This is a genomic window from Klebsiella sp. GG_Kp146 (assembly GCF_040061975.1).
GTDB lineage: Bacteria > Pseudomonadota > Gammaproteobacteria > Enterobacterales > Enterobacteriaceae > Klebsiella > Klebsiella quasipneumoniae.
Genome location: NZ_JBEAHA010000002.1, coordinates 226525 through 446644 on the forward strand (window position 1 = coordinate 226525; position 220120 = coordinate 446644).

General features: G+C 58.3%; 216 protein-coding genes, 3 tRNA genes, 1 other RNA gene, 5 pseudogenes and 1 riboswitch. Of the genes and pseudogenes, 120 read left to right on the forward strand and 105 right to left on the reverse strand.

From position 1 onward, the window contains the following. Positions 1 to 180 precede the first annotated feature (180 nt). The gene (locus ABLU95_RS03385; protein WP_002916131.1) at positions 181 to 390 is read left to right on the forward strand and encodes a DUF1471 domain-containing protein; all 210 of its coding nucleotides are present in this window, start codon (positions 181 to 183) and stop codon (positions 388 to 390) included. Positions 391 to 485: 95 nt separating this feature from the next. Here the strand turns inward: ABLU95_RS03385 and ABLU95_RS03390 are convergent, their stop codons facing one another. Continuing rightward, positions 486 to 1382, reverse strand: a complete 897-nt coding sequence (locus ABLU95_RS03390) for an EamA family transporter (protein ID WP_023290933.1) — start codon at positions 1380 to 1382, stop codon at positions 486 to 488. An 81-nt stretch (positions 1383 to 1463) separates the two neighbouring features. Between ABLU95_RS03390 and ABLU95_RS03395 the strand changes: the two genes are divergently transcribed. Next, positions 1464 to 1970, forward strand: coding sequence for a MarR family transcriptional regulator (locus ABLU95_RS03395; RefSeq protein WP_087775428.1), 507 nt, complete (start codon positions 1464 to 1466; stop codon positions 1968 to 1970). On the opposite strand, the gene ABLU95_RS03400 is transcribed toward ABLU95_RS03395, so the two are convergent. After that, positions 1967 to 2923, reverse strand: coding sequence for a nickel/cobalt transporter (locus ABLU95_RS03400; RefSeq protein WP_044524643.1), 957 nt, complete (start codon positions 2921 to 2923; stop codon positions 1967 to 1969). The two genes, ABLU95_RS03395 and ABLU95_RS03400, sit on opposite strands and share 4 nt — an antisense overlap. Before the next feature lie 399 nt (positions 2924 to 3322). Between ABLU95_RS03400 and ABLU95_RS03405 the strand changes: the two genes are divergently transcribed. Beyond that, positions 3323 to 3568, forward strand: a complete 246-nt coding sequence (locus tag ABLU95_RS03405; RefSeq protein ID WP_086074991.1) for a hypothetical protein — start codon at positions 3323 to 3325, stop codon at positions 3566 to 3568. A 348-nt stretch (positions 3569 to 3916) separates the two neighbouring features. On the opposite strand, the gene ABLU95_RS03410 is transcribed toward ABLU95_RS03405, so the two are convergent. Beyond that, on the reverse strand, positions 3917 to 4177 hold the full coding sequence (locus tag ABLU95_RS03410) for a hypothetical protein (RefSeq protein WP_032428979.1): 261 nt from the start codon (positions 4175 to 4177) through the stop codon (positions 3917 to 3919). Positions 4178 to 4345: 168 nt separating this feature from the next. Between ABLU95_RS03410 and fimB the strand changes: the two genes are divergently transcribed. The 10 genes and pseudogenes from fimB to ABLU95_RS03460 all read left to right on the forward strand — a co-directional run. Further along, positions 4346 to 4951, forward strand: coding sequence for a type 1 fimbria switch DNA invertase FimB (fimB, locus tag ABLU95_RS03415; RefSeq protein ID WP_023290937.1), 606 nt, complete (start codon positions 4346 to 4348; stop codon positions 4949 to 4951). 451 nt (positions 4952 to 5402) lie between these two features. Next, entirely contained in the window at positions 5403 to 6011 is a 609-nt protein-coding gene (fimE, locus tag ABLU95_RS03420; RefSeq protein WP_044524645.1) for a type 1 fimbria switch DNA invertase FimE, read from the forward strand. A gap of 479 nt (positions 6012 to 6490) precedes the next feature. Next, on the forward strand, positions 6491 to 7039 hold the full coding sequence (gene fimA, locus ABLU95_RS03425; protein WP_004205364.1) for a type 1 fimbrial major subunit FimA: 549 nt from the start codon (positions 6491 to 6493) through the stop codon (positions 7037 to 7039). Between the two features lie 71 nt (positions 7040 to 7110). Continuing rightward, the gene (locus tag ABLU95_RS03430; RefSeq protein ID WP_086074987.1) at positions 7111 to 7647 is read left to right on the forward strand and encodes a fimbrial protein; all 537 of its coding nucleotides are present in this window, start codon (positions 7111 to 7113) and stop codon (positions 7645 to 7647) included. A 49-nt stretch (positions 7648 to 7696) separates the two neighbouring features. Further along, positions 7697 to 8401, forward strand: coding sequence for a fimbria/pilus periplasmic chaperone (locus tag ABLU95_RS03435; protein ID WP_049013340.1), 705 nt, complete (start codon positions 7697 to 7699; stop codon positions 8399 to 8401). 81 nt (positions 8402 to 8482) lie between these two features. Beyond that, entirely contained in the window at positions 8483 to 11095 is a 2613-nt protein-coding gene (locus ABLU95_RS03440; RefSeq protein WP_348878817.1) for a fimbrial biogenesis usher protein, read from the forward strand. A 10-nt stretch (positions 11096 to 11105) separates the two neighbouring features. Continuing rightward, positions 11106 to 11633 (forward strand): fimbrial protein, encoded by a 528-nt coding sequence (locus tag ABLU95_RS03445; protein WP_348878818.1) that lies wholly within the window; start codon positions 11106 to 11108, stop codon positions 11631 to 11633. A 27-nt stretch (positions 11634 to 11660) separates the two neighbouring features. Then, complete coding sequence (locus tag ABLU95_RS03450; protein WP_074442688.1) at positions 11661 to 12146, forward strand: fimbrial protein; 486 nt, start codon at positions 11661 to 11663, stop codon at positions 12144 to 12146. A 17-nt stretch (positions 12147 to 12163) separates the two neighbouring features. Next, the gene (locus ABLU95_RS03455) at positions 12164 to 13069 is read left to right on the forward strand and encodes a fimbrial protein (RefSeq protein WP_032429212.1); all 906 of its coding nucleotides are present in this window, start codon (positions 12164 to 12166) and stop codon (positions 13067 to 13069) included. A 41-nt stretch (positions 13070 to 13110) separates the two neighbouring features. Next, positions 13111 to 13260: pseudogene (locus ABLU95_RS03460) on the forward strand (fimbrial protein); the annotation flags it as partial. 76 nt (positions 13261 to 13336) lie between these two features. On the opposite strand, the gene ABLU95_RS03465 reads toward ABLU95_RS03460, so the two are convergent. Beyond that, a complete protein-coding gene (locus ABLU95_RS03465) occupies positions 13337 to 13609 on the reverse strand; it encodes a GNAT family N-acetyltransferase (protein WP_002916201.1) in 273 nt (90 codons plus the stop codon). Positions 13610 to 13620: 11 nt separating this feature from the next. Then, positions 13621 to 13851 carry a 4Fe-4S mono-cluster protein YjdI gene (yjdI, locus tag ABLU95_RS03470; RefSeq protein ID WP_004205354.1) on the reverse strand — a complete coding sequence of 77 codons (231 nt, stop codon included), beginning with the start codon at positions 13849 to 13851 and terminating at the stop codon, positions 13621 to 13623. 224 nt (positions 13852 to 14075) lie between these two features. Here yjdI and ABLU95_RS03475 point away from each other — a divergent pair, with 224 nt between their 5' ends. The 4 genes and pseudogenes from ABLU95_RS03475 to ABLU95_RS03490 all read left to right on the forward strand — a co-directional run bounded on the left by ABLU95_RS03475 (position 14076) and on the right by ABLU95_RS03490 (position 18800). After that, positions 14076 to 14348: a YtcA family lipoprotein gene (locus tag ABLU95_RS03475; protein ID WP_032454006.1), complete on the forward strand. Its 273-nt coding sequence runs from the start codon at positions 14076 to 14078 to the stop codon at positions 14346 to 14348. 6 nt (positions 14349 to 14354) lie between these two features. Next, the gene (mdtN, locus tag ABLU95_RS03480) at positions 14355 to 15380 is read left to right on the forward strand and encodes a multidrug transporter subunit MdtN (RefSeq protein WP_152842030.1); all 1026 of its coding nucleotides are present in this window, start codon (positions 14355 to 14357) and stop codon (positions 15378 to 15380) included. 12 nt (positions 15381 to 15392) lie between these two features. After that, a pseudogene (mdtO, locus tag ABLU95_RS03485) lies at positions 15393 to 17355 on the forward strand (multidrug efflux transporter permease subunit MdtO). Then, entirely contained in the window at positions 17352 to 18800 is a 1449-nt protein-coding gene (locus tag ABLU95_RS03490) for an MdtP family multidrug efflux transporter outer membrane subunit (RefSeq protein WP_348878821.1), read from the forward strand. Before mdtO ends, ABLU95_RS03490 begins: the two are co-directional and overlap by 4 nt. 249 nt (positions 18801 to 19049) lie before the next feature. Here ABLU95_RS03490 and ABLU95_RS03495 read toward each other — a convergent pair whose 3' ends face one another. The 5 genes from ABLU95_RS03495 to ABLU95_RS03515 all read right to left on the reverse strand — a co-directional run bounded on the left by ABLU95_RS03495 (position 19050) and on the right by ABLU95_RS03515 (position 23666). Then, the gene (locus ABLU95_RS03495; RefSeq protein WP_004205347.1) at positions 19050 to 19349 is read right to left on the reverse strand and encodes a DUF1889 family protein; all 300 of its coding nucleotides are present in this window, start codon (positions 19347 to 19349) and stop codon (positions 19050 to 19052) included. Between the two features lie 184 nt (positions 19350 to 19533). Continuing rightward, complete coding sequence (locus ABLU95_RS03500; protein ID WP_086074982.1) at positions 19534 to 21087, reverse strand: peptide MFS transporter; 1554 nt, start codon at positions 21085 to 21087, stop codon at positions 19534 to 19536. Between the two features lie 473 nt (positions 21088 to 21560). After that, on the reverse strand, positions 21561 to 21983 hold the full coding sequence (gene arsC / locus ABLU95_RS03505) for a glutaredoxin-dependent arsenate reductase (RefSeq protein ID WP_032454017.1): 423 nt from the start codon (positions 21981 to 21983) through the stop codon (positions 21561 to 21563). A 9-nt stretch (positions 21984 to 21992) separates the two neighbouring features. Continuing rightward, on the reverse strand, positions 21993 to 23285 hold the full coding sequence (locus ABLU95_RS03510) for an arsenic transporter (protein ID WP_050533783.1): 1293 nt from the start codon (positions 23283 to 23285) through the stop codon (positions 21993 to 21995). 51 nt (positions 23286 to 23336) lie between these two features. Next, complete coding sequence (locus ABLU95_RS03515; protein ID WP_087848602.1) at positions 23337 to 23666, reverse strand: metalloregulator ArsR/SmtB family transcription factor; 330 nt, start codon at positions 23664 to 23666, stop codon at positions 23337 to 23339. Between the two features lie 217 nt (positions 23667 to 23883). On the opposite strand from ABLU95_RS03515, the gene ABLU95_RS03520 reads away from it, so the two are divergent. Both ABLU95_RS03520 and ABLU95_RS03525 read left to right on the forward strand, forming a co-directional pair. Continuing rightward, the gene (locus ABLU95_RS03520; RefSeq protein ID WP_241516358.1) at positions 23884 to 24177 is read left to right on the forward strand and encodes a YciI family protein; all 294 of its coding nucleotides are present in this window, start codon (positions 23884 to 23886) and stop codon (positions 24175 to 24177) included. Between the two features lie 18 nt (positions 24178 to 24195). Further along, positions 24196 to 24768, forward strand: coding sequence for a DUF1349 domain-containing protein (locus ABLU95_RS03525; RefSeq protein ID WP_065883804.1), 573 nt, complete (start codon positions 24196 to 24198; stop codon positions 24766 to 24768). A gap of 3 nt (positions 24769 to 24771) precedes the next feature. Here the strand turns inward: ABLU95_RS03525 and ABLU95_RS03530 are convergent, their stop codons facing one another. Both ABLU95_RS03530 and ABLU95_RS03535 read right to left on the reverse strand, forming a co-directional pair. Then, positions 24772 to 25035: a hypothetical protein gene (locus ABLU95_RS03530; protein ID WP_023290955.1), complete on the reverse strand. Its 264-nt coding sequence runs from the start codon at positions 25033 to 25035 to the stop codon at positions 24772 to 24774. A gap of 160 nt (positions 25036 to 25195) precedes the next feature. Continuing rightward, positions 25196 to 26095, reverse strand: a complete 900-nt coding sequence (locus ABLU95_RS03535; protein WP_017899807.1) for a LysR family transcriptional regulator — start codon at positions 26093 to 26095, stop codon at positions 25196 to 25198. 138 nt (positions 26096 to 26233) lie between these two features. On the opposite strand from ABLU95_RS03535, the gene ABLU95_RS03540 reads away from it, so the two are divergent. Genes ABLU95_RS03540 through ABLU95_RS03555 form a run of 4 tightly spaced genes read left to right on the forward strand, consistent with a single transcriptional unit; the run spans position 26234 to position 28984 of the window. Next, on the forward strand, positions 26234 to 26542 hold the full coding sequence (locus tag ABLU95_RS03540) for a hypothetical protein (RefSeq protein ID WP_023290957.1): 309 nt from the start codon (positions 26234 to 26236) through the stop codon (positions 26540 to 26542). A 2-nt stretch (positions 26543 to 26544) separates the two neighbouring features. Continuing rightward, positions 26545 to 27108 (forward strand): NAD(P)H-dependent oxidoreductase, encoded by a 564-nt coding sequence (locus ABLU95_RS03545; protein ID WP_023290958.1) that lies wholly within the window; start codon positions 26545 to 26547, stop codon positions 27106 to 27108. Between the two features lie 20 nt (positions 27109 to 27128). Next, a complete protein-coding gene (locus ABLU95_RS03550; protein ID WP_023290959.1) occupies positions 27129 to 28148 on the forward strand; it encodes an aldo/keto reductase in 1020 nt (339 codons plus the stop codon). A 32-nt stretch (positions 28149 to 28180) separates the two neighbouring features. Further along, positions 28181 to 28984 (forward strand): carboxymuconolactone decarboxylase family protein, encoded by an 804-nt coding sequence (locus ABLU95_RS03555; RefSeq protein WP_241516357.1) that lies wholly within the window; start codon positions 28181 to 28183, stop codon positions 28982 to 28984. A 247-nt stretch (positions 28985 to 29231) separates the two neighbouring features. Here the strand turns inward: ABLU95_RS03555 and ABLU95_RS03560 are convergent, their stop codons facing one another. Beyond that, a complete protein-coding gene (locus tag ABLU95_RS03560; protein WP_241516355.1) occupies positions 29232 to 30149 on the reverse strand; it encodes a LysR family transcriptional regulator in 918 nt (305 codons plus the stop codon). A 129-nt stretch (positions 30150 to 30278) separates the two neighbouring features. Between ABLU95_RS03560 and ABLU95_RS03565 the strand changes: the two genes are divergently transcribed. After that, positions 30279 to 31667, forward strand: coding sequence for an MFS transporter (locus ABLU95_RS03565; protein WP_348878895.1), 1389 nt, complete (start codon positions 30279 to 30281; stop codon positions 31665 to 31667). Between the two features lie 167 nt (positions 31668 to 31834). On the opposite strand, the gene ABLU95_RS03570 is transcribed toward ABLU95_RS03565, so the two are convergent. Next, positions 31835 to 31908, reverse strand: a tRNA-Gly gene (locus ABLU95_RS03570). Positions 31909 to 31988: 80 nt separating this feature from the next. After that, complete coding sequence (gene actS / locus ABLU95_RS03575) at positions 31989 to 32702, reverse strand: amidase activator ActS (RefSeq protein ID WP_050533763.1); 714 nt, start codon at positions 32700 to 32702, stop codon at positions 31989 to 31991. Positions 32703 to 33017: 315 nt separating this feature from the next. Between actS and idi the strand changes: the two genes are divergently transcribed. Further along, on the forward strand, positions 33018 to 33572 hold the full coding sequence (idi, locus tag ABLU95_RS03580; RefSeq protein ID WP_032454025.1) for an isopentenyl-diphosphate Delta-isomerase: 555 nt from the start codon (positions 33018 to 33020) through the stop codon (positions 33570 to 33572). Between the two features lie 203 nt (positions 33573 to 33775). Here idi and lysS read toward each other — a convergent pair whose 3' ends face one another. The 5 genes from lysS to xerD all read right to left on the reverse strand — a co-directional run bounded on the left by lysS (position 33776) and on the right by xerD (position 39858). Next, on the reverse strand, positions 33776 to 35293 hold the full coding sequence (gene lysS, locus ABLU95_RS03585) for a lysine--tRNA ligase (protein WP_008806422.1): 1518 nt from the start codon (positions 35291 to 35293) through the stop codon (positions 33776 to 33778). A gap of 9 nt (positions 35294 to 35302) precedes the next feature. Next, a protein-coding gene (gene prfB / locus ABLU95_RS03590) for a peptide chain release factor 2 (RefSeq protein ID WP_101862173.1) occupies positions 35303 to 36401 on the reverse strand; the annotation gives its coding sequence in 2 pieces (ribosomal slippage) (positions 35303 to 36325 and positions 36327 to 36401; 1098 coding nt in all). A gap of 85 nt (positions 36402 to 36486) precedes the next feature. Beyond that, entirely contained in the window at positions 36487 to 38220 is a 1734-nt protein-coding gene (gene recJ / locus ABLU95_RS03595; RefSeq protein WP_032454029.1) for a single-stranded-DNA-specific exonuclease RecJ, read from the reverse strand. A gap of 5 nt (positions 38221 to 38225) precedes the next feature. After that, positions 38226 to 38939 (reverse strand): bifunctional protein-disulfide isomerase/oxidoreductase DsbC, encoded by a 714-nt coding sequence (gene dsbC / locus ABLU95_RS03600; RefSeq protein ID WP_002916301.1) that lies wholly within the window; start codon positions 38937 to 38939, stop codon positions 38226 to 38228. A 22-nt stretch (positions 38940 to 38961) separates the two neighbouring features. Beyond that, the gene (xerD, locus tag ABLU95_RS03605; RefSeq protein WP_004144729.1) at positions 38962 to 39858 is read right to left on the reverse strand and encodes a site-specific tyrosine recombinase XerD; all 897 of its coding nucleotides are present in this window, start codon (positions 39856 to 39858) and stop codon (positions 38962 to 38964) included. 100 nt (positions 39859 to 39958) lie between these two features. Here xerD and fldB point away from each other — a divergent pair, with 100 nt between their 5' ends. Then, entirely contained in the window at positions 39959 to 40480 is a 522-nt protein-coding gene (gene fldB, locus ABLU95_RS03610) for a flavodoxin FldB (RefSeq protein WP_004205324.1), read from the forward strand. Positions 40481 to 40486: 6 nt separating this feature from the next. Here the strand turns inward: fldB and ABLU95_RS03615 are convergent, their stop codons facing one another. Together ABLU95_RS03615 and sdhE are read right to left on the reverse strand one after the other, a co-directional pair. Continuing rightward, positions 40487 to 40897 (reverse strand): protein YgfX, encoded by a 411-nt coding sequence (locus tag ABLU95_RS03615; RefSeq protein ID WP_023290968.1) that lies wholly within the window; start codon positions 40895 to 40897, stop codon positions 40487 to 40489. After that, positions 40878 to 41144 (reverse strand): FAD assembly factor SdhE, encoded by a 267-nt coding sequence (gene sdhE / locus ABLU95_RS03620; protein ID WP_002916312.1) that lies wholly within the window; start codon positions 41142 to 41144, stop codon positions 40878 to 40880. The genes ABLU95_RS03615 and sdhE overlap by 20 nt, the downstream gene beginning before the upstream one ends. Before the next feature lie 245 nt (positions 41145 to 41389). Here sdhE and ygfZ point away from each other — a divergent pair, with 245 nt between their 5' ends. After that, complete coding sequence (ygfZ, locus tag ABLU95_RS03625; protein WP_101977706.1) at positions 41390 to 42373, forward strand: tRNA-modifying protein YgfZ; 984 nt, start codon at positions 41390 to 41392, stop codon at positions 42371 to 42373. 134 nt (positions 42374 to 42507) lie between these two features. Here the strand turns inward: ygfZ and ABLU95_RS03630 are convergent, their stop codons facing one another. Both ABLU95_RS03630 and yqfB read right to left on the reverse strand, forming a co-directional pair. Beyond that, positions 42508 to 43170 carry a hemolysin III family protein gene (locus tag ABLU95_RS03630; protein WP_065883827.1) on the reverse strand — a complete coding sequence of 221 codons (663 nt, stop codon included), beginning with the start codon at positions 43168 to 43170 and terminating at the stop codon, positions 42508 to 42510. A gap of 163 nt (positions 43171 to 43333) precedes the next feature. Then, a complete protein-coding gene (gene yqfB, locus ABLU95_RS03635; protein ID WP_348878828.1) occupies positions 43334 to 43651 on the reverse strand; it encodes a N(4)-acetylcytidine aminohydrolase in 318 nt (105 codons plus the stop codon). Positions 43652 to 43701: 50 nt separating this feature from the next. On the opposite strand from yqfB, the gene ABLU95_RS03640 reads away from it, so the two are divergent. The 6 genes from ABLU95_RS03640 (at position 43702) to ABLU95_RS03665 (ending at position 49631) form a co-directional block, all read left to right on the forward strand. After that, positions 43702 to 44430, forward strand: coding sequence for a MurR/RpiR family transcriptional regulator (locus tag ABLU95_RS03640; RefSeq protein ID WP_032454033.1), 729 nt, complete (start codon positions 43702 to 43704; stop codon positions 44428 to 44430). A gap of 118 nt (positions 44431 to 44548) precedes the next feature. Then, positions 44549 to 45982, forward strand: a complete 1434-nt coding sequence (gene bglA, locus ABLU95_RS03645; RefSeq protein ID WP_086074972.1) for a 6-phospho-beta-glucosidase BglA — start codon at positions 44549 to 44551, stop codon at positions 45980 to 45982. A 124-nt stretch (positions 45983 to 46106) separates the two neighbouring features. After that, on the forward strand, positions 46107 to 46466 hold the full coding sequence (locus ABLU95_RS03650; protein WP_048335259.1) for a hypothetical protein: 360 nt from the start codon (positions 46107 to 46109) through the stop codon (positions 46464 to 46466). A 49-nt stretch (positions 46467 to 46515) separates the two neighbouring features. Next, positions 46516 to 48525 (forward strand): protein-disulfide reductase DsbD domain-containing protein, encoded by a 2010-nt coding sequence (locus ABLU95_RS03655; RefSeq protein ID WP_218810594.1) that lies wholly within the window; start codon positions 46516 to 46518, stop codon positions 48523 to 48525. 1 nt (position 48526) lies between these two features. Continuing rightward, a complete protein-coding gene (locus ABLU95_RS03660) occupies positions 48527 to 49138 on the forward strand; it encodes a thioredoxin domain-containing protein (RefSeq protein ID WP_023290975.1) in 612 nt (203 codons plus the stop codon). Next, positions 49128 to 49631 carry a protein disulfide oxidoreductase gene (locus tag ABLU95_RS03665; protein WP_086074970.1) on the forward strand — a complete coding sequence of 168 codons (504 nt, stop codon included), beginning with the start codon at positions 49128 to 49130 and terminating at the stop codon, positions 49629 to 49631. Before ABLU95_RS03660 ends, ABLU95_RS03665 begins: the two co-directional genes overlap by 11 nt. A gap of 116 nt (positions 49632 to 49747) precedes the next feature. Here the strand turns inward: ABLU95_RS03665 and ABLU95_RS03670 are convergent, their stop codons facing one another. The 8 genes from ABLU95_RS03670 to ABLU95_RS03705 form a co-directional block, all read right to left on the reverse strand. Beyond that, on the reverse strand, positions 49748 to 50491 hold the full coding sequence (locus ABLU95_RS03670; protein WP_023290977.1) for an SDR family oxidoreductase: 744 nt from the start codon (positions 50489 to 50491) through the stop codon (positions 49748 to 49750). A gap of 61 nt (positions 50492 to 50552) precedes the next feature. Further along, positions 50553 to 53426, reverse strand: a complete 2874-nt coding sequence (gcvP, locus tag ABLU95_RS03675) for an aminomethyl-transferring glycine dehydrogenase (protein ID WP_023290978.1) — start codon at positions 53424 to 53426, stop codon at positions 50553 to 50555. A 145-nt stretch (positions 53427 to 53571) separates the two neighbouring features. Then, positions 53572 to 53961, reverse strand: a complete 390-nt coding sequence (gcvH, locus tag ABLU95_RS03680) for a glycine cleavage system protein GcvH (RefSeq protein WP_023290979.1) — start codon at positions 53959 to 53961, stop codon at positions 53572 to 53574. Between the two features lie 24 nt (positions 53962 to 53985). Beyond that, complete coding sequence (gene gcvT, locus ABLU95_RS03685; protein ID WP_348878832.1) at positions 53986 to 55080, reverse strand: glycine cleavage system aminomethyltransferase GcvT; 1095 nt, start codon at positions 55078 to 55080, stop codon at positions 53986 to 53988. Positions 55081 to 55502: 422 nt separating this feature from the next. After that, entirely contained in the window at positions 55503 to 56705 is a 1203-nt protein-coding gene (gene ubiI, locus ABLU95_RS03690; protein ID WP_218810593.1) for an FAD-dependent 2-octaprenylphenol hydroxylase, read from the reverse strand. A gap of 10 nt (positions 56706 to 56715) precedes the next feature. Further along, positions 56716 to 57894: a 2-octaprenyl-6-methoxyphenyl hydroxylase gene (gene ubiH / locus ABLU95_RS03695; protein WP_218810592.1), complete on the reverse strand. Its 1179-nt coding sequence runs from the start codon at positions 57892 to 57894 to the stop codon at positions 56716 to 56718. After that, the gene (gene pepP, locus ABLU95_RS03700) at positions 57891 to 59207 is read right to left on the reverse strand and encodes a Xaa-Pro aminopeptidase (protein ID WP_004205299.1); all 1317 of its coding nucleotides are present in this window, start codon (positions 59205 to 59207) and stop codon (positions 57891 to 57893) included. The genes ubiH and pepP overlap by 4 nt, the downstream gene beginning before the upstream one ends. 23 nt (positions 59208 to 59230) lie before the next feature. Then, positions 59231 to 59809, reverse strand: coding sequence for a YecA family protein (locus ABLU95_RS03705; RefSeq protein ID WP_002916486.1), 579 nt, complete (start codon positions 59807 to 59809; stop codon positions 59231 to 59233). A 166-nt stretch (positions 59810 to 59975) separates the two neighbouring features. On the opposite strand from ABLU95_RS03705, the gene zapA reads away from it, so the two are divergent. The 3 genes from zapA (at position 59976) to ABLU95_RS03720 (ending at position 61226) form a co-directional block, all read left to right on the forward strand. Next, positions 59976 to 60305: a cell division protein ZapA gene (gene zapA / locus ABLU95_RS03710; RefSeq protein ID WP_004205298.1), complete on the forward strand. Its 330-nt coding sequence runs from the start codon at positions 59976 to 59978 to the stop codon at positions 60303 to 60305. Between the two features lie 41 nt (positions 60306 to 60346). Further along, positions 60347 to 60530, forward strand: a non-coding RNA gene (ssrS, locus tag ABLU95_RS03715) — 6S RNA. A 99-nt stretch (positions 60531 to 60629) separates the two neighbouring features. After that, a complete protein-coding gene (locus tag ABLU95_RS03720) occupies positions 60630 to 61226 on the forward strand; it encodes a 5-formyltetrahydrofolate cyclo-ligase (protein ID WP_044524691.1) in 597 nt (198 codons plus the stop codon). A gap of 83 nt (positions 61227 to 61309) precedes the next feature. On the opposite strand, the gene serA is transcribed toward ABLU95_RS03720, so the two are convergent. Together serA and rpiA are read right to left on the reverse strand one after the other, a co-directional pair. After that, positions 61310 to 62542 carry a phosphoglycerate dehydrogenase gene (gene serA, locus ABLU95_RS03725; RefSeq protein ID WP_008806446.1) on the reverse strand — a complete coding sequence of 411 codons (1233 nt, stop codon included), beginning with the start codon at positions 62540 to 62542 and terminating at the stop codon, positions 61310 to 61312. Between the two features lie 269 nt (positions 62543 to 62811). Beyond that, complete coding sequence (gene rpiA / locus ABLU95_RS03730) at positions 62812 to 63471, reverse strand: ribose-5-phosphate isomerase RpiA (protein ID WP_002916495.1); 660 nt, start codon at positions 63469 to 63471, stop codon at positions 62812 to 62814. Positions 63472 to 63638: 167 nt separating this feature from the next. On the opposite strand from rpiA, the gene argP reads away from it, so the two are divergent. Beyond that, the gene (gene argP / locus ABLU95_RS03735; protein WP_002916497.1) at positions 63639 to 64532 is read left to right on the forward strand and encodes a DNA-binding transcriptional regulator ArgP; all 894 of its coding nucleotides are present in this window, start codon (positions 63639 to 63641) and stop codon (positions 64530 to 64532) included. A gap of 54 nt (positions 64533 to 64586) precedes the next feature. On the opposite strand, the gene ABLU95_RS03740 is transcribed toward argP, so the two are convergent. From ABLU95_RS03740 to tkt, 7 genes are all read right to left on the reverse strand, one after another. Further along, positions 64587 to 65345, reverse strand: coding sequence for an oxidative stress defense protein (locus tag ABLU95_RS03740; RefSeq protein WP_023290983.1), 759 nt, complete (start codon positions 65343 to 65345; stop codon positions 64587 to 64589). Between the two features lie 89 nt (positions 65346 to 65434). Beyond that, complete coding sequence (gene argO, locus ABLU95_RS03745; protein ID WP_049014206.1) at positions 65435 to 66070, reverse strand: arginine exporter ArgO; 636 nt, start codon at positions 66068 to 66070, stop codon at positions 65435 to 65437. 151 nt (positions 66071 to 66221) lie between these two features. After that, positions 66222 to 67079, reverse strand: coding sequence for a small-conductance mechanosensitive channel MscS (locus ABLU95_RS03750; RefSeq protein WP_023290985.1), 858 nt, complete (start codon positions 67077 to 67079; stop codon positions 66222 to 66224). 189 nt (positions 67080 to 67268) lie between these two features. Continuing rightward, positions 67269 to 68348, reverse strand: a complete 1080-nt coding sequence (gene fbaA, locus ABLU95_RS03755; RefSeq protein WP_008806452.1) for a class II fructose-bisphosphate aldolase — start codon at positions 68346 to 68348, stop codon at positions 67269 to 67271. Between the two features lie 97 nt (positions 68349 to 68445). Continuing rightward, complete coding sequence (gene pgk, locus ABLU95_RS03760) at positions 68446 to 69609, reverse strand: phosphoglycerate kinase (RefSeq protein ID WP_023290986.1); 1164 nt, start codon at positions 69607 to 69609, stop codon at positions 68446 to 68448. A 39-nt stretch (positions 69610 to 69648) separates the two neighbouring features. Continuing rightward, on the reverse strand, positions 69649 to 70677 hold the full coding sequence (gene epd, locus ABLU95_RS03765; RefSeq protein ID WP_004205289.1) for an erythrose-4-phosphate dehydrogenase: 1029 nt from the start codon (positions 70675 to 70677) through the stop codon (positions 69649 to 69651). A gap of 396 nt (positions 70678 to 71073) precedes the next feature. Further along, complete coding sequence (tkt, locus tag ABLU95_RS03770; protein WP_023290987.1) at positions 71074 to 73065, reverse strand: transketolase; 1992 nt, start codon at positions 73063 to 73065, stop codon at positions 71074 to 71076. 279 nt (positions 73066 to 73344) lie between these two features. Between tkt and ABLU95_RS03775 the strand changes: the two genes are divergently transcribed. Continuing rightward, positions 73345 to 74103, forward strand: coding sequence for a M48 family metallopeptidase (locus tag ABLU95_RS03775; protein WP_017899781.1), 759 nt, complete (start codon positions 73345 to 73347; stop codon positions 74101 to 74103). Positions 74104 to 74480: 377 nt separating this feature from the next. Continuing rightward, positions 74481 to 75749, forward strand: a complete 1269-nt coding sequence (locus tag ABLU95_RS03780) for an OprD family outer membrane porin (RefSeq protein WP_023290988.1) — start codon at positions 74481 to 74483, stop codon at positions 75747 to 75749. Between the two features lie 132 nt (positions 75750 to 75881). On the opposite strand, the gene speB is transcribed toward ABLU95_RS03780, so the two are convergent. The 3 genes from speB to yqgB form a co-directional block, all read right to left on the reverse strand. After that, positions 75882 to 76802, reverse strand: a complete 921-nt coding sequence (speB, locus tag ABLU95_RS03785; protein WP_004205166.1) for an agmatinase — start codon at positions 76800 to 76802, stop codon at positions 75882 to 75884. Between the two features lie 233 nt (positions 76803 to 77035). Continuing rightward, positions 77036 to 79012: a biosynthetic arginine decarboxylase gene (gene speA / locus ABLU95_RS03790; RefSeq protein ID WP_004205167.1), complete on the reverse strand. Its 1977-nt coding sequence runs from the start codon at positions 79010 to 79012 to the stop codon at positions 77036 to 77038. A gap of 8 nt (positions 79013 to 79020) precedes the next feature. Then, positions 79021 to 79152, reverse strand: coding sequence for an acid stress response protein YqgB (gene yqgB / locus ABLU95_RS03795; RefSeq protein ID WP_002916578.1), 132 nt, complete (start codon positions 79150 to 79152; stop codon positions 79021 to 79023). Positions 79153 to 79534: 382 nt separating this feature from the next. On the opposite strand from yqgB, the gene ABLU95_RS03800 reads away from it, so the two are divergent. The 9 genes from ABLU95_RS03800 to ruvX all read left to right on the forward strand — a co-directional run bounded on the left by ABLU95_RS03800 (position 79535) and on the right by ruvX (position 87112). Then, positions 79535 to 79693 carry a hypothetical protein gene (locus ABLU95_RS03800; RefSeq protein ID WP_032428987.1) on the forward strand — a complete coding sequence of 53 codons (159 nt, stop codon included), beginning with the start codon at positions 79535 to 79537 and terminating at the stop codon, positions 79691 to 79693. Positions 79694 to 79852: 159 nt separating this feature from the next. Then, positions 79853 to 81007 carry a methionine adenosyltransferase gene (gene metK / locus ABLU95_RS03805; RefSeq protein ID WP_004205170.1) on the forward strand — a complete coding sequence of 385 codons (1155 nt, stop codon included), beginning with the start codon at positions 79853 to 79855 and terminating at the stop codon, positions 81005 to 81007. Between the two features lie 382 nt (positions 81008 to 81389). Beyond that, the gene (locus ABLU95_RS03810) at positions 81390 to 82784 is read left to right on the forward strand and encodes a sugar porter family MFS transporter (protein ID WP_004205171.1); all 1395 of its coding nucleotides are present in this window, start codon (positions 81390 to 81392) and stop codon (positions 82782 to 82784) included. A gap of 77 nt (positions 82785 to 82861) precedes the next feature. Then, entirely contained in the window at positions 82862 to 83362 is a 501-nt protein-coding gene (locus ABLU95_RS03815) for a SprT family zinc-dependent metalloprotease (protein WP_032428989.1), read from the forward strand. 94 nt (positions 83363 to 83456) lie between these two features. Next, positions 83457 to 84164, forward strand: coding sequence for a deoxyribonuclease I (endA, locus tag ABLU95_RS03820; RefSeq protein WP_032454045.1), 708 nt, complete (start codon positions 83457 to 83459; stop codon positions 84162 to 84164). Positions 84165 to 84255: 91 nt separating this feature from the next. Next, positions 84256 to 84987 carry a 16S rRNA (uracil(1498)-N(3))-methyltransferase gene (gene rsmE / locus ABLU95_RS03825; protein WP_023290991.1) on the forward strand — a complete coding sequence of 244 codons (732 nt, stop codon included), beginning with the start codon at positions 84256 to 84258 and terminating at the stop codon, positions 84985 to 84987. Between the two features lie 20 nt (positions 84988 to 85007). Beyond that, positions 85008 to 85958 (forward strand): glutathione synthase, encoded by a 951-nt coding sequence (gene gshB / locus ABLU95_RS03830; RefSeq protein WP_004205176.1) that lies wholly within the window; start codon positions 85008 to 85010, stop codon positions 85956 to 85958. Between the two features lie 174 nt (positions 85959 to 86132). Then, the gene (locus tag ABLU95_RS03835; protein WP_002916603.1) at positions 86133 to 86696 is read left to right on the forward strand and encodes a YqgE/AlgH family protein; all 564 of its coding nucleotides are present in this window, start codon (positions 86133 to 86135) and stop codon (positions 86694 to 86696) included. Continuing rightward, positions 86696 to 87112 carry a Holliday junction resolvase RuvX gene (gene ruvX / locus ABLU95_RS03840; RefSeq protein ID WP_004205178.1) on the forward strand — a complete coding sequence of 139 codons (417 nt, stop codon included), beginning with the start codon at positions 86696 to 86698 and terminating at the stop codon, positions 87110 to 87112. Before ABLU95_RS03835 ends, ruvX begins: the two co-directional genes overlap by 1 nt. Positions 87113 to 87163: 51 nt before the next feature. Here ruvX and ABLU95_RS03845 read toward each other — a convergent pair whose 3' ends face one another. Both ABLU95_RS03845 and ABLU95_RS03850 read right to left on the reverse strand, forming a co-directional pair. Next, the gene (locus ABLU95_RS03845) at positions 87164 to 87817 is read right to left on the reverse strand and encodes a LuxR C-terminal-related transcriptional regulator (RefSeq protein WP_032454048.1); all 654 of its coding nucleotides are present in this window, start codon (positions 87815 to 87817) and stop codon (positions 87164 to 87166) included. Positions 87818 to 88165: 348 nt separating this feature from the next. Next, positions 88166 to 89146, reverse strand: coding sequence for a type IV pilus twitching motility protein PilT (locus ABLU95_RS03850; RefSeq protein WP_023290994.1), 981 nt, complete (start codon positions 89144 to 89146; stop codon positions 88166 to 88168). 16 nt (positions 89147 to 89162) lie between these two features. Between ABLU95_RS03850 and ABLU95_RS03855 the strand changes: the two genes are divergently transcribed. From ABLU95_RS03855 to ABLU95_RS03890, 8 genes are all read left to right on the forward strand, one after another. After that, positions 89163 to 89864, forward strand: a complete 702-nt coding sequence (locus ABLU95_RS03855; protein WP_004205181.1) for a YggS family pyridoxal phosphate-dependent enzyme — start codon at positions 89163 to 89165, stop codon at positions 89862 to 89864. Between the two features lie 20 nt (positions 89865 to 89884). Beyond that, positions 89885 to 90451 (forward strand): YggT family protein, encoded by a 567-nt coding sequence (locus tag ABLU95_RS03860; protein WP_002916613.1) that lies wholly within the window; start codon positions 89885 to 89887, stop codon positions 90449 to 90451. Then, positions 90448 to 90738: a DUF167 family protein YggU gene (gene yggU, locus ABLU95_RS03865; RefSeq protein ID WP_004205183.1), complete on the forward strand. Its 291-nt coding sequence runs from the start codon at positions 90448 to 90450 to the stop codon at positions 90736 to 90738. Before ABLU95_RS03860 ends, yggU begins: the two co-directional genes overlap by 4 nt. Before the next feature lie 12 nt (positions 90739 to 90750). Beyond that, the gene (locus ABLU95_RS03870) at positions 90751 to 91344 is read left to right on the forward strand and encodes an XTP/dITP diphosphatase (RefSeq protein WP_023290995.1); all 594 of its coding nucleotides are present in this window, start codon (positions 90751 to 90753) and stop codon (positions 91342 to 91344) included. Continuing rightward, positions 91337 to 92473, forward strand: a complete 1137-nt coding sequence (hemW, locus tag ABLU95_RS03875) for a radical SAM family heme chaperone HemW (protein WP_023319135.1) — start codon at positions 91337 to 91339, stop codon at positions 92471 to 92473. The genes ABLU95_RS03870 and hemW overlap by 8 nt, the downstream gene beginning before the upstream one ends. A gap of 304 nt (positions 92474 to 92777) precedes the next feature. Continuing rightward, positions 92778 to 93764 (forward strand): TRAP transporter substrate-binding protein, encoded by a 987-nt coding sequence (locus ABLU95_RS03880; RefSeq protein ID WP_348878839.1) that lies wholly within the window; start codon positions 92778 to 92780, stop codon positions 93762 to 93764. 46 nt (positions 93765 to 93810) lie between these two features. Continuing rightward, on the forward strand, positions 93811 to 94302 hold the full coding sequence (locus ABLU95_RS03885) for a TRAP transporter small permease (RefSeq protein ID WP_348878840.1): 492 nt from the start codon (positions 93811 to 93813) through the stop codon (positions 94300 to 94302). A gap of 10 nt (positions 94303 to 94312) precedes the next feature. After that, a complete protein-coding gene (locus ABLU95_RS03890) occupies positions 94313 to 95614 on the forward strand; it encodes a TRAP transporter large permease subunit (RefSeq protein ID WP_032454052.1) in 1302 nt (433 codons plus the stop codon). A gap of 188 nt (positions 95615 to 95802) precedes the next feature. Here the strand turns inward: ABLU95_RS03890 and ABLU95_RS03895 are convergent, their stop codons facing one another. The 4 genes from ABLU95_RS03895 to trmB form a co-directional block, all read right to left on the reverse strand. Continuing rightward, on the reverse strand, positions 95803 to 96810 hold the full coding sequence (locus tag ABLU95_RS03895; protein ID WP_282279537.1) for a DUF1202 family protein: 1008 nt from the start codon (positions 96808 to 96810) through the stop codon (positions 95803 to 95805). A gap of 110 nt (positions 96811 to 96920) precedes the next feature. After that, entirely contained in the window at positions 96921 to 97640 is a 720-nt protein-coding gene (locus tag ABLU95_RS03900; RefSeq protein ID WP_032428990.1) for a DUF2884 domain-containing protein, read from the reverse strand. A 50-nt stretch (positions 97641 to 97690) separates the two neighbouring features. Then, on the reverse strand, positions 97691 to 98017 hold the full coding sequence (locus ABLU95_RS03905) for a YggL family protein (RefSeq protein ID WP_023291003.1): 327 nt from the start codon (positions 98015 to 98017) through the stop codon (positions 97691 to 97693). After that, complete coding sequence (gene trmB, locus ABLU95_RS03910) at positions 98017 to 98736, reverse strand: tRNA (guanosine(46)-N7)-methyltransferase TrmB (RefSeq protein WP_348878842.1); 720 nt, start codon at positions 98734 to 98736, stop codon at positions 98017 to 98019. Before trmB ends, ABLU95_RS03905 begins: the two co-directional genes overlap by 1 nt. Before the next feature lie 136 nt (positions 98737 to 98872). Between trmB and mutY the strand changes: the two genes are divergently transcribed. The 4 genes from mutY to ABLU95_RS03930 all read left to right on the forward strand — a co-directional run bounded on the left by mutY (position 98873) and on the right by ABLU95_RS03930 (position 102809). Then, complete coding sequence (mutY, locus tag ABLU95_RS03915; protein WP_017899765.1) at positions 98873 to 99931, forward strand: A/G-specific adenine glycosylase; 1059 nt, start codon at positions 98873 to 98875, stop codon at positions 99929 to 99931. A gap of 27 nt (positions 99932 to 99958) precedes the next feature. After that, positions 99959 to 100234 (forward strand): oxidative damage protection protein, encoded by a 276-nt coding sequence (locus ABLU95_RS03920; RefSeq protein ID WP_004105744.1) that lies wholly within the window; start codon positions 99959 to 99961, stop codon positions 100232 to 100234. A gap of 48 nt (positions 100235 to 100282) precedes the next feature. Then, the gene (mltC, locus tag ABLU95_RS03925) at positions 100283 to 101365 is read left to right on the forward strand and encodes a membrane-bound lytic murein transglycosylase MltC (protein WP_002916629.1); all 1083 of its coding nucleotides are present in this window, start codon (positions 100283 to 100285) and stop codon (positions 101363 to 101365) included. A 190-nt stretch (positions 101366 to 101555) separates the two neighbouring features. Next, the gene (locus ABLU95_RS03930; RefSeq protein ID WP_023291005.1) at positions 101556 to 102809 is read left to right on the forward strand and encodes a nucleoside permease; all 1254 of its coding nucleotides are present in this window, start codon (positions 101556 to 101558) and stop codon (positions 102807 to 102809) included. A 43-nt stretch (positions 102810 to 102852) separates the two neighbouring features. On the opposite strand, the gene ABLU95_RS03935 is transcribed toward ABLU95_RS03930, so the two are convergent. Beyond that, positions 102853 to 104991: an ornithine decarboxylase gene (locus tag ABLU95_RS03935; RefSeq protein WP_348878844.1), complete on the reverse strand. Its 2139-nt coding sequence runs from the start codon at positions 104989 to 104991 to the stop codon at positions 102853 to 102855. 419 nt (positions 104992 to 105410) lie between these two features. Between ABLU95_RS03935 and ABLU95_RS03940 the strand changes: the two genes are divergently transcribed. From ABLU95_RS03940 to ABLU95_RS03955, 4 genes are all read left to right on the forward strand, one after another. Then, positions 105411 to 106124: a DUF554 domain-containing protein gene (locus ABLU95_RS03940; RefSeq protein ID WP_004205197.1), complete on the forward strand. Its 714-nt coding sequence runs from the start codon at positions 105411 to 105413 to the stop codon at positions 106122 to 106124. Between the two features lie 105 nt (positions 106125 to 106229). Continuing rightward, positions 106230 to 106305 (forward strand) — tRNA-Phe (locus ABLU95_RS03945). 558 nt (positions 106306 to 106863) lie between these two features. After that, positions 106864 to 108240 carry a cystathionine beta-synthase gene (locus ABLU95_RS03950; protein WP_074442621.1) on the forward strand — a complete coding sequence of 459 codons (1377 nt, stop codon included), beginning with the start codon at positions 106864 to 106866 and terminating at the stop codon, positions 108238 to 108240. Between the two features lie 10 nt (positions 108241 to 108250). Next, entirely contained in the window at positions 108251 to 109399 is a 1149-nt protein-coding gene (locus tag ABLU95_RS03955) for a PLP-dependent aspartate aminotransferase family protein (protein WP_348878846.1), read from the forward strand. Here ABLU95_RS03955 and ABLU95_RS03960 read toward each other — a convergent pair whose 3' ends face one another. After that, the gene (locus tag ABLU95_RS03960) at positions 109400 to 110311 is read right to left on the reverse strand and encodes a LysR family transcriptional regulator (RefSeq protein WP_050533740.1); all 912 of its coding nucleotides are present in this window, start codon (positions 110309 to 110311) and stop codon (positions 109400 to 109402) included. It lies immediately after the preceding gene. Positions 110312 to 110408: 97 nt separating this feature from the next. Here ABLU95_RS03960 and ABLU95_RS03965 point away from each other — a divergent pair, with 97 nt between their 5' ends. The 3 genes from ABLU95_RS03965 to ABLU95_RS03975 all read left to right on the forward strand — a co-directional run bounded on the left by ABLU95_RS03965 (position 110409) and on the right by ABLU95_RS03975 (position 111830). Further along, positions 110409 to 111011, forward strand: a complete 603-nt coding sequence (locus ABLU95_RS03965) for a short chain dehydrogenase (RefSeq protein WP_032454058.1) — start codon at positions 110409 to 110411, stop codon at positions 111009 to 111011. A gap of 86 nt (positions 111012 to 111097) precedes the next feature. Then, positions 111098 to 111436 (forward strand): hypothetical protein, encoded by a 339-nt coding sequence (locus ABLU95_RS03970; RefSeq protein WP_087848612.1) that lies wholly within the window; start codon positions 111098 to 111100, stop codon positions 111434 to 111436. A gap of 205 nt (positions 111437 to 111641) precedes the next feature. Next, complete coding sequence (locus tag ABLU95_RS03975) at positions 111642 to 111830, forward strand: hypothetical protein (RefSeq protein ID WP_004205204.1); 189 nt, start codon at positions 111642 to 111644, stop codon at positions 111828 to 111830. 195 nt (positions 111831 to 112025) lie between these two features. Here the strand turns inward: ABLU95_RS03975 and ABLU95_RS03980 are convergent, their stop codons facing one another. The 3 genes from ABLU95_RS03980 to ABLU95_RS03990 all read right to left on the reverse strand — a co-directional run bounded on the left by ABLU95_RS03980 (position 112026) and on the right by ABLU95_RS03990 (position 115422). Next, complete coding sequence (locus ABLU95_RS03980; RefSeq protein ID WP_023291014.1) at positions 112026 to 113207, reverse strand: PLP-dependent aminotransferase family protein; 1182 nt, start codon at positions 113205 to 113207, stop codon at positions 112026 to 112028. Between the two features lie 150 nt (positions 113208 to 113357). Then, a complete protein-coding gene (gss, locus tag ABLU95_RS03985; RefSeq protein ID WP_032454060.1) occupies positions 113358 to 115223 on the reverse strand; it encodes a bifunctional glutathionylspermidine amidase/synthase in 1866 nt (621 codons plus the stop codon). Between the two features lie 76 nt (positions 115224 to 115299). Beyond that, the gene (locus ABLU95_RS03990) at positions 115300 to 115422 is read right to left on the reverse strand and encodes a hypothetical protein (RefSeq protein WP_032454061.1); all 123 of its coding nucleotides are present in this window, start codon (positions 115420 to 115422) and stop codon (positions 115300 to 115302) included. A gap of 20 nt (positions 115423 to 115442) precedes the next feature. Here ABLU95_RS03990 and ABLU95_RS03995 point away from each other — a divergent pair, with 20 nt between their 5' ends. Then, complete coding sequence (locus tag ABLU95_RS03995; protein ID WP_004150918.1) at positions 115443 to 116003, forward strand: thioredoxin domain-containing protein; 561 nt, start codon at positions 115443 to 115445, stop codon at positions 116001 to 116003. A 47-nt stretch (positions 116004 to 116050) separates the two neighbouring features. Then, positions 116051 to 116917, forward strand: coding sequence for a glutathione-dependent disulfide-bond oxidoreductase (yghU, locus tag ABLU95_RS04000; RefSeq protein ID WP_008806496.1), 867 nt, complete (start codon positions 116051 to 116053; stop codon positions 116915 to 116917). A gap of 72 nt (positions 116918 to 116989) precedes the next feature. On the opposite strand, the gene ABLU95_RS04005 is transcribed toward yghU, so the two are convergent. From ABLU95_RS04005 to exbB, 5 genes are all read right to left on the reverse strand, one after another. Next, on the reverse strand, positions 116990 to 117277 hold the full coding sequence (locus tag ABLU95_RS04005; RefSeq protein WP_002916743.1) for a DUF2623 domain-containing protein: 288 nt from the start codon (positions 117275 to 117277) through the stop codon (positions 116990 to 116992). A 78-nt stretch (positions 117278 to 117355) separates the two neighbouring features. Next, complete coding sequence (yghX, locus tag ABLU95_RS04010) at positions 117356 to 118243, reverse strand: YghX family hydrolase (RefSeq protein WP_348878851.1); 888 nt, start codon at positions 118241 to 118243, stop codon at positions 117356 to 117358. Between the two features lie 120 nt (positions 118244 to 118363). Then, positions 118364 to 118858 (reverse strand): TIGR00645 family protein, encoded by a 495-nt coding sequence (locus tag ABLU95_RS04015; protein WP_004105804.1) that lies wholly within the window; start codon positions 118856 to 118858, stop codon positions 118364 to 118366. A 140-nt stretch (positions 118859 to 118998) separates the two neighbouring features. Beyond that, positions 118999 to 119424, reverse strand: coding sequence for a TonB system transport protein ExbD (gene exbD, locus ABLU95_RS04020; protein WP_002916785.1), 426 nt, complete (start codon positions 119422 to 119424; stop codon positions 118999 to 119001). 6 nt (positions 119425 to 119430) lie between these two features. Next, positions 119431 to 120162: a tol-pal system-associated acyl-CoA thioesterase gene (exbB, locus tag ABLU95_RS04025; protein WP_004174395.1), complete on the reverse strand. Its 732-nt coding sequence runs from the start codon at positions 120160 to 120162 to the stop codon at positions 119431 to 119433. 250 nt (positions 120163 to 120412) lie between these two features. Between exbB and metC the strand changes: the two genes are divergently transcribed. Together metC and yghB are read left to right on the forward strand one after the other, a co-directional pair. Beyond that, positions 120413 to 121600, forward strand: coding sequence for a cystathionine beta-lyase (gene metC / locus ABLU95_RS04030; protein ID WP_065882659.1), 1188 nt, complete (start codon positions 120413 to 120415; stop codon positions 121598 to 121600). 131 nt (positions 121601 to 121731) lie between these two features. Beyond that, positions 121732 to 122391, forward strand: coding sequence for a DedA family general envelope maintenance protein YghB (gene yghB / locus ABLU95_RS04035; protein WP_004205217.1), 660 nt, complete (start codon positions 121732 to 121734; stop codon positions 122389 to 122391). Positions 122392 to 122441: 50 nt separating this feature from the next. On the opposite strand, the gene ABLU95_RS04040 is transcribed toward yghB, so the two are convergent. Continuing rightward, entirely contained in the window at positions 122442 to 123341 is a 900-nt protein-coding gene (locus tag ABLU95_RS04040) for an AraC family transcriptional regulator (RefSeq protein ID WP_032454066.1), read from the reverse strand. A 196-nt stretch (positions 123342 to 123537) separates the two neighbouring features. Here ABLU95_RS04040 and yqhD point away from each other — a divergent pair, with 196 nt between their 5' ends. Both yqhD and dkgA read left to right on the forward strand, forming a co-directional pair. After that, entirely contained in the window at positions 123538 to 124701 is a 1164-nt protein-coding gene (gene yqhD / locus ABLU95_RS04045) for an alcohol dehydrogenase (RefSeq protein ID WP_023291020.1), read from the forward strand. Positions 124702 to 124845: 144 nt separating this feature from the next. After that, complete coding sequence (dkgA, locus tag ABLU95_RS04050) at positions 124846 to 125673, forward strand: 2,5-didehydrogluconate reductase DkgA (protein ID WP_032454068.1); 828 nt, start codon at positions 124846 to 124848, stop codon at positions 125671 to 125673. Positions 125674 to 125819: 146 nt separating this feature from the next. Here dkgA and ABLU95_RS04055 read toward each other — a convergent pair. The 6 genes and pseudogenes from ABLU95_RS04055 to ABLU95_RS04080 form a co-directional block, all read right to left on the reverse strand. Then, positions 125820 to 128032: pseudogene (locus tag ABLU95_RS04055) on the reverse strand (YgiQ family radical SAM protein); the annotation flags it as partial. A gap of 33 nt (positions 128033 to 128065) precedes the next feature. Beyond that, the gene (gene ftsP, locus ABLU95_RS04060) at positions 128066 to 129478 is read right to left on the reverse strand and encodes a cell division protein FtsP (protein WP_023291023.1); all 1413 of its coding nucleotides are present in this window, start codon (positions 129476 to 129478) and stop codon (positions 128066 to 128068) included. 83 nt (positions 129479 to 129561) lie between these two features. Next, the gene (plsC, locus tag ABLU95_RS04065; RefSeq protein ID WP_348878853.1) at positions 129562 to 130299 is read right to left on the reverse strand and encodes a 1-acylglycerol-3-phosphate O-acyltransferase; all 738 of its coding nucleotides are present in this window, start codon (positions 130297 to 130299) and stop codon (positions 129562 to 129564) included. Positions 130300 to 130490: 191 nt separating this feature from the next. Next, positions 130491 to 132749 (reverse strand): DNA topoisomerase IV subunit A, encoded by a 2259-nt coding sequence (gene parC, locus ABLU95_RS04070; RefSeq protein WP_004205224.1) that lies wholly within the window; start codon positions 132747 to 132749, stop codon positions 130491 to 130493. Positions 132750 to 132869: 120 nt separating this feature from the next. Beyond that, on the reverse strand, positions 132870 to 133739 hold the full coding sequence (locus ABLU95_RS04075; protein WP_086074948.1) for an AraC family transcriptional regulator: 870 nt from the start codon (positions 133737 to 133739) through the stop codon (positions 132870 to 132872). 77 nt (positions 133740 to 133816) lie between these two features. Continuing rightward, complete coding sequence (locus ABLU95_RS04080; RefSeq protein WP_023291025.1) at positions 133817 to 134224, reverse strand: YgiW/YdeI family stress tolerance OB fold protein; 408 nt, start codon at positions 134222 to 134224, stop codon at positions 133817 to 133819. Between the two features lie 149 nt (positions 134225 to 134373). Here ABLU95_RS04080 and qseB point away from each other — a divergent pair, with 149 nt between their 5' ends. From qseB to ABLU95_RS04100, 4 genes are all read left to right on the forward strand, one after another. Beyond that, positions 134374 to 135033 (forward strand): quorum sensing response regulator transcription factor QseB, encoded by a 660-nt coding sequence (gene qseB / locus ABLU95_RS04085; RefSeq protein WP_032454072.1) that lies wholly within the window; start codon positions 134374 to 134376, stop codon positions 135031 to 135033. Next, positions 135030 to 136379 carry a quorum sensing histidine kinase QseC gene (gene qseC / locus ABLU95_RS04090; RefSeq protein WP_241516341.1) on the forward strand — a complete coding sequence of 450 codons (1350 nt, stop codon included), beginning with the start codon at positions 135030 to 135032 and terminating at the stop codon, positions 136377 to 136379. Before qseB ends, qseC begins: the two co-directional genes overlap by 4 nt. 106 nt (positions 136380 to 136485) lie before the next feature. Next, complete coding sequence (locus ABLU95_RS04095; protein ID WP_023291028.1) at positions 136486 to 137067, forward strand: NAD(P)H-dependent oxidoreductase; 582 nt, start codon at positions 136486 to 136488, stop codon at positions 137065 to 137067. Between the two features lie 81 nt (positions 137068 to 137148). Continuing rightward, positions 137149 to 137463, forward strand: a complete 315-nt coding sequence (locus ABLU95_RS04100; RefSeq protein ID WP_065882653.1) for a putative quinol monooxygenase — start codon at positions 137149 to 137151, stop codon at positions 137461 to 137463. 73 nt (positions 137464 to 137536) lie between these two features. Here ABLU95_RS04100 and parE read toward each other — a convergent pair whose 3' ends face one another. The 5 genes from parE to nudF are packed head-to-tail and all read right to left on the reverse strand — an operon-like array spanning position 137537 to position 141941. Next, positions 137537 to 139432, reverse strand: coding sequence for a DNA topoisomerase IV subunit B (gene parE / locus ABLU95_RS04105; RefSeq protein WP_004205235.1), 1896 nt, complete (start codon positions 139430 to 139432; stop codon positions 137537 to 137539). A gap of 30 nt (positions 139433 to 139462) precedes the next feature. Next, on the reverse strand, positions 139463 to 140038 hold the full coding sequence (gene yqiA / locus ABLU95_RS04110) for an esterase YqiA (RefSeq protein WP_004205236.1): 576 nt from the start codon (positions 140036 to 140038) through the stop codon (positions 139463 to 139465). Then, on the reverse strand, positions 140038 to 140865 hold the full coding sequence (gene cpdA / locus ABLU95_RS04115; RefSeq protein WP_004205237.1) for a 3',5'-cyclic-AMP phosphodiesterase: 828 nt from the start codon (positions 140863 to 140865) through the stop codon (positions 140038 to 140040). The genes yqiA and cpdA overlap by 1 nt, the downstream gene beginning before the upstream one ends. Positions 140866 to 140889: 24 nt before the next feature. Further along, a complete protein-coding gene (locus ABLU95_RS04120) occupies positions 140890 to 141312 on the reverse strand; it encodes a DUF1249 family protein (RefSeq protein ID WP_004205239.1) in 423 nt (140 codons plus the stop codon). Further along, positions 141309 to 141941 (reverse strand): ADP-ribose diphosphatase, encoded by a 633-nt coding sequence (gene nudF / locus ABLU95_RS04125; protein ID WP_004205241.1) that lies wholly within the window; start codon positions 141939 to 141941, stop codon positions 141309 to 141311. Before nudF ends, ABLU95_RS04120 begins: the two co-directional genes overlap by 4 nt. A 196-nt stretch (positions 141942 to 142137) precedes the next feature. Between nudF and tolC the strand changes: the two genes are divergently transcribed. The 3 genes from tolC to ABLU95_RS04140 all read left to right on the forward strand — a co-directional run bounded on the left by tolC (position 142138) and on the right by ABLU95_RS04140 (position 145603). After that, entirely contained in the window at positions 142138 to 143598 is a 1461-nt protein-coding gene (gene tolC / locus ABLU95_RS04130; protein ID WP_032454074.1) for an outer membrane channel protein TolC, read from the forward strand. A gap of 167 nt (positions 143599 to 143765) precedes the next feature. Further along, a complete protein-coding gene (locus tag ABLU95_RS04135; protein WP_002916849.1) occupies positions 143766 to 144437 on the forward strand; it encodes a DUF1190 family protein in 672 nt (223 codons plus the stop codon). 5 nt (positions 144438 to 144442) lie between these two features. Continuing rightward, positions 144443 to 145603 carry a glutathionylspermidine synthase family protein gene (locus ABLU95_RS04140; RefSeq protein WP_023291031.1) on the forward strand — a complete coding sequence of 387 codons (1161 nt, stop codon included), beginning with the start codon at positions 144443 to 144445 and terminating at the stop codon, positions 145601 to 145603. Between the two features lie 55 nt (positions 145604 to 145658). Here ABLU95_RS04140 and ygiD read toward each other — a convergent pair whose 3' ends face one another. Continuing rightward, positions 145659 to 146450 (reverse strand): 4,5-DOPA dioxygenase extradiol, encoded by a 792-nt coding sequence (gene ygiD, locus ABLU95_RS04145; RefSeq protein WP_065882651.1) that lies wholly within the window; start codon positions 146448 to 146450, stop codon positions 145659 to 145661. Positions 146451 to 146636: 186 nt separating this feature from the next. On the opposite strand from ygiD, the gene zupT reads away from it, so the two are divergent. Further along, positions 146637 to 147407 carry a zinc transporter ZupT gene (gene zupT, locus ABLU95_RS04150; RefSeq protein WP_023291032.1) on the forward strand — a complete coding sequence of 257 codons (771 nt, stop codon included), beginning with the start codon at positions 146637 to 146639 and terminating at the stop codon, positions 147405 to 147407. A 63-nt stretch (positions 147408 to 147470) separates the two neighbouring features. Here zupT and ribB read toward each other — a convergent pair whose 3' ends face one another. Beyond that, positions 147471 to 148124: a 3,4-dihydroxy-2-butanone-4-phosphate synthase gene (gene ribB / locus ABLU95_RS04155; protein ID WP_023159075.1), complete on the reverse strand. Its 654-nt coding sequence runs from the start codon at positions 148122 to 148124 to the stop codon at positions 147471 to 147473. 105 nt (positions 148125 to 148229) lie between these two features. Further along, positions 148230 to 148381, reverse strand: a riboswitch (FMN riboswitch). A 120-nt stretch (positions 148382 to 148501) separates the two neighbouring features. Here ribB and ABLU95_RS04160 point away from each other — a divergent pair. Then, positions 148502 to 148774: an accessory factor UbiK family protein gene (locus ABLU95_RS04160; protein WP_004174355.1), complete on the forward strand. Its 273-nt coding sequence runs from the start codon at positions 148502 to 148504 to the stop codon at positions 148772 to 148774. Between the two features lie 34 nt (positions 148775 to 148808). Here the strand turns inward: ABLU95_RS04160 and glgS are convergent, their stop codons facing one another. Next, positions 148809 to 149006 (reverse strand): cell surface composition regulator GlgS, encoded by a 198-nt coding sequence (gene glgS / locus ABLU95_RS04165; RefSeq protein ID WP_004205248.1) that lies wholly within the window; start codon positions 149004 to 149006, stop codon positions 148809 to 148811. Between glgS and ABLU95_RS04170 the strand changes: the two are divergent. Then, a pseudogene (locus ABLU95_RS04170) lies at positions 148998 to 149144 on the forward strand (hypothetical protein); the annotation flags it as partial. The gene glgS and the pseudogene ABLU95_RS04170 overlap by 9 nt on opposite strands. An 80-nt stretch (positions 149145 to 149224) precedes the next feature. Here ABLU95_RS04170 and hldE read toward each other — a convergent pair. From hldE to ABLU95_RS04185, 3 genes are read right to left on the reverse strand one after another with little or no spacing between them, the layout of a single operon-like run. Then, positions 149225 to 150658, reverse strand: coding sequence for a bifunctional D-glycero-beta-D-manno-heptose-7-phosphate kinase/D-glycero-beta-D-manno-heptose 1-phosphate adenylyltransferase HldE (gene hldE, locus ABLU95_RS04175; protein WP_065882650.1), 1434 nt, complete (start codon positions 150656 to 150658; stop codon positions 149225 to 149227). 58 nt (positions 150659 to 150716) lie between these two features. Further along, positions 150717 to 153554: a bifunctional [glutamate--ammonia ligase]-adenylyl-L-tyrosine phosphorylase/[glutamate--ammonia-ligase] adenylyltransferase gene (gene glnE / locus ABLU95_RS04180; protein ID WP_241516340.1), complete on the reverse strand. Its 2838-nt coding sequence runs from the start codon at positions 153552 to 153554 to the stop codon at positions 150717 to 150719. A gap of 20 nt (positions 153555 to 153574) precedes the next feature. Continuing rightward, positions 153575 to 154873 carry an inorganic triphosphatase gene (locus tag ABLU95_RS04185; protein ID WP_241516339.1) on the reverse strand — a complete coding sequence of 433 codons (1299 nt, stop codon included), beginning with the start codon at positions 154871 to 154873 and terminating at the stop codon, positions 153575 to 153577. A 214-nt stretch (positions 154874 to 155087) separates the two neighbouring features. Here ABLU95_RS04185 and ABLU95_RS04190 point away from each other — a divergent pair, with 214 nt between their 5' ends. After that, positions 155088 to 155708 carry a TIGR04211 family SH3 domain-containing protein gene (locus tag ABLU95_RS04190; RefSeq protein WP_023291036.1) on the forward strand — a complete coding sequence of 207 codons (621 nt, stop codon included), beginning with the start codon at positions 155088 to 155090 and terminating at the stop codon, positions 155706 to 155708. A 61-nt stretch (positions 155709 to 155769) separates the two neighbouring features. Beyond that, positions 155770 to 157011: a multifunctional CCA addition/repair protein gene (locus ABLU95_RS04195; RefSeq protein WP_023291037.1), complete on the forward strand. Its 1242-nt coding sequence runs from the start codon at positions 155770 to 155772 to the stop codon at positions 157009 to 157011. A gap of 11 nt (positions 157012 to 157022) precedes the next feature. Here ABLU95_RS04195 and bacA read toward each other — a convergent pair whose 3' ends face one another. Next, the gene (bacA, locus tag ABLU95_RS04200; RefSeq protein WP_023291038.1) at positions 157023 to 157844 is read right to left on the reverse strand and encodes an undecaprenyl-diphosphate phosphatase; all 822 of its coding nucleotides are present in this window, start codon (positions 157842 to 157844) and stop codon (positions 157023 to 157025) included. A 198-nt stretch (positions 157845 to 158042) separates the two neighbouring features. Beyond that, positions 158043 to 158426, reverse strand: coding sequence for a bifunctional dihydroneopterin aldolase/7,8-dihydroneopterin epimerase (folB, locus tag ABLU95_RS04205; RefSeq protein ID WP_004150923.1), 384 nt, complete (start codon positions 158424 to 158426; stop codon positions 158043 to 158045). Between the two features lie 107 nt (positions 158427 to 158533). On the opposite strand from folB, the gene plsY reads away from it, so the two are divergent. Beyond that, positions 158534 to 159151 (forward strand): glycerol-3-phosphate 1-O-acyltransferase PlsY, encoded by a 618-nt coding sequence (gene plsY / locus ABLU95_RS04210; protein WP_004205257.1) that lies wholly within the window; start codon positions 158534 to 158536, stop codon positions 159149 to 159151. Positions 159152 to 159315: 164 nt separating this feature from the next. Next, positions 159316 to 159402 (forward strand): annotated as a pseudogene (locus ABLU95_RS04215) (hypothetical protein); the annotation flags it as partial. A gap of 10 nt (positions 159403 to 159412) precedes the next feature. Here the strand turns inward: ABLU95_RS04215 and ABLU95_RS04220 are convergent. After that, on the reverse strand, positions 159413 to 159559 hold the full coding sequence (locus ABLU95_RS04220) for a hypothetical protein (RefSeq protein WP_032428993.1): 147 nt from the start codon (positions 159557 to 159559) through the stop codon (positions 159413 to 159415). Between ABLU95_RS04220 and ABLU95_RS04225 the strand changes: the two genes are divergently transcribed. The 8 genes from ABLU95_RS04225 to ABLU95_RS04260 all read left to right on the forward strand — a co-directional run bounded on the left by ABLU95_RS04225 (position 159549) and on the right by ABLU95_RS04260 (position 166259). Beyond that, positions 159549 to 160373, forward strand: coding sequence for an urease accessory protein UreD (locus tag ABLU95_RS04225; RefSeq protein WP_064157986.1), 825 nt, complete (start codon positions 159549 to 159551; stop codon positions 160371 to 160373). The two genes, ABLU95_RS04220 and ABLU95_RS04225, sit on opposite strands and share 11 nt — an antisense overlap. 9 nt (positions 160374 to 160382) lie before the next feature. Next, positions 160383 to 160685, forward strand: a complete 303-nt coding sequence (locus ABLU95_RS04230; RefSeq protein ID WP_002916871.1) for an urease subunit gamma — start codon at positions 160383 to 160385, stop codon at positions 160683 to 160685. Between the two features lie 9 nt (positions 160686 to 160694). Further along, on the forward strand, positions 160695 to 161015 hold the full coding sequence (locus tag ABLU95_RS04235) for an urease subunit beta (RefSeq protein ID WP_262963208.1): 321 nt from the start codon (positions 160695 to 160697) through the stop codon (positions 161013 to 161015). After that, on the forward strand, positions 161008 to 162711 hold the full coding sequence (ureC, locus tag ABLU95_RS04240) for an urease subunit alpha (protein ID WP_023291041.1): 1704 nt from the start codon (positions 161008 to 161010) through the stop codon (positions 162709 to 162711). Before ABLU95_RS04235 ends, ureC begins: the two co-directional genes overlap by 8 nt. 9 nt (positions 162712 to 162720) lie before the next feature. Beyond that, positions 162721 to 163197 (forward strand): urease accessory protein UreE, encoded by a 477-nt coding sequence (ureE, locus tag ABLU95_RS04245; RefSeq protein WP_017899736.1) that lies wholly within the window; start codon positions 162721 to 162723, stop codon positions 163195 to 163197. A 1-nt stretch (position 163198) separates the two neighbouring features. Then, complete coding sequence (locus tag ABLU95_RS04250) at positions 163199 to 163873, forward strand: urease accessory protein UreF (RefSeq protein ID WP_348878861.1); 675 nt, start codon at positions 163199 to 163201, stop codon at positions 163871 to 163873. 8 nt (positions 163874 to 163881) lie between these two features. After that, positions 163882 to 164499 (forward strand): urease accessory protein UreG, encoded by a 618-nt coding sequence (ureG, locus tag ABLU95_RS04255; protein WP_023291043.1) that lies wholly within the window; start codon positions 163882 to 163884, stop codon positions 164497 to 164499. A 152-nt stretch (positions 164500 to 164651) separates the two neighbouring features. Next, positions 164652 to 166259, forward strand: coding sequence for a cytosine permease (locus ABLU95_RS04260; RefSeq protein ID WP_032454090.1), 1608 nt, complete (start codon positions 164652 to 164654; stop codon positions 166257 to 166259). Positions 166260 to 166303: 44 nt separating this feature from the next. On the opposite strand, the gene tsaD is transcribed toward ABLU95_RS04260, so the two are convergent. Continuing rightward, positions 166304 to 167317, reverse strand: coding sequence for a tRNA (adenosine(37)-N6)-threonylcarbamoyltransferase complex transferase subunit TsaD (gene tsaD, locus ABLU95_RS04265; RefSeq protein ID WP_002916879.1), 1014 nt, complete (start codon positions 167315 to 167317; stop codon positions 166304 to 166306). Positions 167318 to 167554: 237 nt separating this feature from the next. On the opposite strand from tsaD, the gene rpsU reads away from it, so the two are divergent. The 3 genes from rpsU to rpoD all read left to right on the forward strand — a co-directional run bounded on the left by rpsU (position 167555) and on the right by rpoD (position 171688). Continuing rightward, positions 167555 to 167770, forward strand: a complete 216-nt coding sequence (gene rpsU, locus ABLU95_RS04270) for a 30S ribosomal protein S21 (protein ID WP_001144069.1) — start codon at positions 167555 to 167557, stop codon at positions 167768 to 167770. Between the two features lie 111 nt (positions 167771 to 167881). Beyond that, the gene (gene dnaG / locus ABLU95_RS04275; RefSeq protein WP_017899733.1) at positions 167882 to 169627 is read left to right on the forward strand and encodes a DNA primase; all 1746 of its coding nucleotides are present in this window, start codon (positions 167882 to 167884) and stop codon (positions 169625 to 169627) included. A 219-nt stretch (positions 169628 to 169846) separates the two neighbouring features. Beyond that, complete coding sequence (rpoD, locus tag ABLU95_RS04280; RefSeq protein WP_008806539.1) at positions 169847 to 171688, forward strand: RNA polymerase sigma factor RpoD; 1842 nt, start codon at positions 169847 to 169849, stop codon at positions 171686 to 171688. An 86-nt stretch (positions 171689 to 171774) separates the two neighbouring features. Here the strand turns inward: rpoD and mug are convergent, their stop codons facing one another. Next, a complete protein-coding gene (mug, locus tag ABLU95_RS04285) occupies positions 171775 to 172281 on the reverse strand; it encodes a G/U mismatch-specific DNA glycosylase (protein WP_002917636.1) in 507 nt (168 codons plus the stop codon). 124 nt (positions 172282 to 172405) lie between these two features. Here mug and ABLU95_RS04290 point away from each other — a divergent pair. Together ABLU95_RS04290 and ABLU95_RS04295 are read left to right on the forward strand one after the other, a co-directional pair. Next, positions 172406 to 172481, forward strand: a tRNA-Ile gene (locus ABLU95_RS04290). A 567-nt stretch (positions 172482 to 173048) separates the two neighbouring features. Continuing rightward, on the forward strand, positions 173049 to 173321 hold the full coding sequence (locus ABLU95_RS04295) for a hypothetical protein (protein ID WP_032691249.1): 273 nt from the start codon (positions 173049 to 173051) through the stop codon (positions 173319 to 173321). Positions 173322 to 173389: 68 nt separating this feature from the next. Here ABLU95_RS04295 and ABLU95_RS04300 read toward each other — a convergent pair whose 3' ends face one another. Continuing rightward, entirely contained in the window at positions 173390 to 173755 is a 366-nt protein-coding gene (locus tag ABLU95_RS04300) for an HdeA/HdeB family chaperone (protein ID WP_072096603.1), read from the reverse strand. 302 nt (positions 173756 to 174057) lie between these two features. On the opposite strand from ABLU95_RS04300, the gene evgA reads away from it, so the two are divergent. Both evgA and ABLU95_RS04310 read left to right on the forward strand, forming a co-directional pair. Beyond that, the gene (gene evgA / locus ABLU95_RS04305; RefSeq protein ID WP_023291050.1) at positions 174058 to 174672 is read left to right on the forward strand and encodes an acid-sensing system DNA-binding response regulator EvgA; all 615 of its coding nucleotides are present in this window, start codon (positions 174058 to 174060) and stop codon (positions 174670 to 174672) included. 4 nt (positions 174673 to 174676) lie between these two features. Then, positions 174677 to 177919, forward strand: a complete 3243-nt coding sequence (locus ABLU95_RS04310) for a transporter substrate-binding domain-containing protein (RefSeq protein WP_348878867.1) — start codon at positions 174677 to 174679, stop codon at positions 177917 to 177919. A 90-nt stretch (positions 177920 to 178009) separates the two neighbouring features. Here the strand turns inward: ABLU95_RS04310 and ABLU95_RS04315 are convergent, their stop codons facing one another. After that, the gene (locus ABLU95_RS04315) at positions 178010 to 178672 is read right to left on the reverse strand and encodes a YfdX family protein (RefSeq protein WP_072096602.1); all 663 of its coding nucleotides are present in this window, start codon (positions 178670 to 178672) and stop codon (positions 178010 to 178012) included. Between the two features lie 240 nt (positions 178673 to 178912). Between ABLU95_RS04315 and ABLU95_RS04320 the strand changes: the two genes are divergently transcribed. Then, a complete protein-coding gene (locus ABLU95_RS04320) occupies positions 178913 to 179488 on the forward strand; it encodes an HdeD family acid-resistance protein (RefSeq protein ID WP_023291053.1) in 576 nt (191 codons plus the stop codon). 26 nt (positions 179489 to 179514) lie between these two features. Next, positions 179515 to 179820, forward strand: a complete 306-nt coding sequence (hdeB, locus tag ABLU95_RS04325; protein WP_101992807.1) for an acid-activated periplasmic chaperone HdeB — start codon at positions 179515 to 179517, stop codon at positions 179818 to 179820. A 185-nt stretch (positions 179821 to 180005) separates the two neighbouring features. Here hdeB and ABLU95_RS04330 read toward each other — a convergent pair whose 3' ends face one another. Continuing rightward, positions 180006 to 180641 carry a hypothetical protein gene (locus ABLU95_RS04330; protein ID WP_348878870.1) on the reverse strand — a complete coding sequence of 212 codons (636 nt, stop codon included), beginning with the start codon at positions 180639 to 180641 and terminating at the stop codon, positions 180006 to 180008. 428 nt (positions 180642 to 181069) lie between these two features. Here ABLU95_RS04330 and ABLU95_RS04335 point away from each other — a divergent pair, with 428 nt between their 5' ends. Continuing rightward, a complete protein-coding gene (locus ABLU95_RS04335) occupies positions 181070 to 181183 on the forward strand; it encodes a small membrane protein (RefSeq protein WP_348878873.1) in 114 nt (37 codons plus the stop codon). 486 nt (positions 181184 to 181669) lie between these two features. Then, entirely contained in the window at positions 181670 to 182227 is a 558-nt protein-coding gene (locus ABLU95_RS04340) for a helix-turn-helix domain-containing protein (protein WP_348878874.1), read from the forward strand. Between the two features lie 250 nt (positions 182228 to 182477). Here the strand turns inward: ABLU95_RS04340 and ABLU95_RS04345 are convergent, their stop codons facing one another. The 10 genes from ABLU95_RS04345 to ABLU95_RS04390 form a co-directional block, all read right to left on the reverse strand. Continuing rightward, the gene (locus tag ABLU95_RS04345; RefSeq protein WP_348878876.1) at positions 182478 to 184997 is read right to left on the reverse strand and encodes a fimbria/pilus outer membrane usher protein; all 2520 of its coding nucleotides are present in this window, start codon (positions 184995 to 184997) and stop codon (positions 182478 to 182480) included. A gap of 41 nt (positions 184998 to 185038) precedes the next feature. After that, a complete protein-coding gene (locus tag ABLU95_RS04350) occupies positions 185039 to 185755 on the reverse strand; it encodes a molecular chaperone (RefSeq protein ID WP_158238160.1) in 717 nt (238 codons plus the stop codon). Between the two features lie 46 nt (positions 185756 to 185801). Then, on the reverse strand, positions 185802 to 186404 hold the full coding sequence (locus tag ABLU95_RS04355; protein WP_202820961.1) for a fimbrial protein: 603 nt from the start codon (positions 186402 to 186404) through the stop codon (positions 185802 to 185804). 96 nt (positions 186405 to 186500) lie between these two features. Then, positions 186501 to 187037: a hypothetical protein gene (locus tag ABLU95_RS04360; RefSeq protein ID WP_065882637.1), complete on the reverse strand. Its 537-nt coding sequence runs from the start codon at positions 187035 to 187037 to the stop codon at positions 186501 to 186503. Positions 187038 to 187043: 6 nt separating this feature from the next. Further along, a complete protein-coding gene (locus ABLU95_RS04365) occupies positions 187044 to 188096 on the reverse strand; it encodes a hypothetical protein (protein ID WP_101995250.1) in 1053 nt (350 codons plus the stop codon). A gap of 764 nt (positions 188097 to 188860) precedes the next feature. Continuing rightward, entirely contained in the window at positions 188861 to 189664 is an 804-nt protein-coding gene (locus ABLU95_RS04370; RefSeq protein ID WP_065882675.1) for an MIP/aquaporin family protein, read from the reverse strand. A 53-nt stretch (positions 189665 to 189717) separates the two neighbouring features. After that, positions 189718 to 191541 carry a diol dehydratase reactivase subunit alpha gene (locus tag ABLU95_RS04375; protein ID WP_065882635.1) on the reverse strand — a complete coding sequence of 608 codons (1824 nt, stop codon included), beginning with the start codon at positions 191539 to 191541 and terminating at the stop codon, positions 189718 to 189720. Between the two features lie 12 nt (positions 191542 to 191553). Next, a complete protein-coding gene (locus ABLU95_RS04380; RefSeq protein ID WP_023291057.1) occupies positions 191554 to 191979 on the reverse strand; it encodes a glycerol dehydratase small subunit DhaB3 in 426 nt (141 codons plus the stop codon). Positions 191980 to 191981: 2 nt separating this feature from the next. Further along, positions 191982 to 192566, reverse strand: a complete 585-nt coding sequence (locus tag ABLU95_RS04385; RefSeq protein WP_065882634.1) for a propanediol/glycerol family dehydratase medium subunit — start codon at positions 192564 to 192566, stop codon at positions 191982 to 191984. A gap of 12 nt (positions 192567 to 192578) precedes the next feature. Then, positions 192579 to 194246, reverse strand: a complete 1668-nt coding sequence (locus ABLU95_RS04390; protein WP_023291059.1) for a propanediol/glycerol family dehydratase large subunit — start codon at positions 194244 to 194246, stop codon at positions 192579 to 192581. Positions 194247 to 194661: 415 nt separating this feature from the next. On the opposite strand from ABLU95_RS04390, the gene ABLU95_RS04395 reads away from it, so the two are divergent. Genes ABLU95_RS04395 through ABLU95_RS04410 form a run of 4 tightly spaced genes read left to right on the forward strand, consistent with a single transcriptional unit; the run spans position 194662 to position 197180 of the window. After that, positions 194662 to 195090 (forward strand): heme-binding protein, encoded by a 429-nt coding sequence (locus tag ABLU95_RS04395; protein ID WP_087848567.1) that lies wholly within the window; start codon positions 194662 to 194664, stop codon positions 195088 to 195090. A 21-nt stretch (positions 195091 to 195111) separates the two neighbouring features. Next, positions 195112 to 196275 carry a 1,3-propanediol dehydrogenase gene (dhaT, locus tag ABLU95_RS04400; RefSeq protein ID WP_032454132.1) on the forward strand — a complete coding sequence of 388 codons (1164 nt, stop codon included), beginning with the start codon at positions 195112 to 195114 and terminating at the stop codon, positions 196273 to 196275. A 20-nt stretch (positions 196276 to 196295) separates the two neighbouring features. Next, positions 196296 to 196649 carry a glycerol dehydratase reactivase beta/small subunit family protein gene (locus ABLU95_RS04405; protein ID WP_023291062.1) on the forward strand — a complete coding sequence of 118 codons (354 nt, stop codon included), beginning with the start codon at positions 196296 to 196298 and terminating at the stop codon, positions 196647 to 196649. After that, on the forward strand, positions 196650 to 197180 hold the full coding sequence (locus ABLU95_RS04410; protein ID WP_065882630.1) for a cob(I)yrinic acid a,c-diamide adenosyltransferase: 531 nt from the start codon (positions 196650 to 196652) through the stop codon (positions 197178 to 197180). It begins immediately after the preceding gene. Here ABLU95_RS04410 and dhaR read toward each other — a convergent pair. Both dhaR and ABLU95_RS04420 read right to left on the reverse strand, forming a co-directional pair. Beyond that, positions 197158 to 199083 carry a dihydroxyacetone kinase operon transcriptional regulator DhaR gene (dhaR, locus tag ABLU95_RS04415; protein WP_348878881.1) on the reverse strand — a complete coding sequence of 642 codons (1926 nt, stop codon included), beginning with the start codon at positions 199081 to 199083 and terminating at the stop codon, positions 197158 to 197160. The genes ABLU95_RS04410 and dhaR overlap by 23 nt on opposite strands. A gap of 101 nt (positions 199084 to 199184) precedes the next feature. Further along, the gene (locus ABLU95_RS04420; RefSeq protein WP_008806556.1) at positions 199185 to 200282 is read right to left on the reverse strand and encodes a glycerol dehydrogenase; all 1098 of its coding nucleotides are present in this window, start codon (positions 200280 to 200282) and stop codon (positions 199185 to 199187) included. A gap of 251 nt (positions 200283 to 200533) precedes the next feature. Here ABLU95_RS04420 and ABLU95_RS04425 point away from each other — a divergent pair, with 251 nt between their 5' ends. The 5 genes from ABLU95_RS04425 to ABLU95_RS04445 all read left to right on the forward strand — a co-directional run bounded on the left by ABLU95_RS04425 (position 200534) and on the right by ABLU95_RS04445 (position 205762). After that, entirely contained in the window at positions 200534 to 200737 is a 204-nt protein-coding gene (locus ABLU95_RS04425; RefSeq protein ID WP_048298715.1) for a hypothetical protein, read from the forward strand. Between the two features lie 155 nt (positions 200738 to 200892). Further along, entirely contained in the window at positions 200893 to 201963 is a 1071-nt protein-coding gene (gene dhaK / locus ABLU95_RS04430; RefSeq protein WP_065882628.1) for a dihydroxyacetone kinase subunit DhaK, read from the forward strand. A gap of 10 nt (positions 201964 to 201973) precedes the next feature. Continuing rightward, positions 201974 to 202606 (forward strand): dihydroxyacetone kinase subunit DhaL, encoded by a 633-nt coding sequence (gene dhaL, locus ABLU95_RS04435; protein ID WP_017899726.1) that lies wholly within the window; start codon positions 201974 to 201976, stop codon positions 202604 to 202606. Between the two features lie 10 nt (positions 202607 to 202616). After that, complete coding sequence (gene dhaM, locus ABLU95_RS04440) at positions 202617 to 204038, forward strand: dihydroxyacetone kinase phosphoryl donor subunit DhaM (protein WP_348878883.1); 1422 nt, start codon at positions 202617 to 202619, stop codon at positions 204036 to 204038. Between the two features lie 74 nt (positions 204039 to 204112). Beyond that, positions 204113 to 205762, forward strand: a complete 1650-nt coding sequence (locus ABLU95_RS04445) for a glycerone kinase (protein WP_348878884.1) — start codon at positions 204113 to 204115, stop codon at positions 205760 to 205762. A 154-nt stretch (positions 205763 to 205916) separates the two neighbouring features. Here the strand turns inward: ABLU95_RS04445 and ABLU95_RS04450 are convergent, their stop codons facing one another. Further along, the gene (locus ABLU95_RS04450) at positions 205917 to 206693 is read right to left on the reverse strand and encodes a siderophore-interacting protein (protein WP_023291069.1); all 777 of its coding nucleotides are present in this window, start codon (positions 206691 to 206693) and stop codon (positions 205917 to 205919) included. Positions 206694 to 206931: 238 nt separating this feature from the next. On the opposite strand from ABLU95_RS04450, the gene ABLU95_RS04455 reads away from it, so the two are divergent. Together ABLU95_RS04455 and ygjG are read left to right on the forward strand one after the other, a co-directional pair. Continuing rightward, positions 206932 to 207486 (forward strand): PadR family transcriptional regulator, encoded by a 555-nt coding sequence (locus tag ABLU95_RS04455; RefSeq protein WP_032454146.1) that lies wholly within the window; start codon positions 206932 to 206934, stop codon positions 207484 to 207486. 257 nt (positions 207487 to 207743) lie between these two features. Next, positions 207744 to 209123 (forward strand): putrescine aminotransferase, encoded by a 1380-nt coding sequence (gene ygjG, locus ABLU95_RS04460; protein WP_023291071.1) that lies wholly within the window; start codon positions 207744 to 207746, stop codon positions 209121 to 209123. Positions 209124 to 209193: 70 nt separating this feature from the next. Here ygjG and lsrG read toward each other — a convergent pair whose 3' ends face one another. Genes lsrG through lsrA form a run of 6 tightly spaced genes read right to left on the reverse strand, consistent with a single transcriptional unit; the run spans position 209194 to position 214924 of the window. After that, the gene (gene lsrG, locus ABLU95_RS04465; protein WP_004181386.1) at positions 209194 to 209490 is read right to left on the reverse strand and encodes a (4S)-4-hydroxy-5-phosphonooxypentane-2,3-dione isomerase; all 297 of its coding nucleotides are present in this window, start codon (positions 209488 to 209490) and stop codon (positions 209194 to 209196) included. Beyond that, entirely contained in the window at positions 209487 to 210374 is an 888-nt protein-coding gene (lsrF, locus tag ABLU95_RS04470; RefSeq protein ID WP_023291072.1) for a 3-hydroxy-5-phosphonooxypentane-2,4-dione thiolase, read from the reverse strand. Before lsrF ends, lsrG begins: the two co-directional genes overlap by 4 nt. A gap of 11 nt (positions 210375 to 210385) precedes the next feature. Then, positions 210386 to 211399, reverse strand: coding sequence for an autoinducer 2 ABC transporter substrate-binding protein LsrB (gene lsrB, locus ABLU95_RS04475; RefSeq protein WP_064155346.1), 1014 nt, complete (start codon positions 211397 to 211399; stop codon positions 210386 to 210388). A 7-nt stretch (positions 211400 to 211406) separates the two neighbouring features. Then, positions 211407 to 212405, reverse strand: coding sequence for an autoinducer 2 ABC transporter permease LsrD (gene lsrD / locus ABLU95_RS04480; protein WP_048335373.1), 999 nt, complete (start codon positions 212403 to 212405; stop codon positions 211407 to 211409). Then, entirely contained in the window at positions 212406 to 213440 is a 1035-nt protein-coding gene (gene lsrC, locus ABLU95_RS04485) for an autoinducer 2 ABC transporter permease LsrC (protein WP_023291075.1), read from the reverse strand. Then, positions 213437 to 214924 (reverse strand): autoinducer 2 ABC transporter ATP-binding protein LsrA, encoded by a 1488-nt coding sequence (gene lsrA / locus ABLU95_RS04490; RefSeq protein ID WP_087777164.1) that lies wholly within the window; start codon positions 214922 to 214924, stop codon positions 213437 to 213439. Before lsrA ends, lsrC begins: the two co-directional genes overlap by 4 nt. Positions 214925 to 215142: 218 nt before the next feature. Between lsrA and lsrR the strand changes: the two genes are divergently transcribed. The 3 genes from lsrR (at position 215143) to ABLU95_RS04505 (ending at position 219991) form a co-directional block, all read left to right on the forward strand. Next, positions 215143 to 216114 carry a transcriptional regulator LsrR gene (lsrR, locus tag ABLU95_RS04495; RefSeq protein ID WP_004206105.1) on the forward strand — a complete coding sequence of 324 codons (972 nt, stop codon included), beginning with the start codon at positions 215143 to 215145 and terminating at the stop codon, positions 216112 to 216114. A gap of 37 nt (positions 216115 to 216151) precedes the next feature. Next, entirely contained in the window at positions 216152 to 217750 is a 1599-nt protein-coding gene (gene lsrK, locus ABLU95_RS04500; protein ID WP_023291078.1) for an autoinducer-2 kinase, read from the forward strand. A gap of 219 nt (positions 217751 to 217969) precedes the next feature. Beyond that, a complete protein-coding gene (locus ABLU95_RS04505) occupies positions 217970 to 219991 on the forward strand; it encodes an NADPH-dependent 2,4-dienoyl-CoA reductase (protein ID WP_348878887.1) in 2022 nt (673 codons plus the stop codon). The last annotated feature ends 129 nt before the right edge of the window (positions 219992 to 220120 follow it).

Here is a 220120-nt window from a genome sequence, read left to right on the forward strand (position 1 = left end):
CTATAATGCGTTGTTTTTAAATTAAAAAATAGAGAAAGATTCATTTCCCCATTATCAAACCGCCATAAAAATGTGATCTAAATCGCACTTTTTGCCACGCGCGTTATAGTTAGCAGGCTTATTATAAGTCCATCGAAAGCAAACACGCTTTCCACCATAAAAGTTAAAAGGACAAACACCATGAAAAACGTAAAATTACTCGCCGCTGCCGGTATGCTCTCCCTGGTCTCTTTCGCTAGCTTCGCTCATCCGGTGAGCGTAACAGCAGATACCCTGGACAGCGCAGAAGCGAAAATCGCGACCATTGCGAAAGAACAAGGCGCTTCCTACCACATCACCGAAGCGTACACCGGCAACCAGGTCCATATGACCGCCGAGCTCTCTAAATAAGCGAATGGTTGCAGAGGGAGCTGCCGGACAGGCCGCCTGCGGGCGGCTGGTCTGGCTCCCGCCGCCTACCCCGCACACAGCAATGTCGAGCCCCGTTATGGGGCTTTTTTCGTTTTTGCCCCCGCCGCCTGGCGCGCCAGCGCGCGCTGAATAGACAATACGCTCGCCAGCACCACGATCAGCCCGACCAGCGCCATCCCCTGGATCGTTTGTCCAAGGAAAATCCACCCCAGCACCACGGCGGTCACCGGGCTCAGCAGGCTCATTGCCGACACCGCCACCGGCGAGAGGCGGCCAATCCCCCGGAACCACAGGCCATAGGCCAGCATGGCGCCCGCCACGCACAGCCACAGATAGCCGGCCGCCTGCAGCGCAGTCACCTGATGCAAAGGGGGGTCAACGATCAGCGCCACTGGCGCCAGCACCACCCCGCCGATCGCCAGCTGCCAGCCGGTTAACGCGACGATCGGCAGGGAGAGCGCCCAGCGGCGGGAGAGCCAGGTGCCCAGCGCCATACTGATCGCCCCGAGAAACGCCGCGCCGATGCCCAGCGGGTCGAGGACGGTGCGCGGCGACAGCAGCAGCATGGCCATACCGAGTATGCCGGCGAGGGCTGAGAATACCGCCAGCCAGGGCGAGCGCTGCCGGTCTACGCACCAGGCGAGAAGCATCACCAGCAGCGGCTGGATCGCGCCAATCACTGCCGCCAGCCCGCCGGGTAAGCGATAGGCGGCGATAAACAACAGCGCCTGAAACGCGCCGATATTTAAGATGCCGGTAACGATAAGCTTTAGCCATTCGCCGCGCTGCGGAAAGCGGCGGCTCCAGATCAGCAGGGCGATACCTGCCGGCAACACCCTCAGCAGTGCGGCAATAAACGGCCGGTCAGGGGGAAGAAACTGGGAGGTGACGATGTAGGTCGTCCCCCAGATAGCGGGCGCCAGCGCCGTGAGCAGCAGGTCGAGCATCAGACTACGCGAGAGAAAAGCCATGATTTTATCTTCACTTCAAGTTAAATTGGTGCCTCAAGTATGTACCCGCAATTATCTTGATATCAAGACAAGTGAGCACTCATGGACAAATCACCGCCGATCGACGCCGTTGATCGGATTCTCGCCCAGTGGCAACGGGAGCGACCGGACCTCGACTGCAGCCCAATGGGGCCGATTGGCCGTCTGAAACGGTGCGCCATGCTGCTGGAGCCGCAGGTGGAAGTGGCTTTTACGCGCCACGAACTGGTGCGCTGGGAGTTTGACATGCTGGCGACGCTGCGCCGCGCCGGGGCGCCGTTCATTCTTTCGCCGACCCAGCTCTTCTCCACGCTGATGATCACCTCCGGCACCATGACTCATCGCCTGAAGGCGCTGGAAAAACGCGGGTTTATTACCCGCCTGCCCAATCCGGAAGACGCCCGCAGTATGCTGGTCACCCTGACGCCCGCCGGACGTGAGCGCATCGATGAGGCGGTGGAGACCCATGTCGATAATGAACGGCAGCTGCTGGCGGGGCTCAGCGATGGCGAGCGCCAGCAGCTGGATCAGGCGCTGCGGGTATTGATGCGCCTGCTGGAAAGCCGTTAACAGCCCGCGGCGATAAAGTCGCCGTTAGCGCTGATCGGCACCACGGTGAAAAACAACCCGGCGGCAAAGAGGATCAGCGCCAGCCCGCCGAGGATCTTCACCAGCGGCACCAGCCAGGGCCGCGGACGGCTGGTCGCCGTCAGCCGGTTGACGGTACGGTGACGGGCATAGTGCACCGCCAGCGACAGACCGAGGATCGAGAGCGCGGTGCCCAGCGCCATGGTCATCACCGCGGCGATGCCCCAGCTGACGATCCCCAGCGCGTTGGCGAACAGCAGGATCATAATCGCTCCGCTGCAGGGCCGGGCGCCGATAGCCAGCACCACGCCCAGACGTGTCTTCCAGTCGGCGCCCTGCAGGTCCTGCCCCACGCCGTGGTGCCCGCAGCCGCACGCGGCATCATGCTGATGCGCCGGCCTCAGAGCGCGTATCCTTGTTTTACCCGGCCGCAGGCTTTGCAGCGCGCGACAGATAACGTAAACCCCAAAGGCGGCGATGGTCAGGGCGCTGATCTTCTCGACGTACCAGCGGCTGGCGCTGAGATCGCCGGCGGCCAGATTCAGCCCCACCGCGAGAATATAGACAAACAGGATGGCGCTCACGCCCTGCAGCAGGCTGCCGAGAAAAGGCACCACCCGCGCCGCGGTCAGGCTCTCCTGGTTGGTGCTCAGGTAAGTGGTGACGATAAACTTACCGTGGCCCGGTCCGATAGCGTGCAGCACGCCGTAAAGAAATGCGCCCACCAGCAGCCAGACGCCGCCGCTGTACTGATGGTTGTTCAGCAGTAAAAGGTACATCACCAGATAGCGATGCAGGGTAATTTGCGTGGCGAGGCACCACTGGAGAAAGTCGCTCCAGTGGCTGTGCAAGGTGACGCCGGCGGCCAGCAGAAGAAGGCCGCCGCTCCCGGCGACCAGCAGGCGCCAGTCGCGTTGCGCAATCGGAATCATCATCGTTATGCCATGGTGAAAAGAGATGAACCACCGGACGACAATCTCATACCCGGCGAACAATAGTGCCTGTTTTCAAGGATGGATGATTTGTCGGCGTTTTTCTCGTCAATGCTCTTGGTCACAAGGCTCCGCATTATCAGCATCAGCGGGCTCCTGTACCTACCCTCTGCCCTATCTTTGCACAAAGCACTTTACTCTCTTCAGCATACCACAGACGTTTGTTTTTAATGCTGGCACCCTGAATAACATATAAGAGCAGTCGTAACACGCCTAAAAACAGATAAAAATAAATCAGTTATCGCTATCCTGGCACTTTATGTACTTTATCATCCTGCGCATCAGGCACGAATATTTATTAACTGCTATTTATTTAATATATGCATTAACAGGACCACTCCGATGAAAAGAAACTTACTCGCCCTGGCGTGCGTCGCGCTGCTGACGCCCTCGCTTTCAGCGCAGGCGACCTGGCGCAGCGACCAGCGCCAGGACGCCCGCGATATCCGCCAGGATAGCCGCGAGCAGGGCCGTGAAACCAAGCAAGAGTGCGTCAGCAACAACAATCAAAGCAACGCCAGCTGCCGTCACGATAAGCGGGAAAACCGCCGCGAAGGTCGTCAGGAAGCCCGCGACGAAAAATGGTAAGTCAGCCTGCTCCGGCGAATGACAGATCGAGGTCTTCTGCCACCGGAGCCTTTCACTCCGCCTGTGACGCCGGACCGTCGCGTCCAGCCCTGCCTGCTCTTTATTCTTAGCTTGCTGCAGAATATTACCCGCAACCGGTCCGCAGTCCATGGCTACTAATACCCACAGCCTGATATCACCGCTACCGCCGATTACCGCCCGCTGCTACCCCTGCACTATTAAGATTAAGCTCAACCCTTTAAATAAGACGTAAAGTGCCCTTACAGAGACAATGGCTATTATCCCCAGGCTTTTTGCAGTATGGTTTAATCACTGTTGTAGTTTTGCAGTGAATGCTATCCAGACGGTTCAGGGTTGTATTCTGTCTGAGAAATTACTCATGCCATTCCCGTCGCTGAGATACGGGCGGCCGGCTGGCTGACGCCGTGCCGCCCCGACAGCCGGGAAATAAATCATGACGGCATTGATGGCCGCCTTGCCGTGGCCGGAAGCCAGTGCCTTCATCATCACGTGGGCATCATCAAGAGGATCAGGGATGTACAGGACGTGGAAACCTCCAGGAAAGATTCGCCAGTTCAACCAGCTAACCCTTTCTTTACCCTTCAGCATGCGGCGTCTTATCGCAGGGGATGACGATAGCCCATGATACTGCGTACACCCGTAGCAAATAAAAACGTTATCAGCACGCTGTTTAAAAATAAAAAGGCAGTCGCATTTAACAATGACCTGACGCAGGCCTGGAAAGCGTAATATTTGCCTGCCATAAAAGGGAACACCATGACGAATAACGCCGATATTAAAAAAAGGAACTTCCTGACTCAGAATGAAATCGAGTCGCTACTTAAAGCCGCCGATAGCGGTCCCTACGCCGCACGTAATTATTGCCTGACGCTGCTGTGCTTCATCCATGGTCTGCGCGCCAGCGAGATCTGTCGCCTGCGAATATCCGATATCGACCTTGCTTCCCGCTGCGTTTATATCCATCGGCTAAAAAAGGGGTTCTCGACCACCCACCCTTTGCTGAATAAAGAGATCCACGCCCTAAAGCGCTGGCTGGCCATTCGCAACACCTGGCCGCAGGCCGCCAGCGAGTGGCTGTTTCTCTCCCGCAAAGGCAATCCCCTTTCCCGCCAGCAGTTCTATCAGATTATCGCCTCTTCTGGCGACCAGGCGGGATTGCCGCTGGAGATCCACCCGCACATGCTGCGTCACTCGTGTGGCTTTGCGTTGGCCAATATGGGTATCGATACCCGCCTGATCCAGGACTATCTCGGACACCGCAATATTCGCCATACCGTCTGGTATACCGCCAGCAACGCGGGACGCTTCTATGGTATCTGGGACAATACGCGCGACAAACAGCGCCTGTCGCTGCTTCAGTAAGCCTGACGCCACGGATGGCGTTGTACCGCGTTGCGGGGAAATTAAATATGAATAAATTAACCCTCGGTTAATTATGATTATTGTTCCCGCAAGTTCTTATTTAATCCTGCGGTCACCTCGTTCAATAAACCCTGCATAAATTCCGGTTTTGCCGTGACTATTTATTGTTGGCTAAAATCCATCCCGCTATTTTTAAAATCTATCGGTTGAAAAAACCTTTTATTTTATGCACATGCTATGAAACCCGAGCAGATCTATTGTGGCCTTGCTTAAAATCTCTAAAATTAAGAATTATCGCCAGGCGATATTTTGACTGGCTGTAAATATAATATGCTATCTATGCGTGGTTAATCGCCTTCACCTTGTACCGTTCTCGCATTACGGATCTTTTCCGTCATGGCGTATGGTTTCGCCATGACGACCCCTCACATCTTTTTCAGGAGCAACTATTGTGAACCGACGTCGTTTTCTTACCGCCAAAGAAGTTCAGGCTATGATGCAGGCCGCGCGTCAGGGCGCCACCGGCGAGCGGGACTACTGCCTCATCCTGCTCGCCTTTCGCCACGGGATGCGCATCAGCGAACTGCTGGATCTGCACTATCACGATCTGGATCTACGGGAAGGCCGGGTCAATGTGCGGCGGTTGAAGAACGGTTTTTCGACTATTCACCCGCTGCGCTTTGATGAACGTGAGGCCATTGAGCGCTGGAGTCAGGTCCGCGCCGGCTGGAAAGCGGCGGCCAAAACCGACGCGCTGTTTATCTCCCGTCGCGGTACCCCGCTCTCACGCCAGCAGGCATATCGTATTATTCGCGCCGCCGGGGAAAAGGCAGGTACCGTAACGCAGACCCACCCCCATATGCTGCGTCACGCCTGCGGCTACGAACTGGCGGAAAGAGGGACAGATACCCGTTTGATCCAGGATTATCTCGGTCATCGTAATATTCGACACACGGTACGCTACACCGCCAGCAATGCGGCGCGTTTTGCCGGAATATGGGAAAGAAATAATCTTATTGGAGAAAGCAATGCAGAAGCGGGAATTGATACAACCGATTGAATTTGATTAAAAAAATAAACCGTGAACAGGTCAATTGGGGCCAAACTGTTTATATCATAAAAATGTTTTGACATATTTTGCAACTCACCACGCCATATTTCTGCAAAAAAATTCATAATCATCTGATTTTAAATCATTTTTAAAACATCAATTACGCACTTTTCTCACCCTAACCTCCCGGGGCATCGACGCGCCTTCGCCAGCGGCATCGCTCTTCCTTTCGCACTCCGCCAACAACCACAGATGAAATATCCATATAAACAACATTTATCAGAACTTAACACCATAAAACAAGCGTAATTAAACGAAAATCAGATCATTTATCTCAACGAGTCAAAATGGCCCCAATTGTCTCATCGGTTGGGCGAAAACTGTGCAGAGCCGGCAGCCGGACCACTCGGCTGAAATCTGAAATGCCTGGAAGGCACAACGGCTGCCAATCCGGTTCGTTATTTCGACATCGTTCAAAGGAAAACAGTATGAAAATCAAAACACTGGCAATGATTGTTGTGTCAGCCCTGTCTCTGAGCTCCGCGGCGGCCCTGGCCGATACCACCACGGTTAACGGCGGGACCGTCCATTTTAAAGGGGAAGTCGTTAACGCGGCCTGTGCGGTGGATGCCGGCTCTATCGATCAAACCGTCCAGTTGGGCCAGGTGCGTTCCGCGAAGCTGGCCACGGCGGGGAGCACCAGTTCGTCCGTCGGTTTCAACATTCAGCTGGATGATTGCGACACCACGGTAGCAACCAAAGCGTCCGTCGCCTTCGCCGGTACGGCTATCGACAGCAGCAATACCACCGTTCTGGCGCTGCAAAACTCTGCCGCCGGCAGCGCGACCAACGTCGGCGTGCAGATCCTCGACAACACCGGCACGCCGCTGGCGCTGGACGGCGCCACCTTCAGCGCAGCCACCACCCTGAATGACGGCACCAACATCATTCCGTTCCAGGCGCGTTACTACGCCACTGGCGCCGCGACCGCCGGTATCGCGAACGCGGACGCCACCTTCAAAGTGCAGTACGAGTAAGGCAACCATCAGGCAAGGAAGCCATCCGGGCCAGGAGGGCCCGCGCTTAATTTTGCAACCGGGGTGAAACGATGCAGGGAATGAAATCGGGTCTGCTACTGCTGCTGCCTCCGCTGGCGCTGGCCGGTAATCAGTGGAACGTCACGCTGCCGGGAGGGAGCATGCGCTTTCAGGGCCTGATCATGGCCAGTTCCTGCCGCGTTGAAGCCGGCGATCGGCAGATGACGGTCAATCTGGGACAGATCAGCAGTAACCGATTTCACGACGTGGGCGAAGACAGCAACCCGATCCCTTTCGCGATTCATTTACAGGATTGCAGTACGGCGGTCAGCCAGCATGTCGGGGTGGCATTTCACGGCGTGGCTGACGGCAAAAACCCCGACGTGCTGTCGGTGGGTGAAGGCCCGGGGATCGCCAGCGGGATCGGCATCGCGCTGTTCGACAGTCACGGCCAGCAGCTGCCTCTCAATCGTCCGCCGGATCGCTGGGTGCCGCTCTACCGCGGACCGACGACGCTAAATTTCGTCGCCAAATATCGGGCGACCGGACGCCAGGTCACCGGCGGCGCGGCCAACGCCCAGGCCTGGTTCTCATTAACTTATCAGTAATCAACCCGCAGACCAGCAGGACAACACCGTGAGCAGACAAGGAGATAATGTGAGAAAAACGGCAACGACGATACGCGGCATACTGACGGGATGTGTGCTTTTCGCCGCCGGCGCGTTGAGCGCCAGCGCGCACGCGGGCGTCGCGCTGGGCGCGACCCGGGTCATCTACCCGGCGGGTCAGAAACAGGTCCAGCTGGCGGTGACCAATAACGACGACAACAGCACCTGGCTTATTCAGTCATGGGTGGAAAATGCCGATGGGCAGCGAGACGGCCGGTTTGTTATCACTCCCCCCCTGTTTGCCATGCAGGGCAAAAAAGAGAACACCCTGCGCATTATCGACGCGACCAATAACCAGCTGCCGCAGGATCGGGAAAGCCTGTTCTGGATGAACGTGAAGGCCATTCCTTCAATGGATAAATCGAAGCTCAGCGACAACACCCTCCAGTTGGCGATTATCAGCCGCATCAAGCTCTACTACCGACCGGCAAAACTGGCCCTGCCCCCGGATCAGGCGCCGGACAAGCTGACCTTTAGCCGCAACGGATCGTCGCTAACGCTGACTAATCCCACCCCCTATTACCTGACGGTGACCGAACTGAACGCCGGAACGCGCATTCTGGAAAACGCCCTGGTGCCGCCGATGGGCAAAACCAGCGTCAAGCTGCCCGCGGATGCCGGCAGCACCATCACCTATCGCACCATTAACGATTACGGCGCGCTGACGCCGAAAATGAATGGCGTACTGCGTTAACTCTGGTGTGCCCCGCCGCGCGGGCCACGCTGCGCATGACCAGAAGCACTGACTGCCGGGCAACGTCGGACCGGAGGGATTATGTCACATCGAAAATATGGACTGGACCATGGGGGTCGCCCAAGCGCCCGGCGCCTGATTACGCCGGCGCTGACGCTGTGGCTCTGCTCGCAGCCGTTTGCCGCGCAGGCGGATCTCTATTTTAACCCCCGCTTTTTAGCTGACGATCCGGCGGCGGTGGCAGACCTGTCGGGATTTGAAAAAGGCCAGGAGGTCCCGCCGGGCACCTATCGCGTCGATATTTACCTCAATAACGGCTATATGACTACCCGGGACGTTACTTTCCAGGCCGACGCGCAGGGCCATGGCCTGTCGCCCTGCCTGACCCGCGGCCAGCTGGCGAGCATGGGGGTGGATACCGGACGGGTGACGGGCATGGCGGCCCTGGACAGTAAGGCCTGCGTGCCGCTAACGACGCTCATCAGCGAAGCCACCACCCGCTTCGATGTCGGCCAGCAGAGCCTGTATCTCACCGTACCCCAGGCGTTTATGGGCAGCCACGCCCGCGGCTATATTCCGCCGGAGCTATGGGATAACGGCATCACCGCCGGGCTGATTAACTATAACTTCACCGGCAATAACGTTCATAACGCCACCGGGGGGAACAGCCGTTACGCCTATCTGAATCTGCAGAGCGGGCTGAACCTCGGCGCCTGGCGCCTGCGCGATAACAGCACATGGAGTTACAGCAGCGGCGGCAGCGCCTCATCCAATGAGAACCGCTGGCAGCACGTCAACAGCTGGCTTGAGCGGGACATCATTCCCCTGCGGTCGCGGCTTACCCTCGGGGATAGCTACACCAACGGCGATGTCTTCGACGGGATCAACTTCCGCGGCGCGCAGCTGGCCTCCGATGACAATATGCTGCCGGACAGCCAGAAAGGCTTCGCGCCGGTGATCCACGGGATCGCCCGCGGCACCGCGCAGGTGTCAGTCAAACAAAACGGCTACGAAATCTACCAGAGCACGGTGCCGCCGGGGCCGTTTACCATCGACGATCTCTACGCCGCGGGCAACGGCGGCGATCTGCAGGTCACCATTAAAGAAGCGGATGGCACCCGCCAGGTCTTCAGCGTGCCCTGGTCAACGGTGCCGGTGCTGCAGCGCGAAGGCCATACCCGCTTCGCCCTCTCCGCCGGGGAGTACCGCAGCGGCAACAGCCAGCAGGAAACGCCCGATTTTTTCCAGAGCACGGCCATGCATGGCCTGCCGGCCGGCTGGACCCTGTACGGCGGCGCCCAGCTGGCGGACCGCTATCGCGCCTTTAACCTCGGGGTGGGGAAAAACATGGGCTATTTCGGCGCCTTGTCGCTGGATATCACCCAGGCCAACGCCACCCTGCCTGACGACAGCGAGCATCAGGGACAGTCGGTGCGTTTTCTCTATAACAAGTCACTGGATGAGACCGGCACCAACCTGCAGCTGGTGGGCTACCGCTACTCCACCCGCGGCTACTATAACTTTGCCGATACCACCTACCGCCGGATGAGCGGCTACAGCGTGGAAACTCAGGACGGGGTTATCCAGGTGAAACCCAAATTTACCGACTACTACAATCTGGCTTACAGCAAACGCGGCAAGGTGCAGCTGAGCGTGACCCAACAGCTGGGGCGTACCGCCACCCTCTATCTGAGCGGCAGCCACCAGACTTACTGGGGCACCGACGATGCCGATGAGCAACTGCAGGCCGGCCTCAACGCCGCCGTAGACGATATCAACTGGTCGCTAAGCTACAGCCTGACGAAAAACGCCTGGCAGCAGGGACGCGATCAGATGCTGGCGGTTAACGTCAATATCCCCTTCAGCCACTGGCTGCGTTCCGATAGCCGTTCGGTCTGGCGGCACGCCAGCGCCAGCTACAGCCTGTCGCACGATCTCAATGGCCGCATGACCAATCTGGCGGGCCTGTACGGCACCCTGCTGGATGACAACAACCTCAGCTATAGCGTGCAAACCGGCTATGCCGGCGGCGGCAACGGCGACAACGGGAGCACCGGCTATACCGCGCTCAACTACCGCGGCGGCTACGGCAACGCCAACGTCGGCTACAGCCGCAGCGATGGCTTTAAACAGCTCTACTACGGGGTCAGCGGCGGCGTGCTGGCGCACGCCAACGGCATCACCTTGAGCCAGCCGCTGAACGATACCGTGGTGCTGGTGAAAGCCCCCGGCGCTGGCGGCGTGAAGGTGGAAAACCAGACCGGGGTACGCACCGACTGGCGCGGATATGCCGTCCTGCCGTATGCCACCGAGTATCGCGAAAACCGGGTCGCGCTGGACACCAATACCCTGGCGGACAATGTCGACCTTGACGATGCGGTGGTCAGCGTGGTGCCTACCCATGGGGCGATCGTCCGCGCCAGCTTTAACGCCCAGGTGGGGATGAAGATCCTGATGACGCTGACCCATCGCGGCAAACCGGTGCCGTTTGGCGCCCTCGCCACCAGCGACAGCAACCAGAGCGGCAGCATCGTCGCGGATAACGGTCAGGTCTACCTCAGCGGGATGCCGCTGGCGGGTAAGGTGCGGGTGAAATGGGGCGATGGCCCCGACGCCCAGTGCGTGGCCGATTATCGTCTGCCGCCGGAGAGCCGGCAGCAGACGCTCAGCCAGCTGTCCGTCGCGTGTCGCTAAGGAGATGAAGATGAGAACACCGCAGTATCTGCTGGGCGCCCTGCTCACGCTGGCCGCGCCGCTGGCCTTCGCTGCCGACAGCACGATCGCCATCAGCGGCTATGTGCGCGACAACGCCTGCGCGGTGGCCGGAGAGTCGAAGGAGTTCACCGTCGATTTGCAGGACAACGCCGCGAAACAGTTATACGCCGTCGGGGCGACGACCCCGCCGGTGCCGTTCCGTATCGTGCTGTCGCCCTGCGGCACTTCCGTCACCGCGGTGAAGGTCGGCTTCACCGGCGTGGCGGACAGCGTCAATACCAGCCTGTTAAAACTCGACGCCGGCGCCTCGGCGGCGGCGGGAATGGGGGTGGAGATTCTCGACCAGCAGCAGTCCCGGCTGCCCGTCAATGCCCCGTCGTCAGCCATCGCCTGGACCACGCTGACGCCGGGCCAGACCAACATCCTGAACTTTTACGCCCGTCTGATGGCCACCCAGGTGCCCGTCACCGCCGGGCATGTCAATGCGACAGCGACATTCACCCTGGAATTTCAGTAAGCGGAGGCTGCAATGAAATGGACCCACGTGGGCTGGCTGCTGGCCGGCCTGTTAACCGCGAGCCCTTACCTGCGGGCGGCCGATGTCACCCTCACCGTCAACGGGAAGGTGGTGGCCAGACCCTGCACGGTCTCCACCGTCAATGCCACCGTCGAGCTGGGCGATCTTTACACCTTCAGCCTGATCGGCGCGGGCTCGGCATCGGCCTGGCACAGCGTGGCGCTGGATCTCAGCAACTGCCCCGTCGGTACCTCACGGGTGAAGGCCACCTTCAGCGGGACCGCGGACAGCACCGGCTATTACAAAAACCAGGGGACGGCAGGCAATATTCAGCTCGAACTGCAGAGCGAGGACGGCGCCACGCTGAACAACGGCAGCAGCCAGTCGGTACAGGTGGATGAGGCCAGCCAGTCCGCCCGCTTCCCGCTGCAGGTCAGGGCCCTGTCGGTCAACGGCGGCGCCACACAAGGCACCATTCAGGCGGTGATTAACGTCACCTATACCTACGCCTGAGCCAGGAGAGCATCATGATGAAAAAAATTATCCCTCTGTTCACCACCCTGCTGCTGCTGGGCTGGTCGATAAACGCCTGGTCCTTCGCCTGCAAAACGGCCACCGGCGCGACGATCCCCATCGGCGGCGGATCAGCCAACGTCTACGTTAACCTGACCCCGGCGGTCAACGTCGGGCAAAACTTGGTGGTCGACCTCTCCACGCAGATTTTTTGCCATAACGACTATCCGGAAACGATCACTGACTACGTGACCCTGCAGCGCGGATCCGCCTATGGCGGCGTGCTGTCGAGTTTCTCTGGCACCGTGAAATATAACGGCACCTCTTACCCCTTCCCGACCACCACGGAAACGGCGCGGGTGATTTACGATTCACGAACCGATAAGCCCTGGCCCGCCGTCCTGTATCTGACGCCGGTCAGCACCGCCGGCGGGGTGGCGATCGCCGCAGGATCGTTGATCGCGGTGCTGATCCTGCATCAGACCAACAACTACAATAGCGACTCCTTCCAGTTCATCTGGAACATCTACGCCAATAACGACGTGGTGGTCCCCACCGGCGGCTGCGATGTCTCTGCCCGCGATGTCACCGTCACCCTCCCCGACTACCCGGGCTCCATGGCCGTGCCGCTCACCGTGCACTGCGCGCAGAGCCAGCAGCTGGGGTATTACCTCTCCGGCGCCACCGCGGACAGCGCCCACGCGATCTTCACGAACACCGCCTCCGCCTCGCCGGCGCAGGGGATAGGCGTCCAGCTTACCCGCAACGGCAGCGCCGTGCCGGCGAACAGCACGGTCTCGCTGGGCACCGTCGGAACCTCGCCGGTCAATCTCGGCCTGACGGCGACCTACGCCCGGACCACAGGCCAGGTCACCGCCGGTAATGTGCAGTCGATCATCGGCATTACCTTTGTCTATCAATGATGACCGATGACATCCTCTCTTCCTGCTCGCTGGCCGCCCGGGGGTTGAACCAGCGGATGCTGAACGCGGCGAAGCGGCTGGCGGGGGTAAAAAAGCGGGTGGAACATCCCCCGCATATGGCCCCTCGCTTTCCTCACAGGCAGCCGCCTCGTTCATCAGCAAACTCACGGTCGGCGTTTGAACAGGCATGGGGGAAGCGATGAGTGACTAATGGCGCGGATGCGCTGGCGAGTGAAAAGCGCACCGGTTTACACCGGTGCCGGTACGTCAGGCGCGAATATCGTCGTATTCGCGGGTGTTATCGAATTCATGTTTGGCAAACGGGCAGAGTGGAATAATCTTCCGCTGCTCCTGGCGCATTTTTTCCACCACCTTCGCCACCAGCTGTTTCCCCACGCCCTGGCCTTTCAGGCTGGGATCGACATCGGTATGTTCGATAATGCTGAGGTGTTCGCCGGTGGGAACAAAAACAATCTCCGCGACCTGGTTACCCTGCGCGTCGTTAACATAAAATTTGTTGTGCCCTTCCAGTATTTCCATCTTCTCCTCGCTTATTTATGACGATATTGCAGGGCGCCGCTCGGGCAGGTATCGATCACCTTCACCACCGTCGCGACATCCACTTCATCCGGGATGATCCACGGCTTACGCTTGAGATTGAACAGCTTCGCGCTGCCGCGCACGCAGTTCCCGGAATGCTGACAGATCGCCGTATTAAAGTAGACGTCGATTTTCTCCCCGGTGTAGGCCCGGTAGCCGGCTTCCAGTAATTCCTTATCCATGACATTGCCTCGGTCTTGTTTTATGACTTTCAGGCTAAGCATAGTCCTCCCCGTGACGGCTGACTATGCGCAAGTCGGTAATGGGCGTCAGGAGAGGGATTTGGCGCATCCTCCCGCTCTTCCGGCGCGCACGGATCCCGCAGTCAACGTACGGTTGACTTTCATTCCCGCAACGAGGCGATTACACTCATGACACACTGGTAAGAGCACTCAGGGATGTTCCATTGAATCATATTGCCACCATAGCCCGCCCGGCGCGGCTACTGCTCGTCTTGCCGCTCACCGGCTGCTCACTTTCACCAGCGATCCCGGTATTGGGCGCCGCGTTCCCCGGCTGGTTTTTCTGCTTGTTGGGCGGCGCGTTTTTACTCATCCCCTGCCATATCCTGATTACCCGTAACGGCTGGCAGCCGCGCTTTTCTCCCCTGGTCTTCAGCTATGTCGCGCTGATGTTCCTGTTCGCCACGCTGCTGTGGTTTCTGTTTTTTGTTCACTGATCGCTTATGACTACTTCCCGCACTCCCCTGTTACGCAAGAAATGGCCTCTGCTGGCGCTGGTCCTCGCCGCCATCCTGGCGCTGATCCTGGTTATCTGGCAGCTGCAAACGTCGCCGGAGACCAATGACGCCTATGTCTATGCCGATACCATCGATGTGGTGCCCGAGGTCAGCGGACGCATCGTGGAGATGCCCATCCGCGATAACCAGCGGGTGAAAAAAGGCGATCTGCTGTTCCGCATCGACCCCCGTCCCTATCAGGCGATGCTCGATGACGCGAAAGCCAGGCTGACGACCCTCGACGCGCAGATTATGCTGACCCAGCGCACCATCAAAGCGCAGGAGTATAACGCCCAGTCGGTAGCGGCCGCCGTCGAGCGCGCCAGAGCGCTGGTCAAGCAGACCACCTCCACGCGCATCCGCCTTGAACCGCTGGTGCCGCAGGGGTTTGCCTCGCAGGAAGATCTCGATCAGGCGCGCACCGCCGAGAAAGCGGCGCGGGCGGAGCTGGAAGCCACGCTGCTGCAGGCCAGACAGGCCTCAGCGGCCGTGACCGGCGTGGATGCCATGGTGGCGCAACGCGCCGGGATCCTGGCGCAAATCGCCCTCGCCGAACTGCATCTGGAATTTACCGAAGTGCGCGCGCCGTTCAACGGCGTGGTAGTGGCGCTGAAAACCACCGTCGGCCAGTACGCCTCGGCGCTGAAGCCGGTATTCACCCTGCTGGATGACGACCGCTGGTATGTGATCGCGAACTTCCGCGAGACCGATCTGAACAACGTGCGCCCCGGCGTGGCGGCGCGGATCACCGTGATGACCAACCACAACCGGACCTTTAGCGGGGTGGTGGATTCGGTCGGCTCCGGGGTCCTGCCCGAAGGCGGGAGCGTCATCGAAGGCCTGCCGCTGATCCAGAAAAGCATTAACTGGGTCCACGTCTCGCAGCGCTTCCCGGTGAAAATCGCCGTCAGCGATCCCGATCCGGCTCTGTTCCGCATGGGCGCCTCGGCCAGCGCCGTGCTGCAGCCGTAGCCGGGCGACGCGATGTTTCCTCTCGCCCATTTTTTACGCCAGGAACTGCGCGACGCGCCGGGACGCGCCAGCTACACGCTGCGCCTGACGCTGAGCTGTGCGGTGCTCATCACCCTGTTCATGACCCTGCAGATCCCCTTCCTGGCCGTCGCGCTGATCGTCGTGTTCTACGTCAGCCAGCCTAACGTGTTGATGATTAAGTTAGTCAGCGTGGTCTTTTTTGTCACCGTCAGCGTGGCGCTCGGCGGCGTGCTGCTGATCATCAAGTGGACCTATGACTACCCGCTGATCCGCCTGGCGGCCTCCGTGGCGCTCTTTTTCTGCGCCATCTATCTGATGCGGGTGCTGGGCAAGCTGGGACTGGCCTTTTTCGTGGTGGCGCTGGCGGTGATTTACGCCCAAACCTTCCCGTCGATGACCAGCCAGAGCGAGATCCTGGTGCGGCTGCTGCTCTGGCTGTGGGTGGCGATTAACACCGCGATCCTTGTCACCCTGCTGGTCAACGCCTGTTTTCAGCAGGCCTTTCCCGGCAACCAGTTTAAGGCGCGTCTGGCGGAGATGCTGCAGTCGGTGGGCGGCCGGCGGGCGGCCCCCGCCCCCCCCCCGCCCGCCCACCCCGGGCGGAGAAACGCCACCGACCTTCGGCGAGACCGCCGCGCAGTTCAACCAGCTGCAGTCGCTGTTCGCCCAGGCCTGCCGGGCGACGCCGGAGATCGCCGCCGATCCGCAGGCCTGGCGCTCGCGGCTGGCCGCCACCCTGCGCTGCTACCAGCTGGCGGCGCTGCTGCAAGCGGACGAGGCCGATAGCGACGATCGCCTGCTGCTGTCGCAGGCGGTACTGCAGCTGAAGAGCGCCCTTAGCGAGGGGCCGTTTGACGGCGCCATTCCCCCCCTGGCGCTCAGCGGCCGCGGCGCCAATCGCGCCGTTCTGCAGGAGATGGCTGCCCTTCTGCAGCAGTTGGCCCAGGGTGAGCCGGTGGCCCTGCCGCAGGGCGAGGTGGAAAAACCGCCTCTGCTGGCGCCGGACGCCTGGCGCAACCCGGCGTATCTCCATTTTGCGCTCAAGACCCTGCTGGCGACGCTAATCTGCTATGTCTTCTATACCGCTGCCGACTGGCAGGGGCTGCACACCATTATGCTGAGCTGCGTGATCGTCGCCCAGCCCGGGCTGGGCGCCACGATGCAGAAGACGTGGCTGCGCATCGGCGGCGCGCTGCTCGCCACTCTGCTGGCGCTGCTGTTAATCGTCTTTGTCCAGCCCTGGACCGACTCGCTGTCGGGGCTGCTGGCGATGTCCCTGCCGGTGATGGCGCTGGCGGCCTGGATTGCCGCCGGCTCGGAGCGTATCGCCTACGCCGGGATCCAGATTGGTTTCACTTTTGCGCTGGCCTTCCTCAGCTGGTTTGGTCCGCTGACAAACCTCACCGAGCTGCGGGACCGGGTGCTGGGCATTCTGCTCGGGGTGCTGGTCTCCTCCATTGTCCATTTGTATCTCTGGCCGGACAGCGAAGCGCCGCAGCTGAAATCGCGCCTCGCCGGACTCTATCGCCGGCTGGCGGACTGCCTCGCCGCCCCGCACGATGCGGTGCCGCTGGCCCCTCTGTTTGTCGCCTTCACCGACAGCGAAGCGCTGATCCATCGGGTTCGCGCCGAACCGCTGGGTACGTATGCCCACCCCTGGCCCCAGGCGAAAGACTGGCCGATGCGCGCCACCCTCGCCCGGGCCGAGGAGATCGCCCGCCTTAGCGAAGGGTACCGGCTCAACGCCGCGCCGGGAGACCCGACCCTGACCCGCTGCGCCGAACAGCTGCGGCGCTACGCCGAACGTATCGAACAGGAGGCGACAGCGCCTGCCGAGCAGCTGGCCGCCGACCTGACTAACCCCTTTGGCCCGGCGCTGGCCGCCGCGCTGGCCGCCCTGCCCGACTGGGGCCCGACACCGATAGCGACTGAGCAACAGGCTAAAACGTCATGATGATCCTTCCTTTCTCCGCGCGGCTGCGCGGCACTCTCCTTACCCTGACGCTGACGCTGCTCAGCGGCTGCGCGCTGATCCAGGACGAGCCAGCCCAGGTCGCCATCGTCAATCCGCAGCAGGTCCAGCTGGCGCAGGTGATCCACCTGGCGAATAGCGACTGGCCGGCAGCCCGCTGGTGGGAGGCCTATGAGGATCCTCAGCTCAATATGCTGATCAACCGGGCGCTGCAGAACTCGCCGACCATGCAGGCCGCCCGGCTGCGCATCTCTCAGTCGCAGTCCACGGTGGAACTCGCCCAGTCGGCGATGGGCCTGCAGGCCACCGCCGTCGCGGCGCAAAACCGCCTGCGGATCACCGACAAATCCTTTAGCTGGCCCTACTCCTACTCCCTGCCGGTGGATAAGAACGGTCCCTGGTATACGCTGAACACCGTTGGCGTCGGGGCGCAGCTGAATATCGATCTCTGGGGAGCCGATCGCGCCCGGGTCGCCGCCGCCATTGGCGAGAAAAACGCCCGGCTGGCGGAGACCGCCGGCATTGAGCTCGACATCGCCAGCAGCGTGGCGCAGCTCTATTTCGCCATGCAGGCGACGTTCCAGAAAATCGCGCTGCTGCAGGACCTAGAGAATATTGCCCAGTTCTCGGTGGCGGCCCACGAGCATCGGACCCAACGCGGCGTGGAAGACAGCGTGGATGTGGCCAACGCCCAGGCCGAGCAGCTCGCCGCCCGCCAGCAGATCATCAGCGCCGAGGGGACGCTGACCCAGTATCGTGAAACCCTGCGGGCGCTGATCGGCGCCGATGCGCAAAGCATGCCGGCGATCCATCCGGTGGCGCTGCCTGCGCTCCAGGAGACGCTGCCGCCGTCGCTCTCTTTCGAGCTGCTGGCCCGCCGCCCGGACCTGCAGGCGCTGCGCGGGTATGTGACCGCCTCCCTGAGCCAGGTCGATGCGGCGAAGGCGGCGTTTTATCCCCATTTTGATATCAAAGCGTTCTGGGGTTATAACGCCCTGAGCGTCGGGGATCTGTTTAAGTCCTCTTTCCAGCAGATCAACTTGCTGCCTGGGCTCTATCTGCCGATCTTCGACGGCGGTCGTCTGAACGCCAATCTGCAGTCGGTGCGCACCGCCAGCAATATTCTGATCAAACAGTACAACCAGGCGGTGCTGGACGCGGTTCGCGATGTCGCCATCAGCTCCAGCCAGCTTAACGATCTGAATCAGCAGCGCGCGCTGCAGCAGCTGAAGGTCACCGCGGCGCAGACCACCACCGACAGCGCTCGCGCCCATTATCAGCGCGGCCTGCTCAGCCGCTACGCCGCCGAAGAGGCCCGGCGGGCGGTCCTTGCCCAGCAGCTGTTGCTGCTGGATATTGAGGCCCAGCGGTTGAGCACCGACATTACCCTGATCAAAGCCCTGGGCGGCGGCTACCGCGGCCAGTAACAAAAATGCCTTCCCCGGTGGGGAAGGCATTAAACCGTCTTCAGGGATTGCCCGGCGGCGCTGCGCTTGCGCGGGCCTACGGCCAACCGCATAGCGGTTTGATATTGTCCTCTTTCGTAGGCCGGGTAAGGCGAAAGCCGCCACCCGGCAGAAATACGGGCACAATAATAAACAGGTTTGTGATCAGCCAGAATGCCTTCCCCGGTGGGGAAGGCATTAAACAGAAGACGCGGGGTTCATGCGCGGCGATTACACCAGGGCGCGCAGTTCTTCCCGCATGTAGGTGGAAAAGAATTCCGGATGCTTAATCACCAGCCGTTCGCCGGCGGCGACCCGTTCAGCCCACTCCGCCACTTTGTCGGTAAACCCGGCGCTCCAGCCTTGCTGCTGACCGCGCTCAGCGACGTCGGCCGGGCTGGCTGGCACGCCCAGCTCTTTCAAATATTTGAGAATTCCCTTCGCGGTACTTTCATCCATAGACTGTGGTACTGGCTCAGACGTATTCATACCACCAATGAAATCCAATGCTTTATCAATGACTGCTGGCATAGGTGTGTCCTTATATTAACCACATAGTAAACCTGACTACACTATGGACCGGAAAGCGACGTGATTTCAAAGAACACGCTCACGTTATGGGACATCGCGCATTCAGAAAAGGGGATTTTGCACTGCCGGGGCGGGGGTTGGACAAAAAACAAGCCGGTCCCGCGGGACCGGCCTGGGGATCGCGTCAGGCGTTGCTGACGGATTTTTGCGCACCGCTGGACTGACTGTTCTCCAGCATCCGGCGGACCGGGACAATCAGCACGGCCAGCACGGCGGCGCAGATCAGCAGCGCGATGGAGCAGCGGGCGAAGAGGTCCGGCAGCAGCGACAGCTGATCGGCCTTCACGTGACCGCCAATCAGGCCCGCCGCCAGGTTACCCAGCGCGCTGGCGCAGAACCACAGCCCCATCATCTGGCCGCGCATTCTCTCCGGCGCCAGCAGGGTCATGGTCGCCAGACCAATCGGACTCAGGCACAGTTCGCCGAGCGTCAGCATCAGGATGCTCCCCACCAGCCACAGCGGCGACACACCGGCCCCGCCGTTGTTTAGGACGTTCTGCGCCGCCAGCATCATCAGGCCAAAGCCCGCCGCCGCGCACAGGATGCCAATGACGAATTTGGTCATGCTGCCCGGACGAACGTTTTTACGCGCCAGCGCTGGCCACGCCCAGCTGAATACCGGGGCGAGGAGAATGATAAATAAGGCGTTAATCGACTGGAACCAGACCGCGGGGATCTCAAAATCGCCGATCATCCGGTTGGTATAGTCGTTAGCAAACAGGTTGAATGAGGTCGGTTTCTGTTCAAATGCCGACCAGAAAAAGGCCGCCGAGACCAGCAAAATAAAGCACACCAGCAGGCGCGCCCGCTCTTTCCGGTTCAGGCCGGCGAAGACGAACAGCCAGATGAAATAGAGCGCTACGGAAGCGGCAATCACATAGACCAGCACGCTGGCCACCGCCACCGGGTTAATCACGATCGTGCCCAGGCTAATGAGCGTGACCACCACAGCCACTCCCAGCGCCAGCGCCAGCAGCCACGCCCCAACGCCATTCTTTTTCGCCACCGGGCTGTTCCAGGTGGAATCGAGGCCGACCTCTGCGTCATAGCGCTTCATCGACGGCACGGCAAAGACACGGAAAATGATCAGCGCCACCAGCATCCCGATCCCCCCGATGCCGAAGCCCCAGTGCCAGCCATGGGATTTAATCAGCCAGCCGGAGATCAAAGGCGCGATAAACGAGCCGATGTTGATCCCCATGTAGAACAGCGAGAAACCGCCGTCGCGGCGCGCGTCGCCTTTTTTATACAGAGTGCCGACCATCACCGAGATACAGGTTTTAAACAACCCGGAACCGAGGACGATAAACATCAGGCCGATAAAGAACAGGTCGTTGCCCAGCCATGCCGACAGGGCGATCGACAGGTGCCCGAGGGCGATCAGAATCGAGCCGTACCAGACAGCGCGCTGCTGGCCAAGCCAGTTATCCGCCAGCCAGCCGCCCGGCAGCGCGGCCAGATACATACTGCCGGCAAAAATCCCGACGATCGCCGAGGCGTTCTCCCGCGCCAGCCCCATTCCGCCGTCGTAAACCGTCGCCGCCATAAACAGGATCAGTAAGGGGCGGATGCCGTAAAACGAGAAGCGCTCCCACATTTCGGTGAAGAACAGGGAGCCCAGCGGATAAGGATGGCCGAAAAAGGTACGGCTTTCGTTTTTATTAACAGAGGAATGCATAAATTCTCCAGATAAGGTGCACCGCAGCGCAAGTTAACCGTATAAAGCGGGCTGACGATTTATAATTTGTTTGTCTTAACATCAGGAACGAGCATTTTTAACCATTTCATAACCATGCAGTGGTTTTGTCCAGCCCCTTGCCTTCCCTTTTTAGATGAAAAGTCGACAAACATCTAGTTTTATAGATTTAATGTTCGCAAAAGCGCAAACGGCGTTGACATTATGCCATTGTAAAGAATACATAATTTTATTTATTAAAAACAGTAAGTTGATTGAGTAACCAAGGACAAAAACCGTCGATGCAGGCAGGGCATATAACGACAGGAAAAGTAAGGGAAACGGGCCTGAGGAGGCAGAAATAGCGCTAAGGGAGAATATTGTTCAGCCATCCAAGTGCTTCACACCCGGAGAGCCTCCCGCGAGGCAGGATGCACATGGCTTGCCGGCTGCTACAGCCGGCGCCATTTTGCGCGCTATTTCACACGCTGCCCCGTCCGATCAATGACGCGCTCACCGTCTTCCTTCACGAAGGCGCCTTTTTGCGGCGCCGTCAGGATCTCTAGCACCACCTCTGACGGGCGGCAGAGCCGGGTGCCCCGCGGCGTCACCACGATCGGACGGTTGATCAGGATCGGATGCTGGAGCATAAAGTCGATTAACTGGTCATCTGTAAACCGGTCTTCCGCCAGGCCCAGCGCATCGTAGGGTTCGACGTTTTGCCGCAGCAGCGCCCGCACCGGGATCGCCATCGCGGCGATCAGCTGGCGCAGCTCATCGCGCGACGGCGGCGTCTCCAGATAATAAATAATGGTGGGCTCAGCGCCGCTGTTGCGGATCAGCGCCAGGGTATTACGCGAGGTGCCGCATTCAGGGTTATGGTAAATGGTGATGCTCATAGCACGTTCTCATGGCTGATTGAAGGAGAGACGCAGCGCCAGCGCGGCCAGCGTTACCAGCAGCACCGGCAGGGTCATGATGATGCCGCAGCGGAAATAATACCCCCAACCGATGGTAATGTGCTTCTGCGTCAGCACATGCAGCCAGAGCAGCGTGGCCAGGCTACCAATCGGCGTGATTTTGGGCCCCAGATCGCAGCCGATGACGTTGGCATATATCATGGCCTCTTTGATCGTCCCTGTTGCCGCGCTGCCATCAATCGACAAGGCGCCGACCAGCACGCTGGGCATATTATTCATGATCGAAGAGAGGAAGGCCGACAGGATACCGGTGCCCAGCGTTGCGGCCCAGAGCCCGCGCTCCGCCAGCATGTTCAGCACCGTGGTCAGATAATCCGTTAATCCGGCGTTTCGCAGGCCATACACCACCAGATACATCCCCAGCGAGAAGATCACAATCTGCCATGGGGCGCCGCGCAGCACCTTGCCGGTGTTTATCACCCGCCCGCGCTTCGCGACAGCAAACAGGATCCCCGCTCCCGGCGCCGCGATGGCGCTGACCGGGATCCCCAGCGGGTCAAGAACGAAAAAGCCGACCAGCAACAGCAGCAGCACGCCCCAGCCGGTGCGGAACGTCGCCGTATCTTTTATCGCCGTGGCCGGCGCTTTCAGTAACGCCATATCCCAGGCCGGCGGGATATCCTTGCGAAAGAACAGGTGCAGCATCGCCAGGGTGGAGAGGATCGCCGCGAGATCGACCGGCACCATCACCGAAGCGTACTCCCTGAAGCCAATGGCAAAGAAATCTGCCGAAACGATATTCACCAGATTCGACACCACCAGCGGCAGGCTGGCGGTATCGGCAATAAACCCGGCTGCCATGACAAAGGCCAGCATCGTTCCCTTACTGAAACCCAGCGCCCGCAGCATAGCAATTACGATGGGCGTGAGGATCAGCGCCGCGCCGTCGTTGGCAAACAGCGCCGCCACCGCCGCACCGAGCAGGATAATCCAGGTAAACAGCAGACGACCCCGCCCTCTTCCCCAGCGGGAAACGTGTAGCGCGGCCCATTCAAAAAAGCCGGACTCGTCGAGCAGCAGGCTGATAATGATCACGGCGATAAACGTGGCGGTGGCATTCCAGACGATATGCCACACCACCGGGATATCGGCTATCTGTACTCCACCGGTGACCAGCGCCAGCGCCGCGCCAAAGGCCGCGCTCCAGCCGATCCCTAACCCCCGCGGCTGCCAGATCACCAGCACCAGGGTCAGGACAAAAATCGCACCTGCCAGCAACATCGTTCCCCCACCAATCACATTCGAAAAATCATATATGTTAAGATAAATTTTTTACCGACAACCCGGCCCGTCAGTCAGTCTGCTGACCATCAGCCGCACATCGTCCTGCTGACTTAGCCAGGCCTGCTCAATCACCTGCGCCGCCCAGGCCGGCATCTGCGGAGAGAGGCGATAATGGACCCACTTACCCTGTTTTCGATCCCGCAGCAGCCCGCTCTCCCGCAGCATTGCCAGATGGCGGGAGATCTTGGGCTGGGACTGGGCGAGCGCCGTACAGAGATCGCACACGCACAGCTCTCCCCGCGCCTTGAGCAACAGCACGATCCCCAGCCGGGTTTCATCGGCGAGGTTTTTGAACAGTTGCAGGGGCAATAAAGACATGGTTTCTCCTCAAGCGTGACGGACAGCATACGGGACCACGAACAAAGATCAATATGCATTCGAAAAAACATATGTGTTTTTTACAGCCGCGATAAATCTCCATACCATTGCAACATGTGCCTCCTGCTCAATAGCACGCAAAAATGCCGCGTTTTCTTTTAACCATCATCGAAATATGTCAGGCTGAAGATCCCATCGGATTGACAGGGTTTTCAGGATGAGTACGATTTATGTGGTTGTTTTAACGTATATAAAACCGCTCGAAGAGATTGACAGCGCGATCCCCGCCCACGTCGAATGGCTCAAAAAAGGCTATGCTGACGGCCTCTTTCTCATCTCCGGCCGCCGTATTCCCCGCACCGGCGGGGTGATTCTGGCGACATGCGACAGCCGGGAAATTCTGGAAGCGCGTCTGAGCCAGGATCCCTTCCAGCAGCTGGGTCTCGCCCATACGGAGATTATCCCCTTTGAGGCCAGCATGGCGTCCCCCGCACTGCAGTCGCTGTTATAAGCCTGTCCCGGAGGAAACATGCAGCCATCCTTTCACTGGATCAATGAACCTGCCGAGTGGCGCCGCGATGCCGACGGCCTGACGGTGGTCACCGATAAGCATACCGATTTCTGGCGTCATACCTGGTATGGCTTCAAGCGCTTCTCCGGCCATCTTTATGCCGCTGAGGTGGAGGGCGATTTTACCCTGCAGGCAAAAATCTGTGCGGATTTCACCACGCTTTACGACCAGGCCGGGCTGATGATGATGGCGGACGAGCAGACCTGGCTGAAGGCGGGGATTGAGTTTAATGACGATGCCCCGGCCATCGGCAGCGTGCTGACGCTAACCCACTCCGACTGGGCCACCGGGCTTTTCCCCGGCGACCCGCGCACCTTCTGGCTGCGGCTGACCCGCAAGGGCGATGCGTTAAGGCTGCAGTATTCGACCGACGGCGAGCGATGGCCGCTGCTGCGGCTCGGCTACTTTCCACCAGGCCCGGTGAAAGCCGGCGTCATGTGCTGCTCACCGGAGCGCGGCGGACTGGCGGTTGCCTTTTTGGATATTCAACTTTCCCCACCGCTGGACAAAGCGCTGCACGATCTGAGCTGAACGCTAGTGGGAAGACCCGACTTTCTCTGCATCCTGGGGGCCAGGATTGCAGGGTTCGCGGGTGCCGGGCAGGTAAAAATGGCCGTGCTTATCGGGATCGGTGCCGCCCGGGCACCCTGCCCGACCCGAGGAATTATCGCTACTGCCGCCGTCCGAACCGTTGCCGCCGTCGGCGCCCGATATTACCGACTGGCCGTGATGACCATGCGCTGCAGTGGCTGAAAACGCCACCAGCGCGAACACACAGACCATTAAGCGTCTGCCCATTGCTGCCTCTCCCTTAGTGAAATTCCCCGCCCATCGCGTTGACGATGGGATAAGCCGTTGCACCGCGATAAAAAACCGCCTTATCCGCATGGAGTATAGGGTTAAGGCAGAGGGAAAGACAGGGCCGGCGCCTTCAGACATTTCGCACGCAAAATAGCCTTTATGCCGCGGTATGCGCTATTAGAAAATCAATCAGGGCTTTCACCCTTTTCGTTTTACCCGCGTTTTTCGGGTAATAGAGATAAACCGGCGGATAGGTTTTCCAGTAGTCCTCCATCACCGGTAGAAACTGTTCACGATCGGGCTGTAGCCGCCAGATAGGTTCAAACAAGCGGCCAATCCCCAGTCCATGGCGGATACCGTCTGCCATGACGTCAATATCATTGCTAATTAACTGCCCCGGCATCTCCACGGTGAGCTGCTCGCCGTGGTCATTGAGGATCAGCGGCAGGATGCGGTGGTTGGTAATAAAGCGATAGCCAATCAGCCGGTGATGGCTGAGATCGGCGGGCGACTCAGGCACGCCATATTCGGCCAGATAGGTCGAGGAGGCATATAACCCTTCGCGAAACGGTTTCATTAACGGGCGGGCGACCACCCCGCCTTCGAGAATATCGCCAAAGCGGATCCCAAGGTCGAATCGTTCTTCAATGATATTGACGGTACCGTCATAGACCGATATTTCCAGCTGGATCCCCGGGTATTGCTGACAGAAAGCCGCCATCGCCGGTTTAAGAATAAGCAGGTAGGCAAAGCGCGAGAGCGTAATTCTCACCGCCCCGGAGGGTTCCCGATTCTGGTCGCGGAGGCTCTCCAGCGATGTTTCCAGAACCTCGACCGCCGCAGCGGTTTGCTCCAGCAGCTGTTGGCCGGTTTCCGTCAGCTCGATTCGCCGGGTGGTACGCACAAAAAGCGGATGACCGATATGCTCCTCCAGCAGCTTAAGGGCATTGCTGACAGACGGCGGCGTGATTTCTAATTTTCTCGCCGCGGCCGAGATATTGCCTTCGCGCGCAATGCTCTGAAAGATGCGTATTTGATTATAAAGGGCGTTATTCATAGCATCTCCTTGCGACAGTATCGCCTGATTATTAAGTACAGGCTAAATATTCTTAAGTCAATGACCGCCTAATCTTCACTCCCTGTGGCTCGTATACTTTTGTCTCTTCCCGCTGATAACGACTTTCCGGAGACAACGATGCGAATTTTATGTCTGGATATCCCCGCGCCCGGCGCAACGCTGGACCACTATGCGCCGCACCTTACCGCGGAAGCCCTCCATGCCTGGGGGCTGTATAAATCTGGCTTTATCCGCGACATCTATTTCCGTCAGGACCGACCCGGCGTCGCTATTTTCCTCGAGTGCGACACCGTGGAAGAGGCGAATAACGTCATGGCCGAATTTCCGCTGGCGAAGGCGGGTTTATTAACCTTCGAGTGTATTCCACTCGGCTCGTTTATTAACTGGGAAAACCTCTTCTCTGCCGAATTTAAACCTCAGGAGTAACGATGAGAAAGCCTCATATCCTTATCGTTTCCGGGCATCCGGATCTTAACCATTCCATCGCCAACGCCACCATCCTCGATGAGCTGGCGACCGCCCTGCCTGATGCGGAAATCCGTCGTCTGGACTGGCTCTATCCGGACGGCAAATTCAACATCGCCGCAGAGCAGGAAAGCCTGCTGCAGGCGGATGTGATTGTCTGGCAGTTTCCCTTTAGCTGGTATGGGCTGCCCGGGTTAATGAAACAGTGGCTCGACGAGGTCTTTGTCCACGGCTTCGCCCATGGTTCAACGGCGAAACTGGGTGGTAAAAAGCTGATCCTCTCCTTCACCACGGGAGCGCCACAGACGCTCTATACCGCTGAGGGTTTCTTTGGCCATGCCATTGAGGAGTATCTCCTTCCCTTCGAGACCACGGCCAGGCTGTGCAATCTTGAGCTGCTGGCGCCGGTTTATACCTGCGGCATTAGCTACGTCGACCGGGATGCCGACCAAATCGCTCAGCAAAAAACGCGTGCCCGGGAACACGCGGCCAGACTGATCGCACGGCTTAAAACTCTGGTGGAATAGCCCAAAGGGAGAAAATAAAGATGCAGTATACCCGGCTCGGGAAGAGTGACTTAATGGTCTCCCGCATCTGCATGGGATGTATGGGGTTTGGCGATCCGTCAACGGGTCAGCATCGCTGGACGCTGGACGAAACAGCCAGCCGGGACATCATCCGCTACGGTCTCGAACAGGGCATCAATTTTTACGATACCGCCATCGCCTATCAGAACGGCTCCAGCGAACGGTACGTTGGCCGGGCGCTGCGGGAGATGGCAAAACGCGAGGATGTGGTGCTGGCCACCAAGTTTCTGCCACGAACCGCTGCCCAGATTGCCGAGGGGATCAGCGGAAAACAGGCGATCACCCGCTCGCTTGACCAGAGTCTGCGAAACCTCGGGATGGACTACATCGACCTCTACATTTACCACATCTGGGATTACAACATCCCGGTTATCGACGTGCTGGAGGCGCTGCATGCCGCTGTCGCCGCCGGCAAGGTGCGCGCGATTGGCATTTCCAATTGTTATGCCTGGCAGCTGGCGAAGGCGAACGCCCTTGCCGAACGCGAAGGGCTGACGTCCTTTGTTTCTGTGCAGAGCCACTACAACCTGATTATGCGTGAAGACGAACGAGAGCTGTTCGGGCTGTGCGCGGAAGAGGGTATCGCCATGACCCCCTATAGCGCGCTGGCCAGCGGCCGTCTCTCCCGTCAAGAAGGCCACACGCGGCGAGCGATGGAAGATGATTATGCCCGGGGCAAATACGACGACACGGCAGAGCAGGATCGGATCATTATTGCCCGCGTCGCTGAACTTGCCGAACGACATCAGGTCTCCATGACCGAAATTTCGCTGGCCTGGCTGCTGACTAAAGTCACCGCCCCGGTGGTCGGCGCCACGCAAAAGCATCATGTTGACGGTGCGGTCAACGCCGTAGCCCTTCAACTGAGCCCGGAAGAAATCCGTTATCTGGAAGAAGCCTATCAGCCGCACTTCCTCACAGGCGTGATGGCGCAAAACACGCCGCAAGCCAAAGACCATCCTCAGGTGTGGACGCGCTAACGATCCGCCCTGTGGATCGGAAAGGAGCAAATATGAAAAACGTGATTGCCGCGGCAGCCTTGTCGCTTGTGCTGTCTGATTTTGCTTATGCCAACGAACAAAGAGATGAAGCTATGATGAAAATTACCCCTTCTACCCTTACGGACGCTGATATTCAAGCGGTGTCGCCGGCGCTGGCGCGCTTCGGCCGCGAGGCCATCAGCAACGACCTCTGGCAACGTGACTCCCTGTCCGCCCGCGACCGTAGCATTGTGACCATGGCGATGCTGATTGCCCGCAACCAGCCAGGCGAGCTGAAGCACTATATTGCCGTCGCGCTCGATAGCGGCGTGACGCCAGCGGAAGTATCAGAGATCATTACCCATCTGGCGTTCTACTCAGGTTGGCCCAATGCAATATCAGCCGTCAGCGTCGCGAAAGCCATCTTTGAAACCAGGGGCGTGACGGCAGAGGCCCTTCCCTCCGCCTCGCCGACGCTGCTGCCCCTCAATGAACAGGTAGAGAAACAGCGTGCAGATACCGTGGAGAAAAATGTCGGCCCCATTTCGCCTGGCCTGGTTAAATTTACCGCCGACCCGCTGTTTCTCGACCTCTGGCAACGGCCCGCGCTTACGCCCCGCGACAGAAGTCTGGTGACGGTCAGCGCGTTAATCGCCGCCGGACAGAGCGCGCAGATTGGCTACCACCTAAACAGGGCCATGGATAATGGGCTTTCGGCTGAAGAGGCCGGAGAAGTGGTCGCCCAGGCAGCGTTCTACGCGGGATGGCCAAATGCGTTTACCGCCGCCCCGGTGGTCGGTGAAGTGTTGCGATCGCGCGAGAGCAAAGCTGAATAAAAAAGGATAAAGGACAGGAAAGCTGTCCTTTCTTTATCGTTAATAGTTAGCTTAAAGGTAGCACGAGGGCTTTCGATTAAATCTCGCGGAAAGGACATAAACGGTCTATCGACGCGTGGAGACTTCGATCGTGAGTCTGTTCACATCGCTCATTGAGAAAATTTCCGTTCCGTATGCCGTCATGAGTCTCATCCTTTGAAAGCAGCGATCGCTGTGGCGAGACGGTAGCGCGGACATGTCTATTTGGTCAGGTCATGACTGACCTCCCCCCACCGCATATCGCAAGAATTTGCTCTCTCAGCCAGCGGTGACCGGGGTCGCGTTCCATTCTTGGGTGCCACATCTGCGATACCGTAATACGACGGCTTTTGAACGGCAGCTCGAAAACGTGTACCTGGTCCGTTACCTGCTGATTGAGTAAATAGAGTGCGGGTATCATGGCGATAAGATCCGATTCCAGCGCCACGGACAGTGCTGTCGGAAATCCCGGTACAACGCTCGCAATTTTACGTTTTGTCCCCAGTTCGGCCAGCGCATCGTCAACGGATCCGTGCAACGCGCCCTCGGGTGACGCTACCACATGACCCCAGGCGACATAATCACCCACGCCTATTTCTGCCTGCTTAGCCAGCGGGTGCCCTTTACGCACGACGCCAACAAACCGATCCTCAAACAGTCGTTGCAGCCGTATTTCTGGCCCCATATTACTCTGAACTCCAATCTCCAGATCAACCAGCCCTTCCCGAAGATAGCGCGACGTTTTTTCCGGCTTAGGCGCGAAGCGTATACAGACATCCGGCGCGGCGTCGGCAACCGCTGCGATGAGCGCAGGCCCAAACGCCACCACAAAACCATCGTTTGCCCTGATGGTAAAAAGACGCGCCAGACTTCGCGCGCAGAACGTTTCAGTTGAGGGCTGCAATACCGCCCTGGCATCGTGCACTGCACGCCTGGCGCGATCCCGGGTCGCTTCGGCCCACGGGGTCAGTACCATGTTACGCCCGGCGCGCACCAGGATCGGGTCTCCTGTAACATCGCGTAACCTGCTTAATGTCCGGCTCATGGCTGAGGTGCTGAGGTTCAGACGACGTGCCGCACCTGCGACACTCGCTTCACTCAGCAATATGTCGAGTGCTACCAGCAAATTAAAATCAGGATCAGACATTCCCCTTTCTCCCAGCACATTAAGATAAGGCGTTTGATGCAACAATAAAGTGAAAATAGTGCGCCTTCCGCCCGGTAAAAGCCATCTTTATAGTTTTGTCATCCATACACTCTTCTCAGAGGACAAATGATGACGCTCTTTTCCAGCCAACCCGGCGACGAAGGACTGCCTGGCCCGGCGCGCGCACGGGTGATGGCCGCAATAATGACCACCACCTTAATGGGCGTGTTTGATGGCACCATGATCAACATTGCCCTGCCCTCAATGGCTCAGGATTTGCAGGTACCTGCCGGTATTGCCGTCTGGTTCGCCAACGGGTATCTGCTGGCGGCTGCGATGACGCTGGCGATATTCGCGGCGCTTGCGGCCCGTCTGGGTTATCGCCCCGTATTTCTGGCGGGCCTGACGACCTTTACCCTGACATCACTGGGTTGCGCGCTGGCGAATAAGCCCGAAGTGCTTATCGGTATGCGCGTGCTTCAGGGGATCGGCGGCGCGGCGACGCTGAGTATTGCCCCCGCAATACTCAGGTCCGTATTTCCCGGACGCTTACTTGGCCGCATTCTGGGGTTCCATGCCCTGCTCATTGCCTCCAGCTCCGCTATCAGCCCGGTATTGGGCGGTACGATCCTTCACACCCTGAGCTGGCAATGGCTGTTTGCGATAAACGTTCTTCCCGGCACCCTCGCCTTACTGCTGGCGGTCAGAGCGCTGCCGCGGGATGCGATCCGTATGCAGGCGCCCTTCGACACCGTGGGCGCCATATTGTCGGCGCTGCTGTTGGGTTCGACGATCATGGCGGCGAACAGCCTACAGAACGCTACTTCTCAATTCGGCAGCGTTTGCTGGATGGCTCTCGCTGCGCTGAGCGGCATGGCTTTTATCTGGCAAATCCGCCGTACGGGTCATCCCTTACTGCCGCCGAGCATGTTTAAAAATGAACGTTTTACCCTCGCGGCTTTCACGTCAATGGTTGCTTTTGTCAGCCAGGGGATCACCTTTATTGCGCTACCCTTCCTGTTTCAGAGCGAATACGGCTACAGTCCGGTAGTGTCTGCCCTGCTGTTTACGCCGTGGCCGTTAGGGATCGTGCTGATTGCGCCGCATGCAGGCCGTTGGGCGGACACGATATCAGCCCCGGCGATATCCACCCTGGGGCTGGTGATATTTGTCGTCGGTTTGATCCTGCTGGCGACGTTACCCGCCAGCCCTCCAATGTGGGATATCTGCCTGCGAAGTCTGGTGTGCGGAATAGGGTTTGGCTGCTTTCAGAGTCCCAATAACCGGGAAATGCTCTCAAACGTTATTCGTGAGCACGCGAGTTATGCGTCCGGAGTTTTATCCATTATGCGCACTTTCGGGCAGTGCCTGGGAGCCGCCGCCGTAGGCGTTCTGCTGGCAGCAGATGAAAGGTCAATTCATGTTGCGCTGTGGAGCGCCGCCGCGGCCTCTGCGGTATCGGTCGTCGTCAGCGCGAGCCGGTTGCGTAAAATCACTCATCCTGCGGAAACAGGATAAGTGCGAAAATATCACTAAACGCTACTACTCCAGCGCCAGCAGCGCAAAACGCCGATCCCGCAACCAAAGAGGAGTCCTCCGTCGGAGTTTAATAGACTAACAGAATGCTATAACTTCTTATTTATCAAGGGAAAATTGAGTTGGGTAGACTTCAGAAGACTTGAGTTTGGAGCGGGCGAAGGGAATCGAACCCTCGTATAGAGCTTGGGAAGCTCTCGTTCTACCATTGAACTACGCCCGCGAAGAGGTGCGAGAAGCATTATAGCCCTTACGCACCCTGTGACAAGCCCGCCGGATGCTGACTGGCGATAAAATAACCTTTTAGCACTTAGGCTTACTGCCCTGCGGCGGCAGGTAGCGCAGCGGATCGATAGCCGTCGCCCGATAGCGGATCTGGAAATGCAGACGCACTGAGTCGGCATCCGTACTGCCCATGGTGGCGATTTGCTGGCCGGCCTTCACGCTCTGGCCGTTATTCACCATCAGCTTATCGTTGTGGGCATAGGCGGTGATGTAATCCTCGCTGTGCTTAATCATGATCAGGTTGCCGTAGCCGCGCAGCTGGTTGCCGACGTAGACCACCTTGCCCGCCCCGGCGGCGTAGACCGGCTGGCCGCGAGTTCCGGCGATATCAATGCCTTTATTGCCGCCATCGGCGGTGGAATAAGGCAGGACCACTTTGCCGCTGGTCGGCCAACGCCAGCAGCGCTGTCCCACCGGCGGCCAGGAGGACTGAGGTACCGCGGACGAAGGCGTGACCGCCGCCGTGCGCGTGGAGGCAGATTTTTTCTTCGTTGTCTTCGTTGAACTGCTGCCGTTAAGCTTCAGCTTCTGCCCCACTTCAATGGTGTAAGGCGGGGAGATGTTATTCAGGCGGGCCAGATCGCGAACGCTGGTGCCGGTGGTGCGGGAGATGCCATACAGGGTATCGCCGCGTTTGACGGTGTAGGTCGTACCGGAATCGGAGTTGCTGGAGCAACCGGCCAGCGCCAGGCTTACCACCAGCATCAGTGTCATAAAAACGCGTTTCATCATCAGGCATCCTGCACTTAACACAACCACTTACCTCGCAACCAGGGCGAATATCATACCAGTCCGCGGCGCAGGGCGTCATCCCTGATGGCGAAACCAATAGCCACCCGCCATCGCATCCGGCCCGCGACGGACAGCAATTGCTGCTGAAGCCGCACGTCGTGGTGGACTTACCCGCCATGACGCGTTGCCGCTCACAGAGCGGACTCCAGGGCTTGTTTTGGTAATGCCTTTCTCCCATTTATGGGCTACCCTAGAGGCCTGAGTACATGACCCGGCGGGTTTGTGCCGGGTCATTTTTTATTTTCAGGAGTCGTCATGGCCGGGGAACACGTCATTTTACTGGATGAGCAGGATCAACCTGCCGGTATGCTGGAGAAGTATGCCGCCCACACGCTTGATACCCCTTTACATCTCGCGTTTTCCTGCTGGTTGTTTAATCAGCAGGGTCAATTGCTGGTCACCCGCCGTTCGCTGGGCAAAAAAGCCTGGCCCGGGGTGTGGACCAACTCCGTCTGCGGACACCCCCAGCAGGGCGAGACCTTCGAGCAGGCAGTCACGCGCCGCTGTCGCTTCGAACTCGGCGTGGAGATCGCCGACATCGTGCCGGTTCACCCGGCCTTCCGCTACCGGGCGGTCGCCCCGAACGGCATCGTTGAGAACGAAGTATGCCCGGTGTATGCCGCGCGCGTGGTGAGCGAAGTGCTGCCTAACGACGATGAAGTCATGGATTATCAGTGGGTTGACCTGGCAACGATGTTAAGCGCGCTGGCCGCCACGCCGTGGGCGTTTAGCCCGTGGATGGTGCTGGAAGCGGAAAATCGGGACGCTCGCCAGGCGCTGACCGACTTTGTTGCGCGTGTGCGCGGGTAAGCTGACTATTCTCGCAGCCGCCACCCGGCGCAAAAAGCGACTCCGTACCTGTCATCGTTGCCTGGCGGCGCTACGCTTGCGCAGGCCTACGGTTCTGCGCTGTTGCGTAGCCCGGATAAGACATTTACGCCGCCAGCCTTCAGGCCTCACGTCAGACATAAAAAAACCCGGCAAGCCGGGTTTTTGCATTTCACAAGACGCGATTATTTCTGCGGACGCATTGCCGGGAACAGGATCACGTCGCGGATGGTGTGGCTGTTGGTGAACAGCATCACCATGCGGTCGATACCGATACCCAGACCGGCGGTCGGCGGCAGGCCGTGCTCCAGCGCGGTCACGTAGTCTTCATCGTAGAACATCGCTTCGTCATCGCCCGCGGCTTTCGCATCAACCTGGTCCTGGAAGCGCTGCGCCTGATCTTCGGCGTCGTTCAGCTCGCTAAAGCCGTTACCGATCTCACGGCCGCCGATGAAGAATTCAAAGCGGTCGGTGATTTCCGGGTTGACGTCGTTACGGCGCGCCAGCGGAGAAACTTCCGCCGGGTATTCGGTGATGAAGGTCGGCTGGATCAGGTGCGCTTCCGCCACTTCTTCGAAGATCTCGGTCACGATACGGCCCAGACCCCAGCTCTTCTCCACTTTGATGCCGATAGACTCAGCGATCGCTTTCGCGGAATCGAAGTTATCCAGATCCGCCATCTCGGTTTCCGGACGGTATTTCTTGATCGCTTCGCGCATGGTCAGTTTTTCAAACGGCTTGCCGAAGTCGAACACCTGGTCGCCGTAAGGCACTTCGGTGTTGCCGAGAATGTCCTGCGCCAGGGTGCGGAACAGGGATTCGGTCAGCTCGATCAGATCTTTATAGTCCGCATAGGCCATGTAGAGTTCCATCATGGTGAACTCTGGGTTATGACGAACGGAGATCCCTTCGTTACGGAAGTTACGGTTGATCTCGAAGACGCGTTCGAAACCGCCCACGACCAGGCGCTTGAGGTACAGTTCCGGCGCGATGCGCAGGTACATGTCCAGATCCAGCGCGTTATGATGGGTGATGAACGGACGCGCGGAGGCGCCGCCCGGGATCACCTGCATCATCGGGGTTTCCACTTCCATAAAGCCGCGGCCAACCATGAACTGACGGATACCCGCCAGGATCTGCGAACGCACTTTAAAGGTGTTGCGCGATTCATCGTTGGAGATCAGGTCGAGGTAACGCTGACGATAGCGCGCTTCCTGATCCTGCAGGCCATGGAACTTGTCCGGTAACGGGCGCAGGGCTTTGGTCAGCAGACGCAGCTCGGTGCAGTGGATAGACAGCTCACCGGTTTTGGTCTTGAACAGCTTACCGCGGGCGGCGATGATGTCGCCGAGATCCCATTTTTTGAACTGGTCGTTGTAAACGCCTTCCGCCAGGTCATCGCGCGCTACGTACAGCTGGATGCGGCCGCCAACGTCCTGCAGAGTGACGAAGGACGCTTTACCCATGATACGGCGGGTCATCATGCGGCCAGCCACGGCCACTTCAACGTTCAGCGCTTCCAGCTCTTCGTTTTCTTTGGCATCGAAGTCAGCGTGCAGTTGGTCAGAGGTATGGTCACGACGGAAATCGTTCGGGAAAGCGACGCCCTGCTCACGCAGCGCAGCCAGCTTCTCGCGACGGGTTTTCAGTTCATTATTAAGGTCAATTGCCGCGTCAGCGCCCTGTGCTTGTTGTTCAGACATGTTGGTTCCTCATAACCCTGCTTTCAAACTTGCTTCGATAAATTGGTCCAGGCTGCCGTCGAGCACCGCCTGAGTGTTGCGGGTTTCCACCCCGGTACGCAGATCTTTAATACGCGAGTCATCCAGCACGTAAGAGCGGATCTGGCTGCCCCAGCCGATATCGGACTTGTTGTCTTCCATCGCCTGCTTCTCGGCATTTTTCTTCTGCATCTCCAGCTCATAAAGCTTCGCTTTCATCTGCTTCATGGCCTGGTCTTTGTTCTTGTGCTGCGAACGGTCGTTCTGGCACTGCGTCACCAACCCGGTCGGGATGTGGGTAATACGCACCGCGGATTCTGTACGGTTAACGTGCTGCCCACCGGCGCCGGAGGCGCGGTAAACGTCGATGCGCAGGTCGGCCGGGTTAATTTCGATATCGATATCGTCTTCAACTTCCGGGTAAACGAACGCAGAGCTAAAGGAGGTATGACGGCGGCCGCCGGAATCGAACGGGCTCTTACGCACCAGACGATGAACGCCGGTTTCGGTACGCAGCCAGCCGTAAGCGTAATCGCCGATGATCTTGATGGTCACGGATTTAATGCCCGCGACTTCACCTTCGGACTCTTCGATGATCTCGGTCTTAAAGCCGCGCGCTTCCGCCCAGCGCAGGTACATGCGCATCAGCATGCTGGCCCAGTCCTGGGCTTCGGTGCCGCCGGAGCCTGCCTGAATATCGAGGTAGCAATCGGCGTTGTCGTATTCGCCGGAGAACATGCGGCGGAACTCAAGCTGCGCCAGCTTCTCTTCCAGCGTATCCAGCTCGGCGACGGCTTCGTTGAAGGTCTCTTCGTCGTCCGCTTCCACGGCCAGATCCAGCAGGCCGGCAACGTCTTCCAGCCCCTGGGACATCTGATCCAGGGTATCTACGATGGCTTCCAGGGAAGAACGCTCTTTACCCAGCGCCTGAGCGCGTTCAGGTTCGTTCCAGACGTCCGGCTGTTCCAGCTCGGCGTTTACTTCTTCGAGACGCTCTTTCTTGGCATCGTAGTCAAAGATACCCCCTAAGAACGTCGGAGCGCTCCGTGAGGTCCTGAATGCGGTTTTTTACCGGATTTATTTCAAACATGGTCGGTTTCTTTTAATGGATTTGTCAAAATGCGGTGATAAGAGCGGAATTCTACCGGATTCGCGCCCTTATTCATACACTGTTGTCAATTTGGCCAGAGGTGATCGATGATCAGCTGCAGGCTGCGGTTGCCGCGGAACTCATTGATGTCGAGCTTGTAGGCTAACTGGACTTCACGCACGCCGTTGTCGGGCCAGATGGAAGTATCCACGTTGAAGGCGATACCGTCCAGCAGCGGGCCGCCGTCAACCGGCTCGACCATCACCTTCAGGTGACGCTCGCCCACCAGCCGCTGCTGCAGCAGGCGGAAACGGCCGTCAAACAGCGGTTCCGGGAACATCTGTCCCCACGGCCCGGCGTCGCGCAGCATCTGCGCCACTTCCATGCTCATCTCCGCCGCCGCCAGCGGCCCGTCGGAAACGACCTCGCCCTGTAACAGCGCGGGATCCAGCCACTCGGTCACCAGCTCGCCAAAGCGCTGCTGAAACTCCTCAAAGCGCGCCTCTTCCAGCGATAATCCTGCCGCCATCGCGTGGCCGCCGAACTTCAGGATCAGCCCCGGATAGAGCGTATCGAGACGCTCCAGCGCATCGCGCATATGCAGCCCCTGAATGGAGCGGCCGGAGCCTTTCAGCGTACCGTCGCCGGTGGGCGCAAAGGCGATCACCGGCCGGTGGAAACGTTCCTTAATTCGCGAGGCGAGGATGCCGACCACCCCCTGGTGCCACTGCGGATGGTACATCGCCAGCCCGCCGGGCAGGGTGTCGCTACTGCGTTCCAGCTGCTGACAGAGCGTTAGCGCTTCCGCCTGCATCCCCTGCTCGATCTCTTTGCGCGTCTGGTTGAGCGCGTCAAGCTCATTGGCTAACACGCGCGCTTCGCCAATGTTATCGCACAGCAGCAGCGCGACGCCCACCGACATGTCGTCCAGCCGCCCCGCCGCGTTCAGGCGCGGCCCGAGGGCAAAACCGAGGTCGCTGGCCGCCAGCTTTTGCGGATCGCGGTTGGCAATCTCCAGCAGCGCCTTAATGCCGGGCCGACATTTGCCAGCGCGAATGCGGCTTAACCCCTGCCAGGTGAGAATACGATTGTTAGCATCCAGCGGCACGACGTCGGCAACGGTGCCAAGCGCCACCAGATCCAGCAGCTCGGCAAGGTTCGGCGCGGCGATGCCGCGGGCATCGAACCAGCCGTTATCACGCAGAAAGGTGCGCAGCGCCAGCATCAGATAGAACGCCACCCCGACCCCGGCCAGCGATTTCGACGGAAAGTCGCAATCGCGCAGGTTAGGGTTAACGATGGCCTCCGCCGCCGGCAGCGTCTCCCCCGGCAGGTGGTGATCGGTCACCAGCACCGGGATCCCCAGCGCATGGGCATGATCGACGCCGGCATGGGACGAGATCCCGTTGTCGACGGTCATGATCATCTGCGCGCCGCGGGCGTGGGCCTGATCGACCACTTCCGGGCTCAAGCCGTAGCCGTCTTCAAAACGGTTCGGCACCAGGTAGGAGACGTTGCCGTAGCCCAGCGCGCGCAGGGCCAGCACGCTGAGCGCGGTGCTGGTGGCGCCGTCGGCGTCAAAATCGCCGACTACGACAATGTGCAACCCTTTCTGGAAAGCGTCGTGCAGCATCCCGACCGCTTTTTCAACGCCGGTGAGCTGCGTCCACGGCAGCATGCCTTTGACGCTGCGCTCCAGCTCCTGGGCGCTGCGCACCCCGCGGCTGGCATACAGCCGCTGCAGCAGCGGCGGCAGATCGGCGGGTAAATCGACGCCGTCAACCGCCTCGCGGCGGCGTAGTTGTATCTGTTGTTTCACGCGAATCAGTTACCGCTTGTCTGTTTTTTATGCTCGTCGAGGAACGCCTTCAGCTCTTTCGGCCCCTGATAGCCCGGCAGCACCATGCCGTTGCTGAGGACCATCGCCGGGGTACCGTTGACGCCCATCTGCACGCCAAGGGTGTAGTGTTTAGCGATATCCACGCTGCAGCTCGCCGGCTGCACGCCCTTGCCGTTCATAGCGTCATCCAGCGCTTTGTTGCGATCTTTCGCGCACCAGATGGCCTTCATGTCCTGCTCCGCCTGGCTCTGCAGTCCCTGGCGCGGGAAGGCGAGATAGCGCACGGTGATCCCCAGCGCGTTGTAGTCGCTCATCTGCTCATGCAGCTTATGGCAATAACCGCAGGTGATGTCGGTGAAGACGGTAATGACGTGCTGCTCCTTCGGCGCTTTGTAGACAATCATTTCGTTGCTCAGCGCGTTCAGTTTACCCAGCAGCAGCTGGTTAGTGACATTGACCGGCTGCGCGCCGCTCACGTCGTACATCGGCCCCTGGATGATGTGCTTGCCGTCGTCGGTGACATACAGTACGCCGCTGTCGGTCAGCACCGTGCTCATCCCGGAAACCGGCGACGGTTGAATATCGGTGCTCTGCACACCCAGCTTCGCCAGCGACTGTTTAATTGCCGCGCTATCGGCATGCGCCGCCCCGGAAAGGGAAGCCGCCAGCAGGGTGAACATCAATAAACCTTTTTTCATACTCAGTCCTTTTGTTCAGCACTCACGCCCGCGGGTGGTGCTGTTGATGAAGTTGTCGCAGACGCTCGGTCGCCACGTGGGTGTAGATCTGCGTGGTGGAGAGATCGCTGTGTCCTAACAGCATCTGCACCACGCGCAGGTCGGCGCCATGATTGAGCAAATGCGTGGCGAACGCATGGCGCAACACGTGCGGGGAGAGCTTTTCGCTGTCGATCCCCGCCAGCACGGCATAGTGTTTAATCCGGTGCCAGAAGGTCTGACGCGTCATCTGCTGGGCGCGCTGGCTGGGAAATAAGACATCCGACGCCACGCCGTTCAGCAGCCAGGGGCGACCATACTCGAGGTAATTTTCCACCCACAGTACCGCCTCTTCCCCCAGCGGCACCAGCCGCTCTTTGTTGCCTTTGCCCACCACCCGCAGCACGCCCTGCCGCAGGCTGATGTCGCTCATCGTCAGCCCCACCAGCTCCGAGACGCGCAGGCCGGTGGCATACAGCACCTCCAGCATCGCTTTGTCGCGCAACTCCAGCGGCTGCTCCACCAGCGGGGCCTGCAGCAGACGCTCAACCTGCGCCTCACTGAGATCCTTCGGCAGCCGCTGCGGCAGCTTCGGCGAGGCCAGCAGCGCGCTGGGGTCGTCCGGGCGAATTTTTTCCCGGTACAGATGCTGGAAGAAACGACGCACGGCGCTCAGCAGGCGCGCGGTGCTGGTGGCTTTATAGCCGCCGGACTGCCGCTCGGCCAGCAGCGCCTGCAGGTCGTCGCTGCCGACGCTTGCCAGCGACAGGCCGCGATGGTGCAGCCACTCCACGAGCATCGTCAAATCGCGACGGTAGGCGCTGAGCGTATTCTCCGCCAGATTGCGCTCCAGCCAAAGGGCATCGAGAAACTGTTCGATTAGTGCCAGATCCTGTTTCACATCGGCCTCTTTGTTCGTTAAACGCTCTCATTATGCCTTAAGAGGACGCCTTTCTGGTACACTGCCCGCCATTCACAGCAAGAATCGAGATGTTTACGCGATGAATATAGGTCTGTTTTACGGCTCCAGTACCTGCTACACCGAAATGGCCGCGGAGAAAATCCGCGATATCATCGGCCCTGAGCTGGTGACGTTGCACAATCTGAAAGATGACTCCCCCGCCCTGATGAGCCAGTACGATGTACTGATCCTCGGCATCCCGACCTGGGATTTCGGCGAAATTCAGGAAGACTGGGAAGCGGTTTGGGACCAGTTGGACACCCTGGACCTGGAGGGCAAAATCGTCGCGCTGTACGGCATGGGCGATCAGCTGGGCTATGGCGAATGGTTCCTTGACGCGCTGGGCATGCTGCATGACAAGCTGGCGACCAAAGGCGTGAAGTTTGTCGGCTACTGGCCAACCGAAGGCTATGAGTTCACCAGCCCGAAACCGGTGATCGCTGATGGCCAACTGTTCGTTGGCCTGGCGCTGGATGAAACCAACCAGTACGACCTGAGCGACGAGCGCATCCAGAGCTGGTGCGAGCAGATCCTCGGCGAAATGGCCGAACACTTCTCCTGACGCCGCTTACTCCTGCGCCGGTTTTTGCAGCACCAGCCGGCGCAGATCCCGCCACTCTCCGGGATCCATGCTGTCCGCCGCCAGCCACAGATGCTGACCGCGTCGGGTATCGACATGGCGCAAACGCAGCAGCATACCGCTGTTGATGACCCACGGCGTCCCGAGGATCTCCCATTCGGCGTTTTGCCAGCGCAGCCGGGAATCGGTGAGCAGTTTTATCTCCCCGCGACGGGCATGGATCCGTCGCTGGCTGCGCACACAGTCAAAGACCACCAGCGACAGCAGCAGCAGCCAGATCGGGGTGTAGCTTAACGGCCAGGGAACCAGCAGCACCAGCGCCGCCACAACGCCGTGGAGCAGCAGGGAAAACCACTGCGCGCGCCAGGAGATACGGAGATCAGATTGCCACAGGACCACGTTCCCGATTCCGTGTCTGAATTAAGGTTACCATCCGCTGCAGCTCCGCATCGGCCGGTTTGCCGTGGTTCATCAGCCAGTTGAACAGATCCGGATCGTCATTTTCCAGCAGGCGAATGAACAGCTGTTTGTCAGCGTCGCTGAGGGTATCGTACTCATACTCAAAGAACGGCATGATGGAGATGTCGAGTTCGCGCATCCCGCGGCGGCATGCCCAGTGGATACGTGCTTTATTGTTAATGTCCATGTTGACCTTCCAGCAGCAAAATATAGGTTAGTTTAACCCGTTTTCTGCCGTAACTTTACAGGAATATCGCTGAATGCGAGCATCCTTCCATAAAAACCATAAAATAATGATGGGCTTATTGTTTTCCCGCGTCAGGCCGTCACCAAACGTCAGCGCACAAATGGCCTGTTGAAAGCGCTTGCAATGCACTATAGCTCTTTTACCATTGGTCACACACACTGCGTTAAGCGATTCAGGATATGACTATGGCTTTTACACCTTTTCCTCCGCGTCAGCCTTCCTCTTCCGCTCGTCTGCCGTTAACGCTGATGACCCTGGATGACTGGGCGCTGGCGACAATTAGCGGACCGGACAGCGAAAAATATCTGCAGGGGCAGATTACCGCCGATGTGAGCAGTCTCACCGATGCCCAGCATCTGCTTGCCGCCCACTGTGACGCCAAAGGCAAGATGTGGAGCAACCTGCGCGTATTCCGCCGCGACGGCGGCTTCGCGTGGATTGAGCGCCGCAGCCTGCGCGACGCGCAGTTGACCGAGCTGAAAAAATATGCCGTCTTCTCCAAAGTCACCATCGCCGCCAACGACGATCTGGTTCTGCTGGGGGTGGCCGGCTTCCAGGCGCGCGCCGCGCTGGCGCCGCTGTTCGCCGCCCTGCCCGACGCCGCGACGCCGGTGATTAGCGAAGGCGCCACCAGCCTGCTGTGGTTTGAACACCCGGGCGAACGCTTCCTGCTGGTGACCGATGTCGACACCGCCAATCGCGTCACCGACGCGCTGCGCGGCGAAGCGCAGCTCAACAACAGCCAGCAGTGGCTGGCGCTGAATATTGAAGCCGGTCTGCCGGTTATCGACAGCGCCAACAGCGGGCAGTTCATTCCGCAGGCCACCAACCTGCAAGCGCTGGGCGGTATCAGCTTCAAAAAAGGGTGCTATACCGGCCAGGAAATGGTCGCCAGGGCGAAATTCCGCGGCGCCAATAAGCGCGCGCTGTGGACGCTGTCAGGTACCGCCAGCCGGGTGCCGGAGGCCGGAGAAGATCTGGAGCTGAAGATGGGCGAAAACTGGCGCCGCACCGGTACGGTGCTTGCGGCGGTTCAGCTGGATGATGGCCAGCTGCTGGTGCAGGTGGTGATGAATAACGATATGGAGCCGGACAGCGTGTTCCGCGTGCGCGACGATGCCGGCAGCCTGCGCATCGAACCGCTGCCCTATTCGCTGGAAGAAGCTTAACCTCATCCCTCGGCAGTTGCCGGCTGGCGGCGCAAGCGGCTGAGTCGGGCGACCAGGCCGCAGAATTTCGTCGCCACGATAAGCGTGGACGTGGCCAGGATATGCAGCAAGGAGCCCCTTACGGGGCTCTTTTTTTATCCGTGTTGACCGACGTAGAGATAGATCGCCAGGAAGTGACACACGCTGCCGCCGAGCACGAAGCCATGCCAGATAGCGTGGTTATAGGGAATGCGTTTGCAGACGTAGAAGATGACCCCGAGCGAGTACACCACCCCGCCGACCGCCAGCAGCGTCACGCCGCCCACCGCCAGCTTTACCGCCAGCTGATAGACCACGATAAGCGACAGCCAGCCCATGGTCAGATAGGTCACCAGCGACAGGATTTTAAAGCGGTGCGCGATGGTCAGCTTAAACAGGATCCCCAGCAGCGCCAGGCTCCAGATGACGATCATCAGCCCCTTCGCCAGCGGCGAGTTCAACCCTACCAGCAAAAACGGCGTATAGGTCCCGGCGATTAACAAGTAGATGGCGCAGTGGTCGAACTTTTTCAGCCACTGTTTCGCCCGCTGATGCGGGATCGCGTGATAGAGCGTGGAGGCGAGAAACAGCATAATCATGCTGCCGCCGTACAGACTGTAGCTGGTGATCGCCGTCGCGCTGGCGTTAGTGTCCACCGCCTGCACCAGCAAGAGCACGAGGCCGACGATACCGAACACCAGCCCGATCCCGTGACTGATGCTGTTGGCAACTTCCTCTGCCAGAGAATATCCCTGAGTGATTAATGGTTTGCGCACCATATTTGACTCCGTGAAAACAAGAACGCTTTCATTGCCCACTTAGGGTAACTGAGAATGATTCCAGTGAACACCTGTTAGCTAAAATAAAACGATGTATATTTGTAAACACATTAAAATCATAAAGTTACATTTTTATTTCAACTCACAGCTGTTCATGATTATCTTAAAGCGTTTTGAATTCAATGACATAAAACTGGTTCTCGCCAGGATAGATGTCGCTGATGACCTGACGCAGCTGCCCGAGGGTCATATTCTCCTGTTGAGCATGCTGGTCGGTCAGCGTGTCGAGAGTCACCGTCGAGGTCGCGGTCACGGTCACGGCGATGGTGCAAAAATAGCCGTTGTCTTCATAGCGCCCGACGCGCAGCACATCGCCGGGCTTAAAGTGCGACTCCGCCGCATCGCGAATGGTGATCGTTTTGCGCCCGGCGAGGATGTCCTCCTGAAAGCGCTGAAAAAAGGTAATGTCATTGGCCTGCATGATATAATTCCGTCTTGGTCATTATGAATTGTGAGTTCGCCACTGTGAGTATGTTCTCCCACGCCGCTGTCGCCAGTCTCAATAATCTTGAGATGATGGTCTACCACTACGTCATTAAGAATCGTGACAAAGTGATGTACATGACCATCCGCGAACTGGCCGAAGCCGCCGGCGTCTCCACCACCACCGTGTTGCGCTTCTGCCGCAAACTGCAGTGCGAGGGCTACTCTGAATTTCGCGTGCGCTTTAAATTATATCTTGAGCAGAACGAGCCTCAACAGGCAAATATCGGCGCCAGCGAAATCATGAGTTTTTTTAAAAGCGTTAATAATGACGAGTTCGATGAATTACTCGAGCAGGCCGTCGATATTATTCTCGCCTCCGAACGTATTATTTTCGTCGGCGCAGGCACCTCGGGCGCGCTGGCGAAATATGGCGCCCGCTTCTTCTCCAACGTCGGGAAATTTAGCAACCATATTGACGACCCCTATTTTCCGGTGACTAACGATATGGCCCGTAACGCGCTGGCGATCGTGCTTTCCGTCTCCGGCGAGACGGAAGAGATCCTGCGCTTCGCCAGCCAGTTCAGCCTGCACCGCTGCAAGGTGATGTCCATTACCAGTCACGAACACTCGCGGCTGGCCAAACTGGCCGATTTCAATCTCTCCTGGCACGTGCCGCAGACGCGCATTGGCGGTGTCTACGATATTACGACGCAAATTCCAGTGATCTATATTCTCGAAACGCTCGGACGTAAATTAGCGCGCAAAATCAGCTAAAAATAACAGCCTGTTTTTTCGATGTAACATATTACGTTTGGCGTAATTTGTTATATCGTGACATTCAATTTCACTTTGCTAGACTCGAGAGCAATAGTTATTAGAGAGATTAGCCAGGATGAAAAAATTAACCCTTCCGAAAGATTTTTTATGGGGCGGCGCGGTTGCCGCGCATCAGGTTGAAGGCGGCTGGGATCAGGGCGGCAAAGGCCCGAGCATCTGCGACGTACTGACCGGCGGGGCGCACGGCGTGCCGCGTGAAATCACCCACCAGGTTGAAGCCGGCAAATATTACCCCAACCACGAAGCGGTGGATTTCTACGGCCGCTACAAAGAAGACATCAAACTGTTCGCCGAGATGGGCTTCAAATGCTTCCGTACCTCCATCGCCTGGACCCGCATCTTCCCGCAGGGCGACGAGACCCAGCCGAATGAAGAGGGGCTGAAGTTCTACGACGACATGTTCGACGAGCTGCTGAAGTACAACATCGAGCCGGTGATCACCCTCTCCCACTTCGAGATGCCCCTGCACCTGGTGCAGCAGTACGGCGGCTGGACCAACCGTAAAGTGGTCGATTTCTTTGTGCGCTTCGCCGAAGTGGTCTTCGAGCGCTATAAGCACAAAGTGAAATACTGGATGACCTTCAACGAGATCAATAACCAGCGTAACTGGCGCGCGCCGCTGTTCGGCTACTGCTGCTCCGGGGTGGTTTATACCGAGCATGACAACCCGGAAGAGACCATGTACCAGGTGCTGCACCATCAGTTCGTCGCCAGCGCGCTGGCGGTGAAAGCGGCGCGTGGTATTAACCCGGACATGCAGGTCGGCTGCATGCTGGCGATGGTCGCCCTCTACCCTTACTCCTGCAAACCGGAAGATGTGATGTTTGCTCAGGAGTCGATGCGCGAGCGCTACGTCTTTACCGACGTTCAGCTGCGCGGTTACTATCCGAGCTATGTGCTGAATGAGTGGGAGCGCCGCGGCTTCAACATCAAGATGGAGGATGGCGACGCGGAGATCCTGCGCGAAGGCACCTGCGCTTATCTTGGCTTCAGCTACTACATGACCAACGCGGTGAAAGCCGAAGGCGGCACCGGCGACGCCATTTCCGGCTTCGAAGGCAGCGTGCCGAATCCGCACGTCAAAGCCTCCGACTGGGGCTGGCAGATTGACCCGGTCGGTCTGCGCTATTCCCTGTGTGAATTGTATGAGCGCTACCAGAAGCCGCTGTTTATCGTCGAGAACGGCTTTGGCGCCTACGACAAAGTCGAAGCAGACGGCAGCATCAACGATGACTACCGCATTGACTACCTGCGCGCCCACGTCGAAGAGATGATGAAAGCCGTCACCTACGACGGCGTCGATCTGATGGGCTATACCCCGTGGGGCTGCATCGACTGCGTCTCCTTCACCACCGGCCAGTACAGCAAACGCTACGGCTTCATCTACGTCAACAAACACGACGACGGCACCGGCGATATGTCCCGCTCGCGCAAGAAGAGCTTCAACTGGTACAAAGAGGTCATCGCCAGCAACGGTGAGAATCTGTAATTGACTGCCCTCTCCCGGCCGGGAGAGGGCAAATCGCTTATCCGCCAGACACTTCTTTACAGCTTTACCATTGCCAAAACGCGTTCGCCCGATAAGATAGGCCTCGTGAATATTTGAGGCGCTCATGATTAAGCGACAACGCAAAGCCATTCTTTTTGTCCTCCTGGCCTGTCTGGTGGTGCTGGTCTGCACCGCCCAGCGAATGGCCGGGATGCACGCGCTGGTCATGAATCTCGCTGCCGACAGCCCGTCGCTACAGCAAACCCAGGAAAAGGCCGACGCGCCGGTCACGCCGTGCGAGCTCAGCGCCAAGTCGCTGATGGCCGTCCCGCCGATGCTGTTCGAAGGGGCGCTGTTGGCTATCACCCTGCTGCTGGCGGTGCTGGCGGCGATCCCGCCGCGTATCGAACGCCAGTGGCCTCCCCGCGTTATCTCCCCGCCCCGATTGCGGGTGCATCTGCGATTATGCGTCTTCCGTGAGTGAGTGATTTTCCTGACAGTTCAGGTTAATTCATCATTTATGGAGCAAATTTATGTCTATGTTATTCAGGCGACTACTGGTCTGCCTGCTTTGGCTATGGCTGCCCTTCAGCCAGGCCGCCGACAGCGGCTGGCTACGCGCCGCTGATAATCAACACGCCAGCGTGCGCCTGCGGGCGCAAACCGAGAGCAATGGCGATACCCGCCTGCTTTTAGACGTGGCGCTGGAAAAGGGCTGGAAAACCTACTGGCGCTCGCCAGGGGAAGGCGGCATCGCGCCGGCTATCGCCTGGGGCACGCCGCTGGCGGTTGACTGGCGCTGGCCGACGCCGCAGCGTTTCGACGTTGCGGGCATTTCCACTCAGGGGTATCACGGCGACGTCAGCTTCCCGATGATCCTGCGCGGGAAGATACCGCCGACGCTCAGCGGCGTACTGACATTATCCACCTGCAGCAATGTCTGCATTCTCACTGACTATCCCTTTTCGCTGGATATGACGGTCCCGCCAGGGGAGAGTTTTGCCTACGATTACACCCGTGCGATGGGCACGCTGCCGCTGCGCGATGGCCTGACTTCGCAGCTGAGCGCCAGCTACGTCAGCGGCAAACTGACGGTGACCGCCCGCCGTGATGCCGGCTGGCAGCAGCCAGCGCTGTTTATCGACAGCATGGAGGATGTCGATTTCGGCAAGCCGAGCTTTACCACCCGCGGCGATACGCTGACCGCCAGCGTGCCGGTCACCGACAGCTGGGGCGAAGCGGCGCCGGATCTACGCGGTAAAACGTTGTCGCTGGTGCTGGCGGATAGCGGCCAGGCGCAGGAAAGCCAGCTCGCTATCCGCGCAGGCAGCGCCGCGCCGGGAGCGGCGTTAGGCTGGGTGCTGCTGATGGCGCTGGCCGGGGGGCTTATCCTCAATGTGATGCCCTGCGTCCTGCCGGTGCTGGCGATGAAGCTCGGCTCGCTGGTGCAAACCGAACATCGCGAACGCGGCGCGGTGCGCCGACAGTTCCTCGCCTCGGCGTGCGGGATCGTCGTCTCGTTCCTGGCGCTGGCACTGATGATGACCGCGCTACGCCTGGGTAATCAGGCGCTCGGCTGGGGGATCCAGTTTCAGAACCCGTGGTTTATCGGCGCCATGGCGCTGGTGATGGTCCTGTTCAGCGCCAGTCTGCTGGGGCTGTTCGAAATCCGCCTCTCCTCCACCGCCAGCACCTTCCTCGCCACCCGCGGCGGCAACGGCTTAATGGGCCATTTCTGGCAGGGCGCCTTCGCCACCCTGCTGGCGACGCCCTGCACCGCGCCGTTCCTCGGCACCGCCGTGTCGGTGGCGCTGGTGGCGCCGCTGCCGCTGCTGTGGGGGATTTTCTTCGCCATGGGGGTCGGCATGAGCCTGCCGTGGCTGCTGATCGTCGCCTGGCCGGGGCTGGCGCAACGCCTTCCGCGCCCAGGCCGCTGGATGAATCATCTGCGGGTGGCGCTGGGGGTGATGATGCTGGGCTCGGCGCTATGGCTGGTCAGCCTGCTGACGATCCACATCGGCCGTACCCCGGTGCTTACCCTGCTGGTGATACTGACCGTAGCCCTGCTGCTGGCCACCGCCTGGCGCTACCGCTGGCGGACAGCGCTGCGCGCAGGGGCTCTGGCCATCGTGGTGGCCGGCGCCGTCGCCTTTGTCTCCCGGCCTGACGGCGAGGGCCCGCGCCGCGACCGGGTTAACTGGCAGCCGCTCAGCGAGCAGGCTATCGCCAGCGCCCTGGCGGAACATAAGCGGGTGTTTATTGATGTCACCGCCGACTGGTGCGTGACCTGTAAAGCCAATAAATACAACGTGCTGCTGCGCGATGACGTCCAGCAGGCGCTGTTAGCGCCGGACGTGGTCGCCCTGCGCGGCGACTGGAGCCGCCCCTCCGCCACGATTAGTCAGTTTTTAACCGACCGCGGCAGCGCCGCGGTGCCGTTTAACCAGATTTACGGACCGGGATTGCCGCAGGGAGAGATCCTGCCTGCGCTGTTAGATCGCGAACACCTCCTCGCCACCCTGTCCGCCGCCAAAGGAAACTAACATGAGAGCTATCACCGCCTTATTACTGCTGTGCGTATCCGCCTTCAGCTTCGCCGCCCCGGCGGAAGAACCACCAGCAAACGGTAATGACCAGCTGGCGCAGCTGCTGTTTAACGATCCGAACAGCCCGCGCACCGGCGCCAAAGCGCCGAAGCTGACGATCGTCTCGTTTACCGATTACAACTGTCCTTACTGTAAACAGTTTGATCCGATGCTGGAAAAAATCGTCCACGATAACCCGGACATCCAGCTGATCGTGAAGCTGCTGCCGTTCAAGGGGCAAAGTTCGGTCAATGCCGCCAAAGCGGCGCTCTCTACCTGGCGCCAGCAGCCCGATAAGTTCTGGGCGCTGCATCAGCGGCTGATGGCGAAAAAAGGCTATCACGATGACGCCAGCATCGCCGCGGCGCAGAAGAAAACCGCCACCGACAGCGTCAGTCTCGATGACAAGACCATGGATTCGCTGAAGATGAACCTGATTTTGTCGCAGGTGCTGAATATTCAGGGCACGCCGGCGACCATCATCGGCGATCAGATGGTGGCCGGGGCGATCCCTGCTGACGAACTGGAGGGGCTGGTGAAAGAGCAGCTGGCGAAAGCCCGTGGCCAGTAAGCTCCGGCGCTGGCTGCGCGAGCTGGCGGTGTGGCTGCTGATTGGCGCGGCGGTAGGCCTGGCGGTGGATTATTTTCGCCAGCCCGCGCTGCCGCAAAACTTCGGCGCCACATCGCTGCAAACCCTCGACGGTAAAACGCTGGATCTGCATGCCATGAGCCAGCAAAAGCCGCTGCTGCTGTACGTCTGGGCGACCTGGTGCGGGGTCTGTCGCTACACCACGCCGTCGGTGGCATCGCTTGCCGCCGATGGCGGCAATGTGCTGACCGTGGCCCTGCGATCCGGCGATAACGCCGCGCTGGAGACGTGGCTTGCCAGAAAGAAACTGGCGCTGCCGACGGTGAATGACCCGAGCGGCCAGCTGGCGCGGCAGTGGGACATTCGGGTGACGCCAACGCTGGTGGTGATTTATCGAGGCGAAGTGAAGTCGGTCACCACCGGCTGGACCAGCGGCTGGGGAATGCGTCTACGGCTGTGGCTGGCCTCCTGGTAGGCCAGCCACTTTACCGGACTTTATGCCGGGTGGCGGCTACGCCTTACCCGGCCTACCGTTCGCCTTACCCCCATGCCCGGCAAACGCAGCGCCGCCGGGCAATTGACATCAGCGGGTTATTTACCGCCCGCCAGTTCGAGGAAACTGCCCGTCACATAGGACGCTTTGTCGCTCAGCAGCCAGGCAATGGCCTGAGCGACCTCTTCCGGCTGACCGCCGCGCCGCATCGGCAGCGAATGCTTCACCCGATCCACGCGCCCCGGTTCGCCGCCGGAGGCGTGCATCTCGGTATAAATCAGCCCAGGGCGCACGCCATTTACCCGGATCCCCTGCGCCGCCACCTCCAGCGCCAGCCCGGTGGTCAGGGTATCCACCGCCCCTTTCGACGCAGCGTAATCAACATATTCTCCCGGCGAGCCAAGGCGCGACGCCGCCGACGACACGTTAACTATCGCCCCGCCCTTGCCGCCATGCTGATGCGCCATGCGCTTGACCGCCTCGCGGCAGCAGAGGAAATAGCCGGTCACGTTGGTCGCCAGCACGCGGTTAATGCGCTCGGCGCTCAGGCTCTCCACCGTACACTGGGTAAAGAGGATCCCGGCGTTGTTGACCAGCGCCGTCAGCGGCTCGCCCATGCGGTCAATCGCCTCAAACATCGCCATCACCTGCGCTTCATCACTGATATCCGCCCGCAGCGCCGTGGCTTTGCCGCCGGCGGCAACAATGGTATTCACCACCTCGGTGGCAGCGTTAATATTGTGATGATAATTGACCGCGACAGTATACCCTTCCTGCGCCAGCAGCAGCGCCGTCGCCCGGCCTATTCCGCGGCTCGCGCCGCTAATCAGTGCTATCCCCATGCTTCTCTCCCAAAAAATAAAGGCGCCGCAGCGCCTTTAAAAGTATAGCTAATTCCGTACGTTACTGATATTCGCTCATCGGCACGCAGGAACAGAACAGATTACGGTCGCCGTACACGTCGTCCAGGCGTTTCACCGTCGGCCAGTATTTGTTGTGCAGACCCGCCGGGAATACCGCCAGCTCGCGGCTGTACGGATGGTTCCATTCCCCAACGATCTCACCCTGGGTATGCGGCGCGTTCACCAGCGGGTTGTCTTCCAGCGGCCATTCACCGGCTTTGACGCGGTCGATTTCCGCGCGGATCGCCAGCATCGCGTCGATAAAGCGGTCCAGCTCCACCTTGCTTTCCGATTCCGTCGGCTCAACCATCAGCGTACCCGCTACCGGGAAGGACATGGTCGGCGCATGGAAGCCAAAGTCGATCAGGCGCTTGGCGATATCCAGCTCGCTAATGCCGGTCTCTTCTTTCAGCGGACGAATATCGAGAATACATTCGTGCGCCACGCGACCATCGCGACCGGTGTAGAGCACCGGGTAGGCGTCTTTCAGACGGGTAGCGATATAGTTGGCGTTAAGGATCGCGTTCTGGCTCGCCTGCTTCAGCCCTTCCGCGCCCATCATACGGATATACATCCAGCTGATCGGCAGGATGGACGCGCTGCCGAACGGTGCAGCGGAAACCGCGCCCTGACGGGTCAGCATCCCTTCAATCTGCACCACGCTGTGACCCGGCACGAACGGCGCCAGGTGCGCTTTCACGCCGATTGGGCCCATACCCGGGCCGCCGCCGCCGTGCGGAATGCAGAACGTTTTATGCAGGTTGAGGTGCGAAACGTCAGCGCCGATAAAGCCCGGAGAGGTGATCCCGACCTGGGCGTTCATGTTGGCGCCGTCAAGGTAAACCTGGCCGCCGAACTGGTGCACGATCTCGCACACTTCGCGAATGGTCTCTTCATATACGCCGTGGGTCGACGGATAGGTGACCATGATGCAGGAGAGATTCGCCCCCGCCTGCTCTGCTTTTTCACGCAGGTCGGCGAGATCGATGTTGCCGTTTTTGTCGCACGCCACCACCACCACCTGCATACCCGCCATCTGCGCGGAAGCCGGGTTGGTGCCGTGCGCGGAGCTTGGGATCAGGCAGATATCGCGATGGCCTTCGTTGCGGCTCTCGTGGTAGTGGCGAATCGCCAGCAGGCCAGCATATTCGCCTTGCGCGCCGGAGTTCGGCTGCATGCAGACGGCGTCATAGCCGGTCAGTTTCACCAGCCAGTCGGAAAGCTGAGCGATCATCTGATGATACCCTTCCGCCTGCTCTACCGGGCAGAACGGGTGCAGCTCAGCGAACTCCGGCCAGGTGATGGGGATCATCTCCGCCGCGGCGTTCAGCTTCATGGTGCAGGAACCCAGCGGGATCATCGCCTGGTTCAGCGCCAGATCTTTACGCTCCAGGGCGTGCATGTAGCGCATCATCTCGGTCTCGCTATGGTAGCGGTTGAACACCGGATGGGTGAGGATCGCATCGTCGCGCAGCATCGCCGCCGGGATGGAGCGGCTGTCCAGCGCCACGTCTTTATCCAGGGTATCGATGTCCAGACCATGATCGTCGCCGACGATGGCGCGGAACAGGTTGAGCACGTCTTCGCGGGTGGTCGCTTCATCGAGCGTAATGCCCACCGCGCCGTGAATATCGCTGCGCAGGTTAATCTGCAGGGCTTCGGCACGCGCCAGCACCGCGGCTTTATCCGCCACTTCCACGCACAGGGTGTCAAAGTAGTGGGCATGACGCAGCTTCAGCCCTTTCTTCTGCAGGCCATCGGCCAGAATGTCGGTCAGGCGATGAATGCGGCCTGCGATACGTTTCAGACCCGCCGGGCCGTGGAATACCGCGTACAGGCTGGCGATGTTTGCCAGCAGCACCTGCGAGGTACAAATATTGGAGTTCGCTTTCTCGCGGCGGATATGCTGTTCGCGAGTCTGCATCGCCATGCGCAGCGCGGTATTCCCCGCCGCATCTTTCGATACGCCGATAATCCGGCCCGGCATGGAGCGTTTGAATTCATCTTTCGCCGCGAAGAAGGCCGCGTGCGGGCCGCCATAGCCCATCGGCACGCCGAAGCGTTGGGCGGAGCCGAAGACGATATCCGCGCCCTGCTTGCCCGGCGCCGTCAGCAGCACCAGCGCCATAAAGTCGGCAGCGACGCTGACAATCACTTTGCGCGCTTTCAGCTCGGCGATCAGTTTGCTGTAATCGTGGATTTCGCCGGTGGTGCCCACCTGCTGCAGCAGCACGCCGAAGACATCCTGGTGATCGAGCACTTTGTCGGCGTCATCGACGATCACGTCGAAACCGAAGGTTTCCGCACGAGTGCGCACCACGTCCAGGGTTTGCGGATGGACATCGGCGGCGACGAAGAAACGGTTGGCGTTTTTCAGTTTGCTGACGCGTTTGGCCATCGCCATCGCTTCGGCGGCGGCGGTCGCTTCATCGAGCAGCGAAGCGGAAGCAATATCCAGCCCGGTGAGATCCAGCGTAACCTGCTGGAAGTTGAGCAGCGATTCCAGACGGCCCTGGGAGACTTCCGGCTGGTAAGGGGTATAGGCGGTATACCAGCCCGGATTTTCCAGCATGTTGCGCTGAATAACCGGCGGCAGCTGCACGGCGGTGTAGCCCATGCCGATGTAAGACTTGAAGCGCTTGTTGCGACCGGCGATCGCCTTCAGCTCTGCCAGCGCGGCGAATTCGGTTGTCGCGTCGCCCACCTGCGGTGGGGTCGCCAGCTGGATATCCTGCGGCACAATCTGGCCGATCAGGGCGTTAAGCGAATCCGCGCCGACGGTCTTCAGCATCTCTTGCTGCTGCTGAGCGTCCGGGCCAATGTGACGTTCGATAAAGGCGTCGCGGTTTTCAAGCTGACTTAAAGTCTGAGTCATGAGCGATGGTTCCTGAAACGTGCGGTGAATCGTGATTGTCTGACTGGTTTGCCCGGCAAACGCTGATGCTTACCGGGCCTGAATACGCAAAATCATGCGCGCGGCAGGAAGCCAACGCCCCTGCAGCGTGAAGGATGAGACGTATTTATTCGTCTTCTAACAGAGCTTCATAGGCGGTCGCATCCAGCAGCGCGGCAACCTGCGCTTCATCGCTGGCTTTGATTTTGAAGATCCAGCCATCGGTGTACGGGTCGCTGTTGACCAGTTCCGGCGAGTCGTTCAGCTCTTCGTTAACGGCAACGATTTCACCGCTGATCGGGGCATAAATATCGGAAGCCGCCTTCACGGATTCGGCAACCGCGCAATCGGCGCCCGCTTCAACGGTGGCGCCCACTTCCGGCAGATCAACGAATACCATATCGCCCAGCAGCTCCTGCGCATGCTCGGTGATCCCGACGGTATAGGTGCCGTCCGCTTCTTTACGCAGCCACTCGTGTTCTTTGCTGTATTTCAGTTCTGCTGGTACGTTGCTCATCAATTCATCTCCAAAAAAGGGAAATCACACAATGGCTTTGCCATTGCGTACAAAACCAGGTTTAGTCACTTTTACCGGCATTTCACGGTTACGAATTTGCACCACCGCGGTGTCGCCAATCCCGGCCGGCACGCGAGCCAGCGCGATACTGTAGCCCAGGGTCGGCGAGAAGGTGCCGCTGGTGATAATGCCTTCTTTTTGATTACCGTCGCTATCGGTAAAACGTACCGGCAGGCCGCCGCGCAGGACGCCTTTCTCGGTCATCACCAGGCCAACCAGCTGTTCGGTGCCCTTTTCACGCTGCATCTCCAGCGCTTCGCGACCGATAAAGTTACGATCCGCCGGTTCCCAGGCAATAGTCCAGCCCATATTCGCCGCCAGCGGAGAGACGCCTTCGTCCATCTCCTGGCCATACAGGTTCATCCCGGCCTCCAGGCGCAGGGTATCGCGCGCGCCGAGACCGCACGGCTTAACGCCAGCGTCCAGCAGACCGCGCCAGAAATCCGCCGCCTGCTCGTTCGGCATGGCGATTTCATAACCCGCTTCGCCGGTATAGCCGGTGGTGGCGATAAACAGCTCACCGGCCTGCACGCCGAAGAACGGCTTCATACCTTCCACGGCCTGACGCTGCGCATCGGTGAACAGCGTCGCCGCCTTCGCTTTCGCCTGTGGACCCTGGACCGCGATCAGCGACAGATCGTCGCGAACGATGATTTCAAGGCCGTAAGGTTCAGCTTGTTCGGAAATCCAGGCGAGGTCTTTTTCGCGGGTGGCGGAGTTAACAACGAGGCGGAAATAATCTTCAGAGAGGAAATAGACAATCAGGTCGTCGATGACGCCGGCGGAGGCGGTCAGCATGCCGGTGTAGAGCGCTTTGCCCGGGGTGGTGAGCTTCGCCACGTCGTTGGCCAGCAAATAGCGCAAGAAATCTCTCGTCCGGCTGCCGTGGAAATCAACGATGGTCATATGCGACACATCGAACATGCCTGCGTCGCCGCGCACCGCATGGTGCTCATCAATCTGGGATCCGTAATGCAGCGGCATCATCCAGCCATGGAAATCCACCATGCGCGCGCCGCACAGCGTGTGTTGTTCATACAACGGAGTCTGTTGAGCCATCTTTTCCTCATCGAATAAAACGGAACCAGCCACGAGATTGTCGGCGATTTTTCGCCACGAAATGGGGCGTCGGCATCGCTGACGGACACCGACGCAAACGTTCTCTTTTGCCTGAACTTACCACCGAACCCGGCGCTAAACCATAAGCTCATTCAGGGCATCACATTAGCTTATGACTAAAATCCGCCGAAAAGCCTACAGAGTTATTGACTGGAAAAAAGCGATTTACGCCACATAAAATTAACATTACAGCGGCTAACATTAGGGAATGATGGTGTTTTATGCGATTTTATAGCCCTAATTTCTTTAACAAAAAAAAGGACGCATTAATAAATCTAATGCGAAAAAAGAGGTGAAATTAGAATATTTCAAATGAGGGGGAAAACCCGGCGCGCAGGCCGGGTGAAAGAAGTGTGACGCGGTTAACGTAACCAGGCAGGCAGATCGTTGAGGCCCATCGCCTGGCGAATCAACTGCGGTTTCACGCCCGGCAGCGTATCGGCCAGTTTCAGCCCCATGTCGCGGAGGAACTTCTTCGCCGGATGGCTACCGGAAAACATGTCGCGGAAGCCCTGCATACCCGCCAGCATCAGCGCGGCGCTGTGCTTGCGGCTGCGCTCGTAGCGGCGCAGATAAAGATGCTGGCCGATATCTTTGCCCTGGGCGTGCAGACGCTTCAGTTCGTCGATAAGCTCGGCCGCATCCATAAAGCCGAGGTTGACGCCCTGCCCGGCCAGCGGGTGGATGGTATGCGCGGCATCGCCGACCAGCGCCAGGCGGTGGGCGGCGAACTGGCGGGCATAGCGGCCGGTCAGCGGGAAGACTTCACGTGCGCTTTCCAGCTGGCAGAGGCCAAGGCCATTATCGAAGGCGATATTTAACGCCTGGTTAAAGGTGGCTTCATCAGCCTCCTGCATCCGCTGCGCCTCCGCCGGCGACAGCGACCAGACGATCGAGCACAGGTGCGGATCGCAGAGCGGCAGGAAGGCGAGGATCCCGTCGCCATGAAATACCTGGCGCGCCACCGCCTGATGCGGCTCAGCGGTACGGATAGTCGCCACCAGCGCGTGATGATGGTAATCCCAGAAGGTCAGCGGAATATCGGCTTTATTGCGCAGCCACGAATTCGCCCCATCGGCGCCGATCACCAGACGCGCGGTGAGCATGCTGCCGTCCTGCAGGCTGAGAAAGGCCTCATTTTCGCCCCACGCCACCTGCTGCAGTTGCGCAGGCGCCAGCAGGGTGACGTCGGCGCAGCGCTGCGCCTTCTGCCACAGCGCATAATGCACCACGGCGTTTTCAATAATATGGCCCAGATGGCTGAAGCCCATGCTCTGGTCATCAAAGCTAATGCGGCCAAAGCTGTCTTTGTCCCACACATCCATTCCGTGATAGCAGCTGGCGCGTCGGGCAACGATCTCGCGCCAGACGTCCAGCTTCGTCAGCAGCTTTTCGCTGGCGGCGTTTATTGCCGACACGCGCAGCGCCGGCGGCGCATCATCGGCCAGCGGCTGCGGCTCCGCTTTCTCCAGCACCGCGACGCGCAGGCCGCTGCCCTGTAAACCGCAGGCTACCGCCAGCCCCACCATTCCACCGCCAACAATGGCAACATCAACACTTTGCACGTTCTACTCCTTAACGGGGAACCCAACCGAGGGTACGCTGCGCCAGCGCATCGCGCGCCGGGGTAAATAATTCCATGGCCATCAGACCGACATTGCGCCCCACCACCAGCGGCGCCCAACGGTTGGCAAACAGATGCACCAGCCCATCGGTCACGCCGATGGTGGCGGCTTTATCCCCTGTTCTGCGCGCCTGATAGCGACACAGCAGCGGATAATGGCCGACATCTTCGCCGCTGAGATGGGCGTCAGCGAGCAGCTCCGCCAGACTCATCACATCGCGCAGGCCGAGATTAAAGCCCTGCCCGGCAATCGGGTGCAGCGTCTGCGCCGCGTTACCAACCAGCGCCAGGCGGTGCGACACCGCGCGGCTGGCGGTGGTGAGGGCCAGCGGATAGACGCTGCGCTTCCCGGCGTGGGTAATGCGCCCCAAACGCCAGCCGAACGCCTGCTGCAGCTCCTGACAAAAGCGTTCGTCAGACCAGCTCAGCACCTCGTCGCGGCGCGACTGCGGATGACACCACACCAGCGAGCAGCGCCCTTGCGACATCGGCAGCATCGCCAGCGGGCCATGCTCGGTAAAACGTTCGAAAGCGCGGCCTTCGTGGGGCAGCGCGGTGCTTACGTTGGCGATAATCGCCAGTTGCTCATAGGGCTGCTGTTGCCAGCTGATGCCGCAGCGGGCGCCCAGCGACGAACGCGAACCGTCCGCCGCCACCAGCAGCTTGCCGCTGATCGTTTCGCCCCCGTCAAGGGTAAGGCTGACGCTCTCCTGGCTGCGGCTGACCGCTGCCACCTTCGCCGGGCAATGCAGCGTCACGCCCGGCGCCTCGCGCAGCAGGCTAAACAGTCGCTGGCCGACATCGTGGAGTTCAACCACCTGACCCAGCGCCGGCAGGCGATAATCCGCCGCCGCCAGATTCACAAAACCGGCATGGCCGCGGTCGCTGACGTGTACCCGCTGGATAGCCGTCGCCCGCTCGGCGAGACGTTGCCAGACACCGATGCGCGCCAGCTGCTGGCAGGTGCCGGCGGCCAGGGCGATCGCCCGGTCGTCGAAGCCGGGATGGCGAGCCGACTGGGGATCCTGCGCCTCAATCAGATGGACCGGCAGCGCGCCGCCGGTCAAACGGGAGATGGCCAGGGCGAGCGTCGCCCCGGTCATCCCGCCGCCGACGATCAGCACGCTCATGACTGGCGCGCCGCCGCCATCAGCGCTTCGATCTCATCCGCCTTCTTCACCACGCCGGCGGTGAGATTTTCGTTGCCGTCTTCGGTAATGACGATGTCATCTTCAATACGGATGCCGATGCCGCGGTACTGCGCCGGCACGTCGGCGTCGGCGGCGATATACAGCCCCGGTTCGACGGTCAGCACCATCCCCGGCTCCAGGACGCGAGAACGGTCGGTGTCGTAGTGACCGACATCGTGTACATCCAGCCCCAGCCAGTGGCTCAGACCGTGCATAAAGTACGGGCGGTGGGCATTGTTGGCGATCAGCTCGTCAACCTCGCCTTTGAGGATCCCCAGCCGCACCAGGCCGGTGATCATAATGCGCACCACTTCCTGGTTCACCTGGCAGATTGAGGTGCCCGGGCGATAGAGTTCCAGCGCGGTCTCCAGCGATTCCAGCACGATATCGTAGATTTCGCGCTGCGGCTGGCTGAATTTGCCGTTCACCGGGAAGGTGCGGGTAATGTCGCCGGCATAGCCGCGATACTCGCAGCCGGCGTCAATCAGCACTAAATCGCCGTCGCGCAGTTCAGATTCGTTTTCGGTGTAGTGCAGAATGCAGCCGTTTTCGCCGCCGCCAACGATGGTGTTATAGGAGGGGAAGCGCGCGCCGTGGCGATTGAATTCATGGAGAATTTCGCCCTCCAGCTGATACTCGAACATGCCAGGGCGGCATTTTTCCATCGCCCGGGTATGGGCCAGGGCGCTGATCTCCCCGGCGCGGCGCATCACGGCCAGCTCTTCCGCGGATTTGAACAGGCGCATCTCATGCACAATGGGCCGCCAGTCGATCACCGAGTTCGGCGCCTGCAGGTTCTGCCGCGAGCCTTTGCGGAGTTTTTCGAGGGCGTTGAACACAATCTCATCGGCATAGGCATATTCGCCCTGGGCAAAATAGATAGCGTCCAGACCGTTGAGCAGCTGATACAGCTGCTGGTTGATTTCGCTGAACGCCAGCGCCCGGTCAACGCCCAGCTTCGCCGGCGCGGCCTCCTGGCCCAGACGGCGACCGAACCAGATCTCAGCGGTCAGATCGCGAACCCGGTTGAACAGCACGCTATGGTTGTGGGTTTCATCGCTTTTAATCAACACCAGCAGCGCTTCCGGTTCGTTGAAGCCGGTGAAGTACCAGAAATCGCTGTTCTGCCGGTAGGGATATTCCGAATCTGCACTGCGCACCGCTTCCGGTGCGGCGAAAATCAGCGCCGCGCTGCCTGGCTGCATCTGCGCCAACAGCGCCTGGCGACGCGAGAGAAATTCCTGCTGAGTCATGACGCCCCCTGAACGAATTTTAGTTAGTGTAATGTCGGTTTGCGGACTTCCGGTGCGGTTGGCTGCTGACGCGCAAAGGTGTCGTGGCACAGCAGTGCGGCTACGCGGACATACTCGATAATCTCCTCCAGAGACATCTCCAGCTCTTCCTGATCTTCGTCTTCATCGTAGCCCAGTTGGGCAATATTACGCAGATCGTCAATCGCTTCCCCGGTTTCGTCTTTCACTTTATCCAGCTTCGGCTGGCTAACGCCAAGGCCGAGAAGGAAGTGGTTGACCCAGCCGGCGAGGGCGTCGGCGCGGTCAAAGACGCTCACCGCATCGCCTTCCGGCAGATACAGTTGAAAGAGGAAGCCGTCGTCATCCAGTGAGTCGCTGATGGCGGAATGCATGTTACGCAGCGCCTGGGCCAGCTCATGGCCGAAGGCGAGACCTTCGTTGGTCAGGTCGTGCACCAGCGGCTGCCAGCTGCTGTCCGTGTTGCCGCCGCACAGTAATCCGCTGATCAAACCGTGCATCTCGGCCGGGGTAAGCCCTACCCCTTGTTGGTTCAGTAACTGGTCTACATCGTTGTAACCAGGCATTTCGTTCTGTATAGACATGCGCATTCGTCATCGTTGGGAGGAATATTCATGGTATGCTACCACTTTGGACCCTGGTGAACCAGAATAGGGCTTGTATCTTCGCACCAGGGTAGCTATAGTGTCGCCCCTTCGCAGACCCGGGTCAGGGTGTGAAGGCAGCGCAGTCAATCAGCAGGAAGGTGGCATGTCTGCACAACCCGTAGATCTCCAAATTTTCGGCCGTTCACTGCGAGTGAATTGCCCGCCTGAACAAAGGGATGCCCTGAATCAGGCAGCTGAAGACCTTAATCAGCGGTTGCAAGATTTAAAAGAACGCACTAGAGTCACAAATACTGAGCAGCTGGTCTTCATCGCCGCGTTGAACATCAGCTATGAGTTGACTCAGGAAAAAGCGAAGACCCGCGACTACGCTTCCAGTATGGAGCAGCGCATTCGCATGCTTCAGCAGACCATCGAGCAAGCATTGCTTGAGCAAGGTCGCATAAGCGAAAGACCAGGGTCGAAGTTTGAATAACACTTTGCAGTTAACTGTGTTAGAGTAATTCCAGGAACAAAATTTCTCTGAGATGTTTGCAAGCGGGCCAGTCCCCTGAGCCGATATTTCATACCACAAGAATGTGGCGCTCCACGGTTGGTGAGCATGCTCGGTCCGTCCGAGAAGCCTTAAAACTGTGACGACACATTCACCTTGAACCAAGGGTTCAAGGGTTACAGCCTGCGGCGGCATCTCGGAGATTCCCTTCCTTACCTCGCATTATTTCCCCACGCCTGTTTTCGGCTGATGCCGCACTGTATTACACTGTTTTCTATTGTTACGCCTGCTCGCCATGAGACCTGCATGACTCTACAGCCCGATACCCTGCTCTCCCGCCAGCACATTCGCCAGCAGATCCGCGAGCGTCGACGCGCGCTCAGCCCTGAGCAACAGCGGCAGTTTGCCCTGCAGGCCGCAGAGCGGATGATGGCCTGGCCGCCGGTGGTTCTCGCCCACACCGTGGCGCTGTTTCTCTCCTTTGACGGCGAGCTGGACACCCAACCGCTGATCGACCAGCTCTGGCGGGCCGGTAAGCGAGTCTATCTCCCGGTGCTGCATCCGTTTAGCCCCGGTAACCTGCTGTTTTTACATTACCATCCGCAGAGCGAACTGATAGTGAATCGCCTGAAGATCCGCGAACCGAAGCTCGACGTGCGCGACGTGCTGCCGCTCGCTGAACTCGATGTGCTGGTCACCCCGCTGGTGGCCTTCGATGCCGGCGGTCAACGGCTGGGGATGGGTGGCGGTTTTTACGACCGGACGCTGCAAAACTGGCAGCAGTATCGCCTGCAGCCGGTGGGCTACGCGCACGACTGCCAGCAGGTGGACACCCTGCCGAGCGAAGAGTGGGATATCCCGCTGCCGGCGGTGATCACCCCGGGGAAAATCTGGTGTTGGTAGGTACGCGGGGACGAGAAATTCAGCCTGGAAGGTATTAACAAAAAAACGGGCAGGTACGCGACCTGCCCGAGAGGCAAAAATGATTAGAACAGCAGACGGGCGCGGATAGTCCCCGGGATCGCTTTCATTGCCTGCAGCGCCTGCTGGGCAACGTCTTCTTCCGCTTCGATATCAATAACCACGTAGCCCATCTGCGGCGACGTTTGCAGATACTGGGCGGCAATGTTGATGCTCTGCGCGGCGAAGATCTGGTTGATGGCGGTCAGGACGCCCGGCCGGTTCTCATGGATGTGCAGCAGACGGCGTCCGCCGTGCAGCGGCAGAGAAACTTCCGGGAAGTTAACCGCCGACAGGGTTGACCCGTTGTCAGAGTACTTGGCCAGTTTGCCGGCCACTTCCAGACCGATGTTCTCCTGCGCTTCCTGAGTGGAGCCACCGATATGCGGAGTCAGGATCACGTTATCAAATTCGCACAGCGGCGAAGTGAAGGGGTCGCTGTTGGTCGCGGGTTCGGTCGGGAAGACGTCGATTGCCGCCCCGGCCAGATGCTTACTCGCCAGCGCATCGCATAGCGCCGGAATATCCACCACGGTACCGCGGGAGGCGTTGATCAGCAGCGCGCCCGGCTTCATCAGCGCCAGCTCTTCCGCGCCCATCATATTTTTGGTGGAGGCGTTTTCCGGCACGTGCAGGCTGACCACGTCGCTCATGTTCAGCAGGTCGGAGAGATGCTGTACCTGAGTGGCGTTACCGAGCGGCAGTTTGTTTTCAATATCATAGAAGAAGACATGCATCCCCAGCGATTCCGCCAGAATGCCGAGCTGGGTGCCGATGTGGCCGTAACCGATAATCCCCAGTTTCTTGCCGCGCGCTTCAAAGCTCCCCACCGCCAGCTTATTCCATACGCCGCGATGCGCCTTGGCGTTGGCTTCCGGCACGCCGCGCAGCAGCAGCAGCAGCTCACCGATCACCAGCTCGGCCACCGAACGGGTATTGGAGAATGGCGCGTTAAACACCGGAATACCGCGCTTCGCGGCGGCGTTCAGATCCACCTGGTTGGTACCGATGCAGAAGCAGCCGACGGCAACCAGTTTTTCCGCCGCGGCGAAAATCTCTTCAGTCAGATGGGTACGGGAACGCAGGCCGATGAAATGGGCATCACGGATCGACGCTTTCAGCTGTTCGGAATCCAGCGCGCCTTTATGAAATTCAATGTTGGTGTAACCTGCCGCGCGAAGGCTATCGATTGCCTTTTGATGCACACCTTCAACCAGCAGAAATTTAATCTTGTCTTTTTCCAGTGATACCTTAGCCATTTCCCCGTCCTGTTTTGTCTTAACTGATGTCGTGCTGAACGAAAGTTCGTCTCAGCAACATATCAAAAAAAACTATCGCGGCAATATGAACGTTTGCGTCGCCGTCCTGAAGAAATGTCATTCAGAAGGAAATGGCAGGACAAAACACCAGAAAGATAATGAACGGTAGCGCGTTAATCAGAATGGTTGCACAAATGTGACAGAAGTCACTAAATTGCACCAGGTGAAAAAATATTTGCGAGGGAGCCGGTTGGCTCCCTGCAGACAGACTATTTTACGATGGTTTTCACACCGTCAGCGGTGCCGATCAGCGCCACGTCGGCGCCGCGATTGGCGAACAGCCCTACGGTCACGACGCCAGGAATGCCGTTAATCGCGTTTTCCAGCGCGATAGCATCGAGAATTTCCAGGCCGTGCACGTCAAGGATCACGTTGCCGTTATCGGTCACCACGCCCTGACGGTATTCCGGACGACCGCCCAGCTTGACCAGCTGGCGTGCAACGGCGCTGCGCGCCATCGGAATGACTTCAACCGGCAGCGGGAATTTGCCCAGAATATCGACCTGCTTGGAGGCATCGGCGATGCAGATAAATTTATCGGCCACCGAAGCGATGATCTTCTCACGGGTCAGCGCCGCGCCGCCGCCTTTGATCATCTGCATGTGACCGTTGATCTCATCCGCGCCGTCAACGTAGATCCCCAGGCGATCGACGCTGTTGAGATCGAAGACGGTGATCCCGAGGCTTTTCAGCTTCTCGGTGGAGGCATCGGAGCTGGAGACCGCCCCTTCGATCTGCCCTTTCATGGTGCCCAGCGCGTCAATAAAATGGGCCGCCGTCGAGCCGGTGCCAACGCCCACAATGGTCCCTGGCTGTACGTATTGCAGCGCTGCCCAACCTACCGCTTTTTTCAGTTCATCCTGCGTCATAATCATGGTCCGAGATGTGAATGCCTGTGGCGCATTATAGAACATCGACAGTGGAAATGTCCCTGCGATGCAGATCACACAACAGAGCAGACCAATTTCGTCTGTATCAAATAAAAATTTATGTCATAGTGCGAGATAACGATTAGTTATGGGGGCACGCCAGAATAATGAAACGACCGGACTACAGGACACTACAAGCGCTGGACGCGGTGATTAGAGAACGAGGATTTGAGCGCGCCGCGCAGAAGCTATGTATTACCCAGTCCGCCGTCTCACAGCGAATTAAGCAGCTGGAAAATATGTTCGGCCAGCCGCTGCTGGTACGTACCGTGCCGCCGCGCCCAACCGAGCAAGGACAAAAATTGCTGGCTCTGTTGCGCCAGGTTGAACTGCTGGAAGAGGAGTGGCTGGGCGACGAGCAGACTGGCTCCACGCCGCTGTTGCTGTCGCTGGCGGTGAACGCCGACAGTTTGGCGACCTGGCTGCTGCCGGCGCTGGCTAATGTGCTGTCGGACTCCCCTATTCGTCTCAACCTGCAGGTGGAAGATGAAACCCGCACCCAGGAGCGCCTGCGCCGTGGCGAAGTGGTCGGCGCGGTAAGTATCCAGCCGCAGGCGCTGCCAAGCTGCCTGGTGGATCAGCTCGGCGCGCTAGATTACCTGTTTGTCGCCTCAAAAGAGTTTGCGCAACGCTACTTCCCGAACGGCGTAACGCGTTCGGCGCTGCTGAAAGCGCCGGTCGTCGCCTTCGACCATCTGGACGATATGCATCAGGCCTTTCTGCAGCAAAACTTCGACCTGCCGCCGGGCAGCGTCCCCTGCCATATCGTCAACTCGTCGGAAGCCTTCGTCCAGCTGGCACGCCAGGGCACTACCTGCTGTATGATCCCGCATCTGCAGATCGAAAAAGAGCTCAACAGCGGCGAGCTTATCGATCTCACTCCCGGCCTGTTTCAGCGCCGTATGCTCTACTGGCACCGCTTTGCCCCGGAAAGCCGCATGATGCGGCGGGTGACCGATGCGCTCATCGACTACGGTCACAAGGTGCTGCGTCAGGATTAAACCGCGGGCATAAAAAAAGCCACTTCGCTGAAGTGGCTTTTTTGTTTCTATCGCTTACTGGGCCGGTTTCGGCGCTTCAGCCGGTTTCGCCGGTGCCGCGGCCTGCGCCGGCTGCAGTTCAAACACGACGTCGACCTGGTCGTCAAACTGGATAGTCGCCTGCTCGTAGGTTTCCTGGGCGGAAACCGGCGCAGCGTCAGCGGCCTTCATCATGCGAACCATCGGGCTCGGCTGATAATTAGAGACATGGTAGCGTACGCTGTACACTGGCCCCAGCTTGCTGTGGAAACCTGCGGCCAGCTCCTGCGCCTGGTGCACGGCGTCGTCGATCGCCGCTTTACGCGCTTTATCTTTGTAGGCGTCCGGTTGCGCAACGCCCAGCGAGACGGAGCGAATTTCGTTCAGACCGGCTTTCAGGGCGCCATCCAGCAGACCGTTGAGTTTATCCAGCTGGCGCAAGGTCACTTCGACGGTGCGCACCGCTCGATAGCCTTTCAGAATGCTTTTCCCGTTCTGATAGTCGTAATCAGGTTGGGTACGCAGATTCGCCGAGTTGATGTCTTTTTTCGCAATGCCGCTCTTTTCGAGGAAAGAGAGGTATTGCGCAACGCGATCGTCAGCCTGTTTTTTTGCCGATGCGGCATCTTTTGCCGCCACGTTCACTTCGATCGCCAGGGTAGCGATATCCGGAACCGCAGCAACGCTTGCTGTGCCTGAAGTCACAATGTGCGGACCGTCCGGCAATTCGCTGGCCTGTGCCGCCATCGTGCTAAATCCGAGTGTTGCCGCCAGGGCTAAGACTTTTAACTTCACTGTCGTTTCTCCATGTTACTTAAATCGCCCTTACGGGACGCATGCCAGCAAGCTTAGCGCGTACAGCAGGAAAGTCCATCGGACAACGCTTAGTTGAGCAACGCCTGGATATGGACGACGCCCTCTTTTGCCAGCTGAAACGCAATAAACCACATGACGGCGCCGACGACAATGTTGATGATCCGCTGGGCTCTGGCGGTACGCAGCCGCGGCGCCAGCCAGGCGGCCAACAGCGCCAGACCAAAGAACCACAGGAAAGAGGCGCTAATGGTTCCCAGCGCAAACCAGCGCTTCGGCTCCACCGCCAGCTGGCCTCCCAGGCTGCCCAGCACCACAAACGTATCCAGATAAACGTGCGGATTCAGCCAGGTGACCGCCAGCATAGTGATAATGATTTTCCAGCGCCCCTGCTGCATCGCCTCGGCGCTGGCGAGCTCAAGATTCGGACTGAACGCCGTCTTCAGCGCGCCAAAGCCGTACCACAGTAAAAAGGCCACGCCGCCCCAGGTCACGAGCGCCAGTAGCCAGGGGGACTGCATCAGCAGCGCGCTGCCGCCAAAAATGCCGGCGCAGATCAGCAGCAAGTCGCTGACGGCGCACAGCAAGGCAATCATCAGGTGATACTGACGACGGATGCCCTGGTTCATCACGAAAGCATTTTGTGGGCCAAGCGGCAAAATCATTGCCGCTCCCAGGGCAAGGCCCTGAAAGTAATAGGTAAACATAAGGATTTTTCCGCTGTCTTCGAGAGTGGCGCTGACTATAACGCGAATGGATTATTAGCGGAAATTGAAAGTATTAATCATTAATAAGCGAAGCTAATAATGACCCATTAAAAAAGGCCGGCATGGCCGGCCTGAGTCATTGAGTGGTGGTTTACTCGGCTTTTTCCGGCAGGCGCACCACATGAACATCCATCTGCGGATAAGGGAAACTGATGCCATTGGCGTCAAATTCACGCTTGATGCGCTCGAGGATATCCCAGTAGACGTTTTGCAGATCGCTGCTTTTGCTCCACACGCGCACCACGAAGTTCACCGACGAGGCGCCGAGTTCGTTCAGGCGCACCGTCATTTCCCGATCGCGCAGAATACGATCGTCAGATTCGATAATCGAGGTCAGGAGCTGCTTCACCTTGTCGATATCGGCATCGTAAGAGACGCCGATAATAAACTCATTGCGGCGCGCCGGTTCGCGGGAGAAGTTAATGATGTTGCCGGCGATAATTTTGCCGTTCGGCACCACCACGATTTTGCCATCGACGGTACGCAGGGTCGTGGAGAAAATCTGCACATTCTGTACGGTACCCGCAATGCCGCCGAGATCGACATATTCACCGGCGCGGAACGGGCGGAACATCACCAGCAGTACGCCAGCCGCGAGGTTAGACAGTGACCCCTGCAGCGCCAGACCGACGGCTAAACCCGCGGCGCCCAGCACCGCAATGACCGAGGCGGTCTGCACGCCCACGCGGCCCAGGGCGGCAATCAGCGTAAAGGCGATAACCGCATAGCGCACCAGCGCGGAGAGGAAATCGGCAACGGTGGCGTCAATTTTACGCGCCAGCATCAGGCGGTTGACGGTGTTAGAGACGACGCGCGCCACGATCATCCCGACGATCAGGATAGCGATAGCCGCGACGATGTTGACGGCATAGCTCAGCAGCAGCTCCTGGTTGCGTGCCAGCCACGTCCCGGCGTGGTTGATGCTATCGACAACGTTCAAATCTTCCATTTAACATTCCTTATGAATCCCCAGGGGGAAGTAAATAACTCAGCCTGCGACAGGGCAGTCAGGTTATAGGGTAAACAATAAGTGCACGTTTTGCCAAATGGATCACAGTTTTCTGCCGCGCTATCCTGTTGTTAAGCTAATAAAAAAGCCCGCATTGCTGCGGGCTTCAGGGTAAGAAACAGATTTTTCTTACAGAACGTCGATCGCGTTCAGCTCTTTAAATGCCTGCTCCAGACGAGTCACCATGGAAGTCTGTGCAGCACGCAGCCATACGCGCGGATCGTAGTATTTCTTGTTCGGCTGGTCTTCGCCTTTCGGGTTGCCCAGCTGGCCCTGCAGGTAAGCTTCGTTAGTTTTGTAGTACTGCAGGATACCGTCCCAGGTTGCCCATTGGGTGTCGGTATCGATGTTCATTTTCACTACGCCGTAGCTGACGGAGTCTTTGATTTCCTGAGCGGAGGAACCGGAACCGCCGTGGAAGACGAAGTTCAGGCTGTTGTGCGGCAGGTTGTGTTTCTTGGAAACATATTCCTGAGAGTCGCGCAGGATAGTCGGGGTCAGAACGACGTTACCCGGTTTGTACACGCCGTGTACGTTACCGAAGGAAGCGGCGATGGTGAAGCGCGGGCTGATTTTGCTCAGCTCGGTGTACGCGTAATCCACGTCTTCCGGCTGGGTGTACAGGGCGGAAGCGTCCATGTGGCTGTTGTCCACGCCGTCTTCTTCGCCACCGGTGCAACCCAGTTCGATTTCCAGGGTCATGTCCATTTTGGCCATGCGCGCCAGGTATTTAGAGCAGATTTCGATGTTTTCGTGCAGAGACTCTTCAGACAGGTCGATCATGTGAGAAGAGAACAGCGGTTTGCCGGTAGCGGCGAAGTGTTTTTCACCCGCGTCCAGCAGGCCGTCGATCCACGGCAGCAGTTTCTTCGCGCAGTGGTCAGTGTGCAGGATAACCGGCACGCCGTAGTGCTCAGCCATCTGGTGCACGTGGTGCGCGCCAGAGATAGCGCCGAGGATAGCAGCACCCTGAGGAACGTCAGTTTTCACGCCTTTACCTGCGATGAACGCCGCGCCGCCGTTAGAGAACTGAACGATAACCGGAGAGCGAACTTTCGCAGCAGCTTCCAGAACGGCGTTGATGGAGTCAGTACCTACGCAGTTTACCGCCGGCAGTGCAAAGTTGTTTTCTTTCGCTACCTGGAACACTTTCTGAACGTCGTCGCCAGTGATGACGCCCGGTTTTACGAAATCAAAAATTTTAGACATGTTACTTAGTCCTGTATCTGTATCTTCGACCGTTGAAGAAGGTTCGCGAGCCCTTAAGCGCGCTGAAAAACAGGCGGGTTTCCCCGCCTGAACTGAATTACTGCTTAGCGCGCTCTTCGAGCATCGCTACTGCCGGCAGGACTTTGCCTTCGACGAATTCAAGGAACGCGCCGCCGCCAGTGGAGATGTAGGAAATTTTGTCAGCGATGCCGAACAGGTCGATCGCTGCCAGGGTGTCGCCGCCGCCGGCGATGGAGAAACCTTCGCTGTCCGCGATAGCGTTAGCCACGATTTCAGTCCCTTTACGGAAGTTCGGGAATTCGAATACGCCAACCGGGCCGTTCCACAGGATGGTTTTGGCGTTTTTCAGGATGTCAGCCAGTTTCTGTGCGGAAACGTCGCCGAGGTCCAGAATCTGCTCGTCATCTTTAATGTCGTTAACAGATTTCAGAGTCGCCGTTGCGGTTTCGGAGAACTCGGTCGCGACGCGAACGTCAGTCGGAACCGGGATATCGCAGGTGCTCAGCAGGCGCTTGGCTTCATCAACCAGATCCGCTTCGTACAGGGATTTACCGACGTTGTGGCCCTGAGCGGCAACGAAGGTGTTGGCGATACCGCCGCCGACGATCAGCTGGTCAGCGATTTTAGACAGGGAATCCAGCACGGTCAGTTTGGTGGATACTTTAGAACCACCGACGATAGCGACCATCGGACGAGCCGGCTCTTTCAGCGCTTTACCCAGCGCGTCCAGTTCAGCGGCCAGCAGCGGGCCTGCGCACGCCACGTCAGCAAATTTGCCGATACCGTGGGTGGAAGCCTGCGCGCGGTGCGCGGTACCGAAAGCGTCCATTACGAACACGTCGCACAGCGCGGCGTATTTTTTGGACAGCGCTTCGTCGTCTTTTTTCTCGCCTTTGTTGAAGCGAACGTTTTCCAGCACCACCAGCTCGCCGGCAGCGACTTCCACGCCGTCCAGGTAGTCTTTAACCAGACGTACCGGGCTGGACAGTTTGTCTTTCAGGTAATTAACAACCGGCAGCAGAGAGAATTCTTCGTTGTACTCGCCTTCGGTCGGACGACCCAGGTGAGAAGTAACCATGACTTTCGCGCCCTGCTTCAGCGCCAGTTCAATGGTCGGCAGAGAGGCACGGATACGTGCGTCGCTGGTTACTTTCCCGTCTTTAACTGGTACGTTCAGATCCGCACGGATAAAAACGCGTTTACCAGCCAGATCCAGATCGGTCATCTTAATTACAGACATGGTGAATCCTCTCGTTGATTCATAAAGTTTTGTCGACGTTTACGCGTCGAACCTGAAACCAATAGCCGCCATCGCTAACGTCGTGTCGAGCATTCGGTTAGCAAAGCCCCATTCGTTATCGCACCAGACCAGCGTTTTGATCAGATGCGCGCCACTGACCCGGGTTTGCGTGCCATCGACGATGGCGCTGTGCGGATCGTGGTTAAAATCTGTTGAGACCAACGGTAATTCCGTATAGTCAACTATACCATGAAATGCACCTTGTGCTGCTTTTTGCAGCAACTGGTTGACTTCACATGCTTTTACCGGTTTTTTGACCGTCACGCTCAGGTCAATTGCCGTCACGTTTATCGTCGGCACCCGCACGGCAATCGCTTCAAAACGGTCATTAAACTGCGGGAAAATACGGGTGATCCCTGCCGCCAGTTTGGTATCCACCGGAATGATCGACTGGCTGGCCGCGCGGGTACGCCGGAGATCCGGATGGTAGGCGTCAATCACCTGCTGGTCATGCATCGCCGAGTGAATGGTGGTGACGGTGCCGGACTCGATGCCATAGGCATCATCTAACAGTTTAATGATCGGAATAATGCAGTTGGTGGTGCAGGAGGCGTTGGAGACAATGCGATGCTCGGCGCGGAGTTCATCCTGATTGACGCCGTACACCACCGTCGCGTCGAGGTCGTTGCCGCCGGGATGGGAGAAGAGCACTTTCTTCGCCCCAGCCTGCAGGTGCGCCTCACCGTGTTCACGGCTCCCGTAAACGCCGGTGCAGTCGAGCACCACGTCTACCGCCAGCTCGCGCCAGGGCAGCGCCGCAATGGTCGGCTCGTGCAGCAGACGGATGGCATCATCGCCAACAAACAGCTGCTCGCGCTCCTGACGAACATCCCAGGCGAAACGGCCATGGCTGGTGTCATATTTCAACAAATGCGCGATGCCCGCAGCATCCGCCAGCTCATTGATAGCCACCACGGTGATTTCCGCACGGCGCCCGGATTCATATAGCGCACGAACCACGTTGCGTCCAATACGACCGAAGCCATTAATCGCGATGCGAATGGTCATAGATCTCCTGCAAGGCTGTCCCTGTTATGAGGTGGCTGACAGAGTAATCCAGCTACGCTCTGAGGGAAACCTTACCAGCTGCAAACTGCGACTGATTGATTAATTGTCGAACATTTAAACGACTGAAACGCTTCAGCTAGAATAAGCCAAACGAGGAATAAAAGGAATGTTTGTCCAGCGCAATAAACCAGCTATATGACTCACATCACATTTTTGCTGGAATAATTTACAACCGTATTACATCGTTCAGGAATAGCAGATACAAAAAAGCCGGTGAAAAGCCGGGTGGCGAGGTAAAAGCAAAACGGTAACCCAAGGGTTACCGTTTTTGGCGTTTGCACCCTCTCCTGTGGGAGAGGGTTGGAGTGCGGGCATCAGCCCGCACCGTAACCGCAATTACAGCAGCGCTTTCGCTTTAGCGACCACGTTGTCGACGGTGAAGCCGAACTCTTCGAACAGCTGCTCAGCCGGCGCAGACTCACCGAAGGTGGTCATGCCAACGATCGCCCCGTTCAGGCCAACGTATTTGAACCAGTAATCAGCAATACCCGCTTCCACGGCAACGCGCGCGGTCACGGCTTTCGGCAGTACGGATTCACGGTAGGCCGCATCCTGCTTGTCGAACGCGTCGGTGGACGGCATGGAGACCACGCGCGCCTTCACGCCTTCGGCGGTCAGTTTGTCCCACGCGGCCACCGCCAGCTCCACTTCGGAACCGGTGGCGATGAAGATCAGCTCCGGCTGGCCGGCGCAATCTTTCAGCACGTAACCGCCGCGGGCCACGTTCGCCAGCTGCTCTTCGGTACGCTCCTGCTGCGCCAGGTTCTGACGGGAGAGGATCAGCGCGGTCGGGCCGTCCTGACGCTCGACGCCATATTTCCATGCAATCGCGGATTCAACCTGGTCACACGGACGCCAGGTGGACATGTTCGGCGTTACGCGCAGAGAAGCCACCTGCTCTACCGGCTGGTGAGTCGGGCCATCTTCGCCCAGACCGATGGAGTCGTGGGTGTAGACCATCACCTGACGCTGTTTCATCAGCGCGGCCATACGTACCGCGTTACGCGCGTATTCCACGAACATCAGGAAGGTGGAGGTGTACGGCAGGAAGCCGCCGTGCAGCGCGATACCGTTGGCGATAGCGGTCATACCGAACTCACGCACGCCGTAGTGAATGTAGTTACCCGCGGTGTCTTCGTTGATCGGCTTAGAACCAGACCACAGGGTCAGGTTGGACGGCGCCAGGTCAGCGGAACCGCCGAGGAATTCCGGCAGCAGCGGACCGAAAGCTTCGATGGCGTTCTGAGAGGCTTTACGGCTGGCGATTTTCGCCGGGTTGGCCTGCAGCTTCGCGATGAACTCGTTGGCTTTCGCGTCGAAGTCAGACGGCATCTCGCCTTTCATACGACGGGTGAATTCGGCTGCTTCCTGCGGGAAGGCTTTGGCGTAAGCAGCGAACTTCTCATTCCATGCCGCTTCTTTCGCCTGACCGGCTTCTTTGGCATCCCACTGCGCATAGATGTCAGACGGGATGTCAAACGGCGCGTGGTTCCAGCCCAGCGCTTCGCGGGTAAGGGCGATTTCGGCGTCGCCCAGCGGCGCGCCGTGGGAGTCATGGGTACCGGCTTTGTTCGGCGAACCGAAGCCGATGATGGTTTTGCACATCAGCAGGGACGGTTTGTCGGTGACCGCGCGCGCTTCTTCTACTGCGCGTTTGATGGCGTCAGCGTCGTGACCGTCAACGCCGCGCACCACGTGCCAGCCGTAGGCTTCAAAGCGTTTGGCGGTATCGTCGGTGAACCAGCCTTCAACGTGGCCGTCGATGGAGATGCCGTTGTCATCATAGAAGGCCACCAGTTTGCCCAGCTTCAGGGTACCGGCCAGGGAGCACACTTCGTGAGAAATGCCTTCCATCATGCAGCCGTCGCCCATGAAGGCGTAGGTGTAGTGGTCGACGATGTCGTGGCCCGGACGGTTGAACTGCGCCGCCAGAGTTTTCTCGGCGATAGCCATCCCGACCGCGTTAGCGATACCCTGGCCCAGCGGACCGGTGGTGGTTTCCACGCCCGCGGTGTAGCCGACTTCCGGGTGGCCCGGCGTTTTGGAGTGCAGCTGGCGGAAGTTTTTCAGCTCTTCAATCGGCAGATCGTAGCCAGTGAGGTGCAGCAGGCTGTAAATCAGCATCGAACCATGGCCATTGGACAGTACAAAACGGTCACGGTCAGCCCAGGCCGGATTGTTCGGGTTATGGTTCAGGAAATCACGCCACAGCACTTCGGCAATGTCAGCCATACCCATCGGGGCACCCGGGTGGCCGGATTTGGCTTTCTGTACAGCGTCCATGCTCAGCGCACGAATAGCGTTAGCAAGCTCTTTACGTGAGGACATTTTGACTCCAGTTCGGACTGTTGAAGGCCATGCCCTTAACGACTTGACGAGAGCGCGTTTTGGGCTACGCCGGAAAAAAGTGTGAACAATGTAACCCAAGCGACAAGTCATGTACATGGAGCATCCTTTTGCCCTTTAAGAAATCTCTGGAACAGGTTGTGCTACGCCGGAATCCGCTCGCCCGCATCCTGCGATACTCTTTATAATTTACGCAGAATACGGTTCCCTGCCGTCGCCGTATTGTCGGATAAACAACCATAAGATTGTGGAAGATAAAAAATGAAAATTCGCTCAACCGTACTTGCTCTTGGGATCGCAGCAACGCTCACCGGATGTCAGAACATGGACTCCAACGGTCTGCTCAGCTCAGGGGCCGAAGCCTTCCAGGCATACTCCCTCAGCGACGCGCAGGTGAAAACCTTAAGCGACCAGGCCTGTAAAGAGATGGACGCCAAAGCGAAAATCGCCCCGGCCAGCAGTGAATACAGCCAGCGGCTGAACAAAATCGCGGCCGCGCTGGGCGATAACATCAATGGTCAGCCCGTGAACTACAAGGTCTATGAGACCAAGGATGTCAACGCCTTCGCCATGGCTAACGGCTGCATCCGCGTCTACAGCGGGCTGATGGATCTGATGAACGATAATGAAGTCGAGGCGGTGATCGGCCATGAAATGGGCCACGTCGCGCTGGGCCATGTGAAGAAAGGCATGCAGGTCGCCCTGGGCACCAACGCCGTGCGCGCGGCGGCGGCCTCCGCCGGCGGCATCGTCGGCAGCTTGTCCCAGTCGCAGCTCGGCGATCTGGGTGAAAAACTGGTGAACTCGCAGTTCTCCCAGCGCCAGGAATCGGAAGCGGACGACTACTCTTACGACCTGCTGCGTAAGCGCGGCATCAATCCGTCGGGACTGGCCACCAGCTTCGAGAAACTGGCCAAGCTGGAAGCCGGCCGTCAGAGCTCGATGTTTGACGATCACCCGGCCTCAGAAGCGCGCGCCCAGCATATTCGCGATCGCATGAAGGCCGACGGGATTAAATAATCGCCAGCGGGAGGCATGACTGCCTCCCTTTTATATCTGCCAGTAAAAATATTTAGCCGCATCAATTGATAACTTAAGCGCACAAACCGTTAATTATTATTTCACCTCGTCGCAGCCAATTATTTTATATGCTGTCACTCAGCAAAATATTATTTGGCAAATGAAAAACGGCGTACACAATCCGCCTTTCAGAGCCGGGTTAGACCAAATATTAAATAGTCCACCCCTCTTCGCCAAACCTGGCCGGCGTTGGCCACACCGCTTGTTTCCTGCCGATACCATTGCTCACACAATGATTGCTTTTGACATTATTTCAGGAGAATATCGCGATTGCAGTGATTCCCTTGAATATATCGACAGACAGAGAAGTGCCCTCAGTGAAAAAAGAATTATCATTCATCGCACTTGGCATTATTGCCGCCGCGCCGGCTTTCGCCAGCCAACAATCTACCAGCCAGGGCTTTATTGAAGACAGCCATCTGGATCTCTTTTTACGTAACGCGTATATCAAACGCGATTATCGCGATGGGCTGCCGGATAAAGCCGAATGGGGCCAGGGAATTATCGCCACCTTCGAATCCGGCTTTACCGAGGGACCGGTCGGCTTCGGCGTGGACGGCATCGCCCAGTACGCCGTGCGCCTCGACGGCGGCCGCGGCCGCAGCGGCGCGGGCGGGATCGACTTTTTCGCCCAGGATGACGACGGCCGGGCAAAATCCGACCTCGCGAAATTCGGCGCCACCGGCAAAATGCGCTTTTCGAATACCGTGCTCAGCTACGGCAGTCAGCGCCCGATGTTGCCTATTGTCTACGCCGACGACTCGCGCCTGCTCTACGAGAGCTATACCGGCACCATGCTGACCTCACGCGAAATCGACGGTCTGGAAATTAACGCCGGCTACCTGACCGATCAGCAGCGTAAAAGCGACGACAGCCATAACAGCGGTCTGAAAAGCCTGTCCTTCGGCGGCGCCAGCTACCGGTTCAACGACCAGCTCAGCGGCGCGCTGTACGCGTCGCATGTCGAAGATGTGCTGAACAAACAGTATCTCGGCCTGAACTATCAGCAGCCGTTCGCCGCCAACCAACAGCTGGTTCTCGACTTCAACGGCTATCACTCACGCCTGGATCAGCAATATGCCGATGCCAATGACACCGGACGCAGCAACAGCATCTGGAGCCTGGCCGCCAGCTACATCTGGGATATCCATACCTTTAAGGTCGCTTACCAGCAAAGCAGCGGCAGCACCGGCTACCACTACGGCGGCTACCAGAACCAGGGCGGCGTCGGCGATGGCGGGAACACCATCTGGCTGGCCAACTCCTACTGGTCTGATTTTAACGGGGAAGATGAACGCTCCTGGCAGGCATCGTATGGACTGGATTTTGCCGGGCTGGGGCTACCGGGGCTGACCTGGACCACCGCCTACGTGCGCGGGGATAACATTAAAACGTCAGAGACCAGCAACGGCAAAGAACATGAATGGTTTAACCAGGTTCAATACCAGGTGCAAAACGGGGCGGCGAAAGATTTGAAATTCAGGCTTCGCTATTCGGTACTGCGGGTTTCCAGCAACGCCAGCGACTATAACGTCAGCGGTAATGAAGTGCGGTTCTACGTCGAATATCCATTTAACGTGTTTTAAGCACGTGATGAACCCTCTCCTGCGGGTCGGCCCTCTCCCGGCCCGCAGGAGTAACCGTCCGGCGCCTTGATTAACCCCCTGTGCCGTGCGGTACCCTCTCCCCGGAAGGGAGAGGGTTGGGGTGACCTCGGGTTATTCGCCCTTCTTCGCCGCCTGGATGTACAGCATCTCCAGCGCGAGGGTCGCCGCCGCCAGGGCGGTGATTTCGGACTGATCGTAGGCCGGGGCGACCTCCACCACGTCCATCCCGACGATGTTCAGATCCTTCAGACCGCGCACCAGCTTGATCGCGCGGTCAGAGGTGAGCCCACCGATAACCGGGGTACCGGTTCCTGGCGCAAACGCCGGATCCAGGCAGTCGATATCAAAGGTCAGGTACACCGGCATATCGCCAACGATCTGCTTCACCTGGGCAATCACGTCATCGACGCTGCGGTCGTTAACCTGGCCCGCATCAAGCACGGTGAAACCGTTATCTTTATCGAATTCGGTGCGAATACCGATCTGTACGGAGTGGTTCGGATCGATGAGCCCTTCGTTCGGCGCGGTGTAGAACATGGTGCCGTGGTCGAACTCGCAGCCGTTGGCGTAAGTGTCGGTGTGGGCATCGAAGTGCACCAGCGCCATTTTACCGAAGTGCTTGGCGTGGGCGCGCAGCAGCGGCAGCGTAACGAAGTGGTCGCCGCCAAAGGAGAGCATGCGCTTGCCGGCCGCCAGCAGCTTCTCGGCGTGGGCCTGCAGCTTCTCGCTCATTTCGCGCGCGTCGCCGAAGGCGTACACCAGATCCCCGCAGTCAACCACGTTCAGGCGTTCGCGCATGTCGAAGTTCCACGGAAAACGGTTGTGCTCCCAGGCGAGATTGGTGGAAACCTGACGGATCGCCGCCGGGCCATGACGGCCGCCCGCGCGCCCGGAGGTCGCCATATCGAACGGGACGCCGGTGATCACCCAGTCAGCATCGCTGTCGTAGGGCATGAAATTCATCGGCAGACGCAGGAAGCCAAAGGCATTGGATACCAGGGAGTTATCGTATTGATGACCTAAAGTGCTCATGGATATGACCTCTTTTCACAGTCGTGGAACGTAAAAAATAAGTATAAAAAAACCCCTCCGCGTCGTTAGGCCCGACGAGGAAGGGTTTGATAGATAAATCGCTTATTGGCGTGAATTATCGCCGGTAATGCATACGGGTTCAAGTGAGTATCGCCTTCTGCCGGATGACGGCTTCGCCTTAGGCGGCCGACATACGCAGGCCCGGTAAGCGCAGCGCCACCGGGCATCAGCGGTTACTCGTCTTCCAGATAAGTGTACCCGTACAGACCCGCCTCGAACTCTTCGAGGAACTGCTGCTGCAGCGCGTCGTCGAGGCCGGTGTTTTTCACCTGATCGCGGAACTGGGTCAGCAGCGTGTTGGGATCCAGCTGCACGTACTGCAGCATATCCGCCACGGTATCGCCCTCGTCGGACAGCTCAACCTCAACGCTGCCGTCAGGGAAGACGAACACGTCTACCGCCTCGGTATCGCCGAACAGGTTGTGCATGTTGCCAAGGATTTCCTGATAGGCGCCGACCATAAAGAAGCCCAGCATCGGCGGGTTCTCCGGGTCATATTCCGGCATCGGCATGGTGGTGGCGATCCCGTCGCCGTCCACGTAGTGATCGATGGCGCCATCCGAGTCGCAGGTGATGTCCAGCAGCACCGCGCGGCGCTCCGGCGACTTGTTCAGCCCTTCCAGCGGCATCACCGGGAACAGCTGATCGATCCCCCACGCATCCGGCATCGACTGGAACAGCGAGAAGTTGACGTAGATTTTATCCGCCATGCGCTCCTGCAGCTCATCAATAATCGGGCGATGGGCGCGGTTGCTCGGGTCGAGTTGCTTCTGCACTTCATGACACATGTTCAGATACAGCTGTTCTGCCCAGGCGCGCTCCTGCAGGTTGAAAGTGCCGGAGGAGTAGCCGATATGGATATCGTGCAGGTCCATCTGGCTGTCGTGCAGCCATTCGCGCAGCGAGCGGCGATTGCCGGTTTCGTGCATCTCCAGCCAGGTTTCCCACATGCTCTGCAGCGGGCGCGCGGCGTCTTCCGCCGGCGGGGTCGCCTCGGTGTATTCGTTGCGCTCCACGCCGATGATGTTGGAAACCAGCACGGTGTGGTGCGCGGTCACCGCGCGGCCGGACTCGGTGATCACCGTCGGGTGCGGCAGGCCGTTCTCTTCGCAGGCGTCGCCGATGGCCCAGATGATATTGTTAGCGTATTCGTTCAGGCCGTAGTTCACCGAGCAGTCAGACTGCGAGCGGGTGCCTTCGTAATCCACGCCCAGGCCGCCGCCGACGTCGAAGCACTGGATATTGACGCCCAGCTTATGCAACTCGACGTAGAAACGCGCCGATTCACGCACGCCGGTGGCGATATCGCGAATGTTAGCCATTTGCGAGCCGAGGTGGAAGTGCAGCAGCTGCAGGCTGTCGAGGTGTCCTGCGGCACGCAGGATTTCCACCAGCTGCAGAACCTGGGTCGCCGCGAGGCCGAACTTGGACTTCTCGCCGCCGGAAGACTGCCATTTACCGGACCCCTGCGAGGCCAGACGCGCACGCACGCCAAGGCGCGGCACCACGTTCAGGCGCTCGGCCTCTTCCAGCACGATGGCGATCTCCGACATCTTCTCGATGACCAGATAGACCTTGTGGCCCATCTTCTCGCCCACCAGCGCCAGGCGGATGTATTCGCGGTCTTTATAGCCGTTACAGACGATGACGCTGCGGGTCATCCCGGCGTGCGCCAGCACGGCCATCAGTTCCGCTTTCGAACCGGCTTCCAGACCCAGCGGCTCGCCGGAATGGATCAGCGATTCGATGACGCGGCGATGCTGGTTCACCTTGATCGGGTAGACCAGGAAGTAATCGCCGTTATAGCCGTAGGATTCGCGCGCGCGCTTGAATGCGGCGTTGATTGAGCGCAGGCGGTGCTGCAGGATCTGCGGGAAGCAGAACAGCGCCGGCAAGCGTTGCCCTTGCGCTTCGCGCGCTTTGACTAATTCAGCCAGGTCAACGCGCGCTTCCGGGACGTCCGGATCCGGGCAAACGCTGATGTGGCCCAGTTCGTTGACGTCATAATAGTTATTGCCCCACCAGGCAATATTATAAGTACGCAGCATCTTGCTGGCTTCCTGGGAGCTCATCGCTACCTCCTGCATGGAACGTAGTACACCGTGTTCGCCTGCTGACGAAGGCGAAACCATAGACATGTCGTCAGACATAGCGAACCTCAATTTTTAATAATAAGTGTAAGACAGTTAACTACTATCGCAGTCCAAAGATGCGATAACAACCCATGAACAGTCCTAAAGCCCAGCACTATCTGCTGGTTTTGCGACTGCGCGACCGGTTTCTTATTCATATCATCGTAAAACACGTAGCCGAACAGAGTATGACAGTCCGGAGAAACCACGAGAAAACTCTTGCCAGGCAAGAGCGCCCTTGTTCAGTTTTCTGACGACCGACCGGCCCTGGAATCCTGAGAAGCGCCGAGATGGGGTGAACATCGGCTGGTTTGCATGAGAGAGATGCAGGTTGCGGAGTGCTGACGCGCGACAGAACGACGCGACGAATCAAGCGAAAAACGTTGGTTCATTATCTGGTATCACCTCCACACCGCCCTGGGTCAGGGTCGGCGACAAGCCAAAGCTATACATACCGGGCAACAGGCGCTATGCCGTTGCGAGATTCTGTAAATACAGACTGCTTAACCCGGCTGGAAGTGGCACCACGGGGAGATCCCCGTGCGCTTTTTTAATGAGCCGCGCGCGGCGTTTTATACCGAGAAGCGGGGTAAAAAGCAAAATAAAAATGTGCAGGTTTGCGCGGTTGTCAGGAAAATTTGCCAGGCGAGTTTTCCGATAAATGCGACCGCCATCAAAAAAGGCTGGAAATGGGCTTAAGATTTGACCTAAAATAGCCGTCCAGAAGTTAATCCGTCTATACTGATTAACACTCAGACTGCTCGTGTCGCTACCTGCGCGGCTTTGCGCTGATTATCCACCAAAGCCACATTACACAACAGTATGAGCTATCCGAATCGTCCACAGGTGAAATAAAATATGGCAAAACACCTTTTTACGTCTGAGTCCGTATCAGAAGGGCATCCTGACAAAATTGCTGACCAAATCTCTGATGCCGTGCTGGATGCGATCCTCGAGCAGGATCCGAAAGCGCGTGTCGCATGTGAAACCTATGTCAAAACTGGCATGGTGCTGGTAGGCGGCGAAATCACCACCAGCGCATGGGTTGACATCGAAGAGATCACCCGCAACACCGTCCGCGAAATTGGCTACGTGCATTCCGATATGGGCTTTGACGCCAACTCGTGTGCCGTACTGAGCGCCATTGGTAAACAGTCTCCGGACATCAACCAGGGCGTTGACCGTGCCGATCCGCTGGAACAGGGCGCAGGCGACCAGGGGCTGATGTTTGGCTACGCCACCAACGAAACCGACGTGCTGATGCCGGCGCCGGTGACCTACGCTCACCGTCTGGTGCAGCGCCAGGCTGAAGTACGTAAAAACGGCACCCTGCCGTGGCTGCGTCCGGATGCGAAAAGCCAGGTGACCTTCCAGTATGACGACGGCAAAATCGTCGGCATCGACGCGGTGGTGCTGTCCACGCAGCACGCGGAAGATATCGACCAGAAATCGCTGCAGGAAGCGGTGATGGAAGAGATCATCAAACCGATTCTGCCAACCGAATGGCTGAGCGCGTCCACTAAATTCTTCATCAACCCAACCGGCCGTTTCGTTATCGGCGGCCCGATGGGCGACTGCGGTCTGACCGGTCGTAAGATCATCGTCGATACCTACGGCGGCATGGCTCGTCACGGCGGCGGCGCCTTCTCCGGTAAGGATCCATCTAAAGTTGACCGTTCCGCAGCCTATGCGGCGCGCTATGTGGCGAAAAACATCGTTGCCGCAGGCCTGGCTGACCGTTGCGAAATTCAGGTTTCCTACGCCATCGGCGTTGCAGAGCCGACTTCCATCATGGTGGAAACCTTTGGTACAGAAAAAGTGCCTTCTGAACAGCTGACCCTGCTGGTGCGCGAGTTCTTCGACCTGCGTCCGTACGGCCTGATTCAGATGCTGGATCTGCTGCACCCGATCTACAAAGAAACCGCTGCCTACGGTCACTTTGGTCGCGAACATTTCCCATGGGAAAAAACCGACAAAGCGGCCCTGCTGCGTGAAGCGGCTGGTCTGAAATAATCTCCCCCGCTTCCACTCTTCAAGGCCAGCCTCGCGCTGGCCTTTTTATGTCCGTTACCCACCCTCCCATGCCCTGCTTCAGCGAACCGCGGCGATGCAATGAAAGCGATTACATCATGACAATGGTCGATTGCTGCCTGCAAGCGCCTTCTCATGCGCGCATTTTTCACAATGTTACATATTGTTTCGGTTAACTCTGATTACCGTTTTTAAAATTGTCGTCTATCCTTATTTATATTGCTGATTTAAAAAGCATTTAATGAATTACGTTTCTTTACCTTTGTGGAAACGATTACACAGCCGTGACTATAATCACGTTTTTTTACCGACGAGTGTCCTACGCTAACCATCGACAGAATCAATAACTCAACTGGAGGGCGTTATGCCTGACAACAAAAAACAAGGGCGTTCAAACAAGACCATGACGTTCTTCGTCTGTTTCCTCGCCGCGCTGGCTGGCCTGCTGTTCGGCCTTGATATCGGTGTTATTGCGGGTGCGTTACCCTTTATTGCCAATGAGTTCCAGATTTCCGCCCACACTCAGGAGTGGGTGGTCAGCTCCATGATGTTCGGCGCCGCCGTCGGTGCGGTCGGCAGCGGCTGGCTCTCCTTCAAACTGGGCCGTAAAAAGAGCCTGATGATCGGCGCCATCCTCTTCGTCGCCGGCTCTCTGTTCTCCGCCGCCGCGCCAAACGTCGAGATCCTGCTGGTTTCCCGCGTGCTGCTGGGCCTGGCGGTGGGCGTCGCCTCCTACACCGCGCCGCTGTATCTGTCGGAAATCGCTCCGGAGAAAATTCGCGGCAGTATGATTTCCATGTACCAGCTGATGATCACCATCGGTATTCTTGGCGCCTACCTCTCCGACACCGCTTTCAGCTACAGCGGCGCATGGCGCTGGATGCTCGGCGTAATCATTATTCCGGCGGTATTGCTGCTGATCGGCGTTATCTTTCTGCCGGACAGCCCGCGCTGGTTCGCCGCTAAACGTCGCTTTGTCGATGCCGAGCGCGTGCTGCTGCGCCTGCGCGATACCAGCGCCGAAGCGAAACGCGAACTCGACGAGATCCGCGAAAGCCTGAAGGTAAAACAGTCCGGCTGGTCGCTGTTTAAAGACAACAGCAACTTCCGCCGCGCGGTGTTTCTCGGCATTCTGCTGCAGGTGATGCAGCAGTTCACCGGGATGAACGTCATCATGTACTACGCGCCGAAGATCTTTGAGCTGGCGGGCTATGCCAACACCACCGAGCAGATGTGGGGGACGGTGATCGTCGGCCTGACTAACGTGCTGGCTACCTTTATCGCCATCGGTCTGGTCGACCGCTGGGGCCGTAAACCGACGCTGATCCTTGGCTTTATCGTCATGGCCGCGGGGATGGGCGTGCTGGGCAGCATGATGCACATCGGCATTCACTCCTCAACCGCCCAGTACATCGCCGTCCTGATGTTGCTGATGTTTATCGTCGGTTTCGCCATGAGCGCCGGCCCGCTGATTTGGGTACTGTGTTCCGAAATCCAGCCGCTGAAAGGCCGCGACTTCGGTATCACCTGCTCCACGGCGACCAACTGGATTGCCAACATGATTGTCGGGGCCACCTTCCTGACCATGCTCAATTCGCTGGGCAGCGCCAACACCTTCTGGGTGTACGGCGGTCTGAACGTGCTGTTTATCCTGCTGACGCTGTGGCTGATCCCGGAAACCAAAAACGTCTCGCTGGAACATATCGAACGCAACCTGATGCAGGGTCGTCCGCTGCGCGAGATCGGCGCCCGCGATTAACCCGCCTGAGCTTCCTCCCCTCACGGGAGGAAGCTTCCTCTTGCTCTCCCCCCTCCGCCGCACTATCCTCTGGCGCTATGAAAACACCCCGTATTCCCATCGCTATTCAGCAGGCCGTGATGCGCAGCCTGCGGGAGCATCTCGCCAAAGCGAACCTCAAGCTGGAACGCCGCTACGCGGAGCCGACGCTAGTCTACCAGCAGCGCGGTACCTCCGCCGGCACCGCCTGGCTGGAGAAAAACGAAATTCGTTTAAACCCGGTGCTGCTGCTGGAGAATCAGCAGGAGTTTATCGATGAAGTGGTGCCCCATGAGCTGGCGCACCTGCTGGTGTGGCAACACTTTGGCCGGGTAGCCCCGCATGGCAAAGAGTGGAAATGGATGATGGAGAGCGTCCTGGGCGTTCCCGCGCGTCGCACCCACCGTTTTGAACTTGATTCGGTCCGCCAGAATACCTTCCCCTACCGCTGCCGCTGCCAGCAGCATCAGCTCACCGTTCGTCGCCATAACCGGGTGGTGCGCGGCGAAGCCACTTACCGCTGCGTGCGCTGCGGCGATCTGCTGGTGGCTGAAAAATAACCATTGGAATTAATTAGAAACTTTCTGATCTGACTGATTGCATCCGGCACCCTCATTCGCTACGTTGCGGGCTCGTTTTGACACGGAGTGAACGATGTCCCGTATGCATGTTTTAGCCGTTGCAGTATTGTGCACGGCAGTGAGTGGCCCGCTTGCGGCCGCCGAAATTACCAGTTTTTCCCAGGCCAAGGCCGCTGGCGTCAAAGTAAACGCCGACGTTCCCGGCGACTTTTACTGCGGCTGTAAAATTGACTGGCAGGGTAAAAAAGGCGTTATCGATCTGGAATCTTGCGGCTATAAAGTGCGTAAAAATGAGAACCGCGCCAGCCGGGTTGAATGGGAACACGTGGTGCCGGCGTGGCAGTTCGGCCATCAGCGCCAGTGCTGGCAGGAGGGCGGACGTAAAAACTGCGCCAAAGATCCGGAGTACCGCAAGATGGAAAGCGACATGCACAATCTGCAGCCGGCGGTGGGAGAAGTGAATGGCGATCGCGGCAACTTTATGTACAGCCAGTGGAACGGCGGTGAAGGCCAGTACGGCCAGTGCACCATGAAGGTCGATTTTAAAGATAAAATCGCCGAGCCCCCTGCCCGCGCACGCGGCGCCATCGCCCGCACCTACTTCTATATGCGCGACCGCTACCAGCTGAATCTTTCCCGCCAGCAAACTCAGCTGTTTACCGCCTGGAATAAACAGTACCCGGTCACCGCCTGGGAGTGTGAACGCGATGAACGCATCGCGAAAGTACAGGGCAACCATAATCCGTATGTCCTGCAGGCTTGCCAGGCGCAAAAGAGCTAACCTACACTAGCGGCAATTGTTAATTTGCAGCCCTGTGCTTCCCGCCCAATGGCGGGAAGCTGGCATCTGCGCAAAGAACGGAATATCAAGCATGCGCATTCCTCGCATCCATCATCCAGAACGCCTCATTGTCGGCAGCCTGATCGCGTTGAGCGATGACGCGGCCAACCACGTCGGCCGCGTCCTGCGCATGACCGCTGGTCAGCACCTTCAGCTCTTCGACGGCAGTAACCAGGTGTTTGACGCCGTCATCACCGAGGCCGGTAAGAAAAACGTCGCGGTTGAAGTCCTCAGTGGCGAACCCGACGATCGGGAATCGCCGCTGCATATCCATTTAGGCCAGGTGATGTCCCGCGGCGAAAAAATGGAATTCACCATCCAGAAATCGATTGAACTCGGGGTAAGCCTCATAACGCCACTGTTTTCCGAGCGCTGCGGCGTTAAACTGGACGCTGAACGTTTGCAGAAAAAGATCCAGCAGTGGCAGAAAATCGCTATTGCCGCCTGCGAACAGAGCGGTCGTAACGTGGTACCGGAAATTCGTCCGGCGATGCAGCTGGAGGAGTGGTGCGCCGAGCAGGACAGCGGGCTGAAGCTCAACCTGCACCCGCGCGCCAGCGCCAGCATTAACACGCTGCCGCTGCCGGTTGAACGCGTCCGTCTGCTGATTGGCCCGGAAGGCGGGCTCTCGGCTGAAGAGATAGCGATGACCGCGAAATACCAGTTTACTGATATCCTGTTGGGACCGCGCGTTCTGCGTACAGAGACTACTGCGCTCACCGCCATCACCGCCCTGCAGGTGCGTTTTGGCGACTTAGGTTGAGGCGTTAACGGAGAAGAACCATGATCAAGCTCGGCATCGTGATGGATCCCATCGCAACCATCAACATCAAGAAAGACACCAGCTTCGCTATGTTGCTGGAGGCGCAGCGTCGCGGCTATGAACTCCATTATATGGAGATGAACGACCTCTATTTGATCAACGGCGAAGCCCGCGCCCGGACGCGCACGCTGAGCGTCGAACAGAACTACGACAAATGGTATGACTTCACCGGCGAACAGGACCTGCCGCTGGCGGATCTTGACGTCATTCTGATGCGTAAGGATCCGCCGTTTGATACCGAATTTATTTATGCGACCTATATTCTGGAGCGAGCGGAAGAGAAAGGCACGCTTATCGTCAACAAGCCGCAGAGCCTGCGCGACTGTAACGAGAAGCTATTCACCGCCTGGTTCTCCGAGCTGACCCCGGAAACGCTGGTCACCCGCAATAAAGCCCAGCTGAAAGCCTTCTGGGAAAAGCACGGCGATATCATCATGAAGCCGCTCGACGGCATGGGCGGCGCCTCTATTTTCCGCGTCAAAGCCGGCGATCCGAACCTTGGGGTTATCGCCGAGACGCTGACCGAGCTGGGCAGCCGCTACTGCATGGCGCAGAACTATCTGCCAGCCATTAAAGATGGCGACAAGCGCGTGCTGGTGGTGGATGGCGAGCCGGTGCCTTACTGCCTGGCGCGCATTCCGCAGGGCGGCGAGACCCGCGGCAATCTGGCCGCCGGCGGCCGCGGCGAAGCCCGCCCGCTAACCGAAAGCGACTGGGACATCGCCCGCCGCGTCGGCCCGACGCTGAAGGCCAAAGGTCTTATCTTCGTCGGCCTGGATATCATCGGCGACCGTCTGACGGAAATTAACGTCACCAGCCCCACCTGCGTACGTGAGATCGAAGCCGCCTTCCCGGATATTTCGATCACCGGCATGCTGATGGACGCTATTGAAAGACGTCTCGCCCGATAAGCACTACGGCGGACGAACGTCCGCTCAGGGCACAGCGAGCGCGGATCGCCGCGCTGGTGAAACCCTTCCAGCCAGGCGCCGCTCAGGCGCCTGCCAGATAAAGTGCATCGACACCATTCTACTTTGCCCGCATACTGGGTGTTGCTTTTTGAACCAGGAACAGAACCTCTGACAATGAATTTACAGCATCACTTTCTGATTGCCATGCCTGCGCTTCAGGACCCCATTTTCCGCCGCTCCGTGGTCTATATCTGCGAGTATAACGACGAGGGTGCCATGGGCATTATTATCAATAAGCCGCTGGAAAATCTGCAGGTGGAAGGGATCCTTGAGAAGCTCAAAATTGTCCCGGAGCCGCGTAATCCGGAGATCCGCCTGGATAAACCGGTGATGCTGGGCGGCCCGCTGGCGGAAGACCGCGGCTTTATTTTACATACCCCGCCCTCTGACTTTTCCTCAAGCATCCGTATCTCGGATAACACGGTGATCACCACCTCGCGGGATGTCCTCGAAACCTTAGGCACCGACCGGCAGCCGGGCAACGTGCTGGTTGCGCTGGGCTACTCCTCGTGGGAGAAAGGGCAGCTGGAGCAGGAGATTTTAGATAATGCCTGGCTCACCGCCCCGGCGGACCAGAATATTCTTTTCCGTACGCCCATCGCCGATCGCTGGCGCGAGGCGGCTAAACTGATTGGCATCGACATCGTGACGATGCCAGGCGTCGCGGGGCATGCATGATGAGCGGAACCTTTCTCGGCTTTGATTTCGGGACGAAAAGCATCGGTGTGGCGGTGGGGCAACGCATCACCGCCACCGCCCGGCCACTGCCGGCGCTGAAGGCGCAGGACGGCAAACCGGACTGGAATATCATCGAAAAACTGCTTAAGGAGTGGCAGCCTGAGGCGGTGATCGTCGGCCTGCCGCTGAATATGGACGGCACCGAGCAACCGCTGACGGCGCGCGCACGTAATTTCGCCAATAAAATTCATGGCCGCTTTGGCGTCGCGATCCTTCTCCACGATGAACGTCTGAGTACGGTTGAGGCCCGGGCGGGCCTGTTCGAACACGGCGGCTATCGGGCGCTAAATAAAGGCAGCGTCGATTCGGCCTCTGCGGTGGTCATTCTGGAAAGCTACTTCGAGCAGAGCTTTTAAGCTCTGTCTTCTGCGCCGCCGGCGAACCGCTAACGGCGCAGATCCTCCCGCCTAGTGGCGCAGATGTTCGTTAGCCCAGCTCACCGCCTGGGTGCGATTCTTAACGCTCAGCTTACGGAACACGTTATACAGGTGCGTCCGCACCGTGTTCTCGCTGATAAACAGCGCGCGGGCAATATCCAGGTTGGTCGCGCCGCAGCGCAGTTCGTTGAGGATCTCGCATTCTCGTTCGGTCAGCGGCGAGTTTTCAACCGGCGCCGATGTATGGTCCGCAGCGTACATCGCCGGGTGCATCACGCTCAATTCAGCCGTCTGTTCGCCGTTCAGCACGGCCTTGACGCCCTCAATTAAGCGCGATTCATCATCGTCATGGCGGAACACGCCATATAAAGCCGGCCACTGCGCCATTTCGTATAACTCATACTTTTGCGCGCTGTTGATAATCAGCAAGCGGGGATTATCTGACTGCAGCCGAATAATATCTCGCCACACCCCGTTTAATTTCTTATTTGAAACAGCGATATCAAATAATATTACAGAGTCTTTCGCCAGTCGCTGCGCCAGCGGTTTATTAATATTTTGTAAAACTACCGGTGCCATCAGGGTTTCGCTGAGATAGCTGGCAAAGGCTTTACTCTGGATTGACGGGTGGGTAATAAATGTAACCTGACGAGAAGATGATGAATTTCCATTTAAATTAATCACTTAAAACTCTCCTTAGCTGCTATCCACCGTCATGGTGGTTAAATGAATAAAAAAATATACAATCAGTCATGAATTTATAAAAAGCCTTAGCAATTTACAAATTGAAACGTTATTCCATGAGAATCATCCTATTCCCGTAAACAGCATAAATCGAATACCGCAAAGCTGTCAAAAGGTAATCAAACTTTTTTCCTGGAAATGCGTATTCACTGTCGAAATATCTCAGCTGAATGTCTTATTTGAATTTATTCAGAAAGATTATTTGTATTATCAAATAATATCCAGAAACAGCATTTAAACATTCAGTTAACACATCATTTTAACCACCCAACCCGCTTCACGCCCCCCTTACAGCTGGCCTGTGGCCACACGTTGCTGAAAACTCTGGGTAAATGTCAGCATTCCGGCCTGCATCCCGGTCTGCATTACACCGGGCAGCTGGTGCACTTTTCCTTCGCGGATCAAATTCGCCACCGCCGGCGTATTGACCAGAAGCTCGTATAGCGCAACTCTGCCGCCCTGACGTGCGGGTAATAATTTTTGCGCCAGCACCGCGCACAGGCTTCCGGCCAGCTGACTCCGAACCTGATCTTTCTCCTCTGCCGGAAAGACATCGATCAATCTCTCCACCGCCGGCGCCGCGCCGCGGGTGTGTAATGTCGCCATCACCAGATGCCCGGTTTCCGCAGCCGTCAACGCCAGACGGATGGTTTCGCTGTCGCGTAACTCCCCAAGCAGGATCACATCCGGATCCTGGCGCAGCGCCACCCGAAGCGCCGCGGAGAACGAAGGACAGTGACGGCCAATCTCCCGCTGCTGGATCAGGCAGCGCTCGCTGTGATGAATAAACTCCACCGGATCCTCCAGCGTCAGAATATGGCCATCAAGATGCTGGTTGAGATGCCCGACCATCGCCGCCAGGGTAGTCGACTTGCCGCTGCCCGTCGCCCCGGTGACCAGCAGCAAGCCACTCTCTTCCGCCAGCAGCTCGCTTAGCGCAGGCGGCGCGCCCAGCGTCTCCAGACGCGGGCACTGGACGGGCAGCAGGCGCAGCACCAGCGATATTCCGCGCGTATGGGCGAAAGCGCTGGCGCGTAGCCGCGAACCGCAGGCCAGAGTCAGCGCAAAGTCAATCTGGCCGTGCTCCTGCCAGTGCTGGAACTGTGCGGCATCGAGCCAGTCGTTGAGTAAATCCGCGATATCCGGCGCGGGAAAGGGAGCGGACTCCAGCTTGCCCTGCCGCCGCCAGCGCGGTGCGGCGGAATTGCACAGGTGTAGATCGGAGACATTATGCTTTACACTAAGGGCTACGATTTCTTCCAGCTTCATAACTCATCCTCGGAATATGAACGATATTGCGCATAACCTGGCACAGGTCCGGGACAAAATCTCCGGTGCCGCCGCCCGTTGCGGGCGTGCGCCAGAAGAAGTGACATTGCTTGCAGTGAGTAAAACGAAACCTGCGAGCGCGATCGAAGAAGCCATCGCGGCAGGCCAGCGGGCATTTGGTGAAAACTACGTCCAGGAGGGCGTGGAGAAGATTAACCATTTCCAGCAGGCAGGCGTCAGCGGTCTGCAGTGGCACTTTATTGGCCCCCTGCAGTCCAACAAAAGCCGGCTGGTGGCCGAACATTTTGACTGGTGCCACACCGTCGATCGGTTGAAAATCGCCACCCGCCTGAACGAGCAGCGCCCGGCGCATTTGCCGCCGCTGAAGGTACTGATTCAAATCAACATTAGCGATGAGCAGAGTAAATCCGGCATCCCGCTGGAAGCGCTCGATGCCTTAGCGGCGGAGATCGCTGAGTTACCTCATCTGGAGCTGCGCGGCCTGATGGCGATCCCCGCGCCTGAGTCAGAATATGTAAGGCAGTTTGCCGTCGCCCAGCAAATGGCGGTAGCATTTGCGCGGTTAAAAACGCGGTACCCCACGGTCGATACGTTGTCTCTGGGAATGTCGGACGATATGGAAGCCGCTATCGCGGCGGGAAGCACAATGGTGCGCATCGGCACGGCCATTTTTGGTGCGCGCGACTACAGCAAATAATAAGGAATCTGAGGAACGCCATGAAGACGTTGACTTTCCTGCTTTCAACGGTCATTGAGCTTTACACGATGGTCGTGTTGTTACGCGTCTGGATGCAGTGGGCGCGCTGCGACTTTTACAACCCGTTTTCGCAGTTTGTGGTAAAGGCCACGCAGCCGATTGTCGGGCCGCTGCGCCGGATTATCCCGGCAATGGGGCCGATTGACAGCGCCTCGCTGCTGGTGGCTTTCATCCTCTGCGTCATCAAAGCGATCGTACTGTTTATGGTGATCACCTTCCAGCCGATCATCTGGATCTCCGCCCTGCTTATTCTGCTGAAAACCATCGGCTCGCTGATCTTCTGGGTGCTCCTGCTGATGGCGATCATGAGCTGGGTCAGCCAGGGACGCAGCCCGGTGGAGTATGTGCTGATGCAGCTGGCGGACCCGCTGCTGCGCCCTATCCGCAACCTGCTGCCGTCGATGGGCGGTATCGATTTCTCGCCGATGGTGCTGGTGCTGCTGCTGTACGTGATCAATATGGGTATCGCCGAGGTGCTGCAGGCCACCGGTAACGTACTGCTGCCGGGGCTGTGGATGGCGCTATGAGTGCCGTTGAAAGCTGCGCTGACGGGCTGGTGCTGAGGCTGTATATTCAGCCGAAGGCCAGCCGCGACAGCATCGTGGGCGTGCATGGCGACGAGCTCAAAGTCGCCATTACCGCCCCGCCCGTTGATGGCCAGGCCAATGCCCATCTGGTGAAATTTCTCGCCAAACAGTTCCGCGTCGCCAAAAGCCAGGTACTGATTGAAAAAGGCGAGCTGGGCCGCCATAAGCAAGTTAAAATCATCGCCCCACAACAGATCCCGACTGCGGTCGCGGCGCTAACTGAATAAACAGGATTCATCATGCAAAAAGTCGTCCTCGCTACCGGCAACGCCGGTAAAGTGCGCGAACTGGCCTCGCTGCTGGAAGATTTTGGTCTCGATATCGTCGCTCAGACCGAGCTGGGCGTCGAGTCTGCGGAAGAGACCGGCCTGACCTTCATTGAAAACGCGATTCTGAAGGCGCGTCATGCGGCGCAGATCACCGGCCTGCCGGCTATCGCCGACGATTCCGGTCTGGCCGTCGATGCCCTGGGCGGCGCGCCGGGCATCTACTCCGCCCGCTATGCCGGCGTCGACGCCAGCGACCAGCAGAACCTTGAGAAACTGCTCGATGCCCTGCAGGACGTGCCGGACGACCAGCGCCAGGCGCAATTCCACTGCGTACTGGTCTATCTGCGCCATGCCGAGGATCCCACGCCGCTGGTGTGCCACGGCAGCTGGCCTGGGGTGATCGCCCGGAAAGCCGCGGGTCAGGGCGGTTTCGGCTACGACCCGATCTTCTTCGTCCCGTCAGAAGGAAAAACCGCGGCCGAACTGAGCCGTGAAGAAAAGAGCGCTATTTCCCATCGCGGGCAGGCGCTGAAATTGTTACTGGAAGCATTACGTAATGGCTAATTTGCCGCCGCTGAGTCTCTATATCCATATTCCCTGGTGCGTGCAGAAATGCCCGTACTGCGACTTTAATTCGCATGCGCTGAAAGGCGAAGTGCCGCACGATGACTACGTCCAGCATCTGCTGAACGATCTGCGGGCCGATGCGCAGTATGCCCAGGGACGGGAAATAGGCACCATTTTTATCGGCGGCGGTACGCCGAGCCTGCTGTCCGGCCCGGCCATGCAAACCCTGCTCGATGGCGTCCGCGCCTGCCTGCCGCTGGCCGCCGGGGCGGAAATCACCATGGAAGCCAACCCGGGCACCGTGGAGGCCGATCGCTTCGTTGATTACCAGCGCGCCGGGGTGAATCGCATCTCCATCGGCGTACAAAGCTTTAGCGAACCGAAGCTGCAGCGGCTGGGGCGGATCCACGGCCCGGAAGAGGCCAAACGCGCGGCACGCCTCGCCAGCGGCCTGGGCCTGCGCAGTTTCAATCTCGACCTGATGCACGGTTTGCCGGACCAGTCTCTGGAGGAGGCGCTGGACGATCTGCGTCAGGCCATTGCTCTCAACCCGCCGCATCTCTCGTGGTACCAGCTGACCATTGAGCCGAACACCTTGTTCGGCTCCCGGCCGCCGGTGCTGCCGGATGACGACGCGCTATGGGATATTTTCGAGCAGGGGCATCAGCTGCTGAGCGCCGCCGGCTACCAGCAGTACGAGACTTCCGCTTACGCCAAACCGGGCTATCAGTGTCAGCATAATCTCAACTACTGGCGCTTTGGCGACTACCTTGGCATCGGCTGCGGCGCGCACGGCAAGATAACCTTCCCGGACGGGCGCATTCTGCGTACCGCCAAAACCCGCCACCCGCGCGGCTATATGGAAGGCCGCTACCTCGAACGTCAGCATGATGTGGAAGAGGCGGATAAACCGTTTGAGTTCTTTATGAACCGTTTTCGCCTGCTGGAGGCCGCGCCGCGCGCGGAATTCCGCCGTTATACCGGTCTTGATGAAGCGGCGATTCGTCCGCAGCTGGACGCGGCGATAGCTCAGGGCTATCTGCAGGAAGACGAGCAGAACTGGCAGATCACCGAGCATGGAAAGCTGTTTTTAAATTCTCTTCTCGAACTATTCCTTAGCGAATAAATATCGTTATCCCATTCCCGCCAGGCAGAGTGCGGGAATGGGAATAACTCGATTCCTCCGCCATATATACCCTATTATATCCGACTCATTCTTATTAAATATTCCACCCTTAAATTAATTTGCATTAATTAATACAAGCCAAATATCAATCCAGCAATAAGATCGGTTATTTCCTTACCTCATTGCCAGAAAGTGTGAGTCAGGTAGCTTAAAGATGTACGACAACAAAGATAATATGTCATACAGAAATAAAGCATGATGCTAAAGATATTGACCAATTATCCCAAGTGCATGGAGCCAACTCATGAAAAAATACCCTTTTTCTCGTTCTCTGGTAGGTATAGCTTTACTGGCCCTACTCTCCGCAGGGGCCGTCGCGGCTGAAAAAGTCACGTTAAAACTGGCACATAACCTTGAGCGCAGCCATGTGGTGCATCAGGCGCTGGAGGAGATGTCCAGAGAGGTAAACCAGCTTTCTGACGGCAAGATGAAGATTCGTATTTACCCCAGTAGTCAGATGGGCAGCGCGCGCGAGACCATGGAGTTATTACAAAATGGCGCGCTGGATATGACCAAAGGTTCCGCCAGCGATCTGGAGTCTTTCGATAATATTTACGCCATTTATAATTTACCCTTCCTGTTTAACGACCAGAATCACTTCAATAAAGTCGTCTTCGGCGAGGTGGGCAAGGAAATAATGAACTCGACGAAAGAGAAAGGATTCTTTGCCCTTTCCGCTTATGTCGCCGGGACGCGAAGCTTTTATGCCAAAAAGCCCATTACTAAACCGGAAGATTTAAAAGGACTGAAGATCCGCGTCCAGGCCAGTCCGACAACGTTAAAAATGGTCGAATTAATGGGCGGTTCCCCGACCCCCATCTCCTTTGGTGAAGTTTATACCGCCATGCAGCAGGGGGTGGTGGACGGCGCGGAAAATAACGTTCCCTCCTGGGTGCAGACGCGCCATATCGAAATCGCGAAAGTATTCTCTGAAGATGAGCACGCCTCCATCCCTGACTTCCTCGTTATCTCCAGCAAAACCTGGGACAAACTGACGCCGGATCAGCAGCACATTCTGATCAAAGCGGCGAAAGCCTCAGAGATTTATCAGCAACAGCTGTGGCGGAAGATCGATACCGATACCCGCTCGCAGGCCAAAGCCCTGGGCGGAGAAATAGTCAAAGTAGATAAAGCGCCGTTCCGCGCCGCCGTGCAGCCGCTATACGATGACTTTAAAAAAGATCCCAGCCAGGCCGCCCTGCTGGCCAAATTTGAAGCTGCCGCGGAATAACCTTTAACGGGCCGGCCGCTGGCCCGTTTGCACCAGGAAATCAACGATGATACTTAACCGCATTAAGCTGGCGGTGGACCGCACCATCGCCGCCTTCTCTGTCGCTGTAATGATTGCGCTGGTTGTCTGCATCGTCTGGCAGGTATTCAGCCGCTACGTGCTCAACCAGCCAAGCACCCTGACCGACGAGCTGGCGCGCTTCTTAATGATCTGGGTCGGGCTACTGGGCGCGGCCTATACGGTCGGCGCCCAGCGTCACCTGGCGATTGATTTACTCACCATGACGCTCTCTCCCCGCAGGCAGGCGCTTTTCAGCGTCATCATTAACCTGCTGATCCTGCTGTTTGCCGGCGCAGTGATTGTGACCGGCGGCGTAAAACTGATTGCAAAAACGCTGTCGACCGCCCAGGTCTCAGCCGCGATGCAGATCCCCATGGGCTACGTGTATCTGATCCTGCCGCTCACCGGCTTCATGATGATGTTTTACGCATTGTGTTTTATCAGTAACGGCCTGAAAAACATCAAACATGCAGAATAAGGAGCAACTCATGGATAGCTATATTGCACTGACGCTGTTTGGCGCTTTCTTTATTCTGGTTTTTATTGGCGTTCCCATCTCCTTCGCCATCGGTATCGCTACCGTTGGTTCGATGCTGCTGATGTTTCCCTGGGATATCGCGGTGATTACCGTGTCTCAACGCCTGGCGAACGGGCTTGATAACTTCGCGCTGCTGGCTATCCCCTTTTTTATCTTTGCCGGAACCCTGATGAACAGCGGCGGGATTGCCATACGTTTAATCAATCTGGCGCAGGTGATGGTCGGACGCGTGCCGGGCTCTCTGGGCCACGTCAACGTGCTGGCCAATATGATGTTCGGCTCGATTTCCGGTTCAGCCGTCGCCGCCGCCGCGGCGGTAGGCGGCACGCTCAACCCCATTCAGACGCAGAAAGGCTACGATCCGACCTTTTCCACAGCGGTAAACGTCTCATCCTGCATCACGGGTCTGCTTATTCCGCCGTCAAACGTCCTGATCGTCTTTTCCCTGACCGCAGGCGGCGTCTCGGTCGCCTCGCTGTTTATGGCCGGCTATTTGCCGGGCATCCTGATGGGCCTGGCTATTATGCTGGTCTGCGGCTGCATCGCTAAACGCCGCGGCTATCCGGTTTCCGAACGGCCGACCTGCGCCCAGGCGGCAAAGGCCTTTTTCGATGCTCTGCCCAGCCTGCTGCTGGTCATCATTGTGATGGGCGGGATCCTTGGCGGCATTTTTACCGCGACGGAAGCCTCTGCCATCGCCGTGGTCTACACCTTTATCCTGTCGGTACTGATCTATCGGGAAGTGAAGTGGCGCGATCTGCCGAAGCTGATTCTGGAATCGGTAGTCATGACCTCTATTGTGCTGCTGCTGATTGGCTTTTCGGTGGGCATGTCGTGGGCGATGACCAACGCCGACATTCCCTACATGATAAGCGATGCGCTAATGGGGGTGTCGGAAAACCCGGTGGTGATCCTGATGTTGATAAATATCGTGCTGCTAATCGTCGGCATTTTTATGGATATGACCCCAGCTGTGCTGATTTTCACGCCGATATTTCTGCCCATTGCTGAGGATTTAGGCATGAATCCGGTTCATTTCGGCATCATGATGGTCGCTAACCTGTGCATCGGCCTGCTGACCCCGCCGGTAGGCAGCGCGCTGTTTGTCGGCTGCTCCATTTCAGGAGTGAAAATTCAGCAGCTCATCAAACCGTTGCTGCCGTTCTACGCCGCCCTGCTGATCGCGCTGATGATGATTGTTTATATCCCGCCGATCTCGCTGTTTATTCCACAGCTGCTGGGGCTGATGTAGGGTTTTGCCCAGGAGAAGGGGCTCTCCTCCCTGAGGAAAAACGAGCGTTAGCCCCCGTGCTAACGCTTCTGCCCGGGCGGCGCTTAGCGCCCTGCCCGTCAGGCAAAAATCTTCAATATCAGAACATTGTGTCATCCGACAAGCCTATACCCGCCAGGCGCAGCTGGGCCATTCCGAACCTGATTCGGCTACTTAAGGACCCCGTCGCGGCGCATCTTCTCCAGCCCCTCCTGCCAGTATTTTTCGTCGCGAGCCAAATCCCGATAGCGTATCTCCAGCGCCATCAGCTGAGCGCTCAGTTCGCCTTTTTGCTTCTGCAGCGGCGCTATCTTTTTATCGCGCGCGGCCATCTCCGCTTTGATATTTTCACTCATCTCTTTATGCTGGCGATAATAGTTACGCTTCTGCTCATTCAGCACAGCATCGCGCTCGGCGCGCAGCGGCCCGGCATCGCAAACCGCTTTTTTCTGACAGGCGGTCAGGGCGGGTTCATAGATAGTTTTGTAGTAATGATTCTCGAATTTCAGCGGATCGTTTTGCCGATCTACTTCATACATTTTTTCCAGCATCGCCTGCTGCACGTCGCTGCGATCGAGCGTCTTGCCGTTCGCATCCGTACCCCATGAACGGTTAATCTGCTCCTCTAACGCGGCGATCTCGGTTTTCAGCGCATCCTGTTGCCCTTGCAACGTCTTCATCGTGGCTTTGCTGGCGGCAAAGCTGGCGTTAATTTTGGCAAATTGCGCCATAAATTTGTGGTCATTAACGATCAGGTTTTTACTTTCATCCCCTCCGATTTCCTTCAAGGTTCTCCCGCCCCTCTTCGCCGCCATTTGCAGCGAAAAGAATTCGGTCTGCCAGCCGGAGTCTTTGGTCCCTACCGAGGTCATCATGGCGGAGAATTTTACCGGCCGCCCCCTGGTCCAGACTCGCTCATAAAAAAAGTAATCTCCCGCGACGCCGACGCAAATATAGAGATCTTCCGCGGCGGCCATATCGCCTTCCAGCATATAGGTCGCCTGATTTCCCCTGGCGTCGAGCTGCTTTAGCGTCACACGTTGCAAGCGCATAATCCCGCCAGTCTGTTCAGCAAACTGCTTTTTCACCACGTCGTCTGTTGGCGTGTTGGCATCCGCTAGCACGTAACAAGGGGAAGCGATCATCAGGACGGTGAGCGTTTTCCATGCCTCTTTCATCAGCAAATTCCTTTTATGAATACAGCAGGCATCATAAGGCGTTCGCCACCGCAGGCAGGATAAATGAAATCTGATTTTGCTACCTGCGGACGCAGGTAGCGGGATGTCGCTTACTTTAACGAGCCCACCAGCGCTTTGCGGCTGTCCTCAAGGGAGACCACTCGGCTGCAGACGTCTTTACCAAACTGCTGGAAATCGGCCTCCTGGTTTTTCCACTCGTCCTGAATCGCGGTTTGCAGACCGCCGAGGCTGCCGAGAATGCCCTGCAGCGGGTTGCCGCCGCCTTTGAGCACCGCTTTCGCCCCCATCTCGTTAATGCTGTCCTGCAGAATGCCGCCCATCGCCTGATTCACCAGCTGCTGGCCGTCGGCGCGCACCTGGTCGATGGCTTTATAGTGGAAGGTCAGGCCATCGCTGCGGCGCTCAATGATGCGGTTCATCTGTTCTTTCAGCTGCGCGTCCAGCTTAGTCAGACGACCGTGCATACTGCTGTCGGCGCCGACCTGTTCGGTAATGATTTTATCCAGCGCCTTGCGGCCTTTTTCGACTCGCGAACGCGCGCCTTCGTCAATCCACGGCAGGCTGCTGCGCAGACCGGCCTGATAATCCTGGGCCTGCTCGCGCTGGGCGGCGCTGAGGGCATAGGCCTTGCCGTTAAAGGTCAGGTTACCGTCCGGTTTGATCACCAGATTGCCATTTTCCCCTTTCACCTGGACCTGCTGCGGGGTGAGGATCACATCGTCACGCGGCGTGACGCTACACTGGTAGTCTGCATGGGCAGACAAAGCGGTGACGGAGAGCGCCACCGCCAGCAGCGTTTTACGCATCATAAAACTCCCTTAAGACAAAACGGGCCGGCAGTTGCCGACCCTTGTCAAACTTAGTCCCACCAGACGTCAAAAAGTTCGCTGGTGCGCACATCCTCTAACTTACGCGCTTCCAGCCATTGGCGCACGATGGCCTGATGCTCTTCGGTACATTTACCGATCTCCTGCATGCAGATCAGCCCCTCCCAGGAGAGATAGCCGCTGCCGTCAAAGGCCAGCTTGTTCGGCTCGATCACCTCTTCGATCAGATCGTTGACCGTCTGGTCGATCTGCTCTTCGCTGGTCCCTTCCGGGAAACGCCAGGCGACGGAGAAGCCTAACTCCTGAAACTCGTCGATATGCATTTTTTTCCGCAGACGACGGCTACGATTCTTGGCCATTATTTCACCCTCTCGAACATTAAGTCCCATACGCCGTGGCCGAGACGATGGCCACGCTGTTCAAATTTGGTTACCGGTCGCGATTCCGGGCGCGGTACGTAATCGTTGCTTGCCGACTGGTTACGGTACCCTTCCAGCGAGGACATCACTTCCAGCATATGGACGGCATAGGCTTCCCAGTCGGTCGCCATATGGAAGACGCCGCCGAGCTTCAGTTTACTTTTCACCAGCTCGGCGAAAGGCGGCTGCACGATACGACGTTTATTATGGCGCGCTTTGTGCCACGGGTCAGGGAAAAACAGCTGCACCATATTCAGCGAGTTATCCGGAATCATAGTGTGCAGCACTTCCACCGCATCGTGACACATCACGCGCAGGTTTTGCACACCTTCTTCTTCGGCCGAGACCAGACAGGCGCCGACGCCCGGGGAGTGCACTTCGATGCCGAGGAAATTCTGTTCCGGTTTGGCTTTTGCCATCGCCACCAGCGAGGCGCCCATCCCGAAGCCAATTTCGAGGGTGACCGGCGCTTCGCGGCCAAACAGGGCGGCGAAATCGAGCGGCGCATCGTTGAATTCAACGCCCATCACCGGCCAAATGTTATCCAGCGCATGCTGCTGCCCTTTCGTCAGGCGGCCCTGGCGACGGACGAAGCTACGAATACGGCGCAGCGGACGGCCGTTTTCATCAAATTCCGGAGAGATGACGTCGTTTTTCATAAAAGTTAGGTCTGCTAGTGAAAGTGTTCGGAAAACGGGCATTATCCAAAGTTACCCGGCGGATGCAAGGGTTTACAGCCACTCGGCCTTGTGCTGCAATCTGCCACCCTGTAATCGCGATCCCGGAGCCGTAGCTTTGACTTTTCTCGCCACGCAATTTTCAGCCCAGGTCCTGGACTGGTACGACAAATACGGGCGTAAAACCCTGCCCTGGCAAATCGCCAAGACGCCCTACAAAGTATGGCTCTCCGAAGTGATGTTGCAACAAACTCAGGTGACCACGGTTATCCCGTATTTTGAACGCTTTATGGCGCGTTTCCCCACGGTGGTCGATCTCGCCAACGCGCCGCTGGATGAGGTGCTGCATCTGTGGACCGGACTGGGTTACTACGCGCGGGCGCGCAACTTACACAAAGCGGCGCAGCAGGTGGCGACGCAGCACGGCGGCGAATTCCCGCAAACTTTTGACGAAGTGGCGGCGCTTCCCGGCGTCGGGCGCTCAACGGCGGGGGCCATTTTATCCCTTTCGCTCGGTCAGCATTATCCGATTCTCGACGGCAACGTGAAGCGCGTGCTCGCCCGCTGCTATGCTGTCAGCGGCTGGCCGGGGAAAAAAGAGGTAGAAAAACGGCTGTGGGAGATCAGCGAAGCGGTCACGCCGGCGAAGGGCGTGGAGCGCTTTAACCAGGCGATGATGGATCTCGGGGCGATGGTCTGCACCCGCTCGAAGCCGAAGTGCGAACTGTGCCCGCTGAGCAACGGCTGCGTAGCCTACGCCAATCATTCATGGGCAGAATATCCGGGCAAAAAACCGAAGCAGACCATTCCGGAACGCACCGGCTATTTCCTGCTGATGCAGCACGGCGACGAGGTGTTTCTCGCCCAGCGTCCGCCGGTGGGCCTGTGGGGCGGATTGTTCTGTTTTCCGCAGTTTGCCGACGAAGCGGGCCTGCGCGAGTGGCTGGCACAGCGCCAGATTAAGGCCGATAATCTGACGCAGCTCACCGCTTTTCGCCACACTTTCAGCCATTTCCATCTGGATATTGTGCCGATGTGGCTTACAGTGCACTCATCTGGCGCATGCATGGATGAAGGCAACGCACTCTGGTATAACTTAGCGCAGCCGCCGTCGGTCGGTCTGGCGGCCCCCGTGGAGCGCTTGTTGCAACAGTTAAAAGCCGGAACGCCGGTATAAATTTTCGGCTATCAAAGAGGATTGATTATGAGCAGAACCATTTTTTGTACCTTCCTGCAGCGTGAAGCGGACGGCCAGGATTTTCAGCTGTATCCGGGCGAACTCGGGAAGCGCATTTACAACGAAATCTCCAAAGAAGCCTGGGCGCAGTGGCAGCACAAGCAGACCATGCTGATCAACGAGAAAAAGCTCAGCATGATGAACCCGGAGCACCGCAAGCTGCTGGAGCAGGAGATGGTGCAGTTCCTGTTTGAAGGGAAAGACGTGCACATCGAAGGCTATACGCCGCCGGAAAAACAGTAAGGGCCCTGCGGCCTTTTAAAAACAAACACAACACGCACGCCCGGAATGATGAAAAAATACTTAGCGCTCGCGCTGATTGCGCCGTTGCTCGTTTCGTGTTCCAGCTCCAATAAAAAAGGCGCCGAATACAACGAGGCCTGGGTCAAGGATACCAACGGTTTTGATATCCTGATGGGCCAGTTTGCCCACAACATCGAGAACATTTGGGGGTACAACGAAGTCCTGCTCGCCGGGCCGAAGGACTACGTCAAATACACCGACCAGTATCAAACCCGCAGCCACATCAACTTCGATGAAGGGACGATCACCGTCGAGACCATCGCCGGCACCGATCCGCGCGGACGACTGCGCCAGGCGATCGTCAAAACCCTGCTGATGGGCGATGACCCCAACTCCATCGACCTCTATTCCGATGTCGATGACATTCAGATCTCCAAAGAGCCGTTCCTCTATGGCCAGGTGGTGGATAACACCGGGGCATCGATTCGCTGGGAGTGGCGCGCCGCGCGCTTTGCCGACTATCTGCTGCAAACCCGCCTGAAGAGCCGCAACAACGGCCTGCGCGTGGTCTATAGCATCACCATCAACCTGGTGCCGAACCACCTCGACAAACGTGCGCATAAATACCTCGGCATGGTGCGTCAGGCCTCGCGTAAGTATGGGGTTGATGAGTCGCTGATCCTCGCGATTATGCAGACCGAATCCTCCTTTAACCCTTATGCGGTCAGCCATGCCGACGCCATGGGGCTGATGCAGGTGGTCCAGCACAGCGCCGGCAGAGACGTCTTCCGTTCCCAGGGTAAATCGGGCCTGCCAAGCCGCAGCTATCTGTTCGACCCGGCGAATAACATTGACACCGGTACCGCCTACCTGGCGATGCTGAACAATGTCTACCTCGCCGGCATCGATAACCCCACCTCGCGTCGCTACGCGGTGATCACCGCCTATAACGGCGGCGCCGGCAGCGTGCTGCGGGTCTTCTCCAGCGATAAAGTCCAGGCGGCCAATATCATCAACAGCATGGCGCCAGGGGACGTCTACCAGACCCTGACCACCCGCCATCCGTCGGCGGAATCGCGCCGCTATCTGTATAAAGTTAACACAGCGCAGAAAAGCTACCGCCGTAAATAACCCCCTCCTGACACCGGCCTCAGCCCCGCGCTGAGGCCGCGTTTTTTCTGCGCCATACGGTGCAATATCTTTCGGTTTTCTGCGGCAGTTAACAGAAGCCTTCGGTTGGCGAATGATAGAATCGCATCAAAATAACGGGTTTAATGTTATTTTAAAAACATAACAAGCCCACATTCGTGAGGATAACTACATGAATCTTAAGCTGCAGCTCAAAATACTGTCGTTCCTGCAGTTCTGTCTTTGGGGGAGCTGGCTTACCACGCTTGGCTCATACATGTTTGTCACCCTGAAGTTTGACGGCGCAGCAATCGGCGCGGTTTATAGCTCGCTCGGTATCGCCGCGGTGCTGATGCCGACGCTGCTCGGCATCGTCGCCGACAAGTGGATTAGCGCCAAATGGGTGTATGCCGTTTGTCACCTGGTGGGTGCGCTGACGCTGTATCTGGCGGCGCAGGTCACCACGCCGGGCGAAATGTTCCTCGTGATCCTGCTTAACTCGCTGGCCTATATGCCGACGCTGGGGCTGATTAACACCATCTCTTACTATCGCCTGCAGTCGGCGGGGCTGGATATCGTTACCGATTTTCCGCCGATCCGTATCTGGGGCACTATCGGCTTTATCTTCGCCATGTGGGGCGTCAGCTTCTCCGGCTTTGAGCTGAGCCATATGCAGTTGTACATCGGTGCGACGCTGTCGGTATTGCTGGCGCTGTTCACCCTGACGCTGCCGACGATCCCGGTGGCTAACGCCCAGCGTAATCAAAGCTGGACGGAGATGCTGGGGCTTAACGCTTTCGCGCTGTTTAAAAACAAGCGCATGGCCATCTTCTTTATCTTCTCAATGATGCTCGGCGCCGAGCTGCAAATCACCAACATGTTCGGTAATACCTTCCTGCACAGCTTCGATAAAGATCCGCTGTTTGCCGGCAGCTTTATCGTCGAACACGCCTCGGTGCTGATGTCGATCTCGCAGATCTCCGAGACCCTGTTTATCCTGACCATCCCGTTCTTCCTCAGCCGCTACGGCATTAAGAACGTCATGCTGATGAGTATCGTGGCGTGGATGCTGCGCTTCGGCCTGTTCGCCTTTGGCGACCCGACGCCGTTCGGCACCGTGCTGCTGGTACTGTCGATGATCGTCTACGGTTGCGCCTTCGACTTCTTCAACATCTCCGGTTCAGTGTTCGTTGAGAAAGAGGTGCGCCCGGAAATCCGCGCCAGCGCCCAGGGGATGTTCCTGATGATGACCAACGGCTTCGGTTGTATTCTCGGTGGCATGGTGAGCGGCAAAGTGGTGGAGCACTTTACCGTCGAAGGGATCACTAACTGGCAGAGCGTGTGGCTGATTTTCGCCGGCTATTCGCTGGCGCTGGCTTTTGCCTTCGTGGCGCTGTTCAAATACAAACACGTCAGACAGCCGACCGCCGCGCAGCAGAGCGCGTGATCGGCAAAAGTAAAACGCCCCGCCTGTTCGGCGGGGCTTTTTTTTATCCCTTCAACACGTAGCCGTACAGCCGCTTAATGCCGTCCGGATCCGTCTCGCTATATACTCCCTGCAGCTCCGGCGAGAAGCCCGGCAGCATATTGACCCCCTCCTCCAGCGCGAGGAAATAGCGCAGCACAGCGCCCCCCCAGACCTCACCGGGCACCACGCATAATACCCCCGGCGGATACGGCAGCGCCCCTTCCGCCGCGACGCGGCCCTCCGCCTCGCTCAGACGCACCAGCTCCACGTCGCCGCGGATAAATTCGCGGTTGGCATCCTGGGGATTCATCACCACCCGCGGGAAGCTCCGTTTACGGAACATCTCTTTTTGCAGGCTCTTCACGTCAAAGCTGACGTACAGATCGTGCATCTCCTGGCACAACTCGCGCAGGGTATAGTCGCGATAGCGCACCGGATATTTGTTGTAGATGGTCGGCAACACATCGGCCAGCGGCGTATCCGCTTCAATATGCTGTTCAAACTGCCCCAGCATCGCCACCAGCTGCGCCATTTTTTCGGCGCTTTCCGCCGGCGTCAGCAGGAACAGAATCGAGTTGAGATCGCACTTCTCCGGCACGATGCCGTTTTCCCGCAGGTAATGCGCCAGAATGGTCGCCGGGATGCCGAACTCACTGTACTCCCCGCTCTCCGCGTCGATGCCCGGGGTGGTCAACAACAGCTTGCACGGGTCGACAAAATACTGGTCGTCGGCATAGCCCTCGAAGCCATGCCAGCGCGCGCCCGGTTCGAAGCTGAAGAAACGGCGCTCCCGGGCGATCGCCTCAGTCGGGTGATCCTGCCACGGGCGCCCCGCCACTATCGGCGGAATAAAAGGCTGGATCATCTTGCAATTGGCGATGATCGCTTTGCGCGCCTCGATGCCCAGCGCCACGCATTCGGCCCACAGGCGGCGGCCGCTCTCGCCTTCGTGAATTTTGGCGTTGACGTCCAGCGCGGCGAACAGCGGATAAAACGGGCTGGTGGAGGCATGCAGCATAAAGGCGTTATTCAGCCGCTTGTGCGGACAGAAGCGCGCCTGGCCGCGCAGATGGTTATCCTTTTTATGGATCTGCGACGTCTGCGAGAAACCGGCCTGCTGCTTGTGAACGGACTGGGTGACAAAAATGCCCGGATCGTCCGGGGTCAGCTCCAGCAGCAGCGGCGAACAGTCGGCCATCATCGGGATAAACTGCTCATAGCCCACCCACGCCGAGTCGAACAGGATGTAATCGCAGAGGTGGCCGATTTTATCGACCACCTGGCGGGCGTTATAGATCGTGCCGTCATAGGTTCCGAGCTGGATCACCGCCAGACGAAACGGGCGAGAGGCCGTGGCTTTCTCTGGCGCCGCTTCACGGATGAGATCCCGCAGGTAGCGCTCATCAAAGCAACGCTCGTCAATGCCGCCGATAAAGCCGAACGGATTGCGCGCGGCTTCAAGATAGACAGGCGTCGCCCCTGCCTGAATCAGCGCCCCGTGATGGTTTGACTTGTGGTTGTTGCGATCGAACAGCACCAGATCGCCGCGGGTCAACAGCGCGTTGGTCACAACTTTGTTGGCCGCCGAGGTGCCGTTAAGGACGAAGTAGGTTTTATCCGCATTAAAGACCTTCGCGGCGAACTTCTGCGCATGCTTGGCCGACCCTTCGTGGATCAGCAGATCGCCTAATTTTACATCGGCGTTACACATATCGGCGCGAAAGACGTTTTCGCCAAAAAAGTCATAGAACTGACGGCCTGCGGGGTGCTTTTTGAAAAAGGCCCCGTGCTGGTGTCCCGGACAGGCAAAAGTGCTGTTATCCATTTCGACGTACTGGGTCAGCGTATTGAAAAACGGCGGCAGCAGACGCGCTTCATAATCGCAGGCCGCCGCTTCCAGCTCGAGCCACTCCTGATCTTTACCGGCGATCACCGCCTGTACCCCTTCCGGCTTATCGACCGCCGTCTCGCTCAGCAGGTAGACCGGCAGGTTAAATCCGCTACGCCTGAGGAGGGCAAGGATACCGCTGCGACTGTCCGCCGCGGTGATGACGACTGCCGCCACATCGGTAAAATCGGTACTGTCCAGCGCCACAACGCGACGGTGGGTGGACAAGCGGGTGACCAGCTCGCAGCTGGCGGCAATGTGCATGGATTTCATAAGCGCAAATGCCCGTATCGGGAGTGTAAAAATCTCAGACAAGGGAAACCTTGCCCAACGATGTGTCCGGGTCTGACGGATTCAGCTCCGACCGCCGGACATCAGTAAAAGCAGACGCGTCCGATCTTACTGTTGCCCTACAGTGAGCATACGTGTCCTTCACCGCATGGTGAACGGAGGGGTAAGCGTAGCAAGATGAGGCAGCCCACGCATCTGTGCGCGGCGTCGCTGGCGAGGTAATGGCAGTGTCGTCATCGGCGGCCTCATATCAGGGAGGAGAAAATTCGCGCAATCATGGCACCTTTCCCTGGCAGGCGCAAGATGAAAACCGTATGCACTTATATCACGGATACACAAGCTTTCACGGCGGGTTAACGTCATAATCAATCGGTTATCAGGGATATTTAACAGGAGTCAGCGTGGTTACAGGACCTTTTATTAATGCCAGCGCGGTGCTGGTCGGCGGCGTGTTAGGCGCCTTACTCAGCCAGCGGTTGCCGGAACGGATCCGCACATCCATGACCTCAATTTTTGGTCTGGCGTCATTAGGCATCGGCATTTTACTGGTGATCAAATGCGCCAATCTGCCGGTGATGGTGCTGTCGACCCTGGTGGGAACGCTGCTCGGCGAAATTTGTAATATGGAAAAAGGGATTAATACGCTGGTCAGTCAGCTCCAGCAGTTGCTGACGCCGAAGGGTAAGAAAAAAGCCTCGGCTCATGACTCCTATATTCAGAGCTATGTGGCGATTATCGTCCTGTTCTGCGCCAGCGGCACCGGCGTCTTCGGCGCCATGCGCGAAGGGATGACCGGCGACGCCAGCATTCTGATTGCCAAAGCGTTTCTCGATTTTTTCACCGCCACCATTTTCGCTTGTACCCTGGGCATTGCCGTCGCCGCCATCAGCGTACCGATGCTACTTATCCAGCTGACTCTCGCGGCCTGCGCGGCGATCATTATGCCGCTCACCACGCCGATGATGCTGGCGGATTTCAGCGCCGTCGGCGGTATGCTGCTGGTGGCCACCGGGCTGCGCATCTGCGGAATAAAAATGTTTGCCGTGGTGAATATGCTGCCTGCGCTGGTGCTGGCGATGCCGATTTCAGCGGCCTGGACGCTGTTTTTTGCCTGAAGACGCGTGCTTTTAGCGCAATGTGGTGATAGATTGTTCAGTCTGCTGCAAAACAGATAAATTTCGTTGACGAGGCGCGGCGATTACGGTTTAATGCGCCCCGTTGCCCGGATAGCTCAGTCGGTAGAGCAGGGGATTGAAAATCCCCGTGTCCTTGGTTCGATTCCGAGTCCGGGCACCACTATTTAAAGAACCCAGCCTATGGCTGGGTTTTTGCTTTTCTGCATCCGGACTCTCCATCGAACTCCGTTCGATTATTCGCCGCACAGCGGCTCACCCCTTCGGGGCCAGCGCGACACGCGCGCTGTTCAACGCCTACGGCGTTAGTCCGAGTCCGGGCACCACTATTTAAAGAACCCGCCCAAAAGGCGGGGTTTTGCTTTTCTGCATCCGGACTCTTCATCGAACTGCGTAAACCCGTGATTTCCCTGCTGCGTTTTTCTCCTGGCCAGCCCGCTGCCACTTAACGGCAAGCGCAGGCCTGTTCCCCATAGAATCTTTTCGCAAATACATTGCCAGATATCAGATAACACGCTGATTAAAATCACCTTTTTGTCACCAAAAGCGGCTAAAAACGCCCTTTTCTGGCAATCGATCCGCCCAGGCGGCTACCCTGCTTTCCCTCCGGATGGCTAAACAGCATCTTATATTCCATTTTGCGCTAAATGACAGAGAAATATTCTTTAAATAACCGATTTCACAGACCTACCATGCAAAAATATCTTAAACGAGTGGGTAAATGGTTATGTCACTGTTTCATTCCGTGAGCGACCTGATCGGTCATACTCCCCTGCTCCAGTTGCACAAACTGGATACCGGGCCATGCAGTCTGTTTTTAAAACTGGAAAATCAGAACCCGGGCGGATCAATTAAAGATCGGGTTGCGCTGTCGATGATTAACGAAGCCGAGCGCCAGGGCAAACTGGCGCCCGGCGGGACAATTATCGAAGCCACTGCCGGCAATACCGGTCTCGGCCTGGCGCTGATCGCGGCGCAGAAAAATTACCGCCTGATCCTGGTGGTGCCGGACAAAATGAGCCGCGAGAAAATCTTTCACCTGCGGGCGCTGGGCGCGACGGTGCTGCTCACCCGCTCCGACGTCAATAAAGGCCACCCGGCCTACTACCAGGATTATGCCCGCCGCCTTGCCGATGAAACGCCGGGGGCTTTTTACATCGACCAGTTTAACAACGACGCTAATCCGCTGGCGCACGCTACCTCCACCGCGCCGGAACTTTTCCAGCAGCTGGAGGGCGACATAGACGCCATCGTCGTCGGCGTTGGCTCCGGCGGCACGCTGGGCGGGCTTCAGGCCTGGTTTGCAGAACATTCTCCGAAAACGGAATTTATCCTCGCCGATCCGGCGGGCTCGATCCTTGCCGATCAGGTTGATACCGGACGCTACGGCGAAACGGGATCCTGGCTGGTCGAAGGGATTGGAGAAGATTTCATCCCGCCGCTGGCCAGGCTGGAAGGGGTGCATACCGCCTATCGCGTCAGCGACCGCGAAGCGTTCCTCACCGCGCGCCAGCTGCTGCAGGTCGAGGGGGTACTGGCCGGCTCCTCCACCGGCACCCTGCTCAGCGCCGCGCTGCGCTACTGCCGGGCGCAAAGCCGTCCGAAGCGGGTGGTGACCTTCGCCTGCGACAGCGGCAATAAATACCTGTCAAAAATGTTCAACGACGACTGGATGCGCCAGCAGGGGCTGATCGCCCGCCCCGAACAGGGCGATCTCAGTGATTTTATCGCCCTGCGCCATGACGAAGGCGCCACCGTCACGGCCGCGCCGAACGACACCCTGGCCGCAGTATTTACCCGCATGCGGCTGTATGACATCTCCCAGCTGCCGGTGCTGGAGGATGGCCGCGTGGTCGGCATCGTCGATGAGTGGGATTTGATCCGCCACGTAAAGGGCGATCGCCAACGCTTCTCTCTGCCGGTTAGCGAAGCGATGAGCCGCCATGTTGAAACTCTCGATAAGCGTGCGCCAGAGAGCGAACTGCAGGCCATTCTCGATCGCGGTCTGGTGGCGGTGATCGCTGACAACGCGCGTTTTCTTGGCCTGGTCACCCGCAGCGATGTACTGACCGCCTGGCGTAACCGAGTCGCACAATAAGGAATTTTTTATGTCATCTATCCACACCCTGAGCGTACATAGCGGAACCTTCACCGACAACCACGGCGCAGTGATGCCGCCGATTTACGCCACCTCCACTTTTGCTCAGCCGGCGCCGGGGCAGCATACCGGCTATGAATATTCCCGTAGCGGGAACCCTACCCGCCACGCGCTGGAGACGGCGATCGCCGACCTGGAAAACGGCACGCGCGGCTACGCGTTCGCCTCCGGGCTGGCCGCCATCTCCACCGTGCTGGAGCTGCTGGATAAGGACAGCCACCTGGTGGCGGTCGATGATGTGTATGGCGGTACTTATCGCCTGCTGGAAAACGTTCGCCGTCGTAGCGCTGGTCTGCAGGTGAGCTGGGTGAAACCCGACGACCTGGCGGGGATTGAAGCGGCGATCCGCCCCGATACGCGCATGATCTGGGTGGAGACGCCCACCAACCCGCTGCTGAAGCTGGCGGATCTCAGCGCCATCGCCGCCATCGCGCGCCGCCATAACCTGATCAGCGTCGCCGATAACACTTTCGCCTCGCCGGCGATCCATCGCCCGCTGGAGCATGGGTTTGATATTGTGGTCCACTCCGCGACCAAGTACCTCAACGGCCATTCCGATGTCGTCGCCGGCCTGGCGGTGGTTGGCGATAACGCTGAGCTCGCGGAAAAGCTTGGCTACCTGCAGAATGCGGTAGGCGGTGTACTCGACCCGTTCAGCAGCTTCCTGACGCTACGCGGCATCCGCACCCTGGCGCTGCGGATGGAGCGACACAGCGCGAACGCGCTGCAGCTCGCCGAATGGCTGGAACAGCAGCCGGAGGTGGAGCGAGTCTGGTTCCCCTGGCTGGCCTCGCACCCGCACCATCAGCTGGCGCGCCAGCAAATGGCCCTGCCCGGCGGCATGATTTCCGTCGTGGTGAAGGGTGATGACGGTTACGCCGAACGCATCATCAGCAAGTTGCGCTGGTTCACCCTTGCGGAAAGTCTGGGCGGCGTGGAGAGCCTGGTGAGCCAACCGTTTAGCATGACCCACGCCTCGATCCCGCTGGAGAAGCGCCTGGCGAACGGCATCACGCCGCAGCTGATCCGCCTGTCGGTCGGGATCGAAGATCCTCACGATCTGATTGCCGACTGGCAGCAGGCGCTACGGGAGGAGTGATTATTCCGACGCGCGGGTCGTCGCCAGCGCGTCGGCCATTCCCTGCTGAAGGTGGGCGATAAACTGCGTCAGCTTCGGCAGGGGCCGGCGATCCTGGCGCCAGAGCAGATGCACAGGCCTCGGCTGTGGGGTCCACGCCTCCAGCACCCGCATCAGGCTGCCGCTGGCCAGCGCATCGGCCAGCAGCACCTCCGGCTGCATCAGCAGCCCGGCCCCGGCGATCGCCGCCTGGCGCAGCGCATAGCCATCGTTGCAGCGCAAAACCGCATCGCGCTTCCAGCGCACTTCCCCCTCCATGCCCGGCAGCCGCCACTCGTTGCGCGCGGTCCAGACCGTATGGGACAGGCAGAGATGATCGGCGAGATCTTCCGGCGTCCCTGGCGTTCCGTAACGCGCCAGATAAGCCGGCGCGGCGCAGATCACCATCCGATAGGGCGCCAGATAGCGGGCCACCAGATCCTCCTGATGGATCTCGCCAATGCGGATCGCCAGATCGAAACCTTCATCCACCAGATCGACCATCCGGTTGGTCAGATCCAGTTCCACCCGGACCGCTGGCCAGGCCTGCAGAAAGGTGGCGGTCAGGGGCGCGATCACGCTGGCGCCGAACGAGGTGGGCGCGCTCACCCGCAGGGTGCCGGCGGGCGCCAGCCGCAGCCGCTCAACGGCGCTTTCGGCGATGGAGACCTGCTCCATCACCCGTTTCGCTTCGTCAAAATAGACCCGCCCGGCGTCGGTGAGGCTCTGGCGTCGGGTGTTACGCTCCAGCAGACGCGTCGCCAGCTGGGTTTCCAGCTGGGCGATGTATTTCCCGACCATTACCGCCGACAGCCCCAGGCGCGACGCCGCCCCGGTAAAGCTGCCGCACTCCACCACGGCAATAAACGTCTCCATCCCTCGCAGCTTATCCATATTGCTAACCTCTGGTTAGTAATGTTCTAACTTTTAGCCAGTTTATCCGATATCCGTTTTATTAAAGAATAGCCTTTCACCTCACGAGGAGTCAGCCATGAAAATTATCGTTATCGGTGCCAGCGGCACCATTGGTCGCGCGGTCAGCGAAGAACTGGGCCAGAGACATGACGTTATCCGCGTCGGCCGCACCCGGGGGGATTATCAGGTGGATATTACCTCCCAGGGGAGCGTCGAGGCGCTGTTTGCGCAGACCGGCGAAGTAGACGCCATCGTCTCCACTACCGGCAATCTGCACTTTGGGCCGTTAAGCACCATGACCGATAGCCAGTTCAACCTCGGTCTGCAGGACAAGCTGCTGGGGCAAATTCGCCTGGCGCTGATCGGCCAGCATTTCCTGCGCGACGGCGGGTCGATTACTCTGGTCAGCGGCATTGTCGCGCAGGAGCCGATTGCTCAGGGCGTCAATGCCACGACGGTTAACGCCGGTCTGGAAGGCTTTGTGCGCGCCGCCGCCTGCGAACTACCGCGCGGGATCCGCATTAATCTCATCAGCCCCACCGTGCTCAGCGAGTCGCTGGCGGCCTACGGCGACTTTTTCCCGGGCTTTGCCAGCGTCCCCGCCGCCGCCGTGGCGCAGGCCTATCGCCGCAGCATTGAAGGGGTGCAGACCGGCCGCATCTACCCGGTCGGCTACTAGGCTGTGCCGGCCCGCCGGGGCCGGCGCTTACATCCTGACGTCGTTGCAGGTACACTGACGGCTGATTGTCTCCGGCCGAAAAACTGATGTTGAAAAAATTACCTTTTATTATCCCGCTGCTGGCGCTTATCGCGCTGCTGGTCTGGTGGTTCACCCCGCATTACACCAAGGAAGACGAAGCTTACTACCGGGCGGTATTTTGCGTGATCGATCATGACGACAGCCGCCAGTTCCTCGACGATATGCAAAACATCGTCGAGGGGGGGAATTCTGACTACGCGCTGCATAAAGCGCATTACCTGCCGGCGCTGGGGCAGCGGATGCTGGACACCTGGCATCAGCTCAGCCCGCAGGAACAGCAGACGCTGCGTCAGGACCGGCAGCGCTGCGGCGAGATATTACGGGCAAAACAGCAGGGTGAATAATCCCGGCGGGCTGGCGAAACAGCAGCCCGTCCCAGCGTCCGATAAGATCCCGCTGTTGATGAGCCGATCGCTGTCACAAAATCCTCCCCTATCGCCGAGCCACGGGATGACGTTTTTTTCTGCGGTCGCATACGATAAAAAGTAGTTGATCTGGTACGAACTAACTCTTATTTTGCTTCTCAGTTTTCAAAATGAGATAAAACTGATGCCTGTCATTATTGCCAGTAGTGTTAAAGAAGCCAAAGCGTTAATTAACGGTGGGGAATACAGGGAAATTATTCTTAACTTCGATATTGATGCCGATGACTTTTTCTCTCTCGCCAGCCATTCGGCTGGGACAAAAATCTCCATCTCCGACCGAAACGATCGCTCTCCGGTAAAATCAGCAAAATAATTAACCCGTGAGGGACATCTATGTGGTTGTTTATTGGTACCTTTGCGGTGGCTTTTCTCGCAGCGCTGATGTTGGTCTGGCTGGATGATCGCATCGCCGATACGGAGTGACCCCAGCGCTGAACGCTAGCGTCACCCCCTCTCGCTACTGAGGCGAAGAGGATGCGCCGCCGCTAAGCGGCGCACAGCAGGGTCGTTACAGGGAGGCCGCCAGCCGCTCAACGGCGGTCAGCAGCCCCGCTTCCGACACCGTGGAGTAGGAAAGGCGCAGAGTACGGGTATCCGGATTATCGTGATAGAACGCTTCCCCCGGGACGTAAACAACGCCGTTTTCCAGCGTTTTCTTCATCCATGCCATGGTATCGAACGGATAACGGAAACGCGCCCACAGGAACATCCCACCCTGTGGGCGGCTGAATTCCAGATGCTCGCCAAGGCGACTCTCCAGCGCGTCGGCCAGCGCCACGCACTTCTTGCGATAGTCTTCGCGAATCAACGCAATCTGATTTTGCAGCCGGTTCAGGCTGAGGTATTCCGCGGTGATCACCTGCGACAGCATATTGGTATGCAGATCCGCCGCCTGCTTAACGATCACCGTCTGCTGCGCCAGCCAGTCCGGCATGACGATCCAGCCAATACGCATCCCCGGCGCGAGGATCTTTGAAAACGTCGAGGTGTAAACCACCTGATCTTCACAGCCCAGCTCAACGGCGTGCTGATAGAGCGGACGTCGCACGGCGTCAGTAAAGCTAATTTCACCGTAGGGATCGTCTTCCAGAATGACGAAGTCATATTTTTTCGCCAGCTCGACCAGCCGGCGACGACGCGCCTCGCTCAGCGTTTTACCGCCGGGGTTGCCGAACGTCGGCACCAGGTAGACGGCTTTGACGCGGGTGGTCTCCAGCAGGTCGGCCAGTTGCTCCACCAGCATCCCGTCATCATCGGTATCGACGCTGAGGATATTGGCCTGCGCCAGCTGAAACACCTGCAGCGCCGCCAGATAGGTGGGTCGCTCAACGACGATAGTATCGCCTGGATCGAGCAGCGTGCGGGCAACGATATCCAGCGATTGCTGGGAGCCGGAGGTGATATAGACCTGAGCGGCTGAACAGGTCACGCCACGGGCGTGGCAGATTTCACTCACCGCCTGACGCAGCGGCGGGTAGCCTTCGGTCAGACCGTACTGAAATGCGTCATGAAAACGCTCGCTCATCACCTTCTGCACCGCCAGCTCCAGGCCTTCGGTATCAAACAGTTCCGGGGCCGGAATGCCGCCGCCAAGCGAGATCACGCCCGGCAGTTTACTGTGCTTGAGAAGTTCGCGGACGGCGGAGGGCTTGAGTTCACCCGCGCGGGCGGCGAGACGCCGATCGTGCATACTATTTTCCTTTTCTGTCTTGTTGTTGTGTTAATTATCTTGGCTTTGTTGCAGGTGGTCCCCGGCGGCGCTTACCAGACCGGGCTATCCTGTTTCGTGTCTCTGCGCTCTCCCCGGACAGGGCGCGAGCCGCTATCCGGGGTCAGCACATCACGCTTTATCTTTCAATACGATCAGCGGCTCTATGTCGCTCTCTTTTTTCACCACCAGCGACGAATCGCCGCGCAGGCAGGTACCGCCGTAGTTACCGCCGACGGTAAAGGTGCACACCTGGATATACTTGCCATCCACTTTCGGCAGGCACCACAGCTGCTGGTAGATATTCTTACGATCGACAAACTGACCGCTGGTCTGATCCAGAACCTCATCCTGAGGCCCGATCAGGTCGATATTGTTTCCGCAGCGTCCGGAAATGGGCTTCACGGCATAACCGGTTTTCGCCAGCTCGTCGTTAACCACAAAATCGGTATCCAGCAGATAGCGATGATGCGGGAACAGCGACCATAGCACCGGCAGGATCGCTTTGTTGCCCGGGATCACCGTCCACAGGGGTTCGAATACCAATACTTCAGGACGCAGCAGGACGTCAATCAGTCGCACCTCATTCTGCGGATGTCCGGTACGAATCGGCACCGCCGCGTACTCATCGGCGCTGACTTCGCGCACCTGCTCAATGGCGGTTTCCCATGCCCAGGTTTTCCAGACGCAGTTGACCAGCCGCCCGTCGGCGTCGATCAGCTGGCCGGCGGCATCCCAGCGCAGTTCATCGAGACCAAAGAGAATTTTGCTCTCGAAACCGGCCTGGGTCAGCGAACGCTGGATAAACTTCGCGTGGTAATTCTCTTCCAGATCCTTGTCCTGCATGATGTGCACGAAAGGCCGCGCCCGGCTGTGTTTCCACGCCCCCGCCAGCTCATCGAGCAGACCTTCGGCCGGATTGTGACCCGTGCCGTAGTAGCCCTGCTTCAGCCACTGCTCGAGGATCAGCCCGCCTTCGGTATGGCAGGAGGCGGAGTCGGCATTGTACTCGTACACCTTCAGCCCGCGCTCGTCCATGCAAAAATCCATGCGCCCGGTGATCATATGATGACGCCGGCGCTGCCACGAGAGACGCAGACGCGGCCAGAGGATTTTCGGGATATCAAACAGCGCCAGCAGGTTATCATCCTTCATTACCTTATCGGTGGCGTGCAGATACATCAGGTGCAGCTCGTTGGTGGCTTTAATCAGCTCCTGTTCGGCGCTTTCGCTGATGGTGAAATACTGATAGGGGTCCTGATTGATAAAATGGCCGTTGGCCGCCACGTAGGCTTTCTGCAGCGGATCTTTCTCGTTCAGCCATTTGCCGCGGAACTGGCCGTTGTTCGGTAGCCGCGCGCCCTTGATCGCCATCGCCTCGCCCGGCAGCACCGGCTGCGGCAGGCTGTGTTCGGTATCGGCGGTCTGGATCATCCAGCCTAAAATTTCGGTATCGGCAAAGGTATCTTTGATGGTGTACCGGCCGGCGTTGACCTCGAGGGTCAGCTCGCGGGTCCACTGCTGGCCCTGCGGCAGCGGCGAGTGAATGACGTTCTGCTCGGCGATACGCACCTTATTGCCGACAAGCTGGGTGATCACCGCGACGTGGCCGGTGTGCTTAAACTCGCCGCCCTTCTGCCAGATCAGCAGCGAACCGGCGATCGGCGGACGACGGGCGCCGTTGGCGAAGGCCTGCAGCGGGAGAATATTGTCATTGACCACTTCGCGCAGAAAGCGCAGGGAGAAGATTTCATAGGCCATCCCCACATCGGTAAAGACAAACCCGTAGGTCAGGAACAGAAAGCGGCGCGCAAATTCAACGCACTGCCATTTATGCCCCATATACTCATTGCCGATGTAGCTGCGAAACGTCGCGTCATCCGGATAGTCCTGCGGATTTAAGCTACTGTAATTCGATGAATAAATTGCCACGCCGCCGGGCGCGTAGCCTAACAATGTCCCAAACGGGGCGTCACTGCTTGTCGATCCTTTGCTCATTTAGCCTGACCTCAAATAAATGCAGCCCGGGCAGTTGGCGAAACAAAACTCCCTCTTCTTATCCTGCCGCAGGCACTTACCAGACAGAGGTGTAACGATGATACCACTCATTCGTTTCGCTAATCGTGCCGTTAAGGAAAATAACCCTGCAGCCGAAAGCAGAAGTGATATCGTTATCGGTGATATAACAAAAAAACAACGCAACATCAGGAGTCGACAATGAGCACACCCTCGCATCTGAATGCCCAACCGCTGGTCTGGGGACACGGCCCGCGGACGTTTGAGGTGTTCCTTGAGCCCACCTGCCCCTACTCTGTCCGCGCGTTTAATAAACTCGACGATCTGCTCGATGAGGTCGGCGCCGATAACGTAACCATCAAGATACGGCTGCAGTCGCAGCCGTGGCATCTGTTCTCCGGGGTGATTGTCCGCTGCATCCTCGCCGCGTCCACCCTGCCGCATGGCAGAGAGCAGGCGCATAAGGTGATGCAGGCCGTGGCAGACCATCGGGAAGAGTTTGAATTTACCGATCACTGCAGCGGGCCGAACATGAACGCCACGCCGCAGCAAATCATTGAACGCATTGAGCGCTACAGTCATGTCCTGCTGGGGGCCGCCTTTGCCCGCCCGGAGCTGCAGGACGTGATCAAGTGGCACAGCAAATATGCCCGCCAGAACGGCATCCATGTCTCGCCGACCTTTATGGTCAATGGTCTGGTGCAGCCGGATCTGGGCAGCGGCGATGATGTCAGCGTGTGGGCCGCGCGGATTATGGCCTGAGGTCACCTGCTACACTTTTTGTACATCCACGAAAAAGGCAAACCAGCATGTCAGAGCAAAACTACCAGCCACCAAAAGTGTGGGAATGGAAGCAAAACAGCGGCGGCGCGTTCGCCAACATCAACCGTCCCGTTTCCGGCGCGACTCATGAACGCGTCCTGCCGGTGGGAACCCATCCGCTCCAGCTATACTCACTTGGCACGCCCAACGGCCAGAAGGTGACGATCATGCTGGAGGAGCTGCTGGCGCTGGGCGTCAGCGGCGCGGAGTACGACGCCTGGCTGATACGCATTGGCGAAGGCGATCAGTTTTCCAGCGGCTTTGTCGACATCAACCCGAACTCGAAGATCCCGGCGCTGAGCGATCACTCCACCACGCCGCCCACCCGAGTATTCGAATCCGGCAACATTCTTCTCTATCTGGCGGAAAAATTTGGCTTCTTCCTGCCGAAGGATCCCGCCGGCCGCACTGAAACCCTTAACTGGCTGTTCTGGCTGCAGGGCGCCGCGCCCTTCCTCGGCGGCGGCTTCGGCCACTTCTATAACTATGCGCCGGTGAAGATCGAGTACGCGATCGATCGCTTTACCATGGAAGCCAAACGCCAGCTCGACGTGCTGGACAAACAGCTCGCCCGCGGTCGCTATGTGGCCGGCGAGGAGTATACCATCGCCGATATGGCGGTCTGGCCATGGTATGGCAACGTGGTGCTGGGCAATGTCTATAACGCGGCGGAGTTCCTCGACGCCGGGAGCTATAAAAACGTGCTGCGCTGGGCGCAGGATGTCGGCAACCGCCCCGCCGTCAAGCGCGGACGCATCGTTAACCGCACCAACGGCCCGCTCAATGAGCAGCTGCATGAGCGCCACGACGCCCGCGACTTTGACACCCAAACGGAAGATAAGCGCCAGGCGTAAGGTCTTCACCCTTTCCCGTTGACGGGAAAGGGTTCCCACCACAGGACGGTTCCGCCTGCGAAGCCGTCCTGTTTAGCTTTCCAGCCGATAGCCCGCCAGAAAATAGCGCATCGCCATACCCGACCCACCTTCTTTGAAGAAATCCATCACCATATCCCTGTCCAGGCCATAGCGACGAGTGAGGATCCCCGCTTCCCAGGCGCTGAGCTGGCGGTCGCCGGTTTTTTCAAACATGCGGTGCGAGTAGCCGAGCACAAACCCGCGTTTATAGTCGGCGCAAAAATTCGCCGCATGCGCGGCGGTGTCAGCATAGGATGCCTGTAGCCCCGCCATTAAGCCTTTGCCAAAATGATTTTCCATCGCGCCCTCCCAATCGTTATATAATAAATTATATAGCGTTTTTTTGAGCGAGCGGTAGCGCTATTTATGACGGTTGCGCTAGCGTAAATACTTCTCAAACCATGCCAGCGTGCGTTGCCAGGCCAGGTCCGCCGCAGCCCGATCGTAGCGCGGCGTGGAATCATTATGAAAGCCGTGATTCACGCCCTGATAGAGATAGGCCTCATAGACTTTATGGTGTTCCTTCAACGCCTGTTCATAAGCGGGCCAGCCTTCATTAATGCCGCTATCGAGACCGGCATAGTGCAGCAGCAGCGGCGCTTTAATTTTATCGACCTCCTTCAGCGGCGGCTGGCGGCCGTAAAACGGCACCGCGCAGGCCAGCTCCGGAATGGCGACCGCCGCCGCGTTGCTGACGCCGCCGCCGTAGCAAAAACCGGTGATACCGACCTTCCCCGTCGCCTGCGGATGCTTCGCCATAAACGCGACCGCGGCAAAAAAGTCATTCATCAGCTTCACGGGATCGACTTTCTGCTGCAGCGCGCGGCCTTCATCATCATTTCCCGGATAGCCGCCGACGGAGCTCAGGCCATCCGGCGCCAGCGCGATATACCCCGCTTTCGCCACCCGCCGGGCGACGTCTTCAATATAGGGATTCAGGCCGCGGTTCTCATGCACCACCACCACGGCGGGTGCTTTGTCGGCTATTTTCGTCGGCGTCACCAGGTAAGCCCACACTTCGCCGTGGCCGTCAGGAGAGGGATAATGAATATACTCCGGGCGGATATCCGGGTCGGTGAACGGTACCTGCTCTGCCAGGGCATAGTCGGGCTTCAGCAGATTAAACAGCGCCAGCGCGGTCATCCCGCCGACGGCATATTTCCCCGCCAGCTGGAGAAACTCGCGTTTGCTGATTTTGCCGTGGGCATAGTAGTCATAATACTCGAGCAGCTGCTGCGGGAAATCTTTGGCCGTTAATCGCGTCATCACCCTGCCTCCGTTGTTAAGCGCTCTTTAAGCAAAGCAGAAGCCCGGACATACGCCAGCGCAGAACAGCAGAAACGGGGAGGAACAGCCCAGCGGCTAACACCGCCGGGAGAGAAGGGATCAGTGTTTCACTTTGGTCAGACGATCGAGGTAGCCCATCACAAAGGCCGAAAGCACGAAGGTCAGGTGGATAATCACGTACCACATCAGCTTATTGTCCGGGACGTTTTTCGCATCCATAAACACCCGCAGCAGGTGAATAGAGGAGATCGCCACGATGGAGGCGGCAACCTTATTTTTCAGCGACGTCGCGTCCATTTTGCCCAACCAGCTGAGTTTTTCTTTACCCTCGTTAATATCCAGCTGCGAGACAAAATTTTCATACCCGGAGAACATCACCATCACCAGCAAACCGCCCACCAGGGTCATATCCACCAGCGACAGCAGGGTCAGAATCATATCCGACTCACTGACGCTAAAAATATGCGGCAGTATGTGGAAGATCTCCTGAAAAAATTTGATGGTCAGCGCAATCAGACCGAGCGAGAGGCCAAAATAAACCGGCGCCAGCAGCCAGCGCGAGGCGTACATAGCATTTTCCAGAAAGCGTTCCATAAGATCCTGTCAGTTAACAAAAAGAAGCGACATTATATCTCAGACAAATAACGTGATGGCAACGCCAGGCCAACACTTCGCTGGCAGAGGACAATAAAAAAGGCCGGCGCGCGGCCAGCCTTTTCAGGAAAAGCATCGGGTTATTTGGCTTTGACGGTCTCTTCGCCCACCAGCCCGATCTTGAGATAGCCCGCCTGATGCAGGGTATCCATCACTTTCATCATCGTCTCGTAATCGACGGTTTTATCCGCGCGGAAGAAGACGGTGGTATCTTTTTTACCGGCGGTCAGGCTATCCAGGGCGTTAATCATATTCGCTTCGGTCACCGGGTCGTTGCCGAGGAACATGCTCTTATCCGCCTTCACCGACAGGTAGATAGGTTTTTCCGGTCGCGGTTGCGGCTGGCTGGAGGAGGCCGGCAGATTGACCTTCACGTCGACCGTCGCCAGCGGCGCGGCTACCATGAAGATAATCAGCAGAACCAGCATGACGTCGATAAACGGCGTCACGTTGATCTCATGCATTTCGCCGTTATCGTCCAGATTTTCATTAAGACGCATCGCCATAGCCGATCAACCTACCCGTAATTTCTGCGCGCTGCGCACCGGCTTCACGCCGCTGGCGCTGAGGTCCAGGTCGCGGCTTTGCAGCAGGAGTACCTGAGCGGCGACGTCGCCGAGCGAGGCCTTATAGCTGCCGATCATGCGGGCGAAGATGTTATAGATGACCACCGCCGGGATGGCGGCGAACAGACCGATAGCTGTCGCCAGCAGCGCTTCTGCGATGCCCGGCGCCACCACCGCAAGGTTGGTGGTCTGGGTCTGGGCGATGCCGATAAAGCTGTTCATGATGCCCCAGACGGTGCCGAACAGGCCCACGAACGGCGAAATGGCGCCGATGGTGGCCAAGTAGCCGTTGCCACGCCCCATATGGCGACCGACGGCCGCGACGCGGCGCTCAAGGCGGAAACCGGTTCGTTCCTTGATGCCTTCATTGTCTTCGGCACCGGCGGAGAGTTCGAGTTCGTTCTGCGCTTCATTGATAAGCTGGGTGGTGAGGCTTTTCGCCTCAAAGGCGCTGGCGATATCGCTGGCCTGATCGAGAGAGCGGGCTTCTGCCAGCTGCTGCTGTTCACGTTTGAGGCGACGCTTGCTGGCGAGGATTTCCGCCCCTTTACCGAAGAAGATGGCCCAGGTGACGACCGACGCCAGAATCAGGCCAATCATCACCACCTTAACGACAATATCGGCATGATGATACATACCCCAAACGGAGAGATCCGCCTGCATCAAATTATTACCCACGCTCTATCTCCACGACGATAATCACAAAATCTGCCCACAATAATATCAAAACGACATCGAATTGATAGTGGTTCTCATTAGTATTTACACTGTGCAGCAAATCACGTTTATTTTCCTTGCGCTTACGCAGTAAAAAAGTGGCTAACCGCGAGCCTGGTAAAATTTTCACCTGTATCGGCAGCGCGCTGGTACAGAAAAGAAGATTCATGCTAGTTTAGACGTCCAGACGTATAAAAACAGGTTCATCAACATGGCTGACAAACATCTTGATACCGCGCTGGTCAACGCCGGGCGGAGCAAAAAATATACTCAGGGCTCAGTGAACAGCGTGATCCAGCGCGCGTCATCGCTGGTTTTCGACACCGTAGAGGCCAAAAAGCACGCCACCCGCAATCGGGCCAACGGCGAGCTGTTCTACGGGCGGCGCGGCACCCTGACCCACTTCTCGCTGCAGGAAGCGATGTGCGAGCTGGAGGGCGGCGCCGGCTGCGCCCTCTTCCCCTGCGGCGCCGCCGCGGTGGCCAACACTATCCTGGCGTTTGTCGAGCAGGGCGACCATGTGCTGATGACCAATACCGCCTATGAGCCAAGCCAGGATTTTTGTACCAAAATTCTCGCCAAACTCGGCGTGACCACCAGCTGGTTCGATCCCTTAATCGGCGCCGATATTGCCCGTCTGGTTCGCCCTGAGACCCGCGTGGTGTTCCTGGAATCGCCCGGCTCCATCACCATGGAAGTGCACGATGTGCCGGCGATCGTCGCCGCCGTGCGTCAGGTCGCCCCGGAAGCGATTATCATGATCGATAACACCTGGGCGGCGGGGATCCTGTTCAAAGCGCTGGATTTTGGCATTGATATTTCTGTTCAGGCAGGCACCAAATACCTGATCGGCCACTCCGACGCCATGGTCGGCACCGCGGTGGCGAACGCGCGCTGCTGGCCGCAGCTGCGTGAGAATGCCTATCTGATGGGGCAAATGCTGGACGCCGATACCGCCTATATGACCAGCCGCGGCCTGCGCACGCTGGGCGTCCGCCTGCGTCAGCATCATGAAAGCAGCCTGCGCATCGCCGAGTGGCTGGCGCAGCATCCGCAGGTGGCGCGGGTCAACCACCCCGCTCTGCCCGGCAGTAAAGGCCATGAGTTCTGGAAGCGCGATTTTACCGGCAGCAGCGGGCTGTTCTCGTTTGTGCTCAACAAGCGTCTCAACGACGCTGAGCTGGCAGCGTATCTCGACAACTTCAGCCTCTTCAGCATGGCCTACTCGTGGGGCGGCTTTGAATCGCTGATTCTGGCCAATCAGCCCGAGCAAATCGCTCACATCCGACCGGATGCGGAAGTCGACTTCAGCGGCACGTTGATCCGTTTGCACATTGGTCTCGAAAATGTTGACGATCTGCAGGCGGATTTAGCAGCGGGCTTCGCGCGTATCGTGTAAAGTGACAGTCAGTGGCAACAATAGCGGACGCTTTTTATCAGAGCGGCCGCTTTTGTTGCGCCCGGGATCAAGGTGCTCGGGTCTCTTCAGGAGTACACTAGTCAACAATACGGTACCACTTAGGAAAGTCCATGGTTGTCATTCAAGAGATTGTCGCCGCGCTGTGGCAACATGATTTTGCCGCACTGGCGAACCCTCATGTTGTGGGCGTTGTATATCTGGTTATGTTCGCGACCCTGTTTCTGGAAAACGGGCTGCTGCCTGCCTCCTTTTTACCTGGAGACAGCCTGCTGCTGCTCGCCGGCGCGCTGATTGCTAAAGGCGTCATGGACTTTGTGCCCACTATCGCCATTCTGACCGCCGCCGCCAGCCTCGGCTGCTGGTTGAGCTATGTACAGGGGCGCTGGCTGGGCAATACGCAAACGGTGAAAGGCTGGCTGGCGCACCTGCCGCATAAGTACCATCAGCGCGCCACCTGCATGTTTGACCGCCACGGTCTGCTGGCGCTGCTCGCGGGCCGCTTTCTGGCATTTGTCCGTACCCTGTTGCCAACCATGGCGGGGATTTCCGGTCTGCCGAACCGCCGCTTCCAGTTCTTCAACTGGCTGAGCGCCCTGCTGTGGGTCGGCGTGGTCACGGGCCTCGGCTATGCGCTGAGCATGATCCCATTCGTGAAGCGTCATGAAGATCAGGTGATGACCTGCCTGATGATCCTGCCGATTGCCCTGCTGCTGGCTGGCCTGCTCGGCACGCTGTTCGTGGTGATCAAAAAGAAATACTGCAGCGCCTGATGTCGACTGCCGGGGGGGCTGCGCCCGCCCGGCCTGCTCCCTCCCCGGTATTACATTCCCTGCATCGTACGAATACGCGCGGCGTCTTCCCCGGGCGTCATCCCGAAGTAGCGCTTAAACTCGCGACTGAACTGGGAAGGGCTTTCATATCCCACCTGTATCGCCGCCGCGCTGGCCTTCATCCCGTCATGGATCATCAGCATGCGCGCCTTGTGCAGACGGTAGGTTTTCAGATACTGCAGCGGCGAAGTGCTGGTCACCGATTTAAAATTATGGTGAAACGCCGACACGCTCATATTCGCTTCCGCCGCCAGCCGATCGACGCTGAGGTTTTCGGTGTATTGACTCTCGATATGCTTGAGTACGCGGCTAATCAGGCTGAAGTGGGTCTGCCGGCTGACCAGCGCCAGCAGCGCGCCGCCGCAGGGTCCCGTCAGCACATAGTAGAGGATTTCGCGGACGATCTGCTTGCCAAGGATCCGCGCGTCCAGCGGCCGCTCCATCACGTCGAGCAGCCGTTCAGCAGCGCACAAGATATCCTCCGAGAGCACTGCGGAGTTTATCCCGCTGGAGGCGACGGCCGGCTGAAACAGCGGATCCTCGCCAATATCCATCAGCAGCTCCTGCAGCTGCAGGATATCGACGTTCAGGCGCATGCCGGCCAGGGGCACCTCCGGGGTGGCAAAGGTTTCGCATTCGAAAGGCAGCGGTACGGTCAGCAGCAGATATTCGTTTGTATCGTAGCGAAACGTCCGCTCATTGATATAACCAATTTTATGGCCAGAAAAGAGAAAAACGATCCCCGGCTGGTACATCACCGGCATCCGCGGTCCCGGCTGCGTCCCGTACAGCAGGCGGACGTCGGGTAGCAGCGAACTTAACATTTCGTGCTTATCTTTCAGCTGGTTAACCTTTTCTGTCAGAGTCTGACATATCTCTGCGTGTTGCATTGTCACCGTCTCTCCCGATGTTTCTTCACCCGTACATTGTGCGCAGGCCGCCGCGAATTCTCCAGCCATATGGAGAAATAGGCAAGACATAGGCAGAAATGTGCATTGAGGGGCAACGGCGCCAGGACCACAATAACCGTCATCGGGCAGCGGTATCGTCCCTGTCGGCGGTTTTACTCTTTTGAGGACTCAAGCAATGAATAATTTTGACCTGCATACCCCAACCCGCATTCTGTTTGGCAAAGGCGCGATTGAAAAACTGCGTGAACAGATCCCGGCGGAAGCTCGCGTACTGATTACCTACGGCGGCGGCAGCGTGAAAAAAACGGGCGTCCTGGATCAGGTACTGACCGCCCTGAATGGCCTGGACGTCCTTGAATTTGGCGGCATCGAGCCGAACCCGTCTTACGAAACCCTGATGAACGCGGTGAAGCTCGCCCGTGAAGAGAAGGTCACCTTCCTGCTGGCGGTCGGCGGCGGTTCGGTGCTGGATGGCACCAAATTTATCGCGGCAGCAGCCCACTATGACGCCAACATCGATCCGTGGGAAATTCTGGAAACCTATGGCAGTAAGATCGCCAGCGCCATTCCAATGGGCTCGGTTCTCACTCTGCCGGCGACCGGTTCTGAATCAAACAAAGGGGCGGTGATTTCGCGGAAAACCACCGGCGACAAACGTGCGTTTATGTCTTCCCACGTTCAGCCGCAGTTCGCGATCCTCGATCCGGTCTACACCTATACCCTGCCGCCGCGCCAGGTCGCCAACGGCGTGGTTGACGCCTTCGTCCATACCGTAGAACAGTACGTCACCTACCCGGTTGACGGCAAAATTCAGGACCGCTTCGCCGAAGGCATTCTCCTGACCCTGATCGAGGATGGCCCGAAAGCGCTGCAGGAGCCGGAAAACTATAACGTGCGCGCTAACATTATGTGGGCCGCGACCCAGGCGCTGAACGGCCTGATCGGCGCTGGCGTGCCACAGGACTGGGCAACGCATATGCTTGGTCACGAACTGACGGCGATGCATGGTCTCGATCACGCCCAGACGCTGGCTATCGTTCTGCCGGCGCTGTGGAATGAGAAGCGCGATACCAAGCGCGAGAAGCTGCTGCAATATGCGGAGCGCGTGTGGCATATCACCGAGGGCTCAGACGACCAGCGCATCGATGCCGCCATCGCCGCGACGCGCCAGTTCTTCGAGCAGATGGGCGTGCCGACCCGCCTCTCCGATTACGGTCTCGACGGTAGCTCCATCCCGGCGCTGCTGGCGAAACTGGAAGAGCACGGCATGACCAAACTGGGCGAGCGCCAGGATATCACCCTGGACGTCAGCCGTCGTATCTACGAGGCAGCCCGCTAAGTTACCCCGCCTGATTCACCTCCCCTTACGTTAAACAAACGTCGGGGAGAGGTGTTTTTACTACCGTTTTTAGCTATTTCGTCCAGACTTAATGCTACCCCTCGGCGGATCCTGCTTCGCCGAGTTCATTAACAGGAGGAAGGCATGACACATCCAACCGTTATAAAACTACACGACGGCAACCTGATGCCGCAGCTGGGTCTCGGCGTGTGGAAAGCTGGCAACGAGGAAGTCGTCTCCGCCATTCATAAGGCGCTGGAAGTCGGTTATCGCTCTTTTGACACCGCCGCCGCGTACCAAAATGAGGCTGGCGTCGGCAACGCCCTGCAAAGCGCTGGCGTCAATCGCGATGAGCTATTCATCACCACCAAGCTGTGGAACGACGATCAAAAACGGCCGCACGAGGCGCTGAAAGAGAGCCTCAGCAAGCTGAAGCTGGACTATGTGGATCTCTATTTAATCCACTGGCCGGTGCCGGCTATCGGCCATTACGTCGAGGCCTGGCAGGCGCTGATTGAGCTGCAGCAGCAGGGGCTGGCGAAGAGCATCGGCGTGTGTAATTTCCAGGTGCCGCATCTGCAGAAGCTGATTGATGAAACCGGCGTCGCGCCGGTGATCAACCAGATAGAGCTGCATCCGCTGCTGCAGCAGCGGCAGCTGCACGCCTGGAACGCCACCCACAAGATCCAGACCGAATCCTGGAGCCCGCTGGCCCAGGGCGGTAAGGGCGTCTTCGATCAGAAAGTTATCCATCAGCTGGCTGATAAATATGGCAAAACGCCGGCGCAGATTGTCATCCGCTGGCATCTCGACAGCGGTCTGGTGGTGATCCCCAAATCCGTCACGCCGTCGCGCATCGCCGAAAACTTTAACGTCTGGGATTTCCGCCTGGATAAAGAAGAATTGGGGGAGATTGCCAGGCTGGATCAGGGCAAGCGTCTGGGGCCCGACCCGGATCAGTTCGGCGGATAACAGGTAAAAAAGCCGGGCAGCGCTGACGCGTGTCCGGCTTGAGAAACCGCCCGGTCAGCGAAACGCTGCCGGGCGCAAAGTCAGGCTTAACGCCCGGCGACTTTACCCCGTTTAACGGGCTTTTTCGCCGTTGCGCCACCGTTAGAACGCTGATGCACAATCGGCGTGTGCTTGGTCAGCGCCGGGCGGGTATGACGGTTCTGGCGACGCGCTTCGCGCATCTCATCCAGAGTCGGCGCCGGCACCAGGCAGTCGCGACGTGAGCCAATCAGGTGTTTCTTGCCCATCGCCTCCAGCGCCTGACGGATCAGCGGCCAGTTGGCCGGATCGTGATAGCGCAGCAGCGCTTTGTGCAGACGGCGCTGTTTATCGCCCTTCGGCACCACCACCTCTTCACTCTTATAGCCGATCTTGCCCAGCGGGTTTTTGCCGGTGTAATACATGGTGGTCGAGTTCGCCAGCGGCGACGGATAGAAGTTCTGCACCTGGTCGAGACGGAAGCGGTGCTTCTTCAGCCACAGCGCCAGGTTCACCATGTCTTCATCACGGGTCCCCGGGTGGGCGGAGATAAAGTACGGGATCAGATACTGCTCTTTACCCGCCTGCTTCGAATAGGTGTCGAACAGCTCTTTAAAGCGGTCGTAGCTGCCCATTCCCGGCTTCATCATCTTCGACAGCGGGCCCTCTTCGGTATGCTCCGGCGCGATCTTCAGATAGCCGCCGACGTGGTGGGTCGCCAGCTCTTTGATATAGCGCGGATCTTCGACCGCGATGTCATAGCGTACCCCGGAGGCGATAAGGATCTTTTTGATGCCCTTCAGCTCGCGGGCGCGACGGTAAAGGTTGATCGTCGGCTCATGGTTGGTATCCATGTGCGGGCAGATATCCGGGTAGACGCAGGAGAGTCGGCGGCAGGTCTGCTCGGCGCGTGGCGATTTGCAGCGCAGCATATACATGTTGGCGGTGGGTCCGCCGAGATCGGAGATCACGCCGGTAAAGCCCGGCACCGTGTCGCGAATGGCTTCGATCTCATTGATGATTGAATCCTCTGAACGGCTCTGGATAATGCGTCCTTCGTGCTCGGTGATCGAGCAGAACGAACACCCGCCGAAGCAGCCGCGCATGATGTTGATCGAGAAACGGATCATCTCATACGCCGGGATGCGCGCATCGCCATAGGAAGGATGCGGCACGCGCTTGTAAGGCAGGGCGAAGACGCTGTCCATCTCTTCGGTGGAGAGCGGGATTGCCGGCGGGTTGATCCAGATGTAGCGCTCGCCGTGCTTTTGCATCAGCGCCCGGGCGCAGCCGGGGTTGGTTTCATGGTGCAGAATGCGCGAGGCGTGAGCGTACAGGACCTTATCGCCTTTCACCTTCTCGAAAGAAGGCAGCAGCACATAGGTTTTTTCCCACGGTTTTGGCCGCGGCGGCTGCACAGTGATGCTTTTCGCTTCCTGTTTCTTCGGCGCGACCGGTTTGTTATCGGCGCACGGCAGATCTTCACCATACGGATGCGGGATGGGGTCGATTTTGCCCGGGGTATCCAGACGGGTGGAGTCTACGCCGCTCCAGCCCGGGAGAGCCTCTTTCACCATGATGGCGGTATTGCGCACATCGCGGATCTGGTCGATGGTTTCGCCCATCGCCAGGCGATGGGCCACTTCCACCAGCGGACGCTCGCCGTTGCCGAACATCAGCATATCGGCCTTGGAGTCCACCAGCACCGAGCGGCGCACGGTATCGGACCAATAATCATAATGCGCGGTACGGCGCAGGCTGGCTTCGATGCCGCCGAGGATCACGGGCACATCTTTCCACGCCTCTTTACAGCGCTGGGTATACACCAGGGTGGCGCGGTCCGGGCGCTTGCCCGCCACGTTGCCGGCGGTGTAAGCGTCGTCATGGCGCAGCTTACGGTCGGCGGTGTAGCGGTTGATCATCGAGTCCATGTTGCCGGCGGTCACCCCGAAGAACAGGTTCGGTTTGCCCAGACGCATGAAGTCGTCTTTGGTGTTCCAGTCCGGCTGGGAGATGATCCCCACGCGGAACCCCTGCGCTTCCAGCATGCGGCCGCAGATAGCCATCCCGAAGCTCGGGTGGTCGACGTAGGCGTCGCCGGTGACCAGAATAATGTCGCAGCTATCCCAGCCAAGTTGATCCATCTCTTCACGCGACATCGGTAAAAATGGCGCAGGGCCAAAACAGGCAGCCCAGTATTGCGGCCAGGAAAAAAGGTCACGATCCGGTTGGATCAGGGATATTGCGCTCATATTGCTTCCGGGGAAATGATAAAAAAATAACCAAAAGGGCGTGGATTATAAGCCGGAATGATAGTGGAAATGAAGGAGGATTTTCTCAAACCCTGACCGTATGCCGGCCAGGGTCGAAGAGTTTACGGTGCGGGATTCACCAGCATCTGGCCAATCGAACCGCGGTCGGCCAGCTCCAGCGTCTGGCTCAGATACTGGAACGGGAAGTGCGGCCACGACGGCTGGGCGTAGTAGACCAGCAGTTCGACCTGCCCGTCGACCCACACGGTGTCCTTCCAGCCGCGGTCTTCCGGAAAAGGGGTCGAGCCGTTGACGTTACGGATCTGGAACATTACCCCTTCAATATGGAACGACTGCGGGCGGTCGGCGCGCACCGTCCAGCGCTCCCAGGTCCCCTGCTGCGCCGTGATATCGATACGCTGCGGATCCCACAGCTGGCCATTAATCCCCGGATCGTCGCCGAGCGTGATATCCCGGCTGCGGATCGGCGTGCCGGAGAGCAGCTCCGTCGGCAGCAGACGCGCCGGCAGGCTGTCGGTGACCAGCGGCAGCAGCCCGGTCGGGCGCAGGGTCAGCACCAGCGTGGAGACCAGAATGCTGGACGGTTCAAAAAAGCCGCGGATACGGTCGACGATGCTCGCCGCTTCGCCGCAGGTAATGGACACTTCATCGCCGTTGGTCATATCGACCAGAATTTCACGCCGTTCCCCCGGCGCCAGCGACAGCTGCTTGAGCGAAACCGGCGCCGGCAGGAACCCCTGGTCGCCGGAAATGACATGCAGCAGTCGGCCATCGCTCATCTGTAGCTGATAGCGCCGGGAGTTGGAAGCGTTCAGCAGGCGCAGACGCACCCAGCCGCGGGACACTTCGACATAGGGGCTCTGCACGCCATTGACCAGCAGCGTATCGCCGACGAAGCCACCGCTGCCCGGTTCGCTATATTCCGGCGTGCCGAAGTTATCCAGCCGTTTGTCCTGAATTATCACCGGGAAGTCATCGACGCCATAGTGGTTAGGGATCGGCAGGTTCTTGCTCACCTCATCCTCCACCAGCCACATGCCGGCCAGACCGTTATAGACCTGCTTCGCCATCCGGTTCGGCGTATTGGCCTGGTACCACAGCGTCGCCGCACTCTGACGGATCGGCAGCACCGGCGCCCAGTCGGCGTTCGGCGACATCATGCGCGCCGCGCCGCCGATCAGCGGGCCAGGCACCTGCAGGCCGCGGATGGTCATCGCGACGTTCTCCGTCAGACGGTTGCTGTAGATAAGCTTGACGTCGTCCCCGCTCCAGACGCGGATCGTCGGCCCCATATAGCGGCCATTGATCCCCCAGACGGGGGCGCGGGTGCCAGGCGTAAACGACCAGTGTGAACGCTGCAGCGTCAGAAACAGCGGCTGACCGCGACGGGACTCCAGCAGCGGCGGAACCGGCAGCGCAGGCTGCTGGCCGGCGGCATGGGCCTTCAGCGGCGCGGCGCCAGCGCACAGCGCTACGCCGGAAGCCTTAATAAACTGACGCCGACTGAGTGACATATTAACTCCATGACATACTGACAAATGAAAAAGGGAATTCGTTTCCCGCCAGCAATACGCGCGCGTTGGCGGCGTTTCCTGTCTTATTGCTTACCGGCCGCTTCGCGCTCGGTCACTTCGTTGTCCAGCTCAGCGATTTTGGCGGCCATCAGCTCGCGGCAATGCGTCGCCAGCGCGCGCACGTTGTCTTTACCGAACTGGCTGGTATCCACCGGCGGCAGCATTTCCACAATCACCAGACCGTTGTTCCAGCGATTGAGCTTTATTTTATTCGATGTATTCGAGACACACACCGGAATAATCGGCACGCCGGCGGCAATAGCCGCGTGGAAGGCGCCGGTTTTAAACGGCAGCAGACCGCGACCACGGCTGCGGGTCCCTTCCGGGAACATCCAGAACGAAATTTTACGCTTTTTAAAGGCGTTGACGACCTCGGCAATGGTGCCGTGCGCTTTGGTTCGGTTATTGCGGTCAATCAGCAGATTACCGGTCAGCCAGTACAGCTGGCCAAAGAACGGGATCCACAACAGGCTCTTTTTCCCCACGGTGACCGTCGGGGCCTGCACGATGTTAGATGCCGTCACCATATCATAGTTGTTTTGGTGGTTAGCGATGTAGATCGCGTTGCCATAGCTTTCCGCATCGGCAGGTTTGCGCAGCTCCACCTTCAGACCAAACACCGGGGATAAGCGGCCAAACAGATGGCCGAAAGTGGCAACGTGTTTTGGATTACGCGGGCTGAACAAGCAGTACAGACAGCCAAGTATGCACACTACGATGCAATAAATGACCACGAAAATTACTCGAAAAATGAATAGCATAGCTACCTCTAAAACCCAAACCGCTTAGAATTATTCGCTGCTGGCAGAAGGCAGGCTCACAAGTTCTGCGCAGGCCGGGACCGTTCTTCCTGGGCCCCTGATGATGGACATTGTTAATCGCAACGCCTGAATAAACAACGATTTTGCGGCTTTTTTTCGCCTCCTCCCGTCAAAGACGGGAGGAGAAGCGCTTACTCTTCGCTATCGCCTGCCGCGGCGCGGCGCGGCGAGTCAATTTCAACACGGTCAATCTTCTGCAGCCCGCGCATCAGCGAACCGCGGCGGCCGCGCTCGCCGGTGACTTTTTGCAGCTCTTCCGGACGCAGTTTGATCTTCCGTTTGCCGACATGAATGGTCAGCGTACTCTGCGGCGGCAGGACAAACAGATGTGCGAGACCGTCCTGGCCAGCGGCGGCTTCCGCCGCAGGAATGTTGATGATTTTGTTGCCCTTGCCTTTCGACAGCTGCGGCAGATCGCTGACCGGGAACATCAGCATCCGCCCGGCGGCGGTGATGGCCAGCAGCATATCGGACTCGTCCTCAATGACCAGCGGCGGCATCACATGCGCGTTGTCAGGCAGGGTGATCAACGCTTTTCCGGCGCGGTTGCGCGCCACCAGATCGTTGAAGGTGCAGACAAAACCGTAGCCGGCGTCGGAGGCCATCAGCAGTTTCTGATCGTCGCCTTCCATCAGCATATGTTCCACGGTCGCGCCCGGCGGCAGCGTCAGCTTGCCAGTCAGCGGCTCACCCTGGCCACGCGCCGAGGGCAGGGTAATCGGATCGATGGCATAGCTGCGCCCGGTGGTATCGATAAACACTACCGGCTGGTTGCTCTTGCCCTTCGCCGAGGCTTTCCAGCTGTCGCCCGCTTTATAGCTCAGCCCCTGGGCGTCGATGTCGTGCCCTTTGGCGCTGCGCACCCAGCCCATCTGCGACAGAACGATGGTGACCGGCTCCGACGGCAGCATATCATGCTCGCTCATCGCTTTCGCTTCTTCACGCTCGTGAAGCGGCGAGCGGCGATCGTCGCCGAAAGCATCGGCATCGGCCTGCAGCTCTTTCTTCAGCAGGTTGTTCATCTTACGTTCAGAGGCCAGAATCGCCTGCAGCTGATCGCGCTCTTTTTCCAGCTCGTTCTGCTCGCCGCGGATCTTCATCTCTTCCAGTTTGGCGAGATGGCGCAGTTTCAGTTCCAGAATCGCTTCCGCCTGGGTTTCGCTGATGGCAAAGCGCGACATCAGGGCTGGCTTCGGCTCATCTTCCGTGCGGATGATCTCGATGACTTCATCAATATTGAGGAACGCCACCAGCAAACCTTCAAGGATATGCAGGCGCTTAAGGACCTTCTCTAACCGGTGGTTCAGACGGCGACGTACGGTATCGCGACGGAACACCAGCCATTCGCTGAGGATCTCCAACAGGTTTTTTACCGCCGGGCGGCCGTCGAGACCGATCATATTGAGGTTGATGCGGTAGCTCTTCTCCAGATCGGTGGTGGCGAACAGGTGGTTCATCACCTGCTCCATATCCACCCGGTTGGAGCGCGGGACGATCACCAGGCGGGTCGGATTTTCGTGGTCCGATTCGTCGCGCAGGTCGTCCACCATCGGCAGCTTTTTATTGCGCATCTGCGCGGCAATCTGCTCCAGTACTTTGGCGCCGGAGACCTGGTGCGGCAGCGCGCTGATCACTACCGCGCCGTCCTCTTTGCTCCATACCGCGCGCATGCGCACTGAGCCGCGTCCGTTCTGGTAGATTTTGCGAATTTCCGCCCGCGAAGTGATGATCTCCGCCTCGGTCGGGAAATCCGGTCCCTGCACGATATCCAGCAGTTCGTCGAGGGTCGTTTTCGGCTGCTCAATCAGCGTAATCGCCGCTTTCGCCACTTCACGCAGGTTGTGAGGCGGAATATCGGTCGCCATGCCCACCGCGATGCCGGTGGTGCCGTTGAGCAGGATGTTTGGCAGGCGCGCCGGCAGCATTTTCGGCTCCTGCAGCGTGCCGTCAAAGTTTGGCACCCAGTCGACCGTCCCCTGCCCCAGCTCGCTGAGCAGCAGCTCGGCATACTTCGACAGGCGGGATTCGGTGTAACGCATGGCGGCGAAGGATTTCGGATCGTCCGGCGCCCCCCAGTTCCCCTGGCCATCCACCAGCGGATAGCGATAGGAGAAGGGTTGCGCCATCAGCACCATCGCTTCATAGCAGGCGCTGTCGCCGTGTGGGTGATATTTACCCAGCACGTCGCCGACGGTGCGGGCGGACTTTTTGAATTTGGCGCTGGCGTTCAGCCCCAGTTCGGACATCGCATAGACGATGCGACGCTGGACCGGTTTTAAGCCATCGCCAATAAACGGCAATGCCCTGTCCATGATCACGTACATGGAGTAGTTCAGGTAAGCATTTTCCGTAAATTCATGCAGCGCAAGGCGCTCTGCCATATCGCTCATTAATCGTGGATCCTCAATCTGGGTACCGACCGTTCGGACGGCAAAACTACCCGCGATAATACCCGATCTCACGCCCTGAGTCACAGGCCGTGAGATCGGTTGAGGATTCCGTCACCTTAATCAGGCCAGCGGCAGATAAATCTCGGTTTGCAGCTCATGCTCAGCCACCTGGTGGACAAAATTGTGGTAACGGAAGTAGACCGGAAAATCCCGTAACGTCTCGCCTGAAGCGGGTAACCAGTCGCGATAGAGATACCAAACGCTGTTCGCCAGGGTGTCCAGCGAGCCGTGATGGCGCACGACGGCGCAGCGTCCGCCGGGGATTTCGCCGTTAATCACGCCAAAGGCGTTTTCACCAACCGGCCGTTCGACCGTACCGCAGAGATCAAAACGAAATGCCTCCTGCGGGGTAGTCTGCGGATCGTCCCAGGCGATCCCCCAGGTTTCACTGGTGGCAACGGGCGATAATCCGCTCGTCTTACGCCAGGCGATAAAACGCGCGGCGGTGGCGTTGACAAGGTCCGGGCTGCCACGATGTTGCAGGACGGCTACCCGGGTGGTGGGGAACGAAATGATATTGACGTCCATCGACGTTTGCTCCTGTAGCGTATGTTTCGGTACGCGTCGATGCCACTCGGCCCAGTCCGGTTGCTGACGGAACTGGGTCGGGCTTTGGTCAAACGCGGTACGGAAGGCACGGCTGAACGACTCCGCATTCTGAAATCCGGCATCAAGGGCAATGTCGATGATTTTATCGCGGGGGTTGAACGCCAGGCGCCAACAGGCGCGTCGCAGACGCAACCACTGAATATACCGGTACAAGGGAATGCCGGTATACGCGCTAAATTGCCGGTGAAAATGGTAAGGCGAACTGTGCGCTATCGCGCTCAGCGCCTCCAGCGACAGCGGCTCATCAAGATGACGCGCAATGTATCTACAGACGCGCTGGAAGCGCCCGACATACGCCGGGCTGGCCTTAATATCGTTCATCGTCTCCTCCTCGCGACATACTCTGACAGAGCGAGGATAGTGATTCCTGACCGATCTTGCGCTTATCCACCGGAGACTTATGGCGTGATTTTACGGATCTGTTTAACGTCGATCTCCACCGAGTTCCAGTCCTTATCGACTTCCCCCTGAATTTCTACCGTGTCCTGCGGGCCGACGGTGACGCCGTTCCAGCGTTTGTGGTCGATATCGACATTGATCACCCCGGTAGCATCCTGGAACTTATACAGATCGTCGGACACGCGCTCGGTAATTTTGCCCCGCAGGGTCACCCAGGTATCGTCCCGCAGCGATTTGACATTGGTGACAGTGGTGACCGCGCCGCTCGGGCCGGTAAATCCGCCGCCCTGGGTGGTCGAACTTGCCGGCGTGGTCGCAGAAGGACCGGTATACCCGCCCTGTCCGGCAGCCAGCACCGGCATGGAAACCAGGGCAACGATCGCGGTCATCGCAGCAATTTTCTTCATGATGTGTTCTCCCTTCGTGTTGATATGGCTCCTATTACGCCCGACAAAACTTAACGACTTCTTAAGGGGAAAAAAGAAATTTTAATGCTGTACAACGCCGGTCGCAACGCGGTTTACTGCGCAGAGCAGCCGGGTTGGCAGGAGGGAAAATGCGCATATTATTGGTGGAAGATGACAAGTTAATCGGCGATGGCGTCAAGGCCGGGCTGAGCAAAATGGGCTTCAGCATCGACTGGTTTACCGCCGGGCTGGAGGGCAAAAACGCCTTATACAGCGCCCCCTACGACGCGGCAATTCTTGATCTCACCCTTCCCGGCATCGATGGCCTCGATATTCTGCGCGAGTGGCGCGACAAAGGCCGCCATGAGCCGGTGCTGATCCTCACCGCCCGCGATGCGCTCAGCCAGCGGGTGGAGGGGCTGCGCCTGGGCGCCGATGATTATCTGTGCAAACCTTTCGCCCTGATTGAGGTTGCGGCCCGCCTCGAAGCATTGATCCGCCGCGCCCACGGCCAGAGCAGCAGTGAGCTGCGCCACGGCAAGGTGAGCCTTGACCCGAACCGCTTAACCGCCAGCCTCGACGGCGAAAGCCTGACGCTGAAGCCGAAGGAGTTCGCCCTGCTGGAACTGCTGCTGCGTAACGCCGGGCGCGTGCTGCCGCGTAAGCTTATTGAAGAAAAGCTCTACACCTGGGACGACGAGGTCTCCAGCAATGCCGTGGAAGTTCACGTCCATCATTTGCGCCGCAAACTCGGCAGTGAATTTATCCGTACCGTCCACGGCATCGGCTATACCCTGGGTGACGCATGAAACGACTTGCCCGCCTGAGCCTGCGCCTGCGTCTGACGCTGCTGTTTGCCGTGCTGACCGCCGCCGCCTGGGGGGTGGCCAGCGTGATCGCCTGGCAGCAGACCAGTAAAAAGCTGGATAAACTGTTTGATACCCAGCAGCTGCTGTTCGCCCGCCGCCTGAGCGTCATGAATTTCGAAGAGCTCCGCGCCCCGCCGGCATCGCTCGGGGAAAAGAAAAAGGTGCGCCACGGGCATATCGACGACGATGCGCTGGCGTTCGCCATCTTCACCCGCGACGGCAAAATGGTGCTTAACGACGGCGAAAACGGGGAGGATATTCAATGGCACTCGCAGCGCGAGGGCTTCAGCGATGGCTACCTGCGCGGCGATGATGACGAGTGGCGCTTCCTGTGGTTAACCACCGCCGATGGCCGCCACCGCATCGCCGTCGGCCAGGAGTGGGATTATCGCCGCGAAATGGCGATGGACATTGTTACCTCGCAGCTGACGCCGTGGATGATCGCCCTGCCGCTGATGTTCGTGCTGCTCATCGTGCTGTTAAGCCGCGAACTGGCGCCGTTGAAACATCTGGCGCGCACGCTGCGCCTGCGCGCGCCGGACTCGGCGGAATCGCTCAGCGTGGAGAAGATCCCTACTGAAGTCCGCCCGCTGGTCGAGGCGCTGAATCAGCTGTTCCAGCGCACCCACGACGTCATGCTGCGCGAGCGTCGGTTTACCTCTGATGCCGCCCACGAGCTGCGCAGCCCGCTGGCGGCGCTGAAAGTGCAGACTGAAGTCGCCCAGCTCTCTCTGGACGATCCACAAGGGCGTGAGAAAGCCCTGGCTCAGCTCCATCAGGGGATCGATCGCGCCACCCGTCTGGTGGATCAGCTGCTGACGCTGTCGCGGCTGGACTCGCTCGCCCAGCTGGACGACGTGCAGCCGGTCGCCATCGACGATCTGCTGCAGTCGGCGGTAATGGAGATGTACCACCCGGCGCAGCAGGCCGGGATTGAGCTGCGCCTGCATCTTAATGTCTCTGGCATCTCCCGCACCGGCCAGCCGCTGCTCCTCAGCCTGCTGGTGCGCAATCTGCTGGATAACGCGGTGCGTTACAGCCCGCGCGGCAGCCAGGTCGATATCACCCTCAACGCCCGCGAGTTTCGGGTACGCGATAACGGCCCCGGCATCAGCCCGCAGCCGCTGGCGCGCATCGGCGAGCGTTTCTACCGCCCGCCGGGTCAGGATGCTACGGGCAGCGGCCTGGGCTTGTCGATCGTCCGGCGCATCGCCTCGCTGCACGGCATGCGCGTCGAGTTTGCCAATGCCCGCGACGGCGGCTTCGAAGCCCGCGTTGACTGGTAGCGATATTATTGCTCATTTAGCAAAAGACTTTGCACATTTTGCTCATTTTACTGCCCCGCTTCGCGGGGTAAGATCGTCGGCAAATTTTCAAGATTGAGGACAAATGATGAGCAACATCCTGATTATCAATGGCGCAAAAAAATTCGCACACTCGAATGGCCAGCTGAACGACACCCTGACCGAGGTCGCGGAGAGTTATCTGCGCGACGCCGGACACGATGTTAAAAGCGTTCGTGCCGACAGCGAGTATGACGTAAAAGCCGAAGTGCAGAATTTCCTCTGGGCCGATGTGGTGATCTGGCAGATGCCGGGCTGGTGGATGGGGGCCCCGTGGACGGTGAAAAAATATATGGATGACGTCTTTACCGAAGGCCACGGCTCGCTGTACGCCAGCGACGGCCGTACCCGCTCCGACGCCAGCAAAAAATATGGCTCCGGCGGCCTGGTGCAAGGGAAAAAATATATGCTCTCCCTGACCTGGAACGCGCCGATGGAAGCCTTCACCGACGAAGAACAGTTCTTCCACGGCGTCGGCGTTGACGGCGTTTACCTGCCGTTCCATAAAGCCAACCAGTTCCTGGGTATGGAGGCGCTGCCAACCTTTATCGCCAACGACGTGATTAAAATGCCTGATGTCCCACGCTATATCGCAGAATATCGCAAGCATCTGGCGGAAATTTTTGGTTAACTAGGGGTCTATGCTCTACATATTTCGAGTTATTCGAACCTGGAGTATGACAAGATCCACACAGAAGGAGTTGAGTTAACCATGTTAACAGTGATTGCAGAAATCCGTACCCGCCCGGGCCAGCACCACCGCCAGGCGGTTCTCGATCAGTTCGCGAAAATTATTCCGACCGTTTTGCAGGAAGCCGGCTGCCACGGCTATGCGCCCATGGTGGATCATGCCGCTGGCGTCAGCTTCCAGACCAGCGCTCCTGACTCTATCGTCATGGTGGAGCAGTGGGAAAGCGTCGCGCATCTTGAAGCGCACCTGCAGACCCCGCACATGAAAGCCTGGTCGGAAGCGGTCAAAGGCGATGTGCTGGAGACCAACATCCGTATCCTGCAGGCCGGCGTCTAAGCCCGCTGACGCAGAAACGAAATAAGAAAAGGGAGCCTGAGGCTCCCTTTTACGTCTGGCGCAGCGCGCGGTCTTACACTTCCAGGTCCGCCATATCGCCCTTCTCCTGAAGCCAGTTGCGACGATCTTCGGAACGCTTCTTGGCCAGCAGCATATCCATCATCGCCGTGGTCTGCTGCTCATCCTCATCGCTGATCACCAGCTGCACCAGGCGGCGGGTATTCGGGTCGAGGGTGGTTTCCCGCAGCTGCATCGGGTTCATCTCGCCGAGACCTTTAAAGCGCTGGACGTTTGGCTTGCCCTTCTTACGCTTCAGCTGCTCCAGCACGCCGGTTTTTTCTTCTTCCGTCAGCGCGTAGTAGACCTCTTTGCCGAGGTCGATACGGTACAGCGGCGGCAGCGCCACGTAGACGTGCCCCTCTTTCACCAGAGTACGGAAATGTCTCACAAACAGCGCGCACAGCAGCGTGGCGATGTGCAGACCATCGGAGTCCGCATCCGCCAGAATACAAATTTTGCCGTAGCGCAGCTGGCTTAAATCATCGCTATCCGGGTCAATCCCAATCGCCACCGAAATGTCGTGTACTTCTTGCGAAGCTAACACTTCATCGGAAGAGACTTCCCAGGTATTCAGGATCTTGCCTTTCAGCGGCATGATCGCCTGATATTCACGATCGCGCGCCTGCTTGGCTGAACCGCCCGCCGAATCCCCTTCGACGAGGAACAGCTCGGTACGGTTCAGATCCTGGGCGGTGCAGTCGGCCAGCTTACCCGGCAGCGCCGGACCGCTGGTCAGCTTTTTGCGCACCACTTTCTTGGCGGCGCGCAGACGGCGCTGGGCGCTGGAAATGGCCATCTCCGCCAGCAGCTCCGCGGCCTGCACGTTCTGGTTCAGCCACAGGCTGAAGGCGTCTTTCACCACGCCGGAGACGAACGCCGCGCACTGGCGCGACGACAGGCGCTCTTTGGTTTGCCCGGCGAACTGCGGATCCTGCATCTTCACCGACAGCACGTAGGCGCAGCGATCCCAGATATCTTCCGCCGACAGTTTCACCCCGCGCGGCAGAATATTACGGTACTCGCAGAACTCACGCATCGCGTCCAGCAGCCCCTGACGCAGGCCGTTGACGTGCGTCCCGCCCTGCATGGTCGGGATCAGGTTGACGTAGCTCTCGGTCAGCAGCTCGCCGCCTTCCGGCAGCCACAGCAGCGCCCAGTCCACCGCTTCCGTCTCGCCGGAGAAGGTGCCGACGAAGGGTTTTTCCGGCAGCAGCGGCAGGCCGTTCACCGCTTCGCTCAGGTAGTCGTTAAGGCCATCGGCATAGCACCAGCTCTGCTCGCTGTTGTTGACCTGGTCGCGGAAAACAATTTCCACGCCCGGGCACAGCACCGCTTTCGCTTTTAACAAGTGGGTCAAACGCGAAACGGAGAAGCGCGGGCTATCGAAGAAGCTTTCGTCCGGCCAGAAATGGACGCTGGTCCCGGTGTTGCGTTTACCGCAGGTGCCGGTGACGTGCAGGTCCTCTACTTTCTCACCATTCTCAAAGGCGATGCTGTAGACCTGACCGTCGCGACGCACGTTGACCTCCACGCGTTTTGACAGGGCGTTGACCACCGAAATCCCCACCCCGTGCAGACCGCCGGAAAACTGGTAATTTTTGTTGGAAAACTTACCACCCGCGTGCAGCCGGCAGAGGATCAGTTCAACCGCCGGCACCCCCTCTTCCGGGTGAATGTCGACCGGCATCCCGCGCCCGTCGTCAATCACCTCGAGGGACTGGTCGGCGTGCAGGATCACTTCCACGCGTTTGGCATGGCCTGCCAGCGCTTCGTCCACACTGTTATCAATCACTTCCTGACCAAGATGGTTAGGACGGGTGGTGTCGGTATACATGCCCGGACGGCGGCGCACCGGCTCTAGCCCGGTGAGTACCTCAATGGCATCAGCGTTATATGAAGATTGCGTCATGGTGTGTATTCGTAGGTCGTTCAGGGCCGTTTAGCGCAGGCCGAGAAATTCGATAATCTGAGTGAAATGATCGTCAAAGCCGACAAATGCGTGATTACCGCCCTCCTCCACCGTCTGCCGGCAGGAGGCGTAGTAATGAACGGCCTGGCGGTAATCAAGCACTTCATCCCCGGTCTGCTGCAGCAGCCAGAGTAAATCCGGCGCTTCGAGCGGGTCGATTTGCATGACTTTGAGATCGTAAATATGGCGAGACTCTAGCACATATTGCTGCCCGGTGTACGGATTCTCATTGTGGCCGAGAAAATTGTTCAGCAGCTCAAACGGCCGCACCGCCGGGTTAACCACTACCGCTGGCAGCATAAAGCACTGCGACAGCCAGGTGGCGTAGTAGCCGCCCAGCGACGACCCTACGACCCCCAGCGGCTCGCCGCCGTGCTCCAGCACGATGGACTCCAGCAGCTCCGCCGTTTCCGCCGGGTAAGGCGGCAGCTCCGGCACCACCATGGCGATCTCAGGATAGTGCTGCGCCAGCCAGGTCTTTAACGCCGTCGCCTTCGCCGAGCGCGGAGAACTGTTAAAGCCGTGCAGATAAAGGAGCGTCGCCATCAGTAGCCTTCTGAAGCAATATCCGGATGAAACGCCGCGCCTTCCAGGCGGCACACTTCGGTGGTCAGCGTTCCGTCAGGGTGAAGCTCCAGCCAGCGCCAGCCCGGCGACACCGTATCGAGGGTGAAATTGGCGCAGTGCGGTTTGAACTGAACGCAGGTCGACGGCGTCGCCATCATACGTCGGCCATTCCAGTCGAGATCCAGCTCCTGATGAATATGGCCGCACAGCAGATGCTTCACCCGCGGCCAGGCGCTCAGCGCGCTGTCCAGCGCGCCGGCGTTGCGCAGACTGTGTTGATCCAGCCAGCTGCAGCCGGCCGGCAGCGGATGATGATGCAGCAGGAGTAAGGTATAACGCTCCGGCGCCTCCGCCAGCTTATGTTCGAGCCATTCCAGCTGGAAGTCGCTCAGCTCGCCATGGGGAACGCCAAACACCTGGCTGTCCAGCAGCAGGATCTGCCAGTGGTCGCCGAGAAACACGCGCTTGGCGGGGGAAATGCCCGACTCCTGCAGGGTGCTGTACATCGCCGGCTGGAAATCATGGTTGCCCGGTAGCCAGACGCAGGGTGCAGCGAAACTCGCGATGCCCTCAGCAAAATGCTGGTAGGCCGCGGAGGAGTGATCCTGCGCCAAATCGCCTGTTGCGACAATCAAATCGCATGGACGCTGTGAGGCATGAATGGCCGACAGTACGGCCTGATAGCTTTCCCAGGTATTGATGCCTAACAACGTTTCATGTTTTTCAGCAAACAGGTGAGTATCAGTAATTTGTAAGATCCTGACTCTGGCCTCACCAGCCAGAGGTAGGTTTAACAGGCTTTCCAAATGGTGTCCTTAGGTTTAACGACGCTAACAAACCGGAATCGCCATCGCTCCATGTGCTAAACAGTAACGCAGCCAGTCGGCCAGAAACTGGTTAATTTGATGCTTTTCGTCGCGTTGATGCAACTTTTTATTAGGATAATCATATCGCGCTTTGAAGCGAAAGATCTGCTGACTCGAACACACTTCGGCCACCATGGCGTCATGGTAGAGGCGAACGGTCATCGACGGCAGACTCCAGTAGCTCACCGCTGGCAGAGTCTGCTCTATCGCCACCAGAGTAGTGTAGCGGGTTGATTCCGTTATCGTTAACCGATATTGCGCGCTTCCCACCTGATAGCTCACCTTCTCACCCGCTGCATCCGTTCGCGGCAACAGGCGGCGCAACTGGGCGAAATTGGTCTCGCACAGGCGCATCATCTCAGGGAAGTCAGGTGTATAACGCTTCATTTTGTCCACTCGTTTCGTAAATTGTGATAATGCAATTGCAGCCATTGCAAGGCGATGACAGAGGCTGCGTTGTCGATTTTCCCCTCTTCTACCCACTGGTAAGCCTGCTCCCGACTCACCACATGCACCCGAATATCCTCATTTTCCTCGGCCAGGCCGTGAATGCCTTTTGCCGTCGATGCATCAACTTCGCCCACCAGGATCGATAACCGTTCGCTGGTGCCGCCAGGACTGGCCAGATAGCTTAATATTGGTTTCGTCCGCCCAACTTCAAGTCCGGCCTCCTCCAGCGCTTCCCGACGGGCGACATCTTCTACCGTCTCACCCGCCTCGATCATGCCGGCGACCATTTCAAGCAGCCAAGGGCTCTCGCTGGTATCATAGGCGGCGATACGGATTTGTTCGACAAGCACCACTTCGTCCCGCACCGGGTCAAAGGGTAGCAAGACGGCGGCATGCCCGCGCTCAAAAATTTCACGGGTGACTTCGCCGCTCATGCCGCCGTTAAACAGACGGTGGCGAAAACGGTATAAATCGAGCGAAAAAAAACCACGATACAGCGTTTCGCGTGCAATAATTTCTACATCATTTTTGGAGAAGGTAATTCCCTGGTGAATGGGTTTGCTCATTGTCATGTCCTGCTAATCCGAAATGAGGGATTTCCAGACCGTTTGGCTACCGTTTTACGGTCCGTATGTTAGATTGGTGCAAATTACCGCCGGATGGCACGTAACGCCAACTTTTTACGGCGGCAGAATCGATACAATCAGCGGAATTTTTCTTAGAATTAGACCAGCGCTAAATGCTTCACAACAAGGAATGCAAATGAAGAAATTGCTCCCCATTCTTATCGGCCTGAGCCTGACCGGGTTCAGCGCCATGAGCCAGGCGGAAAACCTGCTTCAGGTTTACCAGCAGGCGCGCATCAGCAACCCCGATCTGCGTAAATCGGCAGCCGATCGTGACGCCGCGTTCGAAAAGATCAACGAAGCGCGCAGTCCATTACTGCCTCAGCTCGGGCTGGGAGCGGATTATACCTATACCAGCGGCTTCCGTGATTATAAAGACCAGAATTCTAACGTCACCAGCGGCTCGCTGCAGTTAACGCAGGTTCTGTTTGATATGTCGAAATGGCGCGCCCTGACGCTGCAGGAAAAAACGGCAGGCATTCAGGATGTCACGTATCAGACCGATCAGCAAACGCTGATTCTGAATACCGCGACGGCCTATTTCAAAGTGCTGGCCGCCATCGACACGCTCTCTTATACCGAAGCGCAGAAACAGGCTATTTACCGCCAGTTGGATCAAACCACCCAGCGCTTTAACGTCGGTCTGGTGGCGATCACCGACGTGCAGAACGCCCGTTCACAATACGACGCCGTGCTGGCGAACGAAGTGACCGCGCGTAACGATCTCGACAACGCCGTGGAAGAGCTGCGCCAGGTTACCGGCAACTACTACCCGGAGCTGGCCTCCCTGAACGTAGACGGCTTCAAAACCAGCAAACCGCAGGCGGTGAACGCCCTGCTGAAGGAAGCGGAGAACCGCAACCTGTCGCTGCTGCAGGCGCGTCTGAGCCAGGATCTGGCCCGCGAGCAGATTCGCCAGGCGCAGGACGGCCATTTGCCGACCCTGGATTTGAACGCCTCGTCGGGCGTTTCCAACAACCGCTACAGCGGCTCAAACAGCATCGCGCAAGATGCTGATATCGGTCAGAACAAAATCGGCCTGAGCTTCTCCATGCCGCTGTATCAGGGCGGGATGGTTAACTCGCAGGTTAAACAGGCGCAGTACAACTTCGTCGGCGCCAGCGAGCAGCTGGAAAGCGCTCACCGCAGCGTGGTCCAGACCGTGCGTTCTTCGTTTAACAACGTGAATGCCTCTATCAGCAGCATCAACGCCTACAAACAGGCGGTGGTCTCTGCGCAAAGCTCCCTGGATGCGATGGAAGCTGGCTACTCGGTGGGTACCCGTACTATCGTTGACGTCCTCGACGCCACCACCACGCTGTACAACGCCAAACAGCAGCTCTCGAATGCGCGCTACAACTACCTGATCAACGAGCTGAACATCAAGTCGGCGTTAGGTACGCTGAACGAGCAGGATCTGGTCGCCCTGAACAACACCTTGGGCAAACCGATCTCCACCTCCGCGGACAGCGTCGCGCCGGAAAATCCGCAGCAGGATGCCACTGCCGACGGTTACGGCAACACGACCGCGGCCGTGAAGCCGGCGTCTGCACGGACGACGACCCAAAGCAGCGGCAGCAATCCGTTCCGTCAGTAATTCTCATACTGTGACGCGCATCGCCTGTCCGCCGGACAGGCGATGCGTTAAACGTAAGGCAACGTAAAGATCCCCCGCTTAGCGCCCCTCTTCGCTTCATTTTCCACCACTCATCCTCTATCCTGAGCGTTAACACACGCCATACCACTGGGTCCTGGAAGACAAATATGAAACGGACAAAAAATATTAATCATTCGTCGTTCCGCAAAAGCTGGAGCGCACGCCACCTGACGCCGGTCGCCCTGGCCGTCACCGCGGTCTTTATGCTTGCCGGTTGTGAAAAAAGCGACGAAACGGTCTCGCTGTACCAGAACGCCGATGACTGCTCCGCCGCCAACCCGGGCAAAGCTGCCGAATGCACCACGGCCTACACCAACGCGGTAAAAGAGGCAGAGCGCACCGCGCCGAAATATGCCACCCGCGAAGACTGCGTCGCCGAGTTTGGCGAAGGCCAGTGCCAGCAAACGCCTGCCCAGGCGGGCGTCGCCCCGGAAAACCAGGCGCAGGCGCAAAGCAGCGGCAGCTTCTGGATGCCGCTGATGGCCGGCTACATGATGGGCCGCCTGATGGGCGGCGGCATGGCGCAACAGCAGCCGCTGTTCAGCTCCAAAAACCCGGCCAGCCCGGCCTACGGTCAGTACACTGACGCCAGCGGCAAGAGCTATGGCGCCGCCCAGCCGGGCCGCACCATGAACGTGCCGAAAACCGCGATGGCGCCGAAGCCAGCGACCACCACCACCGTCACCCGCGGGGGCTTCGGCGAGTCGGTGGCGAAGCAGTCGACCATGCAGCGTAGCGCCGCAGGCTCCACCTCCTCTTCTCGCTCAATGGGCGGCTAAGCAACATGGAAAGAGTCAGCATTACCGAGCGCCCGGACTGGCGCGAGAAAGCGACCGAATACGGCTTCAACTTCCACACCATGTACGGCGAGCCCTACTGGAGCGAAGAGGCTTATTACAAGCTGACCCTCGCCCAGGTGGAAAAGCTGGAGGAGGTCACCGCCGAGCTGCATCAGATGTGTCTTCAGGTGGTGGAAAAAGTGATCGCCAGCGATGAGCTGATGGCCAAATTCCGCATCCCTAAACACACCTGGGGCTTTGTGCGCCAGTCGTGGAAAACCAACCAGCCGTCACTCTACTCACGTCTCGACCTGGCCTGGGATGGCGTCGGCGAGCCGAAGCTGCTGGAGAACAATGCCGACACGCCAACCTCGCTGTATGAAGCAGCCTTCTTCCAGTGGATCTGGCTGGAAGACCAGCTCAACGCCGGCAAACTGCCGGCGGGCAGCGATCAGTTCAACAGCCTGCAGGAAAAGCTAATCGATCGCTTCGGTGAGCTGCGCGAGCAGTTTGGCTTCCAGCTGCTGCATATGGCCTGCTGCCGCGATACCGTTGAAGATCGCGGCACCGTGCAATATCTGCAGGACTGCGCCGCCGAGGCGGGGCTGGCAACGGAATTCCTCTACATCGAAGATATTGGTCTGGGTGAAAAAGGCCAGTTTACCGATCTCCAGGATCAGGTGATTGGCAACCTGTTCAAGCTCTATCCATGGGAGTTTATGCTGCGGGAGATGTTTTCCACCAAGCTGGAAGACGCCGGCGTCCGCTGGCTGGAGCCGGCGTGGAAGAGCATCATCTCCAACAAAGCGCTGCTGCCGATGCTGTGGGAAATGTTCCCTAATCATCCGAATCTGCTGGCGGCTTACTTCAGCGAAGATGCCCATCCGGAGATGGAGAAGTACGTCATTAAGCCAATCTTCTCCCGCGAAGGCGCCAACGTGTCGATCGTTGAGAATGGCAAAGTTTTGGAAGCCGTGGAAGGCCCGTACGGAGAAGAAGGCACAATCGTGCAGGAATTTTACCCGCTGCCGAAGTTTGGTGACAGCTACACGCTGATTGGCAGCTGGCTCATCAACGATCAGCCCGCCGGGATCGGCATTCGTGAAGACCGGGCGCTGATTACCCAGGATCTGTCGCGCTTCTATCCGCACATTTTCGTCGAATAATTTCGTCGAATAATGTCGCGCTCCGGCGACGATACCGCCGCCGGAGCACAATCTATCAGGCGCCAACCACCACCGACAGCATACTCAACGAGCCCATCTCAATGCCATCGACCGGGGTCGAAATCGCCTCAACGCCATCCCACGCCCCCAGGACGTATAACAGCGGCAGGAAATGCTCCGCCGTTGGGTTGGAGAGCGAACCCCCTTCATGTGCCAGGTAGTTAACCAGCGGGTGCTGATCGTCCGGGCCCTGCCACTGCAAATTCGCCTTCACGTAGTTGTTGAAGGACTCCGCCCACGGATACGGCGTGTTCTCGCCATGCCAGCGGGCGGTACGCAGGTTATGCACCACGTTGCCGCTGGCCACCAGCATAATGCCTTCATCACGCAGCGAGGCCAGCTTCCGCCCCATTTCGAGATGCCAGGCCGGCGGTTTGGTGCTGTCGATGCTCAGCTGAACCATCGGGATATCCGCCTGCGGATACATCTTAATCAGCACGCCCCATGAACCATGGTCAAATCCCCAGGCTTCTTTATCGAGGGTGACCGGCACCGGCGAGAGCAACTCCACCAGTCGTTGCGCCAGCGCCGGGGAACCCGGAGCCGGGTAATGGGTGTCATACAGCGCCTGCGGGAAGCCGCCGAAGTCGTGAATGGTCTTCGGGGCCTCCATCGCCGTCACGCCCGTACCGCGCGTGAACCAGTGCGCAGAGACCACCACGATCGCTTTCGGACGCGGCAGGGTTTCGCCCAGGCGAGCCCAGGCGCGGGTATAGCGGTTGTCTTCCAGCACGTTCATTGGGCTGCCATGGCCGAGGAACAACGCGGGCATTCGGGTACGGGACATGATGATATCCTTAGGGTGTCAATGTGATGTGCTCACATTACGCGCTTTTACGCCAGGATAAACTCAGATAACCATGATGATGATCGTCAGAAAATTTGAATGTAATTCGCGGTAAAGGGAGCTGTCCCGTACGCGCATCCTCAGGCAATATACTCGTATGCACTTATTTTCGCAGGGAGAGAAGCGATGTCATCACCCTTAATATTGACGCTGTTAGCCGGTAGCGCAACCTTTATTGGCGCCATATTCGGCGTGATTGGCCAGAAACCCTCTAACCGCCTGCTTGGCTTCTCCCTCGGCTTTGCCGCCGGGATCATGCTGTTGATTTCGTTGATGGAAATGCTGCCTGCCGCGCTGGCCGCCGAGGGCATGTCGCCGCTGCTCGGCTACGGAATGTTTGTTGTCGGCCTGCTGGGCTACTTTGGTCTCGATCGCCTGCTGCCGCACGCCCACCCGCAGGATCTGATGACCCCCGCCGCGCCGCGGCCGCGCAATTTACGCCGCACTGCCATTTTGCTGACGCTGGGTATCAGCCTGCATAATTTTCCGGAAGGCATCGCCACCTATGTCACGGCCAGCAACAACCTCGAGCTTGGCATGGGAGTGGCGCTTGCCGTTGCCCTGCACAATATTCCTGAAGGTCTGGCGGTTGCCGGGCCGGTATATGCCGCTACCGGATCGCGCAGCAAGGCGGTGCTCTGGGCCGGTCTTTCCGGCATGGCGGAGATTTTAGGCGGCGTGCTGGCGTGGCTGATTCTGGGCAGTCTGGTCTCGCCGCTGGTCATGGGCGCGATCATGGCCGCCGTCGCCGGGATTATGGTGGCGCTGTCGGTCGATGAACTGATGCCGCTGGCAAAAGAGATCGATCCGCAAAGCAACCCGAGCTATGGCGTCCTGTGCGGGATGTCGGTGATGGGGCTGAGCCTGGTGGTGCTCCAGACGATGGGCATCGGTTAAGGCGCAGAAACAATACAGCCCACTAAAAAGTGGGCTGTTTTCACTGGCGTTGTCAGCCGCTGATTAGCTGGCTTTACGCTCATGTTCGCGACGATAGGCCACCAGATCTTCAATCGTGACCACTGCCATATTGTGCTGCTGAGCGAACTTGATGCACTCCGGCGCGCGGGCCATAGTGCCATCGTCATTGGTCAGCTCGCACAGCACGCCTGCCGGTTTGAAGCCGGCGAGGGTCACGAGGTCGATAGTGGCTTCGGTGTGGCCGCCGCGGGTCAGTACGCCGCCCGGCTGCGCCCGCAGCGGGAAAACGTGGCCAGGACGGTTGAGATCGGAAGGTTTCGCGCCGTCGGCAATCGCCGCGCGGACGGTGGTCACGCGGTCGGCAGCGGAAACGCCGGTGGTCACGCCTTCGGCCGCTTCGATGGTGACGGTAAAGCCGGTGCCGTAGGCGCTGGTGTTGTTCTCCACCATCATCGGCAGATCCAGCTGTTTACGGCGATCTTCGGTCAGGCACAGGCACACAATGCCGCTGCCGTGACGAATGGTCAGCGCCATCTGCTCTACGGTCATGGTTTCGGCGGCGAAAATCATATCGCCTTCGTTTTCACGGTCTTCATCGTCAAGCACCATCACGCCGCGGCCTTCGCGCAGGGCGTTTAAAGCGTGTTCCACACGTTCAAAAGCGGTACCAAAAGAAGAAAGGAGCGTCTGATTCATGGTAAAAAAACCTCATTAAAATTATGGTTACCAGAATCAGGGCAGTCTTAGGAGCGCCGGTTTAGCGGCAAAAGTCAACGCGAGCGGGCCTGGGCCCGACTGTGCCGTTACTCTCTCCCATCCGGACTTTAACCGTCGGCCCCGGAATTACACCGGATCTGCTGACCTTCCCGTAGTCACGGGAAGCGCTCGCGGGCTTTCAACGCCATGGTTGATTTACCGCCGGTGGGGAATTTCGCCCCGCCCTGAGAATAAGCGAGATAACTATAACGCTATTGACTATCCTCGGCAATGCATAAGCTTCAAACATTTCTGGTTTATAGGCGGCCTGGTTCGCACTACAATGATCAATCATCCGACCCGAGCAGGAAACCACCATGATTGACCCGAAAAAAATTGAACAAATCGCCCGCCAGGTCCATGAGTCGATGCCAAAAGGACTTCGCGATCTGGGTGAGGATGTTGAGAAGAAAATCCGCCAGGCGCTGCAGTCGCAGCTGACCCGCCTGGATCTGGTTAGCCGCGAAGAGTTTGACGTGCAGACTCAGGTTCTGCTGCGGACCCGCGAAAAACTGGCGCTGCTGGAACAGCGCCTGAATGACCTTGAAAACCGCCCGGCGACGACGCCTGGCAGCGAAGAGCAGCAGTAAAAAAACGGGCCCTCAGGGGCCCGTTTGCGTTGGCTTAGTGTGCGGCTTCCGCCGGGCTGTTCACCTGACGACAGTACAGTTCATAGCGCTGGCAAAACCATTCACGATGTTCTTCATCCATATTGCCGACGATGGCCTGAAGATCAACTGGCTGGCCCTGGGCGTGCATTCTGGCGAAACTCCGCGCCAAAAAATCAAAATTCTTCATTGAATACATATCGTTATGGTTCATGCGCATACTCCTTCAGCGGTGGATGTTCTGATCAGTCATATGCCTTTTACTCACTTCAGTATTTACGCTTACCTTAACGCCATTTGTACGAAAAATGCGCTTAATGTGATTATTTATTGCGCCAAATCATTTTCCACATCATTAAATAAAAACGGCCCGCGATATCGCTATCGCAGGCCGTGATGCCGCACCGTTCTGGTGGGTGAATAGCGAAACGGTTATTTTTCGCTATCTTTCTGTATTTTCTTAATAATGTTGGTGGTTGAGCACCCATCTTCAAAGTTGAGCACCAGCACTTCGCCACCGTTCGCCCAGACCTCTTCACTGCCGGCGATCTGTTCCGGTTTGTAGTCGCCACCTTTGACCAGCAGATCCGGCAGGATCCCGGCAATCAGGCGCTGCGGTGTATCTTCTTCGAAGGAGACCACCCAGTCGACCGCCTCCAGCGCCCCCAGCACGATCATCCGCTGCTCCAGCGGGTTCACCGGGCGGGTTTCGCCTTTCAGACGTTTGGTGGAGGCATCGCTGTTGACCGCCACGATCAGACGGTCGCCCAGTTTGCGCGCATTCGCCAGATAGGAGACATGGCCGGCGTGCAGAATATCGAAGACGCCGTTGGTCATAACCACTTTCTCGCCGCGCTTGCGCGCTGCCGCAACCGCCTGTTTGAGTTCCTCTTCGCTCATCACGCCGAAGCCAGTCTCAGCCCGTCCGCGAACCGCATTTTCCAGCTCGACAGGAGAAACAGTGGAGGTCCCCAGCTTGCCAACCACCACGCCCGCCGCGGCGTTGGCGAAATAGCAGGCCTCTTCCAGGGTATTGCCGGAGGCCAGGGTCGCCGCCAGCACGCCAATCACCGTGTCGCCGGCGCCGGTGACATCGTACACTTCCTGGGCCTGGGTCGGCATATGCAGCGGCGGACGCCCCGGCTGCAGCAGCGTCATCCCCTGCTCAGAGCGCGTCACCAGCAGCGCTGACAGTTCGAATTCGGCGATGAGCTTCATGCCGCGCTCAACGATCTCCGCTTCATTCTGGCACTTGCCCACCACCGCTTCAAACTCAGAGAGGTTCGGCGTGAGCAGCGTTGCGCCGCGATAGCGTTCGAAATCGGTACCTTTCGGATCGATCAGCACCGGCACGCCTGATTCACGGGCGAGCTTGATCATCGTCTGGACGCTGGTCAGCGCCCCTTTAGCGTAGTCCGAGAGAACCAGCGCGCCAATCGAGCCCAGCGCCTGCTGAATGCGCTCGTGCATCGGCTGCGGATCAACGCCGGAAAAGCCCTCTTCAAAGTCGAGGCGGATCAGCTGCTGGTTGCGCGACAGCACCCGCAGCTTGGTGATGGTCGGGTGTGTCGGGACGGAGACAAAGTCGCACTTCACATTGACGTTGGCCAGCGCCTGGCTCAGCGCGCGGGCGGCGTCATCAATCCCGGTCAATCCCACCAGGCGCGACGTCGCCCCCAGGGAGGCGATGTTCATCGCTACGTTTGCCGCGCCGCCAGGACGTTCTTCGATATTTTCCACCTTCACCACCGGCACCGGGGCTTCCGGGGAAATACGACTGGTGGGGCCGTACCAGTAGCGGTCCAGCATCACATCACCCACCACCAACACTCCTGCACGTTCAAACTCCGGCAGCGTTACTTTCATGACTCTCTCCTGCGAGACGCAAACTTTGCGCGCGATAATAGCACACCCGATTTTATAGTTAAGCCATCAGCCACTTCTGCCAGCTGGCGCTGACCTGCTCACGCTCCCGGCTGAATGCCTCTGGCACCACGTGTCCCGGCAGCTCCTGCAGGGCCAGGTGATGGAGCGCATCACGCAAGGTGGTGTACGCGTGCGTTAAGGCTCGCGCTTCCTCCTCGTCCATGATGTCGTTCTGCGCCAGCAGCTCGAGAATACGCACGTTATCAGACCAGCGGGTCAACTTCGGCTTGTCGCTGGCATAGCGTAGGACCAGATACTGGGTAATAAATTCAATATCCGTGATCCCACCGGCATCGGCTTTGATATCAAAACGATCGGCATGTTTATTGCCGAGGTGGGCGCGCATCTTCTCACGCATCTCGCGAACTTCGGTCTGCAGGGTCGCGCCATCCCGCGCGGTGGTCAGGATATCGCGACGAATGGCGTCAAATCGCGCCTGCAGCGCCGGGTCGCCATAGACCACGCGAGCGCGCACCAGCGCCTGATGCTCCCATGTCCAGGCTTCGTTCTGCTGATAGTCGGCAAACGCGTCGGCGGTGGTGACCAGCATCCCCGCCGCGCCGGAAGGGCGCAGCCGGGCGTCAACTTCGTAGAGAATACCGGACGAGGTGCGGGTGCTGAACAGATGCATGATCCGCTGAGCCAGCCGCAGGTAGAACTGACGGCCGTCGATCTCCCGCTCGCCGTCGGTCATCACCTCCGCCGGGCAGTCATGGAGGAACACCAGGTCGAGATCGGAACTGTAGCCCAGCTCCCAGCCGCCGAGCTTGCCGTAGCCGACGACGGCGAAGCCGCGCCCCTGGCGATCGTGCAGGTGGGTCGGCTGGCCGTAGCGGGCCACCATCTGTCCCCATGCCTGCTGCACCACCGCGTCGAGGATCGCTTCGGCAAGCCAGGTTAAGTGATCGCTGACCTTCATCACCGGCAGCGTGCCGGCGATATCCGCCGCGGCGATATGCAGCTGCTGCGCCTGCTTGAACTGGCGCAATGCCTCCAGCTGCTGCTCTTCATCCTCTTCCGGCACGCGCAGCAGATACTGGCGCAGCTCGTCGCGATAGGCATCGGTCGCCGTCGGCTGATAGAGGGTGTTGGGATCCAGCAGTTCATCAAGCAGCAGCGGGTGGCGCGCCAGCTGGCTGGCGACCATCGGCGACGCCGCGCAGAGCGTAATCAGGTGCTTCAGCGCGCCGGGGAATTCGCTCAATAGCTCAAGATAGGTGGTGCGAGTGACGATCCCGGTCAACAGCGGTGTGATCCGCGCCAGAGGCAGAGGCGCATCGGCGCGCGAGCAGATTTCGCTCAGCAGATGCGGCATCAGTTGATCCAGCACCTGGCGGCCTCGCGGGCCGATGGTGCGCCGATCCAGCTCTTTACGGAAATCAGCAATTAGCGCCAAAACGCTGCGGCGGTCGGCGTCGTTTAAATGCGCCAGCGCCGGGCTGGCGTCATCTTCTTCCAGCGCATCCTGCCACAGTTCGCGCCAGTACTCCGCCAACTGCTCATCCGGCGACTGGGCCTCATCATCGCCGATCAGCTCATTAAACACCCGCCGCACGCTGGCCATATGGCTCGCCAGCTGCGCGCTCAGCGTCTCCCAGTCGTCGGTATGCATCCCCCACGCCAGCCTGGCGCGGTTCAGTTCATCCTGCGGCAGAGTCTGAGTCTGCTCATCGTTGATGCTCTGCAGCAGATTTTCCAGCCGGCGCAGGAACAGATAGGCCGCGCGCAGCAGCGTCGCGTCGCCTTCCGGCAGCAAATGCAGCTCATCAATCGCCGCCAGCGTCGGCAGCAGCGCCCGCTGCTGCAGCGCAGGTTCGCGACCGCCGCGGATCAGCTGAAAGACCTGCACGATAAACTCAATTTCACGGATCCCGCCGGCGCCGAGCTTGATGTTGTCTTTCAGCCCGCGACGCCGCACTTCGCGAGCGATCATGCCTTTCATGTTACGCAGCGACTGGATCACGCTGAAGTCGATATAGCGGCGGAAGACGAAGGGGCGAAGCATCGCGCGCAGCTCGCTGGCGTAGACGTCGTCGTTATCGCCCATGATCCGCGCTTTCACCATCGCGTAGCGTTCCCAGTCCCGGCCCTGCTCCTGGTAATAATCCTCCAGCGCCGCAAAGCTGAGCACCAGCGGCCCGCTGTCGCCAAACGGCCGCAGGCGCATGTCCACCCGATAAACAAAGCCGTCCTGCGTCGGCTGGTCGAGCGCCTTGATAAGCCGCTGCCCCAGGCGGGTAAAGAACTGGGCGTTATCCAGCTCGCGGCGGCCGCCGCGGGTGGCGCCATGCTCGGGCCAGGCAAAAATCAGATCGATATCGGAAGAGAAGTTCAGCTCGCCGCCGCCCAGCTTTCCCATCCCGAGGATCAGCAGCGGCTGCGGCTGGCCCTCGGTATTGCAGGGCGTTCCCCACTCTTTACAGCAGGCGGCGTACAGCCAGTCGCGGGCGGCGACAATCAGGGTCTCCGCCAGGACGCTCAACTGCTGCAGCGTCTCTTCTTCGCTTACCAGCGACAGCGCCTGCGCCCAGGCGATGCGGACCATCATATGACGGCGGAAAAGACGCAGCTCTCGCATCAACCCCGCTTCGTCAGCCACCGCCTGCAGGCGTTCCTGCAGCCAGGTCTCATAATGCCGCCACTCTTCCGCCTCCGGTGAAGACTGGGCAAGCTCGTTCAGCCAGCCTGGCTGGGCGATCACACTCTGTTCGACAAAATCACTGAACGCCATCACCGACCTGGCCTGCGGGCTCAGTTCGGCGACGGGGAAATCCGCTGGCAGGCGGTCAGCGACCGTCTGCCAGTGCTGCTGTAACTGCGAAGAAAGCGGCATCATAGGGGCTCCCTGGCCTGTAATTATCGTTTTCCACTATGCAGCCAGAACGGCTCGGCAGCCAGCGCCTGGCGACGGAAATATTCAAAGACGCTGCGGTCGTCATGCTCTATCGCACGCTGTAGTTCCTGCCAGTTCTCCAGCCACGGCGCGACGGCGTCGCCATAGGCGCCCGCCAGCAACTGGACGCTGTCGATGTCGCGCGCCAGCTTCGGCAGCTGGTCGGCGGCATCCTCCACCGCCAGGTGCTGCACGGCGCCGCGCAGCTCAGCCGCCGCCCGGGAAAGGTGAATATCGGCAAACCGTTTGAACGATCCGGCTATTTTTTTCTCTCCCGCCTCGTTGAGGAACGGACGCCAGCCGCGCTGGACCAGCCATTCGGTCAGCGCCAGTTTGGCGGCGACGACCTCGGTGCGGAATAACGCCTCATCGGCGGTGTCCGCGGCCAGCAGCGCCGCTTCGGCTTCGTTCAGCAACGCGCGGAGGTGGGTGGTCGCCTTCCGCGGCACGATGCCGCCGAACAGCACCAGCGCATGGCGCACGCGGGCTATCGCCAGCAGGATTTCCGCTTTGGCTTTCGCGTTGCCGCGCAGCCAGACCTCATCGTGATAAAGCCAGTGCGCCAGGGCGCTCTCCAGCGCCGCCTCCAGCCCCTGCTCCACGCTGGCCTTCGCCGCCACCGGCAGCACCGCCAGCCGGGTTACCGGGCGCTCGTCGTTGCCTTGCGCCAGATGATACCCGCGCGCGGCTTTGCTCAGGCTCCCCTGACGCAGGACGCCGCTCTCCAGCAAACGCTGCGCGAGGCGCAGCAGATCGGCGGTCTCCCCGGCGAGCAGCTCCAGCTCCAGCTCGCAGATCGGCTCCTGATGCTCGCCCGCCTTCACTTCGCCGCGATCGAGGGCAATCTCAATTTCACTCTTTCCTTCCTGGATCACCCAGCGTTCACGGGCAAAGTCGGTGCTGAACAGCGGTTGCACATGCTCCGCCAGCGCGGCTGGAAGTTCCCCTTGCGGCCAGACCTCCGCCGGCAGGCGCTCAAGCGCCAGCTCCGGTTTATCCAGTGGAATATTGTATTCCGGGCGCTGGTGCAGGCCGCCCACCACCCGACCGGCGATTTTCAGCGTCATCTCATAACGCCCCTGGTCGCCGCGGATGCGCAGCCCCATGTCGTGACGACGCAGCCAGTTATCGGCGGTTTCATAGTAAATGTTCAGCAACTGGCCCGCGGGCGTATGTTTCGCCTCGAGCGCATTGAGCTGCTCGCGCAGCGTCTCTACCCCATCCTGAGCGACGATAAACTTAAGTTCGATTTCTTGAGCCATGACTGAATTCTTCCGCTTCTGTGCTGCGCCGACAAATTGCGGCGAACTTACGACGATATTTTTTGTCAGTAGATAGTATTTTGCGGCGAATCGCCATGCAACGCGCTTTTTGCCGGGCCACCTCCTGGATGATTCCGATTGTGGTGGAAAACTTTGCGTCGCTCTGGCGATGCCTCTACTATCGTTCCACTTTTTATGACCAAACGATGACCTGATGCCAAAATTACGCCTGATTACTTTTACTTTGCTCGCGCTTAGCGCCGCCACGGCGGTTCACGCAGAAGAAAAGCGCTACGTTTCCGATGAGCTGAACACCTGGGTTCGCAGCGGCCCGGGCGATAATTATCGTCTGGTCGGCACCATCAACGCCGGGGAAGAAGTGTCGGTGCTGCAAACCAACGACAGCACCAGTTACGCGCAGATCCGCGACGCGAATGGGCGTACCGCCTGGATCCCGCTGAAAGAGCTGAGCAACGAGCCCAGCCTGCGCACCCGCGTCCCGGATCTGGAAAACCAGGTCAAAACGCTGACCGATAAGCTGAATAATATCGACGCCACCTGGAACCAGCGCACGGCGGATATGCAGAAGAAAGTCGCCGGCAGCGACAGCGTGATCAACGCGTTGAAAGACGAGAACCAAAAGTTGAAAAACGAGCTGGTTGTCGCGCAGAAGAAGGTGAATGCGGCGAATCTGCAGCTTGATGATAAACAGCGCACCATTATCATGCAGTGGTTTATGTACGGCGGCGGCGTGCTGGGCGTCGGTTTGCTGCTGGGTCTGGTGCTGCCGCATCTGGTGCCAAGCCGCAAACGTAAAGACCGGTGGATGAACTAATTCGTCTTCTCTGCCAGACTTACGTATCATCTTGCGAAAAACAGATACGGGAGAATCAGGCGTGAAGAGTTATCTGGTCGGTGGTGCGGTGCGCGACGCGCTGTTAGGACTGCCGGTCAAAGACCGAGACTGGGTGGTGGTGGGCGCCACCCCGCAACAGATGCTTGACGCGGGCTATCAGCAGGTAGGCCGCGACTTTCCCGTGTTTCTTCATCCGCAAAGCCGGGAAGAGTATGCCCTGGCCCGCACCGAGCGCAAATCCGGCGCAGGCTATACCGGTTTTACCTGCTATGCCGCCCCGGACGTCACTCTTGAGGCGGATCTGCTGCGCCGCGACCTGACGGTCAACGCCCTCGCCCAGGATGCCGACGGTACGATTATCGACCCCTACGGCGGACAAAACGATCTCCGCCAGCGCCTGCTGCGCCATGTCTCTCCCGCCTTTAGCGAAGACCCGCTGCGCGTGCTGCGCGTGGCGCGCTTTGCCGCCCGCTATGCCCATCTCGGTTTTCGCATCGCCGAAGAGACCCAGACCCTGATGGCCGCCATGGTTGAGGCTGGCGAACTGGCCCATTTAACGCCGGAGCGGGTGTGGAAAGAGACGGAAAGCGCGTTGACCACCCGCAACCCGCAGGTCTTTTTCCAGACGCTGCGCGACTGCCAGGCCCTCAAGGTGCTGTTCCCGGAGATTGACGCCCTGTACGGCGTGCCGGCCCCGGCCAAATGGCACCCGGAAATCGATACCGGCCTGCACACCCTGATGACCGTCACGATGGCCGCGATGCTATCGCCGGACGTCGAGGTGCGCTTCGCCACCCTGTGCCATGACCTCGGCAAAGGGCTGACGCCGAAAGCGCTCTGGCCGCGTCACCACGGCCATGGCCCGGCGGGAGTCAAGCTGGTGGAGCAGCTCTGCGCGCGTCTGCGGGTGCCGAACGATATCCGCGATCTCGCGAAACTGGTGGCGGAGTACCATGATCTGATCCACACCCTGCCGATCCTGCAGCCAAAAACCCTCGTCAAACTTTTCGACAGCATTGACGCCTGGCGTAAACCGCAGCGCGTGCAACAGATCGCCCTCACCAGCGAAGCCGACGTCCGCGGGCGCACCGGCTTTGAGGCCAGCGATTATCCGCAGGGGCGCCTGCTGCTGGAGGCCTGGGAAGTGGCGCAGTCGGTCTCCACCAAAGAGGTGGTAGCGGCGGGATTTAAAGGGGCGGAAATTCGCGAGGAGCTGACGCGGCGGAGAATTGCGGCGGTGGCGCAGTGGAAGGAACAGCGTTGCCCCCAGCCGCAAGGCTGAGGGCGCAGGCCTTAGAAAAAGACCACGTAAACCGCTGCCGCGACGATAAAGCGGTAGATAGCGAACGGAATGAACGAGATCCGTTTGATCAGCTGCAGGAAGGTTTTAATCGCAATCAGCGCCACGATAAACGCCATCACGAAGCCGACGGCAAACATCGGAACATCGCCCATGTTGAGGAAGCCGATGCTCTTGTAGACGTCCAGCACCGTGGCGCCCATCATCATCGGTACCGCCAGCAGGAATGAGAACTCTGACGCCGCGTAGCGGCTGACGCCCATCAGCATGCCGCCGGAGATGGTCGCCCCTGAGCGGGAGAAGCCCGGCCACAGCGCCAGGCACTGGAAGCAGCCGATAACGAATGCCTGACGATAGGTCATATCGTCAATCCCGACCGCGCGCGGCTGTTTCGGCTTCAGCACTTCCGCCGCAATTAACAGCACACCGCCGACAATCAGGGCGTACATCACGTTTACCGGGTTAAACAAGGACTTAATGGTGTCGTGGAAAATAAGCCCCATCACCACCGCAGGGATCATACCGAGAAGGATATGGATAAGCGATAAGCGACCGCTGCCCTTGCCTTCATGCGCCGGCGGCTTGCCGAAATGGATGCCGATCAGGCCGAACAGGCGACGCCAGAACATCACCACCACGGCGAGTATCGAGCCTAGCTGAATAACCACTTCAAAGGTATTTGCCGTATCACCTTCAAACCCCAGCAGGTGACCAACAATAATCATATGACCGGTACTGGAAACAGGTAAAAATTCTGTTAACCCCTCAACCACACCCAATATTGCCGCCACCAGCAGCGAGTGTATATCGCTCATCCAATTAAACCCTTTAAAAAAGTAAAATGAAAAAAACCAGGAACACGGTATCGTTCAACAGGCACAACCCGGCTGCCAGAGGGCGCGCAATCCGCAGCATACACGGCGTACACAAGGATTCACCTGCCGTTCTGGTAGGAGATCGCCAGTAAAATTGCCTGATGACCGGATGCTATGACCGGTATAAACGCAATTTGTTTAACAAGTATGACCTGAAAAGTTTTGTTTCAGATTAAGGCCACGTTCAATAATCACCCCGACGTTTGCCGCGCGAGCCACGGCGCCAGGTTTGCTGACTTTAATGCGCACCCATGGCGACTGGAATGTCTCCAGCAGCAGGTCGGCCACCTCTTCCGCCACCCGCTCCACTAACGCGAATTTTCCCCCCTCAACATGCGCGATGACGCGCTCGCTGATATCAGCATAGCTAAGGCAATCGCTGACATCATCGCTGGCGGCCGCCTTGCGGTTATCCCATGCAATTTCGATATCGAACACCAGCTTCTGTTCAATGGTTTGTTCCCAGTCATAAACACCAATGGTGGTGATTACCGAAAGTTGCTCTATAAATACAATATCCATCACGCCCTGCCTGCTTTTTAGCTAAACCGGATACCACTTCCGGCGAATTATGCGTATTATCCACAGATGCAGAGAATACAACGACATTTTCAAAACGGAACAGCGTTATGAGTGCAATCGCGCCTGGACTGGTACTCCTCGCCTACCTCTGCGGCTCCATTTCCAGCGCCATTCTGGTATGTCGCCTTGCTGGCCTGCCCGACCCACGCGACAGCGGCTCAGGCAACCCCGGGGCCACTAACGTACTACGAATTGGCGGAAAAGGGGCGGCCGTAGCGGTACTTATTTTTGATGTGCTGAAGGGCATGTTGCCGGTATGGGGCGCCTGGGCGCTGGGCCTGACGCCGTTCTGGCTGGGTTTAGTGGCGATTGCCGCCTGCGTGGGCCACATCTGGCCAGTCTTCTTTCATTTCCGCGGCGGTAAAGGCGTCGCCACGGCCTTCGGCGCTATCGCCCCCATCGGCCTCGACCTGACCGGCGTGATGGCCGGGACCTGGCTGCTGACCATCCTGCTCAGCGGTTACTCTTCCCTTGGCGCTATCGTCAGCGCGCTGATCGCTCCGTTCTACGTCTGGTGGTTCAAACCACAGTACACCTTCCCGGTGTCGATGCTCTCCTGCCTGATCCTGCTGCGCCATCACGACAACATTCAGCGTCTGTGGCGCCGCCAGGAGAGCAAAATCTGGACGCGGGTGAAGAAGAAAAAAACGCCAGAAGAGAAGTAATCTCCCCTCCCGGCCACCCCAGCCGGAGGGATCCCCGATTCTATTTAGCGGTCTCACCCGCTCTTTCGCCTTACGTCATCATGATTGGCGATCATCGCCACATCCCCCTTTTGTAACAATGCGTTAGCGGCGACCCACAGCAAAATTCTCGCCAGCGACCGCCGGCGCGGCGTGAACCGCGCTGACGCCTTTTCCGCCGCGGCCAGGCAACGGTTCAGGATATTGACGGCAATGATTATCCGGGTGAATAATCCGGAGCGGTTATGCCGCTTTCCCCTCGCGCCCGATGCGACGCTCCGGGTAACAGATGACATAAGCGTTTCGTATGACCGGGATAATCTCCCGCCGATCAATACTCATTGCTGCTGTTTTATCTTGATTTTGCAGGGGCGCAACATTGCACGGCACCGTGTTACCACCACTCAAAAAAGGCTGGCAGGCCACGCTGGATCTGCGCTTTCAGCAGGCCGGCGGCAAGACCGTTCTCGCCAGCGCCCAACACGTCGGCCCGCTGACCGTCCAGCGCCCGTTTTACCCGGAAGAAGAGACCTGTCATCTCTATCTGCTTCACCCCCCCGGCGGCATCGTCGGCGGTGATGAGCTGACGATTAGCGCCCACCTTGATCCCGGCTGCCATACCCTGATAACCATGCCTGGCGCCAGCAAGTTTTACCGCAGCAGCGGCGCGCAAGCGCTTTTGCGCCAGCAGTTGACCCTCGCCCCGCAGGCGACCCTGGAGTGGCTCCCGCAGGATGCCATCTTCTTTCCCGGGGCGAACGCCCGGCTGTCCACCACCTTTCACCTTTGTGCCTCCAGCACGCTGCTGGCCTGGGATCTGCTCTGCCTTGGCCGCCCGGTGATCGGCGAAACCTTCAGCCACGGCACCCTCAGCAACCGGCTGGAAGTATGGGTGGACGATGAGCCGCTGCTGGTCGAGCGCCTGCACCTGCAGGAGGGAGAGCTGTCCAGCGTCGCCGGACGCCCCTGGGTCGGCACGCTGCTGTGCTATCCGGCAACCGATGCCCTGCTCGACGGGGTGCGCGACGCGCTGGCGCCGCTCGGCCTCTACGCCGGCGCCAGCCTGACCGACCGCCTGCTGACGGTGCGCTTCCTCAGTGACGATAATCTGATTTGCCAGCAGGTGATGCGCGACGTCTGGCAGTTTCTGCGCCCTCATCTCACCGGCAAATCCCCCGTACTTCCCCGAATCTGGCTGACTTAAGAGAACGTTATGGAACTGACCCCCCGAGAAAAAGACAAGCTGTTGCTGTTTACCGCCGCGCTGGTGGCGGAACGCCGCCTGGCCCGCGGCCTGAAGCTCAACTATCCGGAGTCCGTGGCCCTGATCAGCGCCTTTATTATGGAAGGCGCCCGCGACGGCAAAAGCGTGGCCTCGCTGATGGAGGAAGGCCGTCACGTCCTGACCCGCGAGCAGGTGATGGAGGGCGTCCCGGAAATGATCCCGGATATCCAGGTCGAAGCCACCTTCCCGGACGGCTCGAAGCTGGTCACCGTTCACAACCCGATTATCTGAGGTAGCGCCATGATCCCCGGTGAATATCACGTTAAGCCCGGCCAGATAGCCCTCAACACCGGCCGGGCGACCTGTCGCATGGTCGTTGAAAATCACGGCGATCGGCCGATTCAGGTCGGTTCGCACTACCATTTCGCCGAGGTCAACCCGGCGCTGAAGTTCAACCGTCAGCAGGCCACCGGCTATCGCCTGAATATCCCGGCCGGCACGGCGGTACGCTTTGAACCTGGCCAGAAACGCGAGGTTGAGCTGGTGGCCTTCGCCGGTCACCGCGCCGTCTTCGGCTTCCGCGGCGAGGTCATGGGCCCTCTGGAGGCAAACGATGAGTAATATTTCACGCCAGGCCTATGCCGACATGTTCGGCCCCACCATCGGCGACAAGGTGCGCCTGGCCGATACCGAGCTGTGGATAGAGGTGGAGGACGATTTGACCACCTACGGGGAAGAGGTCAAATTCGGCGGCGGCAAAGTGATCCGCGACGGGATGGGTCAGGGACAGATGCTGGCCGCCGACTGTGTCGACCTGGTGCTCACCAATGCGCTGATCGTCGATCACTGGGGGATCGTTAAGGCCGATATCGGCGTGAAGGACGGTCGGATCTTCGCCATCGGCAAAGCCGGCAACCCCGACATTCAGCCCAACGTCACCATCCCCATCGGCGCCGCGACGGAAGTGATTGCCGCCGAAGGAAAAATCGTCACCGCCGGCGGGATCGATACCCATATTCACTGGATCTGTCCGCAGCAGGCGGAAGAGGCGCTGGTCTCCGGCGTGACCACCATGGTCGGCGGCGGCACCGGCCCGGCGGCGGGTACCCATGCCACCACCTGCACCCCGGGGCCATGGTATATCTCACGCATGCTGCAGGCGGCCGACAGCCTGCCGGTCAATATCGGCCTGCTGGGCAAGGGCAACGTTTCTCAGCCGGACGCTCTGCGCGAGCAGGTGGCGGCGGGCGTTATTGGCCTGAAGATCCATGAGGACTGGGGCGCTACCCCGGCGGCGATCGACTGCGCGTTAACCGTCGCCGATGAGATGGATATTCAGGTCGCGCTGCACAGCGACACGCTCAATGAGTCCGGTTTTGTGGAAGATACCCTCGCCGCCATCGGCGGGCGCACCATTCACACCTTCCATACCGAAGGGGCCGGCGGCGGCCATGCGCCGGATATCATCACCGCCTGCGCCCACCCGAACATTTTGCCGTCCTCCACCAACCCAACGCTGCCCTACACCCTTAACACCATCGATGAACATCTCGATATGCTGATGGTCTGCCACCATCTGGACCCGGACATCGCCGAGGACGTGGCCTTTGCCGAGTCGCGCATTCGCCGGGAAACCATCGCTGCGGAAGACGTGCTGCACGACCTTGGCGCCTTCTCGCTCACCTCCTCGGATTCGCAGGCCATGGGCCGCGTCGGGGAAGTGGTTCTCCGCACCTGGCAGGTGGCGCACCGCATGAAGGTGCAGCGCGGAGCGCTGGCGGAGGAGACCGGGGATAACGACAACTTCCGCGTGAAGCGCTACATCGCCAAATACACCATCAACCCGGCGCTGACCCACGGCATCGCACACGAAGTCGGCTCCATTGAGGTGGGTAAGCTGGCGGACCTTGTGGTCTGGTCGCCTGCCTTCTTCGGCGTGAAACCGGCCACCGTGATCAAAGGCGGCATGATCGCCATCGCGCCGATGGGCGATATCAATGCCTCAATTCCAACCCCGCAGCCGGTGCACTACCGCCCGATGTTTGGCGCGCTGGGCAGCGCCCGCCATCACTGCCGCCTCACCTTCCTGTCGCAGGCGGCGGCGGACAACGGCGTTGCCGAGCGGCTGAACCTGCGCAGCGCGATCGCCGTGGTGAAAGGCTGCCGTACGGTGCAGAAAGCCGACATGGTGCACAACAGCCTGCAGCCTAACATCACCGTCGACGCGCAGACTTATGAGGTGCGGGTGGATGGCGAACTCATCACCAGCGAGCCGGCAGAGGTTCTGCCGATGGCGCAACGTTATTTTCTGTTTTAAGGAGAGCGGATGCTTTATTTAACTCAACGTCTGGAGACCCCCGCCGCCGCGACCGCCAGCGTTACGCTGCCGATTGATGTTCGCGTCAAAAGCCGGGTAAAAGTCACCCTCAACGATGGCCGGGAAGCCGGCCTGCTGCTGCCCCGCGGGCTGCTGCTGCGCGGCGGCGATGTGCTCAGCAACGAAGACGGCACCGAATTTGTGCAGGTGATTGCCGCTGATGAAGGAGTGTCGGTGGTGCGCTGCGACGATCCGTTTATGCTGGCGAAGGCCTGCTACCACCTCGGCAATCGTCACGTACCGCTGCAGATCATGCCGGGCGAGCTGCGCTACCATCACGATCACGTGCTGGACGATATGCTGCGCCAGTTCGGCCTGACGGTGACCTTTGGCCAGCTGCCGTTCGAGCCGGAAGCCGGCGCTTACGCCAGCGAAAGCCACGGTCATCATCATGCTCATCATGACCACCACGCTCACAGCCACTAGCATGTCGACAGTGGAACAACGTCTGCGGCTGATGCAGCTGGCCAGCAGCAACCTGCCGGTAGGGGGTTACAGCTGGTCCCAGGGGCTGGAGTGGGCTGTGGAAGCCGGATGGGTGCCGGACGTCGCGGCCTTCGAGCGCTGGCAGCGACGGCAGATGACGGAAGGCTTTTTTACCGTCGACCTGCCGCTGTTCGCCCGCCTGTACCGCGCCTGCGAACAAGGCGATATCGCCGCGGCCCGGCGCTGGACGGCTTATCTGCTGGCCTGCCGGGAGACCCGTGAACTGCGGGAGGAAGAGCGCAACCGCGGCGCGGCGTTTGCCCGCCTGCTTGGCGACTGGCAGCCGGACTGTCCACCGCCGTGGCGCACGCTGTGCCAGCAAAGCCAGCTCGCCGGGATGGCCTGGCTCGGCGTGCGCTGGCGCATCGCGCTGCCCGAGATGGCCCTAAGCCTGGGCTACAGCTGGATTGAGAGCGCCGTGATGGCCGGCGTTAAGCTGGTGCCCTTCGGCCAGCAGGCCGCTCAACAGCTGATTTTACGTCTTTGCGACCACTACGCGGCGGCGATGCCCCGCGCGCTGGCCGCGCCGGACGGCGATATCGGATCGGCCACGCCGCTCGCCGCCATCGCCTCTGCCCGGCATGAAACTCAATACTCCCGATTATTCCGTTCCTAGGAGAAGCCATGAATTCTTATAAACACCCGCTGCGCGTCGGCGTTGGCGGCCCGGTCGGCTCCGGTAAAACCGCCCTGCTGGAAGCGCTGTGCAAAGCGATGCGCGATACCTGGCAGCTGGCGGTGGTCACCAATGACATCTACACCAAAGAAGATCAGCGCATCCTCACTGAAGCGGGCGCGCTGGCGCCTGAACGCATTGTCGGGGTGGAAACCGGCGGCTGCCCGCACACGGCGATCCGTGAAGATGCCTCGATGAACCTCGCCGCGGTGGAAGCGCTGAGTGAAAAGTTCGGTAACCTCGACCTTATCTTCGTGGAAAGCGGCGGCGATAACCTGAGCGCCACCTTCAGCCCGGAGCTGGCGGATCTGACCATCTATGTTATCGACGTGGCCGAAGGGGAGAAGATCCCGCGCAAAGGCGGGCCGGGGATCACCAAATCCGATTTTCTGGTGATCAATAAAACCGACCTTGCCCCCTATGTGGGCGCTTCACTGGAGGTGATGGCGAGCGATACCCAGCGTATGCGCGGCGATCGCCCATGGACCTTCACCAACCTGAAGCGTGGCGACGGCCTGAGCACCATTATTGCCTTCCTCGAAGACAAAGGCATGCTCGGCAAATAGGCCTTTTGCACCAGCCGGGCGCAAGCGCGTCCGGATGGTGCAGCTCCTGCCCTCTCTTCTGTCACTCTGCACCACCCTCCCCGCCACGCCTGCCCTGCAATATGGCATAAGGTTTGCTAATTCAAGTCATGCCTAACCATTAAGGAATGACTATGTCATCACTGGATCTCAACCCTGAATTACCCGCGACCGCGCGGACTTCCGGCTCCCGGGAAACCTTAGAAGATTACACCTTACGTTACGCCCCGCTGAGCTTCCGCCGCTGGGGACCGGGCGTCGTCGCGGTCACGGCGCTGGGCGGCATCGCCTATCTGGCGGACTTTTCCATCGGCGCCAGCATCGGTATGGCCTGGGGCACCAGCAACGCCATCTATTCGATCCTGGTGGCGGCGCTGGTGATCTTCCTCACCGGCATTCCGTTGGCGATCACCGCCGCGCGCTACAACATTGACCTTGACCTGATCACCCGCAGCGCCGGCTTCGGCTATTTCGGCTCGGTGATCACCAGCATTATTTTTGCCGGCTTCACCTTTATCTTCTTCGCCCTCGAAGGCTCGATCATGGCCCAGGGGCTGCTGGTGGGCCTCGGGATCCCGCTGTGGATGGGGTATCTGATCGCCACCCTGATGGTGCTCCCGCTGGTGGTCTATGGCATGAAAGCCCTGACCCGCCTGCAGGTGTGGACCACTCCGCTGTGGCTGGTGCTGATGGTGGTGCCGGTGGTGTGGCTGATTGTCAAGGATCCGCAGCTGGTGGACGGCTTCCTGCATTTCGCCGGTAAAAACAGCGCGTCGACGGTGGATATCACCGCCATCATGCTCGGCGCCGGGGTATGCCTGTCGCTGATCATGCAGATTGGCGAGCAAATTGATTACCTGCGCTTTATGCCGCCTAAAACCGCTGAGAACCGTAAAGCCTGGTGGCTGGCGGTCTTTTCCGCCGGCCCGGGCTGGGTGGTGCTAGGCGCGATCAAACAGATTATCGGCGCCTTCCTCGGCTTCTATCTGTTGACCCGTTTCCCGGCGGTACACAATACCGAACCGGTGCAGCAGTTCGTCAGCGTCTTCGATAACCTGGTGCCCGGCTGGCTGGCTCTGACGCTGGCGGTGGTGCTGGTGGTGATCTCGCAGATCAAAATTAACGTCACCAATGCCTATTCCGGCTCGCTGGCGTGGACCAGCGCCTGGACCCGCACCACCAAACGCTATCCGGGGCGGATTATTTTTGTGGTGGTCAACCTGGCGATTGCCCTGGCGCTGATGGAAGGCGATATGTTCAGCGCCCTGTCGTGGATCCTCGGCTTTTACTCCAACTTCGCCATCGCCTGGGTCGTGGTGGTGGCGACCGACATCACCTTTAATAAAGGCTTACTCAAGCTGGCGCCGGCGCAGCCGGAGTATCGTCGCGGCATGATCTACAACGTGAACCCGGTGGGCGTAGTCTCCTTTGGCCTGGCCGCCGGGCTGTCGATCTGCGCCTTCTTCGGCCTGCTGGGGACGACGCTGGCGCCGTTCTCGCCGCTGATTGCGCTGGTCGTCGCCTTTGTCATGACCCCGCTGATGGGGATCCTCACCCGCGGGCGCTACTATATTAAGCAGAGAGATGACGGGATCGCCGAACCGCGCTATGACGCGGCGGGGAACGCCTCGACCACCGTATATCAATGCGTTAGCTGTGAGGAAGAGTACGAGCGCCCGGACGTGATGCACTCGCATAAGCATCAGGGCGCCATCTGCTCGCTGTGTAAAAGTATGGAGTAGTCAGGAAGGCAGGCCGACGTGACGTCGGCCTGTGTCAGGACGCTTTAGGCGGCAGGCAGCTCGGCCAGCGGCCAGCGCGGGCGGACCGTCACGCCAAGCTCGGCTTTGGCGCCGGTTTGCAGACGCACCATGCCGGCGTAGGCGATCATCGCGCCGTTATCGGTACAGAACTCAGGGCGGGCGTAGAACACCTCGCCGCCGCGTTTTTGCATCATCTCCGCCAGCTTCGCCCGCAGGGTGCGGTTGGCGCTCACGCCTCCCGCCATCACCAGACGCTTAAAGCCGGTTTGCTCCAGCGCGCGGCGACATTTAATCATTAGCGTATCGACGACCGCATCCTCAAACGCGCGGGCGATGTCGGCGCGGGTTTGCTCATCGTCGCCGTTGCTGCGAATGGTATTGGCGGCGAAGGTTTTCAGACCGGAGAAGCTGAAGTCCAGCCCCGGACGGTCGGTCATCGGACGCGGGAAGACGAAGCGGCCTTCAGTACCCTGGGACGCCATTTTCGACAGCATCGGCCCGCCGGGATAATCCAGCCCCAGCAGTTTCGCGGTTTTATCAAAGGCTTCGCCCGCCGCATCGTCAATCGACTCGCCCAGCAGCTCGTACTGGCCGATGCCGGTGACGCTGATCAGCTGAGTATGACCGCCGGAGACCAGCAGCGCGACGAACGGGAACGCTGGCGGGTTATCTTCCAGCATCGGCGCCAGCAGGTGCCCTTCCATATGGTGTACCGGAATCGCCGGCACGTTCCAGGCGAAGGCCAGCGACCGGCCCACGGTGGCGCCGACCAGCAGCGCCCCCACCAGGCCAGGACCCGCCGTATAGGCGACGGCATCGATATCTTTCGCCGTCAGACCGGCCTCTTTCAGCGCCGCCTGGATAAGCGGCACCGTTTTGCGCACGTGGTCGCGCGATGCCAGCTCCGGCACCACGCCGCCGTAGTCCGCATGCAGTTTCACCTGACTATACAGTTGGTTGGCTAACAGACCTTGCTGGTCGTCATAAATCGCGATGCCGGTTTCATCGCAGGATGTTTCAATGCCCAGTACACGCATGAGTTGTTTTACCTCGCTTCAATACCGCGCAGTGTAGGTCCAATGACCGGCGATGTAAAACTTTGCTCACCCCTGGTGCTCTCTTCGTGTATACTCCTCACCCTTATAAAAGTCCCTTTCAAAAAAGGCGCCGGTGCTTTACAAAGCAGCAGTAGTTGCAGTAAAATTCCGCACCATTTTGAAATAAGCTGGCATTGCGGCCAGCGGCAAACCGAATTAATCAAAGGTGAGAGGCACATGCCGGTAATTAAAGTACGTGAAAACGAGCCGTTCGACGTAGCTCTGCGTCGCTTCAAGCGTTCCTGCGAAAAAGCAGGTGTTCTGGCGGAAGTTCGTCGTCGTGAGTTCTATGAAAAACCGACTACCGAACGTAAGCGCGCTAAAGCTTCTGCAGTGAAACGTCACGCGAAGAAACTGGCTCGCGAAAACGCACGCCGTACTCGTCTGTACTAATCTGTTGAGAGCGACGCTCTCAATTCAGACCGAGTTGTAGTTGTAAGGCCGTGCTTCCGAAAGGAATGCGCGGCTTATTTTCGTTTATAGTCATCAGAAATAACGGGGCTTATGGCTGGACGAATTCCACGTGTATTTATTAGCGATCTGCTTGCCAGAACCGACATCGTCGATCTGATCGATGCGCGGGTAAAGCTGAAAAAGCAGGGCAAAAATTTTCACGCGTGCTGTCCGTTCCATAACGAAAAAACCCCCTCTTTCACCGTCAACGGTGAAAAACAGTTTTACCACTGCTTCGGCTGCGGGGCGCACGGCAATGCTATCGATTTCCTGATGAACTACGACAAGCTCGAGTTCGTGGAAACGGTCGAAGAGCTGGCCGCCATGCATAACCTCGAAGTGCCTTATGAAGCAGGCAACGGACCCAGCCAGATAGAGCGCCATCAACGGCAGAACCTCTACCAGTTACTGGATGGTCTGAATACGTTTTATCAACAGTCTCTGATGCAGCCCGCCGCCGACCCTGCGCGCCAGTACCTGGCAAAACGGGGGTTAAGCAGCGAGGTGATTACGCGCTTTGCCATCGGCTATGCTCCCCCAGGTTGGGATAACGTTTTAAAACGTTTTGGCGGCAATCAGGAAAACCGCCAGTCGCTTATTGATGCCGGCATGCTGGTTACCAACGATCAGGGACGCAGTTACGACCGCTTCCGCGAACGGGTAATGTTTCCCATCCGCGATAAGCGAGGCCGGGTGATTGGGTTTGGCGGACGGGTGCTGGGCGATGCCCTGCCGAAGTATCTCAACTCCCCGGAAACCGACATATTCCATAAAGGCCGTCAGCTGTATGGCCTGTATGAAGCGCAGCAGGACAACCCCGAACCACCGCGGTTGCTGGTTGTCGAAGGCTATATGGACGTCGTGGCGCTGGCGCAGTACGACATCAACTATGCTGTCGCCTCGCTGGGTACCTCGACCACAGCCGACCATATCCAGCTGCTGTTCCGGGTGACCAATAACGTCATCTGCTGCTACGACGGCGACCGGGCCGGCCGCGATGCCGCCTGGCGCGCGCTGGAGACGGCGCTGCCGTACATGACCGATGGTCGCCAGCTGCGCTTTATGTTTCTGCCTGACGGCGAAGACCCGGATACGCTGGTGCGTAAAGAGGGCAAAGCGGCGTTCGAGGCGCGGATGGAGCAGGCTCAGCCGCTCTCCACGTTCTTGTTTAACAGCCTGCTGCCGCAGGTCGACCTCAGCACGCCGGACGGGCGCGCGCAGCTGAGCACGCTGGCGCTGCCGCTGATAACCCAGGTGCCGGGCGAAACCCTGCGCATCTATTTGCGTCAGGAGCTGGGCAACAAGCTGGGCATTTTAGATGACGCCCAGCTTGAACGTTTAATGCCAAAACAGGCGGAAAATGGCGCGCCGCGCCCCGCACCACAGCTAAAACGCACGACCATGCGTATACTGATAGGACTGCTGGTGCAAAACCCGGATTTGGCGCCGTTAGTCCCACCGCTGGAGGGGCTGGACTCGCGCAAAATGCCGGGGCTGAGCCTGTTCGGCGAGCTGGTGAAAAGCTGTCTGGCGCAGCCTGGTCTGACAACCGGGCAACTTTTAGAGCAATATCGCGGCACAAAAGAGGCCGCAACCCTTGAAAAACTGTCGATGTGGGACGATATAGCAGATAAAGATATCGCTGAACAAACCTTCACCGACTCGCTCAACCATATGTTTGATTCACTGCTGGAACTGCGACAGGAAGAGTTGATAGCTCGCGATCGCACACACGGTTTAAGCAGTGAGGAACGCCGGGAGCTCTGGACCATCAGCCAGGAGCTGGCGAAAAAATAAATGACAGACTAAGTCATTCACGTTGCATTGATGCAGCAGCAGAACGCAGAGCAACGTGAAGGACACCGTATTTAACGGCTTAAGTGCCGAGTATCGATCGGGAAGCCCCCGACAGCCGCGCAGAGGCGCAGCGGCAATAATATAAGTACGCCCTCGCTTTAAATGTCGACAGCCCGCCTGCCGACACCAATCAAACGAATTAAGTGTGGATACCGTCTTATGGAGCAAAACCCGCAGTCACAGCTGAAGCTTCTTGTCCAACGTGGTAAGGAGCAAGGCTATCTGACCTATGCCGAGGTCAATGACCATCTGCCGGAAGATATCGTCGATTCCGATCAGATCGAAGACATCATCCAAATGATCAACGACATGGGCATTCAGGTGATGGAAGAAGCACCGGATGCCGATGATCTGATGCTTGCCGAAAACACCGCGGATGAAGATGCTGCCGAAGCCGCCGCGCAGGTGCTCTCCAGCGTGGAATCCGAAATCGGGCGCACGACCGACCCGGTGCGCATGTACATGCGTGAAATGGGTACCGTAGAGCTGCTGACCCGTGAAGGCGAAATCGACATCGCCAAACGCATCGAAGACGGCATCAACCAGGTGCAGTGCTCCGTTGCCGAATATCCGGAAGCGATCACCTACCTGCTTGAGCAGTACGACCGCGTTGAAGCGGAAGAAGCCCGTCTGTCCGATCTGATCACCGGTTTCGTCGATCCGAACGCCGAAGAAGATATGGCGCCGACCGCCACCCACGTTGGCTCCGAGCTGTCTCAGGAAGAGATGGATGACGACGAAGACGAAGACGAAGATGACGACGCCGACGACAACAGCGATGACGACAACAGCATCGACCCTGAGCTGGCCCGTGAGAAGTTCGCCGAGCTGCGTACCCAGTACGAGCTGACGCGCGACACCATCAAAGCCAAAGGTCGTAGCCATGCCGCCGCCCAGGAAGAGATCCTGAAGCTGTCCGAAGTCTTCAAGCAGTTCCGCCTGGTGCCGAAGCAGTTCGATTACCTGGTCAACAGCATGCGTAGCATGATGGATCGCGTTCGTACTCAGGAACGTATCATCATGAAGCTGTGCGTTGAGCAGTGCAAAATGCCGAAGAAAAACTTCATCACCCTGTTCACCGGCAACGAAACCAGCGAAACCTGGTTCAACGCCGCGGTGGCGATGAACAAGCCGTGGTCCGAGAAGCTGCTGGAAGTGAAAGAAGACGTGCAGCGCGGCCTGCAGAAGCTACAGCAGATCGAAGAAGAGACCGGCCTGACCATCGAGCAGGTGAAGGATATCAACCGTCGCATGTCCATCGGTGAAGCGAAAGCCCGCCGGGCGAAGAAAGAGATGGTGGAAGCGAACCTGCGTCTGGTTATCTCGATCGCCAAGAAATACACCAACCGCGGTCTGCAGTTCCTCGACCTGATTCAGGAAGGCAACATCGGTCTGATGAAAGCGGTTGATAAGTTCGAATACCGTCGCGGCTATAAGTTCTCGACCTACGCCACCTGGTGGATCCGTCAGGCCATTACCCGCTCCATCGCGGATCAGGCGCGCACCATCCGTATTCCGGTGCATATGATTGAGACCATCAACAAGCTCAACCGTATCTCCCGCCAGATGCTGCAGGAGATGGGCCGTGAACCGACCCCGGAAGAGCTGGCTGAGCGCATGCTGATGCCGGAAGACAAGATCCGTAAAGTGCTGAAGATCGCCAAAGAGCCTATCTCCATGGAAACGCCGATCGGCGACGATGAAGATTCGCATCTGGGGGATTTCATCGAGGATACCACCCTCGAGCTGCCGCTGGATTCCGCGACCACCGAGAGCCTGCGCGCGGCAACGCACGACGTGCTGGCCGGCCTCACCGCTCGTGAAGCGAAAGTCCTGCGTATGCGTTTCGGTATCGACATGAACACCGACCACACGCTGGAAGAAGTGGGTAAACAGTTCGACGTTACTCGCGAACGTATCCGTCAGATCGAAGCGAAGGCGCTGCGTAAACTGCGCCACCCGAGCCGTTCTGAAGTGCTGCGTAGCTTCCTCGACGATTAATCGTCGCCAGCCGATTAAAAAGCTCCCTGCGGGGAGCTTTTTTTATGGCGTTTCGCTGGTCGCTCGGGGAAAGTCGCCCCTCTCCGCTACTGGCCGCGGGTCGCCAGGGCATCATCCAGTTCACGATAGGCTGCCACCAGCTTATCGAGCGTCGCCCGATTTAAGCCGCTGGGATTGGGCAGCACCCACACCTGGGTCGTGCCGATGGTCATGGCCTGTTTCCCCCACTTCGCGCCGCGCTGGTTAAAGGCCAGCTCGAAGGCCTGCTTGCCGAGCACCGCCAGCGCCTGCGGCTGATACTCCTCAATCTTCCTCACCAGCTCACGGCCGCCGCTGCGCAGCTCCTGCAGGGCGACCTCGCTGGCCTGCACCGTCGGACGCTCAACCAGCATGGTGATGCCGCAGCGCGTATCCAGCAGCTGCAGCTCCTCTTCCGGCCTGAGCTGTCGGTCGGTAAACCCGGCCTGATGGATGACCTTCCAGAAGCGATTGCCAGGATGGGCAAAATGAAAGCCGGTATGGGCGGAGGACTTCCCCGGGTTGATACCGCAAAAGACAACGCGCAGGCCAGGCGCAAGGATATCGCTAATCATGTTTTCTCCGGCTGTATGGCTAAAACATGATTATAAAGGATTGAAAATGCATTGTTTATAAAAACAGCAGCTGCGCGCTTTACGCTGGATTGCAACCGTCAGTTACTTTATAATCCCTCGCCACGGCCCCTTAGCTCAGTGGTTAGAGCAGGCGACTCATAATCGCTTGGTCGTTGGTTCAAACCCAACAGGGGCCACCAAATTTTAGCAGTAAATACATACAGTTAGGCCACTCGAAAGAGTGGCTTTTTTGTTTCTAAATTTTAGAATAGCGATAAAATGGCAACATAAGCCGTTGAGCAATGCGCGTGGTCAGCATTTTCTTGCCATTCCGCTAAGAGGATAAAAAATCCGTTATCGCGAAAAGGAAAATTTACGCTTACGCTAAAATAGACAGTGCTCTATCCTGGCAAAAGTTTGCGCAGGCCATCTGCGTTGCCCACCTCCCGAAGCCAGTCCATCATTGCCGCGTTCCTGTTTACTCTGTCTTACTACGCAAGGTCGGCATAAAACGCCTTTCATTCCCTCAACGCTGGAATTCATACTGCTCACGATAACTTTAACAATTCAGGCCAATTTCCGAAAAATACCCCTTCCCTGTACCAGCTGATCAAAATCAACGCCCCCCTCTCGCTCCTCTTATATATAACCCGTTGACTCACAAAAAGGATGAAATGATGAAAATACGGGATATATCAATCAGTACCTGTCTGGCACTGTTATTAATGGGTTGCGTAGCTAAACCGCCAATGGCGACGGAAAGTGAAATGAAAGAGGCCGCCGCCTTTGCTTTTAATGTCGATGCTTCACAGGTGACAATTTCCGATGCGAAGCAGCAGGATGTGAAAACCAATTTTGTGGCCACCATCGGCAAAACCAGCCATCGATGCTATGTGACAAAAGCCGCCGAGCCGAAACTTTACGGACTGATCCCGCTGGGCGGCGGCAGTACCGTCTCGGATGCCATCTGTGCCGGCAGCAACCCGACGCCAGCCAGCAAAACCTGCGACGCTCTCTCGAAAAAAGCGGGCCGCTGCTGAGCCTTTGCGCAGGAGAAGGCTGCTAACTGCACATTTAGTCACTTTTTCTGCCGCTTTATCGCGGTCGCTTAATTTAGCGACCGCACCTGCTGATAAGAATTGAGCCGTTCCCGCAGCGAAGTCAGCCAGGCATCTGGCTCCTGACGGCAGATTTCGGTGAGGATCGGCGTCAGCACCAGCTCGGCTTCATGGAAGTCGGTCCACTCCGGCGGCTGCAGGGAAAAAGGATCATTCATCAGCCAGATCACCATCGGCGTCCAGGTGCGCGGATCCAGCTGCAGATAATCCTGACAGCGCATCATATCGCGCGTCCGCGCCTCAGCGGGCGAGGCGTCCTTACCCACCGCGGCGCTACTCATTGCCACGAGTATTATTCCTGCCATTAGACGTTTCCAAACCCATTTTTGCCAAAGGGCGAGCTTCACTTTTGCCATTGTTATTATTTTACCTGCCAGTTGTCACCGGACGATATTCCCGACAACTCACCTTAAAAAGAGCAGATTAATCGTTTGCATTTTTTTTAATACCAGACAGCGCTGAAGTAAGCGAACGCCTGTTCCTACAGCTGTCATCCAGATATGCAAATATATTCAGCGAAGGGTTCGCCCAGAATATCTTCCCCGGGCGAAAACGATTTGTGTTACAATTGCGCCTTATTACGGCATCGATAAAAATAACCCCCGCCGCACCTGCACCAGACATCGCCCTTCTTTTTCATATCAGGATTTACGCCCCCATGAATGCGATAATCATTGACGATCATCCATTGGCACGTATCGCCATTCGCAACCTACTCGATACCAACGGTATTACCGTCGCGGCAGAGCTCGACAGCGGCGCTCATGCGGTGCAGGCCGCCGAAACGATGCAGCCTGACCTGCTGATCGTTGACGTCGATATTCCGGAGCTCAGCGGCATCGACGTTCTTGAGCAGCTGCGCAAACGCCGCTACCAGGGAAAAATTATCGTCATTTCCGCCAAAAATGAACGGTTCTACGGCAAACGCAGCGCCGACTGCGGGGCCAATGGTTTTGTGAGTAAAAAAGAGGGAATGAATAATATCCTCGCCGCGATCGAGGCGGCCAATAATGGCTACAGCTATTTCCCCTTTTCACTGGAGCGCTTCTGCACCCACGGCATCACCGATCAGGACCGGCTGGATACGCTGTCAACGCAGGAGATGAAAGTCTTCCGCTATATCCTCAGCGGCGTCGACTACACCACCATCGGCAGCAAAATGAATATCAGCAATAAGACGGTCAGCACCTATAAGGTCCGTCTGATGGATAAATTAGGCTGCAGCTCCCTGCTTGAGCTTTATGACTTTGCGCAACGCAATAAAATAGGGTGATGCCATGGTCGTTCGTCTTATTTTATCCCTGATTGTCGGACTGGCGCTAAGCCACTCCCCCGCCGCGTTTGCCATGAAGCAACTGGAGCTGAAAAGCCATGCCCACATTGCGGCAATCGACATTCCGCTTAACGATACGGAAAAGGTCTGGCTGGCCGCCCGGCCGACGCTGACCGTCGGCACCTGGCTGCCTGAGATGACGCCTATCGTCTACGACAGCGACGAGGAGAGCTATCAGGGAATTAACGCCGACTATCTGGCGCTAATGGCGCACAGCCTCGGGTTGAAGGTGGTTATCCGCCAATATGACACCGAGCAGCAGGCGCTGGCCGCCCTGGCCGACCGCCAGGTGGATACCCTGCTCACTCAGGTGGCGCACCGGGATGCGCTCGCCCCGGGACTGACGCACACCGCACCGCTGATCAAAACCTGGCCGACGCTGGTCACCTCGCTAAAATCCCCCCTGCCGCCGCTGACCACCGACCGCCGCGTCACGCTGGCCTGCACCCGCGATTGCGCCTTTTTCGATATCATTCAGCAGGCGTTTCCCAACGCCAAAATCACCCTTTACGATAGCGACTATCAGGCTCTCGCCTCGGTGGTCAGCGGCGAGAATCAGTATTTCATCGGCAACAACATCACCACCGGCCACTGCATCTCGAAATATTTCTCGCAATCGCTGGTCATCGCACACTATTTTCGTCAGCAGGAGCAGCACAACCGCTTTGTCACCCGCGAGGATCGACCGGCGCTGCACCAGCTCCTTGACCGTTTTATCCACGCTATCGACAGCGATACCGCGATGCGGATCATGCAAAACTGGCTCAACCGCGGCGATCTGTCATTTCTCAATACGCCGCTATCCTTTAGCGCCGAAGAGCAGCGCTGGCTACAGAAGCATCGTCGCGTCCGCCTGCTGGTCAACCCCTATTTTCCGCCTTTTACTCTGGTGGATGACGAGGACGAGCTGCGCGGCATTATGGCCGATATGCTGAATATTTTCTCGCTACAGACCGGGCTGCAGTTTGACCCCATCCTGGTGCGCAACCGTCAGGATCTGGCAAAGCGGATGGAAAAAGAGGACTGGGCGATCATGCCCGCCGTGACCCTGACCCCACAGCCGCAGGCCTACGTCACCCTGAGCGACCCGCTGATTAACGTGGCTTTTGTGCTGGTCGCCCGCGGCAGCGCCCCCGACCCACATCTGCTGGCCCGCCCGGCGCGGATCGCCCTGCCAGTGGGGCCAATCGCCGCCCACGACCTGAAAGCGCGCTTTCCACAGGTTGACTGGGTGGAGACGGATAACGTTGGCGTCGCGATGAAGATGGTGGAGGAAGGCGAGGTGGATGCCGCGGTAGCGTCGGAGCTTTCCGCCCGCTATATGATCGACCACTATTATCCACAGGGTCTGCACTACGCCCGCATCGACGGACTCCCGGTCGCCGCCATTCGGCTGGCGATCCCGCGCGATGAGCCGGTGCTGGCCGCCATCCTCAGCAAAGCGCTGCAGGCTATTCCGCCGCGGGATATTCTGCAGATGACCGAGAAGTGGTCGAAAATTTCCAGCCAGCAAATAGAGAACTGGAGCCAGTACAGCCGCCAGTTTTACCAGCTGATCGCCTTCGCGCTGGTGCTGATCGCCATCAGCCTCGGGTGGGGACTCTCCCTGTGCCGGGAAGTGCGCAAACGTAAAGACTCTCAGCAGCGGCTGGAGGAGGAGCTGGCGCAGAAGGAGGTCCTCTCCTGCGCCCTGGAGCGGGAAAAAGACAAAGCGATTCAGGCGACAAAAGCCAAGAGTCGCTTTCTGGCCAGCATGAGCCACGAGCTGCGCACGCCGGTGAGCGCCATCGTCGGCTTTCTGGAACTGCTGGCGAAACCGGAGCTGAACGTCGGTCAGCGTAAAGAGGCGATCGAGCTGGCGGGGTCGACGGCGCAAACCCTGCTGGGGCTGATCGGTAATATTCTCGATATCGACAAGATTGAGTCGGGAAAATACCAGATCACCCCGCAGTGGAGCGATGTCGCACAGGTCGTGTCGCAGCAGTGTCACACCTTCGGCGCGCTGGCGCAGCAAAAGGGGATCGCGCTCCACGACCATAACTCGCTACAGGAGGGGACCATGCTGTGGATCGACCCGCAGGCGCTGCGGCAAATCCTCAATAATCTCATCGGCAATGCGCTGAAGTTTACCACCGAGGGCGCGATTCAGGTCGACTGCCGGCTGACGCAAGCGGATGAGACGCAGGGGGAGCTGACCCTCATCATTAGCGACAGCGGCTGCGGGATCGGCGAAGAAGAGCAGACCACTCTCTTTCACCGTTATGCCCAGGCGCGCCAGGGGCGCAAACAGACCGGTTCCGGCCTGGGTCTGGTCATTTGCCAGGAGCTGGTCGCACTCATGCAGGGCCGACTGGAGATGGTTAGCCATCCTGGCGTGGGGACCACCTTCACCATCACCCTGCCAGTCAAGGTGAGTCGCTGCGCCGTTCGCGCGCCGAAGGCGTTGCCGGCCAGGCAGCAGGCCTTGCCCGGGCTGTCGATATTGATAGCCGACGACCATCCCACCAACCGGCTGCTGCTCAAGCGCCAGCTCAGCACTATCGGCTATAGCGTCGATGAAGCCTGCGACGGTGAAGAGGCGGAGAATAAGCTCGCTGGCAAACATTACGATCTGCTAATCACGGACCTCAATATGCCGAAGAAAGATGGCCTGGCGCTGGCGGCGTCGCTACGTCGGCGCTACCCGGACCTGATGATTTGGGGGGTGACCGCCAGCGCGCTGCCGCAGTCGCGGGAGGCCTGTCTGGCCAGCGGCATGAATATGTGTCTGTTTAAGCCAGTGTCGGTTCAGACGCTGAGCCACGAGCTGAGCCGTTTAGCGGTGGGCCACGCATCGCCAAACGTCGCCCGACACCTGTGGCTCAGCGTGCTGACCGAAAATACCGGGGGAGACCAGGCGCTGATGACTGAGATGCTGGAGACGTTCCGCGATGCGTCGGCCGCGGATTTACAGGCTGCCGGACAGGCAATCGCCCGGCATGAGCCGCAGATCTTTCTGCGAGCGCTGCACCGTCTGCACGGTTCAGCGCAAATTCTGGGGATTACTGCGCTGCAAGCGCTGTGCGCCCCTTTTGAGGCGAAGCGGCCTGACTCGCTAACGCCGGCAAGCTGTCTGGAGGTGGTACAGCGCATCACCGGCGTCATGCGCGAGATCGATGGCGAAATCGACGCCCTGATCGGCCGCTAGCCGTTCCGGTCGGGCAGTCCGCCTGCCCGACCGTTAAGGGGACATCCTTGTCAGTTTCTTCCTCTGCGCTCTCTCAGGGTGGAACAGGTATCAGTTGCCTGCCACCAGCATCTCGCTGTCCACCACGATGCCCTCTTCAGCGCCTTTCAGCACCAGATTCGCTTCGTAATATTTTCCAGCTTTCAGCAGGTCTTGCGCCTGCGCCACCGCCTTACGGGTCTGGTTGAGCGGCATCAGATACTGGTTCTCAATTACGCCAATACCGGCCAGACGGAGGGTATCGATAGCCCCTTTCTGATCGCCTTTCGCCAGTTTTTCGTTAGCGGATTTAATGGCACTCTCTTTTTCCGGCGTGGCTACATAGTCTTCAGACAGAGCGATAGAGGCGTTAATGACCACATAGCGATCGGCGATCATTTTGGCTTTAGCATCGGTTTTCACAAACTTCGCCCAGCTGGCGTCATCGGCGGCCAGCAGCGCGGCGGCGTCGTCAGTCAGTTTTTTAGCGCTATCCGGCTGGCCATGGAACAGCGCCAGACGGGCGAACTGGACATCGCGCATCGCGTTCGCGCCCTGCACTGCCACCTGCAGCACATCGGCGGCTTCTTTCTGCACCTGCGCTGTGGCTGCCGCGGCTGGCGCTGCCGTCGCGCTATCTGCTGCCCACACCGGAGAGGTACCCATCATGGTTGCCAGCAGGCTCGCCAGAATGACTTTTTTCATCGTTAACTCCTGATTAAAATCGGTAAGCATCACCAAACGCAGCCAGCTTAAAAAATATCATGGGCATTGAGAATCAGAGCCCGGAAGGAATATTGCGGGCCTTGTCTGACAGCTGTCAGACAAGGCGTATAAAGTCACCTCAGCGCTCTTATTTACGCCTGCCGATAGCGCGGCCTACTATTTTCCTCAGACCTTTCTTTTGGCCCGCTGAATAAAGCATGACGCATTTTATTCAGCGTCAGGCCGGCAACCGGGATCTGCGGAGAAATTATGTTTATGTTTAGCCATTACACCTTAAATGCGTTTAACCCACGCGTCTTCATTCGATATAAACGGCATGCCGGCTTGATGGCCGCGCTGCTGTTTATCTGCGGGGCCTGTTGCCTGGCCTGGCCGCTGGTCGCCGGCTGGTATCTCGCCACGGTGACCGGCATGTTGTTGATGATCTGCGGCTTCTACTCACTGTACAGCCTGATCGTCTTCCGCCAGCAGCACTGGAAATCACGCCTGGTGGCGCTGATCTTCGCCATCGCCTGGATCGTGCTCGGCCTGAGCTTTGTCGTTAATCCTCTTAACGGCATGAGCAGCCTGGCCCTCTTATTCGGCTTTTTATTTGTTCTCGGCGGTATTTCCCGCATCGTCAACGGATGTCAAACCCGAAAACAAAGCGGCGCCGGCTGGAATATTTTTATCGGCCTGTTGGATTTACTTATCGCCTGCCTGTGGCTGGCCATGAATCCGCAGCAAAGCTGGATATTTATTACCGCCTTTATCGGCGTTGAAATGATATTTAGCGCCATCGGCTTGCTGGTCCTGCGCAATAAAATGAAGCACGCCCAGGCTTAAGCCCTATTTTGTCACTGGAGAAGAAAATGAATTTGCCTAAAGTACTCGTACTGACCGTAGCGGCCACCACATTCTGTCTGATGACCAGCCCGGCGTTCGCGGTTCTGGAAACCACACCGCAGAATATGACCTGTCAGGAGTTTATGGATATGAACCCAAAAAGCATGACCCCGGTGGCCTTCTGGGTGGTGAACCGCAACACCGACTTCAGCGGCGGGGACTACGTCGACTGGCATGAAGTCGAGACCGTTTCGGTGCCGAAAATGTTGCAGCAGTGCCACAAGAACCCCGCCGCCAAACTCGGCGAGCTCAATGTGGTCATCAAGAAATAACCCTGATCCCCGGCGACTCGCCGGGGGAAGTGGGAACAGTCTTTGCTGCTTACCCTGTGTTGGCCCCATCAATCCTTCGCCGCGATAAGTCAATATCTTCATGACGAGCCGCGAGCCTGTTGCTGAAACTGTTGCTACTGACCAGTAAATAATCTACGAGAAGGTGAACTTTTTCCGCTCGGCGTTCAATTGCTCGTTTTTCTTAAGGCTCTGGCAAAAGCAGTTAAATCGCAAGCGCCCCCCAGACTGAATTTCTGAATGATACTTTCTTTATGTTTCATTAGCTTACGGTACTCTATATTCAGCTCTTGCGAGAGTCTCTCATAGCTTAAACCGCTGCTGAGCTTTAGCAGGATCTTCCTCTGCAGTTCAGTTAATTGTTTACTGCATGGATATGATTTGCAGTCCCCTCGCTTATGCTCTTGATATCGCGGTTCGACTCTTTGGATAAAAATACGCTGCAGTTCGTGCAGGAATTGATTTTTCTCGATTTTCTTACTAAAAAATATCTTGCCATCAGGACATAGTTTCGAATTATTGAAAAACGCAATATAATTCTTATCTATAAAAACGAGTTGTATATGCTCTGCTGAGTCTGTTACTAATCTGCGCTGGCAGAGTAATTCGTCTTCGAAACATTTTTCAGAAACAATGATTTTCAACCCCATGGAGAGTAATGCTTCAAAGTAGTGCATGCTAATTGAATGCAGGGCAATAGTGATTAAAGCATGCACGCCCTCTTTAAGATACCTGTCATCGACATCATAAATAGTATTCACCCCGAGCACGTAATCATAATAGTCATCTGGTTTGTCTGTCATCAAGCATACTCTCACACAGCAATATCAAGAAAAAAAATAACTATGCGTGTTTGCCATAACAAAATCTATCGCGATTTAGGTGTATTTTTACACATTGTATAAATGATATGTCAGTTGAATTTATCAGGAAGGGAAAAGATAACACTTTAGAAGTGCGCCTGCAGCAACGGTCCACTTTCCATTACCTGTCAACATCGATATTAGTCAGTTTTGCACATCTTCGCGTTGATGACATGACTTTACAGACGATAATAAATACGTTTTGTTTATGCAATCTGTAATTATGCAATAAAAACCCACGCGATAGACAAGAGTATAAGTATGTACTTTTCTACAATTGTTCTGATTAACCCAAAATGAAATAGGTTGAACAAAAATAATTATTGTTAAACAATGCTAGCAACACCAGTTAAACAACAATGCTATATATGGAAAATTTACTCTTAATCATTACCTGTTTTACTTTGCTAGCCATATCCATTCTATCTTTTATATCCTATGTAAAGGATATTAAAAAAGAAAACCTCTTCAGGCGGAAGTAACGAAACCAACCTCTATATCATCATGGTCTGTGCTTTGACAGGCATGAGATTTAGAGGTAGCTTTTCGACAAGCGACTTCCACTACGGATATAGCCCCTGCATGAAATAAGTAGTTACCAATACAAACAATCAATACTTAATTTCCATAACAACGAAACAGAAACAATATAAAAACATCATGCGAAAAAACAAAACAAATATATAACTTCTATCGAAAATAGAAACAACCACAGGTAATTACCCACCTAAACAAATAATTAAATCATGAAATTATGATAATGATTAATTATTTTCTCGACGACGCCGCTGCAGCTCACTTTCATTCGAAAAGACATCACCTCTGAAGAGCAAGTAAATATGCATGAAAATATTTCCGTTGTAATATCCTGCATTATATTGTATATACTAAATTGTCTATAAACCTACTTCACCTATCTATTAATGAATATTAATATTAAAGAGTCCGTTAACGTCATCGGACAATGCATGAAAGATGATAATAATTCTTTTTTCTTACAAAATAAAAAAAATCAACGTCTTGATTTTAAGAAAAGCAACCATGTCGCCTATCTGGAAAATGGTTGTATCACTATGCACAGAATAGATGATGGATTGTTAACAATTACCATTAGAGCTCCCGCGATTATTGGTCTTGGGCAGTTCAGAGGAGAGTCATTCACTCACTACATACGCTGCACAACAGAATGCGGAATGTGGGTAATGACGGCGGAGGATACCTTTAAGTTACTGTCCAGATTCGATCTTTGGCAGCATGCATTTGATATTCTGACTAAGCATTTATATATGTACTTCACCAGAGACAATATGATGCAAAAATCAACAGTACGGGATATCGTGATAGACCATATTAAAATGATATGTTCCTTTGAAGAGTCGATACGAACGTCCACCTCGATATATACCTATATACTCTCACGGAATGCTATTTCAAGAAGCGCAGTACATAAAGTCGTTCAGGAGTTAGTAAAAGATGGTTCTTTAGTATTGAATCGGGGAAAAATAATTAGCTTTAGAGGAGAGTAACAATAACCTATTCTCTAGTGTCACTCTCTTCTATTCTGCGCTGTTTAGCGATTGTCAGATAAACCGCTTATAATGTCTCCTGCACAGAGAGGGCTTTTTCGGCCTGGTTCCCCTCGCTTTTTTCGGCGCGTTGACGCCCTTTATCTATCACTTTCATCTGCATACTCTTGAACAAACCATTAAAGTACCCATCTCCATTGATAAAAAAAGGCCGCTATCATCCACGGCCAAACAACACATGACGCTCAATCTACTGGCACTGATAACTTCTTTTGATCATTGGCAAGGTTAATTCATTCTCATGCAAAGCATAGGAAATGATGCATGTTTTAGGCGAACCGTTATCATTCCAGGTCGCATAGAGTTTTCCACTTTCTTCGGTGGCTCGCAGATAGATTTGGCCGCCCTGACTGACTAATCCCATGGCCTGACCATGCTCATCTGTCACATTACTACCAAAAGGAAGCGCGTGATGATCTTGCGGACTAAGTAACAGGGGATAACCTTTATGTGTTGAGAAAATAGTTTGTGTCACCGCCCCCGCTCTTGGGATAGTAGCCTGACTGGTTTCATCCAACTCGATGTTCGTTGGAATGCCTTTCGGATCAATTCTGATCTCATTCACTGAATAAGGAGACCAGACAGGGACTACTGCATTTCCCCAGCGATCGATCCGGACATCAGAATAACCAGGTAATTTCGCCCCGGTAGCCCCAGGCGCCGATACCACAACATAGGAATCAGCCAGATAGGGGGTCAGCGTCACGCCGCGACGATGGCCGACGATGGCACCACTTAAATTGCCGCTAAGAGTATGGGTATTTTTGCCAGCACTGGCCCCGACACCAATGTTTGTGACCGGAGAACGATACTGCCCTGATAAGCTTCCCATATTGTCGCCATAGCTCGTATGCGATCCCTGCGCATTCCAGCTTAACTGACCAGATTCACCTTCCGAGCCGCTTAATCCCACCTGTTCAGTATAGTGCCCGGATGAGTCCCGGCCTAAGCTGGTGGATAACGAGGTATTGCTCTCTTCACCCAAGGGAATACTTGCGGACAATAACCAGTTATTTTCATACTGTCCGTTATCAAGCCGGCTTCGGTTTAAGGAAAACGAATAACTAACCTTTTTCCAGTAATTAGAATACCCCAATTGATATTGTTTTTCAGAACCCTGATTTCCCCATGAGTTCAACCAGATATTACTGACATACAGTTGACCCAACTCTTCACCCAGCTTTTGCTGAACGCTAATGATAAATTTGCTTTTGGGTAAAAATACATCCCCCGCCCACAGATGATGATTGTATAAGTCCTGATAATGCATCGCCTCGGTAAAGTCAAAATACCCACGCGTAGAAAATCTGTATGCTGCTAAAGCGATATTACTGCCAGATTCCTGAATGAGCTTATTATAGCTTATGCGGTAACTTTCCCCTTTCTTATTGCTATCATCTAAATCAGTAATGGAGTGCGTAATATCCGTACCGAACGCGCCAATTGGCGTATCAATAGCAACCCCAAGGAGACCGGAAAAATAGTCATTACTTTTCTGCGAGCCCGTATAAAATGTCAGGTAGTTTGAGATACCGCGCTGCCAGGTAAACTGATAGAGCGAATTGCCGTCGCCTGAGCTATAGTCATTACGGTATTTACCCGCCACGATCTCGTAGCGTTGAACGCCTGGCCTCAGAAGATCGGCCACCGAGGAATAGGGGACTCTAAAAGTTTTTGTCTGACCATCTGCCTCTCTGACTGAAACAACCAGATCGCCGCCGTAGCCAGAAGGATAAAGATCGTCGAGGATGAATTCCCCTGGTGAAACCGTAGTCTCGTAGATAACCTGATCACCCTGACGAACGGTCACTTTTGCGCTGGTGTTAGCCACCCCCCTAATCTCAGGTGCATAACCGCGTCTCGACTGCGGTAACATCTGATCGTCCGACATGACAGAGATGCCGGTGAACGGTAATGTATCAAAAAGTCGACCGGAGGTGTTTGACTGGCCAATAACAACTCGCCCTTTAATGCCATTAATATCATGCTGGACATAGGTATTCAGGGCATGGTATCGGCTTTGTTGATTCGTTTGGCTGGTCCAGGTACCATTATGTCTGAAGAACCAACCGCCGATATTCATGCCGCTATTCAGGCCAAGATAGTCAGAGTTATAATGCGAGCCATGGGTACTACTTTCATAGGTATTAAAATTATATCCGACAAACGCTGCGGCGATCCCACTATCCCACTCCGACTCAGGAACTTCACCTTGCGAAAGATGCAAAATAAATTTTTGTGGTACAGAGATATCGAGTCGTTGGCTACTGGCATCAAACTTGACGCTACTGCCGGGGATTAAATTGGATAATTCAGGACATGAAGCGAAATCGACCTTATTTTTTATCACATTTTCTTTAAGATGAAGATGCTTTAACATCGATTCTGATAAACACGGTACAACTTTTCCAGCTTTATTCCTTCTAAATTTAACCCTTTCGCTGTAGGATAAAATTTCATTAATATAAACATCTGCCTGGTAATCGCCTTCAGGTACATTGCCAGCAATAGAAAATTGTTTGAGATCGATATTTTTCTTGAAAGAGGAGTTGATGAATACGGGATCGAACTGTGTGTTGTTCGCAAGCGTATCAGCATCCACGATATCGTGATTAACAACTCCATCTGCAAGCGCATTTACAGAAAAAAAAGCACACACAGGAAACCATAAAGCTTTATTTACAGAAAAAGCAGTAAGAGATATTTTCATGTTATTCTAAGATATCTAGATGCATATAAAATGCGAGTTAATTATGGCAAGTATTTAATAGTGATGCTTTTATGAGCCCCGAAATCATTTATATATTCTGCTTCAACCTTATCTGTGCTGTTAACATTGATATCATTTTTTAATGATGTTGTTCCCATTGGCTCAATCATTGAACCATTGACAATCGTTTTCTTACCGTTATGGGTAATACTCACCGCAGCCAGCGTAATATAATAGGGTGTCGGGTTTTTAATAATGATTGAGTCACCAGCAACCTTCCATGACAACTTTTCCTGCGCTGTCGCAGCGCCGTTAGAAAGTTGAGATGGTCGCCAAAAAAGCTTTAATCGACTTCTGAAGGCAACCTGTAAATGATTTTTAGTATCTTTTTCATTTGGTGGTATCTCCAGCACATTTAACCAAAAAACATGTTCACGGTCGGGTGAAAGATCGGCGCCGATATAGTTAATTCGCAGCGTCTGTCCCTTACCAGCTTCGACTCTGGTTAACGGAGGGGTCAAAATGAAAGGCACATTCATCTTTTCTGGTTCTATTTGTGAATGTCCATCATCGATCCAACTTTGTAACAGTACCGGATAGCTGTTTTTATTATCAACCTGAACGGTTATCTCACGTTCATCAGAAGGATATATAAACCGGGTACCATTGATAATCGATGAAGCTGAAACGTTTGCAGCCATAATAATAGACATTGTCAGCGATAATACCGACATGAGGCGGTGTAATGGATAACTCATTGCCAGACTCCATACTCTCCCCATTTGCATGGGGAGAGTATTTTTATTAATTGTACATCACAGAATAAACAACGCTGGATTCGACATCGCCGGCAGTCGCAGCACCAGTTGCATGGTAACGTACCGCGTAAGGCAGAATGGTGGTGCCCTGAGGATCAATGGCAATTTTGGTGGTATTCGCCTGCTGTGCAGCGTCACCGGCGATAATCGCGTGGTGGCTGCTGTTGCTGTTATCCACTAATTCAAGGGCAACGGCACCCGCACCGCTCGCTTTATGGTTTAACAATAAGCCAGTGGCAGAATCCACATCCGCGCCGGCTTCGAAGAAGACCGCTGCTGTTTTACCCGCCGCCAGAGTTGCGCCAGCAGATTTACAGTTATCGAGAGAGACAGTGAAACTGGTCATTCCGGCAACATCACCGCTTTTGGCAAGAGATGCCGTGGATACCGGAGGCAGTGCCACCGTACCGGAGTTAGTCCCGCCGTTCAGCTTAACCGTACAGGTTACGTCAGTCACTTTACCGGTGAAATTAATAGTACCACCGTTAGCCGTTGCAGTAGGCGCAGCGCTAGCAGCAAAAGATAAAGAAGAAATAATAGATACAACTGCAACACACACTGCTTTTTTCTTAATAGCGAACATCATCATTTCCTAGATTTAATTAAACAAAGTGGGCAAAGACACTATATATATACAACAACAAAAAACAATTTTAATGATTATGCTTTTTTACACATTCAGCATTTAAATATAGGTGACGGCTACCACGATAGCAGAATGGTAGTCACCTGGAGATATATTAGCGTTAATAGCTACAGGTTTAACAAGGAGGCTCGCATTGATTGGCTGGCCTCGGTAGTTAAATCGGGTGTTAAAACCAGGGGACATATTGACCTCGGATACCGTAGATTGCCAGTATACGGCCAGGCCGACCCCCGCTAAGTCGGTAGTCACCCGACCATCAGAGCCATCGGTGACGAGTTGGTACCCAGGCGCTGGCGATACCGAGATCAACGCGGCCGTCGCGCCGGGTGAACACGTTATCTCTAGCGGAATATCCTCAGTGAAAGTCGTATGCTGTCTGAGATCTTCAACTGAAATATCATCAAATACAACGTTAGTTCTTATTGAGCTGCTGTTGCTAATCGTACAGTTATCAGTCGCTATCGTCATCGCCAGATTTGCGCTCACGCTGGCTGTGCCATTATTTGCCGTAACGGTACTCGCCTGCAGAGCCGGGGCCATCAACATTGGCAGTAATATACAACACATTTTTTTCATCACAGATCACCAGTAATTAATTTCAGCAGTGATAGAACTTCTGACTTGCCCCGTGATACTGGATCCTGAGCTGGCATTATAATAGGGGGTAACATCTATTGGTAAATTAATTGTCGTAGTGCTGGCGCTGGCAAACAACCTGTCCGCGAGCGTGTAATCCCTGGTAAATTCAACGGCTGTACCTTTAGAAGCCAAAATATCGTCTGCCCAGACCAGCAGAAAACCTAAATCATTAAGATTAGATTTAATCACCCCTGGCTGCTGCATATAACCATTGGGACTGGTAAATTTCACTTTTACGCCGCTCAAAGCCTCATTGCAGTTTGCAGACAATGTAGTATGCAATGGCATGACAGTATTTTTCATCACATGTTCCTGCGTCTGATTCTGAAAATCGACATCATTCAGTTCAAATACACAGGTAGGTGGCACAGTAACAAATTTTATGAGCTGTGGCCCGTTGTAAGAGACCACTTGTCCGCCAAGAAAAATGTTTTTTCCTGCAGTGATTGGCGCGTTTGAAGCTTGGTGTCTGACTCCATCCTTAACTGAAGAACTATTCAGGTCGAGCGTAAAGCTGCCGCTGCCGTGGTGGTTTTTCAGTGCTAATGGTAATGCAACCCTGGCTGAAACCATGAAGGGAGTGCCAGATTTCGCGTTGATCGGTTGACTGCTCACAGCATGAGGATCGGTGAGGAAATGATTCACAATAGCGCGACAAAAGGTCGGTTCCAGTTCGAATTCAAATCCGAACATCCCCATACAGGCACCGTTAAAAACGAGGGGCACATAATGTATCGGCCCATCCGTGTCGGAAATACATTGCACGGAAGCGGTATACACCAAATCGCCGACTACGCCATGATCGGACACTGTTCTGACATCATACACGCCAGCCGATTTTTGAATCACTGAAGGCGCCGGTGTAAACCCGATATTCAGCGTTCCCGCGGGGAGACTGGCTTCAGAACCACATGCCACATTTGCCATTGCGCCGGCGGAATAGCAGGTTATTAAAAGTCCCAACAAGCTAAAAATAAGTATCTTTATGCCATTCATATTTATTCCCCAAATGTTACAGGCAATCATAAAAAACCGCTTATTTGGGATCAATTATTTTCTATGTGTTTTTTTACATATCTATACGTAAGCTTAATATCTTGCAGTTCATCACCGGCATTAATGTCAATATATATCATTGGCAATGTCCATTTTTAGATAGTATTTTCAAGATGAACATTATTTTTAAAACAAACCCTCTGTTTTATTTTCACTTAAATAAACAAAAAAAAATGACAATCATTTAACAACTAATGTGAGTATTAAAGAGGGGTATTGTTGATGCCAAAAGATAATGCAGAAGATAAAAAAACTATCAATATCATCGAAAATAGATAAACAGGAAAAGTAACAACCTTCAACATGGAATAAACTGCTTAAACCTGGCAACTTCGCTTCATAAATATAACTTAAAACAGTTCATATCGCGTCATAGAGCCCCCGCCTTCCTCAGCCTCTGATACATAGTGAGCCTGCGCACAGTCGATACTGTACTCACCAGGATAGACGATCTTTCCCGTGTGGCATGGGACTTTACCGGTTTATCGCTAATGTGGAGACCCGAAGCTACAGACTTACGTCATTAATTCTAAGAGACAGCTGACGACCTCAGCAGAGGTCATCAGTCACAGGAAAGGAACAAATGAAGAGGAAAACAAACGTACACAAGGCGTATACCATAAGCTCCAATGCTGAAAAGCCGAACTCAGCATCTCAGGCGCTAGCGAAACATCCTTAACCGCCGGAGCCCAGCAGGGTTCGCCTTAGTCGTTTACCGCGCATTCGCACGGCAGATGGTGGCCGATAAGCTTGCGGTATAAAAACGCTCCCATAATCGCCCCCACCACCGGCGCCAGCAGCGGCACCCAAAAGTAGGGTATCGACTGCCCGCCGGTAAAGGCGATCGCGCCCCAGCCGGCCAGACTGGTAAACAGTTTAGGGCCGAAATCACGCGCCGGATTCAGCGCAAAGCCGGTTAGCGGCCCCATCGACGCGCCGATCACGGCGATCAGCAAGCCAATCAGCAACGGCGCCAGCGGCCCGCGCGGGATGCCATTGCCGTCGTCGGTCAGAGCCATGATCATCGCCATCAGGATCGCCGTGATGGTGGTCTCTACGGCAAACGCCTGCCAAAAGGTGATATGCGGATGCGGGTAGGTGGAAAAGACCCCGGCCAGGTTAAGGCTGGCGACGGTACCGCGAACGATATGCTGGCTCTGTTCAAGATCGAGAAACAGCTGACGATAGAGCCCGTACACCAGGGCGGCGGCGCAGAACGCCCCGGCCGTCTGGGCGACAATAAACGGCAGTACTTTACGGCGTTCAAAACAGGCGAACAGCCACAGAGCAATGGTGACGGCCGGATTAAGGTGCGCGCCGGAGACGCCAGCCGTCAGATAGATGGCCATGGCGACGCCGAGGCCCCAGATAATACTGATTTCCCACTGGCCAAAGCTGGCTCCGGCGACCCGCAGCGCAGCGACACAGCCCGCGCCGAAGAAAATGAGCAGTCCGGTGCCAAGAAACTCGGCCACGCACTGCCCGGTTAAGCTAGAAGTCTGGTTCATCATTGGCATCCTGAAATAGCACGTTATAGAGAGAGGCTGGCGCGAGCGCCGGCTTAATCGGCATGACCGGCCAGCACCAGCCCGGTGGCGACCGCATTGCGCGGCCCTTCTGTTCCCCGAATGTTGCCCTGCCCGGCGACCACGCCGTAGTGCGACAGGGCGTCGGTGATAAGCTGCGGGATCTCAAAATCCAGCGATGAGCCGCCCACCAGCACCACAAAGGCGATATCGCGAATGGAACCGCCGGGGGAGACCTGGCGCAGCGCGCGCAGGCAGTTGGTAACAAACACTTTCTCCTTCGCCTGGCGGCGCACAAGACGAATTTTTTCCAGCGGGCTGGCGTTATCGATCGGCACCAGTTCGCCCTCCTTGATGTACACCACTTTGGCGAACACCGCCGGGCTGAGGGCTTCCCGGAAGAACTCCACTGCGCCATTCTCGTGGCGGATACTGAACAGGCTTTCCACTTTGGCCAGCGGGTATTTTTTTATCGCTTCCGCCTGCGAAAGGTCCTCGAGACCCAGCTCGGTTTTAATCAGCAGGCTGACCATATTTCCCGCCCCGGCGAGATGCACCGCGGCGATCTGCCCCTCCGCGCTGACGATCGCCGCATCCGTCGAACCAGCGCCGAGGTCGAGGATCGCCAGCGGCGCCGCACAGCCCGGCGTGGTTAACGCCCCGGCGATGGCCATGTTGGCCTCCACGCCGCCCACGACCACCTCAGTCTGGAGTCGGGCGCTCAGCTCGCGGGCGATAACCTGCATCTGCAGACGATCCGATTTCACCATCGCCGCTATCCCGACGGCATTCTCCATGGCGCACTCCCCAGCCATCCCGCCCTGCACCTTGCGCGGAACAAATGTATCCACCGCCAGCAGATCCTGGATGTGGATCGCGCTCATCTCATGGCCGGTCAGGGACGCCATCACCTTGCGCACCCGCTCGAGCATGCCGCCGGCGTGGGTGCCCGGTTCGCCGCGGATGTCGCGTACCGGAGCGCAGGCGCTTATCGCCTGCATGATCCCCTCCGCGCCCTCGGCGACATCGGCTTCTCCACGGCGCTTTTCGCCGCTGATGTAGATCTTGCCCGCCGGGATCACCCGCGACTGCACGTCGCCCTGGGGGGTCTTGAGCACCACCGCTGAGCGGTTGCCAATCAGCGCGCGGGCGATGGGGACGATGGCCTGGGTCTCCTCCGGGCTCAGCCCAAAGAAGGTGGCGATGCCGTAGGGATTCGACAGGATCCGCACCACCTGACCCGGCGCGGCCACCTCCACCGCCGCCATCACCCCCTCGGGCACGTGCTCCAGGAGCGTCACTTCATCCACCACCGGCAGGGTTTTGCGCAGGCGGTTGTTCACCAGCACGCCGTCGTCCTTTTTGAGGATCGCCGCCACCACGTTGATCCCGCGGTCGATCGCCTCATTGAGCCACCACACGGCGTCAAGGAAATCGACAGCGTCGTCAATCAGCGCGATCCACCCCTCGGCATACTGCGCCGCCGGCAGCGTCGCCAGCCGGCCGAGGGCGATGGTCGTCCCCACGCCGACGCCCACCCCGCCCGGGGTCTGCGGGTTATGACCGATCATGGTTGACTCGGTGATAATGGTCTCGGTGATGGTCTCCATCGCCACATCGCCAATGACCGGCGCGGCTTCGTTAAGATAGATGCGAGACACATCGCGCATTGACCATGGCGTTTTCGCCAGAGCCTGCTCCAGCGCGGCGAGGGTCCCGGCGATATTGTCCCGCGTCCCTTTCATGCCCGTCGTCGCGACGATCCCGCTGGCAACAAACGTCCTCGCCTGCGGGTCGTCGGACGCCAGCGCCACCTCGGTGGTGGCGTTGCCGATATCAATCCCGGCTATTAACGGCATGCTGACCTCCGCTTAGCTTCCTTTACGCAGCTTATGCCGCTGCTGATACACTTCCGCCGCCTCCCGGACAAAGGCGGCATTCACCGTCGCATGCCAGGTGTGCTCCAGCTCGTCGGCGATCGCCAGCAGCTCCGCCTGCGAGGAGCGGAACGGGCGCAGCGCGTTATAGATAGCCAGAATGCGCTCGTCAGGGATGGCAATAAGCTCCGCCGCGCGGCGAAAATTGCGCGCCACCGCATGGCGCTGCATCTGCTCGGCAATCTGCGCCTGGTACTCAAGGGTTTGCCGGGAGATCCGCACATCCTGCGGGCCCACCTCGCCAGAGAGCACTTTCTCGAGGGTGATGTCGGTCAATGGTTTGCCGGTGGGCGTCAGGATATGCTCCGGGCAGCGGGTGGCTAACGGATAATCCTGCACGCGCATGGTTTTCTCGCTCATGGTCACTCCCTTACTAAGTCGACGTGCAGGGAGACGGGCTCGGCGTCCTGCACCACATGTTTGGTCTCTTTGATATGAAACAGGGCGGCTTTGGCCATAAATTTCGGCCGCACCATCTGGTCGTTCACCACCGGCACCGGCGAAGGTGACTCGTTGCGCGCATAGCGCGCGGCGTTTTTGCCAATCTGCCGGTAGGTCTCCAGCGTCAGCAGCGGCGCCTGGGAGAACAGCTCCAGGTTGCTGAGCGGCAGCAGATCGCGCTGATGGATGACCGTGGTCCCCTTCGACTGGATACCGATGCCGATCCCCGAGCCGCTCAGGTTCGCCGCATCCCAGGCCATAAAGGAGACGTCGGACGTGCGCAAAATGCGCACCACTCGGGCGTGAAGTCCCTCTTCCTCCACCCCGGCAATCAGCTCTTTAAGGATCGCGCCATGGGGCATATCGATCAGGGTGTGATGCTGGTGTTTATCGAAGGCGGGGCCGACGCCGATCACCACTTCATCGGCGCGTTCATCGGCAGAAGCCGCCCCGCCCTCGCGGGTTTTCAGGGTAAAAGAGGGCTGAATTTGGGTTGTCTGTTGCACAGGAATACCGCCTTATTCAATGGTGTCGGGCTGGACCACGCCCGGAATATTTTTGATCTCCGCCCAGCGTTCGGCGGAGATGCGATAGCCGGTGCCCGGCCCCTGATAGTCATTGATGTCGTTGACCGCGCTCACCACCTCGAACTGTCGATCGAGAATGGCCGAGGTCTGCAGGTAATCGCCGGTGACCCGCTGGCGCAGCATATTGAGAATATTGCTGGCGATATCCTCAAAGCCGCTGCGGCTCAGCGCGCCGACAATATCGAGGCCGGTAATATTGCGCTTCATCATCTCTTCCACCGCGCTCAGGTCCTCCACCACGTTACGCGGCGGCATCTCGTTGCTGCCGTGCGCGTAGGTGGCGGCCTCCACCTCCTCGTCGGCGATCGGCGGCAGCCCCAGCTCGCGAAAGACCGCCTGGATCGCCCGCGCCGCTTTCTGGCGAATGGCGATGGTTTCCGCCTCGGTCACTGGACGCAGTCCACCGTCAACCATCAGGTCGCGCTGCAGGATGTTGTAATCATCAAAATCTTCCGCATCGAAGTTCGAGCCGGCGAACATGTTGTCGTAGTTCGGCACCGCGCTGTAGCCGGAGAAAATAAAGTCGGTGCCCGGCAGCATCTGCATCAGGGTGCGCGCGGTGCGGCGGATATCCGAGTGGGAGAAGGTCTGGTCGTTGGCCGAGGCCACTTCGAGGTCGAGCATGGAGGCGATCAGATTTTCCGCCAGCACCGCCCGAATGCCCGAGGGCACGGCGCCGGTCATGCCGATGCAGCTCACCGCCCCGTTCTGTAGACCCTGCACCCCGGCGCCTTTGGTAATGAAGATGCAACGCGATTCGAGGTAGAGCATCGACTTGCTCTCCGAATAGCCCATCAGCGCTTCGGAGCCGGTGCCGGAGGTGTAGCGCATTTTCAGCCCCCGGGAGGCGTAGGCCGAGGCGAGGAACGCCTTTGACCATGGGGTGTCATCGCCGTCGGTAAATACCGCCTCGGTGCCGTAGACTGACACCGTCTCGGCGTAACTGGTTAAGCCACGCATGCCCAGCTCCAGCTCGGTGGCCTCTTCCACCGAGCATTGCGTCAACACGCCGGGGCGGCCGCACTGCGAGCCGACCAGCAGCGCCAGGGCGTTGAACGGGGCATAGCGCGCAATACCGACCGTGGTCTCCTGCTCGGAGAAGCCGCGGATCCCGGCCTCGGCGGCGTCGGCGGCAATCTGCACCGGATTATCCTTCAGGTTGGTGACATGGCACTGGTTGGAGGGCGTTCGGCGGGCGCGCATCTTTTGCAGCGCCATCATCATCTCCACCACGTTCATCTGCGCCATGACTTCAACCGCTTTGGCCGGCGTGATGGCGGTGGTGATGGCGATGATCTCCTCCCGGCTGACGTGGATATCCACCAGCATGCGGGCTATCTCCAACGCCTCCAGACGCATCGCCTGCTCCGTGCGCTCAATGTTGATCGCGTAGTCGGCGATAAACCGGTCGATCATGTCAAACTGGTCCCGGCGCTTGCCGTCCAGCTCGACGATCCGACCGTTTTCCACTTTGACCGACGAGACCGGGTCAAAGGGGCTTTCCATGGCGATCAGTCCCTCTTCAGGCCACTCGCCAATCAGCCCGTCCTGATTGACGGGGCGCTGGGCCAGTACTGCAAATCGTTTTGATCTTTTCATTGTTCATGGGCTCAAAAGGTGAAATCCGCAGACGGTAGCGAACACGCCGGGCCAGCGTCGCTGCCCGCCCGGCCATTACCGGCAATAGCGGAACTTTAAATGAGCCACTGGTGAAAAAAATAAAATTAATTTTGTTTCAATCTGGCACGTTAAATCGGCAAACAGTTTCACTATGAAACCCCGCCGCAACGGCTAAAATAAAAAATGTGATCGCCCGCATTGATATAAATCAATTAATAAAAAAAGCCCGCCACCGCGTTTTTCCGAAGCCTTTTTAGACCTGTTGACTAAATCATGGCGGGCGACAAAATAACGCTGAGAAAAATAAATTAAGCCAACCGCGTGGCGATAGTTTTTTTACTTTCGCCCCCTACTGACTATTCGCGTCAGCATTACCCTGGCGCGGGAGATAATCATGAAAAAGAGCCAACACATTCAGACTATCACCCTGGCCGCCGCCCAGAAAATGGCGGCGGCAGTGGAGAAAAAAGCTAATGAGATCAACGTAGCGGTGGTATTTTCCGTGGTTGACCGCGGCGGCAACACGCTGCTTGTCCAGCGGATGGACGAAGCCTTTGTTTCCAGCTGTGATATTTCGCTGAATAAAGCCTGGAGCGCCTGCAGCCTGAAACAAGGCACCCATGAAATTACGCCAGCGGTTCAGCCCGGACAATCTCTGTATGGTCTGCAGCTGACTAATCAACAGCGAATCATTATTTTTGGCGGCGGCCTGCCGGTTATTTTAAATCAGCAGGTAATTGGTGCCGTCGGCGTTAGCGGCGGTACGGTCGAGCAGGATCAATTATTAGCCCAGTGCGCCCTGGATTGTTTTTCCGCATTATAACCTGAAGCGAGAAGGTATATTATGAGCTATCGTATGTTTGATTATCTGGTGCCAAACGTTAACTTTTTTGGTCCCAACGCTATTTCCGTGGTCGGTGAACGCTGCAAGCTGCTGGGGGGTAAAAAAGCCCTGCTGGTTACCGACAAAGGCCTGCGGGCGATAAAAGATGGCGCGGTGGATAAAACTCTGCATTATCTGCGGGAGGCCGGCATCGAGGTGGCGATCTTTGACGGCGTCGAGCCGAACCCGAAAGACACCAACGTGCGCGACGGTCTCGCCGTGTTTCGCCGCGAGCAGTGCGACCTTATCGTCACCGTGGGCGGCGGCAGCCCGCACGACTGCGGCAAAGGCATCGGTATCGCCGCTACCCATGAGGGCGATCTTTATCAGTATGCCGGGATTGAGACCCTGACCAACCCGCTGCCGCCCATCGTCGCGGTCAACACCACCGCCGGCACCGCCAGCGAGGTCACCCGCCACTGCGTCCTGACCAACACCCAAACCAAAGTGAAGTTTGTGATCGTCAGCTGGCGCAACCTGCCGTCGGTCTCCATCAACGATCCGCTGCTGATGATCGGCAAACCGGCCGCCCTGACCGCGGCGACCGGGATGGATGCCCTGACCCACGCCGTAGAGGCCTATATCTCTAAAGACGCCAACCCGGTGACTGACGCCGCAGCCATGCAGGCGATCCGCCTCATCGCCCGCAACCTGCGCCAGGCCGTCGCCCTCGGCAGCAATCTTCAGGCGCGGGAAAACATGGCCTACGCCTCTCTGCTGGCCGGGATGGCCTTCAATAACGCCAACCTCGGTTATGTGCACGCCATGGCGCATCAGCTGGGCGGGCTGTACGACATGCCGCACGGCGTGGCCAACGCCGTCCTGCTGCCGCACGTGGCTCGCTATAACCTGATCGCCAACCCGGAAAAATTCGCCGATATCGCCGAACTGATGGGCGAAAATATCGCCGGACTGTCGACCCTCGACGCGGCGGAAAAAGCTATCGCCGCCATCGCGCGTCTGTCGATGGATATCGGGATTCCGCAGCATCTGCGCGATCTGGGGGTGAAAGAGGCCGACTTCCCTTACATGGCGGAGATGGCCCTGAAAGACGGCAACGCGTTCTCGAACCCGCGTAAGGGCAACGAGCAGGAGATTGCCGCGATTTTCCGCCAGGCATTCTGAGTGTTAACGAGGGGACCGTCATGTCGCTTTCACCGCCGGGCGTACGCCTGTTTTACGATCCGCGCGGGCACCATGCCTGCGCCATCAATGAGCTGTGCTGGGGGCTGGAGGAGCAGGGGGTCCCCTGCCAGACCGTATCCTGCGACGAAGGCGGTGACGCCGATACGCTGAGCGCTCTGGCGGCCAGAAGCTCGACGCTGCGGGTGGGCATTGGGCTCAGCGCAGCCGGCGAGATCGCGCTAACCCATGCCCAGCTGCCGGCGGACGCGCCGCTGGCGACCGGGCACGTCACCGATAGCCGCGATCATCTGCGTACGCTCGGCGCCAACGCCGGGCAGCTGGTGAAAGTCCTGCCGTTAAGTGAGAGAAGCTGAATGTACCGTATCTATACCCGCACCGGAGATAAAGGCACCACCGCCCTGTACGGCGGCAGCCGCATCGAGAAAGACCATATTCGCGTCGAGGCCTACGGCACCGTCGATGAACTGATATCCCAGCTGGGCGTCTGCTACGCCACCACCCGCGACGCCGGGCTGCGGGAAAGTCTGCATCAGATTCAGGAGACGCTGTTCGCGCTGGGGGCCGAACTGGCCAGCGATGCGCGGGGCCTGGTCCGCCTGAGCCAGACGATCGGCGAGGAGGAGATCACCGCCCTGGAGCGACTTATCGACCGCAATATGGCCGAAAGCGGCCCCCTGAAACAGTTTGTGATCCCGGGGAAGAATCTCTCCTCCGCCCAGCTGCACGTGGCGCGCACCCTGGCTCGTCGGCTGGAACGTCTGCTGACGGCCATGGACCGCTCGCACCCTCTGCGCGACGCGCTCAAACGCTACAGCAATCGTCTGTCGGACGCCCTGTTCTCCATGGCGCGTATCGAGGAGACTAGGCCTGATGCTTGCGCTTGAACTGGCTGGCGTCGATATCGTACTGCTTCATTTTGCGCCACAGGGTGGTGCGGCCGATATTCAGCAGTTGCGACATCTCCTGCACCCGCCCGCTGGTCACCCGGGCGGCGTGGATGATGGCCTCTTTTTCGATGGCGCTAAAGGTCAGGCTGGCCGGCAGCAGCGATGAGTCGCTATCGGCCCCCGGCCGATCGGAAAAGAGATATTCCGGCAGGTTGCTCAGGCGAATGTGGCCGTTATCGCTGCTGATGGCGATGTTCTCTATCACGCTGTTAAGCTCAAAATCATTTCCCGGCCACGAGTAGGCCACCAGCTGGGCCAGCGCGTCATCGTCCACTTTCAGCCGGGAAGAGAAACGCTTCTCCAGGCTTTTCAGCCGGTTATGCACCAGCGACGGGATACTGTTGCGCCGGGCGCGCAGCGGCGGAATGACGATCTCGAAAGAGTGCAGCGCATAGTACAGCTGGCGGCTAAAGCGGTTCTGTTCCACCAGGTTGGCCAGATCGACGGTGGTGGTGGCGATCACCTTCACATCCACCGGGATCAGGCGGCGGGCGTCGAGGCGGGTAAGCACTCCCTGCTTAATCACCTGCAGCAGGGCGGACTGCAGCTCCGGCGCCAGATACTCAATTTTTTCCAGAAACAGGGTGCCGCCGTTGGCCAGCTCAAGGCGGCTCAGGCGGCCATTTTCATCATCGGTGGGGGCGCTCCCCATAAAGTCCTGGCCCAGCACGCTGTCGGCATACAGCTGGCAGTTGACGGCGATGTAGGGGCCGCCCGCCCGCTCGCTTTCATTGTGGATGGCCTGGCTCAGCAGCTCTTTCCCCACCCCCTCTTCACCGCACAGCAGTACCGGAAAGCCGCCGCGCGCCGCCTGGCGGCCAAAGTGGATCAGCCGCCGGGTTTCCGGATCGTCGGCTGACATCTGCTCAAAGGTGTGGCTGACTTTGCCCAGTTGGCTGGTCATCAGCTGCCGCATCTGCTCCACCGGGTGCAGCAGCAGAATAAAGCTGTTGCCTTGCGACTCGACAATCGGTTTTAAGGTGATCACCGCGTCGATAAACTGGTGCTGGCTTTCAAAGGTGACTTCAACGTGATTCAGGCCGCGGGCGTGTTTGATGGCGCGGCGCAGCAGCGCCGGCAGGGTCACCAGATCGGCGATATTTTTTCCCTGGCTGGCCTGGGCATCAAGATGCAGCAGTCTCGCCGCCTGAACATTGAGAAATTGCAGTACCCCCTGTTCGTTCCACGCCATCACCCCGTCGTCCATGCTCTCCAGCAGGCCGTACATTTGATTGAGGTGGCGGTTGGATTCCGCCAGCAGGCTGTCGGTGAGCAGGGAATTGCCCACCTCGCGGGCGATGGCCAGCGTCAGGGAGAGGTCGGCGCTGGACTGGTGCTCCACCAGACAGCAAAGCGAGATAGAGCCGAACAGCCGCCCGTGGTTATCGAACACCGGCGTCGAACAAAAGCTCCATGGCTGCAGGGCCTGCTTAAAATGCCGATCGCCGGCGGTGTTGATCGGCTGCCCCTGCATCGCGGCCAGCGACAGCGCGCAGGTGCCGATAATGCTCTCCGCGCAGTAGCTGCCGTCGCGAAACCCCAGGTCAGCCAGCTGCGCCAGCGTTTGCGGTTCGCCGCAGCGGCTCAGAATACAGGCGGTCTCATCAAGGATAAACAGCGCGCAGGGGCGACCGTCCATAAACTCCCAGGCGTCCTCCAGCGCCGCCTGACCGATGGTCAGCAGCGCGGTTTTACGCCGACAGATCGAGTCAAAGGTCAGGCCCTGAGCCTGGTGCGGTTTTTGCCAGGTTTCGCGCTGCATAAACTTGCTGCAGCGATGCCATGACTGGGCGATGACGGAAGAGACCGCCTTCCCGGTATCCTGAGTCTGAACAGTCATACTGTTTTCCGCGTTTTACCATAGAGAACCCCTCCGGCAGCCGCTGCCAGAGGGGAGAAAGAAAAACCGCCGACCGGCGCCAGCGGTTTAGCCACCGCGAATTAACGCGCCAGCCACTGCTGGCCTAACAGATCGGCGGTGAGGATAGCGGCGTGCACGCTCTCCGGGGTCACCGCAAACGGCATATTGTGGATGGTTTCCCCTTCCGCGCAGGTGGCTTTCGCCACCGCGGCGATTTTCGCGTCGATCCCCTCTTTGACGCCCATCTGCGCGAGGGTCACCGGCAGGCCGACGCGCTGGCAGAAGCCCAGCACGGTTTCAATCTCGTCCATCGGGCTGTTCTGCAGCACCAGCTGCGCCAGGGTGCCGAAGGCCACTTTCTCGCCGTGATACAGGTGGTGGCACTCTTCCAGAATGGTGAAACCGTTGTGGATCGCGTGGGCGGCGGCCAGGCCGCTGCTTTCAAAGCCAATGCCGCTGAGGTAGGTGTTCGCTTCGATGATGCGCTCCAGCGCTTCGGTCACCACCCCGGCCTGCGCCGCCAGACGGGCCTTTTCGCCCTCCGCCAGCAGCGTATCATAGCACAGGCGGGCCAGGCTCAGCGCCGCCTCGGTGGACTGCCCCCCGGCCATGCTGGTGGCGCGCGCATCGTAGCAGGCTTTGGCCTCAAACCAGGTGGAGAGCGCATCGCCCATGCCGGAGACCAGCAGGCGTACCGGCGCTTTGGCGATAATCGCCGTGTCCATCACCACCATATCCGGGTTTTTCGGATAGATCAGATACTCTTCAAACTCGCCCGCTTCGGTGTAGATCACCGACAGCGCGCTGGTCGGCGCATCGGTCGAAGCGATGGTCGGGATCACCACCACCGGCAGCTTCTGGTAGTAACCGATCGCCTTCGCGGTATCGAGGGTTTTACCGCCGCCGATGCCAACCACGCCGCGGCAGCCCTGTTTTTGCAAAATCGCCATCAGGCGGTTAATTTCCGCATGGCTGCATTCGCCGTTAAACCGTTCCGCATGGCAGCGAATATCGTGACTCTGCAGGCCATTCACCACTTTCTCCCCCGCCAGCTTCATCACGAAGTCGTCAGCGATGACGAAGAAGCTCTCCGCCAGGTTTTTGGCATATTGACCGAACAGGACAGCAGCATCAGGACCCTGAAGATATTTGGCTGGAGATTGAATAACTTTTAGCATTCCTTTCACCCTCAAATAAGTGCGCATGTAGACATGATGAGCCCTGGCGTTATCCGCGCCGGCCGGTAAAGCGCGGCCTCAACGGAATGTACCGGAGCAGTGCGATCACTGTAGGGCCGGCACGGAACAAAAAAATCTTTCGCCTTTTTGTTCTGATATGAAACACAGGTTAAATTTTTACGTTCCATATTGGAACAAAAAACCCTAGTCTTCGTCAGGATTGCGATCCCGATCCGCTCCTCTGCCGCATAATTCCCTTACCATCCCCCTTTAGCGGCAGGCTTTTTCCCCACAGCCGGGGGAAATTTAGCAAAAAATTTTTTTCCGCCCGCTGCGCCAGCCGCGATGACCGGCGCTTAAGGCAGAGGAAAAAAAGCGCGCCAGCTCGCATTTTCACCGTTTCCTCAGCAAAAACGTTCCATAAAGAAACAAAATCAGCAGGCGATGTTTCGTAATGAAACCCGATCGCCGGGGCATTCTTTTTTTCGTCCGCTCAGCCAGAATCATCATATCGCCAGGCACACTGCACCGTCAGACGATACCCCTACGCGATGACCGCCTCCGCCAGCAGAGAGGCCGCATCGAACCTTCTCCAACGGAGCACTGAATAATGAAAAAGCTGATTAACCGTGTTGAAGATGTACTGAATGAACAATTACAGGGGCTGGCTAAAGCCCACCCGCAGCTGACCCTGCACCAGGACCCGCTGTACGTCACCCGCGCCGACGCGCCGGTGGCCGGCAAGGTCGCCCTCCTCTCCGGCGGCGGCAGCGGCCATGAGCCGATGCACTGCGGCTATATCGGCCAGGGGATGCTCTCTGGCGCCTGCCCGGGGGAAATCTTCACCTCGCCGACGCCGGATAAAATGTTCGAATGCGCGATGCAGATTGACGGCGGCGAAGGCGTCCTGCTGATTATCAAAAACTACACCGGCGACATCCTGAACTTCGAAACCGCCACCGAGCTGCTGCATGAGAGCGGCATAAAAGTCACCACCGTGGTGGTCGACGACGACGTGGCGGTGAAAGACAGTCTCTATACCGCAGGCCGCCGCGGCGTCGCCAATACCGTACTGATCGAAAAACTGGTCGGCGCCGCCGCCGAGCGCGGCGATTCGCTGGAGGCCTGCGCTGAACTGGGGCGCCGCCTGAATAATCTCGGCCACTCCATTGGCATCGCCCTCGGCGCCTGCACCGTACCGGCCGCCGGACAACCCTCCTTTACCCTGCAGGACGATGAAATGGAGTTCGGCGTCGGCATTCACGGCGAGCCGGGCATCGACCGCCGTCGCTTCAGCTCACTGGACCAAACCGTCGATGAGATGTTCGATACCCTGCTGGAGAATGGCGCCTACAGCCGCACGCTGCGCCAGTGGGATACCGTTAAGGGCGCGTGGCAGGAAGTGAAGCAGAGCAAAACCGCGCTACAAAATGGCGATCGGGTCATCGCCATGGTCAATAACCTCGGCGCCACGCCGCTGTCCGAACTGTACGGCGTCTATCACCGGCTCGCCCAGCGCTGTGAAGCGTCCGGCATCATCATCGAACGTAACCTCGTCGGCAGCTACTGCACCTCGCTGGATATGGCGGGCTTCTCCATCACCCTGCTGAAAGTGGATGATGAGACGCTGGCGCTATGGGACGCCCCGGTTCATACCCCGGCGCTGAACTGGGGAAACTAAGGAGCACGACATGTCACTGAACAGAACGCAAATCGTCGACTGGCTGTACCGCTGCGGCGATATCTTCACCAAAGAGAGCGATTTTCTCACCGGCCTCGATAAAGAGATCGGCGATGCCGACCACGGCCTGAATATGCACCGCGGGTTCAGCAAGGTGGTGGAAAAGCTGCCGTCGATTGCCGATAAAGATATTGGCTTTATCCTCAAAAACACCGGCATGACGCTGCTCTCCAACGTCGGCGGCGCCAGCGGCCCGCTGTTCGGCACCTTCTTCATTCGCGCCGCGCAGGTCACTCAGGCCCACCAGAGCCTGACCCTCGACGAACTGTACCTGATGATCCGCGAAGGCGCGGACGGCGTCGTCAACCGCGGTAAAGCGGAGCCAGGGGATAAAACCATGTGCGACGTCTGGCTGCCGGTAGTGGACTCCCTGCGCCAGTCCAGCGAGCAGCATCTGTCGATCGCCGCCGCGCTGGATGCCGCCTGCAAAGCAGCGGAAGCCGGCGCCCACAGCACCATCACCATGCAGGCGCGCAAAGGCCGCGCCAGCTACCTTGGCGAACGCAGCATCGGCCATCAGGATCCGGGCGCCACGTCAGTGATGTTTATGATGCAGATGCTGGCCGCCGCGGCCAAAGAGTAAGGAAATCGCGATGGTAAACCTGGTTATTGTTTCTCATAGCGCCCGGCTGGGCGAAGGTGTCGGAGAACTGGCCCGGCAGATGTTAATCAACGACGGCTGCAAGCTGGCGATCGCCGCCGGGATCGACGATCCCGACAGCCCGATCGGCACCGATCCGATCAAGGTCATGGAAGCGATCGAATCCGTCGCCGATACCGACCACGTGCTGGTGATGATGGATATCGGCAGCGCGTTGCTTAGCGCCGAAACCGCCCTCGACCTGCTCGATCCGGCGATTGCCGCGAAGGTGCGGCTATGCGCCGCGCCGCTGGTGGAGGGGACGCTGGCGGCCACCGTCAGCGCCGCCTCCGGCGCCGGGATCGACAAAGTGATCGCCGACGCCATGAACGCCCTGGAGGCCAAACGGATCCAGCTGGGTTTACCTTCGCCAACCCCTGACGCCGCCCCGGCGCCGACGCTTGCCGACGATGGCGACAGCAAGTCGCTTGCGGTCGTCATACAGAACCACAACGGCCTGCACGTGCGTCCGGCGTCGAAGCTGGTCGCCGCGCTGGCGGGCTTTAACGCCGATCTGCTGCTGGAGAAAAACGGGAAGTGCGTCAAACCGGACAGCCTCAACCAAATCGCCCTGCTGCAGGTGCGGCGCAACGATAAGCTGCGCCTGCTGGCCCGCGGGCCAGAGGCCGATGCGGCGCTGGCGGCGTTTCAGGCGCTGGCCGCCGATAACTTCGGCGAATCGCCTGCGGCGCAACCGGCAGCGGCCCCGGCCGCCCCCGAGCGCGTCGAAGGCATCGCACTGCGCTATCCGCTGGCCCTGATCCAGCCGGTCCGCCCGGCCGCCGCCGATGTCGCCCGCGAACAGCAGCGGCTGCGCCGGGCTATCGACCAGACGCTGGCGGATCTCACTGCCCTGACCGAGCTGGCGGAGAATAAATTTAACGCCGATATCGCGGCGATTTTCGCCGGGCACCACACCCTGCTCGACGATGAGGATCTGTTTGATGCCGCCAACGATCGTCTGCTCACCGAGCCGTGCTCGGCGGAATGGGCGTGGCATCAGGTGCTGATGGAGCTCAGCCAGCAGTATCGCCAGCTGGATGACCCCTATCTCCAGGCGCGCTATATCGATATCGAAGATATTCTGCAGCGCACCCTGCGCCATCTGCAGGACGTGCAGGAAACGCTGCCAACGCCCGGCGAGCCGGCCATTATTATCGCCGACAACATGTTCCCGTCAGCCGTCCTGCAACTGGATGCCAGCCGCGTGAAAGGCCTGTGCCTGCGCGACGGCAGCGAACAGGCCCACGGCGCGATTATCGCCCGCGCGGCGGGGATCGCCTGGCTGTGTCAGCAGGGCGAGGCGCTGAACAGCGTGCAGCCCGGCGAGCCCATCGCGCTCGATATGCGCCGCCAGCGCCTTATCCGTCACTAAATCCACTTTGTCCGTTACCGCTCCGGAGGCCTGCCTCCGGAGGGTAAGTTTTCGCTTACTCTTCAGGAACCACTATGTCTCAATTCTTTTTTAACCAGCGCGCCAGCCTCGTCAACGATGTGATTGAGGGAACCCTCATCGCCAGTCCGTGGAACAACCTCGCCCGGCTGGAGAGCGACCCGGCGATCCGGGTGGTGGTCCGTCGCGACCTGAATAAAAACAACGTGGCGGTGATCGCCGGCGGCGGCGCCGGCCACGAACCGGCGCACGTCGGCTTTATTGGTAAAGGCATGCTGACCGCCGCGGTTTGTGGCGATCTGTTCGCCTCGCCGAGCGTCGACGCGGTGCTTACCGCCATTCAGGCGGTGACCGGCGAGGCGGGCTGCCTGCTGATCGTAAAAAACTATACCGGCGACCGGCTGAACTTCGGCCTCGCGGCGGAGAAAGCGCGCCGTCTCGGCTACAACGTGGAAATGCTGATCGTCGGCGACGACATTTCGCTGCCGGAAAACAAACAGCCGCGCGGCATCGCCGGTACGCTGTTCGTCCATAAGGTGGCGGGCTATTTTGCCGAGCGCGGCTGCAATCTCGCCACCGTTCTGCGCGAAGCGCAGTATGCCGCCAACCACACCGCCAGCATCGGGGTGGCGCTGGCCAGCTGCCATCTGCCGCAGGAGGCCGACAGCGCGCCGCGCCATCAGGCCGGCCATGCCGAGCTGGGAATGGGCATCCACGGCGAACCTGGCGCCTCCACCATCGCCACGCAAAACAGTGCGGACATTGTCAACCTGATGGTGGAAAAACTGACCGCCGCCTTGCCGGAAACCGGCCGTCTGGCGGTGATGCTCAATAATCTCGGCGGCGTGTCGGTGGCCGAAATGGCGATCCTGACCCGCGAACTGGCCAACACGCCGCTGCAGGCGCGCGTTGACTGGTTGATTGGCCCGGCCTCGCTGGTGACGGCCCTGGATATGAAGGGTTTCTCGCTGAGCGCCATCGTGTTGGAAGAGAGTATTGAGAAAGCGCTGCTGGCGGATGTGGAAACCGCCGGCTGGCCGCGGCCGGTGCAGCCGCGGGCGGTTAACATCATGCCGTCCACTCTCGCCAGCCCGCGCGTCGACTTTACGCCTTCGGCCAACCCGCAGGTGGGTGATTACGTGGCCCAGGTGACCGGCACCCTCGTCGGGCTTGAAGACCATCTCAACGCGCTGGATGCCAAAGTGGGCGATGGCGATACCGGCTCCACCTTCGCCGCCGGGGCGCGTGAGATTGCCGACCTGCTGCAGCGCCAGCAGCTGCCGCTGAACGATCTGCCCACGCTGTTCGCGCTCACGGGCGAACGCCTGACGGTGGTGATGGGCGGCTCCAGCGGGGTATTGATGTCGATCTTCTTCACCGCTGCCGGGCAGAAGCTGGGGCAAGGCGCCAGCGTGGCCGAGGCGCTGAACGCCGGTCTGGAGCAGATGAAATTTTACGGCGGCGCCGAGGAAGGCGACCGCACAATGATCGACGCGCTGCAGCCAGCGCTGGCGGCGCTGCTCGCCGAACCGGAGAACCTGCAGGCCGCTTTTGCCGCGGCGCAGGCCGGCGCGGATCGCACTTGCCAGTCGGGCAAAGCCGGCGCCGGACGAGCGTCCTATCTCAACAGCGACAGCCTGCTCGGCAACATGGACCCTGGCGCCCACGCGGTGGCGATGGTGTTTAAAGCGCTGGCGGAACGATAAACTTTCCCCGGTGGCGCAGCGCTTACCGGGGCAACGTCCCACCGCCAAAAGGCAGGTCGGGTAAGGCGTTAGCCGCCACCCGACAAAAACGGCACCGCGGATAGCCCGGATAAGACGCTATGCGCCGCTATCCGGGTTTGACCACGATGGCTTTTTACTTGCTGTGCCAGTACGCCTGCGAGCGCACCAGCTGCTGATCGATGCTCTCATCCTCAAAGCGCGCCAGCAGCGATTTCACCACCGCGCCTTCGCCGGTCAGCCAGATGAAATAATCCTCCGCCGGCACCTTCACCTGCGCCAGACGCTCGGCGACGAACGCCGGATGGTGGCCCACCACCCACTCGATGTTAAAGCCGTCGAGATCCGCCAGATAATCTTTATATGACGCATCGGCGATAGTGACGATGGCGGTCACCTGCGGCGTCACCGCCAGCTGACGCAAACCCAGCAGACGACGACGCAGCGCCGGCATACCAGACTCATCGCAGACATACAGTTGCCAGGCGTAATCCTCCGGCACCACCAGCGAGCCGCGCGGACCGCCGATCACCAGCTTATCGCCCGCTTTTGCCTCCAGCGCCCAGCGGCTGGCGATTCCGCCGTCGTGGATAAAGAAGTCGTACGCCAGCTCATGGCGTTCGGCATCGTACAGCGGCGTATAGTCGCGGGTAGCAGGCCGCACGCCCTCGCCCCAGTCAATCCCCTCCTCGGTCACCTGCGGCGGGGCAAACGCCGCGCCCGGCTCCGGGAAGAAAAGCTTGGTGTGGTCGTCAAAGCCGCGGGAAACGAAACCTTCCAGCGCCTCGCCTCCCAGCACGATGCGCTGGAAGGCCGCGCCTGCGCGCTCCACGCGCAGCACCGTCAGCTCACGGAAACGCAGCTCATTGCGGACACGCTGCGGGTACTTGTCTGCTTTGGTTTTTGTCATCATCGATCGCCTTCGTGAACAGTAAATAGATATATCTAAACTCGATGCAAATGATAATGATTGCCATCTAAAAAGAATGCAAGTCTTTTTTTGATATAGTCAAAACAAACCGCATTAAAATACCACCATCAAAAATAAACAGATAAATATCAACAAATTAAAAAATAAATCACAACCAGCATTGCGATAATTCATTTTTTAGATATAAATTAGATATATCAAAATATAGCAGGAGGTAACCATGCGACATCATCATGAAGACGGGCGTGGGCCGCGCGGGCGCCACGGTGACCCCAGCGAACACGGCGACCATGGCCGTCGCGGCGGCGGACGTCGCCAGCGTTTCTTTGGCCACGGCGAACTGCGGCTGATTATTCTGGACATCCTCAGCCGCAGCGCCAGCCACGGCTATGAGCTGATCAAAGAGATCGAAACCCTCACCCAGGGGAACTACAGTCCCAGCCCGGGGGTGATCTACCCGACGCTGGATCTGCTCCAGGACCAGGGTCTCATCAGCGTGGAAGACGACAACGGACGCAAAAAAATCGTCATCAGCGAAGAGGGGAAACAGCTGCACGCGGAGAACCAGGAGCATCTGTCCCATATCCAGGAGCGTCTGCAGGCGCGGATGGTCGGCTGCGAGCTGCGCCGCGATCCGCAGATGAAGCGCGCGCTGGAGAATTTCAAAGCGGTCCTCGACCTGAAAGTGAACCAGCAGGCCAGCAGCGCCGCCCAGCTCAAGCAGATCATCGGCATTATCGACCGGGCGGCGATGGAGATCTCCCAGCTCGACTAAGCCTCCTTTCTCACCATCAGCTGCCCCGCGCTGGGGCAGCCCGCACCACGACGGATCGTGCCGCTCAACGCCGCAAGGCAGAAAATCTCGTCAACTCAGGAATAAAACGTGCCAATAATGGCGCCATGAGATTAAATTTTACACATTTCGTCTTTTACTTTGCATTTATCCCGATTTTCACCGCTTCTGCCGAACTGGCGTAATCCCTGCAATACTTAATCCAGTATCGTGTGATACGTCCGCCCCAGGAGCACATTTTGAACAGGTTACCTTCCAGCGCATCGGCTCTGGCCTGCAGCGCACACGCACTGAATCTCATTGAAAAGCGCACGCTTGACCATGAGGAAATGAAAGCACTTAACCAGGAGGTCAGAGAATACTTTAAAGAGCATGTGAATCCGGGGTTTTTAGAGTATCGAAAATCGGTCACAGCCGGCGGGGATTACGGAGCCGTAGAGTGGCAAGCGGGAGGGTTAAATACGCTTGTCGACACCCAGGGACAGGAGTTTATCGACTGCCTTGGCGGGTTTGGCATCTTCAATGTAGGGCACCGTAATCCAGTTGTGGTATCCGCCGTCGAGAATCAACTCGCGAAACAACCGCTTCACAGTCAGGAACTGCTGGATCCGCTACGCGCGATGCTGGCGAAAACCCTGGCGGCCTTAACACCCGGCAAACTGAAGTACAGCTTCTTCTGCAACAGCGGTACCGAATCGGTAGAGGCGGCCATCAAGCTGGCGAAAGCCTATCAGTCGCCGCGCGGTAAATTCACCTTCATCGCCACCAGCGGCGCCTTCCACGGCAAATCGCTGGGCGCGCTGTCGGCCACCGCCAAGTCGACTTTCCGCAAACCGTTTATGCCGCTGCTGCCGGGCTTCCGCCATGTGCCGTTCGGCGATATCAACGCCATGCGCACCATGCTGAGCGAGTGCAAGAAAACCGGCGACGACGTCGCGGCGGTGATCCTTGAGCCGATTCAGGGCGAAGGGGGCGTGATCCTGCCGCCGACGGGGTATTTGCCGGCGGTGCGTAAGCTGTGCGACGAGTTTGGCGCCCTGCTGATCCTCGACGAAGTGCAGACCGGCATGGGCCGCACTGGCAAGATGTTCGCCTGCGAGCATGAGAACGTTCAGCCCGACATTCTGTGTCTGGCGAAAGCGCTCGGCGGCGGCGTGATGCCGATCGGCGCGACGGTGGCGACGGAAGAGGTCTTCTCGGTGCTGTTCGACAACCCGTTCCTGCACACCACGACCTTCGGCGGCAACCCGCTGGCCTGTGCGGCGGCGCTGGCGACCATCAACGTGCTGTTGACACAAAACCTGCCGGCGCAGGCGGCGCAGAAAGGCGATATGCTGCTGGACGGTTTCCGCCTGCTGGCGCAGGAGTATCCCGACCTGGTGAATGAAGTACGCGGGAAAGGCATGCTGATGGCCATCGAGTTTGTCGATAACGAGATTGGCTACGACTTTGCCAGCGAGATGTTCAGACAGCGGGTGCTGGTCGCCGGGACGTTAAATAACGCCAAGACGATCCGCGTTGAACCGCCGCTGACCCTCACCCTTGAGCAGTGCGAGCAGGTGCTGAAGGCGGCGCGTAAGGCGCTGGCGGCCCTGCGCGTCTCGGTTGAAGAGGCGTAATAAACTGCCCCTCCCCCCGGTCCTCTCCCAATGGAAGAGGACCGGGATTATCTTCTGCTCTGGATTTCCCTCACACCTGCGGTAGCAGGCCGATAAAGCTGCGCTTCTGCCGCGGCTGCGACATCATCTCTTCCAGCTTTTCGACGCAGGCTAAATAGTGCGGGGTCTTCTTATGCGCCAGCACCGCCTCATCGTCTTTATAGGCTTCGTAGATAAAAAAGCGGGTCTTTACCTCCGGATCCTGCAGAACATCAAAGCGCAGGTTGCCCGGCTCCCGCAACGCGCCTTCGTGGTTGGCGCGGAACACCTCGAGAAACTCATCCACCCGCTCGGGTTTGATATTGATCTCCACCAGCGTCACATTCATTTCCGCTCCCCCTGTTTCTCTTCCTGCCAGAACTGGTACGCTTCGCGCGCGTTCAGATTCTCATGCACCACCTTTTTCACCGCCTTCAGCATTGCGCGCGGGGCGCTGGACTGGAAGATATTGCGCCCCATATCCACCCCGGACGCCCCCTGGTCGATCGCCCGCCAGCACATCTCCAGCGCCTCATGCTCCGGCAGCTTTTTCCCCCCGGCGATGACGATCGGCACCGGGCAGCTGGCGGTCACTTTTTCAAAGCCTTCCTCAACGAAATAGGTCTTCACAAACTGCGCCCCCATTTCGGCGGCAATCCGGCTGGCCAGCGAGAAGTAGCGCGCATCGCGGGTCATCTCTTTGCCGACGCCGGTCACCGCCAGTACCGGCATACCGTAGCGGTTGCCGGCGTCAACCAGTTTGATGATGTTGTTGATCGACTGATGCTCGTATTGGCTGCCGATATAGACCTGCGCCGCCACTGCGCAGACGTTCAGGCGCAGCGCATCTTCCATCGCCACCGCCACGCACTCGTTGGAAAGTTCGCTGAGGATCGAGTTGCCGCCGGAGGCGCGCAGCACCACCGGTTTGTTGGTCGCGGCCGGCACCTGACTGCGCAGTACGCCGCGGGTGCACATCAGCACGTCGGTCTCCTCGAACAGCGGCGCAATCGACAGATCGATGCGCTCCAGCCCGGTGGTGGGTCCCTGGAAGTAACCGTGATCGAAGGCCAGCATGACCGTGCGGTTGCTGTGCGGATTAAAAATGCGCGCCAGCCGCGACTGCATGCCCCAGTCCAGCGAGCCGCAGCCTTTCAGGGTATACAGCGTGTTCTGCTGCGGGCGGTCGAGGCCGAAGTCCTTGCCCTCTTTGATATCGTCTAAATCAGCCATCTCATCCTCCGTCAGAAGTCGTAGTTATTGATGTTCTCTTTGCTGAACACCACGCGCTCCGGCAGCAGCACGATACCGTTGCCCTTCGCCTCATACTGGTAGCCCTGCACGCTGTTCGGTTCGACCTTCAGCGAGCCGATATCTTTCACCTCAACGCTGTCGCCGACGTTAAGATCGCCCTTTTTCAGCAGACGATCGGCGACGTTAACCGCAATTTTGCCCTGCTGAACCACATCCCACAGGCCAAAGGCTTTCACCGTGCCGCGCTCCACGTACGGGCGCATCACGTTGGGGGTACTAAAGCCGACGATCGCCACGCCCTGGCGCTTGAGGTTTTCCGCCGCCTGCGCCGCCGCCGGCAGGGCATTGGCATCCGGCGCGATAATGGCGTCAAGATCGGGATACGCTTTTAAGATCCCCTCGGCGGTTTGCAGCGATTTGGTGGCATCGTTATAGCCGAACTGGGTGGTGACGATTTGCCACTGCGGATGTTCTTTTTCGATTTTGGCTTTGGCTTCCTTCACCCACTGGTTCTGGTCGGTCACCGTCGGGCTGGAGTAGAAAAACGCCACTTTGGCAGCGGGCCTGGTCACCTGCTTTTCCGCCATCTCCACCAGCAGGCCGCCGAGCTGCTGCGGGGTGCCCTGATTGATATAGATGCTGCGGCACTCCGGTTTGGTATCGGAATCCCAGGTCAGGACCTTCACCCCGCGCTGCATCGCCCGCTTCAGCGCCGGACACAGGCCGTCCGGCGAGACGGCGGAGACGATAATCGCGTTGTAGCCCTGGTTGACGAAGTTGTTGATCAGCTGCACCTGGCCGGAGACGCTGGGCTCGGTGGGGCCGTCATAGGTGACATCCACGCCCAGCGCTTTCCCCGCCTCTTTCGCGCCGTTGCCGCCGCTGGTAAAGAAGCCCACGCCGACCAGCTTAGGTATAAAGGCGATGCGGTCCGCCGCCTGGGCGGTTGCCACGCTTAACGCCAGCGCCAGGACGCTCGTCTGGAGGATTCGTTTGGTTTTCATCGTATGTTTATGCTCCGATTGTTTTACGCGAGAAAAGACGCCGCCAGGTCGCGCGCACCCATTCACGGTGCAGGCTCAGCGAACGCCCCATCACCACCACAACCAACAGCGCCCCTGACAGCGCGCTCGACACCTGGTTGGGGATGCCGACCATCTGTAAACCCTGTTGCAGATACCCCACCAGCAATGCCGCCAGCGCGGTACCCAGTATCGATCCCGAGCCGCCGTAAATATTGGCCCCGCCGAGCACCGCCGCGGTCAGCGCCGGCATCAGCAGATCACGGCCTAAATCCGAACGCGCCGAGCCAAAATAGGAGACCATCACCAGCGCCGCCACTGCCGACGCCACGCCCACCAGGCCATACAGCACATATGGGATGCCGTTGACCGACAGCGCGGCATAGCGGGCGGCGCGCGGGTTTTGCCCGAGTAAAAAAAGATGGCGGCCAAAGCGCCCGCGATGGGCCAGCAGCCAGAAGAGAAAGGTGATAACCGCGAACAGCACCAGCGGCAGCGGCAGCCCGCCCAGGGTTAAATTGGCGAAGGCGGTGAAGCTGTCGGGAAAGCCGCCGATCCCTTCATAGCCGGTGGCGCCGGCCATGCCGGAAAGCAGCAGCGCGCCGCCGCCGTACAGATACAGCGTCCCGAGGGTGATCACCAGCGGGCTGATGCCGGTGTAGTGGATCAGCGCGGCGTTGATTAACCCGCACAGCAGCCCCAGCAGCAACGTCAGCGACACCGCCAGCCACAGCGGCCAGCCCGCCTGGGTCATCACCCCGAGGGCGATGGCGCACAGGCCGATGGTCGAGCCCAGCGAAATATCGATCCCGCCGCTGATGATCACCAGCGTCAGCGGCAGCGCGACGATGCCGATGCAGATAAAGTCGCTGGTGCTAAAGAGCAGCATATTGAGATCCAGCATGCGCGGATTCAGCGCGCCGAACAGCAGGATTTCCACGACTAACAACGCCAGCAGCGCGCTTTCCCAGTTAAGCTTCAGCTTCATTTACGCCACCTCTTTGCTTTTGCGTTCGGGAAAGCGGGCTACCTGTTTGCCCCCTTTGTTGCCGGGCTGGAAACGGCTGTACTTCAGCGCCCGCTGATGGCGGGTCAGCGCCTGGCGCAGGCGGCCATCAAGGACCAGCACCCCGAGCAGGACCAGGCCGGCGATAAAGTCATTCCACCAGGCGGGAAGGCGGAACAGCACCAGCACGGTGTCGATTTGGGTGAGGAAGAAGGCGCCGAGAAACGCGCCGAGCAGGGTGCCGGTGCCGCCGAGCAGCGAAATCCCGCCCAGCACGCAGGCGGCGATGGCTTTCATCTCCAGGCCGCTGCCGGTCTGATTGGGCACAAAGCCAATCTGCGCGGCGAAGACGATCCCGGCGCAGGCCGCCAGCATACCGTTGAGGGTAAAGGCCAGCATCCGCGTGCGGTTGACCGCCACGCCCAGCTGGCGGGCAGCGGCGAGGTTATCGCCAACGGCATAGAAATCACGCCCGGAGGCGGTGCGCGACAGCAGCCATGCGCCCGCCAGCAGCAGCGCCAGCACCAGCCAGCCCAGCGGCGAGACGCCGATAAACAGCGGCTCCGAGAGCGATTTCAGGCTATCGGGCAAGCCTTCGATCCATTTCCCGCCGGTCCACAGCAACATCACCCCGCGATACAACCCCAGCGTGCCGAGGGTGGCGACGATCGCCGGAATGCGCAGCCCCACCACCAGCAGGCCGTTAAAAGCCCCGGCCAGCGCGCCAATCGCCAGCGCGAAGGCGATCGCCGTCGCCAGCCCGTAGCCGTTGTTCAGCGCCACCCCAACGGCGATGGCGCTCAGGCCAACGGTGGAGCCCACCGACACGTCGATATTGCGGGTCAGCATCACCAGCGTTGCCCCCAGCGCCAGCAGGCACAGGATTTGCGAGCTGGCGAAAATCATCGCCAGCGTCTGCAGGCTGAAATAGGCCGGATTGAGCGCCACCAGCACGGCAAACAGCGCCACGATGGCGAAGAAGGCGCTCAGTTCGCGATTCTTGAGTAACGTTTTCATGCCTGCCCTCCAAAGGCCAGGGTCATCATGCGATCGACGGTCACCGCCTGCCGCGTCAGCTCGCCGCTGTAGCGGCCCTGATGCATCACCAACACCCGGTCGGCCAGGCCAACGAACTCATCCAGATCGCTGGAGATCATCAGCACCGCCACATTTTGCGCGGCAACGCTTTTCAGCAACTGATAGATATCGGCGCGGGCGGAGACATCCACGCCGCGCGTCGGTTCATCGACAATCAACAGCAGCGGGTTAGCCTCCAGACAGCGCGCCAGCAGCACCTTCTGCTGGTTGCCGCCGGAGAGGGTACGCACCGGCTGATCGCCATCGGCCAGCTTGATCCCCAGCGCCCGGTGATAGCGTTCGACCACCGCCGCCTCCCGTTTCCCCTGCTGCCACCACGACGGCTGATTGAACATTACCGTGTTCCAGCGCACCGGCGCATCGAGAAACAGCCCGGAGACCTGGCGGTCTTCGGGCAGATAGACCAGCCCGCTGCCCAGCCTGGCGCGGGTGCTCTCCTGACTAATCTCGCGGTTCTCCAGCCAGATCCGCCCGGCGCGCGGCGGACGCAGGCCGTATAAGGTTTCGGCAAATTCGGTGCGCCCGGATCCCACCAGCCCGGCGAGGCCGACGATCTCCCCGGCGCGGATCTCCAGACTGAGATCGATAAAACCTTCGCCAGTGAGATCCTCCACCCGCAGAACGGGAAAATCCTGCGCCTGGGTGCGGCGGTTGCCCGGCAGCGCCAGCCACAGCTTTTGCGTGTCGCTCAGCGCATGGTCGCGGCTGGCCGGCGTCATGGCGCTGATAAGCTGCTGGTCGCCGTAGCCCGCCGTTTCGCCGCTGAGCACTACCGCCCCATCGCGCATCACCGACACATGGCTGGCAAGCTGGCGGATTTCCGGCAGTTTGTGCGAGATAAAGACGATCCCCACGCCGAGCCCCTGCAATGCCCGGATCTGCTGAAACAGCCTTTCCGTTTCGCCCGGCGTTAAAGAGGCGGTGGGTTCATCAAGGATCAGGATCCGCGCCTCGCGCATCAGGCCGCGCAGGATCTCGACCATCTGTTGATCGGCTACCTCAAGCGTGCTGGCGCTGGCGTCCAGGTTGATCTGGCAGTTCAGCTGCTGCAGTTTTTCCTGCAGCCGCGCGGCGGTATCCGCCCGCTTCGGCAGACGAAAGAGAATGTTCTCGCGCACGCTGAGGTTGGGAAACAGCATCGGCTCCTGCGGCACCAGATAGATGCCCAGCTGGTGGGCCAGCGCCGGGTTAAGGCGCGCAAACGCGCGTTCGCCGATCGTCAGTTCACCGCTATCCGGGGTTTCGACGCCGGCGATGATCTTCATCAGCGTCGATTTACCCGCGCCGTTGCCCCCCATCAGCGCATGCACCTGGCCCGCGCATAGCGTAAAGTCGATGCCCTTCAGCACGGCAACGCCGGAGAATTGTTTGCGGATCTGGCGAGCTTCAAGCAGTGGCTTCATCGTCGCGCCTCGTTTGAACAAATGATTTTTAAATTTAATAATGTTCAAAAGCGTAGACGGTGAACTATATTTACAACCGTGCGAAGATCACAGTTTGGCGCTTTAGATCGTCAGGAAAAAAGGGGCCAGAGAGGAAAGATCCGTTTTGCCAGTCGGCTCACACTTTCTGGCCGCGCAATAGCGAACATATGATCTAAATTTTTATAAGAGTTCAATTTATGAGCGAAAAACGCATTACGGAAGACCATCGCTACGCCGGGCTGGCGTTAGCCGAGGAAGAGCTGGTGGCGCGGGTGGCGTGGTGTTACTACCACGACGGCCTGACGCAAAACGACATCGGCGAGCGTTTGGGGCTGCCGCGGCTGAAGATTTCCCGCCTGCTGGAGAAGGGTCGCCAGTCCGGGGTGATCCGCGTGCAGATCAACTCGCGCTATGAAGGCTGTCTGGCGCTGGAAAGCGAACTCCAGCAGCGCTTTGGCCTCAAGATTGCTCGCGTGCTGCCGGCGCTCAACACCCCGCCGATGAATACCCGGCTGGGGATAGGCGCGGCGCAGTCGCTGATGGGGATTCTGCAACCGGGACAGCTGCTGGCGGTCGGCTTCGGCGAAGCCACCATGAGCTGCCTGCAGCATCTCAGCGGCTTTATCGGCTCGCAGCAGGTGCGGCTGGTGACCCTCTCCGGCGGCGTCGGCCCCTATATGACCGGCATCGGTCAGCTGGATGCCGCCTGCAGCGTGAGCATTATTCCGGCGCCGCTGCGGGTCTCGTCGGCGGAGGTCGCCGAAATCCTGCGCCGCGAATCCAGCGTACGCGATGTGATGCTGGCGGCGACGGCGGCGGACGCGGCGGTGGTTGGCATTGGCGCTATCGATCAGCGGCGCGACGCGACCATTCTGCGCTCCGGCTATATCAGCGAGGGCGAACAGCTGATGTACGCCCGCAAAGGGGCGGTCGGCGACATTTTAGGTTATTTCCTGCAGGCCGACGGCCGGCCGGTAGAGGGGCTGGAGATCCATCGGGAACTGCTCGGCGTGACCCTGGATGAGCTGGCGCAGCTGCCGACCATCGTCGGCGTCGCCGGGGGAGAACAAAAAGCGCAGGCGATTCATGCCGCTCTGATTGGCAAGCGGATTAATGGCCTGGTAACGGAAGAGACAACAGCACGCGCGGTGCTCGCGCTGGCCTCCTGAAGGCCCGGCGCCGCGCGACAACAGCGAGGCGCATGTCATGAGTTACCTGTTAGCGTTAGATGCCGGGACCGGCAGCATTCGGGCGGTCATTTTCGATCTCAATGGCCGCCAGCTGGCGGTGGGCCAGGCCGAATGGAAACACCTGAGCGTCGATAACGTCCCCGGCTCGATGGAGTTCGACCTTACCACCAACTGGCAGCTGGCCTGCCAGTGCATTCGCCAGGCGCTCGACGCCGCCCGGCTCTCTCCCGCCGATATTCAGTCCGTCGCCTGCTGTTCGATGCGCGAAGGGATCGTCCTCTATGACCGCAACGGCGAGGCCATCTGGGCCTGCGCCAACGTTGATGCCCGCGCCAGCCGCGAAGTCGCGGAGCTTAAAGAGATCCACGACTATCGTTTTGAATCCGAGGTGTACGAGGTCTCCGGGCAAACGCTGGCGCTCAGCGCGATGCCGCGCCTGCTGTGGCTGGCGCACCATCGGCCCGATATCTACCGCAAGGCGGCGACCATCACCATGATCAGCGACTGGCTGGCGGCGAAGCTTTCCGGCGAGCTGGCGGTCGACCCGTCAAACGCGGGCACCACCGGCATGCTCGATCTGTTCAGCCGCGACTGGCGTCCGGCGCTGCTGGATATGGCCGGGCTGCGCGCCGATATGCTGTCGCCGGTGAAAGAGACCGGCACGCTGCTGGGCGCCGTCACCGAAGCGGCGGCCCAGCAGAGCGGCCTGCGCGCCGGGACGCCGGTGGTGATGGGCGGCGGCGACGTGCAGCTCGGCTGCCTGGGGCTCGGGGTGGTGCGCGCCGGACAAAGCGCAGTGCTCGGCGGCACCTTCTGGCAGCAGGTGGTGAATCTACCGCAGGTGCGCACCGACCCGCAGATGAATATTCGCGTTAACCCTCACGTCATTCCCGGCATGGCGCAGGCGGAGTCCATCAGCTTTTTTACCGGCCTGACCATGCGCTGGTTCCGCGACGCCTTCTGCGCTGAAGAAAAGCTGATTGCCGAGCGCCTCGGCGTCGATGCCTATTCGCTGCTGGAGGAGATGGCCAGCCGCGTACCCGCCGGTTCCCACGGCGTGATGCCTATTTTTTCCGACGCCATGCACTTTAAGCAGTGGTACCACGCCGCGCCGTCGTTTATTAACCTCTCCATCGATCCGGAGAAGTGCAATAAAGCCACTCTGTTCCGCGCCCTGGAGGAGAACGCGGCGATTGTCTCCGCCTGCAACCTGGCGCAGATATCGCAGTTTTCCGGGGTGACTTTCGATAGCCTGGTGTTTGCCGGCGGCGGCTCGAAGGGAGCGCTGTGGAGCCAGATCCTCAGCGACGTCACCGGCCTGCCGGTGCGGGTGCCGGTGGTCCGCGAAGCCACCGCCCTCGGCTGCGCCATCGCCGCCGGCGCTGGCGCCGGGCTGTACGGCGACATGGCCAGCGCCGGAGAAAAGTTAGTGAGCTGGCACCGCGAGTTCACCCCTAATCCGCAGCATCGCGAGCTGTATCAGGAGATGATGAGTAAATGGCAGTCGGTATATGCCGATCAGCTTGGTCTTGTCGATAGCGGGCTGACAACGTCGATGTGGCAGGCGCCGGGCCTCGAACGCCGCCAGCGCGCTGTGTCTTCCCCCTCACCCTAATCCTCTCCCGGCGGGAGAGGGAACCGTTCGGCGCGAAGCCTGATTTTCAGTGCCCGCTCGCCCCTCTCCCTTTGGGAGAGGACCGGGGTGAGGGGCAACGCTTCGCCGTTCTTTGAATCCCATCACAATCACCGCACTCCCCTTTTCCCTTTTTCTCCACGACGGCTAAATTAGTAACTCATCCGACCACATAACAATAATTTTACATTGGAAGCCATTATGAGCCGCTATCCGTCGCTTTTCGCCCCGCTTGAGCTGGGCTTCACCACCCTCAAAAACCGCGTGTTGATGGGCTCCATGCATACCGGTCTGGAAGAACTGCCCGACGGCGCGCAACGGTTAGCGGCCTTTTACGCCGAGCGCGCGCGACACGGCGTGGCGCTGATCGTCACCGGCGGCATCGCGCCCGCCCCGTCCGGGGTGACCATGGCCGGCGGCGCGGTACTCAACGATGTCAGCCATCTGGCGCATCATCGTCAGATCACCGACGCGGTACATCAGGAAGGCGGTAAAATCGCCCTGCAGATCCTGCACACCGGGCGCTACAGCTACCAGCCCGCGCTGGTCGCCCCCTCTCCTCTGCAGGCGCCGATTAACCGGTTCACCCCTCATGAGCTGAGCCACGACGAGATCCTCACGCTGATCGATGATTTTGCCCACTGCGCCCAGCTGGCGCGGGAAGCAGGCTATGACGGCGTGGAGGTGATGGGCTCTGAGGGCTATCTGATTAACGAATTCCTCGCCGCGCGCACTAACCAGCGCAACGATCAATGGGGCGGCGATTACACGCGCCGGATGCGTTTCGCCGTTGAAGTGGTCAAGGCCGTGCGCCAGCGCGCCGGTCACGATTTCATTATCATCTACCGTCTGTCGATGCTCGATCTGGTTAACGACGGCAGCACGCTGGCGGAAGTCACCGCGCTGGCCAAAGCCATCGAGGCGGCGGGGGCGACGATCATCAACACCGGCATCGGCTGGCACGAAGCGCGCATTCCGACTATCGCCACTCCGGTACCGCGCGGCGCCTTTAGCTGGGTCACCCGCAAACTGAAGGGCGCGGTGTCGATCCCGCTGATCACCACCAACCGCATCAACGATCCGCAGGTCGCGGAGGCGATCCTCGCCCGCGGCGATGCCGACATGGTCTCAATGGCCCGCCCGTTCCTTGCCGATGCCGAATTTATGTCGAAAGCGCAGAGCGATCGCGCCGATGAGATCAACACCTGCATCGGCTGCAACCAGGCGTGTCTCGATCGGATCTTCGTCGGCAAAGTCACCTCCTGTCTGGTCAACCCGCGCGCCTGCCATGAAACCCTGATGCCGGTCCTGCCTGCCAACGCCCCTAAGCGGCTGGCGGTGGTCGGCGCCGGGCCTGCCGGTCTGGCCTTTGCGGTTAACGCCGCCGCCCGCGGTCATCACGTCACGTTGTTCGATGCCCTCCCGGAGATCGGCGGCCAGTTTAATATCGCCAAACAGATCCCCGGCAAAGAGGAGTTTCATGAAACCCTGCGCTACTACCGTAGAATGCTCGATCTTAACGGCGTCGATCTACGTCTGAACACCCGCGTCACGGCAGACGATCTGCTGGCGTTCGATGAGACGATCCTCGCCACCGGCATCGCCCCGCGTTTGCCGGCGATCGTCGGGATCGATCATCCCAAGGTGCTCAGCTACCTGGATGTCTTACGCGATAAAGCGTCGGTTGGCGCGAAGGTGGCGATTATCGGCTGCGGCGGCATCGGCTTCGACACCGCGATGTATTTAAGCCAGTCGGGGGTGGCCACCAGCCAGGATATCGGCGAGTTCTGTCGCGAATGGGGTATCGATACCAGCCTGCGGACGGCGGGCGGGCTGCGTCCTGAAGGCCCGCAGCTGAGTCAAAGCCCGCGACAGATTGTGATGCTGCAGCGCAAGGCGAGCAAACCGGGCGACGGGCTCGGCAAAACCACCGGCTGGATCCACCGCGCCACGCTGCTGGCGCGCGGCGTGAAAATGATCCCGGCGGTCAGCTATGAGAAGATCGATGATGAGGGATTACACGTGACGATCGGCGGCGAGCGCCAGCTGCTGGCGGTGGATCATGTCGTGATCTGCGCCGGTCAGGAGCCGCGCCGTGAACTGGCGGATCCGCTGCGCGCGGCGGGAAAAACGGTGCATTTGATCGGCGGCTGCGACGTGGCGGCGGAGCTGGATGCGCGCCGGGCGATTGCCCAGGGCACGAAGCTGGCCCTGGCGATTTAGCCGTGTCCCGGGGGCGGCGCGATGCGCCTTCCCCGGGCTACCACGATAATCCCGAACGGTAGCCCGGCTAAAGCGACAGTCGGTAGCCCGGCTAAGGCGACAGTCGGTAGCCCGGCTAAGGCGACAGTC

Coding starts and splice junctions, on each gene's coding strand:
- ABLU95_RS03385 (WP_002916131.1), top strand. CDS start 181: ATGAAAAACGTAAAATTACTCGCCGCTGCCGGTATGCTCTCCCTGGTC.
- ABLU95_RS03390 (WP_023290933.1), bottom strand. CDS start 1,382: ATGGCTTTTCTCTCGCGTAGTCTGATGCTCGACCTGCTGCTCACGGCG.
- ABLU95_RS03395 (WP_087775428.1), top strand. CDS start 1,464: ATGGACAAATCACCGCCGATCGACGCCGTTGATCGGATTCTCGCCCAG.
- ABLU95_RS03400 (WP_044524643.1), bottom strand. CDS start 2,923: ATGATGATTCCGATTGCGCAACGCGACTGGCGCCTGCTGGTCGCCGGG.
- ABLU95_RS03405 (WP_086074991.1), top strand. CDS start 3,323: ATGAAAAGAAACTTACTCGCCCTGGCGTGCGTCGCGCTGCTGACGCCC.
- ABLU95_RS03410 (WP_032428979.1), bottom strand. CDS start 4,177: ATGCTGAAGGGTAAAGAAAGGGTTAGCTGGTTGAACTGGCGAATCTTT.
- fimB (WP_023290937.1), top strand. CDS start 4,346: ATGACGAATAACGCCGATATTAAAAAAAGGAACTTCCTGACTCAGAAT.
- fimA (WP_004205364.1), top strand. CDS start 6,491: ATGAAAATCAAAACACTGGCAATGATTGTTGTGTCAGCCCTGTCTCTG.
- ABLU95_RS03430 (WP_086074987.1), top strand. CDS start 7,111: ATGCAGGGAATGAAATCGGGTCTGCTACTGCTGCTGCCTCCGCTGGCG.
- ABLU95_RS03440 (WP_348878817.1), top strand. CDS start 8,483: ATGTCACATCGAAAATATGGACTGGACCATGGGGGTCGCCCAAGCGCC.
- ABLU95_RS03445 (WP_348878818.1), top strand. CDS start 11,106: ATGAGAACACCGCAGTATCTGCTGGGCGCCCTGCTCACGCTGGCCGCG.
- ABLU95_RS03455 (WP_032429212.1), top strand. CDS start 12,164: ATGAAAAAAATTATCCCTCTGTTCACCACCCTGCTGCTGCTGGGCTGG.
- ABLU95_RS03465 (WP_002916201.1), bottom strand. CDS start 13,609: ATGGAAATACTGGAAGGGCACAACAAATTTTATGTTAACGACGCGCAG.
- yjdI (WP_004205354.1), bottom strand. CDS start 13,851: ATGGATAAGGAATTACTGGAAGCCGGCTACCGGGCCTACACCGGGGAG.
- mdtN (WP_152842030.1), top strand. CDS start 14,355: ATGACTACTTCCCGCACTCCCCTGTTACGCAAGAAATGGCCTCTGCTG.
- ABLU95_RS03490 (WP_348878821.1), top strand. CDS start 17,352: ATGATGATCCTTCCTTTCTCCGCGCGGCTGCGCGGCACTCTCCTTACC.
- ABLU95_RS03495 (WP_004205347.1), bottom strand. CDS start 19,349: ATGCCAGCAGTCATTGATAAAGCATTGGATTTCATTGGTGGTATGAAT.
- ABLU95_RS03500 (WP_086074982.1), bottom strand. CDS start 21,087: ATGCATTCCTCTGTTAATAAAAACGAAAGCCGTACCTTTTTCGGCCAT.
- arsC (WP_032454017.1), bottom strand. CDS start 21,983: ATGAGCATCACCATTTACCATAACCCTGAATGCGGCACCTCGCGTAAT.
- ABLU95_RS03510 (WP_050533783.1), bottom strand. CDS start 23,285: ATGTTGCTGGCAGGTGCGATTTTTGTCCTGACCCTGGTGCTGGTGATC.
- ABLU95_RS03515 (WP_087848602.1), bottom strand. CDS start 23,666: ATGTCTTTATTGCCCCTGCAACTGTTCAAAAACCTCGCCGATGAAACC.
- ABLU95_RS03520 (WP_241516358.1), top strand. CDS start 23,884: ATGAGTACGATTTATGTGGTTGTTTTAACGTATATAAAACCGCTCGAA.
- ABLU95_RS03525 (WP_065883804.1), top strand. CDS start 24,196: ATGCAGCCATCCTTTCACTGGATCAATGAACCTGCCGAGTGGCGCCGC.
- ABLU95_RS03530 (WP_023290955.1), bottom strand. CDS start 25,035: ATGGGCAGACGCTTAATGGTCTGTGTGTTCGCGCTGGTGGCGTTTTCA.
- ABLU95_RS03535 (WP_017899807.1), bottom strand. CDS start 26,095: ATGAATAACGCCCTTTATAATCAAATACGCATCTTTCAGAGCATTGCG.
- ABLU95_RS03540 (WP_023290957.1), top strand. CDS start 26,234: ATGCGAATTTTATGTCTGGATATCCCCGCGCCCGGCGCAACGCTGGAC.
- ABLU95_RS03545 (WP_023290958.1), top strand. CDS start 26,545: ATGAGAAAGCCTCATATCCTTATCGTTTCCGGGCATCCGGATCTTAAC.
- ABLU95_RS03550 (WP_023290959.1), top strand. CDS start 27,129: ATGCAGTATACCCGGCTCGGGAAGAGTGACTTAATGGTCTCCCGCATC.
- ABLU95_RS03555 (WP_241516357.1), top strand. CDS start 28,181: ATGAAAAACGTGATTGCCGCGGCAGCCTTGTCGCTTGTGCTGTCTGAT.
- ABLU95_RS03560 (WP_241516355.1), bottom strand. CDS start 30,149: ATGTCTGATCCTGATTTTAATTTGCTGGTAGCACTCGACATATTGCTG.
- ABLU95_RS03565 (WP_348878895.1), top strand. CDS start 30,279: ATGACGCTCTTTTCCAGCCAACCCGGCGACGAAGGACTGCCTGGCCCG.
- actS (WP_050533763.1), bottom strand. CDS start 32,702: ATGATGAAACGCGTTTTTATGACACTGATGCTGGTGGTAAGCCTGGCG.
- idi (WP_032454025.1), top strand. CDS start 33,018: ATGGCCGGGGAACACGTCATTTTACTGGATGAGCAGGATCAACCTGCC.
- lysS (WP_008806422.1), bottom strand. CDS start 35,293: ATGTCTGAACAACAAGCACAGGGCGCTGACGCGGCAATTGACCTTAAT.
- dsbC (WP_002916301.1), bottom strand. CDS start 38,939: ATGAAAAAAGGTTTATTGATGTTCACCCTGCTGGCGGCTTCCCTTTCC.
- fldB (WP_004205324.1), top strand. CDS start 39,959: ATGAATATAGGTCTGTTTTACGGCTCCAGTACCTGCTACACCGAAATG.
- sdhE (WP_002916312.1), bottom strand. CDS start 41,144: ATGGACATTAACAATAAAGCACGTATCCACTGGGCATGCCGCCGCGGG.
- ygfZ (WP_101977706.1), top strand. CDS start 41,390: ATGGCTTTTACACCTTTTCCTCCGCGTCAGCCTTCCTCTTCCGCTCGT.
- ABLU95_RS03630 (WP_065883827.1), bottom strand. CDS start 43,170: ATGGTGCGCAAACCATTAATCACTCAGGGATATTCTCTGGCAGAGGAA.
- yqfB (WP_348878828.1), bottom strand. CDS start 43,651: ATGCAGGCCAATGACATTACCTTTTTTCAGCGCTTTCAGGAGGACATC.
- ABLU95_RS03640 (WP_032454033.1), top strand. CDS start 43,702: ATGTTCTCCCACGCCGCTGTCGCCAGTCTCAATAATCTTGAGATGATG.
- bglA (WP_086074972.1), top strand. CDS start 44,549: ATGAAAAAATTAACCCTTCCGAAAGATTTTTTATGGGGCGGCGCGGTT.
- ABLU95_RS03650 (WP_048335259.1), top strand. CDS start 46,107: ATGATTAAGCGACAACGCAAAGCCATTCTTTTTGTCCTCCTGGCCTGT.
- ABLU95_RS03655 (WP_218810594.1), top strand. CDS start 46,516: ATGTCTATGTTATTCAGGCGACTACTGGTCTGCCTGCTTTGGCTATGG.
- ABLU95_RS03660 (WP_023290975.1), top strand. CDS start 48,527: ATGAGAGCTATCACCGCCTTATTACTGCTGTGCGTATCCGCCTTCAGC.
- ABLU95_RS03670 (WP_023290977.1), bottom strand. CDS start 50,491: ATGGGGATAGCACTGATTAGCGGCGCGAGCCGCGGAATAGGCCGGGCG.
- gcvP (WP_023290978.1), bottom strand. CDS start 53,426: ATGACTCAGACTTTAAGTCAGCTTGAAAACCGCGACGCCTTTATCGAA.
- gcvH (WP_023290979.1), bottom strand. CDS start 53,961: ATGAGCAACGTACCAGCAGAACTGAAATACAGCAAAGAACACGAGTGG.
- gcvT (WP_348878832.1), bottom strand. CDS start 55,080: ATGGCTCAACAGACTCCGTTGTATGAACAACACACGCTGTGCGGCGCG.
- ubiH (WP_218810592.1), bottom strand. CDS start 57,894: ATGAGCGTGCTGATCGTCGGCGGCGGGATGACCGGGGCGACGCTCGCC.
- pepP (WP_004205299.1), bottom strand. CDS start 59,207: ATGACTCAGCAGGAATTTCTCTCGCGTCGCCAGGCGCTGTTGGCGCAG.
- ABLU95_RS03705 (WP_002916486.1), bottom strand. CDS start 59,809: ATGTCTATACAGAACGAAATGCCTGGTTACAACGATGTAGACCAGTTA.
- zapA (WP_004205298.1), top strand. CDS start 59,976: ATGTCTGCACAACCCGTAGATCTCCAAATTTTCGGCCGTTCACTGCGA.
- ABLU95_RS03720 (WP_044524691.1), top strand. CDS start 60,630: ATGACTCTACAGCCCGATACCCTGCTCTCCCGCCAGCACATTCGCCAG.
- serA (WP_008806446.1), bottom strand. CDS start 62,542: ATGGCTAAGGTATCACTGGAAAAAGACAAGATTAAATTTCTGCTGGTT.
- rpiA (WP_002916495.1), bottom strand. CDS start 63,471: ATGACGCAGGATGAACTGAAAAAAGCGGTAGGTTGGGCAGCGCTGCAA.
- argP (WP_002916497.1), top strand. CDS start 63,639: ATGAAACGACCGGACTACAGGACACTACAAGCGCTGGACGCGGTGATT.
- argO (WP_049014206.1), bottom strand. CDS start 66,070: ATGTTTACCTATTACTTTCAGGGCCTTGCCCTGGGAGCGGCAATGATT.
- ABLU95_RS03750 (WP_023290985.1), bottom strand. CDS start 67,079: ATGGAAGATTTGAACGTTGTCGATAGCATCAACCACGCCGGGACGTGG.
- fbaA (WP_008806452.1), bottom strand. CDS start 68,348: ATGTCTAAAATTTTTGATTTCGTAAAACCGGGCGTCATCACTGGCGAC.
- pgk (WP_023290986.1), bottom strand. CDS start 69,609: ATGTCTGTAATTAAGATGACCGATCTGGATCTGGCTGGTAAACGCGTT.
- epd (WP_004205289.1), bottom strand. CDS start 70,677: ATGACCATTCGCATCGCGATTAATGGCTTCGGTCGTATTGGACGCAAC.
- tkt (WP_023290987.1), bottom strand. CDS start 73,065: ATGTCCTCACGTAAAGAGCTTGCTAACGCTATTCGTGCGCTGAGCATG.
- ABLU95_RS03775 (WP_017899781.1), top strand. CDS start 73,345: ATGAAAATTCGCTCAACCGTACTTGCTCTTGGGATCGCAGCAACGCTC.
- speB (WP_004205166.1), bottom strand. CDS start 76,802: ATGAGCACTTTAGGTCATCAATACGATAACTCCCTGGTATCCAATGCC.
- speA (WP_004205167.1), bottom strand. CDS start 79,012: ATGTCTGACGACATGTCTATGGTTTCGCCTTCGTCAGCAGGCGAACAC.
- yqgB (WP_002916578.1), bottom strand. CDS start 79,152: ATGAATAAGAAACCGGTCGCGCAGTCGCAAAACCAGCAGATAGTGCTG.
- metK (WP_004205170.1), top strand. CDS start 79,853: ATGGCAAAACACCTTTTTACGTCTGAGTCCGTATCAGAAGGGCATCCT.
- ABLU95_RS03810 (WP_004205171.1), top strand. CDS start 81,390: ATGCCTGACAACAAAAAACAAGGGCGTTCAAACAAGACCATGACGTTC.
- ABLU95_RS03815 (WP_032428989.1), top strand. CDS start 82,862: ATGAAAACACCCCGTATTCCCATCGCTATTCAGCAGGCCGTGATGCGC.
- endA (WP_032454045.1), top strand. CDS start 83,457: ATGTCCCGTATGCATGTTTTAGCCGTTGCAGTATTGTGCACGGCAGTG.
- rsmE (WP_023290991.1), top strand. CDS start 84,256: ATGCGCATTCCTCGCATCCATCATCCAGAACGCCTCATTGTCGGCAGC.
- gshB (WP_004205176.1), top strand. CDS start 85,008: ATGATCAAGCTCGGCATCGTGATGGATCCCATCGCAACCATCAACATC.
- ABLU95_RS03835 (WP_002916603.1), top strand. CDS start 86,133: ATGAATTTACAGCATCACTTTCTGATTGCCATGCCTGCGCTTCAGGAC.
- ruvX (WP_004205178.1), top strand. CDS start 86,696: ATGAGCGGAACCTTTCTCGGCTTTGATTTCGGGACGAAAAGCATCGGT.
- ABLU95_RS03850 (WP_023290994.1), bottom strand. CDS start 89,146: ATGAAGCTGGAAGAAATCGTAGCCCTTAGTGTAAAGCATAATGTCTCC.
- ABLU95_RS03855 (WP_004205181.1), top strand. CDS start 89,163: ATGAACGATATTGCGCATAACCTGGCACAGGTCCGGGACAAAATCTCC.
- ABLU95_RS03860 (WP_002916613.1), top strand. CDS start 89,885: ATGAAGACGTTGACTTTCCTGCTTTCAACGGTCATTGAGCTTTACACG.
- yggU (WP_004205183.1), top strand. CDS start 90,448: ATGAGTGCCGTTGAAAGCTGCGCTGACGGGCTGGTGCTGAGGCTGTAT.
- ABLU95_RS03870 (WP_023290995.1), top strand. CDS start 90,751: ATGCAAAAAGTCGTCCTCGCTACCGGCAACGCCGGTAAAGTGCGCGAA.
- hemW (WP_023319135.1), top strand. CDS start 91,337: ATGGCTAATTTGCCGCCGCTGAGTCTCTATATCCATATTCCCTGGTGC.
- ABLU95_RS03880 (WP_348878839.1), top strand. CDS start 92,778: ATGAAAAAATACCCTTTTTCTCGTTCTCTGGTAGGTATAGCTTTACTG.
- ABLU95_RS03885 (WP_348878840.1), top strand. CDS start 93,811: ATGATACTTAACCGCATTAAGCTGGCGGTGGACCGCACCATCGCCGCC.
- ABLU95_RS03890 (WP_032454052.1), top strand. CDS start 94,313: ATGGATAGCTATATTGCACTGACGCTGTTTGGCGCTTTCTTTATTCTG.
- ABLU95_RS03895 (WP_282279537.1), bottom strand. CDS start 96,810: ATGAAAGAGGCATGGAAAACGCTCACCGTCCTGATGATCGCTTCCCCT.
- ABLU95_RS03900 (WP_032428990.1), bottom strand. CDS start 97,640: ATGATGCGTAAAACGCTGCTGGCGGTGGCGCTCTCCGTCACCGCTTTG.
- ABLU95_RS03905 (WP_023291003.1), bottom strand. CDS start 98,017: ATGGCCAAGAATCGTAGCCGTCGTCTGCGGAAAAAAATGCATATCGAC.
- trmB (WP_348878842.1), bottom strand. CDS start 98,736: ATGAAAAACGACGTCATCTCTCCGGAATTTGATGAAAACGGCCGTCCG.
- ABLU95_RS03920 (WP_004105744.1), top strand. CDS start 99,959: ATGAGCAGAACCATTTTTTGTACCTTCCTGCAGCGTGAAGCGGACGGC.
- mltC (WP_002916629.1), top strand. CDS start 100,283: ATGAAAAAATACTTAGCGCTCGCGCTGATTGCGCCGTTGCTCGTTTCG.
- ABLU95_RS03930 (WP_023291005.1), top strand. CDS start 101,556: ATGAATCTTAAGCTGCAGCTCAAAATACTGTCGTTCCTGCAGTTCTGT.
- ABLU95_RS03935 (WP_348878844.1), bottom strand. CDS start 104,991: ATGAAATCCATGCACATTGCCGCCAGCTGCGAGCTGGTCACCCGCTTG.
- ABLU95_RS03950 (WP_074442621.1), top strand. CDS start 106,864: ATGGTTATGTCACTGTTTCATTCCGTGAGCGACCTGATCGGTCATACT.
- ABLU95_RS03955 (WP_348878846.1), top strand. CDS start 108,251: ATGTCATCTATCCACACCCTGAGCGTACATAGCGGAACCTTCACCGAC.
- ABLU95_RS03960 (WP_050533740.1), bottom strand. CDS start 110,311: ATGGATAAGCTGCGAGGGATGGAGACGTTTATTGCCGTGGTGGAGTGC.
- ABLU95_RS03965 (WP_032454058.1), top strand. CDS start 110,409: ATGAAAATTATCGTTATCGGTGCCAGCGGCACCATTGGTCGCGCGGTC.
- ABLU95_RS03970 (WP_087848612.1), top strand. CDS start 111,098: ATGTTGAAAAAATTACCTTTTATTATCCCGCTGCTGGCGCTTATCGCG.
- ABLU95_RS03975 (WP_004205204.1), top strand. CDS start 111,642: ATGCCTGTCATTATTGCCAGTAGTGTTAAAGAAGCCAAAGCGTTAATT.
- ABLU95_RS03980 (WP_023291014.1), bottom strand. CDS start 113,207: ATGCACGATCGGCGTCTCGCCGCCCGCGCGGGTGAACTCAAGCCCTCC.
- gss (WP_032454060.1), bottom strand. CDS start 115,223: ATGAGCAAAGGATCGACAAGCAGTGACGCCCCGTTTGGGACATTGTTA.
- ABLU95_RS03995 (WP_004150918.1), top strand. CDS start 115,443: ATGAGCACACCCTCGCATCTGAATGCCCAACCGCTGGTCTGGGGACAC.
- yghU (WP_008806496.1), top strand. CDS start 116,051: ATGTCAGAGCAAAACTACCAGCCACCAAAAGTGTGGGAATGGAAGCAA.
- ABLU95_RS04005 (WP_002916743.1), bottom strand. CDS start 117,277: ATGGAAAATCATTTTGGCAAAGGCTTAATGGCGGGGCTACAGGCATCC.
- yghX (WP_348878851.1), bottom strand. CDS start 118,243: ATGACGCGATTAACGGCCAAAGATTTCCCGCAGCAGCTGCTCGAGTAT.
- ABLU95_RS04015 (WP_004105804.1), bottom strand. CDS start 118,858: ATGGAACGCTTTCTGGAAAATGCTATGTACGCCTCGCGCTGGCTGCTG.
- exbD (WP_002916785.1), bottom strand. CDS start 119,424: ATGGCGATGCGTCTTAATGAAAATCTGGACGATAACGGCGAAATGCAT.
- metC (WP_065882659.1), top strand. CDS start 120,413: ATGGCTGACAAACATCTTGATACCGCGCTGGTCAACGCCGGGCGGAGC.
- yghB (WP_004205217.1), top strand. CDS start 121,732: ATGGTTGTCATTCAAGAGATTGTCGCCGCGCTGTGGCAACATGATTTT.
- ABLU95_RS04040 (WP_032454066.1), bottom strand. CDS start 123,341: ATGCAACACGCAGAGATATGTCAGACTCTGACAGAAAAGGTTAACCAG.
- yqhD (WP_023291020.1), top strand. CDS start 123,538: ATGAATAATTTTGACCTGCATACCCCAACCCGCATTCTGTTTGGCAAA.
- dkgA (WP_032454068.1), top strand. CDS start 124,846: ATGACACATCCAACCGTTATAAAACTACACGACGGCAACCTGATGCCG.
- ftsP (WP_023291023.1), bottom strand. CDS start 129,478: ATGTCACTCAGTCGGCGTCAGTTTATTAAGGCTTCCGGCGTAGCGCTG.
- plsC (WP_348878853.1), bottom strand. CDS start 130,299: ATGCTATTCATTTTTCGAGTAATTTTCGTGGTCATTTATTGCATCGTA.
- parC (WP_004205224.1), bottom strand. CDS start 132,749: ATGAGCGATATGGCAGAGCGCCTTGCGCTGCATGAATTTACGGAAAAT.
- ABLU95_RS04075 (WP_086074948.1), bottom strand. CDS start 133,739: ATGAACGATATTAAGGCCAGCCCGGCGTATGTCGGGCGCTTCCAGCGC.
- ABLU95_RS04080 (WP_023291025.1), bottom strand. CDS start 134,224: ATGAAGAAAATTGCTGCGATGACCGCGATCGTTGCCCTGGTTTCCATG.
- qseB (WP_032454072.1), top strand. CDS start 134,374: ATGCGCATATTATTGGTGGAAGATGACAAGTTAATCGGCGATGGCGTC.
- qseC (WP_241516341.1), top strand. CDS start 135,030: ATGAAACGACTTGCCCGCCTGAGCCTGCGCCTGCGTCTGACGCTGCTG.
- ABLU95_RS04095 (WP_023291028.1), top strand. CDS start 136,486: ATGAGCAACATCCTGATTATCAATGGCGCAAAAAAATTCGCACACTCG.
- ABLU95_RS04100 (WP_065882653.1), top strand. CDS start 137,149: ATGTTAACAGTGATTGCAGAAATCCGTACCCGCCCGGGCCAGCACCAC.
- parE (WP_004205235.1), bottom strand. CDS start 139,432: ATGACGCAATCTTCATATAACGCTGATGCCATTGAGGTACTCACCGGG.
- yqiA (WP_004205236.1), bottom strand. CDS start 140,038: ATGGCGACGCTCCTTTATCTGCACGGCTTTAACAGTTCTCCGCGCTCG.
- ABLU95_RS04120 (WP_004205239.1), bottom strand. CDS start 141,312: ATGAAGCGTTATACACCTGACTTCCCTGAGATGATGCGCCTGTGCGAG.
- nudF (WP_004205241.1), bottom strand. CDS start 141,941: ATGAGCAAACCCATTCACCAGGGAATTACCTTCTCCAAAAATGATGTA.
- tolC (WP_032454074.1), top strand. CDS start 142,138: ATGAAGAAATTGCTCCCCATTCTTATCGGCCTGAGCCTGACCGGGTTC.
- ABLU95_RS04135 (WP_002916849.1), top strand. CDS start 143,766: ATGAAACGGACAAAAAATATTAATCATTCGTCGTTCCGCAAAAGCTGG.
- ABLU95_RS04140 (WP_023291031.1), top strand. CDS start 144,443: ATGGAAAGAGTCAGCATTACCGAGCGCCCGGACTGGCGCGAGAAAGCG.
- ygiD (WP_065882651.1), bottom strand. CDS start 146,450: ATGTCCCGTACCCGAATGCCCGCGTTGTTCCTCGGCCATGGCAGCCCA.
- zupT (WP_023291032.1), top strand. CDS start 146,637: ATGTCATCACCCTTAATATTGACGCTGTTAGCCGGTAGCGCAACCTTT.
- ribB (WP_023159075.1), bottom strand. CDS start 148,124: ATGAATCAGACGCTCCTTTCTTCTTTTGGTACCGCTTTTGAACGTGTG.
- ABLU95_RS04160 (WP_004174355.1), top strand. CDS start 148,502: ATGATTGACCCGAAAAAAATTGAACAAATCGCCCGCCAGGTCCATGAG.
- glgS (WP_004205248.1), bottom strand. CDS start 149,006: ATGAACCATAACGATATGTATTCAATGAAGAATTTTGATTTTTTGGCG.
- hldE (WP_065882650.1), bottom strand. CDS start 150,658: ATGAAAGTAACGCTGCCGGAGTTTGAACGTGCAGGAGTGTTGGTGGTG.
- glnE (WP_241516340.1), bottom strand. CDS start 153,554: ATGATGCCGCTTTCTTCGCAGTTACAGCAGCACTGGCAGACGGTCGCT.
- ABLU95_RS04185 (WP_241516339.1), bottom strand. CDS start 154,873: ATGGCTCAAGAAATCGAACTTAAGTTTATCGTCGCTCAGGATGGGGTA.
- ABLU95_RS04190 (WP_023291036.1), top strand. CDS start 155,088: ATGCCAAAATTACGCCTGATTACTTTTACTTTGCTCGCGCTTAGCGCC.
- bacA (WP_023291038.1), bottom strand. CDS start 157,844: ATGAGCGATATACACTCGCTGCTGGTGGCGGCAATATTGGGTGTGGTT.
- folB (WP_004150923.1), bottom strand. CDS start 158,426: ATGGATATTGTATTTATAGAGCAACTTTCGGTAATCACCACCATTGGT.
- plsY (WP_004205257.1), top strand. CDS start 158,534: ATGAGTGCAATCGCGCCTGGACTGGTACTCCTCGCCTACCTCTGCGGC.
- ABLU95_RS04230 (WP_002916871.1), top strand. CDS start 160,383: ATGGAACTGACCCCCCGAGAAAAAGACAAGCTGTTGCTGTTTACCGCC.
- ABLU95_RS04235 (WP_262963208.1), top strand. CDS start 160,695: ATGATCCCCGGTGAATATCACGTTAAGCCCGGCCAGATAGCCCTCAAC.
- ureC (WP_023291041.1), top strand. CDS start 161,008: ATGAGTAATATTTCACGCCAGGCCTATGCCGACATGTTCGGCCCCACC.
- ureE (WP_017899736.1), top strand. CDS start 162,721: ATGCTTTATTTAACTCAACGTCTGGAGACCCCCGCCGCCGCGACCGCC.
- ABLU95_RS04250 (WP_348878861.1), top strand. CDS start 163,199: ATGTCGACAGTGGAACAACGTCTGCGGCTGATGCAGCTGGCCAGCAGC.
- ureG (WP_023291043.1), top strand. CDS start 163,882: ATGAATTCTTATAAACACCCGCTGCGCGTCGGCGTTGGCGGCCCGGTC.
- ABLU95_RS04260 (WP_032454090.1), top strand. CDS start 164,652: ATGTCATCACTGGATCTCAACCCTGAATTACCCGCGACCGCGCGGACT.
- tsaD (WP_002916879.1), bottom strand. CDS start 167,317: ATGCGTGTACTGGGCATTGAAACATCCTGCGATGAAACCGGCATCGCG.
- rpsU (WP_001144069.1), top strand. CDS start 167,555: ATGCCGGTAATTAAAGTACGTGAAAACGAGCCGTTCGACGTAGCTCTG.
- dnaG (WP_017899733.1), top strand. CDS start 167,882: ATGGCTGGACGAATTCCACGTGTATTTATTAGCGATCTGCTTGCCAGA.
- rpoD (WP_008806539.1), top strand. CDS start 169,847: ATGGAGCAAAACCCGCAGTCACAGCTGAAGCTTCTTGTCCAACGTGGT.
- mug (WP_002917636.1), bottom strand. CDS start 172,281: ATGATTAGCGATATCCTTGCGCCTGGCCTGCGCGTTGTCTTTTGCGGT.
- ABLU95_RS04295 (WP_032691249.1), top strand. CDS start 173,049: ATGAAAGAGGCCGCCGCCTTTGCTTTTAATGTCGATGCTTCACAGGTG.
- ABLU95_RS04300 (WP_072096603.1), bottom strand. CDS start 173,755: ATGGCAAAAGTGAAGCTCGCCCTTTGGCAAAAATGGGTTTGGAAACGT.
- evgA (WP_023291050.1), top strand. CDS start 174,058: ATGAATGCGATAATCATTGACGATCATCCATTGGCACGTATCGCCATT.
- ABLU95_RS04310 (WP_348878867.1), top strand. CDS start 174,677: ATGGTCGTTCGTCTTATTTTATCCCTGATTGTCGGACTGGCGCTAAGC.
- ABLU95_RS04315 (WP_072096602.1), bottom strand. CDS start 178,672: ATGCTTACCGATTTTAATCAGGAGTTAACGATGAAAAAAGTCATTCTG.
- ABLU95_RS04320 (WP_023291053.1), top strand. CDS start 178,913: ATGTTTATGTTTAGCCATTACACCTTAAATGCGTTTAACCCACGCGTC.
- hdeB (WP_101992807.1), top strand. CDS start 179,515: ATGAATTTGCCTAAAGTACTCGTACTGACCGTAGCGGCCACCACATTC.
- ABLU95_RS04330 (WP_348878870.1), bottom strand. CDS start 180,641: ATGACAGACAAACCAGATGACTATTATGATTACGTGCTCGGGGTGAAT.
- ABLU95_RS04335 (WP_348878873.1), top strand. CDS start 181,070: ATGGAAAATTTACTCTTAATCATTACCTGTTTTACTTTGCTAGCCATA.
- ABLU95_RS04340 (WP_348878874.1), top strand. CDS start 181,670: ATGAAAGATGATAATAATTCTTTTTTCTTACAAAATAAAAAAAATCAA.
- ABLU95_RS04345 (WP_348878876.1), bottom strand. CDS start 184,997: ATGAAAATATCTCTTACTGCTTTTTCTGTAAATAAAGCTTTATGGTTT.
- ABLU95_RS04350 (WP_158238160.1), bottom strand. CDS start 185,755: ATGAGTTATCCATTACACCGCCTCATGTCGGTATTATCGCTGACAATG.
- ABLU95_RS04355 (WP_202820961.1), bottom strand. CDS start 186,404: ATGATGATGTTCGCTATTAAGAAAAAAGCAGTGTGTGTTGCAGTTGTA.
- ABLU95_RS04360 (WP_065882637.1), bottom strand. CDS start 187,037: ATGAAAAAAATGTGTTGTATATTACTGCCAATGTTGATGGCCCCGGCT.
- ABLU95_RS04365 (WP_101995250.1), bottom strand. CDS start 188,096: ATGAATGGCATAAAGATACTTATTTTTAGCTTGTTGGGACTTTTAATA.
- ABLU95_RS04370 (WP_065882675.1), bottom strand. CDS start 189,664: ATGAACCAGACTTCTAGCTTAACCGGGCAGTGCGTGGCCGAGTTTCTT.
- ABLU95_RS04375 (WP_065882635.1), bottom strand. CDS start 191,541: ATGCCGTTAATAGCCGGGATTGATATCGGCAACGCCACCACCGAGGTG.
- ABLU95_RS04380 (WP_023291057.1), bottom strand. CDS start 191,979: ATGAGCGAGAAAACCATGCGCGTGCAGGATTATCCGTTAGCCACCCGC.
- ABLU95_RS04390 (WP_023291059.1), bottom strand. CDS start 194,246: ATGAAAAGATCAAAACGATTTGCAGTACTGGCCCAGCGCCCCGTCAAT.
- ABLU95_RS04395 (WP_087848567.1), top strand. CDS start 194,662: ATGAAAAAGAGCCAACACATTCAGACTATCACCCTGGCCGCCGCCCAG.
- dhaT (WP_032454132.1), top strand. CDS start 195,112: ATGAGCTATCGTATGTTTGATTATCTGGTGCCAAACGTTAACTTTTTT.
- ABLU95_RS04405 (WP_023291062.1), top strand. CDS start 196,296: ATGTCGCTTTCACCGCCGGGCGTACGCCTGTTTTACGATCCGCGCGGG.
- ABLU95_RS04410 (WP_065882630.1), top strand. CDS start 196,650: ATGTACCGTATCTATACCCGCACCGGAGATAAAGGCACCACCGCCCTG.
- dhaR (WP_348878881.1), bottom strand. CDS start 199,083: ATGACTGTTCAGACTCAGGATACCGGGAAGGCGGTCTCTTCCGTCATC.
- ABLU95_RS04420 (WP_008806556.1), bottom strand. CDS start 200,282: ATGCTAAAAGTTATTCAATCTCCAGCCAAATATCTTCAGGGTCCTGAT.
- dhaK (WP_065882628.1), top strand. CDS start 200,893: ATGAAAAAGCTGATTAACCGTGTTGAAGATGTACTGAATGAACAATTA.
- dhaL (WP_017899726.1), top strand. CDS start 201,974: ATGTCACTGAACAGAACGCAAATCGTCGACTGGCTGTACCGCTGCGGC.
- dhaM (WP_348878883.1), top strand. CDS start 202,617: ATGGTAAACCTGGTTATTGTTTCTCATAGCGCCCGGCTGGGCGAAGGT.
- ABLU95_RS04445 (WP_348878884.1), top strand. CDS start 204,113: ATGTCTCAATTCTTTTTTAACCAGCGCGCCAGCCTCGTCAACGATGTG.
- ABLU95_RS04450 (WP_023291069.1), bottom strand. CDS start 206,693: ATGATGACAAAAACCAAAGCAGACAAGTACCCGCAGCGTGTCCGCAAT.
- ABLU95_RS04455 (WP_032454146.1), top strand. CDS start 206,932: ATGCGACATCATCATGAAGACGGGCGTGGGCCGCGCGGGCGCCACGGT.
- lsrG (WP_004181386.1), bottom strand. CDS start 209,490: ATGAATGTGACGCTGGTGGAGATCAATATCAAACCCGAGCGGGTGGAT.
- lsrF (WP_023291072.1), bottom strand. CDS start 210,374: ATGGCTGATTTAGACGATATCAAAGAGGGCAAGGACTTCGGCCTCGAC.
- lsrB (WP_064155346.1), bottom strand. CDS start 211,399: ATGAAAACCAAACGAATCCTCCAGACGAGCGTCCTGGCGCTGGCGTTA.
- lsrD (WP_048335373.1), bottom strand. CDS start 212,405: ATGAAGCTGAAGCTTAACTGGGAAAGCGCGCTGCTGGCGTTGTTAGTC.
- lsrC (WP_023291075.1), bottom strand. CDS start 213,440: ATGAAAACGTTACTCAAGAATCGCGAACTGAGCGCCTTCTTCGCCATC.
- lsrA (WP_087777164.1), bottom strand. CDS start 214,924: ATGAAGCCACTGCTTGAAGCTCGCCAGATCCGCAAACAATTCTCCGGC.
- lsrR (WP_004206105.1), top strand. CDS start 215,143: ATGAGCGAAAAACGCATTACGGAAGACCATCGCTACGCCGGGCTGGCG.
- lsrK (WP_023291078.1), top strand. CDS start 216,152: ATGAGTTACCTGTTAGCGTTAGATGCCGGGACCGGCAGCATTCGGGCG.
- ABLU95_RS04505 (WP_348878887.1), top strand. CDS start 217,970: ATGAGCCGCTATCCGTCGCTTTTCGCCCCGCTTGAGCTGGGCTTCACC.